Consider the following 221,620-nt stretch of genomic DNA (forward strand, 5'->3'; position numbering starts at 1 on the left):
TTAAATTCGCTTGAGAACAAATTAGGAATAGTTGTTTTTAAAAAAGCATAACTACCATATGTATCCATCATTTCAATACCTCGCTGCCTGTTCGCTTTCTTTTCATCACTATCGGCATAGGCAGTAGAATGTACCAAACCATAGCCTTTTAATAAATGACCATATTTTTCTACAAAAGACAAAGTGATATAACCGCCCATACTATGCCCTAACATTACACAACTATCAATTTTCAAATGCTGTAACAAACCGTGTATAAGAGTTGCGTAATAATCAATGCGACTAAGGTTCTCTTTGCGTAAAATATTTGTAGGCACAACAGATTGCCCAGAACCAGGTAAATCAATCAATATTACTTTAAAATTGCCTTTTAAAACGTCTGCAACATCCTGCCATACATTGCTATCTTCACCAAAACCATGTATTAATACCACCACATTACCGCTACCCTTCTGGGCATAAGCAATATGCAAATCATCATACTCAAAAAAATCTCGCATGCCCTTTCTTTACTTTTTTACAAACCTATTTATTAATAATTTGGCTATGTGCCAACCCAATAATAGCGCTGCAAAAACAGTCGCTAATTTGTACAAATAATCGCCATAAGCAACATATACGGTTTCTGTTGTTGAAGTGGGTATATTGTATTTTAAAGCCGCTTCTTTATTCCAAGGTTGGGTTGTTAAAATATCTCCTCTATCATTTATTACGGCACTAATTCCTGTATTAGCACTTCTCGCTACCCATCGTCTTGTTTCAATAGCTCTTAGTCTTGCATATTGCAAATGCTGTTTATGACCTGGCGTATTACCCCACCAGCCATCATTTGTAATAATGGCAATCATATTAGCACCACGTTGCACATAACTAGCCACATATTCACCATAAATACTTTCGTAACAAATAACGGGTGCAGCAACATAAGGGTTGCCATTTTCAGTAAAGACTTTAGAGCTATCACTTTTGCCATAACCACCAGTGCTACCACCAAACTTTTCAAAAATGGGGCCTAGAAAGTTTAAAAAAGTAGGCAAACTTTCTACACCTGGCACCAACTTACTTTTATTGTAAAACTGTATTGGTTGATTGGCTTTAATAGCCACAGCTGCATTGAACACATCATAGTAATTACCATTGCCTGCAAGTCTTGAAGTGGCTGTATATTTTTCAGAGCCATACATTTTATAGGTTTCAATGCCAGAAATGATGGTAATATTTGGATGCTGATTAATAAAATTAAATACTGGTTTGTAAATGTCACTCTCTGCCACATGACCTTGCTCCTCTTGAGCACTCATAGCAGTTTCTGGCCATATAATAAGTTTAGTTGATGAATCCATATTTTGCTCAGACAAGCGCACTAATATTTGAACTTGCTGTGCTATTGAATTGCTATTAAATTTTTGGTAAGGATCAATATTTGGTTGAATGATGACAACATCTGAACTGTTGATTGGATGGATGATTTTAAAGCGCTGAGATATGATGGCTGAAAAAATAAATGGGATGCTGATGAGAGCAATGAAAATGCCAATGCTTTTACCATTAGCCTTTTCTTGAAACTTGAAACCTGAAACTTGAAACTTTAGAATCATTTCTTTCAGTGCAATATTTACTATCAAGATCCACAAAGTTCCACCACTTACACCAGTATACTCATACCATTGTACCCAACTTGGATGCGATGCAAAGACGTTACCCAATGTTAACCATGGCCAGCTTAATTGCCAATTAAGATGGATGTATTCAAATAACATCCAAAAAGCTACCAAAGCTATATAGCCACTACGTTTGCCATAAATCTTTTTAAAGGTAAAATAGCCCCACCAAGGCAAGCACATCAATACACTATTTGCAATAATAGCCGCAATAGAACCAACATCGGTAGAGTTCCAAATCCACCAAGTAGTTGACGTATTCCAAATACATAAAGCTAAAAATGAGAAACAAAAAAACACATTCTTTTTAACGATAGCATCAGCTACAAATAAAAGGGGCACGAAGCCCAAAAAAACAGCAAATGTTAATGGCGAAACGGGCCAAGCAGCAAATAACAATATTCCTGATAAAATACTTAATCCAAAAAGTTGAAAACGCTTCACAGCATATAATTTGGTGTGAAAGTTAGGATGATTTCGCTTACAAAATAGGGTGTTGCAAAAGCTTAAAATGCCTATAACATTAATCTTCAAAATGAATAGAAAAAGAAATCATACGAGATTGAATTTTATCAAATACGCTTGAATACTTTAAGGTTGGATCCCTCAAATGAATGTCGGAAAGCCCATACGTAAACTTAATTTCTGGCGAAATAGTAACAAATTTTAAAAATAGATTACAACCAATGCCCCCCTCAAGTGCAAAATCGTTACTCTTAAGCTTTATCAAATCTTCGGCATTTCTTGCAGTAGAATTGCTACTTAAATCTTTGTCAAACCGCACACCTCCCAGTAAATAAACTCTAAAATTATCAATTCTATCTGAATTAAATTTAAAGTGTATAGGTAAGCTTACAAGTGTCGAAGGCAATATCTTTTTTTGAAATTCTGCCTCGTTGGGCAAGCGACTACCTAAGGTGTATGAAAAATATTTTGCGCCGCCAATAATCAATTGTGGGTTAATTCGAAGTTGAAATCTATCACTAAGTCTAGCTGTACCAAGTAGCCCCAAGGTAATACCGCCACTAGAGCCTGGCTGAGCCACAAGAATGCTATCGTCTTGTAAAAATTTACTAGACTTTGTAGGATGTAAAAATGTAGAATTGTAACCTAAAGTAATACCAAAGTAATACAGTAAATCATCGTGATATGGACGATTAATTTCTCGCTGTGCTCGTGCCCGAAAGCCATTAATGACAAACAATACAAGCAATATTACCCTTGTTATTTGACCCCGCAATATATAGTGCATATGCCTAAACTAAGTGATTTTAAATACGTTTGGGTAAAGCCTGCTTCATGCATAATATTTAAAAAAGTTTGACCTTCAGGAAAGGCTTGAACACTATCGTTCAAATATTGATAGGCGTCTTTATTTTTGGCAAATAATTTACCAAAAGAAGGCGCAATTACATTCATATATAAATTATAAAATTGCTTAAACACACTATTTTTCGGTTTAGAGAACTCTAAAACTACCAATTTCCCGCCAGGTTGCAACACGCGTTTCATTTCTTGCAACCCTTTTAACAAATTTTGAAAGTTTCTGACACCAAAAGCAACGGTAATTGCATCAAAACTATTGTCTTCAAAGTCAATATTTTCGCTATCACCTTGATATAATTGAATCACATTTTGCAAGCCTTTTGCAGCAATCTTTTCTCTACCAAGATTTAACATGCCTTCACTAATATCGATACCAATAATATTGTTCGGCTTCAAAATGTCGTGAGTCATTAATGCAACATCGGCTGTACCTGTAGCAACATCTAGTATTTTTTTTGGTTGCAGGCTAGATAATTGTTTAATAGCTTTTTTTCGCCAAGTGATATCTATACCTGCACTTAAAAATCTGTTCAAAAAATCATATCTAAAGGCGATGTTATCAAACATGTCAGCCACTTGCTCTTTTTTGCTCAAGCTGCTGTCTTTTTGAGGCACCACACTGTCATGTGCATATTTTTCCATTATTGCGAAGATATTGTAATTAGGTATTTACCCGAAACAGTTAAAGTTAAAATGATAATTAGCTGTTTATTTTACAGATTTATATGGGCTTTGTTTAAAATTAAATACTATACTTACGATAAATATATTATTCAAAAGAATGAATTGATACTGATTATCAGGCGCTAAGTATTTTTTAAGCTTTTTTTAATTTTTTTAGTCTATTTAGTGGTGTCTCATTACTTTTACGCCTCTTAAACGTTATTGATAGAATTTCTTTAATAATGAGAGACATTATCCTAAGTTAATCCAAGAAAATTATTTGCCATGTTTTTACACAAATCAGCGTCAAAAAACGAACTAGTTACCCAATTTGCCGATTGGCTTATTGCAGATATCGCTAAAGTATTAGCCCACCAAACACGTTATACCATTGCCTTATCGGGCGGCAGCACGCCCACTGATTTATTTAAAACATTAGCATCAGAAGCTTATGCCTCTAAAATAGATTGGAAAAAATTACATATATTCTGGGGCGACGAACGAGATGTGCCTTTTGAAGATGACAAAAACAATGCAAAACACGCATTTGATTTATTACTTACAAAAGTGCCAATCCCTGCCAACCAAATTCATGTTATAGAAACTATCTATACAGCAGAAATTGCTGCAAGAAGATACGATCAATTATTACATGAATACTTTGATGGGAAGCAACATAGCTTCGACTTGGTAATGCTTGGGATGGGTGATGATGGACACACATTATCGCTATTTCCTGGTACGGCTGTAATACACGAAACGTCGAAACTAGCCACCTCATTTTATTTAGAGCCACAAAAAATGTATCGCATTACAATTACTGCACCTATTACAAATAAGGCTTCGGCTGTCTGCTTTTTAGTTTCTGGTAAAAGCAAAGCGCCTGCATTAAAAGAAGTATTGCAGGGTGATTATCGACCAGATTTTTATCCTTCGCAATGTATAAAACCATTGAATGGCAATTTGCATTGGTTTATAGATGAAGAAGCCGCTACATTATTATAAATAAAAAGCCTCAACTGTTTGGTACTGCTGAGGCTTTTTTATGTCTGAAAAATAAAGTTACTTACTTGCAAATCTAAAACTACCTGTCCAGATATTTGTAGATTTCGACAGTGAAGTTACCGTTACAGTACACACACATGCTTGACCGCCTGTAGGTACACCTGTAACTGTAAAATTATTTGAAGCTGTGGTAGACTTAGCTGTTCCACCAGTGAAAAAATTGGTAGTGCCGGTTTCTAACTTAGCAGTTACATCTATTTTCACACCACCGCTAGGCATGGTAGAGCCAATTGTTACCGTAACAGGTAAGCCAGTACCTAATGCTGCAGGTGCTTGGTTTGAGCCAACAGTAGGCGTAGTTGTTACCACTAAATCGGCCTCCACGGGAGGAGTAGGCGGTGTTGGTGTGTCACCACCACCTTTACTGCAACTACTCAAGCTAGTAGCTAATATTATCAATGTACATATTGGCAATAACCACTTAGAAAACAACCGGAGCATAACAATAATTTTGTTAAAAATAATGGTTTTACAAATACGCAAATTAAAACGCTACGGGTTGTTTAAGTTAATCAGTGGCGATAATAACGTTTCTGCTAAAACTTTCTTCTAAAGAGATGATAGTTTCTGTTCTATCGATGCCTTTGATTTTTTGTAACTCATCATGAAGCACATAGCGTAATTGCTGTATATCTTTACATACAATTTCGATAAACATGCCATAATTACCCGTTGTATAATTTACGCGTACCACTTGCGGTATTTTTTTCAACTCTTTAGCTACGGCATCATACATTGAACTTTTCTCTAGGTAAATGCCGATAAAAGCTACCACATCATAGCCTAGTGCTTTTAAATCTACTGCTAGTCTTCTGCCTTGAACAATGCCAGAATCTTCAAGCTTTTTAATCCTTACATGTATCGTTCCGCCAGAAACAAACAATTTTTTTCCAAGGTCTGCATATGATACTTCTGCATTAACCATCATTTCCTGAATTATTTGATAATCTAACTTATCAAGATGTAGTTTATTTTGCATTGGGTGTTATTTTTAGATATTTTCAACTAAAAGAAACGAAATTTGAATAAAATCTAAATTTTGAAAATTAAGTTTGAAATATTTGTAAGATTATTGGCAATACTTTAATATTGCATCATTAAAGTTCTTTAGACGTTTAAAATAATTCAACAAAATAGGTACTTTTTTTGAAAATCAAGTACCTAAAACATTTTAAACGGCATTTTCACTGTGGGGTGATGAAATTTTTGGCAGACATGCCCTCTTGTCTCGGGGGTGAGGAGCTCAGAATAAACTTAGCATAGAGCCGAACTGGTAGTAATACTTGTTCGACCAGGGTAGACCACTCAACTTTGTGCTACGGCTAACTGCCTCGTGGAGGTTCGATCCCTTCCCCTACAGCAAAAGCCTCTGAAAAGATTTCAGAGGCTTTTTTAATACTTATGCATGCAAATTAATAAATTATGTACCCCACAAAAGTCACCATATAATACCACAATGACGTTACAATCTTAAAAATAACGTTACACATTATATATTACATTACTAAAAATACTTCAACAAGTCATTGTAATTAAAAATATACGCTTTTCTTTGTATTTTGTTACAATATAATCCATTTCCTCTGGAAATCCGTAAATGCTAATCCCACACAATTCTTTACTGAATGCTATTATTACAGGATCTTAGACTAACAGATACCAACCATTTTATTGCTTATCAAAAACATGGCTTTTTAAACAAAAGTGTGTACCTAGTACTCACTGCTAATGATATTGTGGTAGGTATTGAAGTAAATACCAAACTCAAAACGGAAAGCACTACCCGCCTTGGTAGCTTATTTGCAGATATTCCTATGGCACAAAACAGAGGCGCAGCCAATAACCCATATTCTTATATCAATAAAGAAATCCTCAAAAGCTTTGAGAAGAAACAAATTTTTAGCAAGGACATGCAATTTGCTAGTAAAAACAATTTCAAGATAGACAAAGTACATATTGAAGCATTCAATTACCTTGGTATACAAGATGCAAAATTTCCTAATTCTGGTAATGTACTTATAGCAACCAAAATTGAAAAAATACACCACCCAAACCCTAACCTACGCATCCCAAATAGAGAATTAACCCTAATAGGTAATCAAGATTACGAAAAAGTATTGGCCTATTTCAACACCAAACAATTACAATAATTATATAGCCTTCAGCCTTGTTTGAAGGCTTTTTTATTTCGCATTGTAATACTTTCTCTAGGCTATATTTGCCCACTTCAATCTGCAAATAATGTCGCACAAAAAATTAATTCGGTTCGAAGCCATTAAAGGCTTCAACAATGTGTTAGAATATCCAGAAAACATGTCTGGCAATTGGCATACATTTTTCAAAAATACCAATCCCATTACCCTTGAACTTGCTTGTGGCAAAGGCGAATATGCTATAGGGCTTAGTAGAATGCATGCGAACATTAACACCATTGGTATAGACATTAAGGGCAACCGCATTTGGCGTGGCGCTAAAACGGCCATTGAAGAAGGCTTGCACAATGTGGCATTTTTACGCACCGAGATTGATAAAATTACCAACTACTTTGCAGCAAACGAAGTGGCTGATATCTGGATTACGTTTCCAGACCCACAATTGCGCTTATCTAAAGCGAAGAAACGCTTAACGCACCCTAAATTTTTACGCCTTTACCAGCAAATGCTAAGCAACGATGGTACCATTAACCTAAAAACCGATAGCCCCGATTTATACCATTTTACTAAAACAGTCATCAACTTATTCGAACTAGAATTGTTGGTAGATTATGATGACGCTTACAAGCAACCCAATATTGCGCCCGAGCTACACATAAAAACGTATTACGAAAGCTTAGATATTGCGCAAAGCAAACGCGTACATTATCTAAAATTCAAAATCAATAAACCGCTACCATTAGCTAAAGACGAGATATTAAAGCAATTAATACATGAGCCAGCCACTAGTTGAAAATATTGATTTTTACTACGACGAGCAAGGATACATGGTGCTTACCGAACATTACCATCTTGAAAAAGGTCATTGTTGTGGCTACGGCTGCAGACACTGCCCTTACAACTACGATTGTGTACCAGAACCCAAACGCAGTCAATTGTTAGACAATCAACCAGCCAAGCAACATGCCCAAAGCGAAGCCACAAAATAGCTTGCCTAAAGTATTACCAAGCGGCAAAAGCGACACTAGCTTTTTTGAGCAAGTGTACGATGTGGTGCGCCAAATACCCAAAGGCCGCGTTACTAGCTATGGCGCTATTGCAGCTTTTTTGGGTGCCAAGTCTAGCGCTCGCATGGTAGGCTGGGCCATGAATGCCTCCTTTAATATTACGCCTAAAGTACCCGCCCACCGCGTGGTTAACCGCAATGGTATGCTGAGCGGCAAAGCCCATTTTGTGCCACCCACCCTTATGGAAGAACTACTAGCCAAAGAAAAAATTATCGTAGAAAACGACACCATTGTAGACTTTGATAAAAAATTCTGGGACCCTGCGGTAGAACTTAGTTTGTAATTGTTGCTTATTTAAAAATGCTGTTACCAATTTTGGTACTCAAAACAATTTACAAGGCAAAATTTCCAAAAGGTTGTTCTCAGTTTTTTTCATGATTACCCAAGTTCAAGAATTACACAGTTAATGGGATACATCCGTTACCGCGCTTTTGTAAGTTGTCACTGCAGATTAGCAGTTGGTCACCGCACTTTTGCAGATTGTCACCATACTTTTACAATTGGTCGCCCCACTTTTGCAGTTAGTCACTGCAAAGTTGAAGTTGGGCATTACAAAGTAAAATCGGTACAATATAGTCGTTTTAGATAATTTGGTTTTTACAATTTTAAAACGAGAAATGAAAACTGCCGAACACCCCGAAATGGTCCACCGTTTCTGCACTTGGTGATGGCGACAAGACACGCCACACAAAATCTACTCTAAAAAACTGTAAGATATTATCGATACCTGTACCAAGCTCTAGATACATTTTGTTATTAAGGTTTTTAAATGGAAAGCTACCCACAAAATTCAGTTTTTGGTTGGCTTGCGATAAATTGCCGATAACACCACGAGCCGTCCACAATTGGCGCCATTTTAATTTACGCGTAAGCGGCGTAAATCTAAATAAACCCGAACCTACGTTGTGTTCTACATTAAAGCCAGCATAGCTATCAGCAATGTATTCAAAGCGATTCATTAGGTTAAATGCTTGGCGGTTAAAGTAGCGTGCCTCGTTGCCAGGCAAAATATCCAAAAAGCTGTAAGTGGCTGTACCAAAGGTTTTGCCCGCAAAAAGGTTATAATAAATTTTGCCGTAAGGCGCTACTTTTAAAAAATCTCTTACCGATAGATTTAATTTATCGTACTGGTTGCCACTGCTAAGCACACCATTAAAAGCATGGGTATAGGTAAAGTCAACTATCGGGAAATCACTACCCAAACTAATGCGGTTAAAATTGCTTTCTAAAGTTCGTTCGGCATAGGCGTAACGCAAGCGTACACTGGTTTCAAACGTATTAAAGGCATTAGGCTGCGTGAAAAATTTAGCGTCGGGCAAGTTGGCAAGCGGTTCTATTTGCTTTTCTGTAACAGAAAAGCCAAAGCCGAAACCTTTATTGGTTTCTTGGTAGTATTCTATTTTCTTTTCTTCGGCGCGTTGAAATTTTTGTACAATGCCACCACGGCGTAAAGCGGCGGCAAATAAATTATCGGTAGCTAGCTGGTCGTAGCGGGTTTGGCCATTATCCATATCATTGCGATAGGACACATTGATATAGCCCCATGGTTGGCTATTAAACTGGTATTTTACTTCTGCTTTGCCTTTAAATTTTTCATCTCTAAAGCCGTAAGCCAAATAACCATGCAGGTTCCAATGCTTATCAAAATTTTTATTGGTTGCCAAATCAAACCTTACACGTCGCCCTTCATATTGATTGTCACTGAGCCAATAAAACCAAGGCCCAATACGAATGTTGCCAATATCTTTAGTGCCCTTAGCTACAAACTGTATGGTATTTCTATAGCCAATATATGTAGGATTATTGGTCAATGTATCAAGCAATTTATACACGCTTTGTTCTGATTGAGTCAATACTTCATGACGATTATTGACCCAAAAACTATCAGAATTTTGTTGGTGATTTTGAGATAATTCTACCTTTTCAATGGCTTTAGTTTTATTTAATGCTGTTACTACCGAAGTATCATTTACTAAAATATTTTTATAGGTAGTAGTTTTTCTTCCTTTTAAACCTACTTTATTTTTACTAATAGGTGCAATATCTGCCACAAATTTGTCTTTGTACAAAAACCAAGCAGTATCATTAATTAGTTTAAATTCTTGTATCAAGGACATGCCTGTTACAAAATTTAAACTTGCATCTTCTTGAGGGCGAAGTGTTATTTTTTGTACAGCATAGCTAGCATCATGAATCCAACAATCGCCTTCAAACGTATCCTCGCCTTTATGCTTTGGCGTGAAGCGCAAATGGATTAAACGCTTACTGCTGAGGTATTGTGTATCGAGCAATTTAAAGTTGTAGTAATTATCGCCATTATCATTAAATGGGCTAATAAACTGCCGATTAAAGATGGGAATAGTATTGCTGTATACGTTTACATTTTGGTACATGCCACCCAATTCTTTTACCAAGCTTTCATTTTCAATACCATTGGTACGTGTTGCTTTTATCAATTCGCGAGCTTTGTGTGGATTTTTTTGGTAATAATAATCAGACAAGGTTTCCGTTATGTAGGCAGGCAAAAAAGGCTTATCTTCTGAAGTGGAATCTACAAAATCGAGAATAAAGTTAAGTGGCTTTAGTAGCTTGTTTTTTTCAAAGCTTTCTTTCTTAAAATTTTGAATATCTACTTCTAGCTTATTATAAATTTCGTAGCCATAATTGTTATAGGTAGTTCTGTCGTGGTAAGGCTTATGTTTTATGATTTGTCGCCAAAACCACAAGGCACGGTTATATTTAGATTTTACTACCGCCTCTGTACCAGCATGCGCAACTTCTAGCTTTATTTCAAATAAGGTATTGGCTTTAAGCGCACTGTAAGGTATGGTTACTAGGTTATAACCAACGCCACTTATACGTAAGGAATCGTTTGGCACAATTTGCTCTGCATTAATAGTAAATGTGCCTGTAGAGTCAGTAAGAGAGCCTTTGCCAGATAATTTAAAAAACACAGATGCAAAAGGGATGGGCTCATCGCTTTGCTTATCTTTTACCACACCTATAAATACCAACTTTTGCGCATACAAGTGTGCCGTACCAAGAAGGGGAACGAGCAATAAATACCTGAATAGAAGCCACTTGTTCATATCTTTTCAAAAGTAATGATTACCTCTCAGAAACATACGCAACCAGAAGTTTTAAGGTTTCTAAAAAAATTTGGCAAGTACTTAAATTTACTTTTACTTTGTTTTTCAAAGTACTTTTATGAATGACAATAACAGCCATTTAAATTCTTTAAAAGATATTAAAAATATCATGGAAAGAAGCAGTCGCTTTATTACTTAAGTGGTAAAAGTGGCATTGCCGCAGGGATTATTGGCTTGGCAAGTGCTTTTACAGCTCACAAGTTCATTCATCAATACTACAGTAACGATAACCAAAAAGGCTTTTGGAGCGCTACAGATTTTAAAGACCTTGAGCTGAAATTATTTGTACTTGGTTTGGTAACAATAGCCTTAGTATTTGCCGCAGGCTTTTATTTTACTTGGCAAAAGGCAAAGCAAGATGGTATTGCTATGTGGAACGCCAGCAGTAAACGATTAGTAGTAAACCTTTGCTTGCCTTTATTAACAGGCGGTATTTTTATAGTGGGCATGTTAGTAAATGGTGAATGGCTATTTATTGGGCCAGCTTGCTTAATATTTTATGGCTTAGCACTTATAAATGGTAGTAAATACACCTACGATGATATTAGATATTTAGGACTTTTAGAAATATTACTCGGTAGTATCAATCTTTTTTACATCGGTTATGGTTTATATTTTTGGGCAATAGGCTTTGGTATACTGCATATTGTGTATGGCGCCATAATGTGGAATAAATACGACCGACATTCAGATGCACCATCTAACTAACACCCATGAACCCAATAGAACATTTAAATAAAGTTTTTGATAGCAGAATACGACTAGGTATCATGAGCGCCTTGGTAGTAAATAATGAAGTAAACTTTAACGACCTAAAAGAGCTGATACAAGCCACCGATGGTAATCTTGCTAGCCATTTAAAAGGCTTGGAAGACAATGGTTACATCAAGGTGCAGAAAGGTTTTATTGGTCGTAAAACCAATACGCTGTATTCAGTCACTAAAGCTGGTGAAAAAGCATTTAAGGACCATTTGGCAGCACTTGAAAAAATGATACAAGCGACAAAATAATTTTTTTACACTAATACTTTGAAATTCAAAGCACTTTTAAAATAAACACATGAAAAAATCTAAACAACTAACTCTAAGATGCAGAATTTTAGCATTCCTAACACATCAAATCGCCTTGCCAATTTTAAAAATTACACGCAAGGCCAAACCATTACCCCATAGTTTAGAAACCCTCCAAAGTATGCCAATAGGAACTGTAGGTAGAGACTTAATTGATTACGCAGAAGAAAAAGATATTGCCATTTTATCTCACTATGCAAGGCACGATATGAAACATCTATTACTAGGCTACGATACCTCTGAAGAAGGTGAAATTTGCATGCAATGTTTTATGTTTGGCAATGGTAGAATTTCCTTTCCTGTTTTAATTACCGTTGCATTTGGCTTAGTATTTACGCCGGAATATTGGCAAATGATGCAGCTTGCTTATCAAATGGGAAAAGATTGTAACCCTATCTATACATGGGATTGGATGCAATTACTTACGCTTGAAACTGAGTTTGTAAAATCACAAATTTTTAAACCGCGACAATGAAACCTTCACAACAAAGCTTACTCAAATCTTTTACAAATGCTTTCGCAGGTATGACGCATTTTTTTGCAAATGATAGAAACGGTAAAATTCATTTAGCATCAGCAATAATAGTTATTATTACAAGCATCATGTTGCATATATCTGCGATAGAGTGGTTAGCAATATTACTATGCATTGCTTTAGTAATAGGCTTAGAAATGCTAAACAGTGCTTTAGAAAAACTATGCGATTTGGTTGAGTCAAACTATCATCCAACTATTAAAGTGATTAAAGATGTAAGTGCTTCGGCTGTAGTACTTGCAGCTATTATTAGCGTTGTTATTGGCATCATTATTTTTTTACCAAAAATTATAGTATTACTGTGAAACAATCATTACCTGGCATTAGTAAAATGCTCATCCTTTCTATTGCTTTTACAATAGTCTTGGTACTAGTTAGAATCGTTTATACAAATGACTTGTCCTATATTTTTTACGGCTGGAATTTGTTTTTGGCAATTATTCCTTGGCTTTGTAGTAGCCGCCTTCAAAAGCATACAAGGATTGACTTTACCACCATTTTATTACTGGCTTTATGGCTATTATTTTTACCAAATGCACCTTATGTAATTACTTATATTTTTCACTACGAACTTAGAGAACCTATACCTATGTGGTACGATTTATTAATCGTAACCACAGGTGCCTGGAACGGCCTTTTATTAGGTATTGTATCGCTCATGCAAGTAGAAAAATTCTTACACATTTTTTGGGGTAAACGATGGGTACAAGGCTTTGTGTTTACTAGCTTGATATTATGTGGCTATGGTGTGTATATTGGCAGATATTCTCGCTATAATAGTTGGGATATTATCACAAAACCACAACATATTTTATTGGATTCTTTGCACCAAATCAGGCATCCATTTCAAAATTATCATGTTTGGGCTTTTACTGCTTTGTTCGGCATTATGCTTACCATTATTTATTTCACATTGCAGCAATTAAAAACGAGCAATACTAGCGAGTTGGTTTAGGGTTGGTTACAAAAAAAGCGATGGAAGAATCCTATCGCTTTTTTTTGTGCTATTTAAAATATCTAAACGTCTTTACGTTTTTTACTTGGCAAATTCACCCAATTAAACCCATCTCTTGCTATCAATGCTTCTGCATCCTCAGGCCCCCAACTATCTGGTCCATAATTAGGGAAATCAACAGCTGGCCTTGATTCCCAAGCTTCCAAAATTGGTGTGATGATTTCCCAAGCTTGTTCTACTTGGTCGTTACGCATAAACAATGCAGGATTGCCTTCCATAACATCTAGCAGTAAAGTTTCGTATGCTTCTGGTTCATGTTCATTATCGTATGCATCGTTGTAGCTAAAAATCATGTCAACTGGATTTAATTCCATTGCTTGACCTGGTTTTTTAGCTTGAAACCGCAAGCGAATATCCATTTCTGGTTGAATACTGATTGTTAAGCGATTATTGCGCCATGTTTCCGTTGATTCAGGCGGAAAGGCATAGCTAGGCGCATCTTTAAACTGAATCGTAATGACAGTACTTTTTTGGTGCAAGTACTTACCAGTACGCACATAAAATGGTACATTTTGCCAGCGCCAGTTATCTATATAAAACTTAGCAGCAGCAAAGGTTTCAGTGTTAGATTTTGGGTTTACGTTTTTCTCTTGTCTGTACCCAATTACTTCTTTACCCTTCATCCAACCTTCACTATATTGACCGCGTACTGCTACAGCATGCACTTCTTCTGGCGTGATACGTCTAATAGCATTTAATACATCTACTTTTTTATTACGAATTTCATTGGCTTCAAAGCTTACAGGCACTTCCATTGCTACCATACACAATAACTGCAATACATGGTTTTGCAACATATCTCTCAACGCTCCTGATTGATCGTAATAACCACCACGACCTTCTACACCAACGGTTTCAGCCATGGTAATTTGTACATGTTCAATGTAATTTCTGTTCCAAATTGGTTCAAACAATACATTTGCAAAGCGTAAAGCCAATATGTTTTGTACCGTTTCTTTGCCTAAATAATGATCTATACGATAAATCTGCTCTTCAGCAAACATGCTCGTTAATAAAGCATTCAATTCTTTAGCGCTAGCTAAGTCATGACCAAATGGTTTTTCTACCACGATACGCACCGACGCCGTTTCGCTACACAAGTTCAATTTGTGCAAGTTGGTAGCAATACCAGGTACTAACTGAGGTGCTACACTCATGTAAAAAATAACGCTTGGATGTTCGCCCCATGCTTTCTCTTTGGCTTCTACTATTTGCGTTATTTTTTGGTAGCTAGCTTCATCTTCGCCATCCATTTGCAAGTACTGTAAATTAGCAGAAAACGTATCCCAATTGGTAGCTACATCATTTCTTCTTGAAAAGCTTCTAATACCCTCTAATAATCTTTCTCTGTACTTCTCATCTGAATATTCACTGCGCCCAATACCAACAACAGTAAACTTTTCAGGCATGTATTGGTCGATGAATAAATTGTATAAAGCGGGTGTTAGTTTGCGTAAATTCAAATCGCCGCTACCACCAAAAATAAATATGACAGACGCAGATGGTCTTTTAATCAATGAAGACATAATCATTTGTTTTTTGTAATCTCATTATGAGGTACAAAGCATCTATTTTAAGTTAGATGCTTCGAGCCTCAGCATGACAATTAAATTTATTGCGCTGTAGATGAGAACCATTGCGTATGGAAAACACCCTCTACATCAATACGTTTATAAGTATGCGCACCAAAGAAATCTCTTTGTGATTGCGTTAAATTTAATGGCAATCGCTCAGTAATGAAAGCATCAAAATATGACAATGCATTACTTAAGCCCATAACAGGGATACCTGCTATAGCAGCAGATAATACCGTACTTCTTAAGCCAGCTAATTTTGTTTTTACAAGTTCTACAATTTCTGGCGCTAATAAGATATTGCTAATGCCAGGATTACTGTTACACACATTGTAAAATACACCCAACATAGAAGAACGAATAATACAACCTGCACGCCATACTTTCACCGCATCTTGCAATGGAATATCCATGTCTAATTCTACTGATGCTTTTTGCAACATGGCTAAACCTTGTGCATAGCAAATGATGATAGAACTGTATAATGCATCGTGTACTTGTTGTACTAAAACTGCTTTATCGGTAGGTATTACATGGTCTACAGTATCATATAATTTTGAAGCTGCTACACGTTCTTCTTTTAAAGAAGAAATATTACGCATACTTACTGCAGCATCAATTACGGGAATGGCTACACTCATATCCATAGCGCTTTGAGAAGTCCATTTACCAGTACCTTTACTGCCAGCTACATCCAATATTTTATCTACTAAATCGCCTTCACCTTTATCATCTTTTTGCAAAAACACATCTGCTGTAATTTCCATCAAGAATGATTGTAAATCCCCCTGATTCCATTTTGCAAAAATATCATGCAATTCTGCATTGGTAAATTGCTTGCCACGTTTTAATATATCGTACACCTCAGCTAAAATTTGCATGATCGCATATTCAATACCATTGTGTACCATTTTAACATAGTGGCCAGCAGCACCTTTACCCATATAATCTACACATGGTTCGCCATCAGCTTTTGCAGCAATAGCTTTTAATACAGGTGCCACATTTTCATAAGCACTTCTATCGCCACCTGGCATAATACTTGGACCACGTCTTGCACCTTCTTCGCCACCAGAAACACCCATACCCATAAAATGGAAGCCAAACTCGGCTTGCTCTTTCATTCTACGAATCGTGTCTGTATAATGCGAGTTACCAGCATCAATAATAACATCATCTTTTTGTAACAATGGTTGTAGTGAACCAAGTACTTCGTCCACAGGAGCGCCTGCTGGAACCAGCAAAATTATTTTGCGAGGCACAGCTAATAAGTCTACCATTTCTTGCAAAGATGTCACACCTTTTACTTTAGTACCTGGCGTAGCATCTTCTTCTAAGGCTTTAAGTTTTTCAGCACTCTTATTAAAACCCACAACAGCAAATCCGTTGTCGGCCATGTTGTATAATAAATTACGACCCATTACACCTAGGCCTATCATTGCGAAATCAAATTTTTGAGACATAATCTGAATTTTTTTGAACGTTGAGGCTGCAAATTAGGCATTGTAATGATATTCTTACACCCTAGTAGCTTTTTAAAAACGATAATTTAATGCAAACGGTGGTAATTTGAGGCCTATTGGATAGAATAAAATAAAAGCTATAGACGGATTTACCATAATTACCAGCCCTAAATGTCCATGAAGACAAAAGATTAGCAGAGATATATTTTATAAACAATTTGTTTTGATTGCCCCCATTTACCTAAATATTATTCATTTGATAAAATAGTAGATGTAAAACCCCATTCTTTTTTGTACGGAAAGAAAGGCGCTTCATTTTTATTTATTTCAATGGGCAACCAAACGTAAGCGCAGTTTAGGAAATTACTTGTGTTGTGCCTTTCAAGCATAATAATAGATACGTTCTTAGTGCCATGTACTTCAAAAATGCTAGTGCATTGTGTGTTGTAAGTACTTTCTTTTTGCTCGCCCACACAAGGATTACCCACTTCTATCCATGGCCCTAACATATTGTTTGATTTGAAAGTTTTAGCAGCATTTGCTTCCATCCAGACACGTCTGATGTTATTAAAAAATAAGTGCCATCGTGCTTAAAAACGGCGGGGGCTTCACGTCGGCTAGCAACATCAATTTTTGCCCATTTATTAGTCGTATTCAAAAAATCATCTGTTAGTTGTACCACATGCAAACATCTTGAACCATCAGGCATTTTTCTATCGTAAACAAAATATGCGGTGGTATCATTATCCATAAAAAGTGTGCAGTCTTTTACCGCACCACTATCATTTATTGGCCGCTGATGCCCGATATATTGAAATGGTCCAGTTATTTTATCTGCCACGGCTACACCTGCATCTGCAAACCCAATATCTTGTTTGTGATTGCCAGGATAACCCACATAATGAAACCACATCACAAACTTGTTTGTTTTTTTATTATAAATAATTTTCGGTCTTTCTAATCGCATAGGCGAGCGCAGCGGACTAGTAATATCTTGTGAGGTTGGTAAAATCACCCCTTCGTAATGCCATGCAAGTAAATTGGTGGAACTGTACAAGTTAATGCCAGTGGTAGTAGCAGCGCCACTGTTTTCGCCTTTATCTTCCCCCAAAGGTCTAAGGGCAAGTCCGTACCAATAATATTTATTGTTAACGAAAATGATACCGCCATCATGGGCATTAATAATGTCACCATGTGTATCGTGCCATTCTATAAATTCATCAAAATTGCCATTTTTAAAAGTTGCTGTTTCTTGAGGTACTGTTTCCTGCGCTAGGCTATTTGCACACCCAAAAAAGAGGATTACTATTGATAGAAGTAATGTTTTAAAACATTGTATGTGCTGTTTCATTGATGGCGAATTAAAAGCTTTAGCAAAGAGTACGTATAGCCAATGTGATTACGTTACAAAAATAAAAGGCGCATGAAAATACAAAAATCGAGACAAGAACCATATTAATGATAGAATAACTCAAATTCACAAAGCAAGAAAAATAATAAGTAAAATACTAAAAGCCACAATTTTAGTTCGTGGCTTTTGTATTAAAGTTCTGCATGTTAATTTACCTAATTATCTATCAAAATATTTTCTATTAACTATGCTTTAGTTACTTCTACAATCCACATTAAAGCATAAGCGGTGGTAAAATATGGTTTTGAACTTTTTACAATTAAGCCAGCTTTGGCAAATGCCTTGGCATACGCTGTTGTAGGCACATAATCACCAATTAATGCAATGCCATTCGGTTTTAATACTCTAGCTATTTCAAAGCAAGCTTTTTCTTGGTCGGCTTTCGGTTCAATATTATGAATACACAGCAATGAAAGCACCACATCAAACGAGTTATCTGCAAATGTTAAACTTCTAGCATCTTCATTTCTAATATTTATTTTGTCTTTCACGCCCTCTAGTTCAGCATTGGCCAAAGTTTTATTGATGCTATTATCTGATAGGTCTTTGCTGCTCCAAATATCTATACCTACCGACTTTCCTGTGGTTAAATGTTTTGCTGCACCGTTCATTAAAAGCCCTTGCCCTGTACCAATATCTAGTACCATTTCGTTGCCTTGCCAATTTATTTTGGAAAGCATTAAATCTCTAGTTCTGTATTTGCCTTTAAGGCTATAGGCACACATGGCCATACCAAGCAGATAGAAAACAGTACCAAATACAACCATTAAATAACTAATGATTGTTAAGATGATATTGGGTGAAAGTAACGGAAGCTTTAGTCCTGCAATTGCTATTATCATCCCCAATAAAATAAGATTTCGCATAATATTGGGTGCATCTACCCCATAATTTACTTTGCGCATGTTTTTAATTTTTATAATAGTAAATAAGATTGCTTAAGGTGGCTATAAATAGTTGGTGTGATGTCGTCTAATGAGGCAAGGCGTATATGATTTTCGTATTTACCCGAATAAAAAATACTTTTTACAATGGGGTCTTCTTCTTGGTGGGTGGCAGAATAAAACTTTAAGTCTAATACTTTTTTCATTGGTTTAATAATGAGAAACGTTTGATGATGCACAAATACAATACAGTTTTTAGTGGCGCTAACTACCACATTGTCCCAGTCTACTATTTCTGACAATAACCTATCAAATACAAATACTAGTTCTTCAGCTTTCCCTTCAAACAGACTGTCTATACTCACTTTTACACAGTTATGCCATTGGTTGGGGTTACGTAGTTCGCGTTCACATTTTGGGCAGGTCCACATATTACAATTTAGATTTTATGCTACTTAAAGTGGCGGATGTAATGCCTAAATACGAAGCGACCACTTTGTTACCCATTATCTGTATATGAAGCGGCTGATATTGCATTACTTATGGTACTTAAAAAAAATTCAATGCAGCCTCGTCAATAGTGGCTCGCCGCTTAAAATACTCTCCTAATTTGTCGTACATGCGCAGGCACGTTTTAGTCGCTTAACACGCAGTACTAGTGTAGGCTCCCCATTTTTAGTACGACTTAAAAGTAGATTATTTTATCATTTTAATAATCAGTTTGCATCAATCTGTTGGGTGTAGTGAAGCGAAGGCGTAGCTGTAGCGTAACGGAGCCCAACAGATTGAACGTTTTGTTTCCGATACCTAATTGGCGATAGCCCACCTAGGGCATCATGCGGTCTTTCATGATTATAATCATCCACCCAAAGCTGTGTTACTTCTCTCACCTCATCAATTGTATCAAACAGATAAGCATCCAACACACTTTCTCTATATGTTTTATTGAACCTCTCTATGTAAGCATTTTGCATAGGTTTACCTGGCTGTATGTAGGCAAATTCAATATCATGTGCTTTGCTCCATGATTGTGCAAGCTTAGCCACAAACTCAGGCCCATTATCCATTCTTATTTTTTGTGGCTTACCATAGCGATTCATTAAATGCTTTAGTACCCATATAACACGACTGCTTTTCAATGAATAATCTGTTTCAATAAACAACACTTCACGGTTATAATCATCAATGACATTGAAGGAACGAAATTTAGTGCCGTTACTCAAGGCATCACTCATAAAATCAATACTCCATGTTTGTGTAAATGCCAGCGGTACGGCTAGTGGTTCTTTTACCCTGACAGGTAAGCGTTTCTTTACTTTGCGACGTAAAGGCAGGCCTATTTGCTGATATACACGGTGTAATCTTTTGTGATTAATGACAGTTCCTTGGTTGCGTATACGACCATAACACTTCCAAAATCCTTCCATAGGGTGCAATTGTGCCAGTTGTTGAAGCTGTGCAATAATCACTGCATCATTTTTAATAGATTGATAGTGCAGACTGCTTCTGCTGATCTGTAATATGCGACACGCCTTGCCGATGTCTTTTGGTCGTTCTATTCTTAGATCCTCAATAATCCTACGCTTATCGCAAGGCTTTATAACTTTTTTTCAATGATGTATTTTGCTACATCAAGCTCCATCGCCAAATTGGCGTACATCTTCTTTAATCGTTTAATCGAGCATTTTCTTCTTCCAATTCTTTGATACGTTTAAGTTCAGTGGCGTCCATGCCACCATAACGCTGTCGCCATTTATATAAACTGGCTTTACTAACACCGTATTCACGGTTAATTTCTTCGGCTGACTTGCCATTGTCAAACTCTTTGAGAATAGCTGCAATTTGATTCGGACTGAATTGACTCTTTTTCATGTTTTACGTGTTTAAAATTAAGACTTTTGTCTACTTTTAAAACGTACTGTTTTTGGGGAAGCTTACAAAGCTGCCTTACGAGAAAATCATCAGATAGAGGTACTTTTCGCTTCTATCCCAAAAGTAGAAACCTGATATAATTTAGAAGTTATTTTATTAGATAGAAATTGGATTTTCAAAAAACCATTATCAGGAAGGAAAAATAAATCTTTTTGAATTTTTAGTATAATAAAGTCTTCAATTTCTGACATTTCGTAGAAATTCTCTAACCAACATATAGCTAATTCCTCGGTTTTAAATTCTTCTACCCAGCAATTACCAGTAGTATTATCAAATGCAATCCACACCTTTTTATCCAAGAAATAACCTTTACACGTATTAAATTTTCGATTTCCTAAATTCTCATTTAAAATTTCATTCGCAATTTTACCGTAATAAATCATAGTTATTATTTTTCTTTTTATAAGTTCCTCTAGAAATAAATTCTATAATTCCTTTATCTCTTAACAATTGTAATTGTTGTCTTATTTTATCTTTTATGAAGTTGTTGTTAGGATATTTAATTCTTAATTCAAATTCAAATTTATAAATATCCTCTAACCTAAATGTTCGAGCAGGAATTAAATCAACATAATTCAAAATGTCGATTAACCAGCCTCTAGATTTATGGTTTACATTTTTCAGAAATTCTGTTTCTTTCCATTTTTCAATGACTAAGTTTCGTTTGATGACTTCTGAATTTTTTACAAGGAAAATTCTTCCTGAAGTAGGAATTTTTTCCAATAAGATATTACAGCCTGTCCATCCAGCACGTTTTGCAGTATCTGAAAGTGGTTTTCTTTTTTCGATAAATTCCGAAACAAAATAATGCTTTGGAATTATCAAAAAATCTTTGACACACCAATTTGATTTATTATAGGTCAAAAAGAAAAAATTGGGATTATTGTCTGCTTCAATTCTATTAATCATAGAATGATATGCACCATCAACTATTTTCTTCGATAGTGAACCGTTCTTACTTTTCAATTCATATTCTTGAGAACAATTCGAACAGTAAAAATCTGCCACAGGTGAATTGTTATTAAACTGTTGTAATTTTTCGTTATTACAATCTAGGCAAAATGAATTTTCTTTAACCCAACTTTCTGTCAATACTCTTGAAATTTGAGAATTGCTGGTGTATTGACTTATCAAATTCAAGTTAAAATGCAAATCCATTATGCTGCACTTTTTAAAAGTTCATTAACTGCACCTCCCCCAACAAATGGTTCAACGTAATTATAGGTAGCTATATTTTTAGGTAGTAGCTCAACTATCGAAGACATGATTTGTCTCTTGCCACCAACCCATTTTAAAAACGGTGTTACTAATTTACTCTTTTTCATTGAATTTTTTTGCTAAAAATATTAGTTCAAAAGTATAATATTATTAGTATTTTAAGAAAGAAAATACATAAAAACTAAAAGATTCATGTATTTTTTCAAAACTAAACGAAATGATTTACTAAAAAGTGTGTTATCGTAAGCTAATTCCGTGGTGTTTACAACTTGTTATTTAAGTTCTATTACGCTAACCCTGTTGATATGCTTATGTATATTTGCCAATTCCTTCTCACCTCAACGACCTTCAAGAAATCAATATATTCAATCAAATTTCCCTCAAAAAATCCCCTTTTCTCAATTTTCAGCTCCCCATTGTACCTATACAATCGGCTGTCTCAACTTGCAGGAAGCTGTCGTACCTGTACAACAAGCTGTTTTAAGTTGCAGGAGTGCATGGTAGTTATACAACAGGCTGCCGCAAGTTGCAGGAAGCCGTTATACCAATTCAATGCACAGCCACGCATTGCAAGACGATATTGTACCTGTACAAAGGACTGCCGACAATAATACACGCGTTGCCTCAGCCGTAATAGCACAGCTTTAACATTATGTTAATAGTATTTAATTTTGTTATTTTATACAAATTCAATTATTTTAGATTTTGTAAATTATTCTTTTCAAGTTAAAAACACATGTTTATGAAACTGTATCCTCTTAATCTCTCACGTTTACAGTATGTAGAATCTGGTCAGTTTATTGTTCGCTATTTAACTGATATCACAAGTGCTGGCATTGTTACCACCACCGATGCTGAGTTTAAAAACTTGCACCAAGCGCTTGTAAGCCAGTCGCCAACGTACAATGATGCGCTTATACAAATAAAAGCAAAGGCAGAATCGGCCATGCTGCTAGACCTAGATGATAAACGTGATAAAAAAATTGTCACTATTCGCAGAGCAGTATCGGTGTACGAATTTTCTGACATAGCGGCCGAACAAGTAGCTTATAGAAACTTAAAAATTGTATTACACAGCTTTGATGGCGTTGAAAAAAGAAATTATGAAGCTGAAACCTTGGGCATTGTTAATTTATTAAGAGAATTGCACAGTACTACTTACGCGCCATTTGTGCAATTACTTGGGCTAGAAAAGTACATTACAGATTTAGAAATCGCTAGCAACCATTTTACAACCATATTTAACAAGCGCTCTAACGATATTATAAGCACGGTGGTATACGATACCAAAGCCTTGCGTGCCAACTTATTAGACAGTTATAAAAACCTTGCAGAGTATGTATTGGTAATGGCTAAAACCAAAAAGAACACCGATTATTATACTAATATTTTGGCTGTCATTAACACTGGCAGACAATACTATGCAGATACTTTGGCAAAAAGAGAAGGTGTTGCAGCAAAGGCAGCAGCGGCTACCCCTGTGACGCCTGCTGGGTAATTCTCTAATCCTAAATGCTTTTTGAAATCTTTGAGATTTAGGTAAAAGTAAAATGCCAACCTATTACGGGTTGGCATTTTACTTTTAGACATACACTATGGCACTTTAGTATAGCCTACAATTATGTATTCAGAATCGCCACGCCAAACGATACTTTTTCTATACTGCTGATATTGCAACGTAACCCGCTGCCCTTGCAGTTTAATTAAGGTATCGGCAATGCTTTTATCGGCTACTGAAAAATAGAATTTTTCGTTTACCAACCCTAAAGACGATTGCGCCATATTGCCTATCATCATTTCGCCTTCGTAGGTTTTAAAAATATTGCCCTTGTGCGATATTTTGGTTAAAACACCCGTTCTGTCGCCATCGCTGTATACATTGTAATAAGACCAATACACGTATACACCAAGGATGATTATAAGCAACAAGGCCAACTTTAATAGGAGATTTCTAAACCAATTATGTTTTTTAATTTTTGGTACATCGGAAAGTGTGTCGATTGCCATAACTTTTTTTCAAACTTATCGTAAATGTGGTTATAAACCGTATTTGTCTACCAAGTAAATTAAACCAGCAATATTTACCGCACCTAATAGCAACTCACGTTTGTTTACATTTTCAAACACATCGGTACGAGCATGGTGAATATCAAAATAACGTTGATTGTCTGGCACAAAACCAGCGATAGGTGTTTTTAATAATGTTTTCAAGGGCCCAATATCGGCACCGCCTCCGCCACTACCCATGGTTTCTGTACCATAAGGTTTTAATAATGGCAACCAAGTATTGGCTTTTTGCAATTGCTCTGGGCTACTGGTAAAGCTAAATCCACGCGGTGTAAAGCCACCTTCATCGCTTTCTATCGCTAGAATGTGTTCTTCGTTATTGGCTTTAGCTGCCTCAGCATATTTGTTACCGCCGCGGCCACCATTTTCTTCATTGGCAAATAATACAAAGCGCAACGTATGTTTTGGCTTGTAGCCAACTGCCACTAGGGCACGCATTACTTCTATGGCTTGCACCACACCTGTACCATCGTCGTGTGCGCCTTCGTTTATATCCCAACTATCTAAGTGCCCCCCAAATGTGATGTATTGATTAGGAAACTCAGTGCCTTTTATTTCACCAATAACATTGTGTCCAATAGTATCTGGTAAAAAATGACCATTTGTAGTAATAGACACTTTTACTTTAGAGGCAGTGGCTAGCTTGTACAAATAATCAGCATCTTGCGTGCCCAAAGCAGCACAAGGTATTTTTGGTAAAGTAGTATCGTAAGCAGTAGCACCTGTGTGCGGATTATTATCTGTTGCCTCTGTTAACGAACGGGTTAATACCGCTACAGCACCGTATTTAGCGGCTTTGCTTGGGCCACCACGACGATAAGCACCAGCTTCACCATAAGATCTACTAGGTACAATATAAGTGGGGTTAAATGGATAATTAAACAATACTATTTTACCCTTAATCTCATCTTTGCGTTTTTCAAGTTCATCAAAATTATTCAGCGCAATCACTTCTGCGGTTAAGCCTTTTAAACCTGTACCAATAGAATTGCCAAGTGCCAAAGCGTCTAATGCTTTGCTGATAGCTTTGTTATCGACCGAAGTAATAACCACTTTGTCTTTACCACCACGCACCCAATGTGGCACCATACATTCTTGCAAAAACACCTTATCCCCTTTGGTGGTTTCCATAGTTTTTTTACCCCATTGTACGGCTTTGGCAAACTGTGGCGAGCCAGCCAAACGACCACCAATGCCTTTGGTTAATTCTCTTAACCAGTCGTAGGCCTTGCCATTGCGCATGATCTCGTCGCTAAGATTTTTAATAAATACCGAATCTTGATTGGTTTGTGCAGCCGCAATAAAGGGCATAGCTAGCAGCAATAAAAAGTATTTTCTCATGTAGTAGATGGTTTAGTATCACTGCGTTACAGCGATGATGATAGGCACTAAGATAATGGTTTGCTGGGTTATGAAATGTTTATAAAATGATAGTCGGACGAACCGCATTGATAAATAGTTGTTATTTGCAAGTTCATAGATGATGGTTTGTAGTCTATGGTTAGACTATTCGCTATCATCCATCAACTATTAACTATATTTTTATGCGTATAGGAATTGTTTGTTACCCTACGTTTGGCGGTAGTGGCGTATTAGCCACAGAATTAGGCAAAGCATTAGCAGATAAAGGGCATCAAGTTCATTTTATTACGTATCAGCAACCTGTAAGGTTGAATGTATACAACGCAAATATTTTTTACCACGAAGTACGTGTACCTACCTATCCACTGTTCGATTATCCACCTTATGAAATTGCACTTGCAAGTACCATGGTGGATGTGATTATGAACTACGATTTAGATTTACTACACGTGCACTATGCCATACCGCATGCATCGGCAGCCTATATGGCAAAGCAAATAATTAAACAAAAGATAGATAGAAACGTACCAGTCATTACCACCTTGCATGGTACAGACATTACATTGGTAGGTAGAGATAAAACTTACGAACCTGTAGTTACTTTTTCGCTAAATGAAAGTGATGCGATTACAGCCGTATCTCAAAACTTAAAAGACGAAACCTATAAAAACTTCCCTATTACCAAGGATATAGAAGTGATACACAATTTTGTAGATGTAAGCAGATTTGATAAAAAACCATTTGATGCGTTTAAGAAAGTAATAGCACCCAATGGCGAGAAAATTGTTGTTCACGCCAGTAATTTTAGAAAAGTAAAGCGTATTGATGATGTGATAAAAGTGTTTGCGGCAATTCGTACGCAAATGCCCGCAAAGCTATTGATGGTAGGTGATGGTCCCGAGCGTCATGCGGCGGAAGAACTGAGCCGCGAATTAGGTGTGTCCGAAGATGTACGTTTTGTGGGCAAGCAAGAGCAAATGGAAGAAATAATGGCGGTAAGCGATCTATTTTTATTACCAAGCGATTATGAAAGTTTTGGTTTATCTGCACTAGAAGCTATGGCCGCAAGAGCGGTAGTGATAAGTACCAATGCAGGCGGCTTGCCAGAAATTAATATCCATGGTGTTACGGGTTTTATGGCCAATGTAGGCGATGTTGCCGCTATGAGCGACTTTGCGGTAGGTATACTACAAAACGATAATCAATTGCAAGCCATGAAAGAAGCTGCCTACAAGCATGCTTGTACATTTGATATAAGCAATATTGTTCCAATTTACGAAACACTTTACAGGCGCTATTGTAGAACTGGGCTTTGTTAATTTTTCGTTTGTTGCTGTACGTTTATTGCTGTACGAAGTCTCTGACTTCGTACTCATTTATTGCTGTACGAAGTCTCTGACTTCGTACTCACTATGTTTAACCAAGTTTGTAAACTCGCAAGAACATATAAAATGCGAAGTCAGAGACTTCGCATAGCTTATTTTGTTTTATAAAATTTATTGACAATTAACTGCTGTATTACCACTGCAAAGCAAACAGATATTACCGCTACCAACATACCGCCGGCTACATCTTTAGGAAAGTGCTGTGCTAAATAAACCCTAGAATAACCTACTGCCAAAGCATAAGTAAAGCCCACAGGAACAATCCATTTTTTATGAATAAACAAACAGACTGTTAAAAACAAGGTAAAAGCCGCTGTGGTATGGCCTGAAGGGAAACTATTTACCGAATGCAACACCACCCCCTTTACTGAGTGATACAAGCTAGCATCGGTAATAGCTTTTGATGGTCTTGGTTGTTCGGGCAAAGCGCTTTTAATGCCCTGTGCCAATAGTGTTGAAATAGTAAAGGCCGCTAGTAATAATGGAAAGAAATGTCTACGAAAAAGCAGTACTATGATCGCTGCGACAATCCATTGTACGACTTCTGCAAAATTTGTAATAGAAGTAAACACTATATCTGCTGCAGCGCCTAAATCGTGGTTTACCAATAAGAAAAAAGGGATGGTACCAAGTATTCCATTCATGATAAACAAAATGGTGGCACTCACTATGCAGATAACACTTGCGATTACAAAGTTTGAATAACTGAGTTTGGATGGTATCATATTAAATAGACTGTAATATTTCAATGGCAGCATCAGGTATAGCCGCTTTCCTTTTATTGGTATAATCAAAGCTCATCATACCTGTTTTTGCTTTACCGGCAATAGCAGTAACGCCATCTTTTTCTACTTCTAATAGATAGAATAAATCAAAGCCAATTCTATCAAAGCCTGTAGCGGCTACGGATATTTTTACTGTATCGCCATATACCATTTCTTTTTTAAACTCTATGGCTGCGTCGGCCATAATTAGGCCTACACCCATCACATCCATTTCGCTAAAACCCTTGCTAGCTAAGAATCGTAGCCTTGCTTCGTGTACTAAAGACAAAAAAGAATCGTTACCAACATGGCCACCGTAATTAACATCTGTTATACGAATGGGTATATTGGTAGAAAAAGAAAAGGTTTCTGGTAAATGTATTTTTATGCGTTCCATATGTATGATGAAATGATTGTAATGATTGACAATGATTGTTGTACTTTCAAAAAGGCTATCAATTTATCTGTTGCTTTTTTACGGTGGCTAAATTGATTCTTCTCTTCAATAGTCATTTCAGCAAAGGTTTTAGTGCTGCCGTTAGGTACAAACACAGGATCGTAGCCAAAGCCTTTTAAGCCTTTTTGGTGGGTAATAATATTGCCTTCGCAAATACCTTCAAACAAGTGCTCTAGGTTGTTGAGTATTAGAGAAATGACCGTTCTAAATTGTGCTTTTCTATTCGTAATACCTTCGAGGTTTGCCAATAGCTTATCAATATTTGCTTGAAAATCTCTACCCTCTCCTGCATATCTAGCGCTTTTTACACCAGGTTCACCATTTAAAGCAGCAACTTCAAGGCCAGTATCTTCACTAAATACGTTATTGCCCGTTAAGCGATAAATAGTAGTAGACTTTTCTGTTGCATTGGCTTCCAAAGTATCATGTGGTTCGGGTATATCTATAGCAATACCAGCATCCTTCAAGGTTACTATATTAAAATGCTCACCTATTACCACTTTTATTTCATCAACCTTGTGTTGGTTATTGGTGGCGAATATTAACCGCTGATTTGCATGATTGATATGATTTTGCATAATTGTATCCCAGTTTAAATGAATATCTTGATGTTACCCGTGGTTTCTAAATCATTTTACTCAGCATTCTAAATATTGAACATTTTTTTTAAACTTAACCATAGCCTACTTTTTTCCATTTTCACGGCATCGGTATTGCCAAGCATCAAAGCCAATGAAGGCGCTAGCAAAAACTGCGTACTCCCAAATTGTTGTAGCTGATAAAATGGCATTGTAAAAGGTAATTGAATTTGTTGCGTTGCCACATCGAACAATATAAAATGTTTTGGGGCTAATTGCTGCTGAAAGTCGGCGAATAGCATTGAATTATTCGCATGGTTAACGATGGCAACGTCGCCTAAATTCAATTTACAAGCGCCTAAAATATTGCTTAAAAATTGCAGCCATTCATCTCTTAAATATACCGATTCTATATCATTTACCAATATCACAATATGCTTTTGGTTATCGCCAAGAAACCATTTTTTTGGTACTGGTAAGGATGTTTTTTTAATAGCTGGCGAAATGGTTGTGTCGGCTGGCATTGATTGCGAAGCAGCAACTACTTGAGTATTAGGCGGCCCAACTATATCGTTAACTATAACCAAATTATCTCTAAAAAAGTCAACCAACACAAAGTCGGGCAATTCAATATTTCCAAACTTATTATTCATCAACAAATATTAACGGTTGTTAGTTTTTTATTTTTCTGTTTATTTGCATCAAATATATAACGTTATGACGGCAGCATTGGACATTGTAATTACAAAAGCAGAAAGCAGTAAGTTAAACGACTTGAATTTAGAAAACATCCCTTTTGGTAAATATTTCACAGACCATATGTTAGAAGCTACTTTTGAAGATGGCGAATGGTCAAGTGTAGAAATTAAGCCATATCAACCTTTGTCTTGCGATCCTTCAACGGCTGTTTTCCATTATGGTCAAGCCATTTTTGAAGGTATTAAAGCTTATAAAAATGCTGCGGGAGAAGCGTCCATTTTTCGACCTTACGATAATCACAAACGTTTTAATAAATCGGCAGATAGAATGAGTATGCCTTCAGTTCCTGAAGAAATATTTATTGAAGGCATGCGAAAATTGGTGGAAATAGATAGCGATTGGATACCTGCTAAAAAAGAACATTCATTGTATATCCGCCCATTTATGATTGGTATTGATGCTGTTTTGGGCGTAAAACCTTGCGAGACATACAAATTCATAATCATATTAAGCCCTACAGGTCCTTACTATGCTGAGCCAATGAAAATTTACATTGAAGATACCTACACCCGTGCTGCTCCTGGCGGCGTGGGTTTTTCTAAAAATGCAGGTAATTATGGTGGCAGCATGAAAGCGGCTTTAGAGGCAAAAGCGCTTGGCTACGACCAAGTATTGTGGACCGATGCATTTGAACACAAATGGTTGCAAGAAGTAGGCATGATGAATGTGATTTTTGTTATTAACGATACTGCCATTACGCCATCGCTTGAAGAAGGCACCATCTTAGAAGGTGTTACACGCAGCAGCGCATTGACAATTTTAAGAGAAATGGGCTTAAAAGTAGAAGAAAGAAGAATTAATATAGACGAATTAATTGCTGCTTATCATTCTGGTGCTTTAAAAGAAGCTTTTGGTGTAGGTACTGCTGCAACTGTAGCACCTATTAAAGAGTTTGGCAGTAGCAATATTAAAATGGAATTAGATGTAAAAAACGCAGTGGTAGCGAAAGAAATTAAGCGCCAATTGGATGCTATTCGCTACAGTGAGGTTGCAGATAGACACAATTGGTTATTTAAGATATAAGTTTCAAAAATAAGCACAGTTACATTTTATAATATTTCTGCTAAAAAAAGCGTTTTTATTTAAAGGTAACAACTACAAACTATTGATTTTTAATCGTTTTCAGTCATAAAGAGGACAGCGTAAATTAAATTTTTAAAATAGAGCTTTAAATTATTTGGAAGATAATGTAGACTCTGTTACTTTTGCCGTCCGAAAAAAAATAAAGGTTAGAATGCCTACAATACAACAATTAGTAAGAAAAGGTCGCGAAATTATCAGAGCAAAGAGCAAATCAAGAGCTTTAGACGCGTGCCCACAACGCCGTGGTGTTTGCACCAGGGTTTATACAACAACACCTAAAAAACCAAACTCTGCGTTACGTAAAGTAGCCAAAGTGCGTTTAACAAACAAAATTGAGGTGATTGCCTATATCCCAGGTGAAGGTCACAACTTACAAGAACACTCAATCGTGTTGATTCGTGGTGGTCGTGTGAAAGACTTACCAGGTGTACGTTACCATATTGTACGTGGTAGTTTAGATACTGCTGGCGTTAAAGATCGTAAGCAAAGCCGTAGTAAATATGGTACCAAGCGCGCGAAGAAAGGCGCTGTACCAGCACCAACAGGAAAAAAGAAATAATTTAAAAAGTTTACAATATTTAAGCCATGCGTAAAGCACAAGCCAAAAAATTACCTTTAGCACCAGACGGTCGTTTTAACGATAAATTGGTAACACGCTTCATTAATAATTTAATGTGGGAAGGTAAAAAAAGTACTGCCATCACTATTTTTTATGATGCAGTAGATAAAGTCTCTAAAATTACTAATGAAGACGGATACGAAGTTTGGAAAAAAGCATTATCAAATGTAACGCCAGCTGTAGAAGTTAGAAGCCGCAGAATTGGTGGTTCTACTTTTCAAATTCCATCAGAAGTACGTGCTGATAGAAAAATATCTTTGAGTATCAAATGGTTAATCCGTTATAGTCGTGAAAGAAATGGCCGTACCATGGCAGATAAACTAGCGAATGAAATTATAGCAGCTAGTAAAGGTGAAGGTGCTGCTTTCAAAAAGAAAGAAGATATCCACCGTATGGCAGAAGCTAACAAAGCTTTTTCCCACTTCAAAGTTTAATTACTTTATTTTATTATACAAAACCTCGAAATATTTCGAGGTTTTTTTTTACACTAATGGCAGTAAATATCCATACTTTCAACCTAATAATCAATTGGTATGCAATTATGAAACTAAACCCATTTATTAAAAGACTGCCAAATTTTCCCTTTTTTACTCGTGGCAAAAAAATTGAACACTATAAGCAACAACAGAAAAATATGGAAGAAAAAGACTTAAACACGCAGAACGACACATTTAACGACACGCTGAATATTAATGCTGACGAAAATGCAGCAGGTTCTACACATTTAAACGAACCTGTTGAAGAAGAAAATCAGATACAAAAATTACAAGACGAGATTAATGAACAGAAAGACAAGTATTTACGCTTAATGGCTGAGTTTGATAATTTCCGACGTAGAACAGCGAAAGAAAGATTAGAAACCATTCAAACTGCAGGTAAAGATGTAGTCATTAGTTTATTAGATGTTTTAGATGATTGTGACCGTGCGGAAAAACAATTACAAACAAGCGATAACATCGAGTTACAGAAAGAGGGTATCCAGCTGGTATTTAATAAAATACGTAGCACCTTACAGTCAAAAGGTGTTAAGGTAATGGACAGTATTAATACAGAGTTTGATGTTGAAAAACACGAGGCCATTACCGAAATTCCTGCTCCTACAGAAGCTTTAAAAGGTAAAGTATTAGACGAGGTAACCAAAGGCTATTATTTAAATGATAAGATTATTCGTTTTGCTAAAGTGGTTGTAGGTAAGTAAATAAGTTAAAGTAGATTATTATAGTATGTCGAAAAGAGATTTTTACGAAATATTAGGCGTCAACAAAAGCGCTTCAGCGGATGAAATAAAAAAAGCATACCGTAAAACTGCTATGCAATACCACCCAGATAGAAATCCAGGTGATAAAGCAGCAGAAGAGAAGTTTAAGGAAGCCGCCGAAGCTTACGAAGTACTTAGCGATGCTGATAAAAAAGCGAAATATGACCGATTTGGTCATCAGGCTTTTGGACCTGGTATGGGCGGCGGCAGAAGCGGTGCACCTAATATGGACGATATTTTTAGTCAATTTGGTGATATTTTTGGAGATGAAGGGTTTGGAAGTTTTTTTGGTGGCGGCGGTGGCCGCAGCCGAGGTGGTGGTGGCAGGCAAAGAGGTCAGCGAGGCAGCAATCTTCGCATAAAAATGAAGTTAACTTTTGAAGAAATTGCAAAAGGCGTCACCAAAAATGTAAAAGTTAAAAAGAATGTTATTTGTACAACTTGTGCTGGTAGCGGTGCAAAGGACAAGAATAGCGTACAAACCTGCCAAACTTGCGGCGGTAACGGTCAAGTAAAACGCGTTACTAACACCTTTTTAGGACAAATGCAGACCGTAACCACCTGTCCTACTTGTAATGGTGAGGGACAAATAGTAACCGCCAAATGCGGTAGTTGTAGAGGCGAAGGAAGGGTATTTGGCGAGGAAACTATTAGCATAGACATTCCTGCTGGTGTTCAAGAAGGTATGCAACTGAGTATGAGTGGCAAGGGGAATGCTGGCGAAAGAGGTGGTATGGCTGGTGATTTAATTATTCAAATTGAAGAAGAAGCGCATGCTGAACTCGTACGAGATGGATTGAATGTGGCTTATGATTTGCATATTTCTTTCCCGGATGCGGCTTTTGGTACCAATGTAGAAGTACCAACTATCGATGGAAGAGCGAAAATCAAAATTCCTGCAGGTACGCAAAGTGGAAAGATTTTCCGTTTAAAAGGCAAAGGCTTTCCTGAAGTACAAGGCTACGCCAAAGGCGATCAATTGGTGTATGTAAACGTATGGACGCCTCAAGACTTAACAGGCGAAGAGAAGGCAATTTTAGAGAAATTGAATAACAGCAATAACTTTAAACCAAAGCCTGATAAAAATAACAAGAGCTTTTTTGAAAGAGTAAAAGAAGCATTTAATTAAATAAAAATCCCCGATAATTCGGGGATTTTTATTTAATTACTATCTATAGGAATGTTTCCAAAAAATTGAGAAGACCAAAAAATCCCCATTCAAAAACTGAACAGGGATTTTAGCTTTATTAATACGTTGAGAATTAATCTTCAACTTTTACTTTGCCTTTACTTTTAGCAATAACTTCCTCAGCTATATTGTTTGGTGCTGGGTTGTAGTGGCTAAATTCCATTGTACTTGCAGCACGGCCAGAAGACAATGAGCGTAATTGTGTTACATAACCAAACATTTCGCTTAATGGAACTTTAGCTTTAATAACCTGTGCATTACCACGGCTATCCATACCCTCCATCATACCACGACGACGGTTTAAGTCACCAGTAACATCACCCATGTATTGGTCTGGCGTAACAACCTCCACTTTCATGATTGGCTCAAGCAAAGTTGGCTTTGCTTTTCTACCTGCTTCACGGTAACCAGATTTTGCACATAATTCAAAGCTCATCGCATCACTATCCACTTGGTGGAAGCTACCGTCGAATACTTTTACTCTCATGCTTACCACTGGATAACCAGCTAAAACACCTGTTGTCATTGCAGACTCAAAGCCTTTTTGGATGGCAGGAACAAATTCTTTAGGGATAGAACCACCAAATAATGCGTTCACAAATTGGAAGTTTTTACCTGGATTTTCTTTAATCCAATCTTCATCAGCAGGCCCAATCTCGAATTGAATATCAGCGAATTTACCACGACCACCAGATTGTTTTTTCAACACCTCACGGTGTGTAACAGTATTCGCAAATGATTCTTTATAAGCAACTTGTGGGTTACCTTGGTTTACTTCTACCTTAAATTCGCGACGCATACGGTCTACAATAATTTCAAGGTGTAATTCTCCCATACCACTTAAAATGGTTTGACCAGAATCTTCATCAGTGTTTACACGCAATGTAGGATCTTCTTCAACCAATTTAGCAATAGCCATACCCATTTTATCTACGTCTGCTTGTGTTTTAGGCTCAACAGCTACAGAGATAACTGGTTCTGGAATAAACATATTTTCAAGTGCAATTGGGTGATTTTCATCACATAATGTATCACCTGTTTTAATTTCTTTAAAACCAACTGCAGCAGCAATATCACCAGCTTCAATAAAGTCGATAGGATTTTGCTTATTAGCAAACATTTTCATAATACGGCTAATACGCTCTTTTTTACCACTTCTTACATTTAACACATAAGAACCAGCATCTAAGTGACCAGAGTAGCAACGGAAGAATGCCAAACGACCTACAAAAGGATCGGTCATAATTTTGAACGCCAAAGCAGAGAAAGGTGCTTTTGCATCCGCTTTACGCGTTTCTTGTAAACCAGTATCAGGGTTGGTACCTACAGTATCTTCAATATCAACAGGACTAGGCAAGTAACGACATACGGCATCTAAAGCAGTTTGTACCCCTTTATTTTTAAATGAAGAACCGCACATCATTGGAACGATACTTAAATCGATACAAGCTTTACGAATCGCTTCATGCATTTCATCTTCAGTAATGCTATTTGGATCTTCGAAGAATTTCTCCATCAAAGTATCATCATATTCAGCAACAGCTTCAACTAAACTAGCTCTCCACTCATTTGCTTCGTCTACCATATCAGCAGGTACATCAATCTCGTCAAAAGTCATACCTTCTGTTTCCATATGCCAGATGATACCTTTCATTTTAATCAAATCTACCACACCTTTAAAATCGTCTTCAGCACCAATTGGCAATTGTAATGGTACAGCTTTAGCACCCAACATTTCTTTAACTTGGTTTACCACCATCAAGAAATCAGCACCACTTCTATCCATTTTATTTACGAAACCAATACGTGGAACCTTGTAACGGTTTGCTTGGCGCCATACAGTTTCAGATTGCGGCTCAACACCATCCACCGCGCTAAACAAGGCAATCAAACCATCCAATACACGCATACTACGTTCTACCTCTACAGTGAAATCTACGTGACCGGGGGTATCAATAATATTAAAAGAATAAGGTTTAGTTTCTGCTGTTTTAACACCTTTATTGGTAGGAAAATTCCACTGACAGCTAACCGCCGCAGATGTAATAGTAATACCACGTTCTTTTTCTTGCTCCATCCAGTCAGTGGTAGCAGCACCATCGTGCACCTCACCAATCTTGTGGATCATACCGGTATAGCGTAAAATACGCTCGGTAGTAGTGGTTTTACCAGCATCAATGTGAGCGGCAATACCAAAGTTTCTCTGAAATTTTAAGTCAGCCATAACGCTTTGTTATTTTGTTTGTATGATTTTTTTGTTTTCGTGAAACCAGCTTTTAGCCCTCTGTTGTATCGCCTGTTGCGTCGCACACTTGTACTGTAACAATTCAATGCAACAAAGAACACCCAATTTTTTCGAGCCGCAAAGGTAAGGGTTTACCTTATTGAAAAACTAGGTAACTATTTTTTAATTATAACGCAAATAGTTCTTCAAATCTTACTGAAATAAAAAGTGTGTTCAACTTGTGTAATGATTTAAAGTTTAAGTATTTATATACTTTTTTAGAGCAGATTTATATAATTATTTAATATTACATACTATAAATATCAGGTTATTTGCCAATCAATCGTATAAGGAACCGATTTGATGTTTATAGTTTCGCAAATATCCTACTCGTACAATTTACGCTTCACTTCATTGTATTCATTCCAAATTTCTTGCACAATTTCTGAAGCTGGCTTAATAGATGTTATTAAAGCACTCACTTGCCCAATTTCCAATTCGCCTTCTACTAAATCGCCTTCAAACATGCCTCGCTTAGCCCTGCCCTTACCAAGCTTATGTTTCATATAATTAACACTTATACCATGTTCTTCGCCAAATTTCATCTCTTCAGAAAACTGATTTCGCAATAATCTCACAGGAACTAAGCGTTTCATTTGTAAATAAGTGTCTCCTTCTTCTGCTTTTATCACCGCTTGTTTAAATGCAATGTGTGAGGACGCTTCCGGTGTACATACAAAGCGACTACCAATTTGTACCGCTTCTGCGCCTAATGCCATTGCTGCAAGCATTTGTCTGCCAGTAGCAATACCACCGGCAGCAATTACAGGAATACTAACAGCTTTTGATACAGCAGGTACCAACACCATTGTTGTTGTTTCTTCTCTACCATTGTGGCCACCTGCTTCAAAGCCTTCTGCCACAACAGCATCGCAGCCAGCCGCTTGGGCTTTTATTGCAAACTTGCTACTGCCCACTACATGCACTACTGTAATGCCATGCGCTTTTAGCTTGGCAGTATACGTTTTTGGGTCGCCAGCACTTGTAAATATAATAGGTACTTTTTCAGCTATAATTATCTCAATATGTTTATCTATTTCAGGATACAGCAACGGTAAGTTTACACCAAAAGGCTTATTAGTGGCGGCTTTGCATTTAGTAATATGTTCTTGTAATACTCCGGGGTGCATACTGCCTGCACCTATCAAACCTAAGCCGCCAGCATTGCTTACAGCACTTGCCAGTTTCCAGCCACTAGCCCATACCATACCAGCTTGAATGATGGGCAATTGAATATTGAACAAAGTAGTAATTCTATTAGTCATATCATCCCGCATTTAGTTAAACCATAAAGGATAAAATATTGCTAATCTTGCTGGCATGTTCTATTTTTTCAGGACTACGCTTCTACCATTTCACTGAGGTATTGTTTTTCTTCTTTAAATGCCTTTCTTGGTTTTAAACCGAGTAGTTCAAACATGGCATTATCTTCATCAAAGCTCGGGTTTGGTGTAGTTAATAATTTATCACCAGCAAAAATTGAATTAGCGCCAGCCATAAAACACATCGCTTGTTCGCTTATACTCATATCGGTTCTACCGGCACTTAAGCGCACCATGGTTTTGGGCATTAAAATACGTGCAGTTGCTATCATACGAATCATATCCCAAACCACCACTTTTTCGTTATTTTCAAGTGGCGTACCTTTTATAGCAACCAATGCATTGATAGGCACACTTTCAGGATGTTCTGGCATATTGCTTAATGTATGCAACATTCTAATCCTATCTTCATGTGTTTCGCCTAAGCCAATAATACCACCGCAACAAACAGTAACGCCAGCTTTGCGTACATTGTCTAATGTTTGTAAACGGTCATCGTAAGTACGTGTGGTAATAATTTCGCTATAATGTTCTTTACTTGTATCTAAGTTGTGGTTATAAGCATACAAACCAGCTTCTGCTAGTCTTTCTGCCTGACTTTCGGTAAGCATGCCCAAAGTGCAACAAACTTCCATGCCTAATTCATTAACGCCTTTTACCATATCTAGCACACGGTCAAAATCGCGATTGTCACGCACTTCACGCCAAGCCGCGCCCATGCAAAAGCGTGTACTACCAGCTTCTTTGGCTTTTTGGGCATATTGTAATACGTCTTCTTTTTTCATTAGTGCCTGTACATCTACCCCCGTGTTGTAGCGGGCTGCTTGTGGGCAATAGGAACAATCTTCGCTGCACCCACCCGTTTTTATACTCAATAAGGTACACACTTGTACTTCTGCCGTATCGTTGTATTGTCTGTGTAAAGTAGCTGCCTTAAACACCAATTCTAGCAACGGTGTGTTGTAGATATCATGAATTTCTTGAAGTGACCAATTATTGCGAATGTCTTGCATCATTAAAGTGACTGTTGAAACGCAAATATATACCACTGATTAAAATGATAGGAATGATTTACATGATTATTCTAGTAAAAGCGCATTTAGAAAAACAACTAAGCCATTAGTAAAAAAATAGCTAACCGCTTATGAATATCAACAGTTTCTTTTTTCCATTGGGCAACGGTTTTGGTTTTTATCCATTCTGATGGCGCTGTAATATCTACCGCTATGCATAGCTGTGTCGTGTCTTTGCAAGCAGCTAATAGTTCTTTAATTAACTGATTGTTACGGTAGGGCGTTTCTATAAAAATTTGAGTACAATTATTTTTAGCTGAATAATTTTCTAGGTTTTTAATGGCATTTTTTCTATCCAAATTATCTATGGGTAAATAGCCGTTAAACTGAAATTGTTGCCCATTCATTCCGCTAGCCATTAATGCCAGTAAAATAGAACTAGGACCTACCAATGGCTTTACCACCGCACCACTTTGCTGCGCCACGTTTACCAATATTTGCCCCGGATCGGCCACACCTGGGCAGCCCGCATCGCTAATAATGGCAATATTTTTGCCTTGTAATAATAATTGCTTAAATGCCTGCTGCACCTCAGTTTCTGCCTTGTGTATGGCAAACCATTGTTGGTCGTCTATTACCATTTCTCGCCATAGTTTTTTTAAATACCTGCGCGCCGCTTTCTCGTTTTCTACAAAAAAAACCGAGCAGTTTTTAACGGCATCTAGCAGATAAGCAGGCAATACCTCTAGCGCGTCTTCGTGCAAAAAAGTTGGTATTAAATAAACAGTTCCTAAAGCCATTTTTTAATTTTTATTTACACGTGCCGATAGCTATCGGCACGAAATGATTCTACGAATTACATGAATGTTTGGCAACAAATGCGACAATTTTTGTGATAGCGGATTTGAAATCTTAATTATCTAGCAATCAAGATGCACTGCACTAATCTTGAATAGCATGTTTTAAGTTGTGTAAGGAAGACATTAGAGCCGTAAAAAGTGTATAACAACAGATAAACAACTTGAATAAGCAAACCAGCTCTAAAATAAATTGGCTGTTTCAAGTAGTTGAAACAGCCAAAAATTAGCACTGCAATTAGTTTTATTGCTAATTATTTTTTACCAGTAAAAATACCTGCTATATTTTGTAGTAAGGTTTTTGCGCCAGTAGTTGCTTCGTCCATTTTTTCTGCAGCAATAGCTTTTGCTTCTTCAAATTTCTCGCTTGCTACTTCTTGTAAATGGGCAATATTCTCAGCAGCAGCTTCTTGAAGTTCTGTTGCTTTTTCTTTAGCTTCTTCAAATTTTTCTTCTGCTATGTCTTTTAAATCCGCAACTTTTTCTTTAGCAGTATCTATTATGCTATCTTGTGTTTCTGGCATTGGTACTGGTGTTTCGGGTGTGTTTTCTGTTTGCATGAGTTTATTTTTATTGTGGCAACAATGTACTCTTTAAAACTTAATAGCTAAATCAGCCAGCTAATAAATAACACAGATTTCATTTACTACACTACAAATGCACGAGTTGAAAATCTTAATTATTTAGCTTTCAAGGTGCTACATTAACAAATAGAACAGCGAGAAAGTGTTGAAATGCTTATTATTTCTTTATTTCTTTGGTTTACCAGCTCCACCACTTTTCAAATCTATAATTCTTCGGGTAATAAAGTAAGTGTCCAAGCCGTAAACTTGTGGTCAAGTACTATTATTGCTTAACACTCAGATGTTTCTTAATGACTAAAGCTACCGCAGAGGATTTTATTAGCCTTACATTTTTTCTGAAACCAATTTTTGTTGTCTCATTTTTCTTAAAATCACAATTGAAGTAATTAAAAAGATAATGAATGCAACTGAAGAAGCTATTTCTTTCCACAAAATATTTGTATCAAATGATTTAAACGCATTCGAAAATGTAAATACACACATGGCTAAGTTTAGCCAAAATGCAATTTGTAATTGTACCAATTTTTGATGGTTATTTTTAATGATGGTCATGATATTGGGTAATTGTATTTTTATGCATTACATGCTTATTTAGAATGAGCGCCTACCTCGCATCAAAACCGCAATTAGAATATTTAATAACGATTTAGTATTGGCTTCAGACTAGCTTTAATAATGCCATATTATCGGCTACCTATCAATTTGAGATATCTATCTCGCCAAAATTTTTCGTAATTAAAATCTGTCACACTAGTTTTATTTTTAGGAATAATATTTTCAATGGCGGTCTTATAGTTATTAGAGTATAGCTTTCCTCCTATAATATTTTGGTCATCATCATTTGGATTGTAGGAAATTTCTAGTGTTGCAATGTCAATTCTTTTCGCATCCTTTAAGATAAATAGATTAGAATAAGCAGGACTATGTATCAACTTACCAAATTGATTTTCATAAAATATATGTTTCGATGTATCAATAAGCGTCCAGTCTCTCTCAATAATACAATTAGCAGTGTCGCTAAACTCATTTTTAATTGGATTAAAAAAATGAACCTCACCATTCCATTTCCAATAAAAAATTAAATCCCTAAATCCATCACCATCTAAATCTAATGAAATATCGTAATCATTATGATTACCTAAATTTTCAAATTCCATTGTTTCAAACCAGTGTCCGTTTTGATACTTTTCAACAGTGCCGTCAAACAATGTGTCTTGATGAATGATTCTAAATTTATGATTATTGATAGTAAAAGTGTCAATATAACCTTGAGCCCCTGAGTGGTCCATAGATGTGTCAAAATATGGCAAGTTTAAGTACTGGCAAGTATCAATTGGATTTTTTACAAATGTATTATTTAAACTAGATTCTACAGTTTTTGAAACTGCTGTGTCATTTTTTAGTCTATAAGTTTTCGTTCTTATATCCTTAGCTTTAGTTTTTCTACCACATGATACAAGAACTAAGAAAACCAACAATAATAAATTTCTTATTGCCATAGGGTTTTATTTACATTTAAGCTATTAAAAAATGCACTAACAAACCAAATATATATCATATAACACAAGTGTTTAAACAGTGGTATTGTTATTTTTTCTTCACTTCCTCTGCTTGACCACAACCCTCTTTAAATCTATAATTCTCCAGGTAATAAAGTAAGTGTCCTTGCTGTAGTAATTGTCCTAGAGTACCACTAGTACTTAAGGCAAAGATATTTTGTAAAGATTAGCGCTATCATCTCATAAAAGAAACTTGTCACATTTTGAATAACAATTTTCAAAATGAGTCAAGACAAAGTGATAAAAGATTACGGCGACCAACTTCAACTTTGCTGCGACCAGCTTCAACTTTGCAGCGATTAACTTCAACTTTGCAGCGACCGATTGTAAAAGTACGGTGACCAACTGCAAAAGTGGAGTGACAACTTACAAAAGTGCAGCACGCAACTATTAAAGTGCGGTAACGGAAGTATCCCATTAAGTGTCTAAGTCCTAAACTTGGGTAAGCATGAAGAAAAATGAGAATACACTTTAGAAATTTTGCCTTACGAATTGTTTTGAGTGCCAATCAAAGGCGAGAAGGTTTATCTTTAGCTGATAGTTTTTGGTGCGTTGCCCAATTGGTTGATTTGTGGAACACTTCTACGCTACGATAAAGCCCCACAGCGAACAGTACGTACAAGTGAGTGACACAACCGAAGCTACATAGTACTACTTCGGCTGGTTAACATAAACCACTTGCTTTTCTTTTACAGCAATAATGCTTAACGTAGCGGCTATTACCGAATAGGCTGGCGCCAACACCCAACCAATAAATGGCACAAAATGCATCATGTAAAATACCAAGCCATTGCCGATGGCTAGGCCTTTGTGTGAGCCCACGTAGGCAATGCTTTCGGCGGCTGATTTTTTGTTGCGCTCCATGCTATAATCTAGCATTGAGAAACCGTAGTAATAGCACTCTACCAATAGCGCCATTACCGGCATTAGCCAGCCAGCAACGGGTATAATGCTAACAATTAAAATAGAAAAACTGTACACCGTTTGCCACAAGGCGTTTCGGCCAGCAATGCGTATACCACGAATGATGTCTTGCGTGAGTTGTAAAAAACTAAATGGGTAAGATTTACCTTCTAAAATGGCTTCGGTTTTTTCGCTTAAAAAAGCAAATACTGGCGAGCCTACAATGAGAAACAAATACTTGAACAATGAGAAATAAAACAACATCATGGCTACCCATAAAATAAGGCTGCCAAGGGTAAACAGAAAGCCAAGAAAGCCACTGTTAATTTTATCGAGCCATACTTTAAGGCCTGTTTTTAGGCTTAAAAATTCGATAAAATTGTTGCTGGTTTTACCAAAATAATACATGCTTACCATGAACAAAATGGTATAAATAATGCCCGGAATTAAAATCCATTTCCAGAGTTTATGTTTTTGTATAAATTGATGTGCCTTAAAATAGGCTTGTATAGCAATGATAATTTCTTTGAGCACTTGTTGGGGGTATTTAGCAAGCGCAAGTTACTGTATTAGCAGCATAAGATGGCTTGTATGTTACTTCATCAACAATAGCAGTTTATAGGTTGTTTGCAAATAAGGATCGGCTAGTAAATAGTCTTTCCAACCGTCATTCATGGTTTTTTGATTGCTATCAGCATCTAAACGCTTGGTTTCAAAACTATGGTTAACGATAGTGAAAGGCGCTTTTGTGCTGTCTTTTTTAGACATTTCGTCTTCCTCATCGTCATCATCAAGGTTGGCATTGTTTTTACGCTGTTGAATTGCATCTGCTAGTAACAATGATTGGTCTTTAGGTTGCTTATTGGCTTCAATTTTTTGCCTGCGGCTAATGATATCTGCAAAGGCTTTTGAGTTAGCCACCTCAGTAGCTGCGGCCGCTTTTAATGCAGCAATGTTAAGCGGTGCATTGGGCTTATAATATTTATTGGCATCAATGGGCTGCACAATTAATGCTTGCTTTTCATCGGCTTCTCTTTTGGCTCTGGCGCTCAATACATCCGGCAATAGTACATCGGGGATGACACCTGTGGCTTGTGCAGTAGTACCATTTACACGGTACAGCCTGTTCATGGTAAGTTTTATGTAACTATCAGCGCGTTTGTTTCTGTTACTTTCTTCAAGGTTAATCGTCGTATCCATCGGCAATACCGCCTGTGCAGTGGCTTTGCCAAATGTGGGCGCACCAACAATAACCGCCCTATTATAGTCTTGCAAAGTACCTGCTAGCATTTCAGAAGCAGAAGCGCTATAACCATTTACCATAATAGCCAAAGGTCCGTCGAAAATAGTACCACGGTTCATGTCTTTAAGCGTATATATTTTACCCGCTTTATCTTTCATTTGCCCCACAGGACCCGCATCTATAAAAATACCAGCAAGGTCTACAGCTTCTTGCAAAGAGCCACCACCATTGTAGCGCACATCAATAATTAAGCCCTGAATATTTTCTTTTTTAAGCTTTAGAATTTCTTTGGCTACATCATTGGCGCAGCCTTTAACACCATTAGTTTGGTATTCCCAATCTTCATAAAAAGCAGGTAGCGAAATATAGCCAATTGATTTCTCGCCTTTTAAAATAAAGCTCTTCACTTTGTCGTCTTCTTCACCATTATCTATCACTTGTCTTTGTAGTGTTACTTGCCTTGTACTACCATCGGCTTTCTTAACAGTTAAGGTCATATTGTCTTGCGAATGATTGTCGAACAAATCATTCACAAATGCCGCATCTTTATCCGATACATCTACTTTTTCCTGCCCTTCCCATTGTACACCTGTAATCTTATCACCTTTGTTTAATTGCCCACTTTTATAGGCAGAACTACCAGGCGCTAGATCAGCAATAATGGCTTTGCCATCTTCATCTTCGTTTAACGCAAAGCCAAAGCGGGAAGGCTTTTTACCCAACTCACTTTCAAAGTCGGCCTTGGCATCTAGTGAAAAATATGCTGAGTGCGGATCGTAACATTCAGCAATGGCTTCGCAGTAACTATTGCCTATTTCTATATCAATATCATTGGGGTGCAGTAGTAACTTATTTATGGGGCGCTTCACAGCCGTTTGCACCTTGTGGCGCAAAATTGGTTCTATACTATCGGTAAACTTTTTTTGGTTAAGCGTAGGTTTTGCGTTGGCTAAATAAGAAGCGATATTTTGTACTACAGCAAGCTTCATCAGCTTGTAAATTTTTAATCGCTGCGCCGCAGTATTGCTAGCATATGTGGTATCTTCTACCACCGTTAATTGCTCCTTTAGATTGACATTAAAAGGTTGCTTACAAATATTATCTACCATGGTATCTACTTGCTGAATGCGCTGTTTATAAAGCGATGTAAGCAATTGTAAAAAACTAGCTTGCTTGGCTTTTACCAAATCATCTAACTGAAACTGATATTTACTTAATGCGGCAATGTCTTGTTGGGTAAAATAGATTTTTTCATCGTCTAATTTCTGTAGTAATAATGCAAACATGCTAGCAGAAAAAGCATCGTCAAGTGGCTTTGGCTGCACATGAAATTTCTCTGCCATTCTTGTAACTATGTAGGCATCATTCACCGCTTTTTGTAAAGGCGTTTGTACTTGTGCAGATACAGTATAAATACCGAAACATACCAGAAAAAAGCTTAGAAATAGTCTCATAAAAAGTAGATAGTAATGGTGTAATAAATTTAAAAAGAAAGCAACTTATCAATGCTTTCTTTGAGCCTTGCTTTGGCTAAAAAATTTTGTTCTAATGGTGTGCTAAATGGTATGGGTGTATCGAGGCTTGCGCAGCGCACAATAGGTGCATCAAGCATTGTAAAACAATGTTCACTTATCCAAGCACTTATCTCGCCAGCAATACCGCCAATCAAGGTGTCTTCGTGCAGTAATAGTACTTTACCAGTTTGCGCTACTGCTGCTTTAATAGCATCGTAATCTAATGGTAGCAAGCTACGTAAGTCCAATATATGTAAGCTAATAGCAGGATGTTGCTGTTGAAAATCAGCAGCCCAAATGACACCGGCACCGTATGTAATCACGGTTATGTCATCGCCTGATTTTACTAAGTTGGCTTTGCCAATTGGTACTTCGTAATAAGCCTCAGGCACTTGGTCTGAAACACTTCTATAGAGTGCTTTGTGTTCAAAAAACAATACCGGATTAGGATCATTTATTGCAGCAATTAATAAGCCCTTTGCATCAAATGCATTGGAAGGATACACGACTTTTAAGCCAGGCACATGTGTAAACCAAGCTTCATTGGTTTGGCTATGAAAAGGCCCTGCACCCACGCCTGCGCCTGTAGGCATACGTATTACCACGTCGGCATGTTGCCCCCAACGGTAATGTATTTTAGCAAGGTTGTTGACTATTTGGTTAAACCCTACCGATACAAAATCGGCAAACTGCATTTCCACCACACTTTTAATACCTTCTAAACACAAGCCTAAAGCCGCACCAATGACGGCACTTTCACACAAAGGTGTGTTGCGAATACGTTGCTTGCCAAATACCTCTACAAAGCCTTCCGTTACTTTAAATACGCCACCGTATTCGGCAATATCTTGCCCCATTAAAACTAGGTTTCTATATTTCTGTAACGATTGAAATAAGCCTTGCTTTATCGCATCTACAAATCGTAGTTCTGTTGTAGTTACTTGCGTATTTATTTTAGTAAAATCTTGTAGGTTTTGATAGTTTTTTACCGTCTTCAACCAGCTATAAGTAGCTATTCTATCAGCATATACATCTCGCAGTTCTGCGTTTGTATCTACCACTGTAGGCACCATATTTTCAGCCAATTTTAGTTCACTATCAATGTAGGCTTTTGCAGCATGTTTAATGTCTGCAATTTCCATCTCAGTAATGGCTTCTTCAGCAATTAAAAACTGTTCAAAATTTTTAATCGGGTCTTTTTTGCTCCATTGTTCTAGTAGTTCTTGTGGCACGTATTTTACACCGCTTGCTTCTTCGTGGCCACGCATTCTAAAGGTTTCGCACTCTATAATATAGGGCTTTTGTTTGCGAATACAATAGTCTCTTGCGGCCTTTACCGTATCGTACACTTGTACAATATTATTCCCGTTAATATTTGCCCCCATTATGCCATAACCGTTGGCTTTATCTACCAATCTTTCGCAACGATATTGTTCGTTAGCAGGTGTACTTAAACCATAGCCATTATTTTCAATAATAAAAATGATGGGTAAATCCCACACTGCGGCAAGGTTAAGTGCTTCGTGAAAGTCGCCTTCACTTGTACCGCCATCGCCTGTAAATGCTAGCGCAATTTTTTGTTGTTGCTTTAAATGATAGGCCAAAGCCACACCATCAGCCACTGCCATTTGTGGACCAAGGTGCGAAATCATCCCACAAATATGATGTGCTTTATTACCAAAATGAAAGCTACGTTCGCGCCCTTTGCTATAGCCATCTTGGTGGCCCTGCCATTGCTTAAATAATTGGTGCAAAGGCATTTGCCTTGTGGTAAACACGCCAAGATTTCGATGCAAAGGCATGATCCATTCATCATCTTGCATGGCCAATGTAGCACCCACGCTTATGGCTTCTTGCCCTATACCACTAAACCACTTGCTTATTTTACCTTGCCTTAATAGTACCAGCATTTTTTCCTCTATCATACGAGGTAGTACTAGGTGTTTATAAAGGTTTACAAGTTCATCGTTGTAAAAGCCAAGACGGTTGATGTACATAGCGTTTGGATGCTTTTATATATTGAGGGTAAGATAATAGAATTTTGTGTTACGCTTACTAGCCTTCCAAAATTTCTCAATAATTTGTCATAAAAAAAGCCAGATTAAGGCTTTAATCTGGCTTTGAAAATTTATTATGTGCAATTAAATTAGTTTCTTTTTGCGAAGCGACTTAATAACTTCAAAATTTCGATGTACAACCACACGATGGTAACCATCAATCCGAATGCGCCGTACCATTCCATGTATTTAGGAGCACCTTGTTCAGCACCTTGTTCTATCATATCAAAGTCTAGAATTAAATTCAAAGCAGCAATTGCAACTACAAATAAGCTAATACCAACCCCTAACAAACTACCATCATACATAAAAGGAATGGTAATATTAAATAAACGTAACAACATGGTTAAGCCATAAAATATAGCAATACCAAGCGTTGCTGCGATAATAACACTCTTAAACTTCTCAGTAGCTTTAATGACCCTGAAATTATAAAGTAAAAACATAGCAATAGCAACACCAAATGTTAAACCAACCGCTTGTAATACCAATCCAGGATAGGTTTTAGAAAATGTCTCATTAAAAATAGCAGAAATGCCTCCAATAAATAGACCTTCTAATACAGCATACAATGGTGCAATATATTGTGCCCAATTATTCTTAAAAATAATCGCAAAAGCGCAAATCATACCCCCAAATGCACCTATCATGGTAAAAGTGTACATTTCATTTTGTCTCAATGATTCGTTTAAATGCCAAGTGTATGAAGCACCGCCGATAATCATTAATAATAAAAAGCCAAACTTATTGATCGTACCACGAACGCTCATAGTGCCTTGCATGGCTGCTTCGTGTGCGTAGCTTTTATCGAAAATTTTTTGTGTTAATGTAGGATTACCTGATTTAAAAAGTTCCATAGTAGTGTGTTTTTTATACAATCAATATTACAAATTTATAGCCAATAGTACTTAATATGCCAATTTTACATTGTTAAAGTATCACTTCAAACCTGGATAATGGTCTATTGTTTCAAACACATTCTTTGGGTTTTGCTTTAATATAGTGATGAATTTGGCTAAGCTATCGGTATAGCTAGGGTTTCTAAACATTCTATCATGCGATAAAATAACCACATGATTTTTGGCAAATAAGCGCCTAGGCTTTGCCAAGGCACTGTCTACAATATCTACCATTCGTTGCGGCTTTTGTACTGGATTTTCTGTTTTGTGATTAAAGCTCCATTCTACATCCCATCCTATTACATTATAGCCGGTACTATTAAGTAAAATGCAAGTGCTATCAACCAGATGCGATGCTTTGATGGTATCTTTTAGTACCCATGCACTGTTGCCTGGCAAGCGAATAATTTTATAAGGTACGTTTAATGATTTTTGCGCAGCGTAGAAATCTTCGGCAGCCATTTCAGGGTGATGGTAAAAATATTTGTAATGCCCACTTGCATGAGTGGTGCTATGATTGCACAAAAGAAAATTAGGATAAGCCTCTCTAATTCCAGCTACAATGGCTTTTGTTTTGGGGCTGCTTGCATGCTCGCCTACCATAAAAAATGTTGCTTTCACACCTAACTGCTTACACAAATCGAAGCAAGCTTGCGTTCCATTTTGTGGCCCATCGTCAAATGTAAGATAGATGTAATTTTTAGTACTGTCGTATACAAATGCCTTCCTCGCAAATTTATCAATAGGTACAGACGCTTTTTTTGGCTTTTTATCGTCATTTGCTACAGCAGAAAATGATGCATTCTGACAACTCATCACCCAACTTGCGAATAATAAAATGCTTGTAGCATACAATTTTATAGTACCCATTTTGTTAACCTTAGTTTGCAAATATATGCTATCTATTATGGTAATTGTTTAATGATTATGTACCTTAACAAGCATTTAATTTGTCGTAAGTGGAAAATTGCTTTTATAACATTGCAGCAACTATTAACTTCGCAACTTATTTAAAAGTAGACTTTTTTAATCGGTCATGCTTGATACATGAACCTCATATTTTTAGGATGAACACACACGAAGAAGTTGTACAAGACGTTGTAATAAAATTTGCAGGCGATAGTGGCGACGGAATGCAGTTAACGGGTCAGCAATTCACCAACAATACTGCTTTGTTAGGGATTGATTTGGCTACATTTCCAGATTTTCCTGCCGAAATACGTGCCCCAATAGGTACTGTGCCAGGCGTGAGTGGTTTTCAAGTGCATTTTTCTAGTAATCAAGTATTTACACCTGGCGATATTTGCGATGTTTTGGTGATAATGAATGCTGCCGCGCTAAAGGTAAATTTAAAAAGCTTAAAACCTGGGGGTAGAATTATTGCCAATATCGAAGGTTTTGATAATAAAAACTTACGCTTAGCCAATTATCCAGAAGGTGTAAATCCGCTTGAAGATGGCAGCTTAGATAGTTATGAATTAATAAAAATTGATGTTACCAAGTTAACCCGTGAAGCGTTAAAAGACTTTACCGATTTAGGCACAAAAGAGCGTGACCGTGCTAAAAATATGTTCGTGCTTGGTTTTATCTATTGGATGTATAATAGAAAATTAGATAATACCATTGATTTTCTTGAAGAAAAATTTGGGAAAAAAGAAACCATTTTACAAAGTAATATTAAGGTATTACAAGCTGGTTATAACTATGGCGATACCACAGAAGCTTTTACTACAAGATACACTGTAGAAAAAGCCAAAATGAAACCAGGTTTATATCGGAGCATTATGGGTAACCAAGCTTTATCGTATGGCTTAATTGCCGCTACCGAAAAAAGTGGTTTACCAATGTTTTTAGGCACCTATCCTATTACACCTGCTTCTGATATTTTACACGAATTAAGTAAATACAAAAGCTTTGGTATTCGTACGTTTCAGGCTGAAGACGAAATAGCAGGTATTACATCGGCCATCGGTGCTAGCTATGGAGGCAGTATTGGTGTAACCACTACAAGCGGGCCAGGTATGGCATTAAAAACCGAAGCAATGGGACTTGCGGTAATGCTTGAAATTCCATTAGTAATTATAAATATTCAACGCGGCGGTCCTTCTACTGGCCTACCTACCAAAACCGAGCAAAGCGATTTAATGCAAGCTTATTATGGTAGAAATGGTGAATGTCCGATGCCTATTATTGCTTCAGCCACACCAAGCGATTGCTTTGATGTAGCGTTTGAAGCAGTGCGCATTGCCTTGCAACACATGACACCAGTGATTTTATTAAGCGATGGCTATATAGCCAATGGTGCAGAACCTTGGCGTTTCCCGCAATCTGCTGATTTGCCCAATATTGCAATAAGTTTTAAAACTACGCTTAGCGAAGGCGAAAACAAATTTTTACCATACAAAAGAGATGAGAAATTTGTACGCCCTTGGGCGGTGCCGGGAACGGCTGGTTTTGAACACCGCATCGGTGGATTAGAAAAACAAGATATAACTGGTAATATTAGCTATGACGCTGATAATCATCAACACATGGTGAAGATTCGTCAGGCTAAAGTAGATGCAATTGCCAACTTCATCCCTGAACAAAAAATAGAGTGCGGTCCTGAAAAAGGAAAGGTCTTGATTTTAGGCTGGGGTAGCACATTTGGCGCTATTAAAAGTGCCGTGCTAGATTTGAATGCGATGGGGCATACGGTAAGCCATGCACATATTCGTTACATGCGTCCATTTCCTAAAAACTTAGGCGATATTATAAAGAATTTCGACCATGTATTAATTCCCGAAATTAATAATGGGCAGCTGGTAAAAATTATTCGCGACCAATATTTAGTTGATGCAAAAGCCTATAACAAAATAATGGGTATACCCATTACCAAAGGCGAGTTAATAGAAAAAGTATTGAAAATGATTTAAGTGGCAATGATGCGCAAATTATCTGTCACTGTCGCCATACTGTTTAAACAGTTGGTGTAACTAGGGGCAACTTTATATTATATTATTTAGTAAAGCTCAAAATTTTGGAAGGCATTACCTAAAAGGTAGCGCCTTTTTATTTTAGTGAATTTTCAAAGGTATTTGTTGTAGATACTTAATTTGCTGCATCTCTACGCTGTCCATTTTGCTGCTATAAATAGCTGCAAATGTGGCATATCTTCTAGGGTCATTATCTGCAAGACTATTTCTAAATCCATGATCACCAGAAATAATAACAATTTTATCTCGCCAGTTTGGAATAGTCTCTAACATCGCCAAAGCTACATTATCGCAGTATTTAAGATACCCTACATAATATTGATTAACTATATCATTTGGTAAATTAACTGAATTGACTATTTCAGGCGGATTATCAAGCCCATTTTCATTTTTTAAAAACGGATAATGTGGCATTAATAAATGTACCCATGTAAATTTGGGTTGCGCTTCTCTTGTATTGATATCTTTTTTAAATTTCTGCAAAATATGATCATTATATATTCTACAATTAGCATTTATATGCGCCTGAACGGGATTGAATTTAACAAAAATATCCTGAAATGTGGTAGCATCAAATATTTGTTCGTAATAGGTATTGTAAAATATATTCAAAGAATCAGATTTTGGCTCGTCTCCAATATCAAAAAAATCTAAATTATCGATTTTATATCCTAATTTTTTTAATTGATATATCCATTTGCTCTCTTTTAAGAAATCGAATAAACTCATATGAGACTCGGGTATAGCTTTGTCATCCAAATTAAAAATGGCATTTATCGAATAGATGGTCGCGTCCATTGTTGAGGGCAAGGAATCAAATACATAAAAGCCCTTACGGGATAAAGAATCGGCTAAAAATTCATGGGTATGTAAATCATTGCGAAGAAACGAAGGGCTTGCATGTTCATCTAGTAAAATCCAAACAATGTCTTTATTTCCCAGATTATTGATGGCTGGTAAAGATTTATTTTCATAAACATGCAAATGATTTCTATACCACACATAATCTACAATACCGCTCGATATAGAAATAAAAATAAATGCAATAATGAATACATTTATCATCTTATTTATTAATTGCCATTCAAGGTTTAATCTTTTTTTGATTACAAAAAATATAAGTAGCAACCCCAAAAGCAGAAATAACAGAAATCTAAATTGCAATACGAAAAATGTTTTATCAAAGAAAACTTTAAGCATTTCGCCCCAAAATAATACCAACCAAATATAAAATAGGGAAAATATAGCATAAGATAGCCTCATCCATTTCATTTTCCTAACAAAGAAAATAGTTATATAATTAATTGCACAAAACGTAACCAATAGGGATAAAAACTGCCATCCATCAAACGAAGGTAAAAAACGTGCAGTTCTATTAACTAAAAATGCAATGCCGATAGTATATAAATAGATTTGCTTTTGCAAAAAAGTGGCTATTTCTTTTGCCATAAAAATAATTTTCGTTCAGAGTCTTCGCATTGGTGGACTTCTATTAAAGAAAAATACTCACTAAAACAATTGATAAAATGATTTTCGCTATAGTTAGAAAAAAAATCTTCTTTAGAACGTAACAGTTGTTTTACCTTATTATCAGATTTAGGCACAAACTCAGTAATTACATAATTTGTAGTTAATTTATTGGCAAGGCTTGCTATTAGCGGCAGGGGCACATTTTTCGCAATAGCTATGTGATGTATTACCGCTAGAAATAGTATCATTTCGCCAGATAATCTTTCTAAAAGTGGTATTTTCTCGGTATTATCCCAACCTAAACCGGGTGTTGGTTCAGTAATGTCAGCTACAAAAGTGGTTATATTATCTTGCTTTTGAGAGATGATATCTGCAATACATGCAATATCACTTTCAACCGCCGCAACATGATTGCAATATTCTGAGGCAATAGTAGAGAAACGACCCGTATTTGCCCCAAAATCTACTACTGAGCTGGGTTTTAAAAGTTGCAACCATCCACGTATAACATTTTCTTTATTTTGCAAATAAGTAAAACTTTCAATATTTTCGCTATAATAATTATCCCAAATACTATGTTCTTGTATTGGCTTTTGCCATGCAGCAACATTTTTATCGATTGTATTAAATAGATTAAGTAATTTCTCAGTATTAAAATAAGACACAGCCTTATTACCCGATTTATTAGATACAAATTTTGAATGTAAATGAATATGTAACAAACAAGTACTATTGAACCATGTTTTAAGCGGTAATTGCTTACTCACAAATGACAATTGAAAGCCACTTACAGAAGAAAATGAGAGTTTGGCCCAATAAGCACTTTTAAAATAGATTAATGCCATTGGTGCCAACACTTCTTCACAAAACTGACGATAAGCAAACCAAGGCTCGCCATTATTGTAAAAACGAAAAGATATGGTATCTAGCAGTAAACATTTACCTTCTACAAAAGCAAAATTGTAGGGACTAGCATCTTTTAAAATCATACCATGTTGCAGAGCAATGCTATTGATTGTGAGCAAAGTATGCAACATTTCTTGCCACTGAACGAATGTCCACTCAGGCGGATAGCTTAGAAAATAAAGCTGCTTTGGAAGAATCACTTTGTAAAAATCATCAGTATTTTCAACTTCTGAATGCTCAATAAGCAGTTTCTCGTTAATAAGCTTTTGGTATAAACCCGAGTTTATTAAGTGAAGATATTCGTTGGCGTATGAATGATTTATATATCTATAAAATATACCGTCTTTTTTTCTTACGAAACCAGCTGGATCTTTATAGGAAATTGCTTGATTACTATAATCGCTAGGCATTATACGTCTTTACCTTTATTAAATTTTTGTTTAAAAAAAACTTTAATTCTACCTGAGAAAACAGAAATAGTAACCAATGCAGATAGCAGTCCTTGATAAATTAAACTACCTGTTCCCGGATCAACGTATAATAGGCAATGTGGCATATAAAATAAGTATAAAGTTTAAAGTTAGACTGATAATATACTTGAAAGTTTAACTCTGATAAAATTAACAATTTTTTAAAATTGATACTTTCTGAAATAGGTTTGCTGCTTTGTAAATACTGAATGCATCATTTATTTGCAATAATGTTGCAAATAATAAAAGCATTCCTATATTTGCAACAACGTAACAAATATTTAAAAGTATGAAGAAACTTATCTATCCACTTATAGTGGTTTTAAATGCAGTGCCTAGCCTCATTTTGGCTCAAAATGTGCCTCTGGTGTCTAAAAAGCAAAACACTAATGCCAATGTTGCAGCATTATATGGGAAGATAACTGATGTAAAAGGTAAATTATTAGAAGGTGTAACTGTGTACATTGTAGATTTAAAGTTAGGTACTACTACCAATAGCATGGGTAAGTACCAATTTTATAACCTACCAAGTGGCAATTATTTGGTAGAAGTAAAAAGTATTGGCTACAAATCTGTGTCACAGAACATCGTTTTATCAAATCAATCTACCCACGATTTTCAGCTAATAGAAAGCTTTACAGAAGTTGGGGATGTAGTAGTTACTGGAGTTTCTAAGGCTACACTTATTAAAAGAGACCCCGTACCAATTGTGACGGTAAGCCATGATTATTTAACTACTAATTTATATACCAATGCAATTGATGCGATTGCAAAAATACCAGGTGTACGTGCTGTAACTACTGGTCCCAACGTATCTAAACCATTTATAAGAGGCTTAGGATATAATAGAATTTTAAGTTTATATGATGGCGTAAGGCAAGAAGGACAACAGTGGGGAGATGAACATGGTATTGAGGTAGATCAATACGGGGTTGATAAAATAGAAATAATAAAAGGACCTGCTAGTTTAAGTTATGGCTCAGATGCTTTGGCTGGTGTTGTAAACTTGATACCAAAACAACCTGCACCTGAAGGAAAAACGATAGGCGATGTAGTGTTAGATTATCAAACCAACAATAAATTTATTGGTGGCTCCGCAATGCTAGGCAGTACCCAAAATGGCTTTGAATGGATGGGGCGCATTTCTCACAAGCAAGCCACCAATTATCAAAATAAATATGATGGTCGCGTATTTGGTACAGCATTTAACGAGACTGACGCAAGTGCTTCTATTGGTTTGCATCGTAAATGGGGCTACTCCCATATGAATTTTATATTGTTTGATGATTTGCAAGAAATACCTGATGGTAGCAGAGATAGCGCCAGTTATCGCTTTACAAGACAGATTACAGAAATTGACACTGCAAGACAAATTGTATCTGATGCCGATTTGAAGAGCTATAAAATTGAAAAAATTCACCAGCACGTACAACATTACAGGGTGTATTGGAACAATAACATCGTGGTAGGAAATGGTAACCATTTGAGCGTCAACTTTGGCTATCAACACAGTATTAGGAGAGAATATAGCCATCCAATATTGTTTACCATACCGGGTTTATATTTACAATTAACATCATTTACATACGATTTAAAATATTCATTCAGAGAATTTAATAATTGGAATATTACCACAGGTATTAATGGTATGTATCAACAAAATACATCTTCAAATGGTACAGATTTTATCATTCCAAACTACCACCAATTTGATATTGGACCATTTATCACAGCCAAAAAATCATATGGTAAATTAGATATTGCTGCGGGTGCACGATTCGATATTCGTTCGTTTAAAAATGATGCCATGTATACGACTGCCAATCCTGTTACTGGCTTTGACATGCCCGTTTATGGCCAAGACACAGTGGGTGCTACTAATGTTTTCGCCAATTATTCAAAAACCTTTTCTGGCTTTTCTGGTAGTTTAGGTTTTACCTATAATTTCTCTGAAAAATTTTCTATGAAAGCTAATATTGGTAGAGGTTTTAGAGCTCCGAATATTTCTGAAATATCTGCCAATGGCGTACATCCAGGAACGAATTTTTATCAGATTGGTAATGCTGACTTTAAGCCTGAATTTAATTTACAAGAAGATATTGGTTTTGTATACAGTTCTAAATACATTACTGCCGAAGCAAGCTTATTTACAAATTATATCAATAATTATATTTACAATCAAAAATTATTAAGCTATACAGGGGCAGATTCTGTTACAAGTGTAAATGCACCTCAAACATTTAAGTTTCAATCATCGCGGGCAAATTTATATGGTGGTGAAATTAGCCTAGATGTACATCCCATAAAAGTATTACACTTCGAAAATAGCTTATCCATAGTATACGGTGATAACAAAGGGATAAAAGGCGCTAAAGCCGTAGCCGATTCGGAAAAATATTTGCCATTTATACCTCCTGTACATGGCATGTCTGAGTTGCGTTTTGATTTTAATGCAAAAAATGCACACTTTATTAAAGGCTTTGTAAAAGTACAAGCCGAGTATTACGCAACTCAAAACAGAGTTTACACAGCTTATAATACAGAAACAGTAACACCAGGTTATACGTTGTTTAATGCAGGTTTTGGCGGCACATTTACCAATAAACTCAACAAGCCTGTATTTAGCGTTTATATCATGGGTAATAACCTGTTTGATGTGGCTTATCAAGACCATTTGAGCCGTTTGAAATATTTTACATCATATCCAAATCCAACTACAGGTGTTAACGGAATTTATAATATGGGTAGAAATATTAGTCTGAAAATTAATTTTCCATTAAGTTTTTAAAGCGCCATACAAGGTTAGAAAATTTATGTACCGTAACAAGTCATAAGTTTTCTAACCTTTTCAATAGGTTTCCACTTTCGCCATTTTTTGTATCTTGCCTTCATGGATATTACAATTAATACCCCTGCCCTATTGTTTCCTGCTATTAGCTTAATTATGCTGGCTTATACCAACCGATTTTTGGCATTATCCAGTCGCATTAGACAATTACACGATAAGTATACCGCCGATAATGAACAAAAACAGATTATTCATGGGCAAATAAAAAATCTGAGATATCGCTTAAAACTTATTAAAAATATGCAGGCGCTTGGTGTAACTACTTTTTTAGGCAGCTTGCTATGCATGTATTTTATTTATATAGAGCATTTTGAAATTGCAAGATGGATCTTTGCAGGTAGTTTACTCTTATTTGCAGCTTCACTAGCACTATCATTACTAGAAATTCAGCTAAGTACCAAAGCACTAGAACTAGAACTGAGTGATATGGAAGGATTAGAAGATCCTACCGTTTTGCAATACCTAAAAAAGAAATTTGACCGTGATAAAGACTAGCGAAAACGTTTGCGGTGTACATTTTTTTGTATTTTGAGTAAATGATAATGAATTGTTAAGCATTTACGGGCTTACTTTGTTATACGAATGCTTCGCCAAATAGCCACCATATCATTATTATGCCTTTTTCTGTTCAATACTATTGGATACAGATTAGTAGTTAATATGCGCTTGCAACAAGCAGACGAACATTTAGAAGCTGCGTTAGATAATAAAACTTACAACGAAGCCGATTTATTTCTTGTAAAAATACCTATCAACTTACCATACCAAACCAACTGGAGCGGCTATGAACGTGTAGACGGGGAAGTTACTGTTGCTGGTGAAACATACAAATATGTGCAACGTAAAGTAGAAAAAGATACTATGTATTTGCAATGTATTCGGCACACAGAACGCAATACAATAGCCCAAAAGGCAAACGATTATCTTAGCAAAACCACCGATGTAGCTAATCACAACAATTCAAAAAAAACAAACAATACTGCCGCAAAATTTGCTGCTGAAGAATTTGTAAACCATATTATAGAATGGCAAATATTGGCTATAGCCAATGGCAAAACCTACAATGCCACCGTTCACAACATCACTACTAATACCCATTTACAGCAATTAATAAGGCCACCGCAAGCGTAATTTTTATTGTCAAAAATTATCCTTTCCCAACTACTGTATACCCATTTTTGGGGTAGCAGTTAATTTTCTATGGCTTAAAATTTAATCTAAAAGATGAAACGTTTCCTTATATGCTTTTGCGTAGCAGTATCCTTATTTGCATGTAAACCCAACAACGAATACAAAACTTTTTTACACGACCCACAATTATTTTCCAATACCGTACATGAATTAAACAGTGTGGTAATGGGCAATAATTTTCCGCCAATGATCGCAGCGCGTAACTATACCTATGCAGCAATTGCAGCATACGAAATAGTAGCGGCTGGCTATCCTAGTAAATATCAATCGCTTATAAATCAAATTCATGATTTAAAAGAAGTGGCAAAGCCAAACACAGCAGAACCGATTGATTACGAATTGGCTGCTTTTTTAGCCTATGTAAAAGTAGGTGAGGCAGTTACATTTCCTGAGGGTAGCATGCAGATGTTCAGAGATAGCATTTTACAAGTGGCAAGAGATAAAGGCTTGCCCAAAGCTGTAGAAAAAGCCTCTCAAACTTTTGCTGACAGTATGAGTATGAGTATTATTCGTTGGAGTAAAAAAGACAACTATGCACAAACACGTAGTGCTGAAAAATATACTGTAAAAGATATTCCTGGTCGTTGGGTACCTACACCACCAATGTACGCTCAAGCTGCTGAACCACACTGGAAAGAAATAAGAACTTTGGCTATTGACAGCGCATCACAGTTTATCGCGCCGCCGCCAATTCCGTTCAATATTACTGATAAAAACAGTGCTTATTATCAACAAGTGATGGCTTTAAAACATGCAGTTGATAGCCTTACTGACGAGCAAAAGCATATAGCTGAATTCTGGGACGACAATCCATTTAAACTCAATGTATCTGGTCATTTAATGTTTGCCACAAAAAAATTCTCACCTTCTGGACACTGGATGAGTGTAATAGGCATTGCAGCAAAAACAGCTAAAGTAGATTATGCTAATACCGTATTTGCTTACGCTAGAACATCAATTGCATTATTTGATGCCTTCATACAATGCTGGAACGCAAAGTATACCTATAATACCGTGCGCCCAGAAACAGTAATTAATAAGTATATTGACCCAGAGTGGCGCCCTTATTTACAAACACCAGCCTTTCCTGAATATACCTGTGGACACTCTACTATTTCGTCTGCCGCCGCCGAAGCATTGACAGATATTTTTGGAGACAACTTTGCTTACACAGATAGCACAGAGCTTGAGTTCGGCATTAAGAACAGAAGTTTCAAATCTTTTAGAGACGCCGCCTTAGAAAACAATATGGCTAGGTTTTATGGCGGTATTCACTTTCATCCCTCATGTATAGTAAGTACAGAACAAGGCAAAAAAGTTGGGCAATTTGTAGTACAAAAATTAAAGATGAAAAAATAGCTATTTGCTATCTAAATCCAAAAACTACATATAGTCATTGGCTTGCATAAATGCGTTTATATAGTTATATCACTACATGCTTATTGGATTTTGGTTTAGGGTTCGTAAAGGCGTTGTAAGTCTTTACAATGCCTATATTTTTTTAAAAATCATAAATAAACAATCATGAAAAAAATTATCATCATACTTTTTACAATCGTAATATTAAACCATCAATTACAAGCACAAGGTTGCGTAGCTATTCGTGGCGTAGGCGGCATGTGTATGCTAGGCAGTATGCAAGCAGATACAACTACCTGGCAATTAAGCATTAACAATCGCTACTATGATTCGTATAAGCATTTTATAGGCACAGTAGAGCAAAAGCAACGTGCAGCTCTTGGCACAGAAGTAATTAATCATGCTTACACTGCAGATATTTCCATAACGAAAAAATTAAATAGCAGATGGTCTTTAAGTTTTAATTTACCCATTAATTCTAACACACGTTCGTCGTTGTACGAGCATGGTGGTTTAGAGCGCCATACCACATCCTCTTTTGGTGTAGGTGATGTTCGGTTTACAGTATATAGAATGTTATTAAACCCTGCTACTTCACATAAAGGTAATATTCAATTTGGCTTAGGGTTAAAGCTACCAACTGGCGATTATAAATACCAAGATTATTTTTATACCACAACGCCTGGCGTAAGACTGTATGGCCCTGTAGACCAATCTATTCAGTTGGGCGACGGCGGCACAGGTTTTACTACAGAGTTAAATGGTTTTTATAATTTGTCGCACAAAGTGGGCTTTTATGGTACATTTTATTACTTGATTAACCCAAGAGAAACCAATGGTGTATCTACAGCACGTGGCGGTACACCTAGCGCAGCAAGTATTGCTAATGGAAGTGAGGTTATGAGTGTTCCTGACCAAATGATGGTTCGTTTTGGTGCAAATTTCAATTTTAATAAAATATCTGCATCGCTTGGTGTAAGAGATGAATGCTTACCAGTGCATGATCTTATAGGTGGTAGTAATGGTTTTCGTCGCCCAGGCTATATTATTTCTGTAGAGCCAGGGATTACTTACAAAACTAAAACAACCATATTTTTTGCCAATGTACCTATTGCATTAATACGCAATAGAACACAAAGTGTTCCTGATAAAATAACAACACAATTGACAGGAAAGTATACCCAAGGCGATGCTGCATTTGCAGATTATGCCATTAATGTGGGCGTAAGTTTTAAGTTCTAAAAGAAATTTTTTAGCCCCTTTAAGCTAGTAAAGCGTACTCGAAAGAGTGCGCTTTTTATTTTTAAGGCTTCATATTCATTTAAAAAACGTAAACACAATATGTACTTAGCTAATGCGTTTATAGCAAATAATACTTATCGAGGAATGGCGTTCTTACAAACCATTGACATACTATTAAACTAAAATAGTCTTACAAATATTTGCAAAGATTAATAACTTACTCATGAAGCCCTTAATTCAACTAATTAGTAGTGCCCTCTTACTAATTTTTTCAGTATCTATCAAAGCACAGCAAAATAGTCCTTGGAAAACTTATACCGACCAAATTGTGAACGGTGTACTGGCTGTACCTGGCAGTCATGAATATAGCTTGTCTGGTGGTCAAGGCTTTGCAGTATATTTAAAAAATCAAAATAAAGAAGGCGTAATCGTAACTGGTTTGCTTACCGCCAAAACAACTTGTGGTAAAAATGTAACAACAAGATTTAATGTTAATTTATTAGCAGGACAATCTTCGTCGGGCAGTAATTTCGATAAAACATCTTCTACAGGACAAACTGGTGTAGTAACTGAGGCAGATTGTGGAGGTGTGAGATTAGGTAAATCATACGATTATATTAACCGTATTAACAATGTCGTTGTTAGCGATTTAAAAGTATCGCCACTAAGTAATGCAAGTAATAATAACACAGATGTACCCACACCAACTATTACTAAAATATTTAAAGAGCCTGTAGTACAAACACTTACACCAGAATTTGATTCAACAGCATATTACAGAAATAATTGGTACAGCACAAGAGATTCTTTGATGCTACAAATTATTCAATTGAAAAATATGAATGCTATTTTATTGGATAGTTTAAGCAGAAGAAACTCGCCCGAAAAAATGCTAAACCCCGTAGCAATTAGCAAACCTGTTATTTCAAAAGTAGCAACAACCGTTAAGCCTTGGTCGTTGAGTATATTGGGTGGTTTAGGCTGGGATAAATTACCTCTAATTGCAAATTATGATACCAGCGTTGCAATGTATCGGGCATCATATACTTACAGTACATCTCATCAAGTATTGCAATTAGGTTTATTAGCGAAACTATTTAACGATAAGCAAATAAATTTAGAACTAAGTCCATTTGTATCTTATGGTATAAATTTTTTAAACAACCAAACCGGTAGCCATTTAACCTATGGCCTTAATGCATGCGTTTTGGCGGGTCTAAATAACACCTTACCAGTAAAATTAGCTTTAACTGGTAATTATACTGGTAGAAATGGTAGTTGGAATGAAAGTGTGAATAGTGCTGATTATAACTATAATTTGATAAAATATGGGGCAGGCTTAAGATTTCTAGGAAAGTACAATAAATTTTGGATTCAACCAGGTGTGTATTGGGATAATCCGAACGCAAAAATTACAGGCACAGCACCGTCCCTTGTTGCCGCAATTGATGCCGAAATTGCTAATAAATGGCGTTTAAATTTTAGTTATAGTTCAGACTATTTAAATCAGGGTACACAGAAATATGCCACTTTTTTCAATGGTCAGCAGAATTATTTTAGTATTAGAATTTTGGGTACCTTTTCTAGATTAAAATGATAATATCAATGGTTATCCAAATCGTAAAAATTAATAAATTTGACAAAAGACGAAATTATAACCTGGCTTTTCATAATAATCATGGTATTAATTACGTTTCACAGTATTAACGATGCTAATTCTACTAAAGAATTAAGACCTTACAAATCCAATCCTCTATGAAATGCGTTTTTCACCTATTCACTCTTTCAAAAGAACTTTATGAAACGTTTGTATCAAATAATCAGCAGCACAATACTATTTGTAATGGTTTGTATCACTGCTATCGGGCAAGATAATAGTCCATGGAAAAATTATGTTAGCCAAATAGTATCAGGTGTCTTATTTGCACCAGGCTCCCATGAATACAGTTTATCTAGCGGCCAAGGTTTTTTGGTGTACTTACGTAATGATAATAAAGTGGCCGTTACAGTAAGTGGCATTATGACTGCTAGAACCACTTGCGGCAATATTGTATCTACACGTTTTAAACTTACATTAGCGCCAGGCGAAATAAATGCAGGCAGTGATAATGATAAAGCCAAAGCTAGCGGACAAAGCGGCTGGGTAAGCGCTGCAGAATGTGCTGGTGTAAAATATGCCAAAATACCTAAGTATGTTAATAGAATAAGTAATGTGTCGTTAGGAGATATTCGCGTAACACCTGTATCGGGCAGCCTTTCCAAACTGGCAGATATTACACCTAGTATGACACCTGTGAGAGAAGCGAATTTACCAGTAGTAACCGCCCCAGTAGTTTCTGCGCCAAAATTTGACTCACTTGGTTTTTACAGATCACAATGGAATTATACAAAAGATTCATTGATGAATGAAATCTCATCACTAAGGGCTAAAAACAACGCCTTATTAGATACCATTAATTACAAAACTGTTATCTACAACAATCTGCAAAACACATTGCTAAATTCTGGTAAGAAAAAGAAGAAGTAAGGATTAAACTATAAAAATAAAACGCCTCTTGATTCAATTCAAGAGGCGTTTTTATTATTGGTTGTTATCACACAAACGATTGAGAATTGATGAATGCTACTACCAACATTCTAAATACGAAGTAAAAAAAGCATCCTTTATTAACAAAAAATGTACAAAAAATCAATTGATAAACCTAGAATGAAATAAAATAAGAAGATTACATCTATAAATGGTAAATATCTGTTAGATAGGAAATGATAGTATAGTAACCAAGTTCTTAAAAATAACTTTCTAGTATTAACTCACATACACTTAAACGTACTAGTGTTAATGTTATAACTTTTAAATATAAATGTGTAACAATAAAGCATAATAGGTAAAGCACCTTTGCATTTCATTAATATTTTAACAGTGAAACGATTTTTAGTTACATGTTCAATAGCACTAATTGCTACGAACCTACAAGCACAAACGAAAGATGCTAAATGGAATGTTGGCATAGTGGCTGGTATTACACAATACAAGGGCAGTTTGGGTAATAATTTTTACAAGTTCAATTCGCAAATGAATGTAGTAACAGGTGCAAGCGTTACGAGATACATTTCTGAACAAATTGATGTAAATCTCTTAGTAGCACGCGGCGGCTTAGGAATAAATAAGAATAATACTCACTTTGTTAATTATTTTTCTACTGCTTTATTAAGTGTGCGTTTGTATCTACTAAACAGAAATGCTGTTGTAAAGCCTTACTTAATGGTAGGCGCAGGTACTTTGTTTTACGATAAAAACTCAAATATTAAATCTGATATCATCAATATTATGGCACCATCGTATGGTGGTGGTGTTAATATTAATCTTAGCTCGTCTGTTAGGTTAAATTTTCAGGAAGGATTTCACCATACCAAAGCCGATAAAATAGACATAGACATACCAAACGAAAAAGCCACATTTCTTTTTCATACCATTGGCGTAAGTCTTGATTTGCCAAGTAAATCTCGCAAGTAATATTTGTTATTTTACGGTTGAAGGGCAGGCGATACAAGACTGCCTTTCAATTACTTAAAAATATGCTTTAGCAAAAGAGCTAATTTTAAAATCCAAACTTTAAGTATTGGTTTTATTCACAAAATAATCTTGGGTTTTGATAAGCGGGATTGGTGTGCAATTACAAAGACTGAGATATCATAGCTATTTCCGAGTAAGTAATCGCAGATTCAGGATTTAACTCTACTACTCTGCCTCTGTATACCCTAAACATATCCCAACCCATTTTTATACAAATTTCATCCCAAAGATTCTCGTAATACAAAATGGATTTCGAATCTTTTAACTGGTGAAAAATGGATGTTTTACTTTGGCTGATTGTTTCTATTTCTGTATAAAAAGGAATATAATTTTCTAACTGATGTACCAAAGAAGATTCACTATTTAAGTACGTTTTATGCAACTTCTTTTGCATTTGTACCAAATTAAAAAAACTAAAAATTTTTGTTTTAGAAGGTTGTAGTTTTTGCATGGCAGCTAGCAACATATCGTTGCAATACATCGATAGTGGGGCAGGAATATTGGGTACTAATAAAAGATCTGTTGCACAAAACACATTGTCGTGCATAGTAAATTTTCCTGGAGGGCAATCGATAATGACCACATCATAGTCGTCATTTACTTTAGACAATACATTTTTTACCAATTGGTTACTAAAAAAATCGAGCTTAGTAAGTTGCGAAGCATGATTAATAAACTGATCTGAAAAAAGCGTATCATTCGCAATAATATCAATATGATAAGTATCTGCAGGTTTAATGACGTCGTAAATAGAAATATAGCCACTAAAAAGTTTACCGAAATTTTGGTTGTTTTGATGCTCTTTGTCGAAGAAAAAACTTGTGCCACCTTGCGCATCTAAATCCCACACCAACACACTCAAATTCATCTTTGCAAGCAAACACGCTAGGTTAATAGTTGTGGTAGTTTTACCGACACCACCTTTAATGTTGTATATGGCAATTGTTTTCATGTTGGGGTTGTGGGCAAAAAAGGTTTTGCTAAAGGTAACAACAATTTTATGACATAGTAAACATGAAGCTTTTTTAGCCGCATATATCCTTTATTATTGTTGCAATAATAGCACTTGTACCCAAACAGATACACCGTTTTCAAGTACTTCAATCTCTGTTTGGAAGGTGCTAAATGCTAGCAACTGCGCAATGAATGGTTTGGCCAATAGTCGCTGTGGTGTGCTTAAAATAATAGTTGTTTGCTTCGCAAGAAAAACTTGTATCATCTCAAAAAGTACAGCAAAAGCAGCAGGCTCGTAGTTAATATCGCTTAGTAAAAGAACGTCGGCGGTAATAGTGGATGGTACCGTAAACCAATTAATTATTTGATAATCAATATTAGTAAGTTGATGATGATCTGCTGAGGCTTCTACAAAGTCTAGCGGTGCTTTTACATAATCGCTGCAACAAACACTTTGGGCATATTTTGCTGCCACTAAAGATGGTAGACCTAAGCCTGCAGCCAATTCCAACACCTGCTTATCTTGTAGTAATTGAGGGTGTGCTTGCAAAAACATACTTAAGCCAATGGCACTCGGCCAAACCTTTGCCCAATAAGGAAAATCTGCATTGGCATCAACTGATTTTTGTTCTAAATAAGCTTGCTGAATATCTGATTGTAGCGGCACAAACAAATCGAATGAACCGTTGTGTAATGGAACCGTTTGTAGGTATTTTGTAAAATTCATCTCTGTCATTCAAAGCATTCAATCAATCATGCTGCATCATTCCTATCAGTATCCATTGCCAGTTATTTTGCCCCTACCGCCACTGTTCTGTAGGTAGTGTCTGCACAGCCGTTGCCTTGTACTATTAGGCGTACCGTATAATTAGTAGCAACAGTGGTTTTGGTGTATACATTTTCTATAAAACTACTGTAATTATTGTCAGTAGTACCATTGCCAAAATCCCACAAAAACGCACTAATTCCGCCATGCGTAATGGTAGATTGGCTATTAAAACTATAGGTAGTAGTGGTACTTGTATTATTTACCAAAGTGGTATAAAAACTCGCTTTCGGCTTTGGATTGCTGCCTTTGGCACTCACCAGTTTATGTGTTTTGTAAATTACCCTATTGTTTAAAACCACGGTCATTATTACATCGTAATCGTTCATATATTGATACACGTATTTAATTGGGTAGGGTGCGGTGGTATCGCCTCTGCCGTCAGAAAAATTCCAAACATAATAAGCGCCCGATGGTACATTGGTAGCGGTAGGTGTAAATAAAAAATATTCGTTCGTACAAGCATCATAATCCACGGCATTAAAATCGCCAGTAATGGGATAATTAGCCAATACGGTTACATTCACTGTTGTATCTGCAGTGCAGCCCGCATCGGTTTGTATAGTAAGCTTTACAGGATACACTATATCGGTAGTGGCACTTGGAAATTGGTGTCTTATTAAGCCATTTGCTACGGTATCTATTTTGCTGCCATCATTCCAATTCCAGCGGTACTGTACCAATGCGCCACGATTAACACTTGAAGCACTATTAAAAGTGATATAATTAAGATTATCGTTAAAATCATTTTTATATGAAAAAATCGCAACCGGCTTTAGCTGCTGCCCCCAAGCTTTTACAGGAAACGTAGCCGTAGCAATAACATTTTGAGAGGTATCTTTTACATCTAACCGTATTACATAGGGCGACGGCGCATCATAGCCGTGCTGTACCGTTTTACCAGTAGCAATATTGCCATCGCCGAAATACCAGTTAAAAGTGGCAGCGCTTGGCAAATTGGTGGTACTAGCGGTTAATGTAAATAACTCCGTACTTGGATAGCAAGGTGCCGTTTTACTATAGCGAATTTCTACCGAACCAACGGTTACAATGGTTGTATCATGCGACGTAGTGACTGTACCAATAATGGCGGTTGAATCAACTGCATTGTTAGATGTTGTGTTATTTTTATTGCACGAAGTTGCCATTACTGCAAGCAGGAAAACCATACCACCATATGTAATTATTTTTCGCATTAATTAACTTCTCATTTATCCAAGCGAGTGCATTCTTTTGCTCAGTGCTTCAGCCTCTTTGGCATTTTTTTATAATGATGGTATTACAAAAGTACCATTAGCAGTATCCTTACAGCCACTATTGCCCGTAACAATAAACCGTACACTTTGTGTTTGGCTAGTGGTAGTTTTGGTGTAGGTCTGCTCTATATAGTTATTCAAATTATCATCAATTGTACCATTAGAAAATTCCCATCGATACCCTGTAAAATACCCATGTGGAATATTAGCTTGGCTATAAAAAGCCCAAGTAACACTAGTTGCGTCCTCCGATTTTACATTTTTGATAAACAAAGCCACAGGTCTTACATTTTGACCTTGTGCCCTTATTGATTTATTGGTTTTGTAAATAATATTGCCCTTATAAGTAACCGTCATTTTTATATCATAATTATTTTGATAAGTAAAATAATGTTTCACAGGATTGCCAGTTGCAGTGCCACTTGCATCAGCAAAATCCCATGTAAACACGCAACCACTTGGTATGCCTGTAACATTTGGGGTAAATATGAAATATTCGTTCGAACATACATCATAACTCACCGCATCGAAACCTCCACTTGGAGCATACACAGCTGCTACTGGTACGGATACTACGGCCGTGTCTTTACATCCAGAATTGGCTGTAGCCACGAGTTTTACAGGATACACGACATCATTAGGAACTTGCGGAAAATTATGTGGCGTATAAGCATTGGCAGTACTGGTGGTTGTACCATCACCCCAATCCCAAAAATAGTTGGTAAGTGTACCACGCTGTACCGATGATTGGCTAGTAAAAGCCATATTATTCACATAGTTCACATCGTAAATCTGACTACTAAAAACGGCATGCGGTGTTACTTGCTGCCCCCAAGCTTTTACATTTACCGTAGTAGCACTAAGTACAGCACCCGCACTATTTTTAATAGTACATATTACTGTGTATGAGCCCGTAGTCTCATAAATATTTTTTACGTTAATACCTGTAGAAGTATGGCCATCGCCGAAATCCCAATTATAAGTTGCACCGCTAGGCAAGCCTGATGCAGTAGCTGTAAATGCAAAAATCTCGTTGCTTGGGTAGCAAGCCGAAGTTTTGCTGTATGTAAGTGTTACGGTGCCTAGCGTTACAGACACCGTATCTTTATAAGGCGACGTGGTACCACCTACCACAGGCGTTACAGTTTCAGTATTGGCAGGCGTATCTACCCCTTTGTTACAGGCCACCATTAACCCGCAAAAAGCTAATAAAAGAAACAATATTCGAGGCATACTTTTCATACTATTGGGTTATCTCATGCAAAGTAACTAAACTATTAATGTAAGCTACCACTATAGGATGCTTTTCAGCACCAATTTGATGCATTTGTAGATAATTTACAACATAGTACTACAAGTATGAACATTATTGCATAGGTCTAAGTAATCACAATCGTCTATGATACATTCAATTAATCATTGTAAGCAATCAAATCATTGCAGCAATGCTACTTATTTATGCAGTACTTGTGCCCTTTCAAGCCTATCGTTGATGGCTTTACCTAGCCCTTCATCAGGAAAAACTTCAGCAATTATCACGTCGTAGCCTTTACCATCTAGCTGACGCATCACATTGAACAAATGTTGTGCAGCTTCTGTCAAATTACCATCTACCGATAGCAAATATTGCTGTGCCTTGGGTAGGCCTTCGTAATATGTATTCAAACCAATAATGGCGACTTTTTTATCTGCAAATTCGGCCAACAATGCCTTCACATCACCACGAATTAAAGGGGTTGTGGTTGCGTAATGGCTTTTCAATTGACCAGAAGTTACTGGCTTATGGACGGTGGTTGCAGGTAATTGCACTTTCTTACCAATCAAAGCTTCTATAGCTTCTATATTAACACCACCTACCCGATGAACCACCACTGCATCCGCCACCACTTCTACAATGGTTGATTCTACACCTACCGTACAAGCACCGCCATCTAAAATATAGGGTATTCGCCCGCTCAAGCCGTCGTACACATGCTGAGCGGTAGTTGGACTTACATAGCCAAACACATTGGCACTTGGCGCCGCCAATGGAAAAGGCAATTGCTGTAATAACGCCAACGTCAGCGCATGGTTAGGCATACGAACCGCCACTTTTGGGCTACCTGCCGTTACCAAATCTGGCACAACAGGTAGTTTGGGTAATAGCAACGTAAAAGCGCCGGGCATAAAGGCATGGGCGAGTTTTTGGGCTAAATCATTCATAATAGCATATTGTGAGATAGCCGATATACTGCCCACATGCATAATCAGCGGATTAAAACGCGGTCTGTTTTTAGCGTCAAAAATTTGTACCACGGCTTTTTCATCCAATGCATTGGCAGCCAAGCCATATACCGTTTCAGTTGGTATGGCTACCAATTGCCCCTGCTGTAAAATTTGCGCTGCAGCTTGCACATCTGTACCAATAATTGTTTGCATAAATACCTTGCTAAAGCCGCAAAAATACTAGGTTGTGGTGGTTTATTGTGCTTGTTGCGTATTTGGGCATTTGTGTAAAATAACAAGGGGCTGCCGCTCGGCCGTTTCTGAATGCCTCTTAGCCATTTTTTAGTGCCCCTCACCCATTTTCTGGTGCCTCTCAACCATTTCTGAGTGACCCTCAGCCATTTCTGAGTGACCCTCAGCCGTTTCTTGGTGGCGCTCTGCCATTTTTGAGTGCCTCTTACCCATTTTTGAGTGACTCTTAACCGTTTCTTGGCGGCGCTCTGCTATTTTATGGTGAAGCTGAGGTTTTAGACCTTGAAGGTTTTTTGAAACCTTCAAGGTCTAATGGTCAAGGTCTAAAAATCTATACTTTTTATATCATTAAATTTAATAGTATGGCAAATTCTCATACTTTTATAATAACATCGAATTAACAATATCTATGAACAAGTATTTACTAATTATTTTTTGCAGTTGGATAAGTGCTTGCAGCTTATTTGAAACCAACGCCACAATAAAAAATCCAAAAAACAAATTAGCAATAATTACCCAAAAAAGAGACTTGAGCAATAAAGCCATGTCCATTGGCCCCTATTTTAACACATCAAAATGCGAAATTGAAATTGAGTGTGATTGCTGTGCAAGTGATTTATTGTTTATTGATGATAAGCGCTTTGTGTACATTGCTTATTGCCTAGAAAGTGATTCTTATTTAAAAGGCGTTTACGAAGCTAATGATACGTCAATAACCCTTCATTTTGATGGTAAACAAATTATTAAAGAGCATAACCTTGATGACCCTAAAGATTCTCTTGGCTTAGCTAAACCTGAGTTTATTTTAAAAGATACTATTAATAAAGCCACTACTTTAACTACATCAAAATACCAATGCGGCAAAATAGCTTATTACAAAATAGGAAGAGAGAACCCTGAATACGGTGTGTTTGACAAGAAAGGCGATGTAAAAGCAGCTATTGCAGCCATGAAAAAAGAGCAAATTTGGCAGCGATTGAAATGGTAAATAAAAAGCCCCGCTTTTCAGCAGGGCTTCCTAATTCATGACACATTTTTCTACTAAGCTTCTGCTTCCATATAGCTTTCGATTGGCTCGCAAGTGCATACCAAGTTTCTATCGCCATAGGTGTTGTTAATACGTGCAACAGAAGGCCAGAATTTATTTAAGGTAACATAGTACAGAGGAAATGCTGCTTCTTTACGGCTATAAGGCAAATCCCAAGTATCGGCACAAACCACCGCTTGTGTATGTGGCGCATTTTTTAGCGGGTTATTTGTTTTGTCGAATTTACCTGCTTCAATGGCTTTAATCTCATCATAAATACCAATCATCGCATCGCAGAAGCGGTCTAGTTCTGCTTTGTCTTCACTTTCTGTGGGTTCTATCATAATCGTTCCTGCCACAGGGAAACTCATGGTTGGCGCATGAAAACCATAGTCTATTAAACGCTTCGCCACATCTTCGGCTTCTACACCTGCTGTTGCTTTAAACGGACGCAAATCGATGATAAACTCATGTGCTGCCGTACCGTTTGTGCCAGTATATAAAATTGGATAGTATTTCTCCAATCTTGCTTTCATGTAGTTAGCGTTTAAAATAGCGTATTCTGTAGCCATGGTTACACCATCAAAGCCTAGCATTTTAATATAAGCATAGCTAATAAGCAAAATAGATGCAGAACCATAAGGCGCAGCGGAGACAGAGCCGTTACCAGTTGCTAGTTGTTGGTTGCCAGTATAATGACCTGGCAAGTGCGGCGCTAAATGTTCACGCACACATATTGGGCCCATGCCAGGACCACCACCACCATGCGGTATAGCAAATGTTTTATGCAAGTTTAAGTGGCACACATCAGCACCAATTTCAGCAGGTGAGGTTAAACCTACTTGTGCATTCATATTCGCACCATCCATATATACTTGACCACCAAGCTCGTGTATAATACCGCAAATTTCTTTAATGGTTTCTTCAAATACACCGTGTGTAGATGGATAAGTTACCATCAAACCTCCCAAAGTGTCTTTGTATTGTTCAGCTTTTAATTTTAAGTCAGCCACATCAATATGGCCTTCTTCCGTACCTTTTACTACCACTACTTTCATGCCCGCCATTACCGCACTTGCAGGATTAGTGCCATGTGCAGAAATAGGAATTAATACTACATTTCTGTGTGCATTACCATTGGCTTTATGATAAGCCATAATGGTTAATAAGCCTGCATATTCGCCTTGTGCCCCACTATTTGGCTGCAAGCTACAAGCATCAAAACCAGTAATGGTACACAAGTATTCAGATAATTCATCTATGATTTGCTGATAACCTTCTGTTTGGCTAGCTGGTACAAATGGATGAATACCACCAAATTCTGGCCAGCTTACTGGTATCATTTCTGTAGCAGCATTCAATTTCATGGTACAGCTTCCAAGCGAAATCATGCTTGTATTTAACGATAAATCTTTGTTTTCTAGTTGTTTAATGTAACGCATCATTTGGCTTTCGCTATGATGTATGTTAAATACAGGATGTGTTAAATAAGCAGAAGTACGTGTTGCAAAAGCAGGTAATGAAGTCAATGTATCATCGCTATCAAACTCAATTTCTGCTTCGTTTAAGCCTTTCAATTGCGCAAATACATACACAATATCAAGTATGTCTTTTTGTGAAGTGGTTTCATCTAAAGAAATGCCTACATGGTTCGCATCAATATACCTGAAATTCACTTTGTTTTGTAGCGCAATTGGGCGCAATTGTTCAGCATCTACTTTTATAACTACCGTATCAAAATAAGCCGAATTAATATTTTCAAAGCCTAATGCTGCCAAGCCTTTGCTTAATACCAAAGCCAATGTAGCCACGCGTTCTGCAATATTTTTTAAACCTTTTGGCCCATGATATACGGCATACATCACAGCCATATTGGCTAATAATGCTTGTGCAGTACAAATATTAGAGGTTGCTTTTTCACGTTTTATGTGCTGCTCTCTTGTTTGCAAAGCCATACGCAACGCTCTGTTGCCTTGCGCATCAATACTTACACCAATCAAACGACCAGGCATACCACGTTTAAATTCATCTTGCGTAGCAAAAAATGCCGCATGAGGACCGCCGTAACCCAATGGCACGCCAAAACGTTGCGCCGAACCCACAGCCACATCTGCACCTAATTCACCTGGGCTAGTTAATAAAGTTAAAGCCAATAAATCGGTCGCCATCACCACATAACCTTTCGCGGCATGTACTTCAGTTATAAAGGTTTTATAATCTTCTATGCTACCGTTACTGTTGGGATATTGTACCAATGCACCAAAATAAGTATCATCAATTTGTGCGGTTTTATAGTCGCCAAAAACTAATTCCACACCTATCGGGAAAGCTCTAGTAATTAATACATCTTTGGTTTGTGTAAAGGTTAACTCGTCAACAAAAAACTTGGGCTTTTCGGCTTTGTCGGTTTTGTTGACATGGTGAAACAACATAGCCATTGCTTCAGCGGCTGCAGTGGCTTCATCTAGCAGGCTGGCATTAGCAATAGCTAGACCTGTTAAGTCGCATATCATCGTTTGAAAGTTCAATAAACTCTCCAATCTGCCTTGACTAATTTCGGCTTGGTAAGGCGTGTATTGTGTATACCAACCTGGATTTTCGAAAATATTGCGTAGAATGACGCTTGGTGTAATCGTGTTGTAATAACCTTGGCCGATATATGTTTTATACAATTTGTTCTTAGCAGCAATTTCTTTTAACGACTGTAAATACTCGTACTCACTTATTGCCTCAGGCAAGTTAAGCGGTTCCTTCAAGCGAATAGAGGCGGGTACTGTTTTACTAATTAAGGCTTCTATACTTGGCACGCCAATGGTTTGCAACATGGCTTCGGTGTCGGTACTGTTTGGTCCGTTGTGTCTTCTTTGAAATTCTGTGTTTTGCTGTTGAAACAAATTCATAGCGTGTGTTTTATGTATGTTACTAGCTGTCGCCCCGATAGCTATCAGGATTCAATTTAACTTCGTTTCGCCGCAGGCGGACTCTTGTACAATTTAGATACTAGTGAGCTTTTGTCGAAGTGAGCCAATTTGAGGCTGCAAATGTAATATTCTATAACGTGCTATCGGGTAGTTTGTTAAAACGAGCGAGCTTTAATGTGCGAAACTTGGTACAAATCGTATTTGCTTTTAAAATTTCATTAATTAGTAAGCAAATACTTGTAAAAATTGCAAGCGTATAGGGTTTAAAATTTGAGGAAATATCGCAAAAGCATAGAAATTTTTAGAAATTATCTATTAACTACAAATGCCTCCAACAAGTTAGAGGCATTTGTAATTTAAGCAGCAAGCAAGTAAATCGTTAGAGGCCAAAGTTTTCATAATATCCAATGTATTTTGCAAACCGTTTCGGGTTGTGTGATACAGTCGATATTAAATCGTTGAAGCAAATTTGGATAAAAAATTAACAATTAGTTTACACCAACTTTAAATTGTGGGAAACTAGCTTATTATAAAAAAAATAATTCGATGTTAAAAGTGGCCTAGACCTCAAAAAATAAAGTTTCGCTAAAGAAAATCACACTAATAGTACTTTATACTGCTTAGAAACGCCGAAAAAGAGTTAATAACACAATATTTATTTACAGACGATTTTTTTAAATTTTATCCACATTTCTAAAAAAGCGATTTTTCACCTCGAAAAATCTAATTCTGAAGCATTTTGAGGAGGCAAATGATAGGTATGTTCTCGCTCAGCCGCTCTCATTTCTTCGCTCGTTTGTCGACTCCCGTCGTGGCTATAACCTGGCGGCCCAAACACATAATGCAGCTTTTGAATCCATGTAATATCTTGTTGCGAAATGTCTTTAATTATCTGCTGCCATTCGTGAAAAACAATAGTTGCAGCATTGGGGTTGTCTATATTTTTCGTAAGTCCATATTGTATTGGTTGGTACTCTGCTACAGGCAATTCTGCTTGAAACGTACCAAATAATTTATCCCAAATGATTAAAAACATACCCATGTTTTTGTCTAAATATTTAGGATTACTGGCATGGTGCACCCTATGATGCGATGGTGTCACCATCACATATTCCAACCAGCCCATTTTGTTGATCAATTCTGTATGTACAAAAATGCCCCAAATTTGCGTAGCACTATAAACAAACGCTATATCTAGTGGCTTAAATCCTAGCAAGGGCAAGGGAATAAAGTAAATAAAGCGGTATAAAGGTTGGAACACAGAAGAGCGAAAACCGACTGTAAAATTCATTACTTGACTGCTGTGGTGTGTTACATGCGTTGCCCAAAAAAAGCGTATTTCATGATCGAAACGGTGTAGCCAATAATATAAGAAATCTTCTGCAAGCACCAATAGTACCCAATACAGTAAGCCTTGCTGCCAATTAATAAGTTTATGATTAAAGCAATAAGCAAATACTCCTAAATACATCACACGAAACAGCAAATCGATACTCCCATTTAGCAGCATCAAGTATATGTTTACAATTGTATCCTTTAGTGTGTAGTTTTTGCGATGTTGCCAATGCGATAATAATAATTCGGTAGCAATTAATACCAAATAAATTGGTGTAGATATTAAAATCAGCCATTGCTCGCTTATTGCTTCCATGTAGTTTTGTATGTGTTACAAAGTAAGGATTACAAAAGCACATAAATTTCTATTAAATTGTTAAGTATGGCTGAGGACGTAAGTTTGGACAATTGGGAGCAAAAAAGTAAAGACCACACCAAACAATACAAAAACTTCTTGCAAAGAGCCGATAAAAACAAAGTTTTAAAAGCTTTGCCCGATTTACACGAACAAGCTTTTAAAAAAATAGATTGCCTCAACTGTGCTGCTTGCTGCAAAAACTACAGCCCACGTTTTAAAACCACCGATATTAAACGCATCAGCAAGCATTTAAAACTGCGTGAAAGTGTATTTATTGATACCTACTTAAACTTAGACAGCGATGGTGATTATGTCGTAAAATCTTCCCCTTGCCCATTTTTAGGCAGCGATAATTATTGCAGCATTTACGAACAAAGACCAAGCGACTGTCACCGTTTTCCTTACACCGATGAAGATGTATTACTAAAAAGACCCGCCATTACACTTAAAAATGCCACCTTCTGCCCGGCCGTATATTTTGTATTGGAAAAATTGATGCCTTAGTGTTCAGTTTTAATAAACAAATTGCTTAGGGTTTTTGTGACAAAATAAAATGTCACAGCTAGTGCGGGTGGTGGAAAAAGATGTTTTAGAAATTGATGCTGAAACAGCGAAAATTATTTTACTCAATTACACCTTATAAAATTTTAGTATTATATTGTAAGTAGCAGTAATGCTAAACCTTGGTTTATATGCTCACTATTTACTTTTTTTCTAGTATAATTTACGTGAGGATGGATGCCAAAGCTTACAAGTTCATTAGCTTTACTATAATGTTTAAAATTATGGGAAGGATTCACTATTACTTCTTCTGTTTGTATAATCTATTTTATAAGGACGGGTTTGCTTTTCAGGAAAAAACATCTTCGAGAGCGCTGCCAATCGAACAAAGGGCTATTGCAGTACTTTGCTTCAGTACATGGCTTTGGACAATATTAGCAAGATTTATTTTTGTTGCCTCGTTTCACCCTGCTTACAATGCATTGCTTATGAAATATGAATTTTTGATACCAGTAATTGCATTTTCTATCTATTACTTCTATTTTATTGACAACAATAGATACATAGAAATCTACAATCGATTTAAGTCAACAGACAAATTAATTCAAAAGCAGAATTCGAAAAAAGTAATCATATTTTTAAGCATGCCAATTCCTTTATTAATTATTACGGGGCTAACAATAAAATATATTTTTCATATGAGCTTATTCGATTTAATATACTAAGTTATTATCCTGTAATAGTACCATCTTTATGTTAGAATAAATAATGGTACAAGAATTATTTTAAAGCGCTAGTAATCAATTTGTCAATAAAAAACATTATGAAATCTGAAACCATTATTGGGCTTGTAGCAGGTGTTATTATTACTTACATCACAACAACGCTAGTTTATGATTTTCTAAAAGAAAATGACAAGTCAGAAAAATATTTAAAAAGAAAGTTTGAATATACTTTCTTAGACTTAATTAGTCTAGGATTTTACAACGCGATGCAGCTTGCACTTGGTAGTTTTTTTGTGTATCTAGGTTTTGTACTAGTACCACAAACTACTTATTTCTCATTACTATTATGCGTTTTAGGCTCCTTAATAACAATAAACTTTTTTTTGTTCTTCAATCATTTGTTTTACGAGCTAGTACAGAAAATTACCATTGATAAAAATACAATGCTTATAAGTTGTAAACGCTTTAGCCAAGTAACGTCTTTTTATTTGAACGATGCTGCTACATTATTAACCGTCTACGAACCACCCTATCAAAAAAGATATGGCGGTAGAGGTATTAGATGTTTTGGTGCAGACTTTGGCATTTGTAAAATTTCAAATGGTGAAGCTACAGTAATAATTACAAATTTAAACCGTATCAAAACTAAAGAGCTAACTGGTTGCATAGCATCTAATAATACAGAGACAGTGTCAAAGCAAGTAAATTTTATTTTGTAAAACTTGTTAGCATTACTCTAATGGAACTATTAATGAGGCAATGCAACTACTTAATTGATTTTAAAACTAAGGAACTCTACTTAGTCGTCAACTCTTCATAAGCCGCTTGCAAGTTTCTATCAATACCTGTGCCTTGCATTTCTGTAACGCCAGGTATGGCTTTGGCTTTTACAATCTCGTCTTTGCTTTTGCCAGCTTTTATTTCGTCATCTACAAAGGCTAACAGTTTTTCTATGTAGTCTTTAAATACTTTAATATCTTCTTTATTGCCAGTTACTTTCTCAGGGTCAAAAGCATGACCAAAAACAAATATTGTTTCATTATCATAAGTAACTAACGCTTTATCAAGTACTTGAATCCAATTCTTGAGGCTCGCACCAGCAGTTCTATCAATCACAGGATAACGTCTATTAAACATTAAATCGCCCATATGTGCAATATTGGCATGCTCAAAATGTATAATAACATCGCCATTTGTGTGGGCAGCCCCAAAATACTGTGCTTTTATATGTTCGTTACCTATTTTTTGTTTCCAAGTATCGGTAAATGTGATGTCTTGAAACAATTGCTTGTCTTCATTTTTTTGCGCAGCGGCTACACGTTTGTAATTAATTAAGCAATTCTCATGCCCTACCACATGACCAACCATATCTTTAAAACTAATATTACCACCTGTATGGTCACCATGATGGTGTGTATTGATAAGGTAGGTAAACGGCTGCTCGTGTTGCTTTTTTAATTCGTCAATTAAGTGTTTTGATTGGTCAGGGAATTGAGAATCAACCACTACGATACCTTTTTTGGAGACATGAAAAGCGATAGTACCGCCACGTTCGGTAAAGATGCCTATATCGTTACGCAACATGGTTATTTTAAAAGTTGGCTGCTGTAGCAAGTTGGCTAGCAATTCCTTAGGCGTTAACGCTAATAAACCAACTGATAAACTAGAAGTGCGTAAAAATGAGCGGCGTTGCATAATAGATGTTTTTGACAAGTTGAAAATAGCAACATTTTTGAAACCTACGCTACCGTTCAACAAAACCTTTTATAGCCAAAACTTCAATACAATACATACGATCGCATAGATACAAGTAGCAGCAAAAATGCCTATTGCCGTTTTATCTTTCCCCAAGTTGATGTAAAGCGTAAAAATACCTGCATTTACAATTAATGATACACTAATCACCGCAGTAAAAAGCGTTTTGTAAATGACTAAAAATTGTAAGAAATCTGTAAAACTAAGCGCACTAAATTTACCAAAATAAAAACCGAGCAACCCTAGAAATGGTGCTAGCATACCCAACACAACACCTAAAATTAAATTATCTTTTGTGAGAAACATAGCTAGTATTTTACAACGATTGTGATAGGTGATTTATAACTTCCAAGACTTTTCCATCTTCGCTTTTAGCTCGTAGTTAGTAAGGTCAAACTGAACAGGCACAACACTTACATAATTATTAGCCAAAGCCCAAACATCGGTATCTTTACCCTTATCAAAATTGATAAATTCACCTGTTAGCCAGTAATAGTTTTTACCATGAGGGTCTTTGCGCTCATCAAATTCTTCCTGGTATTTGGCGTAAGCTTGTCGGCAAATTTTAATCCCCTTAATCATATCGGGTGTAGCCATTGGGATATTTACATTTAGCAATAGATGTTTGTCTTTCTTTTTTAATAGTAATAACTCAGCGATTTGTCGCACATAAATTTTTGCTGCTGTAAAATCTGCTTCCATAGAATAATCGAGCAAAGAAAAACCCGCCGAAGGAATCCCTTCAATAGAAGCTTCCATAGCTGCACTCATTGTACCGCTATAAATTACATTAATACTGTGATTTGCGCCATGGTTGACACCGCTTAAGCATATATTCGGCTTGCGATGCAAGATTTTATCAACAGCTAATTTTACACAATCAACTGGCGTACCGCTACAAGTATAAGCCTCTACACCTTCTATAAAATTTACTTTTTGCATACGCAATGGGTGACCAATGGTAATCGCATGCCCCATACCACTTTGGGGTTTATCTGGTGCTACTACCACAATGCGTCCTAAACCTACCACTGCTTCGACCATTGCCCTAATGCCTGGCGCTCCAATGCTATCATCATTTGTAATAAGAATAATTGGTTCTTCTATTTGCTTCTTAACTTTTGCCATGCCCGCAATATAAAACTATTGGTTTTATGATAATGATTGGGCTGGCTTAATTAATACTTTTTTATCATTTGCGATGCGATAAAACATAAAAAACAACTGATAACAACCTTATAATAAGGTAGCAATAGGCTTTTATCAAGATTTTCCTATTTTGCACCCGATGAGCAGTAGATTGTTTGCAAGACAGTAGCATTTAAAACAACGCTATATCACTTCTTACACCAACTTATAACTGGCAGTTAGTAGTTACTTGTTCATCAGAAAAATACCCCAAAATGAAAGCAATCATACCCGTGGCAGGTGCAGGTGCAAAACTTAGGCCACACACATATACCCAGCCAAAGGCTTTGATACCGATAGCTGGTAAAACGATTTTAAGTTTTATTGTAGATCAGTTACATGAAGCTGGCATTACAGAATTCGTTTTTATAGTAGGCTATTTAGGTGAGAAAATTCAAGAATATGTTATGCAAACTTATCCTGAATTAAGAACGCATTTTGTGTATCAAAATGAGCGTCAAGGTACTGGCCATGCGATAGAACTTACTAAAAATATTGTTGGAGACGATGAGGTGTTTGTGGTACTTGGCGATACTATTTGCGATTACGATATTAAAGAAGTATTAGATAGTCCTTTTAGTATGCTAGGTATAAAAAAAGTAGACGATCCGCGCAATTTTGGCGTTGCAAGTGTTAATGAAGAAGGTTTTATAGAACAAGTAGTTGAAAAGCCTGCCATACCCAAAAGTAATATGGCTTTGGTAGGTTTGTATAAAATTAAAGAAAGTCATTTTTTATACGAATGTCTTCACCAACTGTTGAGTCAAAATATCAAAACCTATGGGGAGTATAACCTCACAGATGCTCTAGACTGCATGATAAAACGTGGTGCTAAGTTTAAATCATTTAAGGTAAAAAGCTGGTTTGACTGTGGTAAAAAGGAAACGCTGCTTGAAAGCAATGCCATTCTTTTAAAAAAATTTGGAGCCAATATCATCAGCGAACATAGTTTTAAAGACACTATTATTGTACCGCCAGTAAGCATAGCACCTGGTTGTAATATAGAAAATTCAATAATAGGCCCTAACGTAGCTATTGGTGCCAATACAACCATTAACCACTCCATTATAAGAGATAGTATCATCGGTTCTTATACCAATTTATTTGAAGTGGTATTAGATAATTCATTAATTGGTAGCGATGCTTCGGTAAAAGGCTTAAGCCGTAGCTTAAATATTGGCGACAACACAGAGATTGATTTTGGATAATAAACGACTATTTTGATATATCATTATACAAGCTTATTTTTAGTTTGTAAATAATGACTATGCAAATCATTCAATCCATTCAAAATCGCATACATACGATCCGTGGCGAAAGAGTAATGCTAGATAAAGACTTGGCATTACTATATGAGATAGAGACAAAACGCCTTACAGAAGCTGTAAAACGTAATATTAAACGGTTTCCCGAAGATTTCATGTTTCAACTTACAAAGCAAGAATTCGATTCTTTAAGGTCGCAAATTGCGACCTTAAACGACACAGAGGCTTATTTATCATCACAAATTGTGATGATAAATAAAGGCAGGGGGCAACATGCCAAATACCTACCCTACGCTTTTACAGAACAGGGTATTGCCATGCTTAGCGGCATTTTAAACAGCGATAAAGCCATCAATATGAACATCAATATTATGCGGGCTTTTGTAGCAATAAGAAAAATAGTTTTGCAGCAGCAAGACATAAAAGAACAGTTGCAAGCAATAAAAGAGCGGTTAAGCGAACACGATGTTCAACTAAGCCAAATATATGATGCCATGGAAAACATACTTGACGAAAAAGCATCACAACGCAAATGGGAAGAAAGAGACCGAATAGGTTTTAAAGCTATTAAATAATTATACCAAGTACGCTTCAAACACAAACTCAAAATTTCGTTTTACACGCTGTTTAACATCGCTCATAGGTATAGTGGTGGCAAGCTCTTTTTGTAGTGACGTTACTTGCTTATTAGCAATGCCGCAAGGCACGATATTATTAAAATAACTCAAGTCTGTGTTTACATTAAATGCAAAGCCATGCATGGTTATCCAACGGCTACATTTAATGCCCATAGCACATATTTTACGCTCTTTACCTGGCACATTTGGCTCTATCCATACACCAGTTTCGCCAGCACTTCGCTCACCTTTAAGTCCATATTCAGCCATCGTCATAATAATCACTTCTTCAAGGCTGCGCAAATACCAGCTTAAATCGGTTTTAAATTTATCTAAATCTAAAATTGGATAGCCTACCAACTGCTCTGGCCCATGAAAAGTAATATCACCACCTCTATTAATATGAAAGAATTCGATACCTTGTTTGACCCTTTCTTCTTCACCTATCAACACATTTTCTTGATGTCCACTTTTACCCAATGTATAAACGGGCGGATGTTCTACAAATAATAAATGATGGATGGTTGTAGCAGAACCAACCGCACTTGGTGGTAAATTATTTAATAACGCTTTAGTATCTACATTCTGCTTTAGTAACACTTCTTGCAAATCCCACGCTTCTTTAAACGAACGCTTGCCTAAATCTTTAAAAAATACTTCCTGCTTCATGCAACAAAATTAGCTAACCTTTACTGTATTTGCCGGCTAGTTATAAACATGAAAATCACATTAGCAAAGCATCTGTCTATATTTGCGCAGTATGAATGTTGATGTTGAAATAATACAAGAAGATAATAGCGAGGAACTTTATGAGCGTAAATCTTTTACGGTAGATAAAGGTCAAGAAGCGACACGCATAGACAAATGGGTGCAAAGCCATGTTGAAGGCGTTACACGCAACAAGGTGCAAAATGCTATTGATGCTGGTTTTTTAACCGTAAACGGCAAAACGGTTAAGTGCAATTACCGTATAAGGCCAGGCGACGATATTGTATTAATGAGTTTAATAAACCCAGAATACACTACTGTTAAATCAGAAAATATTCCACTAAATATAGTGTATGAAGATGATGATGTTATGGTAATTAATAAGCCGCCAAATATGGTAGTACATCCTGGTGTGGGCAACTTTAGTGGCACGTTATTAAATGGTGTAGTATATCATTTGCAACAACAAAACCCAAATATTGACGAAGAAAAGCTACCACGCTTCGGTATGGTACATCGTATAGATAAAAATACAACTGGCTTAATTGTCATTGCGAAAAATGGTGCTGCTGTGGCTCATTTATCAAAGCAATTTTTTAACCATACGGTAAAGCGCCAATATGTGGCCGTAGTTTGGGGTAATGTAGAAGCAGATAATGGTACGATAGTAGCGCATATCGCTCGCCACCAACAAAATAGAAAAATGTTTGCCGCCTACCCTGATGGTGAAACAGGTAAGCATGCCATTACGCATTATCAGGTACTTGAACGTTTTAACTATGTAACCTTAGTACAATGCGTGCTGGAAACTGGCCGTACACACCAAATTCGTGTACACATGAAACACATTGGTCATACATTATTTAACGATTGGGAATACGGTGGTGATAGAATACTAAAAGGCACTATATATACCAAGTACAAGCAATTTGTAGATAACTGTTTTGATGCTTGCCCACGATGCGCGTTGCATGCACAAACACTTGGCTTTGTACATCCTCGTACCAACGAGGAGATATTTTTTACGGCAGAATTACCAAACGATATGCAGCAAATGATTACCAAATGGCGTACTTATATCAGTCATAGAAAAATTGAGGAATAAAAAAATCCCACCACTTGGCGGGATTTTTTATTAAACGTATATAATTCTAGTTTATAGTATTACCTGGCAATTTCTTCTCGTTAATATTATTTTTATCTAAAAAACTTTTTTTCACTGCCAATTTTACATCGGCTACACTTATACAACCACCACCGCAACTTGCTCTATATCGAGTGCCATTATAATCTACATCACATTGACCATCTTTCCAATTAGCACCAGAAAATATAAAATTATCAGGACTGTAAGTTTTGCTATTTAAAAATTTAAATGTGCTACTACCAGCTTGAAAACTGATTCGTAAACCATCACCTTCAACCAACTCACATTTACCCGGAGTATATTTAGCAATTACAATTTTATCTACATTAGTACCAGCAGCTTCTACAATTTTACCTTTATCAAGAGAAATGGCATTCACATCGGTGCCTCTTGCTAAATAAATATCTTGATCATTATAATATTGAACAGCTTTTAAATCAATCTTGTTAGCTACCAATTTATCATAGATGTCTTTAGTAAAAGGAACAAATTCATCTTTTACAGGGGCTACATCTGTTTTAGTTGGTGCAGTCGTTTTCGCAGGCGGTGGTGTTACCTTTTTTACGCCACCACAACTGTGCAGCAGTAGAGCAGTAACAACTATTACAATTGTCAATATTCGTTTCATCGGGTAAAGATAATTTGTGCTAAAATAAACGATATTTCAATAGGATAATTGTGTGCCAACCTTATTACCATTTGCTTTAAGCAAATTTTACAACAGTATCTGCTTTCGAAACTTGCATTACTGTAAGTATGACATACAAATATAGTGCTTAATATCAGGGTATTATCCTGTATTCATTATAAAATCTTGTTTTCGTACTTTTGCAATAACATGTATGTAGAAAAAACAATCAAAATTGCAATCTTAGATTTATACGAAGGGCATGCTAATCAAGGCATGCGTTGTATTCGTGAAATTATTAACCAATGGGGCGAAGCCAACAATATAGATATTGTATTTGATGAATTTGACGTTCGCTTAAAATTAGAAATGCCCGATTTAAGCTACGATGCTTATATCTCTAGTGGTGGCCCTGGCTCGCCGCTAGACACTGCCGAAACAGTTTGGGAGCAACGATATTTTAATTGGGTACAAGCGCTTGAAGCTTATAATAACCACCCTCTGAACGAATTGAAAAAGCAGGCATTTTTTATTTGTCACAGCTTCCAGTTATTATGCCGCTATTACAAAATTGCTACTGTATGTAAGCGTAAAAGCACCTCTTTTGGTGTTTTTCCAGTACACATGCTACAAGACGGCTTTAACGAAACTGTTTTTGAAGGCTTAAAAGACCCATTCTATGCCGTAGATAGTAGAGATTACCAAGTCATTACACCAAATTACGAGCGGTTGGAGAAAATGGGCGGTAAAATATTAACCATAGAAAAAGAACGCCCGCACGTGCCTTATGATAGAGCCATTATGGCTGTGCGTTTTAACGCATATTTTATGGGCACACAGTTTCATCCTGAGGCTGATGCAATAGGTATGTTGATGCATTTGCAAAGTGAAGAAAAGAAACAAGTGGTCATTGCAGAACATGGACTTGCAAAGTGGCAAAGCATGGTAGAACAGTTACAAGATCCTGATAAAATTCGCTATACGTATGCACATATTTTACCAAATTTCTTAAATCAAGCTGTTGGTAATTTTGTCGTATAACTAAAACCATATTCTTTAAAATAAATAAAAACGGTTTGTACAATTGTACAAACCGTTTTTATTTATTTAATATTTAATACAGTATTAGAAAGTATATCTAACACCTGCATTCACTTGGTAACGTGAACCAAAATAATCAACCACATAAGGTAGACCAGGATTAGACCATGTATATTTTGGATATAATGTTGGTGAACCAGCACTTGCTAATTTTAAACCAATAGCAGACATCGAGTTAAAGGTGTTTGGTGAGAAATACACTTTACCCCAATTTGGATTTAATAAGTTAGTAAGGTTTACTACATCTACATTAAATGAGAAAGTATTGGTTTTGCCAGCTTTGTTTTTAAAATTAATGTCTTGTGTAAATCTAAAATCTAACTGGTTGTTCCAAGGTGTACGTGCACCATTACGTTGCGTAAAGTCACCTCTACGGCTACTTAAATATTTATTACCATCAATAAATGCATCAAAAGCAGCAGCTTGTGTTTGATCGTTAAAGAAATTAGACAACTCGGCTTTTGTTGGAATATATACTAAGCTTTGAGATTGACCAGTACCATCATAAGTTGTATTTACTAAACCGAAAGAGTAAGGCGCGCCAGACGCTGCACTGTAAAACAATGAAAAGTTAGATACATACTTGCCACTTTTTGATGCAATACGATAGTTAGCAGTAGATACAATACGGTTACGTACATCAAAATTTGAATAAGCCAATTGTGGATTATTAGGACTTAATGCTTGGTTTAACTGCCAGTTAGATTCCATTGAGTTACGAATACCATTGGTAATATCTTTAGACTGACCATAAGTATAAGCAACCATAACATTTAAACCAAAATCGAAAGTCTTACTTACCTGACCAGTAATACTGTAACGGCTACCATCATTTGTATTGCTTAACAAATAAGCGTTGGTAAATAATGGATTGATTTTAGCACCAGAATAGATAGGCTGCTGCTTTTTGGTATCATAAATCAAATAAGTTGGATTGTCAACATAGTTAATTTGTTGGAATTTCAAATCGTAGATAACTTTTGTATAGATACCCTCTACTGAAAATTTCCATTTGTTTTGAGTTGTATAATCAATAGCCAAGTTTGTTCTTAATGCTTGTGGCATTTTAAAGTTATTGTCTACTAAGTCAACCTGTGTTGCACCAGATGCATCGTTCACATTTACACCTTGCTTAGTGGCAAAGTTTGCGCCACCATTAGTACCACTAATGGCATCTTTAATTGGGTCGCTACCAGCAGCAATAGGGGCAGCACTTGTATAACGTTTATCAAAGGCACCATATGTAACACCATTGTTATAATATGCATAGCCTAACCATGCAAAAGGAATACGACCAGTGAATATACCAGCACCACCTCTTATAATGAACGTTTGGTTACCTTTTACATCATAATTGAAACCTAAACGAGGTGAAACCTGTACTGTACCCAAGAAATTATTAGTAATATTTTTTGGTAAAGTATAAGTATAAGTGGTACCATAGTTAGGATCTACTGGCGCGCCTGTAGTTTTAGAACTTAATGGTTGCTTATTAGGTAAATCTGAATAATCAAAACGAACACCTGGCGTAATTTTTAATTTACCAAAGCGAATTTCATCTTGCGCATAGAAACTTAACAAATTAACTTTAAACTGCGCTGGCGGGTTTGCCATGATAAAATCTCTTGTATTATTGGTATAATTATAGTTTGCACGTACACGGTTAGGATTATTGTTCAATAAATCATTCACGCTACTGTAAGCTACACGACCATTCCATGAGTTAACAAATCCATAAGTGATATCATAAAACTCATTGTGCGTACCCAATGTAAAAGTGTTATTACCTTTATTGATGGTTAGATTATCTGTAAACTCATAAGTTTTTTGCTTCATGTTGAAAATGGCACCTTCACGGTCAGTACCTAAAAACAAAGTACCACCATTAGAAGATACTTCTATTTGCGGTAAAGCAGGATTAGAAGTTGGCTCTCTATAATCGTGAATATTTGAATAACCTAAAATTAAACTGTTAGATACAGCATTAGTGAACTTCGTTTTCAACTCCAAAACAGTAGATGTTTGGTTATTAATTTGTGTAAAATCAATACTACCAAAACGGAAATTCGCACCGTCACGCTCTAAGTTTGTAGCTTGAGATGTAATGGTATTGTTGCGAATTGATAAACGGTTTTTAGAATTAATAACCCAATCTAAACGGTTGAAGAATTTGTTAGATCTAGAATATATAGAAGTATTACCAAATGCACCAGCACCGTTAGCTAAACCGTATTTGTTTCTAAACAAAGAGTCGATGCTATAAGCTTGAGCAGCTGTGATGATCGTATTATCAGGCGAGCCTGCACCAAGAATAACAGGATCTTGACGGCGAGTAATTTCTTCGTTTGTAAAGAAGAATAATTTATCTTTTATTAAAGGGAAACCAAAACGAACACCAGTTTGATAATCGTAAAAATCAGAAGGTTCTTTTGATTTATCACCAGCATTGTTTGGACCAACTAAAAAAGCGCCACGACCAAAACCATACACCGAGCCATTAAATTCATTGGTACCACTACGTGTAACAGCATTAATACTACCACCCAAGAAATTACCAATTTTAACGTCAAATGGCGCTAAATATACCTGCACATCTTGTATGGCATCTAAAGATACTGGGTTTGTTCTTGTACTGCTACCAGCCATACCAGAAGAATTGGTTTGACCACCCAAAGATGGACTAAAACCAATGGCATCATTATTAATAGCACCATCGATAGTTACGTTATTATATCTAAAGTTTGTACCAGCGAAAGAGTTGTTATTGCTTTGAGGCGTAATACGTGTTACATCTTGCAAGCTTCTGTTAATAGTAGGCATTGTTCTAATCTGTGATTGACCAATTTGAACGCCTGCGCCAGTTTTTAAACCACCAGCTCTTCTAGAAGTTACTGTAACATCAGCCAAAGTTGCTGTTTGATCGCTTAATCTTACATTAAGTGAATTAGTACCTAAAGCTAAATTATAGTCATTTTTTGTCTCTGCTTTTTTACCTACATATGTAAAAATAATGGTGTATGGTCCACCAACTGGTAAGTTAGGAACATAAAAATAGCCTTTATTATTACTTTGTGATTTTGTTTCGAAGCCTGTAGGTATGTGTTTGATAGAAATAACCGTACCAGGAAGTGCAACACCTTTACTATCAGTAACCTGACCTGAAAAATTGGCGTTGCTCTCTTGCGCAAACGAAGCTGTTGAACATAAAGTCGTGATAACAATTAGTATCGCAGCGACTAGTTTCTTAAACATAATTATATAGTTTTTTAATTTGGCTGCAAATATTGAAGCCCATTGTTACCGAATTGTTAACCAATTGTTACCTGAATGTTAACATGTTAAAACGCATTAACAAAAATTGCTTATAAACAAACACAGATATGAGCTTACACATTCAAAACATATCAATCGTTTTAAAGAATCTATAGCTAACTAAACTGCTTTTTAACTAAATTGCCTCACTTTTAAAAAGGAACGGATTATAAAAAACAATATAAAATAACATTTATGAAAGCAAAAGATATTGTAGTACAAAATGAGAAAGAATTACGTGCTGGTTTCGGTGAGGGCATTTACGAAATTGCCAAAGAAAACCCTGACGTAGTGGTTTTAACTGCCGATTTAGCTGGTTCTTTCAAGCTTGGACCATTTATCAAAGATATTCCCGAGCGTTTTGTACAGGTAGGTATTGCTGAGGCCAATATGATAGGCATTGCTGCAGGTTTAGCGATTGGCGGCAAAATACCTTATACAACCACATTTGCTAATTTCAGTACAGGTCGTGTGTACGATCAAATTCGCCAAAGTGTCGCTTATAGCAATAAAAATGTAAAAATTTGTGCTTCTCATGCTGGTTTAACATTGGGTGAAGATGGTGCTACCCACCAAATTTTAGAAGATATAGGTCTCATGAGAATGTTACCAGGTATGACGGTAATTGTAGGTTGCGATTTTAACCTAACCAAAGCGGCTACCAAAGCCATCGCATCGTACGAAGGCCCCGTATATTTACGTTTTAGCCGTCCAAAATGGCCCAACTTTACAGCGATAGATGGTAGTGATTTTGTAATTGGTAAAGCACAACAACTAACAGAAGGTAGCGATGTCACCATTTTTGCTACAGGCTTAATGGTTTGGAAAGCCATAGAAGCTGCAAAAACATTAGAAGATAGAGGTGTAAGCGTTGAGGTAATCAATATCCATACCATTAAACCTTTAGATACTGAAGCTATTTTAAAATCTATCAGCAAAACCAAATGCGCGGTTACGGTAGAAGAACACAATATTTTGGGCGGCCTTGGTGATAGCATTGCGCAAGTAGCAGCGTCTCATTTACCAATACCTATCGAATATGTAGGTACAAAAGATACATTTGGTGAAAGCGGTACACCTGCACAATTATTGGCTAAATACGGATTAGATACTCCAGATGTAATTGCTGCAGCAGAAAGGGTGTTGGCTAGAAAATAGACAACTGACTTAATAATTTAAATCTCAATAAATGTGATAACGGGGCTAACTAATTTTCGCAAATCAATTTGTTTTGAAATAAATTATAAATAACAATCTTTTATTGAAAGGTAATGGTAGTAGTACTATTACCTTTTTTTATGAGCAACAATATAGAGATAACAAACAAAATCCACTTTTATAGCGCCTTATATTTTATAATTATTTGGCATGCGGCATAGCATTTGACTATTACTACTTATAAAAATAAATAGTATCACCATGTTAGTACGCACAAAAGTAACACAACTGTTTTTAGGCAGCATAGTAATGGCATCAACCTTAATTGCCTGCAAAAGTGGGGAGCAAAAAACAGAAGAAGTTGTAACCAACGTTACAAAAGACACTACCGTAATAGCTAGTAGTAATGGCAAAATGGGTAGCGCCATCGTAAAAATTGATAGTTCGGTATTAACCAAAACCATTACTACCAAAAAATTAGGTATTGCGAAACCAAACCCTGCAAAAAAGGGCGGTAAAGGCAAGGTAATTATTGAAAGCAATGCGGCTGTTGTAAAACCTTTGAGTAATGCAACTAAAGTAATGGATAATGAAGGTTATTACGATAGAGTGGATGTTTTGCCCTCTTATCCCGGTGGCGATAAAGCATTAGCAAAATTTGTAGAAAAAAATATTACCTACCCACAAGAAGCCATTAATGATGGCGTTGAAGGCACCGTCAATGTAATGTTTGCGGTAGATGAAAATGGTACGGTTTATACACCTAGCACAAAGGGCGAAGCACTTGGTTATGGTCTTGATGAAGCAGCGGCAAATGTTGTAAGAAAAATGCCAAGATGGAATCCAGGAAGTATTAAAGGCAAAAATGTAAAAACACGTTTTACGCTTCCTATTACTTTTCAAATAAATTAATTATTGAAGATTGGGTGTTTTTTTAGCCTTGTAACGATATGTTGCGAGGCTTTTTTACGCTTTTACTCTCTCAGATTCTATAGATGCTCGTAAATTGATAATATCTAAACCTTTCATAACTTACCCATATAAAGGGTTTATTTTAAACATTTACAACTATCTTAGCAATATTAAAATGCCATTTTATGAAAAAATACTTCTTACTATTAGTGGTTATTGCAGTGTCAGCTACAGGATTTACAATACTTACATCACCCGAAAAAGATATTTTGGGTAAATGGGTAATTGATATCAATTCGGTTGAAGCAATGACAAAAGCAACCATTGAGGTGACTAAAAAAACCAACCCAGAACAAGCCGCTAAAATGGAAGCCAATATTGGAGAGGTTAATGCGATTACCGCCAAAACAAATTATGTATTTAACGATGATAATACCTTTACAGTACAATCAAATGGCGCACCACAACCAGGTACTTGGGCTTTTAGCGACGATAAAAAATTTTTACTACTTACACGTAATGGCAAAACAAGAAAAGACAGTATTATTGAGTTGTCTTCAAAACGCTTGCAACTGTTTCATGGCGATAGAAAAGTAGCCACATTATTTATTAGACCATAATAAACCAACCAAATAAATCTGCCTTGTAGCTTTCTTGCAACACCTACATTTGCCACCTCAATTATTATATATGGTTAAGAATACACCTTTTACAGATAAACACATTGCGCTTGGTGCTAAGATGGCGCCATTTGCTGGTTATAATATGCCAATAAGTTATACAGGTATTAACGACGAACATGCCGCCGTAAGAACCAATGTTGGCGTTTTTGATGTAAGCCACATGGGCGAATTTATTTTAAAAGGTGATAAAGCACTAGATCTTATTCAGCGAGTAACAAGCAATGACGCTAGCAAGCTTACCGACGGTAAAGCGCAATACAGTTGCCTACCAAACACTGAAGGCGGTATTGTGGATGACTTAATAGTGTACTGCCTTGAAGAAAATAAAAGCTATATGCTGGTAGTAAATGCTAGTAATATTGAAAAAGATTGGAACTGGATTGCATCTTTTAATACAGAAGGTGTAGAAATGCTTAATATTAGCGATAAAACTTGCTTGCTGGCTATTCAAGGACCAAATGCATGCAAAGTACTACAGCCACTAACTGATGTCGATATTATGAATCTTAAATATTACACATTTGTACGTGGTAACATTGCAGGTATTGGCAATGTGATTATCAGTGCTACTGGATACACAGGCTCGGGTGGTGTAGAAATTTACTTTGAAGATTCAAACAATGCAGCCAATATTATTTGGGATAAGTTGATGGAACTTAACGTTAAACCTATTGGCTTAGGCGCTAGAGATACCCTACGCTTAGAAATGGGCTATTGCTTATACGGCAATGATATTGATGATACCACTTCACCACTTGAGGGTGGCTTAGGATGGATTACAAAATTTACTAAAGACTTTACTGCAAAAGCTATACTAGAACAACAAAAAGCGGCTGGCATTACACGCAAGCTAGTAGGTTTTGAAATGATAGAAAGAGGCATACCACGTCATGATTATTTACTAAAAGATGCTGCTGGTAACACCATAGGTAAAGTAACAAGTGGTACACAATCACCTAGCCTAAATAAAGCTGTAGGCCTTGGTTATGTGAGCACACAATTCTCTGCTATTGACAGCGACATATTTGTAGAAATACGCAATAATCTCGTGAAAGCAAAAGTGGTTAAGCTACCTTTTGCATAAATAATTTGTTGATTGTTAAATGATATAAAAAAGGCTGACAATTTTGACAGCCTTTTTTATATCATTTAACAATCATATTAAACACATAACAGTTGCCCGTCCATTAGCGCAAATTCCTTTTCAACATTTGCAATAACAATAGTGGCTACACCATTGCCTATAATATTTGTAATGGCTCTCGCTTCGCTCATAAATTTATCTATCCCAATTAAAAAAGCAAGGCCTTCGATAGGAATTTTATGTAGCGTTGCTAATGTAGATGCAAGCACTAAAAAACCACTACCTGTAACTCCTGCCGCACCTTTTGAGGTAATCATTAAAATACCTATAATACTTAACATTTCACCAAAAGCTAAGTGTATATTGTATAGCTGCGCAATAAATATTACAGCCATAGATAAGTAAATAGACGTACCATCTAAATTAAAAGAATAACCTGTGGGCACTACCAAGCCCACAACAGATTTAGTGCAACCAAGCTGTTCTAGTTTATTCATAATTGACGGCAATGCAGGTTCTGACGAAGAAGTACCTAGCACTAGCAACAACTCTTCTTTTATGTATACCAAAAACTTAACAATACTTAGTTTAAAATATCGCAAAATGCTACCCAATACCACAAATACAAACAGCGCCATGGTTAGATAAAGCGTACCCATCAATTTTGCTAATGGCAATAATGTATGCAGACCAAATTTTCCAATAGCAAAAGCCATACCGCCAAAAGCCCCTAAAGGCGCTAAGTACATAACATATTTTAACCCTAGAAAAACATATTTAGAAACGAAACTTAACGCCTTTACAACACTGCTTCTATGTTTTGAATAATTAAGCAAAATACCCACTACAATAGCCACTAATAATACTTGTAGCGTAACATTGGTTTCAAAAAATTGCAACCAGTCAAAGCCTTTATTAGCAGCTTTTGTAAACTTTGATGGATCTTGCAGTTGCACTTGTGTTTTATCTATTTTACCTGGCTGCAACACATAGGCTACAGCTATACCAATTGCCAAAGCAAATGTGGTTACTATCTCAAAATATACCAATGACTTTACCCCTATTCTACCTACTTTTTTGAGGTCGCCCATGCCACTTATACCAAGAACTATGGTGAGGAAAATAATGGGATTAATAAATAGTTTTATTAAGTCAATAAATCGCTTGCCTAACACTTCCATTTTTACTGCCAATGGCGCATTTACAGTGCCTAAAACAATAGCACATACAATGGCAATAAATACCCAAAAAGTGAGATTCTGAAAAATATTGAACGACGCTTTAGCTGTAGTTGTTTCTTGCATGGAAAGTGTGTAAACGTTTATCAAAATAAAATAAGTAGCCAAAATAAGCAAAGCAAAATGCACCACCTAGTACTAACACAAAAAAGGGCGAAACTTTTCAGTTCGCCCTATTCATTTATAAAGTTTTCCATTAGAAGCGTGGTGCATTTGCGCCACTCATACCGCGCATCATGCTTCTAAACATGCCTGGCATCTTTTGGCCTTGCCCTGCAAATTTGCTAAGGTTATATGTAAAAGTTAGCATAAAATAGCGTGTAAGCACATTGGTTTTTGTATTCGTGATAGAACCATTTGCAACTGATTGATTAACACTTACATTTTGGTTCAATAAATCAAAACAAGACAAGCGCAATTCGCCCTGCTTATTTTTAAAAATTTGCATGGCAATGCTTGGGTTGATTAAGGGTACACTTGCATTGTAACCTGCTGGCCTATTTGCACTATATGTATAATCAAAATCTGTTGCCAAAATAAAACCACTTTTTGTATAATAAGTAGCTTCCGTAGAGAAAGTATTGGTGGTATAACTGGTATTTTGTCCAATACTTTGATTTGCAATATAATAAGTGATACCTGCGCTAAAGTTCACATCAAAATTCTCTTTTAAATTGGTAGTCCAAGACAGTGTTTCACCTAAATTTGAATTGTACGTAAAATTACTGCGGGTATTCCCTGCTACATCACTCAATAAATTTTGGCTTTGGTTATAGCCTAAATTAGTAATAAAATTCAAATTACTCTTAGGCTTTTTTATTGCAAACCCATAATCAAAAAAACCAGATATTTTAAAGGTTCCGCTTAAATTGGCGTAGGTAGTAGTTCGGCCACCATTACGATTAGTAGTTATACTATTTTGAATATCATTAGTAATTGCACTTGCATTAACTGTTGCAATCACAATTTGTTGAGTAAACGGATTAAATGCATGATATAAAACTCTAATAGCGTTGGTAAACTGAGGTTTTAGGTCTGGATTACCAATTTGAAAGTTAATAGAATCAGACGTTGTTTTAATCGGCTGCAATTGTGAAATGCTAGGCTGTCCTGCATTGCCATTGTAAAAAAAACGAATACTATTAGTAGTTGAGAAATTATATTGAAAATTTACAGAAGGTATCCAAAACAAATAGTTTTTATCAATATTCACATTTTTAACAACATTATTGCTCGTCATGTTTTGAGATTGAATACCTGAACTAACGCTAACATTATATTTGGTTTTTTGCAAACGATAGCTCAATGTAAATCGGTTGCTGATAGTTGAGTTATTAAAAGAATTACTAAATAAACTATCGAGTTGAGAATAACTTTTAGTAGCAATACTTCTTTGATACGTATTATTGATAGAATTACTATTATAGTTTGAGTAACTATATTTAAATTCCAATATTTGATTTTTGCTCAGTGGCTCGGTGTAAGAAAGGGTTGGGCTAATTGTAGAAGAGCGCAATGATGATATATTATATTGGTCTAACGTATCCGTTTGACTATTACTGCCTGTATAAAATTTATTAATGGAATAGGTATAGCCGGTACCGTCGTTTGAATTAGCAGAAACATTTACATCTAAAGACATCGTTCTGAAAGGCTTCGCAAATTTATGTCTGAATTGAAAATTAGCACCGCTAATGCTATAGCCAGTATTTTTGCTGTAGCCATTGGATATAGAGCTATAAGTTGGCAATCCTGTTTTATTAATATTCGTAATGGTAGATGATGAATAGCTTGGTGTAGATTGCTGAAAAGAAATATTGGGTCTTACTACCAATGAATTGGTATTTAAAGAATCTAATTTAGATTCTAGGTTAAAATTAATTCGATGACTTTGATTATGCGTGGTTGATAATTGGCTTTGATTGCTGATAAGCGACGAATCAGTTAAAGTTGCATTTTCTACTAAACTAGATTGTTCAACAGGTGTTTTCTGATCATTATAAAAATAACTACCATATGCATCTGTTCTTTTTCCCCAACTATCTTTATAATTCACACCACCTGCCCAAGTGGTAGTAATTCCAGAACTGCTAGATCCATTACCTACCGTTGCGTTGCGTATGCCACCTCTTCCACCACCAGATGTACCTAAAATGTCTTGGGTTGTAAAATTCTGTTTGTTGATATCATTTGCTTGGCCTAAAAGTGATACTTGTTGCGAACCATCAAACCTGTGAATATTCGCACTTTCATCAAATGCACCATCCGTGCCGCCACCAGCTACTACTTTACCAAAATAGCCTTTATTTTTATTTTTTTTGGTAGTGATATTAATCGTTTTAACACGGTTACCATCGTCAAAACCAGTAAATTTACTTTGGTCGCTTAAGTCATCAAATACTTGAATTTTATCCACCATATCGGGCGGCAAATTTTTTGTAGCCATTTTAGGGTCATCACCAAAGAAGCGTTTTCCATTTACCAAAACTCGCTGTACGCTCTCGCCTTGTGCTGTAATACTACCAGATTTATCTACTTGAACACCAGGCAATTTCTTTAAAAGATCTTCTACCACTGCATTTGGCTTGGTTTTAAAACTACCCGCGTTGTACTCAATTGTATCTTTTTTGATGATAATAGGACTACTCTGTACAACCACTTCTTGCAAATCTTTAGATTGAATAATCATTGCAATTTCACCTAAATCTACCATCGAGTTCTCTTTACTAAGTGTGACGGTTTTATTCACAGGTCTATAACCTTCGAACGTTATTTGTACAATCATTTTGCCTAGGGCAATATTTTTCAACTCAAATGTGCCATCAGTTTTGGCAAGACCAAATACTTCAAGTGTAGAATCTTTACTATCTAATACTGTAATTGACGCATCTTTTAACGACTGCTTACCCACGCTATCAATCAGTTTACCTTTAATTGTACCACTAGTTTGCGAAAGAGAGATTGTAGTGATTAGTAAAAACGAGAGAAAAAAATATAGTTGCTTCATAAATAAGTTTGATTGGTATAGAATTGCAAAAACACACTCAATTCATTAAACAAAGGTTAATGTTTTAACAAAGTTGCGTGAAGCTGTGTAGCGATATGATAGAAATCGGTGAGGTATTGGTTTTAATCGCCAATTCAGGCGATATAAAAAAGTATAAGGCCTTTCGTAAATTAATTTATCGAAAGGCCTTGCAATATTTTAATACATTATATTTAATCCAACTAACGTTCAAGTTTAAAGTTGGCATCAGTTGCTGGTCTTTTGGTTGCATTAGCCACTTTCCATCCTGTACGATACATCCAATCTGCCATTTTTTTCAATTTATCATAATCTATATTGGCTGCATTATCCATGGGTGTATGATAATCTGGATGCAGTAAAGTAGTGTACATTAATGATGGAATCCCCAATCTCGCATAAGGCAAATGGTCGCTTCTAAAAAACCAGCCTTCTGGATGTGTTACTTTATCCCACAAAGTATCTAGTTTAAACTTTGGTCCTTCATTATTGGCTGCCAAAGCCATATTGACCAAATCTAGCGATGTTCTATGAGGCGGTTGCACACCCAATAAAGCGGCACTATCAGGATTATTTCTCCCAATCATATCGCCATTTAATACAGCTACTATGCTTGTGATTGGCACCGTTGGGTGTGATGAAAAATATCTTGAACCTAGCAAGCCTCTCTCTTCTGCACCTTGAATTACAAATAATACTGAACGCTTACTTGGGTTTTGTTTAAAAGCCCTAGCTGCTGCAAAAATGGCAACATCTACACTGGCATTATCATCTGCACCATAATAAATACTATCGTTATTGATAGCATTGCGTACCCCATGCGCATCTTGGTGACCGCTATATAATAAATATTCTTTCGATAATACAGGGTCAGTACCTTTTAATTTGGCTACAATATTTACCGAAGGATACTCTACATGTTCAATGATTAGGTTGGCTTTTATATTTGCGCCACTTACTTGCAAGTCATTTTTTGCAGACGCATGTACCCAAAATACAGGTACCGTACTAGTTACAGTCATAGCAGGACCGCCATCAATATCATAGGAGCCTCTTTTAAAGTTTTCGTTGGCATCTTCCCAGGCATTTTCAGCCACCTTATCCGCTATAAAAATAATGGCCGTAGCCCCATGTCTTATTAGTGGTAATCCATATTTAACATATACACTTCTACTATATCGCCATGTAGGCAATGATACATTGAGATTGATGCCTGCCGCATTTGCTTCTAATGCAACTACTTTTCCTTTTACATCAAGGGCATTAGTATCTATGCTTGCGGCATTACCCAGATACATAATCGGTGCATCTAATTGTTTATTGGCCATTTGTGCTACCGATACCTCTTTCCATAATGCAAGTGGCTTATTATTAATAGCAATAGGCGATTGGTCGGCAATTCTATTGCGCCACATGGTAAAAAACTGCAAATATGTGCCGTCATCGCCAGCAGGTTGCAAGCCTATACTTCTAAACTTTTCAGCAACCCATATAGACGCTTTAAGTTCATCTATTGTACCTGCTGAACGACCTCTAAAGTGCGCATCGGCCATTGCATATAGGTCGCTTTTTAAGTCTTCTTTTTTGATTGCAGATAAAGCAGGTGGGGTTTGTGCAAATGCATGCAAAGCTGCAAAGCCCAAGCAGCAGGTAAGCCATAACTGTTTCATAAGTGTTGCTGTTTTGTTGTACTAATGCCGTAAGATACTAGCTTTTATGATTTACTCATACTTTGTAAAGACAGTATGTGATAAATGGTTGTATTAACTGCAATTATTAGTTATAAGTTGTCTAATTGTCTTAAATAATCATATTGCAAATCTTCATGCAAGGCTGCATTTAATTTCTGTACTTTCTTTACTTGCATCAAGTATAGTTTGTGTATCACTGCATTCTTTTCTTTGGCAAGGCCACTTAATTTAAGCCGTTGGCAAAAGTGTAGCAAAACTTCTACTTCCGTTTGTTTGTGGCCACTGTATTTGGTATGCTTGCTGACTATTCGTAATATCTTACGCAAGCTTTTTTTGGCAAAATATACATGGCTGGTATTTATTTCGGTAAATAATTCGTCGATCTGATCTTTAATAGCCTGAACATAGCTTTCTTCATCGTGGGCTTGAAACAGCAAATAGCCCAGCAATTCCTTATTATCTTTTTTATATTTGGCAAGGCGCAAGCACAAGTCTTGCACTTCCTTAAGGTTAAGGTGCTGTAGTTCTTGCTTTATTTCTTGTATGCTTGCTGCTTTCATTATTCACTAAAATCTGTTAGACCTGCCAGGTCTAAAACGTTACTCTGCTACTATTCTTCTACTACCACTGTATAGTTCGTATTCTAATAATCTACAATCGATAGTACTATTAAAAAACTCAATTCGTCGCTTAGCTTTTAAGCCAATCTTTTTGGCGAGTTCTAAATTTCCAGTAAATATATAGCCCCAATAACCACCGCATTGTTGTTTCATAAAGTCGCCAATACGTTTGTAGGTTAATTCTAGTTCGTCTATATCACCTAGACGCTCACCATATTCTGGGTTTACCATCATAATACCACCAGCATTTTCTGGTACTTTGGTAAGGGCAAAATCGCAGACAGTAAACTGAATCAGGTTTTGTACACCAGCAGCGACTGCGTTTTTCTGTGCATTTTCTATAGCTTTTACGCTGTAATCAGTGGCTATTATTTGCAAGCCTTCTATGGTTATTATTTGTTTGCTTAATACAGCTCGCTCTTGTTGATACACTGTATCGTCGTAACCTTGTAAATGCATAAAGGCATAATTGGTTCTATACAACCCCGGCTTTCTATTGGTTGCTATCAAAGCGGCTTCAATAGCTAGCGTACCCGAACCACACATTGGGTTGATGAAAGGCGATTTTTTATCCCACTTGGTGGCATAAATAGTGGCTGCTGCCAAAGCCTCTAACATGGGTGCTTGGCCCGGTATTTTTCTGTAGCCATGCCTTGCGAGTGAATCGCCTGAAGTATCTATAAACACTTCAGCATAGTCTTCTTTCCAAAACAAATTAATCACCGCACCAGTTAATTCTGCGCCAGTTGAAGGTCTTGTACCCCGCTTCTCCCTCAGTCTATCCACAATAGCATCTTTTACCCTTAAATTAGCAAACATGCTATTATTGATGGTAGGATTATTAACATTACTAGTAATAGAAAAATAGCCGTCTGCTGGCAAAATATCTTCCCACGCATAATTTAATAATTGACGATAAATAGCATCCGTATGCTCTGCCTGAAACTGTTTAATGCTATATAATACCTGGCTGGCACAACGTAGATTGAGGTTCAGTTTAATACAATCATTAATACTTGCAAATAATCGCACACCTGTTACAAAAGTTTCTTCGATAGAAAAGCCTAGGTCGGTTACCTCTTGTGCTAAATAGTTAGATACCCTTTTATGGCAAGTAATAATTACGGTAGATTTCTTAGTAAATACGCTCATATAGGCGCTAAAGGTAAAAGCTTAGCGCCTATATAGCTATAAAGTTTTAAATCCACAGCCTGTTTTAATGCTGCAAATTGATGTAAAAATGATGATGACAAACCGATTTAAGGATTCATTCTACTAAATGTATCTCGCAAAATTTCTGGGTTTGCAGTAGCCATCATTTCGCTAAAACCAAATGTGAGTTCTGTTTTTCCTGCTTCCATTTGCTGAAATACTGCTTCTACAAAAGCACTCACTGGCGGCTGACCATCATGCAAGCCTTTACCTCCTAAATCTGTATTTAATGCTGGCGGAATCATTTCAATCACTTCTATGTTTTTAGCCTTTAACATATGGCGCAGCGATAATGTAAACGAATGAAAAAACGCCTTGGTAGCAGAATACACTGGCACTTTGGCTAGCGGCACAAACGATAAGCCAGACGTAACATTGATAATGGTTGTAAGCGCAGGTAAGTTTATAAACAATGAAGCCAAATGAATAGGTGCCAATATATTGGTGGTAATTTCTGCGGTGGCTTTTTCATAGAAAGCAGGGTCGTCTATTTGCATCCAATTTTGAATACCAGCATTATTCACCAAAACGTTAACATCACTATGCTGTTCGGCAATCCAATGGAATAGTTCCATGCGGTCTGCTTCGCTAGACAAATCGCATACTTTGGTAATGACTGAAGGGAATTGATCAGCCGCAGCTTGTAATACATCTGCTCTTCGCCCACAAATAATCACGGTGTTATTGTTTTGAAGAAAGCGCTCGGTAAGCCCCAAGCCGATACCGCTACCACCGCCTGTAATTAAAATTTTGTTATTGGTTAATTGCATACTGTTATTGGTTTACATTGACAAAGTTGGGTGAAATAATGGATGTACGTTAATAATATTATATTATCAAAAGCAAGTTCTAATCACAATCTGAGCAATACCACGTAGGAAACTAGATTTCAGTGGATTTACTTTTTCGACGGTCCGGTCCAATGAGGTTAATACTTTTTATCAGCGTTATTTAGTAATTCAAATTGGTATAAATCTCTAAAACTGCTATTTTTATTTGTATAGCAACTAACCCAAAAATTATGTCAACCTCTTCTAGTTTAAAAAAAGTACTAAACACTTGGCATTTGTGGGCTATGGCCGTTGGCTTGGTTATTTCAGGCGAATATTTTGGCTGGAATTATGGTTGGGGTGTGGCAGGTACTGTAGGCTTTTTACTATCTACCGTAGTGGTAACCATTATGTATATCGCTTTTGTATTTAGCTTCACTGAACTTACCACATCAATCCCTCATGCTGGCGGACCTTTTGCTTATGCCTATCAAGCTTTTGGTGCCTTTGGTGGTTTAATAGCTGGCTATGCAACTTTGGTAGAATTTTTACTATCAACACCACCTATTGCCATAGCTTTAGGTAGTTACCTACACTTTTTATATCCCACAATAGCGGTAACCCCAGCAGCTATTGCTTGCTTTATCATTTTTACAGCCATTAATTGTATCGGTATTAAAGAGTCAGCCGTTTTTACATTAGTGATGACCCTCTTAGCTGTAGTAGAACTATTAATTTTTATTGGTATTGTGTCGCCGCATTTTTCTTTTGGTAATTTTATGCAGCACAATATGCCTTTTGGTATTAAGGGCATTTTCGCAGGGCTGCCTTTTGCCATTTGGTTTTTTCTTGGTATTGAAGGTGTAGCCATGGTGGCTGAAGAAGTAAAAGCACCTAATACCACCATCCCTCGTGGCTACCTTACTGGCATTTTTACTTTATTATTACTAGCTGTGGGTGTAATGCTTGCTACAGGTGGTGTAGGCAACTGGCAGTTACTAAGCAATATCGACTATCCATTGCCTGAAGCCATTGGTATGGTAGTGGGGAAAGGTAATAGTCTAACCAAGCTGTTTGCAGGCATTGGTGTATTTGGTTTGATGGCATCTTTTCATAGTTTAATTACGAGTTCTTCCAGACAATTATTTGCCTTGTCGCGTAGTAATTACTTACCAAAATTTCTATCACATATTCACCCAAAATTTCAAACACCGATTCATGCATTAGTAATAGGCGCTATTATTGGTATTGTAGCAATAATGAGTGGAACCACCAGCCAATTAATCATTTTATCGGTGCTTGGTGCAGTAGTTATGTACATCATTAGCATGGTATCGGTATTTGCGCTGCGCAAAAATCAGCCACAACTAGTACGGCCATTTAAAATACCATTTTACCCAATCATGCCTTTTATTGCGTTACTATTATCTGTTGTTTGTTTAATAGCTATCGTATATTATAATTGGCAAGTGAGTTTACTCTTTTTTATTATATTATTAATTATTTTATTGCTTTATAAGGGATTAGACAAGTATAGAAGCATTATGCATGATTAGCTCGCTTAATACGCTGAAATCGCTGAAATAATTCTTTGCATTCCTGCGCTTTTAACAAGAAAACAAAAAATCTGCGCAATTCTGCGTTATCTGCGAGAGAATTGATTTACTGCTTTTCAGCTGATGTTTTTTGCTCGCTGAATACGCTGAAATCACTGAAATAATTCTTTTCACGCCTGCGCTTTTAGCAAGAAAACCCAAAATCTGCCTACTTCTGTGCAATCTGCGAGAGATTTGAAACAAAAAATCTGCGTTATCTGCAAGAAAACTAAATATTCTGCAAAAAAATCTAGCATCTTTATACTATGGCATATCGTACTACCATCAGGCAGCACAACTATGTGTTTAACGATTTAAAAACACTTTTGGCAAAAGCTTCGCCTCATCGCTCAGGTGATGTATTAGCAGGCGTTTCGGCCGAGAGCTACCAAGAACGTATTGCTGCGCAAATTATTTTGGCAGATCTACCCTTAAAAACTTTCTTGAGCGAAACTATTATCCCTTACGAATCAGATGATGTTACAAGACTAATTATAGACACGCACAATGCCACAGCTTTTGGGGCAGTTAGTCATTTTACCGTAGGTGATTTGCGTAATTGGTTATTAAGTGAAGGCGCAGATACCCATACCCTAGCAGCAATAGCAGCTGGCCTAACACCCGAAATGGTAGCGGCTGTAAGTAAGCTTATGCGTAACCAAGATTTAATTGCATTAGCACAAAAATGCGAAATAATAACAAAATTTCGTAATACCATTGGCTTGCATGGCAGATTTTCTACAAGGCTACAGCCAAACCACCCCACTGACGACCCAAAAGGCATTGCAGCTAGTATGATTGATGGTTTGTTATATGGCAGTGGTGACGCTGTTATTGGCATTAATCCTGCTACTGATAGCCCTGCAGCTACTAGTACGCTGCTTCACATGCTAGATCATGTTATTAGCACTTACAATATTCCTACACAAAGCTGTGTATTGTGCCATATTACTACGGCTATTCAATGTATCAACCAGCAGGCACCTGTTGATTTGGTATTTCAATCTATTGGTGGTACACAAAAAACCAACGAGAGTTTCGGTATTAGTTTAGCCCTCTTACAAGAAGGTTACGAAGCAGCACTATCGCTAAACAGAGGTAGCATTGGTAATAATGTAATGTATTTTGAAACAGGACAAGGCTCGTCTTTATCTGCTAATGCCAACGAAGGTGTAGACCAACAAACTTGCGAGGTAAGAGCTTATGCGGTAGCAAAACATTTTAACCCACATTTAGTAAACACAGTAGTGGGTTTTATAGGCCCTGAATATTTGTATGATGGTAAGCAAATAATAAGAGCAGCTTTAGAAGATCATTGTTGTGGTAAATTATTAGGCCTACCAATGGGTGTAGATATTTGCTATACCAATCATGCAGAAGCCGATCAAGATGACATGGATAATTTACTAACATTGCTAGGTGTAGCTGGCTGTAATTTTATAATGGGCGTGCCAGGCGCTGATGATATTATGCTTAACTATCAATCTACTTCTTTCCATGATGCATTGTATTTACGTAAAGTATTAAACAAGCGCCCTGCACCTGAATTTGAAGCTTGGTTACTAAAGCAAGGTTTAATGGATGAAAAAGGGGAGCTGCTTCCTGTGGCGGCAAATCATTTATTATTAAATGCCTTATAGTATGCCAAAAGAGAATAACGCTATTGCTACCACTATTATTCCGCAAGATGCCTGGCAAGCTTTACAGCAATTTACGAATGCTAGAATTGCACTTGGCAGAACAGGTCATGCAGTGCCAATACAACAAGTACTTGACTTTAAAATGGCCCATGCTTTTGCTAGAGATGCAGTATATTCTGAATTAGATAAACCTAATATATCAGAGCGCTTAGAGAAGCTTTGTCTCAAATATTATTGGCTACACAGCAAAGCAGAAGATAGAACCATGTATTTGCAAAGACCAGATTTTGGTAGGCGCTTACAAACAAAAAGTATTCAGCAAATAGCTGTTGTAGCAACTAACCCGGTAGATATTAGTATTGTTATCGTAGATGGGTTATCCGCCACTGCTATTAACCAACATGCCACACCTTTTTTACAAATTATTTTACCACAATTACAGGCTAAGCAATTAACAATTGCCCCAATTATAGTCGTACAGCAAGGCAGGGTAGCCATAGGCGACGAAGTAGGTATGTTACAGAACGCCAAACTTAGTATTGTTCTTATTGGGGAGCGGCCTGGATTATCGAGCCCAGATAGTATGGGTGCTTATATTACCTACCAACCTACTATTGGCAACACCGATGAACGTCGTAATTGTATTTCTAATATACGGCCAGAAGGCTTGCCTTTAGAAAATGCAGCGAACACCTTATTATATTTAGTAAGCGAAGCATTGCGCTTGCAACTAAGCGGCGTGGCATTAAAAGATGAAAACAAGCTATTGCAATGATGTACCCTAAGCTAAGCAGAACAAAAGTTTTATTATAAGCATATCTTGTAAATTAATATATTTTAACGATCATTCTAATCAGCGTTACCAGCATTCCTATTGCCTCTTTTCGTTAATTTTTTATGCCACTGTTTCTTATAACAATTATTTCCGTACCTATACGCCCTAAACCAACCTAACAACTTGCCATTATGAAAACATTTACTATACAACAAATTAATGATGTCATTAAAGGTGAATTATTGAGTAATACTACCCAACTCATTACCGGCCCCGAACAGCTAGAACAAGCTGGCGAATCGCAGATTACATTCATTGGTCATAAAAAATACGCTAAAAGCTGGGATACTTGCAAAGCCTGTGCGGTCATTATTAATGCTGATATTGAACTGACACCAATTGACAATAAAGCCATTATCAAAGTAAAAAATGCAGATGTAGCAATGGCCATGGTACTAGAAATGTTTGTAGAAGAAGGCCCGGTATTTGATACCGCTATTCATCCAACGGCGACTATTCATGCAACCGCAACCATTGGCGAGGGGTGCCAAATAGGAGCTGGCTGTTATATTGGTAAAAATGTGGTACTTGGCAAGGGCGTAACTTTGTACCCAAATGTTACCATTCTAGACGAAACCTCTATTGGCGCAGCTACCACTATTTGGAGCGGCTCAGTAATAAGAGAAAAATGTGTGATAGGAGCTTATTGTATCATTCACCCAAATGCTACTATTGGTGCAGACGGCTTTGGCTTTAGACCAAGCCCAGATGGGCGTGGCTTGATAAAAATACCACATATAGGTAATGTAGTAATAGGCAACGGTGTAGAAATTGGGGCAAATTCTTGCGTTGATAGAGGCAAATTTAGTGCCACCACCATTGGTGATGGCTGTAAAATAGACAACCTTGTACAAATAGGGCACAATAGTAAAATGGGTCGCTGCTGTATTATGGCTGGTAGTAGTGGACTTGCAGGTTCTGTAACGCTTGGTGACGGTGTAATTGTAGGTGGTGGCGCTTGTATATCAGACCATGTAACCCTTGGTAATGGTGTGCAAGTAGGTGGACAGTCGGGTGTTATTAATAATTTTAGTGATGGTGCCAAAGTATTAGGCTATCCTGCAATTGATTCTCGTGATGCCCTAAAACAATGGGTTATTTTAAGAAAATTGGTAAAAGAGAGTAAAAGTCATAATTATTCATAAAATATATCAAATGCGCAGCTAACTGCGCATTTTTTGTGTCATAAAACAAGAAATAGTGTTTTGAAGGGCAAATAAGACGTATTTAACACCTATTTATTAAGCACAAAGCTTTGCTAACGGTTACTTTTTGCTAAAAAAAGTATTAATTAAGGATAAACTATATTTCCTAACCAAAACGTAATGGTCTCATTACCGAATAAGCAACAATAATTATGGCACAAAAAATTACTTTTACAGTTTCGGCAGAAATAGCAGACAATGCTACATCGGGTATTTTACTAGGCGACTTTAACAATTGGGAATTTGAAAAGGGTATCGCCTTAAAAAAACAAAAAGATGGCTCTCTAAAAACCACTGTAGCGCTAGAAAGCGGCACTTATCAATACCGTTATTTTTTAAGTGATGGTAGATGGGTAAACGATGGTAACGCAGATGCGTATGTATATAGCGAAGAGTTTTTTGTAGACAACTGTGTAATAAATGTACCAGAGGAAGCTCCAAAACCTTCCAAGAAAGCAAGTGTAAAACCTGCACCATTGGTTGCAGAAGCTTCAACAGTTGCACCAAAAAAAGCAGCTACTAAAAAGGCGGTTGCAAAACCGATAGAACCAGTTATTGTAGCGCCAGTAGTTACAGAAAAGAAAGCAACCGAAGCTAAAAAAGAAGTAGTAGCGCCAGCAGTGGAAGCTGCGCCTGCACCTAAAAAAGCTGCTACAAAAACAGCGGCTGCAAAGCCTACTAAAGCAGCAAAAGCGAAAAAATAAATCCTACGCATACTTTTAGCAAGTCCTAAGGCAGCATTTGCGTAGGACTTGCTTTGTATATCCTAACGGAAAAATCGATAGTAATAGCTATTACAATATGCAACCATTAAGTTGGTAGTATATCTTCGCTTCCTAAACATAATAATTTGAGTGCTTCGGTTTTTTTAATTACGCCACCATTTACACAGCTTAATACGCCCTATCCTGCAACGGCTTATTTAAAAGGCTTTTTAAATACCAAGAGCATTCGTGCTTTTCAAGCAGATTTAGGTATTGAAGTAACCTTGGCTTTGTTTAGTAGTAATGGCTTGCGCCAATTATTTGCCCAAATTATCCCTAACCAAAGCACATCAGATAATGCGTGTAGAATGCTTGCCTTACAAGCAGATTATATTAGCACTATAGACGATGTGATTTTATTTTTACAAGGTAAAAACCCCACCCTATCACACTTAATTTGTAAACGTGATTTTTTACCCGAAGCAAGTAGGTTTAAGCAACTAGACGATTTAAACTGGGCTTTTGGTAGTATGGGGCATCAAGATAGAGCGAAACATTTGGCCACCATGTATTTAGAAGACCTAAGCGACTTAATTACCGAATGTGTAGACAGTCATTTTGGTTTTAGTCGCTACGCAGAAAGGCTTGGAAGAAGTGCCAATAGTTTTGATGAATTGTACGAATCGTTACAACAACAATACACCTATATTGATAGCATTTTAATAACCATTCTTGCCGAAAGAATGCAAATGGTTAACCCCAAAATAGTCTGTATATCTGTACCATTTCCTGGTAACTTGTATACCAGCTTACGTTGCGGTCAATGGATTAAACAACATTACCCAACCGTGAAAGTGGCTATGGGTGGCGGCTTTGCCAATACAGAATTACGCTCACTGAAAGACAAACGTGTATTTGAATTTTACGACTTTATTACGCTAGATGATGGTGAAGCGCCGATAGAAAACCTAATAGCTTTTATTGAAGGTAATACCACTATAGACCAATTAAAACGCACGTTTACATTGGTTGATGGCGAAGTAACTTATATAAATAATAAAGCCACAAAAGACTACAAACAAGGCGAAGTAGGTACACCCGATTACAGTGATTTTTGGTTGGATAAATATATATCTGCCATAGAAGTGGTAAATCCGATGCATAGCTTATGGAGCGATGGCAGATGGAATAAGCTCACGATGGCACATGGCTGTTATTGGGGTAAATGTACTTTCTGCGATATTAGCCTTGATTACATAAAACTCTACGAGCCAGTAGCAGCAAGCCTTTTGTGTGATAGAATGGAAACATTGATTGCTCAAACAGGGCAAAATGGTTTTCACTTTGTAGATGAAGCGGCACCACCTGCACTGATGCGTGCATTAGCCCTAGAAATTATTAAACGTAAACTTACCGTAAGTTGGTGGACCAATGTACGCTTTGAGAAAAGCTTTACAAGAGACTTATGTATCTTACTAAAAGCCTCAGGTTGTATCGCCGTTTCTGGTGGCTTAGAAGTAGCAAGCGATAGACTTTTAGCCCTTATACAAAAAGGCATTACAGTAGCGCAAGTAGCTAAAGTAAATCGCAATTTTACAGAAGCTGGCATTATGGTGCACGCTTATTTGATGTATGGCTTTCCTACACAAACGGCTCAAGAAACTATAGATAGCCTAGAAATGGTAAGACAACTATTTAAAGCCGGCATTTTACAATCCGCTTTTTGGCACCAGTTTGCCATGACAGCACATAGCCCCGTGGGCTTAAACCCGGAGAAATTTGGGGTAAAAAAAGCCAAAGAAGTGGCTATTACATTTGCTGATAACGATGTTGAACATATAGATGAAACAGGCACAGAACATGATAAGTTTAGCTACGGCTTAAAGAAATCATTGCTCAATTATATGCATGGGCTTTGTTTTGATGAACCACTGTCCATATGGTTTGATGCAGAAGACATGGGCTTTAAAGTACCTAAAACAAAAGTAGCCGCAGACTTTATTGTAAATGCCTTACTAGAAGACGATACCACTACCTATAAACCTACAAATAAAATTGTATTTATAGGTACGCAGCCACAGCTTGAGATTATTACAAAAACAAAAAAAGGCAATAGCTGGCAAGTAGCATCACTTACATTTTATACCAAAAAAGAAACCATAAACATACGGGTAGATGAAGCACAAGGTAAATGGCTAGCGCAAATACTACAAGAACTATCTGTACAAAACCCAAAGCCTTATAACCTGCAAGATGTAACCAACAGTTACGAAGCGGCAGGTCTAGAAGATTTTGAATTATTTTGGGATAATAAACCTTTGAACACTTTACACAAAGTAGGGTTATTACGCCTATAGTTACCCATTTTCTTGTTTTTGAATTGCTTCTTTCTCTACCAATTTTGATTCAATTCTTGGGTCGGGAATAAACCACATAGTAGCTACTGCAAAATACATAGCTAGCCCGAGCCATGGGTGAACAAAACTTAACAAAATTCCGCTCGCATAAATAATAACAGAAATCTTGCCTTTTTTATCTCTTCCTAATGCGGCTACCAAAGTAGATCGTTTCCCATGAAGCTTAATTAAACATTTTGCAAGTATATAATAAGCAACGCCTGCCATAAAGGAAACCACACCATATAGCACAACTGGCCAAGTGGCAAAATGATTTTCACCCATCCACCCAGTAACAAACGGGAAAAGCGATATCCAAAATAGCAAGTGAATATTTGCCCACATTACAGGCGCATTGATTGTTTCGGCGGCTTGAATGATGTGGTGGTGATTATTCCAATAAATAGCCACATTTACAAAGCTTAAAACATAGCTAATAAAAACTGGCAATATTGGCAGTAACGATACCAATGAATCACTGTGAGGCACTTTCATTTCTAGTACCATAATGGTAATGATAATGGCAATTACACCATCACTAAAAGCTTCTAGCCTACCCGTACCCATATATTATATTTTAAAAAAGCAAGTTACCCTAAATATAATACCGCCAAAATGATTTTTTAGCGATATTACTATAAAAAATTAGCATGTGTTAGCAGGAGGCTTTTATGAGAAACTATAAACAAGACCCAATAATAAACAAGCCAATACAATAAATGGTGCACGTATTTTAGTAAACTGTAACAACGAAAATGTGGTAATTACAACAGCAACATCTAGCCAGCCAATACGACTATTATGCCAAATTTCGTTTACCAAAGTAGCATTTATTAAAAAAATAGTTGCACCAATCATAATGCCTACAACGGCTGCATTAATACCTTCGAGTGAGCGGTAGATAACCGCATACTTTTTAAGATTATGCCATACTGGAAAAAAGAATAATACCAATAAGGCACTTGGTAAAAAAATACCAATACCACCTAAAAAGCAGCCCAACGCTTGCGAGAAAAAGGTATTATCGCCTCGCAATACCATACCGCCTGTAAACGCACCTATAGAAAATACAGGACCTGGAATAGCTCGCACAATACCAGATCCTGTTAAAAAATCTTGCTGCTCCATTTTTAACACATCACGCTTACTGTCAATAATGCGTTGCGTAGTAGGGCGTACCACATATTGCTCGTACATAAGTGGCATTAACACATCGCCACCACCAAATACCAAGCTACCAAAACGATAATGGCTCTCAAATACGTTAAAGGCTTTGTGATTAGGCCAATTATTTTTAGTAGATGTTTCACTGAAATAACCAGCAATACCAAACAGTGCCAGAAATATCAGCAAGTTGCCCCACTTAATTTGCTTGGGTGGTACTTCTTTTTGTGGTATACGTTTATCACTAAAATTAGTGGCAATACCTGCCATTACTAGCAAAGCAGGAAATACCCAAGGCGTTTTAAAATATAAAAAAGTAGCTATTGCGGCTACTACCATTACTACCCTTGTAATGGTATTATTTACAGCAATTTTAAAAATTCTAAACGCAGAAAAAGCAATAAACGCTATCGCCATCGGCTGTATAAAATGGAATATTTTGGTGTTGATAGACTGATCGCTAAAATAATCTAATAAAAAAGATAACCCACCCATGAGCAAACAAGCAGGTGTTATCCAAATGATTAGGGTTAAAATGGCTAAGGGAATTCCACCGCGTTTATACCCAATTAAAGTGAGCGTTTGTGTTGAAGAAGCCCCAGGCAACATATTGCAAAAACTTACAAAATCTACCAACTCATTTTCTGTAATGTCTTTACGTTGATGTACAAAAGTTTTTAACATCATCCCATAATGCCCATTAGGCCCACCAAAGGCCGTTATACTGTGCCATAGCACTGCTTTTAAAAATGGAGTATGACGAACAAGATGCATGTATCTATTTTAACGCAAGCTGTTTGGATTTTCAATCTCACAAACATAAGTATAATTTAAAAAACAGTATAAAGAACCCATCAAGGTTTCAGTGGTCTGTTTTTGTGCTGTAACATCCATTTTTTCTTGATCCATTATTTTGCTAGTTATAAACATCATACTCGTACGCCCATATTCGTGCCACAAATGGTTTTATAATAATTAACCCAACATTGACGCACCTTACGTATCTAATATCATTACCATCATTTTCACCAGTAGTATATCTTTACCCCATGAGCAAAATAAAAACCGCTTTTTTCTGTAGCAATTGTGGATACGAAAGCATGAAGTGGGTAGGTAAATGCCCTAGCTGTAGCCAATGGAACACATTTGTAGAAGAAGTACTAGATAAAGGCAACGCAAAAGAACACAACTGGAAAGACTTTAAAGGCGAGAAAAGAGCTACCAAAGCGGTGGCACTGCAAGATGTAACGGTTACTGAAGAAAGACGCATAGTAACCAAAGATGGCGAACTAAACCGTGTACTTGGAGGTGGCGTAGTACCTGGCAGTATTATATTGGTAGGTGGCGAACCGGGCATCGGTAAAAGCACGTTGTTTCTACAGCATGGCCTAATGATGAACGAGATTGTGGTGCTATACATTAGCGGGGAAGAAAGTGAGTCGCAAATAAAAATGCGTGCGGATAGGCTAAAAATAAAAAACGATAATTTCTATTTATTGACTGAAACTAGCGTACAGTCCATCTTTCAAGAGATAAAAAAACTACAGCCACAATTGGTCATTGTAGATTCAATACAAACCATACAATCTAGTTTAATTGATTCTTCTGCTGGTAGTGTTAGCCAAATACGTGAGTGCGCTGCCGAGTTTCAGCGCTTTGCAAAAGAGACCAATACACCAGTATTTTTGATTGGTCATATTACCAAAGATGGTAGCATTGCTGGCCCAAAAATTCTAGAACACATGGTGGATACCGTACTACAATTTGAAGGAGATAGACACTATGCCTACCGCATTTTGCGTACACTTAAAAACCGCTTTGGTAGTACCTCAGAATTGGGCATTTATGAAATGACAGGCGATGGTATGCGGGAAGTAAGCAACCCATCTGAAATATTAATTACCCAAAGAGAAGAGCAATTAAGTGGTAGTGCAATTGCCGCTTCGCTTGAAGGGATGCGACCATTGCTGATAGAAGTACAAGCCTTGGTAACACAATCAGTTTATGGCACACCACAGCGTACCGTAAGTGGGTTCGATTTAAGGCGCTTACAACTTTTATTGGCAGTACTCGAAAAACGTGGTGGCTTTTTGTTTGGCACCAAAGATGTGTTTGTAAATATTGCCGGCGGCCTAAAAGTAGAAGACCCCTCTATAGACCTTGCTGTCATCTGTGCTTTGCTAAGTAGCTATGAAGATGTGCCTTTACCACCGCATGTATGTTTTGCAGGCGAGGTGGGTTTAAATGGTGAAATACGTGCTGTAAACCGCATAGAACAGCGTATTGCAGAAGCAGAAAAACTGGGCTTTGAAAAAATAATTGTGAGTAAATACAACAAAAAAAGCTTTGACCCGAAGGCTTATAAAATACAAGTAGTACCTGCAGGGCAAGTGCATGAAGTGTATCAGTTCTTGTTCTAGTACATAAGCTGCCACTCAAAACCATATCGATTTATCTGAATCAAGTAGTCGACTATTTTACATGCTTCTAAGCGGTACACGCAAGAGGCAATTTCATTTAATGGCTTACCTGAAGCTAAGGATTGGATGCTTCATTACTAATTCTTCCAATTTTTCGATACGATTGGATGTATCGATAGCAATGCATCCAATCGCATTATTACGATTGGATGGATTACAACCAATTCTTCCAATCTCATGTTGTCAATTGGATGCATTACTACTAATTCATCCAATTTTATTGCTACGATTGGATGGATTGCAATCGATTCATCCAATTAACACCTAAAAGCAATCAACAATCACCATACTTCGTAGCGCAGTTTGGCCCAAAATTTTTGCAATGGATTGGTTTCGGGTAAATGATAATTAAACCCAAACCCTAGCTTGCCTACGGTTGCCGCTAATAATTGGTAATGGCTTGCAGAAAGATTATTGGGTTGTTTCGCTACGTTATTGGCTACTATTTTGCCTGTTACTTGCGGCTGTAAAAAGGAGCTATTAGCCTGTGTCGGCTTACCTGCAACGGTGGGTATGGTAAGGCTAGTTAAGTTTTCTATCTCTAAAAATGATACTATTTGTGCGATGGTAACATCAACATGACTACACAAATCTTCGTAGCGCACACAGAGGTATCTTGGGTTTTGTAAAGCCGTTTGTTCGGTTGCAATGCGAAAGCTGTGTTGCATATCTTTTACAAAAACACGTAAAGGCGTATTTGGCTCCATTTGCTTGCGAGAAGCTAAAATAGCCGCAGGATGCCTAAGAACATGTAACACTTTTGCATTTGGGAAAAACTGCCAAAGTCTTGTAAGGTGCTGCTCTTGGGTGGGTGTTTTATCTACCCAACACACTGGCTTACTATTAGGCAATATTTGCTGCAATACATGTGCGTAAGCTAACTGCAATACTAAGTGCGGCCACATGGTATTAGTGGCTTGCAAATATTGTTGTACCAAAGGCCACCAACTAATAAACGCATTGGTAAAATCAACATATGGCGACTTTTCTAAACTAGTGTTACCAAGTATCCAATAAGGTGGCTGATTAATAGGATTAGCCAAGCGTTTTAACCATTCTATACACATAAAAGCCATCGCATCTTGGTCTTTCAGATGCTGTATTTTTCGCTCAATATTGGTAATATAAGTGCCTTCTGAAGGTAATACCGATAAGGCAGGGTGTGCATCTAATAAATCACGCATTAAGGTAGTACCACTGCGATGAACACCACAAATAAAAATAGGGCACTGGCAAAACTGCAGAGCTTGGACTATTTGCAATTCTGTAAATTCAATTGGTGATAATTGTTTTGCAGCATTGTACACCGTAGTAGCCCAAGTGTTAGTAGCGTTCTGCAAGGCTTTACTAGGGCTATTATTGGTGCGATAGCTGGGGAGTAAAGCGCTTAAATCTTGTTCTTGCTGAATAATGGTTGCTAACACGTCAGTAATAGTTGAGTCATGTACAAGGCGCCGCGGTATGTAACGCAACGAATATTATTTAGTACTACGATGCTGGTAACATAAAAAAATCCCAGCACTTTAATTAGTACTGGGATAAATATCGAAGTAAGTTAGCAAAAGGTTTACTTCATAGTAAAACCTTCTAAAAACTTGGTTGTGAAATTACCTGAACGGAAATCTTCGTTTTTCATTAATTGTAAATGAAAAGGAATGGTGGTTTTAACACCTTCAATAACGTACTCGCTGAGTGCACGGTACATTTTATCGATGGCTTCTTCACGCGTTTGTGCCACGGTAATTAGTTTACCAATCATACTATCGTAAAATGGCGGGATGGTGTAGCCTGCATATACGTGGCTATCTACCCTTACACCATGACCACCTGGCGTGTTAAGGTTGGTAATTTTACCTGGTGATGGACGAAAATCATTGTACGGATCTTCGGCATTAATACGGCATTCAATGGCGTGTAATTGCGGTTCATAGTTAGCACCAGATATTTTTTCGCCCATGGCTATTTTAATCTGTTCTTTAATTAAGTCGTAATTAACAACTTCTTCGGTAACGCAGTGTTCTACCTGAATACGGGTATTCATTTCCATGAAGTAGAAATTGCGGTGTTTATCTACCAAGAACTCAATAGTACCAACACTTTCGTAATTAATAGCGCTTGCAGCTTTAATAGCAGCTTCGCCCATTGCTTTACGCAATTCTGGCGTCATAAAAGGTGAAGGACTTTCTTCCACCAACTTCTGGTGACGACGTTGGATAGAGCAATCTCTTTCGCTAAGATGACATACGGTACCGTATTGGTCGCCCGCTACTTGAATTTCTATATGACGCGGTTCTTCTACAAACTTCTCCATGTAGATACCATCGTTTTTAAACGACGCAGCCGCTTCAATTTTAGCAGTTGTAAATGCTTTTTCTATTTCCTCTTCTTTCCATACCACACGCATCCCTTTACCGCCGCCACCTGCAGTCGCTTTTAAGATGACAGGATAACCAACTACGTTTTTAGCCAAGTCTTTCGCTTGCTCAACACTTTCAAGTAAACCGCCACTACCTGGTACTACAGGTACACCCGCTTTAATCATGGTTTCTTTAGCCGTGATTTTATCGCCCATAGCGTTAATCATTTCGGGTGTAGGACCAATGAATTTAATACCATGATCGGCACAGATTTGAGAGAATTTGCTGTTTTCCGCCAAAAAGCCATAACCTGGGTGAATAGCATCGGCATTGGTAATTTCTGCCGCCGCCATAATGTGGGGAATATTGAGGTAAGAATCGGTACTTGCTGGCTTACCGATACAAACAGCTTCGTCAGCAAAGCGAACATGTAAGCTGTCTTTATCGGCAGTACTGTACACTGCAACAGTTTTGATGCCCATTTCTCTACAAGTTCTGATAACACGTAAGGCAATTTCGCCACGATTGGCTATTAATATTTTTTTGAACATTTGGTTAATTTGATAATGTGATAATGCACTAAAACATTAACGACGTTAGAAAATAAAACAAAGCAACAAAATGCAATAAATAGAATTTCTACTTAGTTCATCAAGTTGCTTTGCATTAACTATTATTAATTAGGTTCAACCAAGAATAACGGCTGATCGTACTCTACTGGGCTATTATCTTCTACAAGTATTTTAACAACTGTACCGCTGATTTCGGCTTCAATTTCATTGAATAATTTCATGGCTTCGATGATACAGATGGTTTTACCTGGTGTAATTTCTGTACCTATTTCTGCGAAGTTGGGTTTGTCTGGCGAAGGTTTACGATAGAAAGTACCAATCATCGGACTTTTAATCGTTATTAGGTTATCAGCTTTAGGGGCTGCTGGTGCAGGTGCTGCGGCTGGCTGAGGCGCTGGAACTACGACAGGTGTTGGTGCGGCAGCTGGAGCTACGTTATATACTTGTTGCGGTGGCGTTGCAACGGTTACCACTGGCTCTTCTTTTTGCTTAATGGTAACCTTACCATCTTTATCTTCTATACTAATCTCTCCAATATTACTCTTGTTAATGATCTTTATCAGATCGTGAATTTGCTTTAAGTCCATAAGAAGAATTTTTTGTTAAGGAAGTAATCGATTTTTGCGATTGGTTTTTATTCTAGCTTAATTTATAAGAGGCGGCAAAATAGCCATATTTTGATAGAAACACCCATTTTTTTTATAAAAAGGCTATTTTTCGAACATTTTTGAATGAAAAAAAGGGCATTTTACATAAAACAGAACATCCATAAAATACAAATGGAGCAATTGTAATTGCTCCATTTGTGTATCGATAATTTAGAAAATTACTCTTTTACTCTTTCTACGTAATCACCAGTTTTGGTGTTAATACGGATTAATTCTCCCTCATCTACAAAAAGAGGTACGTTTACAGTTGCACCAGTATCTATGGTTGCAGGTTTCGTAGCACGAGTAGCAGTATCACCACGTAAACCAGGCTCACAATAAGTAATTCTCACCACAATTTTCTCTGGTAATTCAGCACCAATTGGTTGTTCAGTTTCTGTATTTATAAATACGGATACTTCGGCACCATCTTTTAAAAATTGTGGAGAATCAATCATTTCTTCAGCCAATACAATTTGCTCAAAGGTTTCGTTGTTCATTAAATTATAACCACTCTCATCTTTATACAAAAACTGATACGTCTTCTTTTCTACACGAATAGGGTAAACGGTTTCACCGCTATTCCAAGTTTTTTCTATACTGCGTTTGTTATCAACGCCTTTTAATTTAGCCCAAACTTTTGCAGCTGCACGCGCTGTTTTGTTTTCGCCAAATTCTACTACACTATATAAGCTGCCATCTAGTTTTAAAATCATGCCGCGGCTTATGTCTGAAGTTGATGCCATTTTATGTTTATTTTAGGTTGGCAAAAGTAGGGATTGCTTAGAGAAAAAAATCATTCAGCTTTTTTTAACAACTAGGCAGCAAAGAAAATTAAATAGGCATCTTCTGTAACAAAAGTGTGTTTACCTCGTTAATTATGGTATCCGCCGAAAAAAATTGGAGAATATTTAAGAAATAATAGTACTTTTGCATAAGTGAAACAAAAAAGACACATAAAAAAACTAATTGTTGCTGCATCACTCGCTTTGAGTGTCCAGGTGGCAATTGCGTCTATTAGTTTCTCTGGTATGACTGACGAAAAAAGTAAAGGCAGTAAATATTCTTTAAAGAATCTCAGCCTTTTATCACATAGAACATTGTCGCTTTCTACTGTTAAACTACATCTCCTATTTAAGGGTAGTGATGTACTTACACAAAAATCTACTTCTACAGGATTAGAAATAAACTCTTTATTGTACTACAATAGTGGTAATACTACTTATATCATGCCTTATAAGTTTAAAGTAAAAGTGCCTAAGTTTAAAACGCCTACTGCGCCTATTAATTAATCTTATTTGTTAAGTATCCTGTAACCACTTGAAGGCACGTCAAATCTTGAAGCTGGCACTGGGTTTAGATTAAATTTTGTAGCTGAATATCTAACTTTTTTACCGTCTACAGCAACTACTTCATATTCAAGCACTAGACCAGGGATATCTTTAAACTCATAATCTACTTCTCTTACAGAAGACAATAAGTTTGGTGTAAAATAAAGCGTATACACTTTACCATTTTTGAGTTCTAACTGCGCTTTTTTACAATCGTAACCTAATATTTTTTTGGTGTCCTTGGTAATGGTAGTAACCATATCAATAAATTCTTCTTTCTCTTTCAACCATTGGGCGCTATCTAATTTTGTAATAAATTTATTTGTGCCTATTTCTCGTAAAATAGTAGCGCTACCTTTCGTTTTATCGTAAAAAATGGATTGTGAAAAAGCCGAACTAATCAAGTCTATGCGAGAATTGTTGCCTTTAATATAAATAATTTTTGAAGCAGATTTTAGATTATCTGCTAAGTTTTTATCTGCAGCACTTGAGTCGACAGCAATAGCATACACAATAGTGCATTCCGCTACTACTCGCTGCTGAGCAATCGCCTTCACATTTATCAATAATGTTGATATGATTATAAACATTAACCGCATGCTTCCAAATATTACAACAAGATTAACGAATTAATTTCAAGCTATTTAACTTATCGCTAATACATAACAAAATCTTATGACTTTGCAAATTGCCTATGCCTTGGCGCATACCATAAATAATAATAAGCCAATATCAATATGCCTATTGAAAATGGTATAATGGCTAAATGCTTATAAGTATAAGCACCAAATAATGGTTTTGTATCTATACCCGCAAACTCGCTTAGCATCCAAAATGAGTTGGCAGAAATCCAAATAGTAATGGCCAAATTATGACACAATTCGGCTACAATATGCCTTGTACGCCAAGCAATGACAATAGATATTAGTAGAGTTGGTGCAATCATTACAATACCTAACGGCTTCCATACCATGCACCAAGCAACATCTTTAAACAACCAAAAAACGATATGTAGGTTTTCCATTTCTCTATATCGCTTTGGTATATGGTACATATTTTCTTGCTGAGTAGCCGTTTTACCCATGTTGTAGTTAGTTTTGATTACAAAAATGGAAGATAATAAACTGATCATTATCTACTCAAGATTTTTGTAAAACGCTTTACATCTGCCAATGGGTTGATAGGTACTTGACACACCAAAGCATCTACAAATTGCTTTGCAAAATAGGGTGCTAAAGAACAGCCTTTTGTTCCCATACCATTAAATATTCCAATATTCGTATGTATTGGATGCATCCCTACAAATGGTCTGCGCTCTAGATTAGCTGGCCTTTCAGATGCGATATGGTCTACCACTTTGTAAGGCAATTTTAACCAATGCTGCAATTGCGATCCAACTTTATTTCTAAAATCCGCCGAAGGTTTAAGGTCTTTAAAATCCCATTCATAGGTAGAGCCAATCCACCATAAATCATCTTGCCACGGCACCAACGTAATGCCTTGTTTGTAAATATTCGTACGTGGCAAATCGGGTATTTCAGCAATGATTGCTTGCCCTTTGTTTTTGGCATAAGGCAACAACGAGAAATAAGGATTATCTGCGCCCGCTGCACCATCCGCAAAGATGATAGCAGTAGCGGTAACTTCTTTATAGTGAATAGTGAATGGTGAATGGTGAATGAGTTGCGTAATATCAAATCGCTCCGCCAACAAGGCATTTTGTGCTTGCAAATAATTACGCCAAGCTACAATCATGGTTCTAAGATCTACTAAATAACAGGGGTTAATTTCGCCAATACCAAAACTGACATTAAAATATTGCTGGTATTCCGATTCGTTTGTGGGTACGCGCAAATAATCGCTTTCTTCTGGCAATCGCTCTTTAAAAGCCAGCATCATTTGGGGTGTTGGATGAAAGTCTAGAATATTTGTTTGTTGTATTAATTTAACCCCAAGCTGATTACCCAAATTGGTATATGCATCCAATGCAAATGGTAATAAGGTTTCAATCATCCAAGTACGCACAATGCGCCTACCCGTAACGGGATTAATCACGCCACTAGCTATTTTAGAAGCGGTAAAAGGTTTGGCTTCATCTATTACCAATACGGTTTTGCCAGCTTGTAATAATTGCCAACTTAAAAAAGTACCTGCAACACCTTGGCCAACAATAATATAATCGTAAGTCATTCTCAAATTTGGCACAAAGAAACAAAGGATACAAAGAACAAGAAGTAATAATTACACAATATCTTGGACAACGCACGAGATAGACAAGGTAGGCACATAGACTTATAGCAATATGCAAACAACCATTGGATTGGCAATCTCTAGACATCTTTTTCAGCTTTAAACCTGTACCCTAGCAACAGGGTGTTTCACAATGCTGCAAAGCGAACTGAATGTACAAGGGTGTGACACAACAGAAGCCCAATAGTAGTAATGCCGTTGGTTAACAAAAACATAGGCTTATTTGCGGCTAGTCATTTTTCGAAGACTATATTAGATAGATGAACACCAGATTTTGTCCATTACATTGCACCGAATGGATGTATCGGCTTGGATGCATCCATTCCGATGAACCCGAATGGATGTATCGACTTGAATACATCCTTTCCGATGAACCCGAATGGATGTATCGGCTTGGATACATCCATTCCGATGAGTCCGAAAGGATGTATCGGCTTAAATGCATCCATTCGGGTAGATCTAAAGGGAAATAGCTGATGTTATCTTGTTAATTACCTTGGATATAATTAGGTATTTAGCGCTGCCGCCAAATACCTTTTATTGCTAAAACGCTATGGTTCTGATGTTACCACAATTTTAAAACCATTACTGTGACTTGTAAATTCTGGTGCATACATGCATTGCAGGTTAGCAATACCAATGCTAAACGTACCCACATGCGTGATAAATACAGGATACTCAAACACATAAGTGCCTTTGCGAATGCTGCTAAAAAAGAAATTGGTACTGGCATCTTTGGTGGCTTCGTAATAGCCTAAACCGTCTTGGTATTTGTATTCGCTTAATACATTTACTGGCTCCATGGTAGCTGCACGTGTATCTTTAAGCTGCACATAATCCATGTCTCTATCGGTTTTTAGTACCAATTGCACCACTACTTTATCGCCTACTTTTAATGCATCATTGTCATTAACAGGGGTTAATACTTTACCTGCGGCGCTATTTTTTTCTACAAATAATTTTTTGGTAATAGACAATGGAGAGGCCGACGCAGTGATATTATCGAAGTCTTCAAAGTATTGCCAATATAAGCTGCCGTAAGCAATACTCCCAACCTTCTTAAATTCATCTGATGTAGAAGATTGCGTAGAAGTAGTAATCGTTACATTACCCATTTGTGGGGTTATTTTACTGCCTTCAATGGTAGCTTTTACATAACCAGTACCAGCTTGTGAATTACTAATTTTTATAGGTGTACTGCCTAATTGTATCCGCACTTGTTGATTATTTACCAATGCATTACTGTTGTTTAATAAAGCATAGCAAGCATCGGCGGTTGCAATGGTTGTAGGCCAATGATTGGTTTGTTTGTTAAGTAACAACCAGTTTTTAGCCCCTTGAATGGTGGTTGATACATTGGCAATAGTGTCTTGCTTGGCTACTTCTTCAAGGAATTGTAGCATCATACATTGGTGTTCAATAGGCGAGGCATACCAAAAGCCAATGCTTCTATCTTTCCAATACACACTAGCGTTAGCTGTATCTTCAACTGCATTTTGTGTAATGGCTGGCACAATATGTTTGCTTACAAATGCTTGCTCATTATTGCGAAACAAAGCCAAACCAATCATCGCTGTGTTGTAAGTATTCTGAACATGCCAAAACTGCTTCGCTTGATTGTAATAATAGTTATAAGCGTCTTTAGGTGTAATGGCATTAGAAAAGAAGCTTCGCATGTATAAATACTGGATTTGCGTAGTGGTAATTTGTTGCTTTTGCAAATTGACTTTATTGCGCTGTAAGTTGTCGTAATCGTTTTTTATTTCATTGTCTAAATACGCCAAAGCCTTACCAATCATGGTTTCCAGCTTCGCAGTATTGGCTGTATTGATAGCTGCTATTTTTTTCAATTTACCAATACCAGCTAAAATATAATTGGTGATATATCTATCTTCTCTACCACCTTTAAACCAAGCGAAACCACCACTTGGTAATTGTAGCTGTTGCAGTTTATCGATAGCTGCTGTACCGCTATTACTCATTTTTACAACATCAAATAACAAAGCAATATTTTTTTGTTGCTGCGTTTCATTTTCTGATTGTAATACCCAAGGTGTTTCTTGCAATAGTATTTGCTTTAATTCCTCATTCTTTGCAAGGTTCGATGTAAAGGCTGTGGTATCTTTTTGCCATTGCTCAAATACTGATTTAATGCGGGGTTGCTTAGCTATGATTTTAGCTGCCAAGGCATTGGCAAAATATCTGTTGAAGGTTTGTTCCGCACATTCGTACGGATATTCAATTAAGTATGGCAAAGACTGCACGGCCGTCCACACAGGGTTAGGGGTGTACTCAACGGTTAGTGATTGATTGGTAAGCGTTTCGCTTTGGTTATTCACTAGTTTATCTAATACAAAACGCTGCGTCGTATCACCTTTTATCAACATTGGCAAACTTTCGGTTACTAGCATTCGGTTACTTAATACAGGCAATGTGTTTTCCTCGCCATCGCTAAAATTGCCAGCCGTAGCAATCACACGCCATGTCAAAGGTTTATTGAATGTAAACGGTATTTGAATAGGAAATTTTACAGCACTACTTTGTCCTGCACCTACTGTAAAATATTGTGTAGGAAACATATTTTGAAACCAACCATCAACCGATACGTTGGTACTTGCATCTACAAGCTCTAACCTTACCTGACCAGTTAATTCCTTATCGCTTAGGTTAGATAGTTTGGCTACAAATTCTAGATTATCACCTTCACGTACAAAGCGTGGTGCATTGGCTTGCACCATCAATGTTTTTTGTGTGGTAATTGTAGCAGAATTATTGCCAAAAGCGAGGTCTTTGGTATGGGCAAATGTTTGCCATTTCCATTGCGTTAAGACTTCAGGCATGGTAAAACTAAAGCTGTAATTACCACTTGTATCTGCATATAACTGCGGGAAAAAGAAAGCCGTTTCGTTGAAGTTTTTGCGAGGTTGGGTAATGCCGCCAGTTTTTATTTTACTGCCTTTTATTAATCTTCCATTTAAAATTCTATCGCCAGTAATAGTATCTATTATGTCAACATTAGTAAATACTTTATCGTAATCTTCTGCTATCCCAGCAACAGCACCAGTAATATCCTTCTTTTTAGTTGTTGCATAACCTACAGCAACCACAACCACATCATCAAAACTATTACTTGCCTCTATACCAGCTACTCTTCCTGATAGCATTGAATTAAATTGAGTTCTTGTTGAACGTATTAGATTATTAGGTTTAACTAACTTATCATAGCTTGTTACAAGTACTTTATCCCTAAAATATGTATTGTTTTCACTTGAGCTTTTAACTTTAAATCCATTATTACTTGTAAATGATTGTTGAGAGTAATTAATATTCCAAATATTCGGCTTGACCCATTCATGTTTTTCAAATTGGTCAAGGCTTGCATCGTACATACTTGTTAGTAATTCTGCCGCAACTTTTTCACCTTTATTACCAGCAATATTTACCGTCCAAGTTTCTTTACTTCCTGGCTCGGTTTTGTTTCTAAAGCTTGCGTAGCTTATGTCTAAAGTCTTATTACTAAATGGCACAATAATATTGTAGTGATTGGTGTACACACGGTTATTATATACAAAGGCTTCGCTAATGGCAACATCGCCTCTATCGGTTTCATCGGCTTTGTAGGTAATATTGTGCAAGCCTTTTTGGTAATTGTTATATTGGTAAATAGCTCGCTCTTTACCAGCCAATTTTGGTCTAGTTATTTTACTTACAACAAACGTGTTCTCTGCCATGCTACCGCTTATAAATGCAGCCGATTCGTTTGGCTGTGTGTAGTTATTAAGCGTATAATTAAAATTGTATTGAGGATAAGGTGTGGCGTTTCTATTAAACAATTGAACATAGCGCTCATCCTTGATAGTATTGCCATCTTTATCTGTTGTGGTAGCTTCTATTTTGTAAAAACCAGCAGTTAATTTGCTATTTGGAATTTGAAATTTGGTGTTAGTTGAAGTATTGATGTCGCCTTCAAAAACAAGACTATTTACAGGCCATAGTTTCTCGTTTAATTCATCCTCATAGTCATCATTAGGAAAGCTTTGTAGGTAGCTAGTTTTATCCATTACAAACATATCAGCACGCTGCCATAAACGCTTACGTATTAAACGTTGTGGCGTTTGTATCGCGTAAATTTTTACGCTCACAGTAGCAGGTTCATTTTCACCATTCATGTTTTTAGTGCTAATGGTTATTTGTTGAAGGCTATCTGCTTCGGCCAATTTGGGTGCTGCAATGTTTACCTGTAATCGTTTATAGCCAACCGATACTTGCTTATTAGCACTTCTTGTTTCGCCATTAATATCAGTCACGTCAGCTGAAACCGTAAAATCAAAAATTGGTTCTGTTGCTGCCGCTATCGCTTCATCTGGCTCTGCTTTAAACGTAACGGTGAATTTACCTTCAGCGTTGGTTATAATCTCGCCATCTGCTATTTGCTTATTGCGGCTATATGGTTTGCTACCATTGCGCCACAGCCAATCGTACACAAATCTCGCATTACGTTCTACATTAAATTTCACTTTAGCACCATCTACCACATTGCCTGCATAGGCTTTGGCGAAGCCAGTAATTGTGATAGAATCATTAACACGATACATGCCCTTTTGAGATTCAAATTCTACATAAAATTTAGGACGTTTATATTCTTCTACAGAAAAAGAAATGTTACTTCTTTTAAAATCATCAGCATCTATGCTAAACTCGCCAGTTAATACATTTTGCGGCAGTATAAACTTACCAGCAAATGAACCGTAAGCATTGGTTTTTAGATACAGCGAATCGATGTTTTTATAATTGGCATCTTCTAAATAGATTAATACAGAATCTTTATTAGCTAATAATTTAGCCTGCTTTGTTTTAAAATCTTTGGTTATGGCAATGCCTTTAAAATAGACCGTTTGCCCAGGGCGATAAATGCTTCTATCGGTAAAAAAATACACTTTAGCGTTGTCTTCTTCGTAGTCTGCTATGTCATCTTCGTCGTCATCGTCACTACTGTTTCTTGATTGATATAGATATTCGCTAGACGCAAGTTGCAAGCGGTCGCCTTTGGTAACAAATGCAAAGTCGTAACTACCATAATTATCATCTTTAGGCACAAACCTGAAATAGCCATTTTTATTGGTGATTTTAGTAGCTACAGTCTTGGTTTCATTTTTTTTAATAATGTTGTTCCAATCACTTTTGGTGATGGTGACTTTTACATTTGCCAAAGGCTTACCATTATCTCTGTCTAGCACAAAATAGTCATTACCATTTCTAATATAGCTGATATTAGAAACACGCAGCAATTGCTTACTCATTTTATGTAGCGTATCTATAAAACCTGCGCTACTACTTGTAAGTAGCACATAATCACCTACAGACAAGGCGTCTATTTTAATTTCTACACTGTGCTGTTGGTAGTCATTAGTAGTAGATAATGGCTGTGCAAATGTTGTAACAACAGGCATTGCAGCGAGTGCATCATAGTCTTGTGTATGCAAATTATCTATGAGATTAGATTTCTTGGGCAACTTGATGACACGTACAAAAAGTGTGTCTACATTTTTAAAGCTTACCAAAGCTCTAAAAGGCTTGTTGGGTGTGTTTACCTCTTCAGTTTGAATACTCATAAATGGTTGTACAATACTTCGCTGGAGATTTTTTAAATTATTAACGCCTTCATCATCCTGCTGGTACTTTGCCAATCCTGCCTTGATAATTTGTAAGGCCTTTACTTTATCAAAACGATGTGTAGTATCGCCAAAAGGTTGGTAATTATTGGCCAACTGAGCATAATAATTAGCCAATAAATAATAAGCCTGTGCAGTTCTTTCACAAGAAATTTCTATAATATTAGTTAAAGCTTGCAAATAGACAGTTGCTTTATCACCAATTAAGTTTTGATATACCCATTCTATTCTTTCTAAATCCACGTCTACGAAAGCATTTTTATCCACACCCTTACTGTGAAATTCTAATAACTGCTGAAACAATTGCAAACTTTTCAGCAAGTGAGAAGTACTATCGCTTGATGTAAACGTAGTTGTAATAAATGTATTTGCATTACTTAAAGCACGTAAGTCCTTTAATTCAAAAGCATAGCTAGGTTTGGTTAGATAATAATCACCAGTTTTAAAATATTCTAATGCTTCATGAGCTAATAGGTCATACAACGTAGACCTAAGCTTTGTCGCATTACCTTCTAAAATAATGGTACGATAATCAGCAATAGACACTTTTTGCAATAATGTAGCGTTGGCTACACTTTTAGAAAAATTATCACTAATTGCTGCACCAAAATCATCAGCATTCCAGGTTTCAATGTCTTGCTTATTAGCTACAGCAGTTTTACTTCTATTATAAATTTGCCATCTATGGGCATTATAATATTGCCAATAGCTACTAGCCAATAAAGAATGTAAAATACTTTTAGCGGTTTCATTATTACTTGTCGCAATTTCTGATACCAATAATTGGATGGCGTTGTTTGGCTTGTTATCAAATACGGCATCTTCTAGGCCGATGCGATATATCAAACACTTAATTAATTGAATATCATCTTTACGTTCCTTAGCAGCTATATACAGTTGGTTTACTTTTTCCAAGGCCGCTTTGGGCTGATTTTTAGCAAGTATGAGTGTATCTATCTCTATCCAATTATTGGTTAGGTTAAGTGGTTTTTGCTGTGCAAAAAGATTTGTAAAAACTAGAATCGATACTAATAAGCCAATTAGAGTATGAAGCCGCATGAAATCACCAATTTGAGAGTAAAATAAAGAGTTTGTACGAAAGAAGATGCTAACGCGTAAAGAATTACATATTCTTTTACGTAGATAATAATGATGGGGGAAATCTATAAAACAAAAAAGGGCCAGGATAAAAATCCAGCCCCGTTTTAAAATCCAATATCCTATGAAAAACCGATGCGAATATCGTGTTTATTTAATAATAAAAAAATATTCCGGTAATTATTTTTTAATTATTTCTAGAAAAATCTAGATTCTACAAATTTTCAGCAAGCGTTTGCAAAATGAAAAAAAGAAAAAAGAAAAGGTGATGCGAAATGCACCACCTTTTCAAAGAATATATTAAAAATTAGACCACTAATAAGCCCATAAATCTTGTTCGTAGTTAAATATTTTCTCTTTTATTGCTTCGCCTTCTAATAGCATAAACAGCTTGTTTTTGCCATATTTATCTGCTAAAGACTGATTATAAGGATTGTCCATAGTAGTTTTAACAATATAGCTACTGTAAAATCTTTGTTCGAACAAATCTTCCCAAGTCATTCTGTTGCCGAAATTTTTAGGATTGTATACTTCAAACTTTGCCAATGTTGCTCTAATATCTGGATAGTAAATCCAGAAATACGTGATTGGTGGCCCTTCTAACACTTTACCGTTTGGCAAAATTTGTGGTCCCATTGGGGCTATTCCTAATATTCTTGTTACTAGTCTTGAGGCTTCTTTATCAAATAAGACTTCTTCCTTAATCTGAAAACGATATACAGAATCTACAGGAAATTCTCTTGTACGCACTTCGCGAGAAGTAATTAATTCTGGATTATTTAAATCTCCATAAACTGGCACAGTGTCTGTACCACCAGAAAAACGCTCTTTGAATTTATCTTTAGTAAATGGTGTTGTAAAACGCTCATCTTCAAATGCAACGATCCCGCCTTCTGCTACTGATTTATACAAAATAGCAAAAAACAACTGACTACCATTATCCGTTTCCATTGTGTTTTTAAATGGTAAGTTCATTTTCTCACGAGCATCAATAATACGCCAGATTCTTTGTTTGAAAATAGCATCGTCTTCACGAATATAATCGTAAATCAAAGGTGTTCTATCTTTAATCAAGTTGGCTTCTACCGCATTATCGTTACGCAAAGACACTTTATTAGAATCCGTCAAAGGATTACCAGTAGCAGTTTTAACAACCACTAAAGGTGCATCTTTTCCAGATGTTTGGGATTTTCTGGTAGTATCACCATTTCCATTATTGCCTTTAGAAGCACTTGCGCCAAATGGATCAACAGAGCTATTATTCGGTGCAGCAAATGGATTCTTAGGCGTTTTAGTAGACGCAGGTGTTTGCTTAGAAGCACCACCAAATGGATCTTTCGCAGTGGTGGTAGTCGTTTTGGCGGTAGACTTTTTCTTCTTAACCTGCGCATCTACGCTTAAAACTGCTATCGCAAGAACACCACAAGCTATACCTCTTAAAAAAAGATGATTAGACATAAAAATAATTTTAAGGTGTAAGATTAAAGGCAACAACGCCATCTAATTTTCTTGAACCATCAGGGCCAGATACTACAATATCTTGTAATACAACTGTAGAACCTGCTTTACATTTTTCAATAATTGCTTTGGCTTCAGAACTAAAATAAGCGCCTTTGTTTGGAGTAAATCCAGCACCATTTTCAAAACCTTTACCTTGAGCGACTAATAAGAAACTAGTAACATCGTATTTAATACCTTCAAATACAAAGTCTTTTAATTCAGCTCTTACACCAACTTGGGCTTTGAATGTATTTACCGAAATAGAACCACCAGCACTTTGGCCCACCATTGGTTGTGGCGGTGGGATTCTTTTTACTTTAAAATCAAACGGTGTGGTTTTGCCATCAACAGTTACACTAATAGTTGCTTTACCAGGTGTTTCTACATTGGCTTCAAATTTACCACCACCCTTATTATTTAAAGAACCATTATTAATAGTAGCACTAATCGCTTCAGCTCCTTTAGACCCGCCAGAAATAGATATTGGATTTGGTACGCCAATATATAATACCTTAACTGCGTCTGCACTGACAGTAATACCTGTAGGTGAACCCACTGTGTATTTAATTTCTTTATCCAAAGTTCCAATTGTACCGTCTGGTTTCTTAAATGAAATGGTCACTTTTTTTGAATATGTGCCTGGACTTCCAACAGTAGTTTTATATTCAGCGACACCGTCAGCGTTTAAAGGCACAGATGAACCGTCGATCGTTACAGTAGGTTTCGCAGCACTGCTAAATGCACCAACACCACCTGTAATTCTTAATTCTTGACCTGGCATTAAATACTCAGAACTTTGACTAGCAATAGCTTGGAACGCATCGTATCTTACTTGAACTTCACCTACTTTTTTATGGCAAAATTCAACAATTTGAGCTTCACTATTCTTTACGTCGTTTTGGAATTTACTCAAAATGGTAATAGCCGCGATTGTTGGCGTCATGTGGAAATAAGAAAAAGCCCAATCATTTTTACCAACTTGGCTATTAGAAGATTGAGGTATAGATAAGTCTAACGGCAAGGTAGTACCAAACTCTTTGCCTATTTCAGGATCGATTGCTAGAATTTTAGTTTTGAAATCCTCAAGCTTTTGTCTCAATTCCTCGCCTTTTGCTTTACCAGGTTCTACAAATAATCTGGTAGCAGCATCTAAATTGTCTTCATTATATTTTTCTTTTCCATCAACGATTTCCAGTTTAGACTCTTTCTTCAATTCAAGTTGCAAACCAGTTAAATATTGCGTTACATCATCAGCTAATTTCTGGGCTTGTTCGGCTTTAGGTAACCAAAGAGAAGCTAACTCTTTTTTCTCTGCTTGATTTAGTTCTTGTTTAAATGAATTGAAAATAGTTTGATTTTTCTCATCAATCGATTTATTTGAATTCATCAAACTTCCATTAACCGTTTTGAAAGCATTCAAGATTTCTGCTGATACATTTAGTGCTAACAGGGCTGTTAGTACCAAATACATCACATTAATCATCTTCTGCCTCGGTTCTTTAGGTAATGACATAATTTTTTAATTACTTTTATTTTACAAATTAGTTAAGTTCACAGATACAACAATTATCTACCCTGCATTGCGGTAAGCATATTGCCATACACTTGATTCAACTTACTCAAATTACTTGCTAATGCCGCAATTTGTTCTTTTGCTTTTATCGCATCCTCAGCACTTGTTTGCATGGCAGAAGAAGCTTGTGCCAATTTACCATAGAACTGGTTTAATGCTTTTAGGTGATTATTGCTTTCTTGCAATTCTAATTCGTAAACAGTATTGATAGAAGCCAAGTTTTTAGTTAAAACTTGTATTTGACCATGAAATTGTTTTGCTGAATCAGAAGCACCACTAAATGCATTTAAAGAATCAGTCGCTTTTGTAACAGCCATAGAAACATTACCAAATGCAGCGGCAGCATCTTTAGATTTTGTTGCAAAATCTGCTGTAGACTTAACAACATCACCAATTTCACCCATTTTATCTACGGTACTGCCCAGTTTTTGGAAACCTGAACTCAATTTGCTCAAGTTTGCAGGTGTAATATCTGCTTCAGCCAACATTTTTTCCATACTTTTCAACGCTGGGTTGCCAGTTGCAACTTCTACAGTAGGCGCATGACCATCAACTGGTGGTGGTAAAAAAGCATATACTAAGAAGATACCAGCCTCTGTAATTAGACCAATTGGTAACAAATATTCAGAACCTGGATAGTGCATGATTTTAAATAAAGCACCCACAATTACAATAGCTGCACCAACACAAACCACAAAATTTAATAATTTATTTTGACCTTTGCTTAATCCTGCTGACATGATTTTATTTTTTATTTTTTTAATTTAAAATTAGGTTATTAGAATTGCACGTCCATAAACATAAAAGTTATGGATATACAATTAAAAATTATCAGTAAAAATGGTTAGAAATGATTTAAATAGGCTTAATATTCTATTTATTTTCGCATTCTTGGCGCTAAATCTATGACACAACGGAAACCAATGTATGATTTTGCTGTATCTTGGTATTCAAAAGCACGAGTACTAGTTTGTAAGAAGTATCCTACATCTTTCCAGCTACCACCACGAATTACTTTACGTTTCATTCTTGGAGGATCTGAGTCTTTAGCATCATAGCGTACATCAGGACTCATTTCGGACATGAAATTGTAAGAACTTTCATTGAAATAGGATTCTGTCCACTCGGCTACATTACCTGCCATATTATATAAACCATAGTCATTTGGCCAATATGCGTCAGCACGAACTGTATAAAAACCACCATCTTCCGCATAATTACCACGACCTGGTTTAAAGTTTGCCAACAAACAACCTTTTTTGTTTCTTAAATAGTAGTTACCCCAAGGAAACATTGAGTTAGTTCTACCACCTCTAGCGGCGTATTCCCATTCAGCTTCACTAGGTAAGCGATAATCACTTTCTACAGCCATTTTCTTTCTTTCCAAATAATCATTTTGAATATGCGTTCTCCAATGACAGAATGCTACCGCTTGTTTCCAAGTAACACCAACTACAGGATAATTACCAAAAGAAGGATGTGCAAAATATCTTTTTGTCATTGGCTCGTTGTAAGAGTATGAGAAATCTCTCATCCAAACCAAGGTGTCAGGATAAATTTTAGTATCTTTTCTTGTAATGAAGTTTTTACGCGCCACACCCGCATTTTCTCTTTTGGCAGCTTCGGCAAGTTCAAATGTTTCAGAGTGGTAAATCAGCTTATCAGGATCGATATCAGCTTTGCCGTTTAATCTATTATCTGGAGCAAGTATTAGCTTATTACCTAATTTTTCAAGGTTAGAAGCGTCGTATTTAATCGTTTTAGCTTTCACCCAATCAATAGCAATAGATGAATCACCATTACCACCTGGCGCAGACTTATAATAACCTAGTTCTTTGGCGGCAAGAGAATCTCTCACCCAAACAACAAATTGACGGTATTTATTATTGGTAAGTTCGGTCGCGTCCATCCAAAAACCTGGAATTGAAACTTGACGGTTTCTTGCTGTAAATGTGTAGTTAATATCCTCGTCGCTTGGACCCATATGAAATGTACCTGGTGGCACATACACCATACCAAATGGTGGATTCATACTTTGTTTAGCAGACGGTGCTACACCTCTTACTTGGCCATCATCGGGACCACCTTTGGATTTGCTGTTCTTAGACTTAGAACAACTTGCAAATACAAGCAGTAAAACAGCGACTGATAAAAGATTGCTTCGGTTTATCATCATAAAAAACTATTAACAGGTAATGACAAATATATAGGTAAAAACCGTTTAAAAAATCCAGTTTACTTTTTGTTCTCAATATTTTTACACTACAATGTAGAAATCTGTCAGTACGCTTGTTTTAAGGTTATTTACCAGTAAAGTTTTTTATGGTAATTGTAAAAAATACCTTTTGGAACTGCCAAAGTAATAAATATTTCCTTAGCGACTTTATTTCTATGTTATAATTTTGATAAAAAATTGATAAAATTATCAACTGGTTCTTTACATGTATAGTTTTCACATACGTAAAATACTGTTTCTCTTGAAAATTCTTTACCTTCTAGTAGCGGAAATCCCGTCTCGAAAAAAACAGCAGTTTGTAAAATTTTATTAGGTAAAAATACTTGTAACAATGGCTTTACATATTTTTCAACATTTGAACCTGTTGCTACAATTTCCTTTAAGCCATTTGTTTCCATCTGCACCAAACTTGCCCACACACCAAACGATGTAGGATATCTAATTATTGCTGTGCCAAGGTTTTGTACTACATCTATCGCATGTTCACGCCAGTTTGGCTTATTGAACATAATGCCTAAATACAATAAATTATTCGCCATTATAGCATTGCCAGATGGCACAGCACCATCGTATACTTCTTTTTTTCGCACTATCACATCTTGTTGATGCTGATGCGTGTAATAAAAGAAACCTGTGTCTGCTTCTACAAAATTTTCAACCACGTATTCAGCAATATCTTTTGCCTTTGTTAAATATATCGATTCGCTAGTTACTTCTTGCAAATGAATACATGCTTGAATGAAATAGGCGTAGTCGTCTAAAAAAGCAGGAATTTTAGCTTGGCCATTTTTGAAAGTATGGTAGAGTGAACCATCATTTGCAGTAAAGGCTTGAACCAAAAACTGATAATTATTCATGGCTAACCGCTTATAGTGTTCTACACCTGTTGCAGCATAAGCCTTGCACAAAGCAGTTATGGTTAATGCATTCCAACCTAGCAATATTTTATCATCAAGCTGCGGACGAATTCTTTTGCTACGCTGCGCAAATAATATGGCATTGCAACGCTCTATGATGGCTTTTAAATCTTGCGCCTCTATCGCCTTATTTTCTGCAAAATCTTGCAACGGCTCTTGTACCCACAAAATATTTGTATGCTCCCAATTCCCCTCTGCCGTTATATTATAATATTCGCAATATAAAGCACTATTATTGCCTAATAAAGCGTCCACTTCCTCTTTAGACCATGTGTAAAACTTACCTTCAACACCTTCGCTGTCTGCATCTAAAGCGCTATAAAAGCCACCACTGATATCCAACATCTCTCTTTCAATAAACCCAATGGTTTGTTCAATAACTTCTGCGTAAAGTTTATTATTCGTTAGCTGAAATGCTTCAGCCATAACACCAACCAAAAGCGCATTATCGTATAGCATCTTCTCAAAATGTGGCGCTAGCCATCTGTTATCGGTACTATATCTTGCAAAACCACCGCCAAGCTGGTCGTAAATACCGCCATTAATCATTTTATCTAAACTTAACAAAGCTTGCTGTAAAGCCGCTTCGTCTTTTGTAAAATGATAATGCCTCAGTAGATATTGGATAGAGAATGTTTGTGGGAATTTGGGCGCATTACCAAAGCCTCCCCATTCTGTATCTGCTTGCTTCAAAATATTATCAGCAATCAAAGCCAAGTTTTCTTGTGTAAAAATGGAAGGCTTTTCCGCCTCACCAACTTTACCAATGCCAAAAGTATTGGCATTAAGTAAATGGTTCATTAAATTATCTGCTTGCGCTTCTATTTCATGTTTCTTCTCTTGGAAAGATTGATTAATGGCATGCAAGGTTTCTTTCCAGCTCATTCTGTTGTAAGCCCTCACAGGCGGAAAATAGGTGCCGCCATAAAAAGGCTTGCAATCTGGCATTAAAAACACATTTAGCGGCCAGCCACCACTACCAGTCAAAGCCTGAACAGCATCCATGTAAATGTGGTCTAAATCTGGTCGCTCTTCTCTGTCTATCTTAATATTGATAAAGTAATCGTTCATAATTTGCGCCGTGCCTTCATCTTCAAAACTTTCTCTTTCCATAACATGACACCAATGACAAGCTGCATAACCGATACTTACTAGAATAGGCTTATTTTCATCTTTGGCTTTTTGCAAAGCAATGTCGCCCCAAGGCATCCAATTAACAGGATTATGGGCATGTTGCAACAAGTATGGGCTTGTTTCGTGTATCAGTTGGTTGGTATGTTGGTGCGCCATTATGCAGGTGTGATGTGTATTACGTTAGTCGTAAAAATGAAACGTAACACTTTAACAAGATACAGAGGTATTTGTTATTGTGTATTGATGTTAAAATAATTTATTGTTAACATATTGTAAAAGCCAAAAACTAGCTTTTATAACGTATTACTCACCTTTTTAGTTGCTTCAATATTTTTCAATAAACAGCGCAGGTTGGTATAAAAAAAGGTTCCAACCAGATAGATTGGAACCTTTTTAAACGGCGAAAGATTTTATGCTTCTTCACTAGACTGTGGTACTTCTGTAGCTACTGGAGCAGCTTCTACTTTACGTACTACAGGAACATTTCTGCGGTCTTTTTGCGATTTTTTGTGAGCATCGCTACGACGCAAAATGTTGGCCTCGTGCTCGTCATGCCAAGCTTGGAATTTAATCATTGCTTGTGCATCATCAAACAAACCAAGTTTTACACCACGTAGTAAGTGCTTCAAGAACAATACGCCTTTGAAAGACAAGATACGACGAACAGTATCAGTAGGTTGTGCACCCTTGTGCAACCATTCTAATGCTTTTTGACGATCTAATTGAATTGTAGCAGGTACTGTAAGTGGGTTGTAAGTACCAATTTTTTGGATGAATTTACCATCTCTCGGTGCGCGACCATCAGCAACTACTATAAAGTAGAATGGGCGTTTTTTGCTACCGTGTCTTTGTAGTCTCATTTTTACTGCCATGTTAAATAGAAATTTAGTGGCGTTAACAAATATTGTTTATCCGATTATAAAATCGAGCAGCAAAAATAAATACGAAAACATTATCTACCAAGTTTAAAAACTCATTTTTTGTTAAATATTAACCCATCATACCTCAAAAAATACCTGTAATGAAGGCTGCCATTGCGTTACGCACAGATAGCAACATTTTTCTGCTATCAAATAATAATGTGCAAGTAATTTTTAGTTTGCATTAATAAAAAATCATATAACCAACTTTCACAAGTAAATTATTTACCAAATACTTTTTTGCCGCCCACTACCGTAAGCAAAGGTTTTATTGCTAAAATATTAGATGCATTCGCCTGCATAATATCATTATCAAGAAGTATAAAATCTGCTTTTTTACCCACTTCTAAACTGCCAATTTCTTGTTCTAAAAAACCTGCTTTTGCAGCCCAAATAGTCATACCTCTTAAGGTTTCTTCTTTTGTCAATCCATTATTCATTTGAAAACCACCATCTGGAAATTGTTTAGCGTCTTGCCTAAAAACTGCTGCTAAAAATGTTTTAAATGGACTAATATCTTCTACAGGAAAATCAGTACCTAAAGGCAGCCAACCATTTTGTTGCAGCAATTGCTTATAAGCATAAGCAGCTTTTATGCGCACGTTGCCCAAGCGCTCTGAGGCCCAATACATATCGCTAGTAGCATGGGTAGGCTGGACAGAGGGCACTACACTTGCGCTACCAAATAAATTAAAGTCAGCCTCATTAAGCACTTGTGCATGTTCAATACGCCAACGTTTATCGTTCTTGCCTTTTAAATACTTGTTATAAATAGTCAATATTTCTCTATTAGCACTATCCCCAATTGCGTGAGTACACATTTGAAATTTGGTATTTATCAGCAAAGCCGCCACACTATCATAATGCGCTTTTGTATTTAGCAAAAAGCCCGTCCAATTTGGCTTATCGCTATATGGCTGTAGCAAACAGGCACCACGGCTACCCAAAGCCCCATCGGCGTAAACTTTAAAGCCATTTACAAATAACTTGTCTGTTTTGTAAGGCCCTTTTTGTAAATAGTGATTGTAATTTTCTGTCGCATCGCTTAGCATTACAAACATGCGCATGTTTAATTTGCCTTCTTTTTGTAGCGCATCAATTTTTTCCACATCATCGTACATTAACCCACAGTCAGTAACCGTGGTAAGCCCTTGTGCAAAGCAATTATCTTGCGCTGCCAACAACCATTTTTCATAATCGGCTTTCGTAGCAATTGGCATTTTGGAAGCTACTAATCCTTTTGCATTATCTATTAAAATACCTGTCAATTTTCCGCTCTTTACTTCTACCTCACCACCAGTTAATGTTGCGCCAGCATTTACACCCGCCATGTCTAATGCCTTTTGATTAGCAATGGCAGCATGACCATCTACACGGGTTAAAAAAACAGGCTTATTAGGAAAGAGTTCATTCAACTTATCATTAGTTGGATATTGCTTATCTGGAAATTTATTTTGATCCCAACCACGGCCTTTTATCCAAGGTTCATCAGGATGTTTTGCTGCAAATTCTTGCACACGACTTTCGACTTCGTCCCAAGTGTTGCAACCAAATAAATTTACCTGAAACAAACTTTGCCCATACCCTAAAAAATGCGCGTGAGCATCTATAAATCCGGGATATACCGGCTTTCCTTGAGCGTTAATGGTTTCTTTTGCGCCAAAGCGATTAAGAATGTCTTCATTTTTACCAGTAGCTACAATTTTCCCATCTTTTACTGCCATTGCTTCAGTAATAGTAAAGGCGCTATCTACCGTGTAAATAACTGCATTGTGAACAATGGTATCTACTTCTGTTTTCGATTCACAAGCTACAAAAGCCATCAATAGGCTATAAATAAAAAACTTTCTCATGCATTAAAGTTGCAGAGAAAGTTTTAATTATTGGCAAAATAGTAAGCTTCTTATGATGGATGACCTACAAAATGATTATTTTAATAAATCGCAAGGCTTTAAACCTGTATGCTTTTTAAAGGCCGCAGAAAAATGCGAAATAGATGAATAGCCCAAAAGCGCCGAAACATCTGTAACGCTTAAGGCTTTTTCGTACAACAAATATTTTGCATGTTCCATGCGTTGTTGTTGATAAAAATCAAAAATAGTTGTTCCAAATATTTCTTTAAAACCCTTTTTTACATAGCACTCATTCATAGCTACTTTACGGCTCAATTCTTTAATCGTAATTGGATCGCCAATGTGTTGCAGTAAAATTTCTCTTGCTTTGTAAATGCCTTCGCGACTGCGCTCGTCTTCTAAAAACTTGCAGCTAAAACCTTCTTCTTTTTCGTCTACCAAACAGTCTAAACTGTACAATAACAGTTCATGTACTTTAGCATTAATAAAAATATTTTCTAATGCGCCTGTATAACTGTGGTTAAGTAATGCGTCGAGCGTATTGCGCTTTTTACTACATAAAGGAAACATTTTGGTAAAAGCATTAGGATGCTTAAAAGCCAATACTTCATCTTTACGATTACTCACTTTTACATTGTGTGTAAACTGGTATAAAAAAGCAGATGAAAAATGAAATGTAAACACATCCACGGTTATCTGTTCCCCTTTACAATTGGTAGGTTGGTCTTTACAAAAAGAACAACTTTTCTCATAGCAATATTTATTACCCGTAGTGCAGTAACGAAGTTCTAAATAATTGTTTTCTGGCTTACCAGCGTCATAATGATACACCATCATTCCTGTATCTTCTGCAACCCAGGGATGTTGTGCATAATAGCGATTAATATTATAACTAATAGATCCCGGAATATGTTGCTCTTTATGATACAACAAATCCATACTTGGCTCAATACCACCTCTATGAGCCAATTTTAAGATATCGTGTACTTGTGGCATAGGCGATGTTTGTATATGCAAATATATGTAGCTACATGGAAATTGCCAACTAGTGTTCCTTTAACATAGAATAAATAGCATATTTATACACTAAAATGACGGCTGCATGACAAAAGAAATGTTAATCACGATAGTTTAAAGCTGGTTTTCTATCGCCCAAAAGCGCCTTATATTGATAATTGCCCAATTGCTGTTTAAATTCTTGTGTTGCTTTATCTATCAACAGCGGGCTAGAGTATAAATCAATAGCTGTTAACGCCATTGTTTTAGCTGCCACCATCATTCCTTTAATACCAATATCGGTACCACCACAAGCCACAGCTTGCCAGCTATGGGCAGGTACACCTGGTACCCAAGTAGCAGCACTCATACCTACAGTAGGTACTACATAACTTACATCGCCTACATCTGTACTACCACCACCAGCATCAGGACTTATGCTTAAAGGTTTTATTGCCGTTGCTACACTTAAATCTGGAGCTGGAAACGTAAAAGAAGCTTGTATTTTTTTGGCAAAAGCAATTTCATCTGGCGTATAATTCACGCCACCTACTTTTTCTAAATCTTTTTGCATCACCTCACCAAGGGTTTTGTTTAAAAGTAGGTCGTGCGTACCGCCAATAATTTCATAATCAACCGTTGTACCCGTACCCAAAGCAGCACCTTTGGCAGCATTAACCACCCGCTCAAAAATATCTTTTACTTGGTCTCTTTTAGGATGACGGACATAGTAATATACTTCAGCAAAGTCTGGCACCACATTAGGCGCTTTACCACCATTGGTAATTACATAATGAATGCGTGTTTCTTGAGGAATATGTTCACGCATCATGTTTACCATATAATCCATACTTTCTACACCATCTAATGCGCTTCTACCTCTCTCTGGTGCTGCTGCTGCATGGGCAGATAAGCCATGAAAGCGAAACTTGGCAGATGAATTGGCTAAAGCACTTGTCATAGTTACTTCATTAGCGTTACCTGGATGCCAATGAATAACCACATCAACGTTGTTAAACAAGCCTGCACGAACCATATACACTTTGCCACTACCACCTTCTTCTGCTGGGCAGCCATACAATTTAATAGTGCCTTTCAATTTACCCTCTACCATTAATTTTTTTAGTTCGATTGCAGCAGCAACACTAGCTGTACCAAATAAATGGTGACCGCAAGCGTGACCTGCATTTTGGCCTTCGATAGTAGATTTTTCCGGAATAGCGGCTTGTGCCAAACCTGGCAATGCATCAAATTCTGCCAATATGCCAATAACAGGCTTACCACTACCATAAGTGGCCACAAAAGCTGTGGGGATTTCTGCTACTCCCGATTCTACTGTAAAGCCATTATCGCTTAATGTTTTTTGATGTAAAGCCGAACTTTTTACTTCCTTGTAACCAACTTCTGCATAATTCCAAATTTGAAGGGCAACTTTCTTGTAATCGTCGTATTTAGCTTGAATATCATTCACAGCTTGATCTTTTATAATCTCAGTATTTTTTGTCTGCGCATTGATTATACCAACCATCAATAAAGCAGAGAAAAAAAAGTACATTTTTTGCATAGTAGGAAAGGTTTTAATTATTAATCAATTTTTTCTTTTAATAAAGCTCTTAAGTCATGTCTAAAATCATCGCTCATATTATCTTTTGGCACAAGAAAAAAAGATTTAGCATCAAAATATAAATGGAAGAAATGAGGGCTCTCAAAAAACATTATGATTTTGCTCCAAGGCCAATCTACATAACCTACATCACTAATAAGCTTTATTTGATGTTCAGAGAAATAAATGGTAAAACTTTCCTTAAAAGTGGTGGCTTTATTGTAAATACTATATGGTAAAAGGTACCACACACTTAGCATCATAACTAACCAAATAATGGTGCCCAACAAAAAAGGCTCAGGCCTTACTTTATGAAAATAAAAAAGCGCAGCAGCTACCACAGCAAATACATTTACCACAATCATCATCCACTTGATTTCGGGTCTCGCGATAAAGTGGTAGCGCAAAGCTTGAAGCGTTTTCTTTTTATCGTATGAAAATGATACCTGCATGATGTAATGAATATTGCTTGTAAATGTAAAGGGTAAAATAATGCTGATACGTATAAAGCTAATAAAGTGTACAAAAAAGCCCTGTAATACTAGGATAACGCTGCTATAATTTTAGCAAATGACAAATGCGTTGAACCTTGTAATAATGGGCAAAAAAGAAATTGAATTACTTTTTTTCTAATACTAAAACCACCTTATTAAAGTCAGCAGCAGCATTAATTACTTTTTTAAAATCTTCAAATTGTTCAAGCGGATAGTTTACTTCATGGTAGGTTTCATTAATAATTACATCAAGCACATTACCATTTAAAGTGTATTTACTTATAAAACCCATTGTAACAATACCATCTTTTTTAAACGAGATATCCATGTTTAAGTCGTTAAGATTTTTTACACTATAGCCTTCAGGTATAGTAATTTTTATGGTTCTATCTAGCACATGCGGAAACTCTAAATCAGCAGGAATTACCCTAGGTTTTTCTTGGTACATCTGCACTTGATTACCCAACATCTCGCCTACTTTTAATAGCACTTTGTTACCTGCATTTTCCAGTAAATCTGTTGTTGTTATATCGCCATAAATGGTTAACGGCTTATTTGAATTAAAACTTGCAAAGTCACTATTTTCTACTTTTATATTTGTAATATCAGTGCTCTTTCCAGCATTCTTTATAATCTCTTTGTTTACTTCATCTTGCTTATCCTTTGGCAAAAAATTATAAATTGGTCTATACCCATAAGCACCATAACCTAATAGAATCTGCTTATTTTTAATAAATAATGTATCCAGCGACGAATTAAACCTTACTTCCTCTTCCATATTCACAGCATGCTTATCAAATGGTTCCATTTCAATATCACCAAAAGTGCCAACTGCAGTTTTAAGGTTACCAATAGTAATTTCCTTCAAAAACAAACCTCTTGTTGCTGCCTCGAAAGGTGGTACAAATGGATAACGACATATTTTAGAAGCTGGACTAATATACTTACCCGTTTGTGGAAAATAAAGTAATGTTTTTTCTATGCGATTCCAGTTGGCAAGTTCTTCATCTAAGGGTAATTCATCCCTTACAGATGGAAAGACTATTTGAAACTTGATACCTATTTTTTGAAATAAATTAGTCATCAAACGGGTGATACCATCATTACTCGCATTGTGAGACTCAAGGATGGTTTTTATGTCCATGCTATTACCTCTAGCTAATTCGTCATCGATGTTAAAGCCTTGTTTGATAAAGTTTTCGATGTACATTATTTTAGCTTCGTCTGTACCATAAACAGCTAGGTTAAGTGTGCCAATAAACTTATCAAGGGCTTTATTTTCTTTATCGTCCAGTGTTGTAAAATTGTTATATGCACGCTTTGAAAACTCTTTCCAAGTATTAATTTCAACATCTTTACCTAGGTTAGCGTTATAGCTTAATTTATAGTCTACCCGTTGCATATAAGGCCTAGGATTTGCATACTTTGTGTCTGATATCTCCTTGATTAAACTAGACGTACCAGTTATATATCTTGTTTTATCAATTAAGGTATCTTTTGTAACCGTAAAACCATTGAAGCCTTTCGCATCAAATACCACGGTAGAAGGATACGCTAAAAGAAAATTAGCTTTTTCACATGGTACAGCTGTAGATTGAAAAATTTCTGTACCAAAAAAATCGGGTGATTTTTTTACTGTATATGCATACTCAATTTCTGCACCTTTTTCTACACCTTCAAGCGCAAATAGTTTGTAGCGCACACCTTCCTCCTCAACTTCTTTTATTTTATCCTCGGGCAAGACTTGCACATTACCGTTCGGTAAAATAGTTCGAGCCTTTACATCTTCTAAAACGGTATTTTTATAAATAGGTACATAAATTTTATTAAACATTTCAATACCTTTATCATTAACAACTTTTACTAACTTGTAGTTCCTTTGAAACTCAAACACATCTTTCTCTACAAACTTATATTCGATAATACGTGTATCATTTAAATAAACAGCATCTGCTTGCTTAAGCGCTTCGCTATTGTAAGTATGTATTACTGGCTTTGCTTGCCAAGGTAACTCAACATTATAAGGACTATTTTGTGCAGAAACTCTGATAGCGAACAACGCTATTGTTAATGTAAATAATGGCTTTGGCAAAAAAGAAATTAGCTGCATAGTTTATTGTTTCTTCAGAACAACTTGTTCTTTGTATTGGGTTAATAATTTTTGAATAATGCTATTCCATTGATTAAATTGTTGTGGCTGCACCATATCCACTTTATATACAATTTCTTGCATGGCAGTAATCGTATTATTTGAATTTGTATATTGAATTTTGATATCAAAAATATCGTTTGACTGCGAAAAATTTTTTGGTTGGTAGCTTACCGTATAACCTGGAGGTAGCGTTAAAATAGTAAATTGCCTAATGGTATTTTTATAGTCATTTTCGATACCCACTTTTCGCTTCGCTGTATCGATAATGGAGTTTACAAAAAGCTTTTCAAGATTTAAGTTGATATACATTTCATCGGCTATTTTTTTACCATAATCAGGCACTTCAAAGTCTGCTTTTATATTCACCGCTTTGTCACGAGGATTTGGTTTTGAAATACTATAGTTTCCCATGATAAACTTATTACTTGCTTTACCCATTCTATATTTTACATACTCTCTTTCATCATCACCTTGTTTGTACAATAATGTATTCATAGCATCTACACCAAAATAGCCATTATAATGCACTGACATATTTCCTTTGATACCTTTATCGGTAAAAGTGATAAAAGTGCTATCGATTATAGTATTTTTAGACGCATCAATAACAGGCACTTCAAGAACTTTATATTCGGTCTCGTTAATAGCCACTAATGCCTGTTTGCCTTGTGTGAATCCGCTTGGAAATCCAAAAATACAATTAGGATCTGTACCATCTAAGAAGTACCACTGACCATCAATTTTTGCAGTACTAATCATGTGATTGTCTACACATGGCAAATACACTTCTGTATGCTTGTAAGGAATATCCCTAGTGCCAATCCATGTATAGTAAGCCTCTATACCTGCTATACGCAGCAATGTGGTAATCAAGCTACTCATATCTTTACAATCACCATATTTTTTAGTACACACATCAACAGCTTGTCTTGGCGTAAAACCTTCTAACCCCTGCTCAAAAGCAATATATTTAATATTGCTTTGTACCCACTCATACAAGCGCATCGCTTTTTCCTTTTGTGATGTAGCCCCTTTTATAACACTATCTACCAAAGCCTGCAAAGTATCAGACCTTGTAATGTTTACATTTTTTAAAAAACTGTAATTCCATTTGTATAAATCATCCAAAGAAGATAACACATTTTGATCTTTATCGTCCACCTTATAAGAGGCAATATACATTAACACATGCGGCTGATAGTAAGCAGAAGCAGGGGCGTTACTATATCTATCTGTAGTAGTAACATGTTGCGCAGAAAATTCCCAATAATTCGTTTTCCCTTTGCGGTATTGCGTCATTTTAATGGTACTGTCATTATTGTTATTGATGATAAATTTTACTTCGACATCAACTGGTGCTGAAACTGTATAATTAAATTTATCTACTGGCATATAGTTGTAAAAGTGAAAGGATGGCAGAAGATGAATATCCTGTAATACTTGCTTTTCTTGCACCACACAGATAGCGCCTTTACTTACCTGAGGAAAATCAAAACTTGTTTCTTTAACATCATCGTAAAATACACCACTTGAGCGAGAGTCTTGTGTTTTAAAATCTACCACTTTTACTTTTTTAAACCTATTACCATCGGGTACTTTGGTAAACGCTTCTAGTGATTTAAGTTCGTTAAAATGGCTATGATATATTTTGTACTTATTATATAAACCTTGAGCTTTTTCATCTAAAATTACGAACTCATTTTCTTCTTCACTTTCGGCACTTAGGTTACCACTGTTTAGCTTAATATTTACCGTTTTACTACAATTGGTAAATACTGCAAGCTGGCCAGGATATTGTTGCAGCAAGGCTTCTACATTTTGAGCATACAAAGTATTGGCAGCAACAAGCAGAGATACTGCCATTATTAATTTTATCATATTAAACATTCTAATCTAATTTTAACGCACATTATTTCACAGTTAATAAACTTCCAAAGAAATATTGTTTGGTTTCTTTCAAAGTACCATTTGCGTCATATACTTTATAAGTACCATTTAGGGCGCCATTATACCAGTTTTCTTCAGTTTTTAAACTACCATTTGCATTATACGTTTTTCTTATGCCATGTAAATTATCGTAAAGATAATTTTCTTCTTTCTCTAGCTGACCATTTGAATAGTACACTTTTTTTACGCCGTTATCGCTATTATAAGTTCTTGTACCAATAACAAATGGTTTACCACTTGTGTAGTAAAAATTGCGAGTGCCATTTACATAACCAATTTCTACATCAATTTCTGCACTAGGTATACCATTTTTGAAGAAGGCTTTTATTTTACCAGTACCATTTGTTAAAGTTATTTTAGGCAATAAGGTACCATCTTTACCCATGTATGTGTAAGACTCTATAATGTTCTCTTTATAGTTGAGTACGAGGGCAATTTCATTATTATCTGCATAAAAAGTATAACTGCCATTAAGGTTACCGCCCTGATAGGTAATGACCTTATCTAAACTGCCATCTTGCTTGTAGTTTGTTTCTATACCAGTCTCTTCACCATTTAAATAAGTTTCAGAAAAGTTAAGGTTACCGTTGTCAAAATAATATTTCCATACACCAACTGGTTCATTAAATGCATACCCACCTTCGATGTAAACTTTCCCATTTTCATAAAAGGTTTTATAAGCCCCTTGACGATAGCCATAATTAAAGTTTTCTATTTTACTTATAGTGCCGTTTGTTCTATAAGTTTTATATTCGCCATGCTTAAAATTGTGTTCATAACTAGCATCTAATAAAGGTGTACCGTCAATATTTTTCCATTTTAAAATACCATTACCTTTTGTTAAATCTACATTCGCAATAACCCTACCTAAAGTATCAAACTGTTGTGTTTTCTTAAACCAATCATAGCTAAATTCAGACTCATAATCCATTTTGCCATTAGCGTAATAATATTGGCTATAACCATATTGCTTATCGTTTAAGTAATAGATTTTATTTTCTATTACGCCTAACTGGTTGTATGAAATATGCGTGCCTTGTCGCTGGCCATTTACAAACCAACCTTCACTTTTTAGTATCCCATTTTTATGATAAAACTTAAAATAACCATCTGCTTCATCATCTTTATAGGTGCCTTCTTCTTGCTTATTGCCATTTAAAAAGTAGGTGGTACGACTGCCATTTAACAAACCATTTTTATAATTAGCTTCTGCGCTTATTTTCCCATTTTTATAATAATAGGTTGCCTTACCCTCTCTATCACCATCTTTGGCAAAAAAACCTTCGTTTGTTTTATTACCATCAGCATCATAAAACACAATATTAGCATCGCCCTTCCGACTTGTCGTATTAGCAATGGTTTCACCTTTTTTATTAAAAAATTTGATATCTCTCAATCGGCCTTTTTCAAATACTATCTCACAGTATTTTTTACCGTCATCGTCAAACTCTTCTTCAAGGCCTTCCAGCTTACCTTTTTTATATACTTCTATTCTTTCCACTTTACCATTTTGATAATAGGTAGTTTGCTCGCCTTCAAGACTACCAGCCACATAGCTATTCTTAGCTTTTATTTTTCCATCATTATAAAATTCTTTCCATTCGCCATCACGTTTTCCTTTTACTATGTTGCCTTGAAGTTTTAATGTACCATCTTCAAAAAACTCTTTATAACTACCCTCTTGGAAACCATCGGTATAGTTGATAGAAGTAGATACTTTACTATTCAAATGATAATTGAAATTTTCTCCATCGTACTTATCATTCAAATATTTACCAGCCGATGTTAGATAACCACTTGTATTATAGTACTTATAATCACCATTTTTAACGCCAGCTTTAAAGTTTTCTTCGCTGCGTTTGATACCATTAAAGTACCAACTTTCTACTTTGCCTTCTTCTTTGTCATCGATATAGTTACTGATGCTATACAATAAGCCGTTAGTATGCCATACAGTTGATTGGCCCTCTGCCTTCCCATTTTTGAACATACTATTTTCTTTCAAAACCCCATCATTATAGTAAAAGTTCCATTCACCTTCTCTATTACCATCATCGTTGTATTTGCCTTTGGCAGAAACCTTACCATTATCATTATAAAATTCCCAATACCCTTTTAATATTTTTTTGCCTTTAGCGTCAAGTTCATATTGCCCTTTCCCATAAACATTGCCATCATCAAAAATATAACGCTCTTTTACAGCTTCTCTCGCTGTTTGCTGTAAGGTGCGTGTGCAGCGTATTTCATCCAAATAATTCGTTGCAACGTCAAATAATTTTTGTAGTTCTTTTTTATTACGCTTATTGTAATCTTGTACCGATTTTATGTTTAAATTGCTAAACATATAAAAAACCATTGGTTCTAATAGTTGCTCTTTATACATGTTTTGATATAATGGCACATAGTATTGCATCCAAAAACCTTTATCACTTGCATTATATTCTAACTTTTCCATTAGTACTTGCAATTGTCTTACAATGCCATCTTCTAAGTCTACATTCAATTTATATTTCTTGTCTAAAGCGAGCTTACTTGTAATAATTTCTTGCGCTACCTCAAAGTCGTCTTGATTAGAAGCTTTATGAAGTTTTATATATCCTGCAATGTCTTTGTTTATGGCACTTATGGCCGATAAATAACCCACAATATTGTTTGCATATTTATTGCTAGGATTAATTAGTAAATTAGTTGTAAAACTTAGCATTGCTTGCGGCAAATTACCTTGCTCCATGGCAATTTTACCTAAAAAATAATGCGCGGAAGCATGATATGAATTAATTAAAATTGTATTCTGAAAGCAAGCAGTTGCGTCTTTATACTTTTTCTGTTTATAATATACAACACCTTTATTAAACCAAGCGCTATATTGATTAGGATACTTAGACAATATGGTATCGTACACAGCAATAGCTTCATCTTGCCTTCCTAGTTCATCTAATGTATTAGCCAAAACAGCATAAAATTTAGCGTCTTGAAAGGGAAATAATCTTAGGCCTTCTAAGGCGTAGTTTTTGGCTGCTTCAAAACTACTATCGGCATACGCAGATAAAGCCATTTCATAAAGTACCGTATTGTAGTTAGTGTCGCTTTTAGGCACTTGTGTATATAATGCTAATGCGTCTTTGTATTTATTGTCATCATGAAGCTTTATACCCTTCTTTAAAATATCACCACTATTAACGAGTTCGATATTTTCTTGTGCCATTACTATAGCGCAAAAAAGAAAAAAACAAAATGTAACAAGTAATTTTTGCATGTTACATATACGACGAGTGTAGGTCATAGATTGAGCATTTGGATATACTTGAAAATAAATATAGGAAAAGCACTCATACATCGAACATTATTTTTAGAATTATTTAAAAAAAAGATAATTGCTCGAACAATTGCGTTAATTGCTTCTAAAATCTAAACTACTATGAGAAATATTTCAGCGAAAAAAGTATGGGGGCAAATTAAATTCGATCTAATAGGTAAAGATTCTTACCGTGGCGTTACGCTCACCTATAGCTGGCTTGCCAATCAATTTGGGCATTTTTCATTAGCATTTGTTAGTACTTTTATACTATATCATATTTTACTACATTACAATTCTGTTACAAATCCTGCATTTTGGGCTGGTATAAGTATTGCCGCAGCTTGGTTTATTTTCGAATGCTTTAATTTTTTAGGCCCATTGTTGCTCAACAAATCTGAGCATGCTACTAAAAATAAAAGTGGCAGCTACACCTTTCAGCCCGATTGGAAAAACATTAGCTACGATACCATTACAGATATTATGTTCTTCACAATTGGTGCTTTTACTATGAGCGTAAGTTTGGCTTTTAACAACCTATTTTACGCATTGCTCGCTATCATTGCAGTTGTTATTTACCCTGCAAGAGACTGGTATTTAACTAAAATGTATCAGCAAGCCGCAGTTTATCCTTTTCAATTTAGACTAAGCCAATGGAATAATACGATAAGTGATGCCCAAAAGAAAATTATTATTGATTTTACAAATACTACTGAAACGGGGAAACACCTACTCATTTTTGGTGCAAACAAAGCTGGTAAAACAAGCTTAAGTGTAGCTATAGGCAATGAACGCTCTATTAAACATCATAGTTGTAGTTACACAACTGCTATGAAACTCATTAGCCTTTTTTATGAAGCCAATATTAATATAAATACGCCTGAAAATTTAGACTTGTGGGCCTGGCGTAATGCATCGTTATTAATAATTGATGATGTGAATCCTGGTGTTGCTCTTAGTAAAGCGCTTATTCATCCAAGTTCATTTTTTAGTTTTTTAAATAATGATTCTTTTGGAAAAGACAACTTGTCCACAATGAAAAAAAATAATATTATCTGGGTGCTTGGTAGCGGCAATTGCGATGATGATATCAAAGAAACTTGGATTCATATGCTCACGGATATCGGCATTGATATTAACAATATATCTTGTATATATCTTTAAGGCAGAATGTGATTTTCGTAAGCAAAGCTTACTAAATGCGGCATGCTTTTTACATCAAAACGCTTGTACAATGGGATAATACGCTTTTCTACAGCAGATTGCGAAATATTTAGCATGTCGGCAACTTCTTTGAGCGAATAGCCCTTTGCGATTAGGGCAAGTGCGTCTTTTTCTTTATTAGAAATAGCATTTTTATAAAAAAGGGTTTTATTTAATTCCTCTTCAAATTCATTTTTTTCAGGTCCAAATGCCGCATAGCGCATTACTTTACCAAAACGTATATTATAGTTTACCTGAAAACGTCCAATAATAGAAACCACCGTATCATTCTCACATTCGTGAACACCCACTCTTGCTACAATGGGAATTTCTGTGCCATTTTTATGTACTTTTTTCTGTTCTATTAAAAAGCTGTATTTATTAAGTTCAGGTCTTTTCTTATGGATAAACATTAAGGCTTTATCATTCAATTCGTTTACAAAAGGCGCGTAATCTGGGGCTGTCATCACCACAATTTTTAGCATAGAAATATCACTATCCTTAACGCCCAATACTTCTTCCCAGCCATCAGCATAAATCATTTTTCCTTCCTTAAACGAATAAATATAAATAGCTTCAAGTGGAAACCTTGGTATGGTTTGTTTTAAAAACAGAGCCGTTTCTGTGGTTAAGTCTGCTGGTACATCTGTAATAAATGATTTTGAATAATTGCCAAAATTTGGTTGTAAGCTCATACTATTCATATCAGTTTTAATAAAAGATGCCTTAATCAATTTTTTTCACATTAACAACTGCGAATTTTCGCAGTTGTTTGGCTTTAGTTGTGGCTTTACTTTTACATCGTTTACAAGTCGTTAAAGATTAATGGTATCTAAAGTACTAATAATCAACAGAAAGCACCGTCTTAAAATCCAATTAATAAAATTATAGCCATTTACTTATGTAGCCAAATTGCGTACAAAATACATTCAGTTTACACGATAAAAAATAAATATTTTAACGTATAAACAACATCTTATATCATCAAGGCTTGTTTTCCATAGGGGGTTAAACAATGCGCCCAGAATACACATTCTGGGTTTTTTATTTAAAATACGGATGTATACCCTTTTAATATTATTTATAATACTAAAGCCTCGCTAATCGAGGCTTTAGTATTATTATTTGATTAATTAATTAAATTAGCTACAACCCATGCTATTACCACAGTTTAAGCATTTATAACAAGTACCACTTCGAACAGTAATATGACCGCAGGTATTGCAACTTGGCGCATCACTCTGCATACTTTTAGCAGCAGCATTTACTGCATCCATTCCATAATCAGCCTTAGTACTTGTTGCAGCGGCAAATTTTTGAGGCTGCAATGCTGGCGACGGTGCTATGCGCACACTACTCAACTCTGGCTGACCAATAAATGTTACATCATCGTCATCACCAAGATTTTCTACCTCAGGCTTGTTTAGTACATGCACTAAATCTGTTCTACCCAAATAATCAAAAGCCAAGGCCCGGAAAACAAAATCTACCAAAGATGTGGTTGTTTTAATATTTGGATGATCAACCATACCTGCTGGCTCAAATTTGGTAAACACAAACTTTTCTACAAACTCTTCTAATGGTACCCCGTATTGTAAACCCACAGAAACGGAGATAGCAAAACAGTTCATTAAGCTTCGTAAAGTGGAACCCTCTTTTGCTAGGTCGATAAATATTTCGCCCAAAGTGCCATCGTTATATTCTCCTGTACGTAAGAACAATACTTGGCCATTAATTTTAGCTTTTTGGGTATAACCACGGCGTTTTGCAGGCAATGATTTGCGCTCAACTATCCTTGACAATTGACGTTTCAACTTGGTATCTGTTGAAGCTGTCATACGTTTATTTACTTCTTCTAGTAATTCATCAACCGTTAATTTTGTAAGATCTACAATATTAGAAGTACTAGTTATAGATTGCAGGTTATTAGTTTCTTGCAATTTGGAACTTGTATTTTGTTCTTCCTCCTTTACATCTTCCGTTTTTTTCTTTTTATCAGACTTATTGCTTAATGGCTGAGATAATTTAGAGCCATCGCGATACAATGCATTGGCTTTAAGGCCTAATTCCCAACTCATTTTATAGCAATCAGCAATTTCTTCTACTGTTGCCTCGTGTGGCAAATTGATGGTTTTAGAAATGGCACCACTTAAAAATGGTTGACAAGCACCCATCATACGAATATGACCGTGCGCATGAATGTATCGCTCGCCTTTTTTGCCACATTTATTGGCACAATCAAATACAGGCAAGTGTTCTGGCTTTAGGTATGGTGCACCTTCAACGGTCATAGCGCCGCATATGTAATCATTAGCTGCATCAATCTCATCGTCGGTAAAGCCAAGTGCTTCAAGCATATTAAAACTAAAGTCGCCATATTGAGCTTCAGTAAAACCTAAACGTTGCAAACAAGCATCACCAAGTGCATATCTATTAAAAATAAAACCAATTTCAAATGCAGATTTTGCAGCAGTGTTAAGCTTGCTGATTTCTTCTTTCAAAAAGCCTTTAGCCAAAAGTGTTTGTGTATTAATAAAAGGCGCACCATCAAAACTTGCAGCACCTACCGCATACTTCTCGATAGCATCAATTTCTTTTTGACTATAGCCTAATGTTTTTAAAGCATTTGGCACTGCGCCATTAATTATTTTAAAGTAACCACCGCCACTTAGTTTTTTAAATTTCACTAAAGCAAAATCTGGCTCTACACCTGTAGTATCACAATCCATTACCAATCCAATAGTACCTGTAGGCGCTATTACGGTAGTTTGTGCATTTCTATAGCCATATTTTTCGCCTAATTGTACTGCTTCATCCCACGCTTTAGTAGCCGCTTTCAGTAAAAAGTCTGGGCAGTATTTAGCATTAATGCCCTGTGGTTTTATTTCCAAACCCTCATATGCTTCAGATGCATCATAAGCCGCAGCGCGGTGGTTACGCATCACACGTAGCATGTCTGCTTTATTTTCTTCGTACTTAGCAAATGTGCCTAAGAAGGCCGCCATTTCAGCTGATGTTTTATATGCAACACCGGTCATTACAGCGGTAACAGCACCAGCAATACCTCTAGCCTCTTCACTATCATAGGGTATACCACTAATCATTAATATGGTACCGAGATTGGCAAAACCTAAGCCAAGGGTTCTATAGTCGTAACTTAATTGTGCTACTTCTTTACTTGGAAATTGTGCCATTAAAACAGATATTTCTAGCACAACTGTCCACAAGCGACTAATATATTCAATGCCCTCAACATCAAGTTTGTTGGTACTTTCATCAAAAAATTTACGCAAATTGATGGATGCCAAGTTACAAGCGGTATTGTCTAAAAACATGTATTCGCTGCATGGGTTAGATGCATTGATGCGACCACCTTTAGGGCAAGTATGCCATTCATTTATAGTAGTATCGTATTGTGTACCAGGATCGGCGCAAGCCCAAGCAGCGTATGCAATTTGATTCCAAACTTCACGAGCAGGAATTTTTTTCATTACTCTGCCATCGGTTCTAGCTTTTAATTCCCAATCACCATCTTCTTCAAGCACTTTAAAAAACTCATTAGGAATACGGATTGAGTTGTTAGAGTTTTGCCCTGCCACTGTCATATAGGCCTCGCCTTCATAGCTATTATCGTAACCAGCAGCGACTAAAGCAGCGACTTTCTTTTCTTCGCCAACTTTCCAGTTGATAAATTCCATAATTTCAGGATGGTCTAAGTCTAGACAAACCATTTTTGCAGCACGTCTTGTAGTTCCACCGCTTTTAATAGCCCCAGCGGCTCTATCACCAATTTTTAAAAAACTCATTAAGCCGCTAGAAGTACCGCCACCACTTAGTTTCTCGTTTGCGCCACGTATCTGAGAAAAGTTTGTACCAACACCACTGCCATACTTAAAAATTCTTGCTTCACGCACCCACAAATCCATAATACCGCCTTCGTTTACCAAATCGTCATTAACACTTAAAATGAAGCATGCATGTGGCTGAGGACGCTCGTAAGCGTTTGAAGATTTTTTTAATTCACCATCCTTTGGATCTACAAAATAATGGCCTTGCGGCTTACCTGTAATGCCATAGCTTTCATGTAAGCCTGTATTAAACCATTGGGGGCTATTTGGTACACAAGATTGATTTAAAATGCTATAAACCAACTCATCATAAAATATTTGTGCATCTTTTACTGAAGCGAAATAACCATAGCGCTCGCCCCAAACTCGCCAACAATTGGCCATACGATGCGCTACTTGTTTTACTGAAGTTTCTCTACCAACAGTTCCATCCACTTGTGGCACACCTGCCTTTCGGAAATATTTTTGTGCAAGAATATCTGTAGCTATTTGGCTCCATTGTTTTGGCACCTCTACATTATTCATTTCAAACACCTTTTCCCCAGTTGGATTTTTTATGACGCTGTCTCTGTAATCGTACGCAAACATGTCATAAGGACTTACATCCTCTTTTGTGAAACGACGGCTAAATTGCAAGCCTTTGTTGGTAGTTTTTGCCATAACAAGCGATGCTTATTTACTGATTTGAAAGTAGATTAAATGATGGTTAAAAAATTGTTAACCACCTCTACGAAAATATCTCTATGAAATTGAAATACAATTGAACAAATGTCAACAGATGTGGATAATGCTTTAAAATGATTTTGGATAGCTTTAACGGTATTTTACCATCAAGATAAAATAATTGCAAAGCTTGCCAGTCAAAATATCGAATTACATAAAGTCACAATTTACTATAATCAAAGAAAGTGGTAAAATTTGCGATGTATATGCTTAACATTGTCTATATTGCAGAGAGAAATTGATTCGTTTTGTGGTTTTTTACACTAAATAACACACAAATAATCGACCATTAGTACGTCAATGATAATCTTTTTGCATTTTTGCAACAAACGCATTTTATTTTAATTGCATGAAGCAAGCTTTATACCATCAATTTGTAGAAAAAAAACGCACAGGCAAAAAGTCGTTTTCGGTATTAATTGACCCCGATAAAGTTGACGTATCTACAATTGACCAATTGATTAATATTGCATTAGAAGCTTCTGTAGACTATTTTTTTGTTGGTGGCAGTTTGGTTATTTCAAACCACTTAGACGATTGTATTAAGCAAATAAAAGCCAATTGCGATATTCCTGTTATACTATTTCCTGGCTCGCCTTCGCAAGTAAGCCGATATGCCGATGCCTTACTCTATCTGTCTTTAATATCTGGCCGCAATCCAGAATTATTAATTGGTCAGCATGTTATTTCTGCACCTTTTGTAAAAAAGAGTGGTTTAGAAATTATACCTACAGGCTATATGGTGGTTGACGGTGGCGCACCTACAACGGTGTCATACATTTCAAACGCAAGCCCAATTCCAGCAGACAAAAATGAAATAGCTATGTGTACAGCAATGGCCGGTGAAATGCTTGGCATGAAGCTAATATACATGGATGCAGGTAGTGGTGCACAACGACCTATCACAGAAAAAATGATACAGTTTGTATCGCAGCATATTGAAGTTCCTTTAATCATTGGTGGCGGAATTACCACGCCAGAAAAAGCCTATTTAAATTGTAAAGCTGGGGCAGACGTAATCGTAGTAGGTAATGCTATTGAAAAAGATATATCACTAATAAAAGAAATGAGTGCAGCTATTAAAAGTGTAAAAGAAACTGTTTAAAAATTCAATAGCTTAATAAAGACGCCAACCAAACAAGATGGTTGGCGTCTTTATTTTAGAGAAATATTTTTAATGATAATAAGGACTTATCATTAAATAAACAATAGGTCCAGTTACAGCCACATAAAACCATAAAGGCCAGGTTATTCGTGCTAACTTTTTATGTAGAGAAAATTCTCCGATAAGCGCACGATATGCCGTAAAAAGTATGAAAGGCAATATGACTGCTGCTAGGAAAATATGAGTGGCTAAAATAAGATAGTAGACCACTCTAATATTACCCACAGCTAACTTTTCATCATCGCTTACGATACCATCATGGTTACTATCACCAAATTTAGCTTCGCCTGCCAATAAATGGTGAGCAATATAAGACACCAAAAAAACAATAGACATTACTAAAGCAGCCATCATAAACTTTTTATGCAGCAAATAATTACCTTTTTTTACTGCAACCAATGCCAAGACCAATAGCACAGCAATTAAAGCATTTACAATCGCATTAATAGTTGCAAAAATATGTACGTTAAACCCTAAATCAATTTCTAGTTTAAACTTCCCTAACAATACTACAACTGCAAACACAATTATTGAAAATATACCGATTAATACATATGCTTTCTTATCATTCTTTTTAAGTGATGCTTCTAACATGATTGAACTATATTTTAGTTTCTAACAAAATTTTTGCTCTAAGAGTTTAACTACCCATTTATTTTCCTACGATTAGACATGAATAGCACAAAAACGATAACCAATACCAAAATGATTAACCACAACCATTTTAAATCTATAATAGCTGTTAAAACTTCGCTTTTCTTTGTTTTATCTTTTTCAAGCATTAAAAGTCCGATATCTCTAGCTAGTTTAGACATAGCAACCGAATCTAAACCATTGTAATAACCTCTTACAACGTAGTCTTTATCAAGTACCACAAAACGATTGGTGTGCACAAAATCTGAATCAACTGGTTCGCCACTAAACTTATCTACCTTGAGTTCCGCAAAAGCAAAATTAGCTATGCTATCATGATTACCTGTAAGCATCCACCAATTATCATGGTTTACATTAAACCTATCTGCATAATCTTTTAATACACTGACACTATCTCTTTCAGCATCAATTGTAAAAGAAATAAACTGTACAATAGAGGTATCAATTTTATTTCTTGTATCGCCACCCAATATAAAACTATGCTGTAGCTTAGCCATATTTCTAGTAAGCTTAGGGCAAATGCTTCTACAATGTGTAAAAAAGAAATCGGCTACAATTATTTTGCCTGGCTTATCATATAAACTTACTGTATCCCCAAGCTGATTTACTAATGTAATATTGGCTGTTTTATGCCAGATACTATCAGAAAATTGCTTGCCATTTTGTACTCGCTCTATCACCGTATCTAGTAAGTATTTACGAGGCATATCAACGGCACTTTCGCTTGTACTTTTTAAAATTAAATAGCTACAAACGGGCAACAATATTGCTATACACAATGCCAACAATGCTTTTTTATTCATATTCTTTTTTTAATTTTCTTAAAATAACCACAATTAGCAATGACTATCATAAAAAAACCATCGCCACAAGCGATGGTTCGAAATATTTGAATGTATACAACAATAGTTTAGAAAATTATTCAACAGCCTTGTGAGCATCATGACCTTCTTCCTTTTTCTCAACTTTTATGGTTGTCTGCGCTTTCTTATAAGGATCGTAGGTATTACGTAAGTTTTTGTAAGAATTACCTTCATATAAAAAAGCTGTAATAAACCAAACAAATAAGGCCAACGGCACTACAATTGTCATAATTAAATTCTTCAATTCATGTTTGAGGTGCATGAAGTAACCAACGATGTAAAATGCTTTTGCCATCATCAAGATAACAATCGCACCTTTTATTGCCAATCTTAAATGTTCAGCGTCTATTTTCATCATCACAAAACCCAAAATTAACTCTACAATCGTTAGAACAGATAAGATTATCGTTACTTTCCATATCTCTCTTACTGCGCCATTATTACTGTGTTCTGCATGTCCTGCCTGTGCCATAGCTATTTTATAATATAAGTTAATTAATATTTTATTAGATTAAGTAGAAACAAGTAAATACGAATACCCACACTAAATCTACAAAGTGCCAATACAAACCAGCTTTTTCAATCATTAAATAATGGCCACGTTTCTCAAATTGGTCTGTTAATGTCATAATTAACATGACAATATTAATAATAACACCACTGAACACGTGAAAACCATGAAACCCAGTAATTGTAAAGAAATAATTTGTAAAATTGGTGGAAGATTGTGTACCGTCCGCATTTAAAAAAGGATTTAAACCCCACCAAGCACCTTCCGCATGTAAATGCGTCCATTCCCAAGCTTGACAACTTAAAAATGCAGCACCGCCGATGATGGTTAATATAAGATTGGTAACCACCCCTTTCTTGTCCATATTGTGACCGGCATGAACTGCCAAAACCATTGTTACAGAACTAATAATTAGGATAAAAGTCATTAAACTCACAAACATTAATGGTAAGCCTGAACCTAAACCTGGAAAAGATTGAAATACTTCATTGGGATTTGGCCAACCGTTTGATGAAAAACGTATAGTACCATAAGAGATAAGGAAAGCGCCAAAAGTAAAGGCATCACTCATCAAAAAATACCACATCATCAATTTACCATACTCTACATTAAAAGGGCTTTTTCCACCATTCCACAATTTTGTGGGTAACACTGCAGTTGTTGTACTCATGAGATTGTTCTAAGATTCGGTTACAAAAATATTAGCTGTTGTTGAATAAACGTGAATAAACTTCAACTTTTTCTTAATTATCTCAACCAATTGAAAAAGATGAAAAGATAAATCCATAAAATATCTACGAAATGCCAGTAAGTACTAATAACTTCTATTGGTACACTACTATAGCTTTTAGATTTAGTATTAAAAGCTCTTAAAAATGTTACCAATATAGCAATTACGCCACCCAATACGTGTAACATGTGTAATAAGGTAATTACCAATAAAAAAGAAGAAGCCGCATTGCTATTTGGTCCAGTAAGATGAATATTTCTAGCTTCAAGACTAAAGAAGCCAATTGTTTGCAAGGTCATAAACAATACGCCTAATGCTGCAGTTATGGTTATCAATAATCTATACCGGCTCATCTCACGTGCCTTAAAACTTTTTAATGCTAAGTGAATAGAAATACTGCTTGCAATAATTACAAAAGTACTGTACCAAAAAACGCCAGGCAGAGAAAACTCTAGCCAATTTGCCTGATTCTTTTTTACAATATAAGCACTGGTTAAACCAGCAAACATCATTACGATGCTGCCCATCGCTACCCACAAAGTAAATTTATGTGGGTGTATTCTCTTTATTTCATTTGAACTCGCCGTTGCCATCTTCACTTTATTTTTGTTAATACTTATTGTTTTTTAATGCTACTTAATTGCGCGTCCTGCACCTCAGCTATTCTATTTCATCTCATCATCTGAAACAAGTGTAGTCAAGCTTACAAGACTTTATCTGCCAATAAAGCTAATAATACAATTGGTAAATAAATATAACTACTAAACATCACTCTTCTTGCCGCCTTGATATCCATTTCCTTGTATAGGCGTGCACTTTGCACCACCATAAATAGATTGCATGCCAACACAATCCACAAACTTATATTTCCCGTCATTCCAAATACTTTTGGTAAGATGCCAACAGGAATCATTAGAACACTGTACATGACCGCTTGTAATGCTGTAAATTTTGTAGGCCCTTTATCGGCCGGTAATAATTTGAAACCAGCTTTACTATAATCTTGGTGCGCTACCCATGCAATTGCCCAAAAATGTGGGAATTGCCATAAAAACTGAATACCAAATAAAATTATCCCCCCAGTCCAAGCAACAGGCTGGTTATAGAATCCTGCCACCCATCCTATCAAACAAGGCAAAGCCCCAGGAAAAGCTCCTATTAACACAGCTATTGAATTAATCTTTTTTAAAGGCGTATAAATAAACGCATACAAAAACAAACTAAATGCTGATAGCAAAGCGGAGGATATGTTAAAGAAATACCACATCATCATAACACCTAAGCCACCTGATATTAAGGCGAAAGTGTAAGCCTCGTTTTGTGACATTCGTCCACTAGCTACAGGTCTTGTACCAGTTCTCTTCATCATAGCATCCGTATCTTTTTCAACAGCTTGGTTTATAGCATTTGCACTACCAGTTACCAACATACCTGCAACAAATATTACAATAATCATCCCCCAATCATAGCCATTTTTTGGTGCTAACAAAAAGCATATAACACAAGAAAACACCACAGTAAAGCTGAGTGTAAACTTTATCAGCAAAAAATAATCTTTCACTTTTGATGCTAAAGTAAAAGAAGTAGATGGTGTATGCGATTCGGGATTATCCATTATAAACTCTGTTGAAAGACCACCAAAAGTAGTTTAGTTTTTATTACCAATGATGGTTTATCAATTCTTAATTGATGGTTAAAAAGAATGCCCTGACATTTTCAGGGCATTACCGTAATCAACTTATGTAAATGCTCTATTGAGCTTTTTAATTATTAGTGGTGGCTTTCATCAGCACCAACTGCCACAGTTTGAGGAATAAACTCCTTACCATCTTTGCCATAATCATAGGCCCAACGGTGAACTTCAGGGATTTCACCAGGCCAGTTACCATGACCAGGATTAATAGGTGCAGTCCATTCCAAACTGTTAGATCCCCATGGATTTTGAACAGTTACTTTTCTACCCTTAAAAATTGAATAGAAGAAATTCAACAAAAACAGCAGTTGCGTAGCAAACACAATCATCGCTACAGTACTAATGAATCTGTTTAAATCAGCAAATTGCTTGAAACTTTCCCAGATACTGTAGTCATAATATCTACGCGGCATACCAGCTAGCCCCTCGTAGTGCATAGGCCAGAAAATTAGATATGCACCAGCAATAGTAATCCAAAAGTGTATATAGCCTAAGGAATTATTCATGAAACGGCCATACATCTTAGGATACCAATGATAAATACCAGCAAACATACCGAACATACTAGCAACACCCATAACGATATGGAAGTGCGCAATAACGAAGTATGTGTCATGCAAATGAATATCTAATGCAGAATTACCGAGCCAAATACCTGTTAAACCACCAGATATAAATAAACTCACAAAACCTATTGCAAATAGCATCGCAGGAGTAAAACGAATATTACCGCGCCAAAGAGTAGTAAGCCAGTTAAATACCTTGATTGCAGAAGGCACAGCTATCAATAAAGTAAGCAATACAAATATAGAACCTAAGAATGGGTTTAAACCCGTTACAAACATGTGATGTGCCCAAACTAAGAAAGCCAAAATTGCAATTGCAAACATAGAACCAATCATGGCCATATAACCAAATATAGGCTTGCGAGAGTTCACAGATAATATTTCTGAAACCATACCCATAGCTGGTAACAAAATGATATATACCTCTGGGTGTCCTAAGAACCAAAATAAGTGCTGATATAAAATAGCACTACCACCCTCATTAGGTAATGCACCAACACCGTTTACGTAAATGTCACTTAAATAGAAACTTGTACCGAAATTTCTGTCAAAAATTAATAGGATAAAGCCGGAGAACAATACTGGGAATGATAAGACACCCAATACAGCTGTAAAGAATAAAGCCCATATAGTAAGCGGTAAGCGTGTCATGCTCATACCTTTGGTTCTCATATTAAGTACTGTCGCTATGTAGTTAAGGCCACCTAACAAAGATGAAACTACAAATAATGCCATACTTACCAACCATAAGTCCATACCTGTTTTAGAACCTGGGGAAGCTGAGCCCAAAGCAGACAATGGCGGGTATGCGGTCCAACCGCCACTAAATGGTCCTGTTTCAATAAATAATGAAGATAACATTACAATACTTGCTGAAAAGAAAAACCAATAGCTCAACATATTCATAAAGGGTGAAGCCATATCTCTAGCACCTATCTGTAATGGAATTAGAAAGTTTGCAAAAGTTCCACTTAAACCTGCAGTCAACACAAAAAATACCAATACTGTACCATGTGTTGTAACTAAAGCATAATAAGCTTCTGGAGAAATTCTGCCGCCTTTAGCCCATTTACCCAAAATATCTTCTAGAATTGGGAAAGTACTATCTGGATATCCTAATTGTAAACGAAATAAAACACTCATCAAACCACCAAGTACAGCCCATACCATACCAGTGATTAAAAACTGTTTAGCAATCATTTTATGATCCATGCTAAACACATACTTAGAAATAAAAGTCTCGTGGTGGTGGTGATGCTCATGGTGCTCACCATGTGTTTCGTGGCTTATCGCAACGTCAGAATGTGAATGTAAAATCGCTTCAGTGCTCATATAACTATCTTTAGACATCAAAATTATTTGATTAAATTTTCGCTACTACCTTTTGTGCAATAGCCATAGGTGCTTTTGTAATTTCTGGTTTAACACTGTCAGCCAATGGCTTTACTGCACTCGGGTCTTTGTCAGGAAAAGCAGTATAGTACTGTGGTTTTTGCTTAGCTAACCAAGCGTCATATTCGGCTTGCGTTACTACCTCTATGATACCTCTCATTGAATAATGACCATTACCACACATTTGGTCACAACTTATTTCATATACGAAATTTGGATTACCTGAGATTTCTTTCATCTCTTTTGTTGTATATTTTGGTGTAAACCACATAGTTGTAGGAATACCTGGTACGGCATCCATTTTCATACGAAACTGTGTCAAACCTACATCATGGATAACATCTCTGCTTCCAATAACTAGTTTTACTGGTTTGCCCTTTACAACATATAAAGCTTGTGTACTAACAATGTCATCTTGTGCTAGCTTATCATCCCACACTAAACCTAACTCATTGGTAGAAGCATCAATATTTTTATAATATTTTTTTCCTAACTGTCCGTCTTTACCTGGATATCGAAAAACCCAGCCAAACTGCTTACCAGTAACTTCAACAACTTGTGCATCTTTGGGAGCTTCGCCAGTAAATGAGAACCAATTTCGTAGACCTATAACAACTAAAACGGTTAACACTATGGCGGGCACAACTGTCCATAATAACTCTAAATTCGTATTATGAGGAAAGTAAAATACTTTTCTATTTTCATTCCCCTGATATTTATAAGCGAACCAGAATAACAAAATTTGTGTTGCTATAAATACTGATCCAGTCACATAAATAGTAATCCATAGCATACTATCAACTTTTTCTCCTTGTACGCTGGCTGCATCGTATGCAAACAATGTTTTATGGAAAAACAAATGGTTGCAATACCATACACCAATTAAGCCGAGAATAAGAAAAGCAACCATCAAAAAACCGTTTATCTTATTATTCTGTTTGCGGCTGGTTTCTTCACCTTTTAAAACAGAAACATACTCACTAGCTTTTGAAATCTGAAAGATGATGACAAAAACTAAAACTATAACGGCGATTGTTAAATAAAGTGTCATAACGCTACCAATATTTTCTATAACTATTAAAACAATTTCAATTAAATAAAGTTGCTGAGCAACAAGATAAATTTATGTATGGTGTACAATACTTTCTTTTAAGAAAGGATGATATTTAGCTACAAGTGGTTTACTAGCCAATGCATTTGCTGTAAAGCGAATCATTACCCCAACAAAGAAAGTTAAAACACCAAAGTCAAACCAACTTAGGGCGGCATGCTCTTTGCGTAAACTACCCATTACCATTTGATAAAAATCAATCCAATGTCCGAAAATGATTAATACCGCCATGAAAGTAACCAACGTATAATTTCTTTTAGCAGATTTTTTCATTAAAATCAGCACAGGACATAAGAAATTAATTATAAGATTCAAGAAGAAAATAGGTTTATAAGCGCCTTGTACTCTGTGTTTAAAATAAATTGTTTCTTCTGGTTGATTTGAATACCAAATCAACATGTATTGAGAGAACCATAAATATGTCCAAAAAATAGAAAATGCAAACATAAATTTTCCCATGTCATGTAAGTGTTCCTGATTTACATACTCCATGTAACCCTTATTCTTCATGTAAATGATCCACAAAGTGATAAGACTTAGACCACTTACCCAAGAACTAGCAAATGTGTACCAACTGTACATCGTACTATACCAATGTGCATCAATGCTCATCATCCATAACCAAGGGATGGTAGAGCCGACAGTTAAAGCGAACCAAACTATGAACAAAGCGGCACGGACTGTATTCCTCCAAATGTAAGATGCAGCACTGTCAGCATCGAATTCGCCTTTATCAGCTTCATTACTTAATAAGCGCATTCTCCAACCTAACAAAGACCATAAACCAATGGCTAAAAATGACCATACTGTGAAAAACTTGATATTTAAAAAACCAACTTTACCCTTTAAAACAGCATCATCAGCTACCGCCTTAGTATCCAACCAATGATAAATATGATGATTTCCAGTAAAGCCAACGTACAACAAAACAATTAGAGTTATAGTGCCGAATATTGGAACTAATGTAGAGATTGCTTCTGGAATTCTTCTGAAAGCTTGATACCAACCACCCATTGCCAAAGTACATACACATATAAAGAACATTGATGCATTACAAATCAATGTCCAGAATATTGTATTGTACATAATAGTACCTATAAATTCTACTTGTTCTTCTTCAGTACCTCTTCCTTTAGTGATGAAACCTATTATCAATGCCACCAAACCAATGCCTATTAGAGCCATTGACCATGTTTTGAGTTTGGAAGGAATTTCAAATTGTTCTTTTATAGATGCCATTGTATTTATTTTGAATGTCCGCCGAATATATTCGATATCGATTTTGAAAATTATTTTGCAGCTGTTGCATCCGCTGCTAGAACTGCGGTTGCCTTAGCTGCAGCTTGTTTGCCCTTTATGTATTTTATAACCATCCAACGTTGCGTTCTACTTAATTGCGAAGCATAACTACCCATTAGATTCTTCCCATAAGCAACAGAATAAAACATTTGACCTTCAGGCATTGATTCGTATTTAACATCACCAACTAAAGTCGCAGGCTTAGCAGGATAAGGCCCCTCTCCACCTTTATATAATGGACCATTACCATCTAATTTTGGACCATGACAAATACCGCAGTTAATTAAGTATAATCGCTCAGCTTCTGCAAACTGCTTAGGACTAAGGCTATCAATTGGGTTTTTAACAGCCCTAGAAGCAAAATAATTGGTGGTATCACCTGCAACATCTTTTGCAATATGAAAAGGCATTTCTTCACCACGTGCAATAGTACCCTCTACAGGTTTATTATTGTAATTAATCCCTTTCTCAGCCAGATTACTGTGATCAGCATAAGTTTCGTAAGCACGACTGTAAGCCATATCAGGCATGTAAATACTGCCTGGCTTACGTTTGACGTCGCTACAGCTAACAATAACTGCACCCGCACACAAAATAGCTATGATTGATAATTTCTTCATCTTGTATTATAATTAAGCAGCAACGATTTGAGTTGATTCAAAAGGCATTTCATCTTTATCATATCTACCAAGCCACCAGCCTTCTTCAGCAACTTGTATATTGGTCTCTAATGCACCAGCATTAGATAAAAAAGCTTGCAAATCATCGGTATTGGTTTTTTCTGTACATTCAATTACCATAACAAAAGTGTCATCTGTGGATCTAGCATGAAAATGATGTTTCTTAACACCGGGTGCCAATTGACATAAATAACAAAATGTCAATACCATACCCACAGCAGCAAACAGAACGGTTAATTCAAACATTATTGGAATCCAAGCTGGTAATGCAAAATGCGGTTTACCTCCAATATTTAAAGGCCAATCTTTTGTGAAAATCCAACTAATACAGCTGATAGCGGTAGTAGTACCTGTAACTCCATAAATAAAACCAGCTGTGTGCAGACTTGTTTCTCTCATCCCTAATGCATGATCTAAACCGTGCACTGGAAATGGTGTATAAACGTCTTGTATTTTATAACCTGCAGTACGTACTTTTTTTACTGCAGGAAATAATACATCCTCGTTATCAAAACAACCAATCACAAATTTCTTCTTTGCCATAGTCAATTTTTATATCTATAGACTATAGTTGCTAAACTATAGTAAAATATTATTATTATTTCTCAACAAAACATTAAGACCTAATGTGCATATTCATGCACAAATTCATCTAGCTTTTGACCTTCCACTTCGGCCATACCAGCCTTATAATTGTTACCAGTTGTTTTCAATACATATTTAATCTCAGCAACTGCAATTACAGGGAAGTATTTAGCAAACAGGAAGAAACATGTAAAGAATAAGCCAAATGTTCCTAGATAAAACCCAATTTCCCAAATTGAAGGGCTATAATAAACACTCCAAGATGATGGCAAATAGTCACGATATAATGAAGTTACAATGATAACGAAACGCTCAAACCACATACCCACATTTACAATAATACTCATAAAGAAAGTAACAAATAGGTTTCTCCTCATTTTTCTAAACCAGAAAATTTGTGGGCTTATTACGTTACAAGCCATCATACCCCAATAGCTCCATCCATAAGGGCTAAATAAATTTGCACGGCTGTACCAGAAAGTATAACCTTCATATTTGCTTTGGCTATACCAACCCATAAACAACTCAGTTAAGTAAGCAACACCTACAATTGAACCTGTGGTTACAATTACTTTATTCATTGCTTCTATGTGACCAAGTGTAATATAGTCTTGTAAACCAAATACTTTACGTACAATAATCATTAAGGATTGTACCATTGCAAAACCTGAGAATACCGCACCTGCTACGAAGTAAGGTGGAAAGATTGTTGTATGCCAACCAGGAATTACTGAAGTAGCGAAGTCAAAAGATACGATTGTGTGTACTGATAATACAAGCGGTGTAGACAAACCTGCTAATACTAAGTGCAAGCTTTCTATACGTTGCCAGTGTTTGGTAGAACCAGTCCAACCAAAAGCCGCTAACCCGTATAAGTGTTTACTTAATTTGGTTTTTGCTCTATCACGTACAGTAGCAAAGTCAGGAATTAAACCACTATACCAAAATAATAATGATACTGTGAAGTAAGTAGAAATAGCAAATACGTCCCAAAGTAATGGCGAGTTAAAGTTCACCCATAAAGGACCACGGCTATTAGGATAAGGCAATACAAAGAACGCCATCCATACACGACCCATGTGAAAAATAGGAAACTGACCAGCGCACATAACGGCAAAAATAGTCATGGCCTCCGCAGCACGGTTAACACCAGTTCTCCAACCTTGTCTAAATAATAACAAAATCGCAGAAATCAAAGTACCAGCGTGACCAATACCTACCCACCAAACGAAGTTGGTGATATCCCAACCCCAACCAATGGTTTTATTCAAATTCCACTGACCAATACCGTAAGTTACCTCTCTGTACACGCTATACACACCAAATAGCAACAATGCAACGGCGGTATAGAAACCTACGTACCAAAGTTTTGTTGGCTTGCCTTCAATAGGGGCTAAAATATCTTCAGTTACCTGATGGTAATTTTTGTCGCCCGTTACTAACGGTTCCCTTAATTGTGATTCGTACTTTAAATGCATCTGTCTCTTGTTATTATTAACCCTCGATATTACTCTTAGGAATATTTATGTAACCAGCTTTTTACTACTATGTATCTTCAGTTGCGTCGCACACTGCATCTGTAAGATACTTTACTGTGCTTTGGCAACGATATTATTTAACCTTCATGCTCTACTTTGGCGCCTTCTTTCTTCTCCTCGCCTTCTTCATCGATATGTCTAACTTTAGCCATGTATGTTACATTTGGCAAAACGTGTAACTGTTCAAGTGATAAAAATAAACGTTTCTCATTGGCTTTACGAACAGTTGTGATTTCACTTTTATCGCTATTTGCATTACCGAATACAATAGCATTTGTAGGGCAAGCCTGTTGACAAGCAACTTTGAAATCTTTATCTTCAGGTACGCGACTATCCTTTTTAGCTGATAGCTTACCAGCTTGTAAACGTTGAACACAAAAAGAACATTTTTCAATCACACCTCTAGCACGAACGGTAACATCTGGATTTAACACCATTCTTGTTAAGTCATCGTTCATATCTAATACCACTTCACTCAAGCCACCTTCTTCGACTAATGGTTTTTGGTTGTCAGCAAAACTATCAGCACCTGTATAATCTAACCAGTTGAAACGGCGTACTTTATATGGACAGTTGTTAGCACAGTACCTTGTACCAATACAACGGTTGTAAGTCATTTGATTTAAACCCTCACTACTGTGGTTCGTTGCAGCAACCGGACAAACGTTCTCACAAGGTGCGTTGTCACAGTGTTGGCACATTAACGGCTGGAACACAACATTTGGATTTTCAGGATCGCCAGTATAATATCTATCAATACGTAACCAATGCATTTCATGTGCTTTAGCTACTTGTATTTTACCTACAACAGGAATATTATTTTCAGCATTACAAGCTACCACACAAGCACCGCAACCATTACAAGTGTTCAAGTCAACACTCATACCCCACTTAAGACCCGGTCTGTCGTAAGTCGGATAAATGGTACCTTCTTTCTCAAAATTTGCGATACCACCGTAAGGTTTTAGCTCCTTATCACGATCTTCTAAAATCTCATTTGGATTGTGTTTAAACTCAGCCAAAGTCAATTCTTTCATTACCTCGGTACGATTACCTTGGCTAGTATTATAGATATTGTGTGTTTGTGTTAGGGCAACTTTGTATAAATCACCAGTATCTTTTAGAGTAATATCTGCTACGGTGTATGAAACAGTACCATTAACTAGACTAGCAAAAGGAAATGCATTTGCGCCCATACCCTTTCCTCCTTCATCTGCCAATACACCTTTACCTAATTTCTCCGTACGACCGTAACCTACAGCAATACCCACAGTGTTGGGGTGTGTTCCAGGAATAATTAATGCTGGTAAAGATACTTTAACACCATTCGCAGCAGTGATTTCTACTACGTGTTTTGGTGGTTGTACCTCGTAAGCATCTGCTTGACCTCCTATAGCTAAATCAATTTTCAATAAAGATTTGGCTAAAGCGGGGGAAATAACTAAATAATTATCCCAAGTCGCTTTAGAAACCGGATCTGGTAATTCTTGCAACCAAGGGTTTGAGGCACCTTGCCCTTCACCAATTGCTACTTTTTGGTATAGAACCAATTCAATTTTATCGCTTTTCTTGTAGCTTGAAATTGCTGCACTTGCACCAGCAACAGCAGCAGCATTAAAACTAGCAGTAGAAGCAGTGGCTGCAGTTGGATTAATTACACCGTCTTGCAACACTTTATCCCAACCAGTTTCGCCACCTACTTTAGCACTCCAATAAGATTTTAGGAAAGCTAAATAATCAGTAGTTGCGCCGCTCCATTTCAACAAGCTATCCTGCCACTGACGCGTTTTGAACAATGGATAGATAGTAGGTTGTACAAATGAGTAATAGCCTGTTTTAATTTCTGCATCGCCCCAACTTTCAAGGTAATTATGATCAGGTACTACATATTTACAAAGTTGTGTTGTTTCATCAGCTTTGGTATTGAAAGAAACAGTCACTTTTACTTTTTTCAAAGCCTCAACAAACTCTTTACTATTAAACCATGAGTAAACAGGGTTAGCACCATAAATGATTAAACCATCGATAGTACCAGCTTTCATATCGGCTACAAGTTTTACCATATCAGCGTCAATACCTTGACGTGTATTGTATGTAGCACTCCAATCAATTGTGTTACCATTTGATTGTAAAGCCTCATTGATAGCATTAACTAAAATCTGAACATTCAAATCGTTACTACCAGCAACAACCAATGATGCACCCTTAGTAGCAACTAGAGCTTTAGCAACTTTTTCTATACCTTTCTTTAGTTTGTCATCTAAACCATTGACAGCTTGACCGTTGATAGCAGCTAGTAAACCAGCTACAACAGCACCCGTTTCAGAAGGACGATGTAAGATTCTTTCATCCGCATTACTACCAGTTAAACTCGCAACAGTTTCAAAATGAAAATGCTTGCTCATTTCTGGTTTTTTCTCATCTATTCTTTTACCTACAGCATATTGCTTAGCAAATTCAATTGGGCTCAACCAAGTACCGAGGAAATCAGCACCAATGCTCACAATTGTTTTGGCTTTATCAAATCTGTATGAAGGAATGGTTCTTTTACCATAAGTAGCTTCACTAGCTTGTAAAATACCGCTATACGAAACAGCATCAAAAGTGACATGCTTACTACCAGGATGCTTAGCTAGAAACTGTGCAATCACTTCTTTTGAAGAAGGTGAAACCACAGTAGAAGTTAAAACAACAACATTATTCGCACTCGCTAAATCAGCAGATACAGCCTTATCAATATCTTCTAGTTTAACTTCTTTACCATCGATTAGAGGAAAGCGCAAACGCGCAGTATCATATAAATCTAATACTGATGCTTGTACCCTTGCAGAAGTACCGCCGTTTGTAATCGGGCTTAAATCATTACCTTCTATTTTAATAGGGCGACCATCACGTACTTTAGCAATAACGCTTACCGCGTCACCATCTTGTACAAATGTAGTAGCATAATAATTGGCAATGCCTGGTACAATATCTTCTGGTTTGTTAGCAAAAGGAATTGCCTTTTTTACTGGCATTTCACAACTTGCAGCAACAGCCGCAGCAGCAGTACTAAAACCCAAATATTTTAAGAAATCTCTACGTGGCGTTTTGCCCTCAAGGAAACCATTATCTGCGGTTTCTACAGGTAAATCTTCACGAAACTCGTCTTTTACTGATTGCTTGTAAGCATCAGAATTATTCAATTCCCCAAAACTTTGCCAATGCTTTTTACTCATAATCTTATAATGTGATAATTAGCTAATATGCTAATGTAAAACCCTTACAACCTGTTACATTAATCAGGTATTATTTTTATCGGAACTAGCAGTTAAATCTTGGTTAAATGCTAATTGACATTTATTAATAGTGACATTTTTGACACTCTGTACCACCAATTTTTTCAACAGTAATACCCTTTGTGCTATCAATTTTACCGCTCTTTAAATCAGCATGGTATTTTTCATAGATGCTGTAAAAGCCATTGTCTTTAAATTGAACTTTTGTCTCACGGTGGCAGTTAATACACCAGCCCATACTTAAATTAGAGTATTGTTTTACCTCACTCATTTTCTGAATTTCACCATGGCAAGTTTGGCAAGCAACTTTGCCCGCATTTACGTGCTGCGCATGGTTAAAATAAACGTGGTCAGGTAAATTGTGGATACGCACCCATTCAATTGGTTTAGCTTTATTGGCATCCCAAGGTTTGCCTTCTTCAAAACCAGCATATTTATATAGTTTCTTAATTTCGGCAGTGCCATTTACTTCAACGCCGTCTTCGTTTATAATCTTGTCACCCTTGTATTCATTAATGGCCATATGACAATTCATACAAACGTTCACAGAAGGTAAAGTAGCCTGCTTACCTTGGTAAACACCGATGTGACAATATTGACAATTGATTTGATTGATACCAGCATGTACTTTATGTGAATAGTAGATAGGCTGCTCCGGTTGGTAATCTTTGCTTCTTCCTAATCCTATAGCGCCCATTGTAGTATAATAACCACCTACAATAAATAGTAGTACAATTACTACGGCAATATAAGCTTTGTTCTTCCAAAAGGCAATTGGCTCAGCCGCAGGAACGCCCTCTTTATCGTCAGATAATTTTTTAAGATTACCATTTACTTGTAATAATATTAGTGCAACTACTGCCAGCACTAAAGTAAGTATACCAAATAAAATAGAGTTGTCACTTGATGAACCAGCAGGATCTGCAACGGTTGTTCCACCACCACCCTTGGCACCATCAGCAGGTACACTTTTAATATAAGCTAAAATAGCGTCAATTTCCTTATCTGTAAAATTTTGAAATATGCTCATTCCTACTTTGCCATACTCATTATACAAATCATTCGCATATTTGTCGCCAGTTTTTAAGAACGCTTGGTTATTTCTAATCCAAGCATGCAATTTCGCTTTGTCAGGCCATCTATCTTCTACACCAGCTAAAGCAGGACCAGTTAATCTTTTATTAACCGCATGGCATGATGCACAATTGGCTGAAAACAAGGCTTTACCATCCTGAGCAGATGCAGTATTTACACATGAAAAAGCCATTAAAACTGTCAGCGTAAGAAAAAATGTTTTGGCTATACTTCTAAGACGTATCATATTCACGTTCTAATTGTTCTTAGGTGAGGAGAAATATCCTTTTGCGGTGGCAAAAATATGACAGTAACATGAGAAATGCACATCTCACAAAAATTTTTTTTATCCTTTGCTGGCAAGGGTTTCAGCCGATTGTTGAAAGTTAGCCATTTGAATTGTCATAAAATTGTAAACGAAACTGTTAAACCCATGAATGTTAAAAACACAGTAAAAATTACTCAAAAAATAGTTGCACATTTGACATATGGTAAAAAAATGGAAAGAAAAATGGAAAGTAAGTTGGTTGCAATTCACACTAATTATTTGCACATTTGCTTTTGGTGGTAGCTTATGCGGCATTACAGGTAGAAAATTACTCAGTTATATATCAATAGAAAAAGGTTTTATTTATTTGATTATATATATTATTACAATATCTATTCTTTGGCCATTTTGTGTATTATTCGTAAGTATTCCTTTGGGACAATTTACATTTTTTAGAAATTATTTACATAGAATGAGCAAAAGAATGACAGGAAAAGTAACCTCAACCAAGCAAATTGCCATATTTGCTTCTGGAGCTGGTAGCAATGCGGCAAAAATTATCGAACATCTGCAACATAATCAATATATAAAAGTAAAGCTAGTAGTCTGCAACAAGCCCGAAGCGGGCGTTTTAGCAATTGCAGAATTAAATAATATTGAAACACTATTAATAGAAAAAGAACCTTTTTTTAGGGGCGACGCCTATGTCAACATTTTAAAGGCAAAGCAAATTGACTTTATCGTATTGGCAGGCTTTTTATGGAAAGTGCCGGCTGCTCTAATTAAAGCCTATCCTGATAAAATTATTAATATACATCCTGCATTGTTACCAAAATATGGTGGTAAAGGCATGTATGGTCATTTTGTACATGAAGCTGTTGTAGCCAACGGCGAAACTGAAAGCGGCATTACCATACATTATGTAAATGAAAACTTTGATGAAGGGAAACATATTTTTCAGGCAAGTTGTGCTGTAACTAAAGCTGATACCCCTGATACGGTGGCTGCTAAAATTCACCAACTAGAACACCTACATTTTCCAAGAATAGTAGAAGAAGTGGTTTTATCCGCTAACAAATAGTTTATTTGATTTTGTAGTGATAATATTAACTAGACAATCAAATAAACAATTCCTGTAATGCAGCTTTTAGGAAAACTGTGATAGGTACGCTATTCATTATTTGTATGTCTTCAAGCAAATTGCTATTGTTATCTAAAAAACGGAAAATCGTATTTGGGCTATTTTTTTGAAATATATCCGCAAAAACAGCATCACCATTTAATTTTTTATGATGTAATACATTTAGCAAAACGCTATCGTAGAACTTAAACTTCTTATCTGAAAAAGTAGTTTTTGTAAATGGATGCTGGTTTTTCACTAAAGAGTGTACAATTTGTTCAGTTCTCTTTTGTATAAACTGAAACGCATAGCCACTGCTACCTTTTGCTTGCCCGCCAGCAATACCTATATTTACAATGCGACCATCGTAATTTGGAAAATCGATATTCGTCATTGGTATAATGCCAAATTCCTCATGTTCGATGGTATATTCCGTAATGCCTAGTTGCTTTTTGATATAGTTTTTAAGTGCATCGTCGTAGTCCGTTTCTGCCAATAATGCTTCGGTAAACAACGTATACTCAACCAAAGCTTCGGTGGTACTTGTTGGCAACACATACATAAAAGTAGTGCCATGTTGCTGACTAACAGTAAAATCCATAAACGTAGCCATGTTGGGGTTAAAAGCTGGCTGTTGCGTATTAATAACCCAACCTTTAAAGTGCTGCAACAAATAATATTTACCCTTAGGTAGTTCGGGTTGCTGAAAGATGATACTGTTAAATACAAAGTCAGCAGTAAAAGATACATAGTTCAGCTTTACTTCTACACTTTTATGGTGATTTACAATACTTTTTACAGTATCATATTTAAAAGTAACATTTGGAAATTGCTGCGCAAATTGGATAACATAGTTGTAAAATTCCAAGCCATGTATCATTTTATATGTATATGGGGCGATAGCGATTGTATTTGAAAATTGCTGCGACAGAAATTGTATATCATGCCAGCGGTGGTGAACGATAGCCTCAAAAAGCCCAGCGCTTGTTTCCCAAAAACACCAAGTTCTGTCGTTTTTGTTTTTAGGTGTTTGATCAATGATTAAAATTTGCTTGCTGCTAAGCGAAGGCTCTTGCAACAGACGCATTAACAAACTTAAACCTGCACAACCAGCACCAGTGATGATAAAATCATAATGCGATATTGCTGATTGTTGGTTAATGATTGCTAATTTTAGGAAACAAATGGTATGTTTATAATAGATGGGTGAGGATAAGACTTAGAATTACGATTCAGACATAATTTCGATATACCTAAGAAACTGCATAGTGTGCTAAAATAGGGGTATCAACAATGATTGCATAGAAATAATATTATACAATACTATTCTTCAACGCTTCATCGCGCTTTACTTTGTCCCAATATTTTTTAGCAACGATTAGCATTCCGAAACTTTCACCATCTTCTTTATTAATGTGTTTATGGTGCATTTTATGTGCCCAGCGAATGGCTTTAATGTAGCGACTATTGGTACGAGTAAATAGTTTAAAGCGCTGATGGATAATGATTTCATGAAACAAAAAGTATGCAAAACCATACAAAGCAATACCTGCGCCAATACTCACAGATACATAATTTTGGTGCATACTGCCAAGCATAATACACAACCAACTTGGTACCGCAAATATGAGAAAGAAAGCGTCGTTTTTCTCGAAAAAACCATGTGTTTTTTGGTGATGATCTTCATGCAAATACCACAAAAACCCATGCATCACATACTTATGTGTTAGCCAAGTGATTCCTTCCATTAAACAAAAAACAGCAAGTGTAATAATGATATATAACAACATTATAGAAAAATTTGTAAAGCAATAAAAAACAACGACTGTATGATAAACAAATGTACAGCGAAATGGTTGTTTTTATTGAAGTTCAGCTTACGGAAAAGAATGAGCAAAAATGCACTGATAAAAAACCAACAAATATAATTATAAAATGGCACATAAGGCGTGTGCCATTGCCAAAACTTTAACTCGATGGCCACTGGTTCCATTATAAAATCGAAAAAAGTAGCTAGTAATGCACCGTCGATTATAAAACTAGCGGCTTTAAAACCTGGCCGCATTTGTTGACCTTCGGGTAAATATCTAGCCTCGAGCCAAATATTTATTTTACGCATAATAATACCTGCTGAAAACACCACCACAAACCAATTGATACCTATTAAAAATGGCACACCCAATAGTTTACGCCCCATAACGTCGCCATAATGGTAATGACCAAAAAGCTTTCCTGTATGTACACCAATCATTTCAGAGAACATACCTACTACAAAAGCTATCAACATGAATAAGTAAAACCGCCTGCTTCTGTAATGCTGGGTATAGATTAATAACCCAAACATTAATACTAAATTGAGTGGGGTATTTTCTATGAACCAATGGGCGTAAGGCGTGAATAAAATGCCAATGAAGCCACTAACATGAAAGAGAATAGCTATGCCAATGGCAATCTTGTATCGGGTTAAATATTGTTTCAATGGGGTATTTTAAAGGAGCGAAAATAACAAGTAAAACCTTCTTGTAACAAGGTTTAATGTGCCTTTTTCTTCTTTTTCATATCGTCAACTACTATATCACTCATAATTTTAGCGCTTTGCAAGCAAAGCGGTATGCCCCCACCTGGATGTACACTGCCACCAACAAAATATAAGCCTTTAATAGCATTGGTAAAATTTGGGTGGCGCAAAAAAGCTGCAAATTTGCTATTGCTGCTTGTACCATACAATGAGCCCATATACGAAGCCGTTTTACTTTCAATAGTAATTGGGTCTAGTACTTCTTCTACTTCAATTAAAGAAGCGATGTCTTTACCAAGCGCCGCAGATAATTTAGCAATAATAATTTCCCTGTAACGCTGTGTAAATGATTGCCAATTTTGCCCCACATTAGCAGGAACATTGATCATTACAAACCAGTTTTCTTTGCCTTCTGGTGCCTGAAAGCCTGGTTCACATTTACTAGTGATATTAATGTAAATCGTAGGATCGTAATAAAGATTTTTTAATTTGAATAAACTGTCAAATTCCGCTTTATAATCTTTCGTGAAAAAGATATTATGCAGTTCTAATGCTGGAAAACTGGCATTAATACCCCAATAAAATATTAGCGCACTGCTACTGCGTTCTTGCTTTAAAATCTTATTCGCCTTGCGATAATCTTTCAATAAATGATTGTAGGTGAAATAAGCATCCATATTACTCACTACAATTTCTGCATAATGGTTATCGTTATTAGCAACAACACCTCTTACTTTATCTTCATGATGGATAATACTTGTGACTGGTGTATTAAAATGAAAAACCACATTTTTCTTTAGTGCCAGTTGATACAAAGCATTGGTAATACTTATCATGCCACCTTTTGGATAAAATGTGCCTTCGTTATGCTCAAGATGCGGTATTAAACTCAACATACCTGGGGCTAGGTAAGGGCTACTACCGTTGTAAGTGGCATACCTATTAAATAATTGTACAGTATGTGTTTTAGTAAACGCGGCTTCGTTTATATGATGCAAGGTTTTAAACAAGTATTTAGACTTTGCAGTAGCCAATGCCTTACGAATAGGTGCTTTAAACAAGGTTTTACGTTTGTGCAGCGAATGGTTTAAAAAAATACTACCAATATTATTATAGACTTTTTCAGACTGTTTTAAATAGCTGGTCAGTTTTTTTCCATCTTCCCCTAACTTATTTTCTAATTCATTGGCAAAAGCGTTGGTATTGGTATAAGCGTTTACAACTGTACCATCACTGTAAAAATATTTGCAAGAAACTGGTAAAGATTGGTAATTAAAGTAGTCAGCAATGGGCTCGCCAGCTAACGCAAATAAGGCTTCTATATTTTGTGGTTGAGTAAATAAACTAGGTCCAGCATCAAACTTAAATCCATTTGCTTCAAAATGAGATAATTTGCCACCCGGGTAACTATTTTTCTCGTACACTTCAACGGCAAACCCTTGCACAGCAAGCCTGATAGCACTTGCTAAACCTGCAACACCAGCACCAATTATAATGGCTTTTTTATGAGACATGTACTTAATCTATTTTTATTGATTGGGAGTAAAAATACTAAAGCAATGCCTAATTATTTAGCTTTTGTTTTCGGCAAGCCAACTCACCACTTTAGGAAAAGCAATATGAAACCACTCCGTAAAAAAATCAGGATTATTTTTTAAAGCTGCTTCTATCAATGGCAGTGCACGGTATGCATAGTTTTCTACCTCATCAAAATTTGGTTGCACCAAATCATCATAAGTACCAATAAAAACGTGGTCAAACTCATGTTCGGTAAGCCCATTTGTAAATTCTGCTTTGTAGGTAAAATCAAACGCTTTCACTAGTTCAGTATCAAAACCCATTTCTTCACGCAACCTTCGGTGTGCAGCGGCTTTTATATCTTCATGTGGTCTAGGATGACTGCAACAAGTGTTGGTCCAAAGACCACCGCTATGGTATTTGCGAAGTGCTCTTTGTTGTAGTAATAATTCGCCCTTTCTGTTAAAAATAAATACACTGAAAGCCCTATGTAACATAGCTTTTTCATGCGCTTCCATTTTTTCCATTAAGCCTATCTCTACATCAGATTCATTTACTAATACAACTGTTTCCATGGCTTAAAAATAATCCGAATCAATGATTCACGCAAACGAATGCGTTGCCTTTCATCAATCTTAAGCTAGCTTTAATCGGTATGTGTCTAAAGGATATTCAATTGACTTCTAATGCCAGCTTTAGCCAGTATAAAAGCTTTGCTATAATCAGGAATACGAATACGTTCTTCCATGATTTTCTGGGGCTTTAGTTGTTTAATTTTCTTAAACAACGAGAGGTAATATTTATATGCAACATATACACCGAATCTTGCCTGAATAGGCAATTGTAAGATGGCAGCATAAGCATCATCAAAATCTTTTTGTATATCTGCTTCTATTAATAATTTATCTTCTTTAGTAAAGTTTCTAAAATCACAGCCAGGAAAATATACTCTATCTAATGCTTCGAAATCAGCTTTCAAGTCTCTTAAAAAATTTACTTTTTGAAACGCTGCACCCAAACTTCTAGCGCCTGGTTTCAAGCGTTCATACTCCGTTTGATTGCCATTGCAAAATACATACAAGCACATTAAACCTACCACTTCTGCACTACCATAAATATATTCTTCATAGCCCGCCTTATCATATTTGCGTTTATCCAAATCCATTTCCATGCTATACAAAAATGCATCAATCAGCTTTTTATCAATATTGTAAGCGTTTACTGTCAATTGAAAACTATGTAAAATGGGATTTAAACTAATACCTCTTTCAATTGCTTCGTAAGTAGCTGCTTTAAATTCTGCAAGTAAATTAGCTTTATCATAACCATGGAAAGTGTCTACAATTTCATCAGCAAAGCGCACAAAACCATAAATATTAAAAATGGGTTGTCTTAAGTCTTTATGCAACAGCTTAATGGCAGAAGAAAAACTAGTACTATATTGTACAGTGGTATTTCTACTGCATTCTTGACTTACGCTATGAAAAAGTTGCATGTTGGTCATGGCCCTAGGTATGTTTATTTGTTTGTCAGCTTTCGTTATCTTTTCAACTGTTGTTGGGTTGCACACTCCGACGCCCTGCGCATTTCTCAACCTCTGCGTCCGTTACACACCAAACGCCTTCACCACTTCTTTTGCAACTACTTCACCACTTATTAAGCTTGGCGGTACACCTGGCCCTGGTACAGTTAATTGACCTGTATAAAATAGGTTTTTCACCTTTTTGCTTTTACAACTTGGCTTTAAAATAGCAGTCTGTAATAGGGTATTTGCCAATCCATAAGCATTGCCTTTAAACGCATTGTAATCTTTTATAAAATTACTCTGAGCGTACGACTTTTTGTAGATAACATATGGCTTAATAGATTGTTGCAATTTTTGTTCCATTCGCTCAACAACAATATCAAAATATTTATCTCTCAATGCCTCATCATCACCAGTTAAACCAGTGGCTACAGGTATTAATATAAACAAATTTTCACAACCGTTTGGTGCAGAACTTGGGTCTGTTACCGATACGGCACTTACGTAAAACAATGGATTGGTAGGCCATTGTTTGGTAGTATAAATCTCTGCACCATGCACATCAAATGAGGTATCAAAAAATAAAGTATGGTGCTGAATATTGTCTATCTTTTTACTTAAGCCAACGTAATATAATAAGCAACTTGGTGCCATTACTCTTTTGTTCCAGTATTCATCGCTATAACTTCTACAAGAACTAGACAACAATTTGGTTTCTACATGGTGATAATCAGCGCCAGCAATCACTACATCAGCAGAAAATAAGTTTTGAGTTTCAGTCAATGGTCGACTATCGACGATTGATGGTAGGCTTTCTACTGTGGTTTTCACACCAACAGCTACCCCATTCTCAACCACAATTTGTTCTACATTTTGGTTAAAATGAAAATCTACGCCCAATTCTTTGGCTAAAAGGTACATGCCTTGTACTATTTGGTACATCCCTTTTTCAGGATACCAAGTACCGCCTTTAATGTCTGCATAGTTCATCAAGCTGTACAATGCAGGCGTTTTTTCGGGCAAAGCCCCAAGAAATAATACAGGAAACTCTAATAATTCACGAAGTTGTGGATGTTTAAAGTGCTTTGCAACGTGCGCTTTTATCGAGTTAAACACATCTAGCTTAAATACGCCAGTCATTAAATCCCAATCTATAAATTCAGATAACTTTCTACCAGGCTTGTGTACCAATTTATTTATACCAACCTCGTATTTATATTCAGCTTCAGCTAAAAATTTATCTAACTGTTCACCACTATCAGGTTCAATACTATTAAACAGTGCTTTTAGTGTTTCATAATTGGCTGGCACATCCATTTTACCATCTTGCCAGTAAACACTATAGGAGGGATCTAATCTTTTAAGCTGGTAATAGTCAGCAACTTTTTTACCAAATTGAGCGAAGAATCTTTCAAAAACATCTGGCATCCAATACCAACTTGGCCCCATATCAAACGTAAAACCTTGCGCTTGGTATTGCCTAGCCCTACCGCCCGGAATACCGTGTTTTTCAAGTACTGTTACTTTATAACCTGCTTTTGCCATAAAACTGGCGGCAGACAGCCCCGCAAAACCCGCCCCTATTATTATTACCGACTTTTGTTGCATGAATGAGGAAAGTTAGGGGATTTTGTTGAGATTAATGACGATCTAACTGTGCTTTTAATAATTTGCGAGCAAAGTGGATACGACTTTTAATGGTTCCTAAAGGTTCACCAAGCATATCAGCTATTTCGTGATATTTAAATCCATCGAAATATAATAGAAATGGATTTTTAAAAATTTCTGGGAGACCATGTATAGCCGCTTGCACTTCTTTAATATTAATGGTTGCAACAGCATCGTTTGCCACGGCGCCTTGGTAATTACTGATCAAAAACTCATTAGGCGTAGTATCGAATATGGTATTTTGTTTTGCCTTTCTGCGATAATTATTAATAAAAATATTACGCATGATGGTATACAACCAAGCTTTAATATTTGTACCCGTATTGTACTTTTCTCTATTGGCCAAAGCACGATACAGGGTTTCTTGAAACAAGTCTTTCGCTTGTTCATTGTCACGTGTAAGTGTAATGGCAAAAGGCTTTAAAAATTCAGTGTTGTTGGTCAACATTTGGTTGAATTCTACTGCTGTCATAAGAACTTGTTTAAGTATTAAGAGTGTAAAGTTAAACACAATTAGTTGAAGCGAACAAATAAAATGTTTAAACTTTGATAATAAAAGGTGAAACAAAATAAATTGCCTGAGAATCACCCATTAACATACGTGAAAATGCTTGCTTAAGCTTGCTAAAGGGTACGATAAATGTTTAAATATTGTATAGCCGCTTGCTGCCAACTAAATTGACTAGCCCAATTTTTTATAGCTACTTGCGGATTTTGTTGGTGGTAATGCGCTAAACTGTTAAACAAAGTTTGCTGCATTGTTGTGGGCTCAAAATCAGGAAAATAATACGCATGTGGCCCTCCCACTTCTGGCAAAGAAGTATGCGTAGAAAGAATAGTAAGCTTTCCAAAATGCATCGCTTCTATTACGGGCAAGCCAAAACCCTCGGCTATGGAAGGAAACACAAACGCCTCACAATGTTGATAATACCAATATTTCTCTGCTTCGCTGATAGCACCTGTAAAAACTAATCTATCTGCTACACCCAATTGCTTGGCGTTATCTACTATTTGCTGCTTGTAAGCGTCACTTTGTGTAATACCACTAATTATTAACTGGTAGTTATTATTGACCAATAAAGCAGGTAATACATGAAAATTCTTTTTTTGGGCGATAGTACCAATAGTATACAAAAAAGGCTGAGCAGGCATACTTGCCGGTTTCTCAGCAATAATTTCGTCCGAAATATTGCAGCCATTGTAGATGACAGAAACAGACTTGTTGTCAATATTACAATGCTTAGAAATATCTGTTAATACAAAATTTGAAATCGCTATGATGTGTGAAGCACTATCAATTTTTTGCTGTAGTGCTTTTAAATACTTACGTTTTTTGAATAAAGGCTTATCATCATACATAAAATTAATGTCATGAATGGTAAGTATAGATTTAATCCTTTTAAACCGAGGATTATACATGGTACCTTGATAGGTTTTGCTCCAAATATCGAAATTGCAACTAAGTGGCATGATAAACTTATGAAAGCTATGTTGATGAATATACTTTACTTGGTTTCCAAAAATTCCGTGCGCATTTTTTTGAACATAAAAAAATAATTCTTCCTTACTAGGGTCAGCCAACTCTATTAATGCTTTTCCAAGTTGCAAACAAAAATGATACAATCCTGTGTTTGGATATTTCATTCTTTCGCAATCAATAATAATTTTTTTAGGGCTGTTGGTCATCTAGGGTTGCTTGTAAGGCGTAACAGAAATCATTTATTGGTGTAAAGTACGTACGATAACCCAGTTTTAAAAGAAAAGAATTGAAATAAGTAATGTTATTTTTATCATCATTTACGTCATGCACTTCAATTTCCATATGCCTAATTCTGCGTATATAATCGGAGCTAGTATTGTACATGATATCATATTCACTACCCTCGCAATCCATTTTTAATAAATCGATGGTAGGTTGATTGATGTCATCAATTATTTCTTGTAGTGTCACTGAAGGAATATGAATTTTTTTTGTATTACTCTTATTAAAGCCATCAAAAATTGAGGCCACTACTTGATTATCATCTGTGTCCTCCATAAATAAATCTAACCCATCCATTGGCAATCCAGTAACGGCCTTTTGAAAAATAATAACATTTTCTTCTAAGTGATTATCTGTAACAATTTTACGAAATCTATTGACGTTGGTACTAATGGGCTCATAGGCATATATCTTGGCCTCTTTATTTTTAGAGAGTATCAGTACATCAAAAAAACCCGCATTGGCGCCAATGTCAATAATAACAGGCTTAGCGGGAATTGTTGTTATTAGTTTTTTTATGGTATACACATCGACCATAAAAATTTCTTTAAATACCTGATAGAGGCTTCTTGGCACTTCAAATTGAATGGCATTTGGCTTTGTTGTAAATACCAACGAACGTTTACGTCTAACTATTTTATCGATGAGATATTCATTATAGTTTTTTATATTAGAGATAAGAAATGAATATCTAGCAAGTCCTTTTTCTGGCATACAATAGTTTTTATTAATAATTCTGTTAGGTGCAAATATAAATTAGCCGAGGTTATGTATAAATGTATATAAATTGAAGTTATCAGCTTGATGTGCCGCAATAATAGCATTTTTTAATTGCTGCTTATTAATGTTTTTCATGCGCTGCTGCTGAATAAGTTGATAAGCTCTCTCAGCCAATAGCCAGTATTTTTTGTCTGACACGGTTAATTGTTGCAGATGCTGTTGTATACAATTTACCAACTCGCTTATCCCTTGTTTTTGCGAAGCAATGGTTTTTACTATGGGTGCTTGCCAGCTTGCATTATGATATGTAGGGGCTAATAGCTGTCGCAGATTATGTACAAAACTATCTGCATCGGGCCGGTCGCTTTTATTTACTACAAATATGTCGGCTATTTCCATCAAGCCAGCTTTCATGGTTTGCACTTCATCACCACTTTCTGGCACCACCACTACCACAGTCGTATCGGCAAGGCCAGCAATTTCAATTTCACTTTGCCCCACACCTACAGTTTCAACAATAATATAGTCAAAACCCGCTGCTTGCATCACACTCATAATCTCAATAATGTGTGGGTGCAACCCACCCAACGAGCCACGTGTAGCCAACGAGCGAATAAATACATAGGGATGATTGTACCAATTACTCATGCGTATTCTATCGCCAAGCAAAGCACCTAGGTTAAAGGGCGAAGAAGGATCTACACATAAAACCCCAACACGTTTGTTATTGGCCACTAAAGCATCAATCAAAGCATCGGTTAAGGTACTTTTACCTGCACCCGGCGCACCTGTAAGACCAATAATTGCCGTACTTTTTGTACTCGGTAGCTGCGCTAAAAAATCATGGTAACCTGTTACTTCATTTTCTACTAACGAAATACAACGTGCCAATGCTTTAAAATGGTGTTGTCGTAATTGTAGTAGTAATTGAGGCCACATGGTAAAAGCGTGAATGGTGTGTTATAAATGTATTTGTAGACTTTAATAATTGGCTATATATTTATACTCGTCACTATGTATTCGTTACATATTGGTTAGATATTTTTGCAAATCACTATGTATTTATTACAAATTAGTCAGATATTTTTACTTATCGCTATGTATTTCATAGAAATTGTACCGTAACTGTTACTAATCCCTTCGTAACTATTGCAAATTGACCAGATATTTTTACAAATTACTATGTATTTGTTAAAAATTGCTTGTTATTTAATCAAAACCATTTTGCAGATCGTCGCAATTGCTTTGTAGTTCCTATTTAGCTATCGTATCACTTTGTAATTCCTAAAGTCAAATGGCCGAATACCTGTTAGTTTTTCAAAGTAATACAAGAATTTATCTTTAAACGAAAATTGCTTTTTAGTTATGTCCAATTCTACCTGCCAATTTTTTTGAGCCAATCTATTTGCCATTACAGATGGATGTGTGCCAGTAAATTTCTCTAACGAATCGTACTCGTTAAAATCGTAATAGTCTGGCCGTGCATGATTTTTCTTTAGCGATTCATCGTCGTGCCAAAAGCGGCTGACATCTTTTTGTTTTTTCATCATTTGTTCGGGGCTTTTTACCCAGCCATAATGATAGATATAAGCGTCGATGGCCTTTACTTTAATTTTGGTATCGCCTATTCTAAAACCTTGGGCATCTTTATACGATTGTATCTTTTTATCGTTACGAATAATCCGCACTTCGTGGCTGTACCATGTTCTGCTATCGCCTACATAATCGTAAGTACCATAAAAGTGTAAATACTTAAATAGCAAGCCTTCTACACGCTGATCATCCTTATACAACTGGCAAGCATCAAGTATCGTTTGATGGTATTTTTCATGTACCGCTTCATCGCCTTGAATGTAAAAAGCCCATGTACTTTCTGGGTCTATCAAGTCGAAAGCTTTGTTGGTTTCTACTGCTAAAACAGTACCACCGCTCCGCAAATTTTTGTCCCAAACAGAGTGGAAGATTTTTATTTTACCACTATCTATCGATTGAATCAATGCTTCTGTAGCATCGTTACAATCGCCTATTAACACCACCATTTCATCAACCACGGGCAATATAGAAGTGATGGCTTCCACGATAGGATAATCGTTTTGCACTGCGTTTTTTATAATGGTAAATCCAGAAATTTTCATCCAAAATTGTATTACTTGGGCGTAAAGAACCGAAAACTTTTCCATAGCCAAACGGAATGCTTTTTGAAACGCTGAAATCATTAATTTGCCCCATTATCTATGACCAATTTTATCCCCATATTTCCATTAGGTATTGTTGTGTACCCAGGCGAACAATTGAACCTACATATTTTTGAACCTCGTTACAGGCAATTGATTACCGATTGCTTTGCCGAAGCCAAACCATTTGGTATACCTACCGTGCTAGACAATGGCATTAACGAACTAGGTACGCTTTTAGAAATTACAGAAATCGTGGAAGTGCATGCAGATGGCAAAATGGACATTCGTACCAAAGGCACACGCATTTTTAAAATATTAGAAACCATCAAAAGCCTGCCCGATAAGCTTTACAGCGGCGCTATCGTTACTTACCCTGTAAATGACGAACGATTAAAAAGTGTTATGATGACGAACATCATCGCAGATATTAGGCAATTGCACAAATTGCTTAACGTGAGTAAAGATTTTAAAAAGCCAGACGATATCTTAACGAGTTATGACGTAGCGCACCATGCAGGGCTTACTGTAAAAGAGGAATATGAATTGTTGGGTTTATGGCGAGAGGACCAACGTTTAGAATACTTAAAGCGACATTTAGCGAAAGTATTGCCTATGGTTGCGGGTATGGAAAACTTAAAGGACAAAATAAAACTCAACGGGCATTTTAGAGAATTGAAGGGCTTTAACTTATAGTGCAAGTTCCCATTGCTATTGGGATTAGAGAAATTATACGAATAATTTATCAGTATTCTTAACTCGCCTTTATGGCTTGGAGGCACAACAATTTTTACAAACGCCACTTACGACAACATCCGTTTGTTTTTGGGTAAAGCCTTCTGGCAAGTTTACTGAAGGTATGGTTACGTGGTCTAAACAATAAGTGATATCACAATTGTCACAAATAAAGTGTACATGATTGTCGTGATGATGACCCTCAGTGCAATCATCTTTACACAAAGCATACAATACACTATTATCAGCCGTGGGTATAGTATGAATAATGCCTTTATCTACAAAGGTTTGCAAGGTTCTATAAATGGTAACTCTATCAAATTGTGCAGACGATTTCTTCTCAATATCGGCATGCGCCAAAGCACCTTTACTCAACTTGAACAGCGCTAAAATGCTTTTTCTACTGTCTGTAATGCTCAAATTATTGGCCTTTAAAATATCTGCAACCGTAGTAGCCATTGTTAATTATGGATTGTTGTTAAAAATACCATTTACAAAATTACCTTTTCCTGCTTTTTCTTTCAATAAGGCGGTAATATCTTCTTTCAATCGCTCTATTTCGTTAGGTTTTAAGCCATCATATACCTGTCCACGCACCTGACCATTTTTATCTACCAATGCAAAAAATTGTGTATGAATAAATTGATCTTGAATTCTATCAAGCGAGTTTTTAGGATCATCTAACAAATAACTACTGCGTGCTTGCAAGTATAGACTATCTTTTCTACCAGTTAAAAACGTCCATTTTTTAGTGTCAACTTTTAAACTATCCGCATACCATTTCATGCGTGGCACGCTATCTGTTTCGGGGTCGCAGGTGTGCGATACAATTAAAAAATCGGGTTCATTTTTAAACTGCTCGTAAATACCTTTCATATTGTTGTTCATCTTTGGGCAAATACCTTTGCAAGACGTAAAAAAGTAGTTTACAACGGTTACTTTACCAAGCATATCACGCTCAGTAAAATCTAAGTTATCTTGATTTTTAAAACTAAATGGCTTTACATAGCTAATAATATTCAACTTTGTTTTCCATGCATCGGTGCCATTGAAGAGAAAAAACCAAAAACCGACTACCAACACGACAAAGAAACCGAGATAAATCAATGCCTTTTTACTCATTGTTATTTTTTTACGTTGCAAACTTACTAATGTGCTGTGGCAATTGCCTTAGCATTTTTAAATAGCAACAAATAATTTGCAACTTTGTTGCACTTTATTACTTTTGCACTAATGAATCTAAAAATTAATTGGGACGCTTTTGGTATTTCTGCATCCATTGCTTGTGCTATTCATTGTGCGTTGCTGCCGCTAGTATTTACGAGTTTGCCACTATTTGGCGTAGATATTATAGAAAACATCGCTTTTGAATACGGCATGATTATCCTTGCCCTAATAGTGGGTATTTATGCACTTTATCATGGCTACAAAAAACACCACCACAATATTTTACCCATCGCATTGTTCATTTTTGGTATTGGTTGCTTATTTGCTAAGCAAGCGTGGCACGAATGGCAGTATTATTTTCTAGTGCCAGCGTTACTTTTGGTGGTATTGGCGCATTACATAAATTACCGTTTTTGCAGAGTTCATGATCACGCCCACAAAGAAGATTGTGACCATTAGAGATTTCACACGAAGGGCGCTTTGAAGACAACGATGAAAAAAATGTGGTTTAAATTTTCAAAAAATTACTTCGTATCCTTTGTTTCTTTGTGCGAAATTTTAACATGTTATCTATAAAAGCCATTACAGGACAAGGCCCTGAATTAACTACCGCAATACAATTGTTTAAAGACTATGCTTTAGAGCTAAATGCTGACTTATGTTTTCAAAGTTTTGATGCCGAACTAGCAGACCCATTAAAAAAATATGGCACACCAAAAGGCGCATTATTCATTGCTTATTATAACAATGAGATTGCTGGCTGCATTGCCTTACAACCCTTACCAGATGGCAGTTGCGAAATGAAACGCCTTTACGTAAAACCAGAATTTCGTAAGCATAAAATTGGTGATGCTTTGGTGCAGCGATTGTTAGCTACCGCTAAAATATTGGGCTACCAAACCATGAAACTAGATACTTTAGAACGCCTGCAAGCGGCTATCAATTTGTATAAAAAACATGGGTTTGTAATTACGAACGCTTATTATCAAAACCCATTACCAGAAGTTGTGTACATGGAAAAAGAGTTGTAATAGTTATAAACTAACTTCTCAAAGAAACACCTTGCTCACTTGCTTTACGCGCAGGCAAATAAGCCGCCAACACAGCAATAACAAATACCGTAGCAATAACTATAATATAGTCTGTAACCAGCAACTGTACAGGATAATAATCAATTAAAAAACTACCACCTTGCAATGGTACTAGATGAAATTGTATTTGTAACAAGCAAATAAGTGTCGCTAAAACTACACCAATGGCAGTACCTATAATGGCTAATAAAACGCCTTCACTTAAAAAAATGTTCCGTACCACGCTATCAAATGCGCCCATTGCCTTTAATACAGCAATATCTTTTTGCTTTTCTAAAACCAACATGGTTAAAGCACCAATAATATTAAAAGCTGCGATGGCTAATATTAAACAAGTGACGCCATAAATTACCCATTTTTCTACCTGCATGGCACTGTACAAACTTTGGTTTTGCTGATAGCGAGAAGCCACTACAAAATCTTTACCTAGCAAAGCTTTTAGCTTGTCTATTACTTTATCTGTATTAACTTTTGGTGCCAATTTTATTTCTACTTCGCTGTAGTCGTTTGCACCCATGTACAGCATATATTTTAAAAAATCTAAGTTGGTAAATACATATTTATCGTCAAATTCTTGTTGTACCGCATAGCTACCTACTGCATACAAACTATAAGAATTAAAGCCTTCTTCAGCATTAAATTTTGCCGCTTGCTTGTTGGGTAAGTTGAGTACCAAAGGTGTTAAACTGCTCTCAACATTTGCATTAATCGCGTAAGCAACACCTGCACCTAATACCAAGCGTGGTGAAGCCGTAGTACCAGTATTAAATTTACCATTAATAATATGATGACTAATATTATTAACCAATCTATTGGCTTCATCAACACCTTTTACCACCACAATACTTTGGTTATCGCCATTCATTAGTAATGCCTTTTCTTGCACCACTAAACTTGTAGCTGCAACGCCTTCTATGGCTTTGATATTGGCGATTTGTGTTGGTGAAAGATGGATTATTTTACCACTAGCTGCACTGATATTAACATCCGCATAAAAATCGGTATAAAGTCCTTTTACCAATTCTTCAAAGCCATTAAACACACTAAACACTACAATTAGCGAAGCTGTAACCACAGCTATAGCAGTAACACTAATCCATGCAATAATATTGATGGCATTCGTTGTTTTTTTAGACTTAAAATATCGCCATGCAAATAGAAGATTCAACAGATTTTGAATTTTTGATTGGTGATGTGAGATGTGTGATGTATGCTGCTAACTTTATCAATTTAATGTATACTGATCACTGACTATTGACTATTTTCTTCTCTTGCTTTCTTTTCTTCTTCAATTTTCTTAAATAATGCTTCCATTTTAAATACATGTTCCAATGTATCATCAAGAAAATAATGAATCACAGGCATGCGTCGTACTTGGCTTTTAATTTTCTCGCCTAATAATTTTTTTATTTCCCAAGCCCTGTCTTCTACGTGCTTCATGGCAAGTGTTGGGTTTTCAACTTGAAACAAACTCAAGTAAATTCTAGCCTCTAATAGATCTGGAGTAACTTTTACATCGGCTATAGAAACCATACCACCTTCAAACATATTTAGACCCAATTTCATGAATATATCGTTCAACTCTGCTTGAAATACTGATGCAACTTGCTTTTGACGCTTTCCTTCCTTCATTTCTTTAACTGTTTTATTGGCTGCAAAATTAGTTACTTTGCCCCTCATATTTTATTAAGCTCGAAAATGAAAAGTTTTAGTCGCATTCTCTTCTACCTACGATCACAAACAAGCAATATTGTATTATACTTTCTATTCAACTTACTAGCGGTGCTATTTTCTTTAACATCACTTACCATGCTAGCACCATTTTTACAATTATTGTTTGGCAAAGAAGAATTGTTACGTGTAGAACCTGCTTGGACTTTTTCTGGCGCAAGTGTTACCAATCATATTAAATATGTGATTAGCCAAGTTATTATTCACTATGATAATAATAAGGTATATGCACTGGCATTTATCTGCATCGTTATTTTGGTATCCATTTTCTTTAAAAACTTATTTACGTATTTGGGTTTTAGAGTGCTATCGCCGATGCGCAATTATGTAATGACCAAGTTACGCTCCGACTTATTTGACAAAATTTTAGAACTACCCATTGGCTATTTTACAGAGCAACGAAAAGGCGATATTATTAGCCGTATGAGCAATGATGCGAATGAGATTGAGTTTAGCGTAATGAGCACTTTAGAAGGTTTGATTCGTGAGCCACTAACGGTTTTAATTGTGCTTGTAAGCTTAGTATTACTAAGTCCGCAATTATCATTTTTTTTATTGGTACTACTACCAGCAACAGGTTTCATTATTGGTAGATTAAGTAAATCATTAAAAAAACAATCAACCGATGCACAAGAACGATATGGCTTGCTTATGTCGATACTTGACGAAACTTTGACTGGCTTACGCATTATTAAAGCTTTTAACGCAGAAGGCTTAATAGGTAAGCGATTTTTTGCTGTCAACGATGGTTTAGGCAATTTGCGCAACAAAATGAATTTTAGAAGAGATATGGCCTCGCCAGTTTCCGAGTTTTTAGGTGTGTTTGTGTTGTGCTGCATTTTATGGTTTGGCGGCAAATTGGTACTAAGCAATCAGGCAGATTTAAATGCAGAAGGATTTATTACTTATATTTTATTATTCACACAAATAATTCAACCCGCAAAAAACCTCGCAGGCTCTTTTTCTAGTGCTAGAAAAGGCGGTGCAGCAGTTGCCAGAATCGAAGAAATACTGCAAGCAGCGATTGTAGTTAAAGAGCCCGAAGCACCAAAAGTACTAGCGCAATTTAGCCATAGCATTGAGTTTAAAAATGTATCGTTTGCTTACAACGATGTCACCATTTTGAAAAACATTAATTTGACTATTGAAAAAGGTAAAACAGTAGCCCTTGTAGGTAGCAGTGGTGCTGGTAAAAGTACTTTGGCAGATTTAGTACCACGCTTTCATGATGTAACCGAAGGCGAACTATTGATAGATGGTGTAAACATTAAAGATTTGAGTCTGCAAAGCTTGCGCAACCAAATAAGCATTGTAACACAAGAGCCTATTTTATTTAACGATACCATTGCCAGCAATATTTGCCTAGGCAAGCAAGATGCCACACAAGCACAAATAGAAGATGCCGCCAAAGTGGCCAATGCCTACCAATTTATACTAAAAAAAGAAGAAGGCTTTGCCACCAATATTGGCGATAGAGGTAGCAAGCTAAGTGGTGGTGAAAGACAACGCTTAACCATAGCTAGAGCAGTACTTAAAAATCCGCCCATATTAATATTAGATGAAGCAACATCATCGCTTGATACCGAAAGCGAACGCCTAGTACAAGATGCTATCAACAATATGATGCAAAATAGAACAAGCATTGTAATAGCCCATAGATTGAGCACTATCCGCCACGCAGATGAAATAATAGTACTGAGCAAAGGCGAAATTGCTGAACGTGGTACACACGATAGTTTAATAACCAAAGGTGGTATTTATCAACGCTTGGTAGAAATGCAAGAGGTGAGGTAGCAATACAAAAAATGTCTAATGCGACCTTATCAATGTTATACAAAAAATTTATAGTAAATTCATATTATTATAAATAGGTAGTTTTATATTCGCTTTTAATTAATATTATAAAGTGCCAAAACTACGCTATCCATGAAATTATTCAGAATACTACTCATATTCGTTAGTATTATTAGTTATCGTGTTTGCCATTCACAACAAACACTTCCTAAGTCACTATTGTGGCGCATCTCAGGTAAAAATTTACAGCAACCATCTTATCTATTTGGTACTATTCATTTGCAAGATAAAAAGGTGTTTAACTTTCCTGATTCCTTGTATACAGCCATTGAAAAATGCTCAGTTTTTGCGCTTGAAGTAAATCCAGATAGTATTAATAATAACATGGCAGACTATCTCAGTACTAAGTACGAAAAATTTACCCCGAATAAAAAGAAGAGTAAAAAACTAAAAGAACTTTTAACAAAAGAAGAATTGGATTTGCTTCAAAAAAAGCTGAAAAAAACAGACAATGTGCAAGTAGGTGATATTACGTTAAAGCAAGCATATTTATTGAAGGATAAGCTATTAGCGTCCAATGAAAATACAGATAATATGAGTACTTTTATGGATGCTTTTTTATATAAAATTGCGCTAGATAAAAGTAAAAATATTGCTGGTCTTGAACCACTTAGCAATCAAATGGATTTGTTGGACGACCTTGATTACACAGAAAAAGATGCTAAGTTATTACTCGCAAATTTACAAAAGCAAGATCAAGCCTTAAATAAGCTTTCAGAAATTTATTTAGACAAAAATATCGAGGGTATTCAAAATTGGGTTAATCTTTTGCCTAAAGATTATGAAGACAAACTACTTAGTAAACGCAATAGAGTAATGCTAAAGAGTATGGATAGTATCATGCAACAGCAAAGCTTATTTGCGGCTGTAGGAGCCGCACATTTACCGAGTAGCAATGGCTTAATAAATTTACTAAAACAAAGCGGCTATACAGTTGAGCCAGTCATTTGTAATACATATACACATGCAAACAACTATGTATTTACCAAAAAAGCAAATGATTGGGTAAATGTAGTGGATACTGCAGCGGGATTTATAGTAAAAATGCCGGCTAAGCCTAGCGATGCAGATATGGGTGGCGGTTTAATAAAAATGCGCACTTACATAGACATTACAAATAACCAAGGTTTTTATACCATGCACTTTGGTACACCCGCAGTTAATAATAAGCGACAAAAAGATAGTATCATTAATATAATGGCAAAAAAAATGATCGAAAGTGCTGATGGTATCGATGTTACTTCAAAAGACATAGTCAATAGCGGTGTGAGTGGCAGAGAATTCTTTTTTGTTGGTAAAAACAAGATTTATTTCAAATTACAATTGCTCACAAACGACAATGACTTGTTTTTATTAATGACTAATTGCACAGAAAAGTCAAATAAAGCGATTGACTCCTTTCACAATTCGTTCAAACTAATTCCCAAGCAAAAAGTATCTTGGGACGAAAAGGTGTTTCCTAGTGATTTTTTAACGCTAAAAATGCCAGGTAATAAACCAAAAGCAGTCACTAGTTACAATGAAGACAGTACAACACAGCAAGACTTATACAGTGTAGTAGATGAAAGTACTTCTACTTATTACTTCGTCTCTATTAGCAAAACGATTAATGGCAGATATTTTAAAAGCGACTCCATTCATTTACAATCCATTCACCAAAGATTGGGTTCGGATAGTACCAATGAATTTAAAAGCACCAAAATAAACAGCCCTTACAATGGCGATGAATATGAAGTTAAACAAGCAAATAATACCCTAGTAAAAGGTAGGTTTGTATATCTCGGCAATAGAGTCATTAATGTCTTTGCTGTATATTCAGATAAAACCAAGTCTCTTGAACAAGTCAATGCATTTTTACAATCAATTAGACTACTACCAATACCCTTAAGTATTTATAGCAGTTATACAGCCCCCGACAGCAGCTTTAAAACCTATGCCACAGCGCCATTTAAATTAATGCCAAAGGCAAAAGAGACTTATAATTACGATAATACTGAAGACAGTACAGCAGCCATTCATTATCTTAGTATGGATGCTAACAAGCTTACTTGCTTTGATATATTCAAAAAACAACTTAATAAATATTATTGGCGCAGCAACGATACAGCGATGCTAAAAAAATGGATTGATAATAACAAAACTTACAACGATTCTATTTCGGATATCGCCTACAGTATTAATAGTAATTGCATTAGCGCAGAAGCAATAATCTATAACAGAAATAATAGCTATCCAATTCGCGTTAAAGTGATAAGTCAGGGTCGTACAAGATATACCATTAAAGCAACGATATCGTCATTTATAAAAAATGATGCAGGTATTGATTCAGTTTTCAACCAATTCACAATTTTAAATGTAGATACTGCCCATCTTCAAACAAGCCCACTTGCATTTTTTACTGCCCTACATAGCGTCGATTCCGCAACACATGAAGAAGCTTTTAAAGCTACAAAAGAAGCTTATTTTGATAAAAATGATTTACCACTTTTACTAAAAGAAGTTAACGCCATATTTAAGTGGGACTCTGCTAACTACTTTAGAGTTCATAGTTTTATTATAGATGAATTAGAAGGCCTAGCAACAGATTTAACCCCCTCAGTCATTAAGAATACATATCTTACAATGCCATTGCAGCACGCTTCTGAACAGTTTAAACTATTAAAATTATTAACGCAAGTAAACGATACTACTGAAGGCTTTGCAACCTTAAAGCAACTAATGCTTAATCATTTGCCTACTTCATCGCAACCATATTTACTAGAATATAATTTAAGACAACATCCAGCACTTACTAAAACATTTTTTCCTGATTGGCTACCCTTGATTAAAGACAGTACCTGTAGCAATATAGTATGCCAAACATTAATAGATTTAATAGATAGTAATTATCTCTCAAAAGATTTTCTAGTCACGAATGCCGCTGCAATTATTGAACATATAAAAACTTTACGGAACATCATTGGTAAAAATGCATACTATTCTGGACAGTTGGATCTCTTAAAACGGATTAATACTATTGAAGCGTGGAAAGAAATCAATGCTTATCAGTATGTAAAAAATTTAGGAGCACAGTACAAAGCTGTATCACTTTTATTAGAAACCAAAAAGCAATTAGCAATTAATATTTTAGATACTATTGCTAATGACAATGATTATCGATTATCGCTTTATAATTTATTAAAGGAGAATAAACAAACAGCTTTATTTCCCAAGCGATTTGCTACACAACGTTATTTTGCAGAAAGCCTACTTATCAGTAACGATGAAGATAATGACTATGAAAGCATAAAGTTCTTAGGAGAAAGGATCATCAATTTTAAAGGTAAGTCACGTAAATTTTTCTTATTTGAAGTAAAGTATAATATAGACGATAAAGAAAGTTATTTAGGCGTTTCTGGTGCTTACAGCCTCAATCCATTATCGCTTGAAGTAATTGATGAACATAATATTACTGGCATTTACACAACTGAAAAACTAGACAAGAAATTGATAGACACACAATTGAAAGCTTACATAAAAGAGCTTGAAGAAGGGAAAGAAGAAATTGAATAAAATTGAGGTGATGTAAATTGCTTACAAACACAGATCCTACGCAAAATAGCAAGATTTGTGTTTGTAGCGATTTATAGTCCAATCCAAATACGAACATACTGATTTAATGTTCTAAAATATTTCCTCACATCACCTATATTCTATTGAGCGGATGAAATGCAGGTCTTTGTTTCCAATATTAATATCTATCACATATTATACTTTAATACTAATTCACCAGTTTAAATGCTGCAGTTGTTACATCCTTACTATTACTACCAATATATACCTCAAAGTCGCCAGATTCTGCAACATATTTAATATCACTATTATAAAATTTTAAATCATTTATACTAATTGTAAAATTAATTTTTCTTGACTCGCCTGGGTTGAGCGCAATTTTTTGAAACCCTTTTAATTCTTTTACTGGTCTTGTAATTGACCCAACAAGTTGCCTAGTATATAACTGTACTACTTCTTTTCCTGACACAATACCAGTATTGGTAACTGTTACGCTGATGGTGATAGGCTGGCCTTCTTTTAAAGTGTTACTACTTAGGTGCATATCACTATACTTAAAATTAGTATAGCTCAATCCATATCCGAAAGGGTAAACAGGCTCGTTAGAAACATCTAAATAATTAGATCGAAATTTTTGGAACCATTCCCCTTCGCCCAAAGGTCGACCAGTATTTTTATGGTTATAATAAAGTGGTATTTGCCCAACGTTTTGCGGAAAAGTGGTACTTAATTTGCCTGATGGGTTTACATCGCCAAATAGCACATCTGCAATCGCATCGCCAGCTTCTGTTCCACCGAACCATACATTTAAAATAGCTGGTACATATTCATTTTCCCATTTCAAAGTCAATGGTCTTCCTGCAAATAATACCAATATTACTGGCTTGCCAGTTGCGAGTAAGGCTTTTAACAGTTCCTGCTGAATTTTAGGAATACCAATTTCTGAGCGGCTAGACGATTCGCCACTCATCTCTGCAGATTCGCCTAAGGCAGCGACAATCACATCCGATTTTTCAGCCACATCCAACGCCTCTTTTAATATGGCTTCTTTGGTGCGGGTATCGCGATGTAGGGTTTTACCAAACATTGTTGCACGCTCCTCAAAAATACTATCCGCATCAAGGTTTGAGCCCTTTGCATATAAAATGTTAGCATTAGATCCTACTGCATTTTTTAACCCTTGTAATACTGACACAGCAGCAGAGAAATCTGTAGCCACACTCCAAGTGCCGGGCATATTTTCTTTAGCATCCGCCAATGGACCAATGAGCGCGATGTTACCAGTTTTCTTAATAGGTAGGAGGTTATTTTGGTTTTTTAATAATACAAAACTCTCACTGGCAATAGCTCTGGCTATTTTGCGATTGGCAGGTGTAAAAATCTCTGTTTTAGCCCTTTCTTCGTCGCAATATTTGTATGGATTTGCAAATAGACCTAGTTTATATTTTGCCTCCAGTACCAAACGGCAGGCATTATTAATTTCTAAAAGTGATATTTTCTTTTCTTGTAATGATTTCTTTAATGTAAGTAGAAACCCTTCGCCAACCATATCCATATCCACACCAGCTTTTAAAGCTAAGGCCGACACTTGCTGAAGGTTGCCCATACCATGTGCTACCATTTCGTTAATACCAGTATAGTCTGTTACCACAAAACCTTTAAAGCCCCATTGTTTGCGCAATACCTCTGTAAGTAAAAATTTATTACCAGTTGCAGGGATACCGTCTACTTCATTAAAAGACGCCATGATACTGCCTGCGCCTGCTTCTATGGCTGCTTTATATGGAGGCAAGTATTCGTTAAACATTCTCACACGGCTCATATCGGTTGTGTTATAATCTCGCCCCGATTCTATTGCACCATACATTGCATAATGTTTCACACAAGACATAATGCTATTATTTTTCGACAAATCACCTTGATAACCCTTTACCATGGCTTTAGCTATCTGCGAACCGAGATAAGCATCCTCGCCATTACCCTCAGATATCCTGCCCCATCGTGGGTCGCGACTAATATCTACCATTGGGCTAAAGGTCCAACAAATGCCATCAGCACTGGCTTCTTGGGCTGCAATTCGTGCGGATTGTTCTATAAGGTTCATATCCCAAATACAAGACATACCCAATGGTATGGGGAAAGTAGTTTGATAGCCATGTATCACATCCATACCAAAAATCATGGGTATCTTTAAACGACTTTCTTCAACTGCTACTTTTTGAACAGCTTTGATTTTAGCTACGGATTTTATATTAAAAAGACCGCCGACTTTTCCTTGACGTATTTGTTTGGCAATATCAGAATTGGAAGCTTGCCCAGTTACTATATCACCAGCACCTGGTAAATTGAGTTGCCCAATTTTTTCTTCCAATGTCATTTTCTTCATTAATACATCAATGAAAGATTTCATATCGTTACCCACTGGTTTTGGGGAGGCTTTTAGCTGAGCGGTTACCATTTGTCTAGAAATGAAGACAAAAATTAATAACAAGATAGTTCGCAAATTCATATAGCTATATTTATTTAATTTTATGTAAAATAATGACATTACCACCGCCAGATGCAACGGTAATTTTTATAATAGAATTATTTTTAAGAGAAATTACTCTTTTTGTAAGGTGATTGGGGTTGATAGCAACATCTTCAGCATCACTATAAATGGTTGCTGAATATTCGCCTTCGGGTAAAAAATTGGTAGTAATGGCTAATTCCCTACTTCTATTATTCGAAATAGTTCCAATATACCAATTATCTTGTTTACGGCGTGCGATAGTTATATATTCGTCAATTTGCGCATTTGTGACTTTTGTTTCATCCCAAGTAGTAGGTATGTGTTGCAATACTTCAAAACCTGGTTGTCCGATGTAGGCATCTGGATAATCGCATACCATACCTTGATAATTCTCTAATACCACGTACATAGCCAACATATGGCAGCGTGTTCCCATTACTAAAGGTCTGGTATACTGCACTTTAAATTGATTAGGAGCTGCTGCCCTAAAACCACCAAGGTGATAATCGGTTGAGCCTGCTAACATACGTGTGAATGGGATATTAATATCTACATCTGGTGTAATAAGATTATTCCATTTGTCGCATTCGTAATTGAGGGTACCTTCTCTTGTAAATTCGTTGGGATAAGTACGACTTAATCCCGTTGGTTTGTATGCACCATGAAATTGAATATGTAAATGATGCGCTGCTGCTTTTTGTAAAATTTCAGTTTGGATATTCACCATTTCCTGATCGTCTCTATCCATAAAATCAACCATCATACCGCTCAATCCCCATTTTTCAAACAGAGCAAATGCTGTATCTATTTTTGGGTATAGGGCTTTCCAATGTACCCAAACCCGCACACCTACATTTTTTGATTTAGCATAATCGCATAATTGCTTCATGTCGAGTCCATACACAGGCTTTGTAACATCAGCATGTGGACCAGGCTCGTAACCATTACCGTCATTGGTATACCATTCATGGCCACCATATTCAACCACAGAATGGTAAAGAATATTATTTTCAGCGCAGAAATCTATATAATATTTATTGGTCTCAAAATTATTACCTGGTGTAAAACTAGTGTCTGGAACAATTGTTCCATTCCACCATGGAAATGTGGTTGTTCCAGTTTTGATCCAATCAGTTTCCTTAAAGGCACAAGGCATATTAAGGCTAGTAATGATATTTGATTCAATTAACGCACCTATTCTATCGCTAATCAGCATTACACGCCAAGGCGTTTGATGGGGAAGTTGCGCTTTTACTTTTATGTCTTTTTGCCCTGGTAAAGGTGATAGTTGACTTGTTAATATGCCACTGTGTTTTGTTAAATACATTCCAGCATAGTTTAATAATGCAGCTTCGGTAATACCTACAAACACATTTTTGTTACATTGAAACAAAGCAGGCATATCCATTAAAGTATCTTCTTTAATTTGACTTAGTAAAGCTGTGGTATACAATCCTTCATGTGATGAGGTAAAATTTGGTAAAATCAATGCTTTTGTAATTGGGTCACCATTAAAATGGAATTGTGTGTTTTCTTCCAAAAGCGTATAGCTAATTTTATTTACTTGCGATGGCAGTAAATACCTAAAAGCAAGTCCATCGTCAAATATTTTTACTTCAAGATTTACATGATATTTTGCACCATCAAGGCTTTCAAAAAAAATAATAGCTTGCTTATAGGGCTGTTTTACTACAGATGTTTTACCCACTATCAATTGGTAATCATCAATACCCTCAGAAAAAGTTGGTGGCTGCCGCATTTTACAGTTTTCTAATGCGGCACCGTCGTCAAATACTAAGTTGAGCGAGGATGGCTGAACAAGCGTTTCATTCTTAAATGTTACTGTATAAAATGGTCTATTTTTTTGGATAAATAAGTTAAAAGCAATTTGACCATTAGGAGATTGAAGCTTAATATTTTTTTGTGCTATGATATTTCCAAAAGAAAATAGACAACAAAAAATTGTAATTATTTTTATTTGCATCTTATTTAATCTACTTTTTTAACTGGTGATTTTTGCGATATACCGTTCTCATTAATAGCTTCAATTGTAAAATAGTATGGCTTTTCCTTATCCATAGTTTTAAGCCAATATTCATTAAAATCATGCACCATAATACAGGTATATAATTTTTCTGGATTAGTGCCATAGTAGATATTGTAAGCGTAAGCGTCTTCTTTTGGCTGCCATTTGATATAAGCGCTTCGCTTATCTTTTTCTGTTCTAAGAATAATAAAATTAGTAACCATAGATGGCACTGCACCATGTCCATTTCCAAAAACGCGTAAGCCACTAATCGCGAATTTGCCTGTTGGCATGTGTATATTTTCTAGTTTTATAAATTTTGCTTCAATAGGTTTTTCTAACTCAATGTAATCATGCGGTACATCGGAGGTATTATTACTTTTATCTATTAATAAATCCCATTTTTTCCCATCTAAAGAAGCATATAATTTGTATTGGTGGTATTGGTCAACCCATTTACCCAAACGGTTGCTATCTACATCTTGATCGGCATAGTTTATTTGTATGGCATTTACAGTTGATATATTCCCAAGATCGGATTGAATAAATTCACCTTTCTTACTACTTACCGCACTCCAATATGTTTTGATATCTTCATCTACTGCATTATTAGCAGCATTGGTGCCAAGAGTTGATGATACTACAACTGGCTTTTTATAATTCAAAAGCATCCAATTAGGGGCTAATTTTCCTTTTTGGTTAGAAATAGATGGTAGGTAAAGCGGATAATCGCCAAAAGCTGTATTACACCACATAACATCGTCCGTATCAAAGCCGGCGGGCCAAATACCTATTCTTCTTTCAAAGGTATTTTTCACACAAATAATAGACGTGGATACATGCCAATATTGGTTATCATTGTCTTTAAAAGTTGACCCGTGACCCGCACCTTTTGAGAAGCCGCCAGGTTTAAAACTCAAAGGATCTGATTGGGGTATAAAAGGACCTAAAGGATTATCGCCAACTACCACCCCGTCTGCATAGCCGCTGAATTCAGTGCCAGGTGCGCCATATTGTAAATAATATTTGTTGTGATGTTTAGTCATCCAAGCACCCTCGATGAAGGGGTCTAAAAATGTATTATCCATATGCTCGCCAAATCGTTGCCAGCCATATCGGTCTTGTTCTAAAAAATACATTTCTTTGCGGTATCCTTTTGGTACCAAATTCTTTCTATTTAATTCAATGCCGTAAATAGGATACCGATTGCTACTGCCATTGTACATATAAAATTTACCATCATCATCTGTAAAAAAAGCAGGATCCCAGCCACCCATATCGAAAGAATCTACCAGTGGTTTCCAATCATTGGCTTTTGGATTAGTACTCATCCAAATAGAAAAGTTATTGGTGTAGGTTGAGCCAAATACCAGCATAGTATCACCAATAATACCCACCGCAGGCGCACATAATTCGTCATAACCTGCATTCCATGAACGCAAAAATTTTTTAGAAATAAATGTCCAATGCAACATGTCACTACTCCACCAATAGCCCCATTGGTTGGTACTAAACAAATAATAATCGCCCTTATAATTAACAATCACTGGATCGGCTGTGGCTCGGTGGCGGCCCCATTCGCTAAAATTAGGGATAGGTGTATAGCCATAATCGATATTAATAGGATTACAATAGGTTTGTTGTTGATATTGCGCTTTTGAAATAGATACAAATAATACCAAGCCAAAGCCCAATAGCGATTTTACCAATATGTTACGAGTTATATTTTGCAGTACCAAATCATTATTCATAATTAAAATATATTATATTTTCGACTTTGAAAGCCTAATTTTAGCAATCCTTTTTTTATTTCTGGACAACTCATAAAAAGTCGCCATAATAAGCCAGTTCGATAATTTTCGATCATTATAATAATTGGTCCTTGATCTATGGCTAAATGTGAAGTAGCGTACCAGTTTTTAGATTCATTAAAGGCATCTACAAAGCCGTATTGGCTCCAAATTTTATCGCCCAAATCATCGTAGAAATGCCGCAACGCTCTCATAGAATATTCTGGTGTGTAAGGAAACGCACTTAATGCCGCAGTAGGAGTAATTGTACCTTCATCGTTTGTTGGCGAATATGCGTTGTATCCATTATAGGTATCAGATGCAGTAAGCCCCCAGCAATTTTCGCCATAGCCTTTAAACGTTTTTGGATTCTCAACACAGTAGGCATGGTTAATAAGCGTATGGTTTTTATTTTGTTCCCAATAATCTGCATATTGATCCGTTAAATCGTGAGGATCTAGTCCTAAAAATGAATATTGAGAAAAAAATAATGGGCCACCATAATCAAAACCTAATGGTAATTTGTAACCATAGAATGATTTTCCATTTTTAAAAAAGTTACTTTGTGCCCAACCACGGTGGTAAACGGCATTGCTTACTGGATAGCGCTCACCGCTGGCCGCCAATATGTACATAATTAAACATTCATTATAGCCACGAACAGGAAAATTCATCGCCCAGCCATTATTTGGACTCCAATGCCAATACAATACTTCTTCGCCACCTTTTGTAAACCAATTCCATTCTATATCATTCCACAACCAGCCAATTCTGTTTCTTAATTCTGTTTCTGTAGCATTTGAACCAGTAAAATATTGCCTAGCACAAAGCAAGCCTTGAAATAGATACGCTGTTTCTACTAGATCGGCGCCATCATCTTTACGGCTAAATGGTATTGTTTGGCCAGTTGCACCGTTTAACCAATGAGGAAAAGCCCCATGATAACTATTAGCTTTCGTTAAAAAATTAACCAGTTTTAATAAGTGTTTAGCAGCGGTATCTTTACTAATCCATTTTCTCTCAGTCGCTACAATCGTAGCCATTACACCAAAACCAGTGCCACCTGTTGTAACAACTTCTTCGCCATAATTGAATGCCACATTACTTCGTTCTCTCGCCATGCCACTTATGGGGTGCGCAAAGTCCCAGAAATAGTTAAAGGTTTGCCTTTGTACAATATCAAGCAAAGCACTATCAGATAAATTACTGGGCTTATATACTTTTTTTATTTGTGCATTCGGCCCATAGCAAGTACCTAATAATACTATAAATAGTATAAAACGATGTAATCGCTTTTCCATATGGCAAGTTATTAATTAAAGCAATAATTATATTATAAAATTAACGTCTGTATTGCATGTGGCAAGATGGTTACCTGCGCTGCTTTTGAACCAATACAAACATTGTAATCTGTTTTCATGTTACTTTGATTCATCACAACGATAATTACCTTTCCATCTTCGTTCTTAAATGACGTAGTTAGCAATTGACTTCTGCTAGCCACACTACTAATGCGCTTGGCTCCTGGGCGTATAAATTTAGAAAAATGCCCGATATAATAGTACGCATTAGTGTAGATGAGTGCACCTGTTTTGGTATCGGCATGCACTGGTGCAAAACAAAAATTTTGTACATGGTTAGGACCACCTGTTTCATCTAGCAAAATGTTCCAGTCGCTCCAACCAACTGTTCCATTATTAAAATCATTAATCATTGATCGGCCATATCTTTCGCCTAAAGACCAGTTATAGTAGGCACCAGCTTTAAAGCTTTCGGCACAGCCTTCTGTAAAAACAATGTTTTTATCAGGCCATGTTTCATGCACCCTAGCCACATTATCATACATTTCTGTACCGCCGCTCCAGCTTTCGTACCAATGAAAGCCCATACCCCATGCATATTTAGCTGCTTCAGGATCATCAAAAATAGTTTTTGCTCTTTGAAACATTAAATCACGGTTATGATCCCATACAATGATTTTTTTATCACCCAAACCTTCTTTTTGCATGGTAGGACCTAAATAGTTTTTAAGAAAATCCCGCTCTTGTTCAGCAGTGTAAACACAAGATTCCCAGCGTTGGGTAGCCATAGGCTCATTTTGTACTGTGATACCCCAAATTGGAATCCCTTCTTTTTCATATGCCTTAATAAATTTGGTATAGTAGTTGGCCCATGGTTGATAAGCCTCAGGTTTTAATGTGCCGCCGTGCAATAAGTCGTTATTAGTTTTCATAAACGCCGGTGGACTCCAAGGGCTTGCAAACAAGGTTAGTTTACCACCTGCAGCGGCTATGGCTTGCTTAATAAAAGGTATTCGAAATTGTTTATCATGATCAATATTAAATGATTTTAATTCTTTATCGCCTTCGGTGATATAGGTATAGCTACTACTTGAAAAGTCGCTACTATGAATACTTGTTCTACCAAATGTGTAGCCGATGCCCTTCTCCACGTCATAATATGCTTGCATAAACTCCTGTTGCTTTTCTTTCGATAGTTTGGCAAAGGTTTCAGCAGAGGCGTCTGTTAACGCAGCACCAATGCCCAAAAAAGTTTGAAATGTTTTCGAAGGATCCACAAATACACAAATCTGTGTTTCTTTTGGCTGGGCAAGGTCATTAAATGACAGCGTATCTGTAGCAGATAATTTGAAATTACTACTATCAGCCGTTGTAAACACAACTAATTTTTTGCCATCTGTAAAATTAGATTTGTTGCTAGTTGCTGATTGATTGGTAATAACTGGTTGGTTACAGGCTGCCAATGCTAATAAAGATAAAGTGATAATACTATTTTTCATATATGTGTGTTGGTTTAATAAATTACCAGATATAAGTGCCTACTGCGCCAGCAGCTAGTTGAGTAGTTACCCATTTGCCATTAAATCTAATATTAAATGAAACAGCTGTGGTACCATCATTTTCAGTAACAAGTACTTTTTTGTTGTCAGGCGTTAAAAATGCGACTGTTTGAATAGACCCATTAGTATTACTAGCAATCCGAACAGAACCAGCTGGTACGAATTTAGCAGCGTGGGCAATAATATAAAAAGCTACATTATGGGTCACAGATGAACCATTAATAGTCACAGCGCCTTTACAAGTGTTGCAACCGCCGTTGGTATGTGGTCCATAATTTGGATCGTTAGCAAGGTTCCATTCTAATGCATTTTTACTCCAATTACGCATAGAGCCAATCACCAAATTTTTTAAATGCCATTTTAAATCGCCACCAAAATCGCCAGTAGAGGCTGTATATTGTTCAGTAAAATAGACGTCTTTATCTGGATAAGCATTGTGAACAGTTGTTAAAGCGCTTATATCACCAGCATACAAGTGAAAAGCTGAGCCTGCAACAAATGGCTTTGCCTGAATATCGTTTAAAACAGTGATTGGATAATTCGGCTGATCGCAATTATGATCGTAGGCTATAATTTTAGTAGCGATATTGGCCGTTTGAAATGCCGGTCCTAGATTGTTTTTTATAAAATTCGCCTGCTGTAATGCTGTCATTACAAGGCTGGGATTGTTATTTGGATTTAATGGTTCATTTTGTGGTGTAATAGCATCTATTGTAATACCTTCTGCCTTCATTTGCTGAATATATTTTACAAAATACTTGGCGTACACGTCATAATAAGCAGTTTGCAAACTGCCACCCACAAAACTATTGTTGTCTTTCATCCAAATAGGAGGGGACCATGGTGTGGCCAAAATTTTAATTTTGGGATTGATCATTAAAATTTCCTTTAATAAAGGAATCAAATCTGTCTTATCTGCATTGAGACTAAAATTACTTAAATTAATATCCGTTTGCCCTGCAGGTAGATCATCATAACTAAAAGTGCTCGCATTTAAATCGGATGCACCAATACTGATTCGTAAATAATTAACCGCAACAGAAGTACTACTAGAACCAAATATTTCCTGCAACAAATTGGCCTTTGCTGTAGCACTCATCTGATTAATAAGATAAGCGCTACCACCAGTAAGTGTGTATCCAAAGCCATCAATAGTTTGGTAATGTTGTGTAGAATCCACATCTATATTAATATAACTATTACTACTTGTGCCAAAAGATAACACCGCAGATTGTTTTTGTAATAATACACTCTGGTCACCTTGGGTTAGCCAAAAGTCAACATCGTTAGTAGTCACCACAGGTGGTGGCGTTACAGGTGGAACTACAGGCGAGGTAGTAGACGTATCTCCTGGTTTGGAACAATTGGCTTGCAGTGCAACTACCATTATTAATAATAAAAAGTGCAACTTTATATTTTTCATATTATAATTATTATTATTTAATTTATAAGTAGGGTGCTTTAAAACCAAGGTTTAGCATTCCTGTTTTAACTTCAGGGCAACTGGTAAATAAATTCCACAACAACCCAGTGCGGTAATTTTCGATCATTACAATAATTGGTCCCTGATCTATTGCCAAAGTAGAATTTGCGAACCAGGTACTTTTTAAACTAAATGCATCATAAAAACCATAGTCTCCCCATAGTTTATCGCCTAGGGTATAATAGAAAAATTTTAGTGCCCTCATAGATTCTGTTGGCGTATAGGGTAAAGAGGAAATAGCTGCTGTTGGGGCTATTACACCAATATCATTGGTGGGTGAGCTAGCTGTATAGCCATTTTGAATATCACTGGCCGTCAACCCCCAACAAGCATTACTGTATCCATAATTATTTTGCGGGTTAGCCACACAGTAGCTATAATTAATAAGTGTATGATTTTTAGTTTGTGTGGTATAATTGGCATACGCATCCATCAAGCCATTTGGATTAATCCCTAAAAAAGAATAATGCGAAAAAAATAAAGGGCCTCCTTGTACCTGACCTAAAGGTAATGGATACCCATAATAGCTACTACCGTTTATAAAGCCAGACCCTCTTGCCCATCCACTATTGTAAACAGCAGCTGGTATTGCATGTGTGGTAGAAGATGCGGCTAATACATAGGTAATTAAGCATTCGTTCCAACCTTGTATTTTCACATTCATATCCCATGAATAATTATTGCTATAGTGCCAATACAATACATTTTGATTATTTTGCCTAAACCAATCCCATTCTACGCCATTCCATAAAAGGTTAATATCAGCCCGAAAGTTGGTTTCATCGGCACTACTATTAGTAAAATATTGCCTAGCCGTAAGTAAGCCTTGCAATAAGTAAGAGGTTTCTACCAAGTCTGCACCGTCGTCTTTTACACTAAAAGGGACAATAAGCCCAGTTGAGCCGTTTAACCAATGTGGAAACGCGCCATGCACTTTTTGCGCTGTATTTTTCAAGAAGCCTACAATTTTTTGCAACTGCATGAAGCCCTGCGATCTTGTAATAAAATGTCTATTAATGCCAGCTACTATTGCCATAATACCAAACCCAGAACCACCTGTAGTTACTATATCTCCCGAGGTATTGCGTTCTCTAGCCAAGCCACTTACAGGATGGCTAAAATCTACAAAGTATTTTAAAGTTTGCTGTTGTATTTTGTCTAATAATATACTATCATCTACAATAGGAAATTTATTGGAAGAGTCTATCTGAGTGAGGAAAACTTTATCTATTGGCGTTGTAAGGCCTCCCCCCGAAGCAGATTGTAGGTTACTAGTAATTGAAAAGAAATATTTAGAGAGGTATTGTAAAGCAGAACTTGGTTGAATGAGTAACGTAGAATCGTGATTTTGAAAATTTGTAATGGTGGATATCATTGTTCCATTTGCATCTTTTAACATAATAGCACGCGTTGAATTTCGATTAATAGGTTGGGAAAATTGTATCGAAATGCTTGGTACAATAGCGATACCATATAGCATATTATCAAAAGAGACATTGTTTAATGTAATATTAGTAATATTTACTGTTGATATCACAGGTGTTACAGGCATTGTGGTTGTGGTGCCGCTTTTGCCACAAGCCCCAAAAAATAAGCATATAATAATCAGATGATAAATTTTCATAAAGGCGCTTTTATTTCGTAGGCTTTAAAAAAACGATGGTTCCATTATTTCTAGCGATTAATAATAGCTTTTGCCCACCTTTAGTTGTTAACCATTTCGTATCTCTTATTTCCCCATCAATAGCTGGTAATATGCTTTTCATTTTAAAGGAGGCGGTTTGGTTTGCATATGAAAAAATAGATGGTACCAAACCGTCATATCGGCCTTCGTAAGGAATAACACCATAAAAATTACCACCAGCTAAAAAGTTGGTACTTCCAAGAGATGTAAACGAAAAAACGGGTGCAAATTGAACGGCGTCTGGGAGCTGGGAACTAATGAATCCGCCTTTTCCATCATTGATAAAACAGGTAGAGCTAAGTGTTTCTGCTTGTAATTCACTGTAATCTTTAAATAGATCAAAAAACATATACTGTACAGTTTTACCTGCCACTTCACCATAAGTAACATACGCTTTTTTTAGTACGGGTATAGCACGTTCCAACTCATCTTTTGCTAAAAAAGTATATTCTTTACCATCCACTGTATAAGCCATCACTTGATCTAGCGATCCATTTTTATCAAAATCTTTGACATACAATTTTAATGGACCATTTTTTCCAGCATACAATTTAGAATTATGCCCCCAATTGCCTGCCAATACATCTGGAAGTCCATCACCATTAATATCTGTTGCATAAAGGGTTTGCCAAAGTCCAGTAGATTTTGGCAAATTATTTTCAGTAAAAACGCCACGATTGTTCATAAATACCTTCACTGGCATCCATTCTCCTGCAACCACCAAATCCATCCAACCATCATTATTTATATCTAAAAACGTAGCACTTGTTACCATCCCTATGGCTTTTAAAGCAATCGTAGAATTTGATGCTAAGGTAAAATGCCCTTTTCCGTCATTAAGTAACAAATAAGAAGATTGTGACATACCATATCTTTTTGCATTGGCTAGTCCACCAACAAATAAATCCATATTACCATCATTATTGATATCGGCGACTGTAACACAAGATTTATTGATTAATAAACTAGGTAGATTACCCTCCGATATTGTAAAATGTCCATGTCCATCATTCATATATAATTTATCTGCTAATCTTGGATCGCCATCTTGATACTCATTTCCACCACTTACTACGTATAAATCTGGAAAACCATCATTATTAGCATCAAAAAATACTGCATCAACCTCATCCGTATTGGCATTTTTGTTAAAAACTGACGTATCAGATGGTATAAATGTTCCATTCTTTGTTTGAAGCATCAAGCAACCTGGTTGACCATTAGCGCCACAGGCAAAAAAATCATCTAAACCATCCTTGTTTACATCACCAACTGCAATTTTTGGGCCACGCGTCGATTCCATATGTGGAATTAAATACTGCATATTAAAATCAATAAAATCATTCTCGCGATGTGTCCAACTGAGGTTTATTTGATTAGAAATATCCGTGAATTGAGGTGTTGGTGTTGGAAAGAACGAAGCGTAGTCAAAATGACTAGTTGCATTTTTTTGTTGAACAACAAGAGGCTTACCCGTATTTACATTTTTCAATAATTGGTATTGTTGATTAGGCCATATAATCAATAAACTATCAATATTAGTGGTGGTGTCTAAGCCAAAATGAAGCTTTGGTTCGCAAGAAGATTGGAATCCTCTTGTAAGCATCAGCTGTTGGTATTGCATTTTTTTATTAGCAAAAACATAGGCTTTAGCGCCGATACCCGAGGTATTTAAACCTTCGCTTTTAAAAGTGATAGAAATTGATTTTTTTGTAGGTGCATTATTTTTTAAAATTTTGGCCGGTGCATTAAGGCAATTGATGACCAAATCTAAATTTCCATCATTGTTAAGGTCTGCATAAGCCGCACCATTGAAATAACCATTTAACTGACCTGTACCCCAAACATCACTCATATCTGTAAAACCAATGTTCCCATCGCCTTTGTACAAATAAGGATGCGATGCACCATCAGGCATTTTAGTTAAGGCATCTTTATCAAACTCATCCGTTTGATTCATTGCTTGCCTTAGAGACATATTGGAAACAAATCGAATGTAATCTAAATCTACAGGTCGTTTTACTATTCCGCTAGAAATGAACAAATCTTTATTGCCATCATTATCAAAATCTGCAAATAAAGGCGCCCAACTCCAATCGCTGGCTGAAATACCACTTTGTAAGCTTGTTTCGCTAAAACTTACACCATTACCGTTATTACGCTGTAAACAATTTTTAGAGTACTGGTATTGAAAACCATTTTTAATGAGTTTAAACTTATAGGTATCCGCATTTTCGTCGCTGCCATAAGATTTTAACGTTTTTTCTTCTGATGGCAGCATGTCAACTGTTACTACATCTAGTTGACCATCATTATTATAATCGGCAATATCGTTGCCCATACTAAACCGACTATAGTGCTTAAAGTGTTTGGCACCACTTTCGGTGAATGTACCATTACCATTATTGATATAATAATAATCGTTTTCGTGAAAATCATTGCCAATATAAATATCATCCCAGCCATCATTATTCAAATCAGCAACTGCAATACCTAATCCATATCCAAGATTACTTTGAAAAATACCTGCCTCAGCCGATACATCTGTAAATTTTTTTACAGGTGTATTCATGTCATTGCGCATTAATTTATCGCCAGCTTCTGGATCAAATTTGCGCCTGTTAATGGTATCTACAATGTTTTCATTGGCTTTATGCGATTGATTAAGGATATAACAATCTAAATCACCATCATGGTCATAATCAAAAAAAACAACCTGCGTTGTAAAGCCTGAAAAGTCTAAGCCATAAGCTTTAGCACTTTCAGTAAAACTAATGTCACCTGGCTGCCCGGCGATAGAACTTTTTGACAATCCTTTATTAATAAATAATTCATTATGTCCTTGTATTTTACCATTAATATTTACGGCAGACACATAGATATCTAATAAACCATCGCCGTTTACATCTGCCATCGTTACACCCGTACACCAATCTGATGTACCAGCTACACCTGCTTTTTCTGTAATATCTTCAAACTGAAAATTACCCTTATTAAGATATAATTTATTCCCACCTTTTGTATTAGCTGTGAAATAAATATCTGGAAGCCCATCATTATTAATATCACCAATAGCTACGCCACCGCCATTATAATAATAAAGATAATACAAGATGCCAAATGCCTTTTGGTCTTTCAGAGTATTTTCAAAATGGATATTAGTAGAAGAAGGAGATAATACAGTAAAAAGCTGTTGGGATTTTTTACAAGTCATTCCAAAAACCGCCATAATAATGAAAATGAAAATAGATAATCTTACGATGGACATGGGTAGATATTTAGTAGATATAAATACAATATTTCATAGAATAAATAGCTGATAATTTAATTGAGCATAATGGTAAAGGGTATCAATTTAAATGTATAAATTGTTGTGCCATTAATGAATTTAAGGAATTGATTATGAAAAAAAATGCTCTTTATAAACGATCTGCAACGACCATATTTGTGATTAGTTTGTTGGTTTTATTTTTAAGTAAATGCATCGATAAAAGCAAAGAACAAGATGGTCTTCTTAAAAATGCTACAGGCAAGCAATTTGCTGGCTCTGCTACATGCGCCAACTGCCATAAAGAGATTTATACTAATTATATACATACAGCACATGCACTGACGTCACAACCTGCATCAGAACAATCAATTAAAGGTAGTTTTGCACCTAGCGAAAACAGCTTCAGCTATGGTAACAATACAATTGTAGCCATGGAGAAACGTAGTACCGGTTTTTATCAGGTTGAATACGATAACGGTATTGAAAAAGCTGCACATCGCTTTGATATTGTTGTTGGCTCTGGTGTAAAAGGACAGTCTTTTATTACCATTCACAACAACCAATTTTTTCAATTACCAATTACTTATTTCAGTGCTGCCAAAGAATGGTCAAATAGCCCTGGATATCCTAATAAAATCATATTTAATCGACCGATTACCTCTCGTTGTCTTGAATGTCATACCACATTCGCCAAAACATTACCAACGGATTACAATACACCTGAAAAATTTGATAACACAAAAATTATTTACAGTATCAGCTGTGAAAAATGTCATGGCCCTGGTGCAGAACATGTTGCGTTTCAAACCCAAAATCCTAATATTAAAACAGCTAAATACATTATTAATCCTGCGACATTAACACGACAACAAAACTTAGAATTTTGTGCATCTTGCCATGGCGGCAGGCTAAAAAAAACCAAGCCTTCCTTTGAATTTGCCATCGGAGATACGCTAGCTAATTATTTTGAAAGCGATACTACTGTGCCCAATCCGAATAACATCGATGTTCATGGCAACCAATATGGACTACTGAAAGCAAGCAAATGTTTTAAAATGAGTACCACCATGACCTGTAATACATGTCATAACGCACACGATAATGAAAGAGGCAATACTGTTGTATTTTCTCAGCGTTGCTTGAATTGTCATCAGAACCAGAACAGTGCTACTCATCAAACTGAATGTAAGCTTATTGCCTCTTATGGTGCTATAATAAAACGAGATTGTATTAGCTGTCACATGCCACTTAAATCTTCTAAAGCTATTGCCGTCTTTTTACCAGGCAATACTGCGCCCACTGCAGCTCGAATACGTTCACATCTGATTACTGTTTACCCTGAAGAAACCCAAAAAGTACTATTACTTTTGACAAAGAGTGTCAAATAGTAAAGAAGCTTCAGCATTCAAAAGACTACGATTATCAAAGATCAATAGATTAAAAAGGGCTGAAATACTAGATGCAGCCCTTTTTAATAACAGTTTTGCATGAAAATTAAACTTTACTTATTGTTTATTTGTATATAAAGCAGCCATATCTGTCGGTGATAATGCAACTCCATATAACCTTACCTGGTCAATAATGCCAGGAAAACCCGCCATCCAAGTATTGTTCGAGTAACTATCTACAACGCCTGCAGCTTCTTGAAAGCCACCAAGAATAACTTGAGAAGGGTTCTCGAAAACAATATGCTGGTTAGTTTTCATATCAAATTGTACACCGTCGCGATATACGATTCCGGTAAGAGTTGACGCATCGTAAGTAAACCCAATTTGATGCCATTTACCGTCATACATATGTGGCCATGCTTTAGTAAAATTATAGCCTGCAAAATTCCAGTTGTCACCATTATTAACATCACCGAAATGTATTTTTAAGTCCATACTGTCTGTATTACCTTTTGTATTATTATCTGCGTAAAACGTAATATTGCCCCAGAAATTCTTTGCATTTGCAAAAGATAACACACCTACTGCATGGTTATTGTCCTTCTGCGCCAACGTTATATTAATCCAATATGAAATACTGAAGCTTGAAGAATTGCCAAAATCGTTTGCAGAGGGAAAACTTACATACCCATTTTTAGAGCCATTTAGTTGAACAGCTAAACCATTAACACCTGGTACGTAAGATGTATTGTTGTCAATACCAAAATTAGCTCGAATGCTATCAACAGCCTTGCCATCTAAAGCAGCATAAAATTTCAAAGGACCGCCAGGTGCATTGGCATCTTTCGGATAATCGCCTAAAACTGGGTGATCAATTTTTTGACAACCTGTAATTATTAAGCCAAATGTTAGAATCAAACCAACATAATTAGCTATTAGATATTTTTTGTTCATGATTCAAATTTTAAGATGAATTTTAAAAAATGATGCTATCTATCATGGTTATTTAGATAGCATCAATATTTTACTACCATTCAGGATTTTGTTTTAATACACCACCAGATAAATCGATTGCTTTTTGTGGTATAGGATAAAAGCGACAACGATTAGTATAACCCAAGGAGCCTAATACACTTACGGCATCTCCCCATCTTACTAAGTCATAGAAGCGATATCCTTCCATGGCAAATTCGAACCTTCTTTCATTTTTGATAGCGGTACGCATCTGAGATTGGCTCGAAAAAGAAATATGTGGGAGTACAGCATTATTGCCACCTCTTGCTCTTGCTCTAATTTTCTCTACCATTGCTTCAGCTGTTGCACCATCGCCCAATTCATTAGAAGCTTCTGCCAACATTAAAATTACATCTGCATATCTTAGAATACGATGGTTTATCCAACGTGCAGCACCACTACCATTGATATAGCCCGTATAGGCGCGCATTGCGGGGTCGTTCCCTATATACAATTTCTTATTCCAATATTTTCTAGCAATACCTCCATTTGCCTCGTTAGCGTCATAATTTGGCAATGTGGCACCAAATCCTCCATTTGCAGGATCATCGCTTTGGCCAGAGTATAAAATTGTTGCTGCTTTTCTCGGATCAGTATCATCCCAAGCATTCACCAACACATCCGTTGGCGTGTTCCAACCCCAACCAAGGTTCCACACATTTGGTGCACCCCCTTGGCGTACCTGTTGACAAGTACCCCAATCTGTACCATTATCTTGTTTAGAATTACTTGCTGCATTAGCACCGTCAGTGGCCTGCATTTCAAAAATCGATTCTGGACCATTTTTGCCAGCACCATTTGTGCCATCTTTCCAAATATCAACAAATCTTGTTGCCAAAGAGTATTGACCTGAATTAATTACTTGATTACATAAAGTAACTACTTTAGCCCAATTACTTCTGAATAAATAGGTTTGTGCCCATAAGGTATTGGCTGCACCGCTTGTTAATCTACCATCATAACCAGCACCATATACCGAGCTATTTATTGGCAAATATTTAGAGGCAATTGCCAAATCTGAATCTATTAATGCATAAATGTCGGCTGCTGGCGATTTAGGTTTAATACCATCTGAGGCATTCACAATTTTTTGAGTCAGTTTAGGTACATCGCCATAGGTTTTTACCAATTCGAAGTAAGAGTAGGCTCTAAAAAATGCTGCTTCTCCAACATTACGAAGAGATGCAGCATCAGTTACTTTCAAAGAATCTGCATCGTGTAGTTCGTTATTGGCAAGATTTATCATAGTATAATGATCATTCCAATAAGTATTTGGAGCCCAGTCGTCTTTAGAATAATTAAAGTTCTCAAATTCCGCATTAATTTCTGCACCATCCGATTGGCTGCTACCTTTTTGGGCATCGTCGTCGCGGATACTGTGAAAATCGAGCCATGGTAATAAAGAAAAGCCTGCATAGGTTCTTAATGTGGTATAAAGATTTAAACTTTGGGCTTCTACTGCGCCTTGGTTTAAATCATTTAAAGTAGCAGTAAGCGGCTTTCTATCAAGAAATTTATTACAGCCTGAAACTAGGCCAGCGATAATGGTCATTGCAAGTAGCAAAAACCAAACTAACTGTTTATTTTTTTTCATATAGCTTATTTTAATTTATTTAAAAAGTAACATTTAAACCTACTGTACTAATCATTGGAATAGCACCACCTGCATTATCATAACCGAATGCTGTTGCATCGCCACCAAATTCAGGTGTATATCCTGAGTTATTTTTCCAAGTTTTTAAATTTTGAACATTTACAAATACTCGTAAACTTTTCAAATTTATTTTAGATAATAATTGTGGGTTTAAACTATAACCCAACTGTATATTACGAATCCTGAAATAACTACCGTCTTCTATACTATATGTAGAACCTAGATAATTAATTCTATCGGCTTGACTTAAAATAGGTACAAAATTTGAAGTGCCTGCGCCATGCCATCTGTTAATTTTATCCGCCCCATAGTTGGTTCTTTGGAACGGTGATTCTAAAGCGCCCCAAGTTCTGAATATTTGATTACCATAAACACCACCTACATCAACACCTAAGCTAAAGTGCTTGTAATTAACCGTGATAGAAGTACCATAGGTAAACTTTGGAGTTGGATTTCCAATTAATGTTCTATCATCTGGTGTAATAACACCATCACCATTTACATCTTTGTATTTAATATCACCTGGTCTATAAGCGCCGAGAGCAGATTGTACTGGTGATTTTAAGATATCAGCATAACTCTGAAAAATACCCGATTGCACATATCCGTAAAAATAGCCAATTGGCTTGCCTGGCTCTGTTCTACTTTCAGCAGTACCATTATTTTGGAAATTTCTAGATAATACACCTGTTGGTAAATCTGCACTTAAGCTAAGTACTTTATTTTTCAAGAACGTAATATTGCCAGCAATACTTAACGATAAATCTTTAGTAAAAGTTTGGTTCCAACTAGCCGAAAATTCTTCACCCCAGTTTCTAATGCTACCACCGTTAATTAATTCATCCTTTAAACCGATAGATGCTCTGCTTACATAGGTTAATAAATTATTAGTTGTTTTACTGAAATAGTTGGCCTCAAAATGTAAGCGATTCTTAAATGCATTCAGTTCTACGCCGATTTCTTGTGCAGAAACTGTTTCCCATTTTAAATTAGGGTTTTCTATATAAGCTTGGCTAGCTGATGAACGAACATTGGTTCCAAAAACTGCATTATTGCCAGTTAATAAATTAGGATAGGCTGGATAATCGATTGGGGTTCCGTCTAACTGAGATGCTGTTTGGTTGCCCAATACACCCACTGATCCTTTCAACTTCAAATAATTAAATATTTTCTGATTGGCCATAAAGCTCTCCTTGCTAATGTCCCAAGCTGCACCTACAGCCCAAAATTGTTGATTACGATTTGCCGCTGGTATTCTTGATGATGCATCGTTTCTAAAAGAGGCTGTTAAGAAATATTTAGATCTATAATTGTATAATATTCTAGCTAAATAAGATACCGTTGCATATTCGCTTTGACTAGAAGATGACTGGGTACTAGTTGGATCTTCAAAACCATTGGTAAGATACCAAAACCTAGGATCATTTGGAATCGGCGAACCAGTAAGGCTTTGGCTTGATTTACCGTATCTACCAAAAGATCCAAAATAATAGGTTGTAAAACCTCCAGTTGCAGTAAGGCTATGACTGCCAAAACTTTTCTTGTAGTTCAAGATATAATCTTGTTGAAATTTACGATAATCTGTGTTACTTTCAGAAACACTGGTTGATTGATTGTATAGATAAGGCGTATTATTAACAGGGTTATAGGCATAATATAAAGGAACATATTGCCTGCTACTTACATTGCTCATATCTGCATACCAAGTAGCCCTGAAGTTAAAATTTTTAAGGAAATTGATATCCGTATAGACACTTCCAATGGTCCTGTTTTCAAGTGTTATCGTTTTGTCCCATTCGTTTTCTACGTATAATAATGGGTTTACAACGCCTGATGATTGAAGACCAACATTAAGACCAGAATAGATATCTGTATTTATACTATCACTACCATATGGATTTTTCACTCGGAAGTTTTTTGTACCAGCAGACACCATTGGTACTACCTTTCTTGCATTGTCTAAAACTCCCGATGCATTATAAGGTGCATTGGTTCTAGAATAATTCAAATTAACACCAAGCTTAATCCCTTTAGTAACTTTCAATTCATCGTTTAGAGAAAATAATAATTTTTGTAACCGTTCATTTTTAATAATACCTTCATCAGAAGTATAGCCCAAACCAAAATGAAAGCTATTTTTATCAGTATTGGCCGAAACACTTAAATTATTGGTTGAAAATTGCGCGCGCCTAGTAACCGCATCTATCCAATCGGTATTGGCAGTTAAACCCGTATAGTCGTATGGTGTAGTAATACCATTATTGGCATTTTCTTCTGCAAATAAAGTTTTAAATTGATCAGCGTTTGCCAATTTAATCTTATCAACTAATTTTTTACTTCCATAACTAGCATTATAGGTCACTAATATTTGACCCGATTTAGCTTTTTTTGTAGTAATGGCAATAACACCTGTTGCACCTTTAACACCAAAAATAGCTAGCGATGAAGGATCTTTTAAAATTTCAATGGATTCTATATCACTTGGATTGATATAATCTATGTTGTCATTAAATATACCATCTACAACGTACAAGGGATGCACATTACCAATACTCACAGTTCCACGAATACGTATATCAGGTGCCGCACCTGGTGTACCATTATTTACCACGGATAATCCAGCTACTTTTCCTTGCAAAGACGCAACTGGATTGGTATTTGGTTTATCTTCAACTTCCTTACCACTTACTTTTGTAATGGACCCTGTAAGATCTCTTTTATTAGCAGTACCATAGCCAATTACTACTACTTCATCTAGTGCTTTTGTATCTGGTTTTAAGCTAACATTTATTTCTGTTCTTTTACCCACTTGTTCTTCAATTGGGTCGTATCCAACGTAAGAATAAATAAGCGTTGCACCTTCTGGTACAGATATAGAATAAGTACCAGATGCATTCGTGCTAGTACCTACTTTTGACCCTTTTATTTGAATAGACACACTTGCTAGTGCCTCGCCATTGGTACCTGTAACCTTTCCACTAACTTTTATATCCTGAGTTACTTGCTTGATTGGCGTGATAACAATCAAATTATTATCTAAAACACGATAACTCAATGGTGTAGCTTTAAAAATATCCGTTAGGATATCGGTCACCAACATATTGTTGGCATTAATACTTACTTTTTGATTGGAAGTAAGCAAATCATTGTTATATAAAAACCTAAACTCACTTTTTCGCTCAATTTGCTTTAATGCTGATTTTAGCTCGGTCGATTGAACTTTAAGCGTTATACGCTGCTGCGAATATGTTTTAGCAGATAATTGTAAACTTGTAATAAGTGTAATAGCGATAAAGAGTTTCATATGTACCAAAAATTTAATAAAATTTTGTGGCTTCATCACAGACAATCGTTGATTTTTTTTCATATTTTGCTTTTTTTGTAAACTTAAAGGCTTAAAAACCAATATGGCATTGGTTTAATTTGTCTTTTGAGGTGAGTTTCTGAAATGTTATACATTTCAGTTTATGTTTATGATGAATTTAACTGGATTGTTTTCATATTTATTTTATTTAGAGATTGTTATTATTCCTTTATCAACTTTGTAAGTAAATGGGGTAGTCAATTGCATTGCATTGAGAGCTTGGTAAATAGTTTCTTTTTCTAGTATCCCAGTTAGCAACACTTTCTTTAATTTTTCGTTGGTAATAACAATGGATACCCCATACCAACGCTCCATTTTTATGGCAATATCTTCTAAGCTTTCATTGTTAAAAACGAGTCTATTATCTACCCAAGCCGTTTCTACAACAGAATTATCGCTTGGAAATAAGGTCAAGTGGCTTAATTCGATAATTGGTTGAGACTTGATGGTTACCACTTTTTCGTGTTTGTCTATCGGCAGAACGGCTTTACCTATCTTGCTATCTTCCGAATTAACCACCAATTTTTCATTGGGCTTCATCATTATTTTTTCCTGCCTGTCTTTTAATGTTACTTCTATACTTCCTCGTATCAAACTTGTTTCGCTGTTTTTGTCTCCTGCATAGCATTTTACATTAAAAGCAGTTCCCAAAACTTTAATATCCATTTTATTAGTATGGATGATAAATGGTTTTAGTGGATTTTTTACGACGTCAAAAAAAGCTTCGCCAGATAAGGTAACTTCTCTAATTGCTTCGCCAAAATGGTCGTTGTTGTAAGTAAGTTTGCTACTACTATTTAGCCACACCAACGATCCGTCTGGTAATTGCACTTTGGAGCGAGAACCACTTTTTGTACTTACTTCACTTTGAATTATCTTGTTTTTAACAGCTAAATGGGGGGGATTATCTTTATAAAAAAAGACGAAAATACTAGTCGCAAAGATGAATAATACCATTGAAATACCTAATATGAGACTCCTTTTATATCTTTTTGGTTGTTGTAAATTCAAAAATCCTTTTTCAGTATCCATTAACTCCAAATCAAAACTTCTATCTTTTAATCTTTGTTTATGTAAATGATATGTAGCTTCTAAAAAATCGTCTTCATTTTCATTAGGAATATTCCAAAGTTGTTGTACGGTGTGGGTAATTATAGCAGCGTCAGGATGAGTTTTTATTAACTCATCCAATTCTATTAATTCGGCTGGAGTAGCTTCGTTTAATAATTTCCTAGACATTAAAGTCCAAATTCTTTCTACAGTCATAGTACAAGTACTATAATAGAGACAGAAATGAAATGAATCCCCTATAAAAAGTTAAAATTTATTTTAGATGCTGAGTATTCGGATTTTTTATATTAGTCGCTAAGACTGATGCAATTTTTTTTAATGCTGTAGATAATTGATTATCGATTGTTTTAACACTTATATTAAGCAACTCCGATATTTCTTTGTAACTTAGTTTATCTTCTTTTGCTAATTTATAAATTATTTTACATTGTGGAGGCAATTGCTCAATAGAAAATTCGATTTTTTCCTTTAATTCATTGGTAACTAAAAGGCTTGCAGCGTCCTGGTCTGGACTGGTAAATTCTACTTCTAAATCATCTAAAAAAATGATTCTAGTTTTCTTGGTTTTATGGAGTTTTCTTAAAGAAGCATATTTTACAGATTTATAAATATACATTTTTAAATCTTTTATTTCAAGCAATTGCTTTCGTTTTGCCCATATTTCAACAAAAACGTCTGAAACAATCTCTTCCGCAGTTTCTTTAGATTTAACAATTGAAAAAGAAAAACTTTTTAGTTTTAGAAATAAATTAAAAAATAATTTTTTATACGCTGTGATATCTTCATACTCAGCAATGCGGTGCTGTATGTCAAGAATACTTTGAAAATCCAAAGAAGAATTCTCCTTCATAGAAAAATACAATTAAAAATTAAAGTTAAAGTAATCTTAGTTCTAAAAAAAAATGTATTTATCTATGGTAGAATTTAGTACACAGAACCCCTAAATTGGGTGATATCATTGTACAGATACTTCAGAGTTAATAAATTTTGAAAAATAAAAATGGCGATTCTATCAAGAATCGTCATCAATCGAGCAAAGTGGTCTCGCCTACCTTGAGTACGAACTTTTTGATTAAAGATATGAACGCCATTTTGGAATTTTAGGAAATTAATGTTGAAAGTAAAAAAATAAAACGGATTAGATATTTATATATAGACAAAGCCCTATGCGAATAAAACTCCTATAGATAATATCCATATTTCCAAAGATGTCCAACTATATAAATTGATGTAGACTATCATTTAATTTATATGCAAGATTAATTAAGTCCCTATGGTGCAACGCTAGATTTTTTAACGATTTAAACGAAATGGCAAAAAGGCAAGGCTTGATAAATCTCTGTAATCTGCAACCTAAGAAAATATATAATTAAACCATTCTAATACATTGGATAAATATTAAAACATTAAATCAAATAAAAGTGAAATGAAGTTAATAACTTAATATAGTGTTATAGGTAAAGCTTATCAGGTAAAAGAAGATTAAGATATCTGATATTTACTCTCTAACCAATTATAAAATCTTAATTTAACCATAAATAATCACCTATAATGCTCTCCCACCTTTGTGATGTTTTAAACGACTATTATATTCATTTTAGCCAAGGTATCATTAAAAAGCCTATCAATATCCGACCAATAAAATGGGATGATCAATTACTTAATGACACCATTATTTTTCTAAATGAGCAGGATGAAAAGAAACACGTTAACCTGTTAATTACAGTAAAGCATTTAGAAACTGAAAGAAACTTGCTTTTGAAGAAATTAGAATTTCAAAATGCTAGCCTTATCAATGAACAAAAAAATGAATGCATCAATAGTATAGAAGCTTTAATGCACAAGGGTTCTTTCGTTTCTAAAAAAATGTTCACGCTCTCTCTTAATGGTGAAATAGTTTATGCTAACAAACACCTTATAAATGGCAACCTATTTAAGAAGTTTATCAAGGTCAGTTAATCTTTATCTAGATTAGCTTTATCACAGTTTTCGGTAAAAAATTAATCAAAGTAGTATTGAAAAGTTCAATTAATATTTTCAACCAGCCATTATTTTAAAGCCCCACTTTTAGATTGGGTAAAGTCAATATAGGTGTACTAATCGCTTTTATATAAAGTATTGAAATTTTTTCCGGAAGTATTTGTAAATTCAGACAACGTCATATTTTTAAGATTTAACCACAAAATTTAGAATTTATATGAATGGAAATTTTATCGCACAAGGCTACTTTTTTGGGGTTTTGTTTTTGTCTGTTCATACTATCTAATAAGTCTTGAATGTTTCTACCAAATTGAACTGTCTCGACCTAAAATAGGTTTACACAAAAGTGTAAAAATTTATGACAATGTGTATCACAAGCCATCTTGATAAAGGGGTGATTGTAGCAGAGTATTTATTAGGTAAATCTACCTACCGTCAATTAGGATTAAAATATGATGTTGATTTTCGTATCATACATTCGTGGGTTATGAAGTTTCAAGGCAAGGAAAAACCTAAGAAAAAGTCAGCTAACGATACGCCTCAAAAAGCGGTTGTAAATCTGGATGAAGCCCTAGTTGTTTTAACCGAAGCACTGCACAAAGAAAAGCTTCGCAATGAGCTGCTTAATACCATGATTGACATTGCAGAAAAAGACCTTCAAATCAGTATCAGAAAAAAGTTTGGCACCAATCAGTAGAAACAGTTGGGCAAAGGCGGCCTCTTTGTAATAACAACCATTGTTTACTACTTGGTAATTTCAGGCAAGGTTATTATCAGTACAAAAAATATTTGCAACAACAGGCTTATGAAGCCGATTTAATTATTACCGAAGTGTTGCGGTACAGGGTACATCAAAAACATTTGGGTACTAGGAAATTATTGGGCGAGCTGCAATTATTTTTAGGGCAACACCAATTTACAATTGGCCAGGATGGGCTATTTACTTTGTTGCGGGATAATGATTTCTTGGTAAGAAGACACAAACGAAAAGGCAGTATCACCACCTTTTCAAAACACCATTATAGAAAGTATCCCAACATTATAAAAGGCTTTGTTCCCGATGCACCCAATCTCCTGTGGGTAAGCGATATAAAGTATATACATTTATCTGTCGGCTTTGCTTACTTAAGCTTAATCACAGATTTGTACATCCATAAAATAGTAGGGTTTTGCTTACACAAAAGTTTGGAAGCCCAAGGACCATTGCAAGCTTTAAAAATGGCATTAGGTGCCACCAAAGATGTATCCAGACTCATTCATCATAGCGATAGAGGCGTGCAATATTGTTGCGATGCTTATGTAAAGGCATTAAAAGATAAGCACATAAAAATATCCATGACCGAGCATGGCGACCCATTAGAAAATGCCGTTGCAGAAAGGGTAAATAGTATTTTAAAAACCGAATTATTGGAAAAAAGCTATAGTGGTTTTCGTGTTGCACAACCAGCCATTGCAGTGGCAATAAGTACGTATAACTTTATTAGACCACACAATAGCATCAATAATTTAAAGCCAGCAGAAGCACATGCAATGAAAGGAGATATACCCAAAAAATGGACAAATTATTATCAAAAAAAACAGCAAAAAAATCAGGTAATAACAGTGGTTTAAATCCACCGTTTTACCACGATTATTGAATGGCAACAATTAGCCAAACTTATCCACAAAATGGCTTTATACGCTTTTAATGATGGGTAGTTAAAAGCTAAGCCATTTTATGGATAAGTTTAAAACGGTACGGTTGCTTCAATAATATGGAAAAACTACAGCCCTTAAAACCGTAAACCCTAAAAAGGATTAAATCATATTTGTAAACATGTATCAGTATTAATAACAAAAAGTGTAAAATTTTTGCAGGACGAGATGTAAGCTCCCCTAAAATCCGCTACATTCAAAAGTATAAAATTCTCTGTTTTCAGTTTTTATAGGATTTGGATTTTAAGGTATTCAGCTGGTGGTACATAGCCAAGCGAAGCATGAGGTCTTGAACAGTTGTAATCCATTCGCCATTCTTCTGCTTTTTCCCGAACCACTGTTAATGATTGGAAGACGTAAGCGTTTAGCAATTCTCTACGAATATTGCCATTACAGCGCTCAACGTAACCATTCTGCATAGGCTTACATGGTTGTATGAACACAAGTGTTATTTGATGATCCTTGCACCAAATATCTAACTGAGCAGAGATAAAC

The 221,620-nt window shown here is 36.2% G+C and carries 180 protein-coding genes and 2 pseudogenes (1 of these 182 only partly in view); 57 read left to right on the forward strand and 125 right to left on the reverse strand.

Annotation, left to right across the window (positions count from 1 at the left end; all coding sequences use genetic code 11):
- The 4 genes from ACFOW1_RS07755 to ubiE all read right to left on the reverse strand — a co-directional run.
- Nucleotides 1–500: the 5' portion of an alpha/beta fold hydrolase gene (locus ACFOW1_RS07755; protein WP_379013377.1), read on the reverse strand. 319 nt of this gene lie to the left of the window's left edge; 500 of the gene's 819 nt are visible here — the first part of the coding sequence; the start codon lies at nucleotides 498–500; its stop codon lies beyond the left edge, outside the window.
- A 9-nt stretch (nucleotides 501–509) separates the two neighbouring features.
- Nucleotides 510–2,105, reverse strand: a complete 1,596-nt coding sequence (lnt, locus tag ACFOW1_RS07760; protein ID WP_379013378.1) for an apolipoprotein N-acyltransferase — start codon at nucleotides 2,103–2,105, stop codon at nucleotides 510–512.
- A gap of 79 nt (nucleotides 2,106–2,184) precedes the next feature.
- The gene (porT, locus tag ACFOW1_RS07765; protein ID WP_379013379.1) at nucleotides 2,185–2,874 is read right to left on the reverse strand and encodes a type IX secretion/gliding motility protein PorT/SprT; all 690 of its coding nucleotides are present in this window, start codon (nucleotides 2,872–2,874) and stop codon (nucleotides 2,185–2,187) included.
- 11 nt (nucleotides 2,875–2,885) lie between these two features.
- Nucleotides 2,886–3,629: a bifunctional demethylmenaquinone methyltransferase/2-methoxy-6-polyprenyl-1,4-benzoquinol methylase UbiE gene (gene ubiE / locus ACFOW1_RS07770; protein WP_379013380.1), complete on the reverse strand. Its 744-nt coding sequence runs from the start codon at nucleotides 3,627–3,629 to the stop codon at nucleotides 2,886–2,888.
- Nucleotides 3,630–3,935: 306 nt separating this feature from the next.
- Between ubiE and pgl the strand changes: the two genes are divergently transcribed.
- The gene (pgl, locus tag ACFOW1_RS07775; protein ID WP_379013381.1) at nucleotides 3,936–4,655 is read left to right on the forward strand and encodes a 6-phosphogluconolactonase; all 720 of its coding nucleotides are present in this window, start codon (nucleotides 3,936–3,938) and stop codon (nucleotides 4,653–4,655) included.
- A 57-nt stretch (nucleotides 4,656–4,712) separates the two neighbouring features.
- Here the strand turns inward: pgl and ACFOW1_RS07780 are convergent, their stop codons facing one another.
- Nucleotides 4,713–5,156: a hypothetical protein gene (locus ACFOW1_RS07780; protein ID WP_379013382.1), complete on the reverse strand. Its 444-nt coding sequence runs from the start codon at nucleotides 5,154–5,156 to the stop codon at nucleotides 4,713–4,715.
- A 67-nt stretch (nucleotides 5,157–5,223) separates the two neighbouring features.
- Complete coding sequence (locus ACFOW1_RS07785; RefSeq protein ID WP_379013383.1) at nucleotides 5,224–5,694, reverse strand: Lrp/AsnC ligand binding domain-containing protein; 471 nt, start codon at nucleotides 5,692–5,694, stop codon at nucleotides 5,224–5,226.
- A 646-nt stretch (nucleotides 5,695–6,340) separates the two neighbouring features.
- On the opposite strand from ACFOW1_RS07785, the gene ACFOW1_RS07790 reads away from it, so the two are divergent.
- The 4 genes from ACFOW1_RS07790 to ACFOW1_RS07805 all read left to right on the forward strand — a co-directional run bounded on the left by ACFOW1_RS07790 (nucleotide 6,341) and on the right by ACFOW1_RS07805 (nucleotide 8,218).
- A complete protein-coding gene (locus tag ACFOW1_RS07790; RefSeq protein WP_379013384.1) occupies nucleotides 6,341–6,865 on the forward strand; it encodes a hypothetical protein in 525 nt (174 codons plus the stop codon).
- A 91-nt stretch (nucleotides 6,866–6,956) separates the two neighbouring features.
- Entirely contained in the window at nucleotides 6,957–7,661 is a 705-nt protein-coding gene (trmB, locus tag ACFOW1_RS07795) for a tRNA (guanosine(46)-N7)-methyltransferase TrmB (RefSeq protein ID WP_379013386.1), read from the forward strand.
- Entirely contained in the window at nucleotides 7,642–7,857 is a 216-nt protein-coding gene (locus ACFOW1_RS07800) for a DUF5522 domain-containing protein (RefSeq protein WP_379013387.1), read from the forward strand. Before trmB ends, ACFOW1_RS07800 begins: the two co-directional genes overlap by 20 nt.
- The gene (locus ACFOW1_RS07805; RefSeq protein WP_379013388.1) at nucleotides 7,832–8,218 is read left to right on the forward strand and encodes an MGMT family protein; all 387 of its coding nucleotides are present in this window, start codon (nucleotides 7,832–7,834) and stop codon (nucleotides 8,216–8,218) included. Before ACFOW1_RS07800 ends, ACFOW1_RS07805 begins: the two co-directional genes overlap by 26 nt.
- A 322-nt stretch (nucleotides 8,219–8,540) precedes the next feature.
- Here ACFOW1_RS07805 and ACFOW1_RS07810 read toward each other — a convergent pair whose 3' ends face one another.
- Nucleotides 8,541–11,024 carry a DUF5686 family protein gene (locus ACFOW1_RS07810; protein ID WP_379013389.1) on the reverse strand — a complete coding sequence of 828 codons (2,484 nt, stop codon included), beginning with the start codon at nucleotides 11,022–11,024 and terminating at the stop codon, nucleotides 8,541–8,543.
- A gap of 234 nt (nucleotides 11,025–11,258) precedes the next feature.
- On the opposite strand from ACFOW1_RS07810, the gene ACFOW1_RS07815 reads away from it, so the two are divergent.
- From ACFOW1_RS07815 to ACFOW1_RS07835, 5 genes are read left to right on the forward strand one after another with little or no spacing between them, the layout of a single operon-like run.
- On the forward strand, nucleotides 11,259–11,792 hold the full coding sequence (locus tag ACFOW1_RS07815; RefSeq protein ID WP_379013390.1) for a hypothetical protein: 534 nt from the start codon (nucleotides 11,259–11,261) through the stop codon (nucleotides 11,790–11,792).
- Nucleotides 11,793–11,797: 5 nt separating this feature from the next.
- Nucleotides 11,798–12,094 (forward strand): winged helix-turn-helix domain-containing protein, encoded by a 297-nt coding sequence (locus ACFOW1_RS07820; RefSeq protein ID WP_379013391.1) that lies wholly within the window; start codon nucleotides 11,798–11,800, stop codon nucleotides 12,092–12,094.
- A 49-nt stretch (nucleotides 12,095–12,143) separates the two neighbouring features.
- Nucleotides 12,144–12,629 (forward strand): Coq4 family protein, encoded by a 486-nt coding sequence (locus tag ACFOW1_RS07825; RefSeq protein WP_379013392.1) that lies wholly within the window; start codon nucleotides 12,144–12,146, stop codon nucleotides 12,627–12,629.
- Nucleotides 12,626–12,994, forward strand: coding sequence for a diacylglycerol kinase family protein (locus ACFOW1_RS07830; RefSeq protein ID WP_379013393.1), 369 nt, complete (start codon nucleotides 12,626–12,628; stop codon nucleotides 12,992–12,994). Before ACFOW1_RS07825 ends, ACFOW1_RS07830 begins: the two co-directional genes overlap by 4 nt.
- Nucleotides 12,991–13,644 (forward strand): DUF1361 domain-containing protein, encoded by a 654-nt coding sequence (locus ACFOW1_RS07835; protein ID WP_379013394.1) that lies wholly within the window; start codon nucleotides 12,991–12,993, stop codon nucleotides 13,642–13,644. Before ACFOW1_RS07830 ends, ACFOW1_RS07835 begins: the two co-directional genes overlap by 4 nt.
- Before the next feature lie 62 nt (nucleotides 13,645–13,706).
- Here the strand turns inward: ACFOW1_RS07835 and zwf are convergent, their stop codons facing one another.
- From zwf to ACFOW1_RS07885, 10 genes and pseudogenes are all read right to left on the reverse strand, one after another.
- A complete protein-coding gene (gene zwf, locus ACFOW1_RS07840) occupies nucleotides 13,707–15,230 on the reverse strand; it encodes a glucose-6-phosphate dehydrogenase (protein ID WP_379013395.1) in 1,524 nt (507 codons plus the stop codon).
- A gap of 86 nt (nucleotides 15,231–15,316) precedes the next feature.
- Nucleotides 15,317–16,741 (reverse strand): NADP-dependent phosphogluconate dehydrogenase, encoded by a 1,425-nt coding sequence (gene gndA / locus ACFOW1_RS07845; RefSeq protein ID WP_379013396.1) that lies wholly within the window; start codon nucleotides 16,739–16,741, stop codon nucleotides 15,317–15,319.
- Between the two features lie 248 nt (nucleotides 16,742–16,989).
- A complete protein-coding gene (locus ACFOW1_RS07850) occupies nucleotides 16,990–17,250 on the reverse strand; it encodes a hypothetical protein (protein WP_379013397.1) in 261 nt (86 codons plus the stop codon).
- A complete protein-coding gene (locus tag ACFOW1_RS07855; RefSeq protein ID WP_379013398.1) occupies nucleotides 17,244–18,092 on the reverse strand; it encodes a family 43 glycosylhydrolase in 849 nt (282 codons plus the stop codon). The genes ACFOW1_RS07850 and ACFOW1_RS07855 overlap by 7 nt, the downstream gene beginning before the upstream one ends.
- A gap of 245 nt (nucleotides 18,093–18,337) precedes the next feature.
- The gene (locus ACFOW1_RS07860; RefSeq protein WP_379013399.1) at nucleotides 18,338–19,057 is read right to left on the reverse strand and encodes a class I SAM-dependent methyltransferase; all 720 of its coding nucleotides are present in this window, start codon (nucleotides 19,055–19,057) and stop codon (nucleotides 18,338–18,340) included.
- A gap of 11 nt (nucleotides 19,058–19,068) precedes the next feature.
- Entirely contained in the window at nucleotides 19,069–19,467 is a 399-nt protein-coding gene (locus ACFOW1_RS07865; RefSeq protein ID WP_379013400.1) for a DUF5655 domain-containing protein, read from the reverse strand.
- A 366-nt stretch (nucleotides 19,468–19,833) separates the two neighbouring features.
- Nucleotides 19,834–20,908, reverse strand: a pseudogene (locus ACFOW1_RS07870) (IS3 family transposase); the annotation flags it as partial.
- 89 nt (nucleotides 20,909–20,997) lie between these two features.
- Nucleotides 20,998–21,351: a hypothetical protein gene (locus tag ACFOW1_RS07875; protein WP_379013401.1), complete on the reverse strand. Its 354-nt coding sequence runs from the start codon at nucleotides 21,349–21,351 to the stop codon at nucleotides 20,998–21,000.
- A complete protein-coding gene (locus ACFOW1_RS07880) occupies nucleotides 21,335–22,126 on the reverse strand; it encodes a DpnI domain-containing protein (RefSeq protein WP_379013402.1) in 792 nt (263 codons plus the stop codon). Before ACFOW1_RS07880 ends, ACFOW1_RS07875 begins: the two co-directional genes overlap by 17 nt.
- Nucleotides 22,126–22,293 carry a DNA adenine methylase gene (locus ACFOW1_RS07885; protein WP_379013403.1) on the reverse strand — a complete coding sequence of 56 codons (168 nt, stop codon included), beginning with the start codon at nucleotides 22,291–22,293 and terminating at the stop codon, nucleotides 22,126–22,128. The genes ACFOW1_RS07880 and ACFOW1_RS07885 overlap by 1 nt, the downstream gene beginning before the upstream one ends.
- A gap of 635 nt (nucleotides 22,294–22,928) precedes the next feature.
- Between ACFOW1_RS07885 and ACFOW1_RS07890 the strand changes: the two genes are divergently transcribed.
- The gene (locus ACFOW1_RS07890) at nucleotides 22,929–23,684 is read left to right on the forward strand and encodes a DUF6261 family protein (RefSeq protein WP_379013404.1); all 756 of its coding nucleotides are present in this window, start codon (nucleotides 22,929–22,931) and stop codon (nucleotides 23,682–23,684) included.
- Nucleotides 23,685–23,779: 95 nt separating this feature from the next.
- Here ACFOW1_RS07890 and ACFOW1_RS07895 read toward each other — a convergent pair whose 3' ends face one another.
- The gene (locus ACFOW1_RS07895; RefSeq protein ID WP_379013405.1) at nucleotides 23,780–24,193 is read right to left on the reverse strand and encodes a hypothetical protein; all 414 of its coding nucleotides are present in this window, start codon (nucleotides 24,191–24,193) and stop codon (nucleotides 23,780–23,782) included.
- A 30-nt stretch (nucleotides 24,194–24,223) separates the two neighbouring features.
- Nucleotides 24,224–25,594: a M20/M25/M40 family metallo-hydrolase gene (locus ACFOW1_RS07900; RefSeq protein ID WP_379013406.1), complete on the reverse strand. Its 1,371-nt coding sequence runs from the start codon at nucleotides 25,592–25,594 to the stop codon at nucleotides 24,224–24,226.
- Nucleotides 25,595–25,797: 203 nt separating this feature from the next.
- On the opposite strand from ACFOW1_RS07900, the gene bshA reads away from it, so the two are divergent.
- On the forward strand, nucleotides 25,798–26,934 hold the full coding sequence (gene bshA / locus ACFOW1_RS07905) for an N-acetyl-alpha-D-glucosaminyl L-malate synthase BshA (RefSeq protein ID WP_379013407.1): 1,137 nt from the start codon (nucleotides 25,798–25,800) through the stop codon (nucleotides 26,932–26,934).
- Nucleotides 26,935–27,092: 158 nt separating this feature from the next.
- Here bshA and ACFOW1_RS07910 read toward each other — a convergent pair whose 3' ends face one another.
- The 4 genes from ACFOW1_RS07910 to ACFOW1_RS07925 form a co-directional block, all read right to left on the reverse strand.
- Nucleotides 27,093–27,725, reverse strand: a complete 633-nt coding sequence (locus ACFOW1_RS07910; protein WP_379013408.1) for a phosphatase PAP2 family protein — start codon at nucleotides 27,723–27,725, stop codon at nucleotides 27,093–27,095.
- 1 nt (nucleotide 27,726) lies between these two features.
- Entirely contained in the window at nucleotides 27,727–28,161 is a 435-nt protein-coding gene (locus ACFOW1_RS07915; protein ID WP_379013410.1) for an acyl-CoA thioesterase, read from the reverse strand.
- Nucleotides 28,149–28,799 carry an RdgB/HAM1 family non-canonical purine NTP pyrophosphatase gene (rdgB, locus tag ACFOW1_RS07920; protein ID WP_379013411.1) on the reverse strand — a complete coding sequence of 217 codons (651 nt, stop codon included), beginning with the start codon at nucleotides 28,797–28,799 and terminating at the stop codon, nucleotides 28,149–28,151. Before rdgB ends, ACFOW1_RS07915 begins: the two co-directional genes overlap by 13 nt.
- A 68-nt stretch (nucleotides 28,800–28,867) precedes the next feature.
- Nucleotides 28,868–29,452, reverse strand: coding sequence for a hypothetical protein (locus ACFOW1_RS07925; protein ID WP_379013413.1), 585 nt, complete (start codon nucleotides 29,450–29,452; stop codon nucleotides 28,868–28,870).
- Between the two features lie 64 nt (nucleotides 29,453–29,516).
- On the opposite strand from ACFOW1_RS07925, the gene ACFOW1_RS07930 reads away from it, so the two are divergent.
- The 5 genes from ACFOW1_RS07930 (at nucleotide 29,517) to dnaJ (ending at nucleotide 33,647) form a co-directional block, all read left to right on the forward strand.
- Nucleotides 29,517–30,581: a branched-chain amino acid aminotransferase gene (locus tag ACFOW1_RS07930; RefSeq protein ID WP_379013415.1), complete on the forward strand. Its 1,065-nt coding sequence runs from the start codon at nucleotides 29,517–29,519 to the stop codon at nucleotides 30,579–30,581.
- 211 nt (nucleotides 30,582–30,792) lie between these two features.
- Nucleotides 30,793–31,200 carry a 30S ribosomal protein S12 gene (rpsL, locus tag ACFOW1_RS07935; protein ID WP_379013416.1) on the forward strand — a complete coding sequence of 136 codons (408 nt, stop codon included), beginning with the start codon at nucleotides 30,793–30,795 and terminating at the stop codon, nucleotides 31,198–31,200.
- Between the two features lie 26 nt (nucleotides 31,201–31,226).
- Complete coding sequence (rpsG, locus tag ACFOW1_RS07940) at nucleotides 31,227–31,694, forward strand: 30S ribosomal protein S7 (RefSeq protein ID WP_379013418.1); 468 nt, start codon at nucleotides 31,227–31,229, stop codon at nucleotides 31,692–31,694.
- 107 nt (nucleotides 31,695–31,801) lie between these two features.
- Nucleotides 31,802–32,458, forward strand: coding sequence for a nucleotide exchange factor GrpE (locus tag ACFOW1_RS07945; protein WP_379013419.1), 657 nt, complete (start codon nucleotides 31,802–31,804; stop codon nucleotides 32,456–32,458).
- Nucleotides 32,459–32,483: 25 nt separating this feature from the next.
- Nucleotides 32,484–33,647 carry a molecular chaperone DnaJ gene (gene dnaJ / locus ACFOW1_RS07950; RefSeq protein WP_379013421.1) on the forward strand — a complete coding sequence of 388 codons (1,164 nt, stop codon included), beginning with the start codon at nucleotides 32,484–32,486 and terminating at the stop codon, nucleotides 33,645–33,647.
- A gap of 133 nt (nucleotides 33,648–33,780) precedes the next feature.
- On the opposite strand, the gene fusA is transcribed toward dnaJ, so the two are convergent.
- The 12 genes from fusA to ACFOW1_RS08010 all read right to left on the reverse strand — a co-directional run bounded on the left by fusA (nucleotide 33,781) and on the right by ACFOW1_RS08010 (nucleotide 48,812).
- Nucleotides 33,781–35,931 carry an elongation factor G gene (gene fusA, locus ACFOW1_RS07955; RefSeq protein WP_379013422.1) on the reverse strand — a complete coding sequence of 717 codons (2,151 nt, stop codon included), beginning with the start codon at nucleotides 35,929–35,931 and terminating at the stop codon, nucleotides 33,781–33,783.
- A 386-nt stretch (nucleotides 35,932–36,317) separates the two neighbouring features.
- Nucleotides 36,318–37,256 (reverse strand): NAD(P)H-dependent flavin oxidoreductase, encoded by a 939-nt coding sequence (locus ACFOW1_RS07960; RefSeq protein ID WP_379013424.1) that lies wholly within the window; start codon nucleotides 37,254–37,256, stop codon nucleotides 36,318–36,320.
- A 74-nt stretch (nucleotides 37,257–37,330) separates the two neighbouring features.
- Nucleotides 37,331–38,329, reverse strand: a complete 999-nt coding sequence (gene bioB, locus ACFOW1_RS07965; protein ID WP_379013426.1) for a biotin synthase BioB — start codon at nucleotides 38,327–38,329, stop codon at nucleotides 37,331–37,333.
- 95 nt (nucleotides 38,330–38,424) lie between these two features.
- Nucleotides 38,425–39,126 (reverse strand): SAM-dependent methyltransferase, encoded by a 702-nt coding sequence (locus ACFOW1_RS07970; protein WP_379013427.1) that lies wholly within the window; start codon nucleotides 39,124–39,126, stop codon nucleotides 38,425–38,427.
- A 311-nt stretch (nucleotides 39,127–39,437) separates the two neighbouring features.
- A complete protein-coding gene (locus ACFOW1_RS07975) occupies nucleotides 39,438–39,743 on the reverse strand; it encodes a hypothetical protein (RefSeq protein WP_379013429.1) in 306 nt (101 codons plus the stop codon).
- Between the two features lie 348 nt (nucleotides 39,744–40,091).
- A complete protein-coding gene (locus tag ACFOW1_RS07980) occupies nucleotides 40,092–40,319 on the reverse strand; it encodes a hypothetical protein (protein WP_379013430.1) in 228 nt (75 codons plus the stop codon).
- Between the two features lie 131 nt (nucleotides 40,320–40,450).
- Nucleotides 40,451–41,266, reverse strand: coding sequence for a hypothetical protein (locus tag ACFOW1_RS07985; protein WP_379013432.1), 816 nt, complete (start codon nucleotides 41,264–41,266; stop codon nucleotides 40,451–40,453).
- 711 nt (nucleotides 41,267–41,977) lie between these two features.
- A complete protein-coding gene (locus ACFOW1_RS07990; RefSeq protein WP_379013433.1) occupies nucleotides 41,978–42,763 on the reverse strand; it encodes an EI24 domain-containing protein in 786 nt (261 codons plus the stop codon).
- A 60-nt stretch (nucleotides 42,764–42,823) separates the two neighbouring features.
- Nucleotides 42,824–44,926, reverse strand: a complete 2,103-nt coding sequence (locus ACFOW1_RS07995) for a S41 family peptidase (RefSeq protein WP_379013435.1) — start codon at nucleotides 44,924–44,926, stop codon at nucleotides 42,824–42,826.
- Nucleotides 44,927–44,955: 29 nt separating this feature from the next.
- The gene (locus ACFOW1_RS08000) at nucleotides 44,956–46,983 is read right to left on the reverse strand and encodes an alpha-ketoacid dehydrogenase subunit alpha/beta (protein ID WP_379013436.1); all 2,028 of its coding nucleotides are present in this window, start codon (nucleotides 46,981–46,983) and stop codon (nucleotides 44,956–44,958) included.
- A 149-nt stretch (nucleotides 46,984–47,132) separates the two neighbouring features.
- Nucleotides 47,133–47,900 (reverse strand): Bax inhibitor-1/YccA family protein, encoded by a 768-nt coding sequence (locus ACFOW1_RS08005; RefSeq protein ID WP_379013438.1) that lies wholly within the window; start codon nucleotides 47,898–47,900, stop codon nucleotides 47,133–47,135.
- 81 nt (nucleotides 47,901–47,981) lie between these two features.
- Complete coding sequence (locus tag ACFOW1_RS08010; protein WP_379013439.1) at nucleotides 47,982–48,812, reverse strand: polysaccharide deacetylase family protein; 831 nt, start codon at nucleotides 48,810–48,812, stop codon at nucleotides 47,982–47,984.
- Nucleotides 48,813–49,009: 197 nt separating this feature from the next.
- Between ACFOW1_RS08010 and ACFOW1_RS08015 the strand changes: the two genes are divergently transcribed.
- On the forward strand, nucleotides 49,010–50,857 hold the full coding sequence (locus ACFOW1_RS08015) for a 2-oxoacid:acceptor oxidoreductase subunit alpha (RefSeq protein ID WP_379013441.1): 1,848 nt from the start codon (nucleotides 49,010–49,012) through the stop codon (nucleotides 50,855–50,857).
- Between the two features lie 141 nt (nucleotides 50,858–50,998).
- On the opposite strand, the gene ACFOW1_RS08020 is transcribed toward ACFOW1_RS08015, so the two are convergent.
- Nucleotides 50,999–52,366, reverse strand: coding sequence for a hypothetical protein (locus ACFOW1_RS08020; RefSeq protein WP_379013442.1), 1,368 nt, complete (start codon nucleotides 52,364–52,366; stop codon nucleotides 50,999–51,001).
- Complete coding sequence (locus ACFOW1_RS08025; RefSeq protein WP_379013443.1) at nucleotides 52,351–53,703, reverse strand: hypothetical protein; 1,353 nt, start codon at nucleotides 53,701–53,703, stop codon at nucleotides 52,351–52,353. Before ACFOW1_RS08025 ends, ACFOW1_RS08020 begins: the two co-directional genes overlap by 16 nt.
- Before the next feature lie 349 nt (nucleotides 53,704–54,052).
- On the opposite strand from ACFOW1_RS08025, the gene ACFOW1_RS08030 reads away from it, so the two are divergent.
- The 8 genes from ACFOW1_RS08030 (at nucleotide 54,053) to ACFOW1_RS08065 (ending at nucleotide 63,917) form a co-directional block, all read left to right on the forward strand.
- The gene (locus tag ACFOW1_RS08030) at nucleotides 54,053–56,551 is read left to right on the forward strand and encodes a TonB-dependent receptor (protein WP_379013444.1); all 2,499 of its coding nucleotides are present in this window, start codon (nucleotides 54,053–54,055) and stop codon (nucleotides 56,549–56,551) included.
- A 102-nt stretch (nucleotides 56,552–56,653) separates the two neighbouring features.
- Nucleotides 56,654–57,106 carry a DUF2721 domain-containing protein gene (locus tag ACFOW1_RS08035; protein ID WP_379013445.1) on the forward strand — a complete coding sequence of 151 codons (453 nt, stop codon included), beginning with the start codon at nucleotides 56,654–56,656 and terminating at the stop codon, nucleotides 57,104–57,106.
- Nucleotides 57,107–57,271: 165 nt separating this feature from the next.
- On the forward strand, nucleotides 57,272–57,742 hold the full coding sequence (locus tag ACFOW1_RS08040; RefSeq protein ID WP_379013446.1) for a hypothetical protein: 471 nt from the start codon (nucleotides 57,272–57,274) through the stop codon (nucleotides 57,740–57,742).
- A gap of 93 nt (nucleotides 57,743–57,835) precedes the next feature.
- The gene (locus tag ACFOW1_RS08045) at nucleotides 57,836–59,161 is read left to right on the forward strand and encodes a vanadium-dependent haloperoxidase (protein ID WP_379013448.1); all 1,326 of its coding nucleotides are present in this window, start codon (nucleotides 57,836–57,838) and stop codon (nucleotides 59,159–59,161) included.
- A gap of 165 nt (nucleotides 59,162–59,326) precedes the next feature.
- Nucleotides 59,327–60,403: a hypothetical protein gene (locus ACFOW1_RS08050; RefSeq protein WP_379013449.1), complete on the forward strand. Its 1,077-nt coding sequence runs from the start codon at nucleotides 59,327–59,329 to the stop codon at nucleotides 60,401–60,403.
- A gap of 223 nt (nucleotides 60,404–60,626) precedes the next feature.
- Nucleotides 60,627–62,000 carry a hypothetical protein gene (locus tag ACFOW1_RS08055; protein WP_379013451.1) on the forward strand — a complete coding sequence of 458 codons (1,374 nt, stop codon included), beginning with the start codon at nucleotides 60,627–60,629 and terminating at the stop codon, nucleotides 61,998–62,000.
- A 201-nt stretch (nucleotides 62,001–62,201) separates the two neighbouring features.
- Complete coding sequence (locus ACFOW1_RS08060) at nucleotides 62,202–62,930, forward strand: hypothetical protein (RefSeq protein WP_379013453.1); 729 nt, start codon at nucleotides 62,202–62,204, stop codon at nucleotides 62,928–62,930.
- A 393-nt stretch (nucleotides 62,931–63,323) separates the two neighbouring features.
- On the forward strand, nucleotides 63,324–63,917 hold the full coding sequence (locus tag ACFOW1_RS08065; protein ID WP_379013454.1) for an outer membrane beta-barrel protein: 594 nt from the start codon (nucleotides 63,324–63,326) through the stop codon (nucleotides 63,915–63,917).
- Nucleotides 63,918–64,077: 160 nt separating this feature from the next.
- Here ACFOW1_RS08065 and ACFOW1_RS08070 read toward each other — a convergent pair whose 3' ends face one another.
- The 5 genes from ACFOW1_RS08070 to ACFOW1_RS08090 all read right to left on the reverse strand — a co-directional run bounded on the left by ACFOW1_RS08070 (nucleotide 64,078) and on the right by ACFOW1_RS08090 (nucleotide 69,431).
- Nucleotides 64,078–64,929 (reverse strand): ParA family protein, encoded by an 852-nt coding sequence (locus ACFOW1_RS08070; RefSeq protein ID WP_379013455.1) that lies wholly within the window; start codon nucleotides 64,927–64,929, stop codon nucleotides 64,078–64,080.
- A 93-nt stretch (nucleotides 64,930–65,022) separates the two neighbouring features.
- A complete protein-coding gene (locus tag ACFOW1_RS08075) occupies nucleotides 65,023–65,667 on the reverse strand; it encodes a class I SAM-dependent methyltransferase (protein ID WP_379013456.1) in 645 nt (214 codons plus the stop codon).
- 53 nt (nucleotides 65,668–65,720) lie between these two features.
- A complete protein-coding gene (locus tag ACFOW1_RS08080; RefSeq protein ID WP_379013458.1) occupies nucleotides 65,721–66,953 on the reverse strand; it encodes a PKD domain-containing protein in 1,233 nt (410 codons plus the stop codon).
- 69 nt (nucleotides 66,954–67,022) lie between these two features.
- Entirely contained in the window at nucleotides 67,023–68,246 is a 1,224-nt protein-coding gene (locus ACFOW1_RS08085; RefSeq protein WP_379013459.1) for a PKD domain-containing protein, read from the reverse strand.
- A 219-nt stretch (nucleotides 68,247–68,465) separates the two neighbouring features.
- On the reverse strand, nucleotides 68,466–69,431 hold the full coding sequence (locus ACFOW1_RS08090; RefSeq protein ID WP_379013460.1) for an L-threonylcarbamoyladenylate synthase: 966 nt from the start codon (nucleotides 69,429–69,431) through the stop codon (nucleotides 68,466–68,468).
- A 448-nt stretch (nucleotides 69,432–69,879) separates the two neighbouring features.
- On the opposite strand from ACFOW1_RS08090, the gene ACFOW1_RS08095 reads away from it, so the two are divergent.
- Nucleotides 69,880–70,458, forward strand: a complete 579-nt coding sequence (locus tag ACFOW1_RS08095; protein ID WP_379013462.1) for a hypothetical protein — start codon at nucleotides 69,880–69,882, stop codon at nucleotides 70,456–70,458.
- A 53-nt stretch (nucleotides 70,459–70,511) separates the two neighbouring features.
- On the opposite strand, the gene gcvP is transcribed toward ACFOW1_RS08095, so the two are convergent.
- Both gcvP and ACFOW1_RS08105 read right to left on the reverse strand, forming a co-directional pair.
- A complete protein-coding gene (gene gcvP, locus ACFOW1_RS08100) occupies nucleotides 70,512–73,397 on the reverse strand; it encodes an aminomethyl-transferring glycine dehydrogenase (protein WP_379013463.1) in 2,886 nt (961 codons plus the stop codon).
- A gap of 730 nt (nucleotides 73,398–74,127) precedes the next feature.
- Nucleotides 74,128–75,069 (reverse strand): sterol desaturase family protein, encoded by a 942-nt coding sequence (locus ACFOW1_RS08105; protein ID WP_379013465.1) that lies wholly within the window; start codon nucleotides 75,067–75,069, stop codon nucleotides 74,128–74,130.
- A gap of 66 nt (nucleotides 75,070–75,135) precedes the next feature.
- Here ACFOW1_RS08105 and ACFOW1_RS08110 point away from each other — a divergent pair, with 66 nt between their 5' ends.
- Together ACFOW1_RS08110 and ACFOW1_RS08115 are read left to right on the forward strand one after the other, a co-directional pair.
- Nucleotides 75,136–75,615 carry a YkgJ family cysteine cluster protein gene (locus ACFOW1_RS08110; protein ID WP_379013467.1) on the forward strand — a complete coding sequence of 160 codons (480 nt, stop codon included), beginning with the start codon at nucleotides 75,136–75,138 and terminating at the stop codon, nucleotides 75,613–75,615.
- A gap of 820 nt (nucleotides 75,616–76,435) precedes the next feature.
- Nucleotides 76,436–77,056, forward strand: coding sequence for a hypothetical protein (locus tag ACFOW1_RS08115; protein WP_379013468.1), 621 nt, complete (start codon nucleotides 76,436–76,438; stop codon nucleotides 77,054–77,056).
- A gap of 76 nt (nucleotides 77,057–77,132) precedes the next feature.
- Here ACFOW1_RS08115 and ACFOW1_RS08120 read toward each other — a convergent pair whose 3' ends face one another.
- From ACFOW1_RS08120 to surE, 3 genes are all read right to left on the reverse strand, one after another.
- On the reverse strand, nucleotides 77,133–78,032 hold the full coding sequence (locus tag ACFOW1_RS08120; protein WP_379013469.1) for an MBL fold metallo-hydrolase: 900 nt from the start codon (nucleotides 78,030–78,032) through the stop codon (nucleotides 77,133–77,135).
- Nucleotides 78,033–78,101: 69 nt separating this feature from the next.
- A complete protein-coding gene (locus tag ACFOW1_RS08125; RefSeq protein WP_379013470.1) occupies nucleotides 78,102–78,398 on the reverse strand; it encodes a hypothetical protein in 297 nt (98 codons plus the stop codon).
- Between the two features lie 33 nt (nucleotides 78,399–78,431).
- Nucleotides 78,432–79,220, reverse strand: coding sequence for a 5'/3'-nucleotidase SurE (surE, locus tag ACFOW1_RS08130; protein ID WP_379013471.1), 789 nt, complete (start codon nucleotides 79,218–79,220; stop codon nucleotides 78,432–78,434).
- 275 nt (nucleotides 79,221–79,495) lie between these two features.
- On the opposite strand from surE, the gene ACFOW1_RS08135 reads away from it, so the two are divergent.
- Nucleotides 79,496–80,488 carry a sugar phosphate nucleotidyltransferase gene (locus ACFOW1_RS08135; protein WP_379013473.1) on the forward strand — a complete coding sequence of 331 codons (993 nt, stop codon included), beginning with the start codon at nucleotides 79,496–79,498 and terminating at the stop codon, nucleotides 80,486–80,488.
- A gap of 59 nt (nucleotides 80,489–80,547) precedes the next feature.
- Nucleotides 80,548–81,120, forward strand: coding sequence for an ORF6N domain-containing protein (locus ACFOW1_RS08140; RefSeq protein ID WP_379013475.1), 573 nt, complete (start codon nucleotides 80,548–80,550; stop codon nucleotides 81,118–81,120).
- Here ACFOW1_RS08140 and lipB read toward each other — a convergent pair whose 3' ends face one another.
- Nucleotides 81,121–81,831, reverse strand: a complete 711-nt coding sequence (lipB, locus tag ACFOW1_RS08145; protein ID WP_379013477.1) for a lipoyl(octanoyl) transferase LipB — start codon at nucleotides 81,829–81,831, stop codon at nucleotides 81,121–81,123.
- Nucleotides 81,832–81,922: 91 nt separating this feature from the next.
- On the opposite strand from lipB, the gene ACFOW1_RS08150 reads away from it, so the two are divergent.
- Nucleotides 81,923–82,975 (forward strand): RluA family pseudouridine synthase, encoded by a 1,053-nt coding sequence (locus ACFOW1_RS08150; RefSeq protein WP_379013478.1) that lies wholly within the window; start codon nucleotides 81,923–81,925, stop codon nucleotides 82,973–82,975.
- Between the two features lie 46 nt (nucleotides 82,976–83,021).
- Here ACFOW1_RS08150 and ACFOW1_RS08155 read toward each other — a convergent pair whose 3' ends face one another.
- Nucleotides 83,022–83,645, reverse strand: a complete 624-nt coding sequence (locus tag ACFOW1_RS08155; protein ID WP_379013480.1) for a hypothetical protein — start codon at nucleotides 83,643–83,645, stop codon at nucleotides 83,022–83,024.
- A gap of 210 nt (nucleotides 83,646–83,855) precedes the next feature.
- Between ACFOW1_RS08155 and ACFOW1_RS08160 the strand changes: the two genes are divergently transcribed.
- Complete coding sequence (locus ACFOW1_RS08160) at nucleotides 83,856–84,686, forward strand: type 1 glutamine amidotransferase (protein WP_379013481.1); 831 nt, start codon at nucleotides 83,856–83,858, stop codon at nucleotides 84,684–84,686.
- Between the two features lie 84 nt (nucleotides 84,687–84,770).
- On the opposite strand, the gene ACFOW1_RS08165 is transcribed toward ACFOW1_RS08160, so the two are convergent.
- Nucleotides 84,771–87,998, reverse strand: coding sequence for a TonB-dependent receptor (locus tag ACFOW1_RS08165; protein ID WP_379013482.1), 3,228 nt, complete (start codon nucleotides 87,996–87,998; stop codon nucleotides 84,771–84,773).
- A gap of 255 nt (nucleotides 87,999–88,253) precedes the next feature.
- Between ACFOW1_RS08165 and ACFOW1_RS08170 the strand changes: the two genes are divergently transcribed.
- The 4 genes from ACFOW1_RS08170 to gcvT all read left to right on the forward strand — a co-directional run bounded on the left by ACFOW1_RS08170 (nucleotide 88,254) and on the right by gcvT (nucleotide 91,895).
- On the forward strand, nucleotides 88,254–89,216 hold the full coding sequence (locus ACFOW1_RS08170) for a transketolase family protein (RefSeq protein ID WP_379013484.1): 963 nt from the start codon (nucleotides 88,254–88,256) through the stop codon (nucleotides 89,214–89,216).
- Between the two features lie 261 nt (nucleotides 89,217–89,477).
- Nucleotides 89,478–90,128: an energy transducer TonB gene (locus ACFOW1_RS08175; RefSeq protein ID WP_379013485.1), complete on the forward strand. Its 651-nt coding sequence runs from the start codon at nucleotides 89,478–89,480 to the stop codon at nucleotides 90,126–90,128.
- Nucleotides 90,129–90,313: 185 nt separating this feature from the next.
- On the forward strand, nucleotides 90,314–90,748 hold the full coding sequence (locus tag ACFOW1_RS08180) for a lipocalin-like domain-containing protein (RefSeq protein ID WP_379013486.1): 435 nt from the start codon (nucleotides 90,314–90,316) through the stop codon (nucleotides 90,746–90,748).
- 70 nt (nucleotides 90,749–90,818) lie between these two features.
- On the forward strand, nucleotides 90,819–91,895 hold the full coding sequence (gene gcvT / locus ACFOW1_RS08185) for a glycine cleavage system aminomethyltransferase GcvT (RefSeq protein ID WP_379013488.1): 1,077 nt from the start codon (nucleotides 90,819–90,821) through the stop codon (nucleotides 91,893–91,895).
- A 77-nt stretch (nucleotides 91,896–91,972) separates the two neighbouring features.
- Here the strand turns inward: gcvT and ACFOW1_RS08190 are convergent, their stop codons facing one another.
- The 6 genes from ACFOW1_RS08190 to ACFOW1_RS08215 form a co-directional block, all read right to left on the reverse strand.
- The gene (locus ACFOW1_RS08190; protein WP_379013490.1) at nucleotides 91,973–93,199 is read right to left on the reverse strand and encodes a cation:dicarboxylate symporter family transporter; all 1,227 of its coding nucleotides are present in this window, start codon (nucleotides 93,197–93,199) and stop codon (nucleotides 91,973–91,975) included.
- A gap of 130 nt (nucleotides 93,200–93,329) precedes the next feature.
- Nucleotides 93,330–96,140 carry an outer membrane beta-barrel protein gene (locus ACFOW1_RS08195; RefSeq protein WP_379013491.1) on the reverse strand — a complete coding sequence of 937 codons (2,811 nt, stop codon included), beginning with the start codon at nucleotides 96,138–96,140 and terminating at the stop codon, nucleotides 93,330–93,332.
- A 221-nt stretch (nucleotides 96,141–96,361) separates the two neighbouring features.
- Entirely contained in the window at nucleotides 96,362–97,828 is a 1,467-nt protein-coding gene (locus ACFOW1_RS08200; protein WP_379013492.1) for a M28 family metallopeptidase, read from the reverse strand.
- Between the two features lie 110 nt (nucleotides 97,829–97,938).
- On the reverse strand, nucleotides 97,939–98,409 hold the full coding sequence (locus ACFOW1_RS08205) for a hypothetical protein (RefSeq protein ID WP_379013494.1): 471 nt from the start codon (nucleotides 98,407–98,409) through the stop codon (nucleotides 97,939–97,941).
- A gap of 39 nt (nucleotides 98,410–98,448) precedes the next feature.
- On the reverse strand, nucleotides 98,449–99,621 hold the full coding sequence (locus tag ACFOW1_RS08210) for a THUMP domain-containing class I SAM-dependent RNA methyltransferase (RefSeq protein ID WP_379013495.1): 1,173 nt from the start codon (nucleotides 99,619–99,621) through the stop codon (nucleotides 98,449–98,451).
- A gap of 107 nt (nucleotides 99,622–99,728) precedes the next feature.
- Complete coding sequence (locus tag ACFOW1_RS08215; protein WP_379013497.1) at nucleotides 99,729–100,451, reverse strand: SDR family oxidoreductase; 723 nt, start codon at nucleotides 100,449–100,451, stop codon at nucleotides 99,729–99,731.
- Nucleotides 100,452–100,702: 251 nt separating this feature from the next.
- Here ACFOW1_RS08215 and eat point away from each other — a divergent pair, with 251 nt between their 5' ends.
- The 6 genes from eat to ACFOW1_RS08245 all read left to right on the forward strand — a co-directional run bounded on the left by eat (nucleotide 100,703) and on the right by ACFOW1_RS08245 (nucleotide 108,787).
- Nucleotides 100,703–102,007, forward strand: coding sequence for an ethanolamine permease (gene eat / locus ACFOW1_RS08220; RefSeq protein ID WP_379013499.1), 1,305 nt, complete (start codon nucleotides 100,703–100,705; stop codon nucleotides 102,005–102,007).
- A 305-nt stretch (nucleotides 102,008–102,312) separates the two neighbouring features.
- Nucleotides 102,313–103,686 carry an ethanolamine ammonia-lyase subunit EutB gene (locus tag ACFOW1_RS08225; protein WP_379013501.1) on the forward strand — a complete coding sequence of 458 codons (1,374 nt, stop codon included), beginning with the start codon at nucleotides 102,313–102,315 and terminating at the stop codon, nucleotides 103,684–103,686.
- 1 nt (nucleotide 103,687) lies between these two features.
- Nucleotides 103,688–104,461 carry an ethanolamine ammonia-lyase subunit EutC gene (gene eutC, locus ACFOW1_RS08230; protein WP_379013503.1) on the forward strand — a complete coding sequence of 258 codons (774 nt, stop codon included), beginning with the start codon at nucleotides 103,688–103,690 and terminating at the stop codon, nucleotides 104,459–104,461.
- Nucleotides 104,462–104,652: 191 nt separating this feature from the next.
- Nucleotides 104,653–105,666 (forward strand): UDP-3-O-(3-hydroxymyristoyl)glucosamine N-acyltransferase, encoded by a 1,014-nt coding sequence (gene lpxD, locus ACFOW1_RS08235; protein ID WP_379013504.1) that lies wholly within the window; start codon nucleotides 104,653–104,655, stop codon nucleotides 105,664–105,666.
- Nucleotides 105,667–105,878: 212 nt separating this feature from the next.
- Entirely contained in the window at nucleotides 105,879–106,430 is a 552-nt protein-coding gene (locus tag ACFOW1_RS08240) for an isoamylase early set domain-containing protein (RefSeq protein ID WP_379013506.1), read from the forward strand.
- Nucleotides 106,431–106,576: 146 nt separating this feature from the next.
- Nucleotides 106,577–108,787, forward strand: a complete 2,211-nt coding sequence (locus tag ACFOW1_RS08245; RefSeq protein ID WP_379013507.1) for a B12-binding domain-containing radical SAM protein — start codon at nucleotides 106,577–106,579, stop codon at nucleotides 108,785–108,787.
- Here ACFOW1_RS08245 and ACFOW1_RS08250 read toward each other — a convergent pair whose 3' ends face one another.
- Together ACFOW1_RS08250 and chrA are read right to left on the reverse strand one after the other, a co-directional pair.
- The gene (locus ACFOW1_RS08250) at nucleotides 108,788–109,393 is read right to left on the reverse strand and encodes a TMEM175 family protein (protein ID WP_379013508.1); all 606 of its coding nucleotides are present in this window, start codon (nucleotides 109,391–109,393) and stop codon (nucleotides 108,788–108,790) included.
- A gap of 102 nt (nucleotides 109,394–109,495) precedes the next feature.
- Entirely contained in the window at nucleotides 109,496–110,764 is a 1,269-nt protein-coding gene (chrA, locus tag ACFOW1_RS08255) for a chromate efflux transporter (protein WP_379013509.1), read from the reverse strand.
- Between the two features lie 275 nt (nucleotides 110,765–111,039).
- Here chrA and radA point away from each other — a divergent pair, with 275 nt between their 5' ends.
- Nucleotides 111,040–112,410, forward strand: a complete 1,371-nt coding sequence (gene radA, locus ACFOW1_RS08260) for a DNA repair protein RadA (protein WP_379013510.1) — start codon at nucleotides 111,040–111,042, stop codon at nucleotides 112,408–112,410.
- 341 nt (nucleotides 112,411–112,751) lie between these two features.
- Here the strand turns inward: radA and ACFOW1_RS08265 are convergent, their stop codons facing one another.
- From ACFOW1_RS08265 to efp, 4 genes are all read right to left on the reverse strand, one after another.
- Nucleotides 112,752–113,894, reverse strand: coding sequence for a sulfotransferase family protein (locus tag ACFOW1_RS08265; protein WP_379013512.1), 1,143 nt, complete (start codon nucleotides 113,892–113,894; stop codon nucleotides 112,752–112,754).
- A gap of 143 nt (nucleotides 113,895–114,037) precedes the next feature.
- Nucleotides 114,038–115,378, reverse strand: a complete 1,341-nt coding sequence (accC, locus tag ACFOW1_RS08270) for an acetyl-CoA carboxylase biotin carboxylase subunit (RefSeq protein ID WP_379013513.1) — start codon at nucleotides 115,376–115,378, stop codon at nucleotides 114,038–114,040.
- Nucleotides 115,379–115,503: 125 nt separating this feature from the next.
- Nucleotides 115,504–115,986, reverse strand: coding sequence for an acetyl-CoA carboxylase biotin carboxyl carrier protein (gene accB / locus ACFOW1_RS08275; RefSeq protein WP_379013514.1), 483 nt, complete (start codon nucleotides 115,984–115,986; stop codon nucleotides 115,504–115,506).
- A 239-nt stretch (nucleotides 115,987–116,225) separates the two neighbouring features.
- Nucleotides 116,226–116,792, reverse strand: a complete 567-nt coding sequence (gene efp / locus ACFOW1_RS08280) for an elongation factor P (protein ID WP_379013515.1) — start codon at nucleotides 116,790–116,792, stop codon at nucleotides 116,226–116,228.
- Between the two features lie 192 nt (nucleotides 116,793–116,984).
- Between efp and ACFOW1_RS08285 the strand changes: the two genes are divergently transcribed.
- Nucleotides 116,985–117,338, forward strand: coding sequence for a hypothetical protein (locus ACFOW1_RS08285; protein ID WP_379013516.1), 354 nt, complete (start codon nucleotides 116,985–116,987; stop codon nucleotides 117,336–117,338).
- A 2-nt stretch (nucleotides 117,339–117,340) separates the two neighbouring features.
- Here ACFOW1_RS08285 and ACFOW1_RS08290 read toward each other — a convergent pair whose 3' ends face one another.
- From ACFOW1_RS08290 to ACFOW1_RS08370, 17 genes are all read right to left on the reverse strand, one after another.
- Nucleotides 117,341–117,976, reverse strand: coding sequence for a hypothetical protein (locus ACFOW1_RS08290; protein ID WP_379013518.1), 636 nt, complete (start codon nucleotides 117,974–117,976; stop codon nucleotides 117,341–117,343).
- 74 nt (nucleotides 117,977–118,050) lie between these two features.
- A complete protein-coding gene (locus ACFOW1_RS08295) occupies nucleotides 118,051–118,509 on the reverse strand; it encodes a hypothetical protein (protein ID WP_379013519.1) in 459 nt (152 codons plus the stop codon).
- A complete protein-coding gene (locus ACFOW1_RS08300) occupies nucleotides 118,509–119,567 on the reverse strand; it encodes an NAD(P)/FAD-dependent oxidoreductase (RefSeq protein WP_379013520.1) in 1,059 nt (352 codons plus the stop codon). Before ACFOW1_RS08300 ends, ACFOW1_RS08295 begins: the two co-directional genes overlap by 1 nt.
- Nucleotides 119,568–120,178: 611 nt before the next feature.
- Nucleotides 120,179–126,358, reverse strand: a complete 6,180-nt coding sequence (locus tag ACFOW1_RS08305) for an alpha-2-macroglobulin family protein (RefSeq protein ID WP_379013522.1) — start codon at nucleotides 126,356–126,358, stop codon at nucleotides 120,179–120,181.
- A gap of 354 nt (nucleotides 126,359–126,712) precedes the next feature.
- A complete protein-coding gene (gene porN, locus ACFOW1_RS08310) occupies nucleotides 126,713–127,855 on the reverse strand; it encodes a type IX secretion system ring subunit PorN/GldN (RefSeq protein WP_379013523.1) in 1,143 nt (380 codons plus the stop codon).
- A 10-nt stretch (nucleotides 127,856–127,865) separates the two neighbouring features.
- A complete protein-coding gene (gene porM / locus ACFOW1_RS08315; protein ID WP_379013525.1) occupies nucleotides 127,866–129,410 on the reverse strand; it encodes a type IX secretion system motor protein PorM/GldM in 1,545 nt (514 codons plus the stop codon).
- Nucleotides 129,411–129,463: 53 nt separating this feature from the next.
- The gene (gene porL / locus ACFOW1_RS08320) at nucleotides 129,464–130,210 is read right to left on the reverse strand and encodes a type IX secretion system motor protein PorL/GldL (protein ID WP_379013527.1); all 747 of its coding nucleotides are present in this window, start codon (nucleotides 130,208–130,210) and stop codon (nucleotides 129,464–129,466) included.
- 137 nt (nucleotides 130,211–130,347) lie between these two features.
- Nucleotides 130,348–131,646 carry a T9SS ring complex lipoprotein PorK/GldK gene (gene porK / locus ACFOW1_RS08325; protein WP_379013529.1) on the reverse strand — a complete coding sequence of 433 codons (1,299 nt, stop codon included), beginning with the start codon at nucleotides 131,644–131,646 and terminating at the stop codon, nucleotides 130,348–130,350.
- Between the two features lie 218 nt (nucleotides 131,647–131,864).
- Entirely contained in the window at nucleotides 131,865–133,913 is a 2,049-nt protein-coding gene (locus ACFOW1_RS08330) for a thioredoxin domain-containing protein (protein ID WP_379013531.1), read from the reverse strand.
- A gap of 254 nt (nucleotides 133,914–134,167) precedes the next feature.
- Entirely contained in the window at nucleotides 134,168–134,629 is a 462-nt protein-coding gene (rpsP, locus tag ACFOW1_RS08335) for a 30S ribosomal protein S16 (RefSeq protein ID WP_379013533.1), read from the reverse strand.
- A gap of 269 nt (nucleotides 134,630–134,898) precedes the next feature.
- Complete coding sequence (locus ACFOW1_RS08340) at nucleotides 134,899–136,530, reverse strand: amidohydrolase (protein ID WP_379013534.1); 1,632 nt, start codon at nucleotides 136,528–136,530, stop codon at nucleotides 134,899–134,901.
- A 75-nt stretch (nucleotides 136,531–136,605) separates the two neighbouring features.
- A complete protein-coding gene (locus ACFOW1_RS08345) occupies nucleotides 136,606–137,526 on the reverse strand; it encodes a helix-turn-helix domain-containing protein (RefSeq protein WP_379013536.1) in 921 nt (306 codons plus the stop codon).
- A gap of 121 nt (nucleotides 137,527–137,647) precedes the next feature.
- A complete protein-coding gene (locus ACFOW1_RS08350) occupies nucleotides 137,648–139,090 on the reverse strand; it encodes an amidohydrolase (RefSeq protein WP_379013538.1) in 1,443 nt (480 codons plus the stop codon).
- A gap of 20 nt (nucleotides 139,091–139,110) precedes the next feature.
- Nucleotides 139,111–139,581 (reverse strand): YcxB family protein, encoded by a 471-nt coding sequence (locus ACFOW1_RS08355; protein WP_379013540.1) that lies wholly within the window; start codon nucleotides 139,579–139,581, stop codon nucleotides 139,111–139,113.
- 166 nt (nucleotides 139,582–139,747) lie between these two features.
- A complete protein-coding gene (locus tag ACFOW1_RS08360; protein ID WP_379013541.1) occupies nucleotides 139,748–141,733 on the reverse strand; it encodes a DUF3857 domain-containing protein in 1,986 nt (661 codons plus the stop codon).
- 3 nt (nucleotides 141,734–141,736) lie between these two features.
- Nucleotides 141,737–143,653, reverse strand: a complete 1,917-nt coding sequence (locus tag ACFOW1_RS08365) for a transglutaminase domain-containing protein (RefSeq protein ID WP_379013543.1) — start codon at nucleotides 143,651–143,653, stop codon at nucleotides 141,737–141,739.
- Between the two features lie 31 nt (nucleotides 143,654–143,684).
- Nucleotides 143,685–146,927: a tetratricopeptide repeat protein gene (locus ACFOW1_RS08370; RefSeq protein WP_379013544.1), complete on the reverse strand. Its 3,243-nt coding sequence runs from the start codon at nucleotides 146,925–146,927 to the stop codon at nucleotides 143,685–143,687.
- A 213-nt stretch (nucleotides 146,928–147,140) separates the two neighbouring features.
- On the opposite strand from ACFOW1_RS08370, the gene ACFOW1_RS08375 reads away from it, so the two are divergent.
- The gene (locus tag ACFOW1_RS08375; protein ID WP_379013545.1) at nucleotides 147,141–148,181 is read left to right on the forward strand and encodes a hypothetical protein; all 1,041 of its coding nucleotides are present in this window, start codon (nucleotides 147,141–147,143) and stop codon (nucleotides 148,179–148,181) included.
- Here the strand turns inward: ACFOW1_RS08375 and ACFOW1_RS08380 are convergent.
- Both ACFOW1_RS08380 and ACFOW1_RS08385 read right to left on the reverse strand, forming a co-directional pair.
- Nucleotides 148,178–148,915: a helix-turn-helix transcriptional regulator gene (locus ACFOW1_RS08380; protein ID WP_379013547.1), complete on the reverse strand. Its 738-nt coding sequence runs from the start codon at nucleotides 148,913–148,915 to the stop codon at nucleotides 148,178–148,180. The two genes, ACFOW1_RS08375 and ACFOW1_RS08380, sit on opposite strands and share 4 nt — an antisense overlap.
- 447 nt (nucleotides 148,916–149,362) lie before the next feature.
- A complete protein-coding gene (locus tag ACFOW1_RS08385) occupies nucleotides 149,363–152,728 on the reverse strand; it encodes a vitamin B12-dependent ribonucleotide reductase (protein WP_379013549.1) in 3,366 nt (1,121 codons plus the stop codon).
- Between the two features lie 412 nt (nucleotides 152,729–153,140).
- Between ACFOW1_RS08385 and ACFOW1_RS08390 the strand changes: the two genes are divergently transcribed.
- Nucleotides 153,141–153,896: a geranylgeranylglyceryl/heptaprenylglyceryl phosphate synthase gene (locus ACFOW1_RS08390; RefSeq protein WP_379013550.1), complete on the forward strand. Its 756-nt coding sequence runs from the start codon at nucleotides 153,141–153,143 to the stop codon at nucleotides 153,894–153,896.
- Nucleotides 153,897–153,965: 69 nt separating this feature from the next.
- On the opposite strand, the gene ACFOW1_RS08395 is transcribed toward ACFOW1_RS08390, so the two are convergent.
- The 14 genes from ACFOW1_RS08395 to ACFOW1_RS08460 all read right to left on the reverse strand — a co-directional run bounded on the left by ACFOW1_RS08395 (nucleotide 153,966) and on the right by ACFOW1_RS08460 (nucleotide 170,177).
- Nucleotides 153,966–154,550, reverse strand: coding sequence for a DUF420 domain-containing protein (locus tag ACFOW1_RS08395; RefSeq protein WP_379013551.1), 585 nt, complete (start codon nucleotides 154,548–154,550; stop codon nucleotides 153,966–153,968).
- A 50-nt stretch (nucleotides 154,551–154,600) separates the two neighbouring features.
- Nucleotides 154,601–155,413, reverse strand: coding sequence for an SCO family protein (locus tag ACFOW1_RS08400; RefSeq protein WP_379013553.1), 813 nt, complete (start codon nucleotides 155,411–155,413; stop codon nucleotides 154,601–154,603).
- A 115-nt stretch (nucleotides 155,414–155,528) separates the two neighbouring features.
- Nucleotides 155,529–155,945, reverse strand: a complete 417-nt coding sequence (locus tag ACFOW1_RS08405; protein WP_379013554.1) for a cytochrome C oxidase subunit IV family protein — start codon at nucleotides 155,943–155,945, stop codon at nucleotides 155,529–155,531.
- A gap of 34 nt (nucleotides 155,946–155,979) precedes the next feature.
- Nucleotides 155,980–156,654: a cytochrome c oxidase subunit 3 gene (locus ACFOW1_RS08410; RefSeq protein WP_379013556.1), complete on the reverse strand. Its 675-nt coding sequence runs from the start codon at nucleotides 156,652–156,654 to the stop codon at nucleotides 155,980–155,982.
- Nucleotides 156,655–156,731: 77 nt separating this feature from the next.
- A complete protein-coding gene (locus ACFOW1_RS08415; protein WP_379013557.1) occupies nucleotides 156,732–157,307 on the reverse strand; it encodes a cytochrome c oxidase subunit 3 in 576 nt (191 codons plus the stop codon).
- A 110-nt stretch (nucleotides 157,308–157,417) separates the two neighbouring features.
- The gene (gene cyoE / locus ACFOW1_RS08420) at nucleotides 157,418–158,329 is read right to left on the reverse strand and encodes a heme o synthase (RefSeq protein ID WP_379013559.1); all 912 of its coding nucleotides are present in this window, start codon (nucleotides 158,327–158,329) and stop codon (nucleotides 157,418–157,420) included.
- Nucleotides 158,330–158,484: 155 nt separating this feature from the next.
- The gene (locus tag ACFOW1_RS08425; RefSeq protein WP_379013561.1) at nucleotides 158,485–160,305 is read right to left on the reverse strand and encodes a cytochrome c oxidase subunit I; all 1,821 of its coding nucleotides are present in this window, start codon (nucleotides 160,303–160,305) and stop codon (nucleotides 158,485–158,487) included.
- Between the two features lie 31 nt (nucleotides 160,306–160,336).
- On the reverse strand, nucleotides 160,337–161,416 hold the full coding sequence (locus ACFOW1_RS08430; protein ID WP_379013562.1) for a cytochrome c oxidase subunit II: 1,080 nt from the start codon (nucleotides 161,414–161,416) through the stop codon (nucleotides 160,337–160,339).
- A gap of 72 nt (nucleotides 161,417–161,488) precedes the next feature.
- The gene (locus tag ACFOW1_RS08435; protein WP_379013564.1) at nucleotides 161,489–162,715 is read right to left on the reverse strand and encodes a quinol:cytochrome C oxidoreductase; all 1,227 of its coding nucleotides are present in this window, start codon (nucleotides 162,713–162,715) and stop codon (nucleotides 161,489–161,491) included.
- A gap of 50 nt (nucleotides 162,716–162,765) precedes the next feature.
- The gene (locus ACFOW1_RS08440; protein ID WP_379013566.1) at nucleotides 162,766–163,395 is read right to left on the reverse strand and encodes a c-type cytochrome; all 630 of its coding nucleotides are present in this window, start codon (nucleotides 163,393–163,395) and stop codon (nucleotides 162,766–162,768) included.
- A 12-nt stretch (nucleotides 163,396–163,407) separates the two neighbouring features.
- A complete protein-coding gene (locus ACFOW1_RS08445; protein WP_379013567.1) occupies nucleotides 163,408–163,998 on the reverse strand; it encodes a DUF3341 domain-containing protein in 591 nt (196 codons plus the stop codon).
- Between the two features lie 80 nt (nucleotides 163,999–164,078).
- On the reverse strand, nucleotides 164,079–165,518 hold the full coding sequence (gene nrfD / locus ACFOW1_RS08450) for an NrfD/PsrC family molybdoenzyme membrane anchor subunit (RefSeq protein ID WP_379013568.1): 1,440 nt from the start codon (nucleotides 165,516–165,518) through the stop codon (nucleotides 164,079–164,081).
- A gap of 137 nt (nucleotides 165,519–165,655) precedes the next feature.
- Nucleotides 165,656–168,796 carry a TAT-variant-translocated molybdopterin oxidoreductase gene (locus ACFOW1_RS08455; protein ID WP_379013570.1) on the reverse strand — a complete coding sequence of 1,047 codons (3,141 nt, stop codon included), beginning with the start codon at nucleotides 168,794–168,796 and terminating at the stop codon, nucleotides 165,656–165,658.
- Nucleotides 168,797–168,920: 124 nt separating this feature from the next.
- Complete coding sequence (locus ACFOW1_RS08460) at nucleotides 168,921–170,177, reverse strand: c-type cytochrome (RefSeq protein WP_379013571.1); 1,257 nt, start codon at nucleotides 170,175–170,177, stop codon at nucleotides 168,921–168,923.
- 241 nt (nucleotides 170,178–170,418) lie between these two features.
- On the opposite strand from ACFOW1_RS08460, the gene purN reads away from it, so the two are divergent.
- The gene (purN, locus tag ACFOW1_RS08465) at nucleotides 170,419–171,279 is read left to right on the forward strand and encodes a phosphoribosylglycinamide formyltransferase (RefSeq protein WP_379013572.1); all 861 of its coding nucleotides are present in this window, start codon (nucleotides 170,419–170,421) and stop codon (nucleotides 171,277–171,279) included.
- Between the two features lie 37 nt (nucleotides 171,280–171,316).
- On the opposite strand, the gene ACFOW1_RS08470 is transcribed toward purN, so the two are convergent.
- The 12 genes from ACFOW1_RS08470 to ACFOW1_RS08525 all read right to left on the reverse strand — a co-directional run bounded on the left by ACFOW1_RS08470 (nucleotide 171,317) and on the right by ACFOW1_RS08525 (nucleotide 183,209).
- On the reverse strand, nucleotides 171,317–172,522 hold the full coding sequence (locus ACFOW1_RS08470; protein WP_379013626.1) for a lycopene cyclase family protein: 1,206 nt from the start codon (nucleotides 172,520–172,522) through the stop codon (nucleotides 171,317–171,319).
- Nucleotides 172,523–172,631: 109 nt separating this feature from the next.
- Nucleotides 172,632–173,108: a beta-carotene hydroxylase gene (locus ACFOW1_RS08475; protein ID WP_379013573.1), complete on the reverse strand. Its 477-nt coding sequence runs from the start codon at nucleotides 173,106–173,108 to the stop codon at nucleotides 172,632–172,634.
- A complete protein-coding gene (locus tag ACFOW1_RS08480) occupies nucleotides 173,108–173,797 on the reverse strand; it encodes a carotenoid biosynthesis protein (RefSeq protein WP_379013575.1) in 690 nt (229 codons plus the stop codon). The genes ACFOW1_RS08475 and ACFOW1_RS08480 overlap by 1 nt, the downstream gene beginning before the upstream one ends.
- Before the next feature lie 53 nt (nucleotides 173,798–173,850).
- The gene (gene crtD, locus ACFOW1_RS08485; protein WP_379013576.1) at nucleotides 173,851–175,350 is read right to left on the reverse strand and encodes a 1-hydroxycarotenoid 3,4-desaturase CrtD; all 1,500 of its coding nucleotides are present in this window, start codon (nucleotides 175,348–175,350) and stop codon (nucleotides 173,851–173,853) included.
- Between the two features lie 57 nt (nucleotides 175,351–175,407).
- The gene (gene idi, locus ACFOW1_RS08490; protein ID WP_379013578.1) at nucleotides 175,408–175,929 is read right to left on the reverse strand and encodes an isopentenyl-diphosphate Delta-isomerase; all 522 of its coding nucleotides are present in this window, start codon (nucleotides 175,927–175,929) and stop codon (nucleotides 175,408–175,410) included.
- An 86-nt stretch (nucleotides 175,930–176,015) separates the two neighbouring features.
- The gene (locus ACFOW1_RS08495; protein WP_379013580.1) at nucleotides 176,016–176,858 is read right to left on the reverse strand and encodes a phytoene/squalene synthase family protein; all 843 of its coding nucleotides are present in this window, start codon (nucleotides 176,856–176,858) and stop codon (nucleotides 176,016–176,018) included.
- Between the two features lie 102 nt (nucleotides 176,859–176,960).
- Nucleotides 176,961–178,487, reverse strand: coding sequence for a phytoene desaturase family protein (locus tag ACFOW1_RS08500; RefSeq protein ID WP_379013581.1), 1,527 nt, complete (start codon nucleotides 178,485–178,487; stop codon nucleotides 176,961–176,963).
- A 31-nt stretch (nucleotides 178,488–178,518) separates the two neighbouring features.
- The gene (locus ACFOW1_RS08505; protein ID WP_379013582.1) at nucleotides 178,519–179,019 is read right to left on the reverse strand and encodes an RNA polymerase sigma factor; all 501 of its coding nucleotides are present in this window, start codon (nucleotides 179,017–179,019) and stop codon (nucleotides 178,519–178,521) included.
- Nucleotides 179,020–179,171: 152 nt separating this feature from the next.
- Nucleotides 179,172–180,191 carry a glycosyltransferase family 4 protein gene (locus tag ACFOW1_RS08510; RefSeq protein WP_379013583.1) on the reverse strand — a complete coding sequence of 340 codons (1,020 nt, stop codon included), beginning with the start codon at nucleotides 180,189–180,191 and terminating at the stop codon, nucleotides 179,172–179,174.
- Nucleotides 180,192–180,216: 25 nt separating this feature from the next.
- Entirely contained in the window at nucleotides 180,217–181,023 is an 807-nt protein-coding gene (locus ACFOW1_RS08515) for an FkbM family methyltransferase (RefSeq protein WP_379013584.1), read from the reverse strand.
- A 42-nt stretch (nucleotides 181,024–181,065) separates the two neighbouring features.
- Nucleotides 181,066–181,968: a methylmalonyl Co-A mutase-associated GTPase MeaB gene (meaB, locus tag ACFOW1_RS08520; protein ID WP_379013586.1), complete on the reverse strand. Its 903-nt coding sequence runs from the start codon at nucleotides 181,966–181,968 to the stop codon at nucleotides 181,066–181,068.
- Between the two features lie 323 nt (nucleotides 181,969–182,291).
- Nucleotides 182,292–183,209 (reverse strand): glycosyltransferase family 2 protein, encoded by a 918-nt coding sequence (locus ACFOW1_RS08525; protein ID WP_379013587.1) that lies wholly within the window; start codon nucleotides 183,207–183,209, stop codon nucleotides 182,292–182,294.
- 54 nt (nucleotides 183,210–183,263) lie between these two features.
- Here ACFOW1_RS08525 and ACFOW1_RS08530 point away from each other — a divergent pair, with 54 nt between their 5' ends.
- Nucleotides 183,264–183,899, forward strand: coding sequence for an LON peptidase substrate-binding domain-containing protein (locus ACFOW1_RS08530; RefSeq protein ID WP_379013589.1), 636 nt, complete (start codon nucleotides 183,264–183,266; stop codon nucleotides 183,897–183,899).
- Between the two features lie 69 nt (nucleotides 183,900–183,968).
- Here the strand turns inward: ACFOW1_RS08530 and ACFOW1_RS08535 are convergent, their stop codons facing one another.
- Together ACFOW1_RS08535 and ACFOW1_RS08540 are read right to left on the reverse strand one after the other, a co-directional pair.
- Nucleotides 183,969–184,397 (reverse strand): Fur family transcriptional regulator, encoded by a 429-nt coding sequence (locus tag ACFOW1_RS08535; protein WP_379013590.1) that lies wholly within the window; start codon nucleotides 184,395–184,397, stop codon nucleotides 183,969–183,971.
- 6 nt (nucleotides 184,398–184,403) lie between these two features.
- Nucleotides 184,404–185,060 (reverse strand): SCO family protein, encoded by a 657-nt coding sequence (locus tag ACFOW1_RS08540; RefSeq protein WP_379013591.1) that lies wholly within the window; start codon nucleotides 185,058–185,060, stop codon nucleotides 184,404–184,406.
- A gap of 111 nt (nucleotides 185,061–185,171) precedes the next feature.
- Between ACFOW1_RS08540 and ACFOW1_RS08545 the strand changes: the two genes are divergently transcribed.
- Together ACFOW1_RS08545 and ACFOW1_RS08550 are read left to right on the forward strand one after the other, a co-directional pair.
- Nucleotides 185,172–185,564 carry a MerC domain-containing protein gene (locus ACFOW1_RS08545; protein ID WP_379013592.1) on the forward strand — a complete coding sequence of 131 codons (393 nt, stop codon included), beginning with the start codon at nucleotides 185,172–185,174 and terminating at the stop codon, nucleotides 185,562–185,564.
- A 104-nt stretch (nucleotides 185,565–185,668) separates the two neighbouring features.
- Nucleotides 185,669–186,136, forward strand: coding sequence for a GNAT family N-acetyltransferase (locus tag ACFOW1_RS08550; RefSeq protein WP_379013593.1), 468 nt, complete (start codon nucleotides 185,669–185,671; stop codon nucleotides 186,134–186,136).
- 10 nt (nucleotides 186,137–186,146) lie between these two features.
- On the opposite strand, the gene ACFOW1_RS08555 is transcribed toward ACFOW1_RS08550, so the two are convergent.
- The gene (locus ACFOW1_RS08555) at nucleotides 186,147–187,364 is read right to left on the reverse strand and encodes an FtsX-like permease family protein (protein ID WP_379013595.1); all 1,218 of its coding nucleotides are present in this window, start codon (nucleotides 187,362–187,364) and stop codon (nucleotides 186,147–186,149) included.
- Nucleotides 187,365–187,447: 83 nt separating this feature from the next.
- Nucleotides 187,448–187,876, reverse strand: coding sequence for a ribosome-binding factor A (locus tag ACFOW1_RS08560; RefSeq protein ID WP_379013596.1), 429 nt, complete (start codon nucleotides 187,874–187,876; stop codon nucleotides 187,448–187,450).
- Between the two features lie 129 nt (nucleotides 187,877–188,005).
- On the opposite strand from ACFOW1_RS08560, the gene ACFOW1_RS08565 reads away from it, so the two are divergent.
- Both ACFOW1_RS08565 and ACFOW1_RS08570 read left to right on the forward strand, forming a co-directional pair.
- On the forward strand, nucleotides 188,006–189,721 hold the full coding sequence (locus tag ACFOW1_RS08565; protein WP_379013597.1) for an ABC transporter ATP-binding protein: 1,716 nt from the start codon (nucleotides 188,006–188,008) through the stop codon (nucleotides 189,719–189,721).
- 132 nt (nucleotides 189,722–189,853) lie between these two features.
- Nucleotides 189,854–193,333 carry a TraB/GumN family protein gene (locus ACFOW1_RS08570; protein WP_379013598.1) on the forward strand — a complete coding sequence of 1,160 codons (3,480 nt, stop codon included), beginning with the start codon at nucleotides 189,854–189,856 and terminating at the stop codon, nucleotides 193,331–193,333.
- A gap of 208 nt (nucleotides 193,334–193,541) precedes the next feature.
- Here ACFOW1_RS08570 and bglX read toward each other — a convergent pair whose 3' ends face one another.
- From bglX to ACFOW1_RS08610, 8 genes are read right to left on the reverse strand one after another with little or no spacing between them, the layout of a single operon-like run.
- Nucleotides 193,542–195,881, reverse strand: coding sequence for a beta-glucosidase BglX (gene bglX, locus ACFOW1_RS08575; RefSeq protein WP_379013599.1), 2,340 nt, complete (start codon nucleotides 195,879–195,881; stop codon nucleotides 193,542–193,544).
- On the reverse strand, nucleotides 195,853–197,829 hold the full coding sequence (locus tag ACFOW1_RS08580) for a glycoside hydrolase family 97 protein (RefSeq protein ID WP_379013600.1): 1,977 nt from the start codon (nucleotides 197,827–197,829) through the stop codon (nucleotides 195,853–195,855). The genes bglX and ACFOW1_RS08580 overlap by 29 nt, the downstream gene beginning before the upstream one ends.
- Nucleotides 197,830–197,834: 5 nt before the next feature.
- Nucleotides 197,835–199,622, reverse strand: coding sequence for a family 43 glycosylhydrolase (locus tag ACFOW1_RS08585; protein WP_379013601.1), 1,788 nt, complete (start codon nucleotides 199,620–199,622; stop codon nucleotides 197,835–197,837).
- Nucleotides 199,623–199,624: 2 nt separating this feature from the next.
- Nucleotides 199,625–200,962, reverse strand: coding sequence for a glucoamylase family protein (locus ACFOW1_RS08590; protein ID WP_379013602.1), 1,338 nt, complete (start codon nucleotides 200,960–200,962; stop codon nucleotides 199,625–199,627).
- 32 nt (nucleotides 200,963–200,994) lie between these two features.
- Nucleotides 200,995–202,461, reverse strand: coding sequence for a glycoside hydrolase family 30 protein (locus ACFOW1_RS08595; protein WP_379013603.1), 1,467 nt, complete (start codon nucleotides 202,459–202,461; stop codon nucleotides 200,995–200,997).
- Between the two features lie 22 nt (nucleotides 202,462–202,483).
- On the reverse strand, nucleotides 202,484–203,944 hold the full coding sequence (locus tag ACFOW1_RS08600) for a glycoside hydrolase family 30 protein (protein WP_379013605.1): 1,461 nt from the start codon (nucleotides 203,942–203,944) through the stop codon (nucleotides 202,484–202,486).
- A gap of 22 nt (nucleotides 203,945–203,966) precedes the next feature.
- Nucleotides 203,967–205,628, reverse strand: coding sequence for a glucoamylase family protein (locus ACFOW1_RS08605; RefSeq protein WP_379013607.1), 1,662 nt, complete (start codon nucleotides 205,626–205,628; stop codon nucleotides 203,967–203,969).
- A gap of 10 nt (nucleotides 205,629–205,638) precedes the next feature.
- Nucleotides 205,639–208,956: a VCBS repeat-containing protein gene (locus tag ACFOW1_RS08610; RefSeq protein WP_379013608.1), complete on the reverse strand. Its 3,318-nt coding sequence runs from the start codon at nucleotides 208,954–208,956 to the stop codon at nucleotides 205,639–205,641.
- A 134-nt stretch (nucleotides 208,957–209,090) separates the two neighbouring features.
- Here ACFOW1_RS08610 and ACFOW1_RS08615 point away from each other — a divergent pair, with 134 nt between their 5' ends.
- Nucleotides 209,091–210,347 (forward strand): multiheme c-type cytochrome, encoded by a 1,257-nt coding sequence (locus tag ACFOW1_RS08615; RefSeq protein WP_379013610.1) that lies wholly within the window; start codon nucleotides 209,091–209,093, stop codon nucleotides 210,345–210,347.
- Between the two features lie 117 nt (nucleotides 210,348–210,464).
- Here the strand turns inward: ACFOW1_RS08615 and ACFOW1_RS08620 are convergent, their stop codons facing one another.
- The 5 genes from ACFOW1_RS08620 to ACFOW1_RS08640 all read right to left on the reverse strand — a co-directional run bounded on the left by ACFOW1_RS08620 (nucleotide 210,465) and on the right by ACFOW1_RS08640 (nucleotide 218,300).
- Nucleotides 210,465–211,301 (reverse strand): LamG-like jellyroll fold domain-containing protein, encoded by an 837-nt coding sequence (locus tag ACFOW1_RS08620; RefSeq protein ID WP_379013611.1) that lies wholly within the window; start codon nucleotides 211,299–211,301, stop codon nucleotides 210,465–210,467.
- Nucleotides 211,302–211,374: 73 nt separating this feature from the next.
- Nucleotides 211,375–212,955: a RagB/SusD family nutrient uptake outer membrane protein gene (locus tag ACFOW1_RS08625; protein ID WP_379013613.1), complete on the reverse strand. Its 1,581-nt coding sequence runs from the start codon at nucleotides 212,953–212,955 to the stop codon at nucleotides 211,375–211,377.
- A gap of 19 nt (nucleotides 212,956–212,974) precedes the next feature.
- Complete coding sequence (locus ACFOW1_RS08630; RefSeq protein ID WP_379013615.1) at nucleotides 212,975–216,319, reverse strand: TonB-dependent receptor; 3,345 nt, start codon at nucleotides 216,317–216,319, stop codon at nucleotides 212,975–212,977.
- Between the two features lie 204 nt (nucleotides 216,320–216,523).
- On the reverse strand, nucleotides 216,524–217,645 hold the full coding sequence (locus tag ACFOW1_RS08635; protein WP_379013616.1) for a FecR family protein: 1,122 nt from the start codon (nucleotides 217,643–217,645) through the stop codon (nucleotides 216,524–216,526).
- Nucleotides 217,646–217,703: 58 nt separating this feature from the next.
- Complete coding sequence (locus ACFOW1_RS08640) at nucleotides 217,704–218,300, reverse strand: sigma-70 family RNA polymerase sigma factor (protein ID WP_379013618.1); 597 nt, start codon at nucleotides 218,298–218,300, stop codon at nucleotides 217,704–217,706.
- A 701-nt stretch (nucleotides 218,301–219,001) separates the two neighbouring features.
- On the opposite strand from ACFOW1_RS08640, the gene ACFOW1_RS08645 reads away from it, so the two are divergent.
- The 3 genes and pseudogenes from ACFOW1_RS08645 to ACFOW1_RS08655 all read left to right on the forward strand — a co-directional run.
- Nucleotides 219,002–219,409 carry a hypothetical protein gene (locus tag ACFOW1_RS08645; protein WP_379013620.1) on the forward strand — a complete coding sequence of 136 codons (408 nt, stop codon included), beginning with the start codon at nucleotides 219,002–219,004 and terminating at the stop codon, nucleotides 219,407–219,409.
- Nucleotides 219,410–219,788: 379 nt separating this feature from the next.
- Nucleotides 219,789–220,127 (forward strand): hypothetical protein, encoded by a 339-nt coding sequence (locus ACFOW1_RS08650; RefSeq protein WP_379013621.1) that lies wholly within the window; start codon nucleotides 219,789–219,791, stop codon nucleotides 220,125–220,127.
- 35 nt (nucleotides 220,128–220,162) lie between these two features.
- A pseudogene (locus ACFOW1_RS08655) lies at nucleotides 220,163–221,041 on the forward strand (IS3 family transposase); the annotation flags it as partial.
- A 311-nt stretch (nucleotides 221,042–221,352) separates the two neighbouring features.
- Here the strand turns inward: ACFOW1_RS08655 and ACFOW1_RS08660 are convergent.
- On the reverse strand, nucleotides 221,353–221,620 hold a 268-nt coding region (locus ACFOW1_RS08660; RefSeq protein WP_379013623.1), incomplete at its 5' end, for an integrase core domain-containing protein.

The organism is Parasediminibacterium paludis (assembly GCF_042651445.1).
GTDB classification, from domain to species: Bacteria; Bacteroidota; Bacteroidia; order Chitinophagales; family Chitinophagaceae; genus Parasediminibacterium; species Parasediminibacterium paludis.

Excerpts from the sequence above, each read along its gene's own strand:
- ACFOW1_RS08340 (WP_379013534.1), bottom strand. The coding sequence starts at position 136,530 with ATGAGAAAGTTTTTTATTTATAGCCTATTGATGGCTTTTGTAGCTTGT.
- ACFOW1_RS08385 (WP_379013549.1), bottom strand. The coding sequence starts at position 152,728 with ATGGCAAAAACTACCAACAAAGGCTTGCAATTTAGCCGTCGTTTCACA.
- ACFOW1_RS07800 (WP_379013387.1), top strand. The coding sequence starts at position 7,642 with ATGAGCCAGCCACTAGTTGAAAATATTGATTTTTACTACGACGAGCAA.
- porN (WP_379013523.1), bottom strand. The coding sequence starts at position 127,855 with ATGTCTAATCATCTTTTTTTAAGAGGTATAGCTTGTGGTGTTCTTGCG.
- ACFOW1_RS08495 (WP_379013580.1), bottom strand. The coding sequence starts at position 176,858 with ATGACCAACATGCAACTTTTTCATAGCGTAAGTCAAGAATGCAGTAGA.
- ACFOW1_RS07810 (WP_379013389.1), bottom strand. The coding sequence starts at position 11,024 with ATGAACAAGTGGCTTCTATTCAGGTATTTATTGCTCGTTCCCCTTCTT.
- ACFOW1_RS08190 (WP_379013490.1), bottom strand. The coding sequence starts at position 93,199 with ATGCAAGAAACAACTACAGCTAAAGCGTCGTTCAATATTTTTCAGAAT.
- bioB (WP_379013426.1), bottom strand. The coding sequence starts at position 38,329 with ATGATGCAAGACATTCGCAATAATTGGTCACTTCAAGAAATTCATGAT.
- ACFOW1_RS08585 (WP_379013601.1), bottom strand. The coding sequence starts at position 199,622 with ATGAATAATGATTTGGTACTGCAAAATATAACTCGTAACATATTGGTA.
- ACFOW1_RS07930 (WP_379013415.1), top strand. The coding sequence starts at position 29,517 with ATGACGGCAGCATTGGACATTGTAATTACAAAAGCAGAAAGCAGTAAG.
- ACFOW1_RS08165 (WP_379013482.1), bottom strand. The coding sequence starts at position 87,998 with ATGTTTAAGAAACTAGTCGCTGCGATACTAATTGTTATCACGACTTTA.
- ACFOW1_RS08155 (WP_379013480.1), bottom strand. The coding sequence starts at position 83,645 with ATGAAACGAATATTGACAATTGTAATAGTTGTTACTGCTCTACTGCTG.
- ACFOW1_RS08095 (WP_379013462.1), top strand. The coding sequence starts at position 69,880 with ATGAACAAGTATTTACTAATTATTTTTTGCAGTTGGATAAGTGCTTGC.
- ACFOW1_RS07975 (WP_379013429.1), bottom strand. The coding sequence starts at position 39,743 with ATGCAAACAGAAAACACACCCGAAACACCAGTACCAATGCCAGAAACA.
- ACFOW1_RS07915 (WP_379013410.1), bottom strand. The coding sequence starts at position 28,161 with ATGGAACGCATAAAAATACATTTACCAGAAACCTTTTCTTTTTCTACC.
- ACFOW1_RS08625 (WP_379013613.1), bottom strand. The coding sequence starts at position 212,955 with ATGAAAAAAAATAAACAGTTAGTTTGGTTTTTGCTACTTGCAATGACC.
- ACFOW1_RS08090 (WP_379013460.1), bottom strand. The coding sequence starts at position 69,431 with ATGCAAACAATTATTGGTACAGATGTGCAAGCTGCAGCGCAAATTTTA.
- ACFOW1_RS08590 (WP_379013602.1), bottom strand. The coding sequence starts at position 200,962 with ATGGAAAAGCGATTACATCGTTTTATACTATTTATAGTATTATTAGGT.
- ACFOW1_RS07830 (WP_379013393.1), top strand. The coding sequence starts at position 12,626 with ATGAAACCTTCACAACAAAGCTTACTCAAATCTTTTACAAATGCTTTC.
- ACFOW1_RS08135 (WP_379013473.1), top strand. The coding sequence starts at position 79,496 with ATGAAAGCAATCATACCCGTGGCAGGTGCAGGTGCAAAACTTAGGCCA.
- ACFOW1_RS08580 (WP_379013600.1), bottom strand. The coding sequence starts at position 197,829 with ATGCAAATAAAAATAATTACAATTTTTTGTTGTCTATTTTCTTTTGGA.
- ACFOW1_RS08440 (WP_379013566.1), bottom strand. The coding sequence starts at position 163,395 with ATGAAGAAATTATCAATCATAGCTATTTTGTGTGCGGGTGCAGTTATT.
- ACFOW1_RS07980 (WP_379013430.1), bottom strand. The coding sequence starts at position 40,319 with ATGACCATCATTAAAAATAACCATCAAAAATTGGTACAATTACAAATT.
- ACFOW1_RS08345 (WP_379013536.1), bottom strand. The coding sequence starts at position 137,526 with ATGCCACAAGTACACGATATCTTAAAATTGGCTCATAGAGGTGGTATT.
- ACFOW1_RS08645 (WP_379013620.1), top strand. The coding sequence starts at position 219,002 with ATGCTCTCCCACCTTTGTGATGTTTTAAACGACTATTATATTCATTTT.
- purN (WP_379013572.1), top strand. The coding sequence starts at position 170,419 with ATGGTAAAAAAATGGAAAGAAAAATGGAAAGTAAGTTGGTTGCAATTC.
- ACFOW1_RS08430 (WP_379013562.1), bottom strand. The coding sequence starts at position 161,416 with ATGACACTTTATTTAACAATCGCCGTTATAGTTTTAGTTTTTGTCATC.
- ACFOW1_RS08355 (WP_379013540.1), bottom strand. The coding sequence starts at position 139,581 with ATGCAGGTATCATTTTCATACGATAAAAAGAAAACGCTTCAAGCTTTG.
- ACFOW1_RS07925 (WP_379013413.1), bottom strand. The coding sequence starts at position 29,452 with ATGAATAATAAGTTTGGAAATATTGAATTGCCCGACTTTGTGTTGGTT.
- ACFOW1_RS08075 (WP_379013456.1), bottom strand. The coding sequence starts at position 65,667 with ATGACAGAGATGAATTTTACAAAATACCTACAAACGGTTCCATTACAC.
- ACFOW1_RS08640 (WP_379013618.1), bottom strand. The coding sequence starts at position 218,300 with ATGAAGGAGAATTCTTCTTTGGATTTTCAAAGTATTCTTGACATACAG.
- ACFOW1_RS08305 (WP_379013522.1), bottom strand. The coding sequence starts at position 126,358 with ATGCGGCTTCATACTCTAATTGGCTTATTAGTATCGATTCTAGTTTTT.
- ACFOW1_RS08195 (WP_379013491.1), bottom strand. The coding sequence starts at position 96,140 with ATGAAGCAACTATATTTTTTTCTCTCGTTTTTACTAATCACTACAATC.
- rpsG (WP_379013418.1), top strand. The coding sequence starts at position 31,227 with ATGCGTAAAGCACAAGCCAAAAAATTACCTTTAGCACCAGACGGTCGT.
- ACFOW1_RS08510 (WP_379013583.1), bottom strand. The coding sequence starts at position 180,191 with ATGAAATATCCAAACACAGGATTGTATCATTTTTGTTTGCAACTTGGA.
- ACFOW1_RS07860 (WP_379013399.1), bottom strand. The coding sequence starts at position 19,057 with ATGCGCAAAGTAAATTATGGGGTAGATGCACCCAATATTATGCGAAAT.
- ACFOW1_RS08635 (WP_379013616.1), bottom strand. The coding sequence starts at position 217,645 with ATGACTGTAGAAAGAATTTGGACTTTAATGTCTAGGAAATTATTAAAC.
- crtD (WP_379013576.1), bottom strand. The coding sequence starts at position 175,350 with ATGTCTCATAAAAAAGCCATTATAATTGGTGCTGGTGTTGCAGGTTTA.
- porK (WP_379013529.1), bottom strand. The coding sequence starts at position 131,646 with ATGATGATAAACCGAAGCAATCTTTTATCAGTCGCTGTTTTACTGCTT.
- rdgB (WP_379013411.1), bottom strand. The coding sequence starts at position 28,799 with ATGCAAAATCATATCAATCATGCAAATCAGCGGTTAATATTCGCCACC.
- ACFOW1_RS08570 (WP_379013598.1), top strand. The coding sequence starts at position 189,854 with ATGAAATTATTCAGAATACTACTCATATTCGTTAGTATTATTAGTTAT.
- ACFOW1_RS08105 (WP_379013465.1), bottom strand. The coding sequence starts at position 75,069 with ATGGAAGCAATAAGCGAGCAATGGCTGATTTTAATATCTACACCAATT.
- ACFOW1_RS08035 (WP_379013445.1), top strand. The coding sequence starts at position 56,654 with ATGGATATTACAATTAATACCCCTGCCCTATTGTTTCCTGCTATTAGC.
- ACFOW1_RS07890 (WP_379013404.1), top strand. The coding sequence starts at position 22,929 with ATGAAACTGTATCCTCTTAATCTCTCACGTTTACAGTATGTAGAATCT.
- ACFOW1_RS08530 (WP_379013589.1), top strand. The coding sequence starts at position 183,264 with ATGACCAATTTTATCCCCATATTTCCATTAGGTATTGTTGTGTACCCA.
- radA (WP_379013510.1), top strand. The coding sequence starts at position 111,040 with ATGAGCAAAATAAAAACCGCTTTTTTCTGTAGCAATTGTGGATACGAA.
- ACFOW1_RS08080 (WP_379013458.1), bottom strand. The coding sequence starts at position 66,953 with ATGCGAAAAATAATTACATATGGTGGTATGGTTTTCCTGCTTGCAGTA.
- rpsL (WP_379013416.1), top strand. The coding sequence starts at position 30,793 with ATGCCTACAATACAACAATTAGTAAGAAAAGGTCGCGAAATTATCAGA.
- ACFOW1_RS08630 (WP_379013615.1), bottom strand. The coding sequence starts at position 216,319 with ATGAAACTCTTTATCGCTATTACACTTATTACAAGTTTACAATTATCT.
- ACFOW1_RS08615 (WP_379013610.1), top strand. The coding sequence starts at position 209,091 with ATGAAAAAAAATGCTCTTTATAAACGATCTGCAACGACCATATTTGTG.
- ACFOW1_RS08515 (WP_379013584.1), bottom strand. The coding sequence starts at position 181,023 with ATGCCAGAAAAAGGACTTGCTAGATATTCATTTCTTATCTCTAATATA.
- ACFOW1_RS07820 (WP_379013391.1), top strand. The coding sequence starts at position 11,798 with ATGAACCCAATAGAACATTTAAATAAAGTTTTTGATAGCAGAATACGA.
- ACFOW1_RS08460 (WP_379013571.1), bottom strand. The coding sequence starts at position 170,177 with ATGATACGTCTTAGAAGTATAGCCAAAACATTTTTTCTTACGCTGACA.
- ACFOW1_RS08505 (WP_379013582.1), bottom strand. The coding sequence starts at position 179,019 with ATGACAGCAGTAGAATTCAACCAAATGTTGACCAACAACACTGAATTT.
- porM (WP_379013525.1), bottom strand. The coding sequence starts at position 129,410 with ATGTCATTACCTAAAGAACCGAGGCAGAAGATGATTAATGTGATGTAT.
- ACFOW1_RS08020 (WP_379013442.1), bottom strand. The coding sequence starts at position 52,366 with ATGGCAAAAGAAATAGCCACTTTTTTGCAAAAGCAAATCTATTTATAT.
- ACFOW1_RS07895 (WP_379013405.1), bottom strand. The coding sequence starts at position 24,193 with ATGGCAATCGACACACTTTCCGATGTACCAAAAATTAAAAAACATAAT.
- ACFOW1_RS08605 (WP_379013607.1), bottom strand. The coding sequence starts at position 205,628 with ATGAAAATTTATCATCTGATTATTATATGCTTATTTTTTGGGGCTTGT.
- ACFOW1_RS08250 (WP_379013508.1), bottom strand. The coding sequence starts at position 109,393 with ATGGGTACGGGTAGGCTAGAAGCTTTTAGTGATGGTGTAATTGCCATT.
- ACFOW1_RS08595 (WP_379013603.1), bottom strand. The coding sequence starts at position 202,461 with ATGAAAAATAGTATTATCACTTTATCTTTATTAGCATTGGCAGCCTGT.
- ACFOW1_RS08045 (WP_379013448.1), top strand. The coding sequence starts at position 57,836 with ATGAAACGTTTCCTTATATGCTTTTGCGTAGCAGTATCCTTATTTGCA.
- gndA (WP_379013396.1), bottom strand. The coding sequence starts at position 16,741 with ATGTCTCAAAAATTTGATTTCGCAATGATAGGCCTAGGTGTAATGGGT.
- ACFOW1_RS08425 (WP_379013561.1), bottom strand. The coding sequence starts at position 160,305 with ATGAGCACTGAAGCGATTTTACATTCACATTCTGACGTTGCGATAAGC.
- ACFOW1_RS08300 (WP_379013520.1), bottom strand. The coding sequence starts at position 119,567 with ATGACTTACGATTATATTATTGTTGGCCAAGGTGTTGCAGGTACTTTT.
- lpxD (WP_379013504.1), top strand. The coding sequence starts at position 104,653 with ATGAAAACATTTACTATACAACAAATTAATGATGTCATTAAAGGTGAA.
- ACFOW1_RS08330 (WP_379013531.1), bottom strand. The coding sequence starts at position 133,913 with ATGGCGCACCAACATACCAACCAACTGATACACGAAACAAGCCCATAC.
- ACFOW1_RS08110 (WP_379013467.1), top strand. The coding sequence starts at position 75,136 with ATGGCTGAGGACGTAAGTTTGGACAATTGGGAGCAAAAAAGTAAAGAC.
- gcvT (WP_379013488.1), top strand. The coding sequence starts at position 90,819 with ATGGTTAAGAATACACCTTTTACAGATAAACACATTGCGCTTGGTGCT.
- ACFOW1_RS08210 (WP_379013495.1), bottom strand. The coding sequence starts at position 99,621 with ATGAGCGTATTTACTAAGAAATCTACCGTAATTATTACTTGCCATAAA.
- surE (WP_379013471.1), bottom strand. The coding sequence starts at position 79,220 with ATGGCAAAAGTTAAGAAGCAAATAGAAGAACCAATTATTCTTATTACA.
- rpsP (WP_379013533.1), bottom strand. The coding sequence starts at position 134,629 with ATGGCAGTAAAAATGAGACTACAAAGACACGGTAGCAAAAAACGCCCA.
- ACFOW1_RS08370 (WP_379013544.1), bottom strand. The coding sequence starts at position 146,927 with ATGGCACAAGAAAATATCGAACTCGTTAATAGTGGTGATATTTTAAAG.
- lipB (WP_379013477.1), bottom strand. The coding sequence starts at position 81,831 with ATGAAGCAGGAAGTATTTTTTAAAGATTTAGGCAAGCGTTCGTTTAAA.
- ACFOW1_RS08650 (WP_379013621.1), top strand. The coding sequence starts at position 219,789 with ATGACAATGTGTATCACAAGCCATCTTGATAAAGGGGTGATTGTAGCA.
- eutC (WP_379013503.1), top strand. The coding sequence starts at position 103,688 with ATGCCAAAAGAGAATAACGCTATTGCTACCACTATTATTCCGCAAGAT.
- ACFOW1_RS08055 (WP_379013451.1), top strand. The coding sequence starts at position 60,627 with ATGAAGCCCTTAATTCAACTAATTAGTAGTGCCCTCTTACTAATTTTT.
- ACFOW1_RS08435 (WP_379013564.1), bottom strand. The coding sequence starts at position 162,715 with ATGGCATCTATAAAAGAACAATTTGAAATTCCTTCCAAACTCAAAACA.
- eat (WP_379013499.1), top strand. The coding sequence starts at position 100,703 with ATGTCAACCTCTTCTAGTTTAAAAAAAGTACTAAACACTTGGCATTTG.
- ACFOW1_RS08550 (WP_379013593.1), top strand. The coding sequence starts at position 185,669 with ATGTTATCTATAAAAGCCATTACAGGACAAGGCCCTGAATTAACTACC.
- ACFOW1_RS08475 (WP_379013573.1), bottom strand. The coding sequence starts at position 173,108 with ATGTTGTTATATATCATTATTACACTTGCTGTTTTTTGTTTAATGGAA.
- bglX (WP_379013599.1), bottom strand. The coding sequence starts at position 195,881 with ATGTCATTATTTTACATAAAATTAAATAAATATAGCTATATGAATTTG.
- porL (WP_379013527.1), bottom strand. The coding sequence starts at position 130,210 with ATGTCAGCAGGATTAAGCAAAGGTCAAAATAAATTATTAAATTTTGTG.
- ACFOW1_RS08565 (WP_379013597.1), top strand. The coding sequence starts at position 188,006 with ATGCTAGCACCATTTTTACAATTATTGTTTGGCAAAGAAGAATTGTTA.
- ACFOW1_RS08005 (WP_379013438.1), bottom strand. The coding sequence starts at position 47,900 with ATGGAACTTTTTAAATCAGGTAATCCTACATTAACACAAAAAATTTTC.
- ACFOW1_RS07865 (WP_379013400.1), bottom strand. The coding sequence starts at position 19,467 with ATGTGGACCTGCCCAAAATGTGAACGCGAACTACGTAACCCCAACCAA.
- ACFOW1_RS07945 (WP_379013419.1), top strand. The coding sequence starts at position 31,802 with ATGAAACTAAACCCATTTATTAAAAGACTGCCAAATTTTCCCTTTTTT.
- ACFOW1_RS08115 (WP_379013468.1), top strand. The coding sequence starts at position 76,436 with ATGAAATCTGAAACCATTATTGGGCTTGTAGCAGGTGTTATTATTACT.
- ACFOW1_RS07850 (WP_379013397.1), bottom strand. The coding sequence starts at position 17,250 with ATGTTAGGGCCATGGATAGAAGTGGGTAATCCTTGTGTGGGCGAGCAA.
- ACFOW1_RS08180 (WP_379013486.1), top strand. The coding sequence starts at position 90,314 with ATGAAAAAATACTTCTTACTATTAGTGGTTATTGCAGTGTCAGCTACA.
- ACFOW1_RS07970 (WP_379013427.1), bottom strand. The coding sequence starts at position 39,126 with ATGGCTTTAGGAACTGTTTATTTAATACCAACTTTTTTGCACGAAGAC.
- ACFOW1_RS07785 (WP_379013383.1), bottom strand. The coding sequence starts at position 5,694 with ATGCAAAATAAACTACATCTTGATAAGTTAGATTATCAAATAATTCAG.
- ACFOW1_RS08015 (WP_379013441.1), top strand. The coding sequence starts at position 49,010 with ATGAACACACACGAAGAAGTTGTACAAGACGTTGTAATAAAATTTGCA.
- ACFOW1_RS08405 (WP_379013554.1), bottom strand. The coding sequence starts at position 155,945 with ATGGCACAGGCAGGACATGCAGAACACAGTAATAATGGCGCAGTAAGA.
- ACFOW1_RS08410 (WP_379013556.1), bottom strand. The coding sequence starts at position 156,654 with ATGAGTACAACAACTGCAGTGTTACCCACAAAATTGTGGAATGGTGGA.
- ACFOW1_RS08295 (WP_379013519.1), bottom strand. The coding sequence starts at position 118,509 with ATGATCAGTTTATTATCTTCCATTTTTGTAATCAAAACTAACTACAAC.
- nrfD (WP_379013568.1), bottom strand. The coding sequence starts at position 165,518 with ATGCATTTAAAGTACGAATCACAATTAAGGGAACCGTTAGTAACGGGC.
- ACFOW1_RS08125 (WP_379013470.1), bottom strand. The coding sequence starts at position 78,398 with ATGTTTCTCACAAAAGATAATTTAATTTTAGGTGTTGTGTTGGGTATG.
- ACFOW1_RS08050 (WP_379013449.1), top strand. The coding sequence starts at position 59,327 with ATGAAAAAAATTATCATCATACTTTTTACAATCGTAATATTAAACCAT.
- gcvP (WP_379013463.1), bottom strand. The coding sequence starts at position 73,397 with ATGAATTTGTTTCAACAGCAAAACACAGAATTTCAAAGAAGACACAAC.
- ACFOW1_RS08070 (WP_379013455.1), bottom strand. The coding sequence starts at position 64,929 with ATGAAAACAATTGCCATATACAACATTAAAGGTGGTGTCGGTAAAACT.
- ACFOW1_RS08455 (WP_379013570.1), bottom strand. The coding sequence starts at position 168,796 with ATGAGTAAAAAGCATTGGCAAAGTTTTGGGGAATTGAATAATTCTGAT.
- ACFOW1_RS08200 (WP_379013492.1), bottom strand. The coding sequence starts at position 97,828 with ATGAAACAGTTATGGCTTACCTGCTGCTTGGGCTTTGCAGCTTTGCAT.
- ACFOW1_RS08380 (WP_379013547.1), bottom strand. The coding sequence starts at position 148,915 with ATGAGCTTACAACCAAATTTTGGCAATTATTCAAAATCATTTATTACA.
- ACFOW1_RS08290 (WP_379013518.1), bottom strand. The coding sequence starts at position 117,976 with ATGCGGTTAATGTTTATAATCATATCAACATTATTGATAAATGTGAAG.
- efp (WP_379013515.1), bottom strand. The coding sequence starts at position 116,792 with ATGGCATCAACTTCAGACATAAGCCGCGGCATGATTTTAAAACTAGAT.
- ACFOW1_RS08560 (WP_379013596.1), bottom strand. The coding sequence starts at position 187,876 with ATGAGGGGCAAAGTAACTAATTTTGCAGCCAATAAAACAGTTAAAGAA.
- ACFOW1_RS07855 (WP_379013398.1), bottom strand. The coding sequence starts at position 18,092 with ATGAAACAGCACATACAATGTTTTAAAACATTACTTCTATCAATAGTA.
- ACFOW1_RS08375 (WP_379013545.1), top strand. The coding sequence starts at position 147,141 with ATGAGAAATATTTCAGCGAAAAAAGTATGGGGGCAAATTAAATTCGAT.
- trmB (WP_379013386.1), top strand. The coding sequence starts at position 6,957 with ATGTCGCACAAAAAATTAATTCGGTTCGAAGCCATTAAAGGCTTCAAC.
- ACFOW1_RS08390 (WP_379013550.1), top strand. The coding sequence starts at position 153,141 with ATGAAGCAAGCTTTATACCATCAATTTGTAGAAAAAAAACGCACAGGC.
- dnaJ (WP_379013421.1), top strand. The coding sequence starts at position 32,484 with ATGTCGAAAAGAGATTTTTACGAAATATTAGGCGTCAACAAAAGCGCT.
- ACFOW1_RS08415 (WP_379013557.1), bottom strand. The coding sequence starts at position 157,307 with ATGGCAACGGCGAGTTCAAATGAAATAAAGAGAATACACCCACATAAA.
- ACFOW1_RS07900 (WP_379013406.1), bottom strand. The coding sequence starts at position 25,594 with ATGAGAAAATACTTTTTATTGCTGCTAGCTATGCCCTTTATTGCGGCT.
- cyoE (WP_379013559.1), bottom strand. The coding sequence starts at position 158,329 with ATGGATAATCCCGAATCGCATACACCATCTACTTCTTTTACTTTAGCA.
- ACFOW1_RS08600 (WP_379013605.1), bottom strand. The coding sequence starts at position 203,944 with ATGAAAAATATAAAGTTGCACTTTTTATTATTAATAATGGTAGTTGCA.
- zwf (WP_379013395.1), bottom strand. The coding sequence starts at position 15,230 with ATGTCTTCATTGATTAAAAGACCATCTGCGTCTGTCATATTTATTTTT.
- meaB (WP_379013586.1), bottom strand. The coding sequence starts at position 181,968 with ATGTGGCCTCAATTACTACTACAATTACGACAACACCATTTTAAAGCA.
- pgl (WP_379013381.1), top strand. The coding sequence starts at position 3,936 with ATGTTTTTACACAAATCAGCGTCAAAAAACGAACTAGTTACCCAATTT.
- ACFOW1_RS08535 (WP_379013590.1), bottom strand. The coding sequence starts at position 184,397 with ATGGCTACTACGGTTGCAGATATTTTAAAGGCCAATAATTTGAGCATT.
- ACFOW1_RS08610 (WP_379013608.1), bottom strand. The coding sequence starts at position 208,956 with ATGTCCATCGTAAGATTATCTATTTTCATTTTCATTATTATGGCGGTT.
- accC (WP_379013513.1), bottom strand. The coding sequence starts at position 115,378 with ATGTTCAAAAAAATATTAATAGCCAATCGTGGCGAAATTGCCTTACGT.
- ACFOW1_RS08400 (WP_379013553.1), bottom strand. The coding sequence starts at position 155,413 with ATGAATAAAAAAGCATTGTTGGCATTGTGTATAGCAATATTGTTGCCC.
- idi (WP_379013578.1), bottom strand. The coding sequence starts at position 175,929 with ATGGAAACAGTTGTATTAGTAAATGAATCTGATGTAGAGATAGGCTTA.
- bshA (WP_379013407.1), top strand. The coding sequence starts at position 25,798 with ATGCGTATAGGAATTGTTTGTTACCCTACGTTTGGCGGTAGTGGCGTA.
- ACFOW1_RS08160 (WP_379013481.1), top strand. The coding sequence starts at position 83,856 with ATGTATGTAGAAAAAACAATCAAAATTGCAATCTTAGATTTATACGAA.
- ACFOW1_RS08445 (WP_379013567.1), bottom strand. The coding sequence starts at position 163,998 with ATGGCAAAGAAGAAATTTGTGATTGGTTGTTTTGATAACGAGGATGTA.
- ACFOW1_RS08010 (WP_379013439.1), bottom strand. The coding sequence starts at position 48,812 with ATGGGTACTATAAAATTGTATGCTACAAGCATTTTATTATTCGCAAGT.
- ACFOW1_RS07780 (WP_379013382.1), bottom strand. The coding sequence starts at position 5,156 with ATGCTCCGGTTGTTTTCTAAGTGGTTATTGCCAATATGTACATTGATA.
- ACFOW1_RS08000 (WP_379013436.1), bottom strand. The coding sequence starts at position 46,983 with ATGTACATCAACCGTCTTGGCTTTTACAACGATGAACTTGTAAACCTT.
- ACFOW1_RS08060 (WP_379013453.1), top strand. The coding sequence starts at position 62,202 with ATGAAACGTTTGTATCAAATAATCAGCAGCACAATACTATTTGTAATG.
- ACFOW1_RS08360 (WP_379013541.1), bottom strand. The coding sequence starts at position 141,733 with ATGCAGCTAATTTCTTTTTTGCCAAAGCCATTATTTACATTAACAATA.
- chrA (WP_379013509.1), bottom strand. The coding sequence starts at position 110,764 with ATGCATCTTGTTCGTCATACTCCATTTTTAAAAGCAGTGCTATGGCAC.
- ACFOW1_RS08240 (WP_379013506.1), top strand. The coding sequence starts at position 105,879 with ATGGCACAAAAAATTACTTTTACAGTTTCGGCAGAAATAGCAGACAAT.
- ACFOW1_RS07825 (WP_379013392.1), top strand. The coding sequence starts at position 12,144 with ATGAAAAAATCTAAACAACTAACTCTAAGATGCAGAATTTTAGCATTC.
- ACFOW1_RS08030 (WP_379013444.1), top strand. The coding sequence starts at position 54,053 with ATGAAGAAACTTATCTATCCACTTATAGTGGTTTTAAATGCAGTGCCT.
- ACFOW1_RS07880 (WP_379013402.1), bottom strand. The coding sequence starts at position 22,126 with ATGGATTTGCATTTTAACTTGAATTTGATAAGTCAATACACCAGCAAT.
- ACFOW1_RS08120 (WP_379013469.1), bottom strand. The coding sequence starts at position 78,032 with ATGCAACGCCGCTCATTTTTACGCACTTCTAGTTTATCAGTTGGTTTA.
- ACFOW1_RS08215 (WP_379013497.1), bottom strand. The coding sequence starts at position 100,451 with ATGCAATTAACCAATAACAAAATTTTAATTACAGGCGGTGGTAGCGGT.
- ACFOW1_RS08620 (WP_379013611.1), bottom strand. The coding sequence starts at position 211,301 with ATGAACAAAAAATATCTAATAGCTAATTATGTTGGTTTGATTCTAACA.
- ACFOW1_RS08540 (WP_379013591.1), bottom strand. The coding sequence starts at position 185,060 with ATGAGTAAAAAGGCATTGATTTATCTCGGTTTCTTTGTCGTGTTGGTA.
- ACFOW1_RS08140 (WP_379013475.1), top strand. The coding sequence starts at position 80,548 with ATGCAAATCATTCAATCCATTCAAAATCGCATACATACGATCCGTGGC.
- ACFOW1_RS08365 (WP_379013543.1), bottom strand. The coding sequence starts at position 143,653 with ATGATAAAATTAATAATGGCAGTATCTCTGCTTGTTGCTGCCAATACT.
- fusA (WP_379013422.1), bottom strand. The coding sequence starts at position 35,931 with ATGGCTGACTTAAAATTTCAGAGAAACTTTGGTATTGCCGCTCACATT.
- ACFOW1_RS08500 (WP_379013581.1), bottom strand. The coding sequence starts at position 178,487 with ATGCAACAAAAGTCGGTAATAATAATAGGGGCGGGTTTTGCGGGGCTG.
- ACFOW1_RS08040 (WP_379013446.1), top strand. The coding sequence starts at position 57,272 with ATGCGCTTGCAACAAGCAGACGAACATTTAGAAGCTGCGTTAGATAAT.
- ACFOW1_RS08225 (WP_379013501.1), top strand. The coding sequence starts at position 102,313 with ATGGCATATCGTACTACCATCAGGCAGCACAACTATGTGTTTAACGAT.
- ACFOW1_RS08545 (WP_379013592.1), top strand. The coding sequence starts at position 185,172 with ATGAATCTAAAAATTAATTGGGACGCTTTTGGTATTTCTGCATCCATT.
- ACFOW1_RS07960 (WP_379013424.1), bottom strand. The coding sequence starts at position 37,256 with ATGACTAATAGAATTACTACTTTGTTCAATATTCAATTGCCCATCATT.
- ACFOW1_RS08525 (WP_379013587.1), bottom strand. The coding sequence starts at position 183,209 with ATGGAAAAGTTTTCGGTTCTTTACGCCCAAGTAATACAATTTTGGATG.
- ACFOW1_RS08350 (WP_379013538.1), bottom strand. The coding sequence starts at position 139,090 with ATGCAAAAAATGTACTTTTTTTTCTCTGCTTTATTGATGGTTGGTATA.
- ACFOW1_RS08170 (WP_379013484.1), top strand. The coding sequence starts at position 88,254 with ATGAAAGCAAAAGATATTGTAGTACAAAATGAGAAAGAATTACGTGCT.
- ACFOW1_RS08025 (WP_379013443.1), bottom strand. The coding sequence starts at position 53,703 with ATGCCTAGCGATTATAGTAATCAAGCAATTTCCTATAAAGATCCAGCT.
- ACFOW1_RS07790 (WP_379013384.1), top strand. The coding sequence starts at position 6,341 with ATGCTATTATTACAGGATCTTAGACTAACAGATACCAACCATTTTATT.
- ACFOW1_RS08395 (WP_379013551.1), bottom strand. The coding sequence starts at position 154,550 with ATGTTAGAAGCATCACTTAAAAAGAATGATAAGAAAGCATATGTATTA.
- ACFOW1_RS08205 (WP_379013494.1), bottom strand. The coding sequence starts at position 98,409 with ATGAAAGCAGCAAGCATACAAGAAATAAAGCAAGAACTACAGCACCTT.
- ACFOW1_RS07805 (WP_379013388.1), top strand. The coding sequence starts at position 7,832 with ATGCCCAAAGCGAAGCCACAAAATAGCTTGCCTAAAGTATTACCAAGC.
- ACFOW1_RS08150 (WP_379013478.1), top strand. The coding sequence starts at position 81,923 with ATGAATGTTGATGTTGAAATAATACAAGAAGATAATAGCGAGGAACTT.
- ACFOW1_RS07985 (WP_379013432.1), bottom strand. The coding sequence starts at position 41,266 with ATGGCAATAAGAAATTTATTATTGTTGGTTTTCTTAGTTCTTGTATCA.
- ACFOW1_RS07885 (WP_379013403.1), bottom strand. The coding sequence starts at position 22,293 with ATGAAAAAGAGTAAATTAGTAACACCGTTTTTAAAATGGGTTGGTGGC.
- ACFOW1_RS08085 (WP_379013459.1), bottom strand. The coding sequence starts at position 68,246 with ATGCCTCGAATATTGTTTCTTTTATTAGCTTTTTGCGGGTTAATGGTG.
- ACFOW1_RS07875 (WP_379013401.1), bottom strand. The coding sequence starts at position 21,351 with ATGATTTATTACGGTAAAATTGCGAATGAAATTTTAAATGAGAATTTA.
- accB (WP_379013514.1), bottom strand. The coding sequence starts at position 115,986 with ATGGACTTAAAGCAAATTCACGATCTGATAAAGATCATTAACAAGAGT.
- ACFOW1_RS07910 (WP_379013408.1), bottom strand. The coding sequence starts at position 27,725 with ATGATACCATCCAAACTCAGTTATTCAAACTTTGTAATCGCAAGTGTT.
- ACFOW1_RS07995 (WP_379013435.1), bottom strand. The coding sequence starts at position 44,926 with ATGAGACTATTTCTAAGCTTTTTTCTGGTATGTTTCGGTATTTATACT.
- ubiE (WP_379013380.1), bottom strand. The coding sequence starts at position 3,629 with ATGGAAAAATATGCACATGACAGTGTGGTGCCTCAAAAAGACAGCAGC.
- ACFOW1_RS08175 (WP_379013485.1), top strand. The coding sequence starts at position 89,478 with ATGTTAGTACGCACAAAAGTAACACAACTGTTTTTAGGCAGCATAGTA.